This is a genomic window from Chitinimonas prasina (assembly GCF_030160395.1).
Lineage (GTDB): Bacteria > Pseudomonadota > Gammaproteobacteria > Burkholderiales > Chitinimonadaceae > Chitinimonas > Chitinimonas prasina.
The window spans coordinates 57,672-288,357 of sequence record NZ_BSOG01000002.1; the positions used below are offsets into that span (position 1 = coordinate 57,672).

General features: G+C 60.4%; 190 protein-coding genes, 1 other RNA gene and 1 pseudogene. 103 read left to right on the forward strand and 89 right to left on the reverse strand.

Annotation, left to right across the window (positions count from 1 at the left end; all coding sequences use genetic code 11):
* Positions 1-70: 70 nt before the first annotated feature.
* Both QQK16_RS07585 and QQK16_RS07590 read left to right on the forward strand, forming a co-directional pair.
* The gene (locus QQK16_RS07585) at positions 71-1,654 is read left to right on the forward strand and encodes a methyl-accepting chemotaxis protein (protein WP_284195845.1); all 1,584 of its coding nucleotides are present in this window, start codon (positions 71-73) and stop codon (positions 1,652-1,654) included.
* 27 nt (positions 1,655-1,681) lie between these two features.
* Complete coding sequence (locus QQK16_RS07590) at positions 1,682-1,966, forward strand: DUF1294 domain-containing protein (protein WP_284195846.1); 285 nt, start codon at positions 1,682-1,684, stop codon at positions 1,964-1,966.
* Between the two features lie 90 nt (positions 1,967-2,056).
* Here QQK16_RS07590 and QQK16_RS07595 read toward each other — a convergent pair whose 3' ends face one another.
* Positions 2,057-2,836 carry a TOBE domain-containing protein gene (locus tag QQK16_RS07595; RefSeq protein WP_284195847.1) on the reverse strand — a complete coding sequence of 260 codons (780 nt, stop codon included), beginning with the start codon at positions 2,834-2,836 and terminating at the stop codon, positions 2,057-2,059.
* Positions 2,837-2,957: 121 nt separating this feature from the next.
* Between QQK16_RS07595 and modA the strand changes: the two genes are divergently transcribed.
* The 3 genes from modA to modC are packed head-to-tail and all read left to right on the forward strand — an operon-like array spanning position 2,958 to position 5,470.
* A complete protein-coding gene (modA, locus tag QQK16_RS07600; RefSeq protein ID WP_284195848.1) occupies positions 2,958-3,707 on the forward strand; it encodes a molybdate ABC transporter substrate-binding protein in 750 nt (249 codons plus the stop codon).
* Positions 3,708-3,731: 24 nt separating this feature from the next.
* Complete coding sequence (gene modB / locus QQK16_RS07605) at positions 3,732-4,400, forward strand: molybdate ABC transporter permease subunit (protein WP_284195849.1); 669 nt, start codon at positions 3,732-3,734, stop codon at positions 4,398-4,400.
* Complete coding sequence (gene modC / locus QQK16_RS07610; protein WP_284195850.1) at positions 4,397-5,470, forward strand: molybdenum ABC transporter ATP-binding protein; 1,074 nt, start codon at positions 4,397-4,399, stop codon at positions 5,468-5,470. The genes modB and modC overlap by 4 nt, the downstream gene beginning before the upstream one ends.
* Positions 5,471-5,511: 41 nt before the next feature.
* Here the strand turns inward: modC and QQK16_RS07615 are convergent, their stop codons facing one another.
* The 4 genes from QQK16_RS07615 to QQK16_RS07630 form a co-directional block, all read right to left on the reverse strand.
* Positions 5,512-6,462, reverse strand: coding sequence for a D-2-hydroxyacid dehydrogenase (locus tag QQK16_RS07615; RefSeq protein WP_439954235.1), 951 nt, complete (start codon positions 6,460-6,462; stop codon positions 5,512-5,514).
* A 73-nt stretch (positions 6,463-6,535) separates the two neighbouring features.
* Entirely contained in the window at positions 6,536-7,312 is a 777-nt protein-coding gene (locus QQK16_RS07620; protein ID WP_284195852.1) for a DUF2189 domain-containing protein, read from the reverse strand.
* 105 nt (positions 7,313-7,417) lie between these two features.
* The gene (locus QQK16_RS07625) at positions 7,418-7,747 is read right to left on the reverse strand and encodes an FKBP-type peptidyl-prolyl cis-trans isomerase (protein ID WP_284195853.1); all 330 of its coding nucleotides are present in this window, start codon (positions 7,745-7,747) and stop codon (positions 7,418-7,420) included.
* Positions 7,748-7,857: 110 nt separating this feature from the next.
* Positions 7,858-9,885, reverse strand: coding sequence for a PhoX family protein (locus QQK16_RS07630; RefSeq protein WP_284195854.1), 2,028 nt, complete (start codon positions 9,883-9,885; stop codon positions 7,858-7,860).
* 281 nt (positions 9,886-10,166) lie between these two features.
* Between QQK16_RS07630 and QQK16_RS07635 the strand changes: the two genes are divergently transcribed.
* Together QQK16_RS07635 and QQK16_RS07640 are read left to right on the forward strand one after the other, a co-directional pair.
* Positions 10,167-11,786: an RCC1 domain-containing protein gene (locus tag QQK16_RS07635; RefSeq protein ID WP_284195855.1), complete on the forward strand. Its 1,620-nt coding sequence runs from the start codon at positions 10,167-10,169 to the stop codon at positions 11,784-11,786.
* Between the two features lie 14 nt (positions 11,787-11,800).
* A complete protein-coding gene (locus QQK16_RS07640; RefSeq protein WP_284195856.1) occupies positions 11,801-13,255 on the forward strand; it encodes a S8 family peptidase in 1,455 nt (484 codons plus the stop codon).
* A 76-nt stretch (positions 13,256-13,331) separates the two neighbouring features.
* On the opposite strand, the gene QQK16_RS07645 is transcribed toward QQK16_RS07640, so the two are convergent.
* The 3 genes from QQK16_RS07645 to QQK16_RS07655 all read right to left on the reverse strand — a co-directional run bounded on the left by QQK16_RS07645 (position 13,332) and on the right by QQK16_RS07655 (position 17,261).
* Positions 13,332-15,938, reverse strand: a complete 2,607-nt coding sequence (locus tag QQK16_RS07645) for a M1 family metallopeptidase (RefSeq protein WP_284195857.1) — start codon at positions 15,936-15,938, stop codon at positions 13,332-13,334.
* Positions 15,939-16,104: 166 nt separating this feature from the next.
* On the reverse strand, positions 16,105-16,785 hold the full coding sequence (locus QQK16_RS07650) for a DUF4197 domain-containing protein (protein ID WP_284195858.1): 681 nt from the start codon (positions 16,783-16,785) through the stop codon (positions 16,105-16,107).
* A gap of 14 nt (positions 16,786-16,799) precedes the next feature.
* Positions 16,800-17,261, reverse strand: a complete 462-nt coding sequence (locus tag QQK16_RS07655) for a methylglyoxal synthase (protein WP_284195859.1) — start codon at positions 17,259-17,261, stop codon at positions 16,800-16,802.
* A gap of 37 nt (positions 17,262-17,298) precedes the next feature.
* Between QQK16_RS07655 and corA the strand changes: the two genes are divergently transcribed.
* Positions 17,299-18,414 (forward strand): magnesium/cobalt transporter CorA, encoded by a 1,116-nt coding sequence (corA, locus tag QQK16_RS07660; protein ID WP_308446998.1) that lies wholly within the window; start codon positions 17,299-17,301, stop codon positions 18,412-18,414.
* 89 nt (positions 18,415-18,503) lie between these two features.
* Here the strand turns inward: corA and QQK16_RS07665 are convergent, their stop codons facing one another.
* From QQK16_RS07665 to QQK16_RS07680, 4 genes are read right to left on the reverse strand one after another with little or no spacing between them, the layout of a single operon-like run.
* The gene (locus QQK16_RS07665; protein WP_284195860.1) at positions 18,504-20,000 is read right to left on the reverse strand and encodes an ATP-binding response regulator; all 1,497 of its coding nucleotides are present in this window, start codon (positions 19,998-20,000) and stop codon (positions 18,504-18,506) included.
* Between the two features lie 2 nt (positions 20,001-20,002).
* Entirely contained in the window at positions 20,003-21,178 is a 1,176-nt protein-coding gene (locus tag QQK16_RS07670; protein ID WP_284195861.1) for a response regulator, read from the reverse strand.
* Positions 21,175-24,204, reverse strand: a complete 3,030-nt coding sequence (locus QQK16_RS07675) for a hybrid sensor histidine kinase/response regulator (RefSeq protein ID WP_284195862.1) — start codon at positions 24,202-24,204, stop codon at positions 21,175-21,177. The genes QQK16_RS07670 and QQK16_RS07675 overlap by 4 nt, the downstream gene beginning before the upstream one ends.
* 14 nt (positions 24,205-24,218) lie before the next feature.
* Complete coding sequence (locus QQK16_RS07680; protein WP_308446999.1) at positions 24,219-24,728, reverse strand: molybdopterin-dependent oxidoreductase; 510 nt, start codon at positions 24,726-24,728, stop codon at positions 24,219-24,221.
* Between the two features lie 315 nt (positions 24,729-25,043).
* Between QQK16_RS07680 and QQK16_RS07685 the strand changes: the two genes are divergently transcribed.
* The 10 genes from QQK16_RS07685 (at position 25,044) to msrA (ending at position 37,162) form a co-directional block, all read left to right on the forward strand.
* A complete protein-coding gene (locus QQK16_RS07685; RefSeq protein WP_284195863.1) occupies positions 25,044-25,883 on the forward strand; it encodes a tryptophan 2,3-dioxygenase in 840 nt (279 codons plus the stop codon).
* A 341-nt stretch (positions 25,884-26,224) separates the two neighbouring features.
* Positions 26,225-27,406 carry an HD-GYP domain-containing protein gene (locus tag QQK16_RS07690; protein WP_284195864.1) on the forward strand — a complete coding sequence of 394 codons (1,182 nt, stop codon included), beginning with the start codon at positions 26,225-26,227 and terminating at the stop codon, positions 27,404-27,406.
* 80 nt (positions 27,407-27,486) lie between these two features.
* On the forward strand, positions 27,487-28,602 hold the full coding sequence (locus tag QQK16_RS07695) for a hypothetical protein (RefSeq protein ID WP_284195865.1): 1,116 nt from the start codon (positions 27,487-27,489) through the stop codon (positions 28,600-28,602).
* Between the two features lie 151 nt (positions 28,603-28,753).
* Positions 28,754-29,965, forward strand: coding sequence for an aminotransferase class V-fold PLP-dependent enzyme (locus QQK16_RS07700; RefSeq protein WP_284195866.1), 1,212 nt, complete (start codon positions 28,754-28,756; stop codon positions 29,963-29,965).
* A gap of 139 nt (positions 29,966-30,104) precedes the next feature.
* Positions 30,105-31,424 (forward strand): MFS transporter, encoded by a 1,320-nt coding sequence (locus tag QQK16_RS07705; protein WP_284195867.1) that lies wholly within the window; start codon positions 30,105-30,107, stop codon positions 31,422-31,424.
* 68 nt (positions 31,425-31,492) lie between these two features.
* Complete coding sequence (locus QQK16_RS07710; protein WP_284195868.1) at positions 31,493-32,776, forward strand: MFS transporter; 1,284 nt, start codon at positions 31,493-31,495, stop codon at positions 32,774-32,776.
* Between the two features lie 76 nt (positions 32,777-32,852).
* The gene (locus QQK16_RS07715) at positions 32,853-33,695 is read left to right on the forward strand and encodes a DMT family transporter (protein WP_284195869.1); all 843 of its coding nucleotides are present in this window, start codon (positions 32,853-32,855) and stop codon (positions 33,693-33,695) included.
* Positions 33,696-33,777: 82 nt separating this feature from the next.
* Positions 33,778-35,238: a TldD/PmbA family protein gene (locus QQK16_RS07720; RefSeq protein ID WP_284195870.1), complete on the forward strand. Its 1,461-nt coding sequence runs from the start codon at positions 33,778-33,780 to the stop codon at positions 35,236-35,238.
* Positions 35,238-36,557, forward strand: coding sequence for a TldD/PmbA family protein (locus tag QQK16_RS07725; RefSeq protein WP_284195871.1), 1,320 nt, complete (start codon positions 35,238-35,240; stop codon positions 36,555-36,557). Before QQK16_RS07720 ends, QQK16_RS07725 begins: the two co-directional genes overlap by 1 nt.
* A 71-nt stretch (positions 36,558-36,628) precedes the next feature.
* Entirely contained in the window at positions 36,629-37,162 is a 534-nt protein-coding gene (msrA, locus tag QQK16_RS07730; RefSeq protein WP_284195872.1) for a peptide-methionine (S)-S-oxide reductase MsrA, read from the forward strand.
* Between the two features lie 143 nt (positions 37,163-37,305).
* On the opposite strand, the gene QQK16_RS07735 is transcribed toward msrA, so the two are convergent.
* Positions 37,306-37,797, reverse strand: a complete 492-nt coding sequence (locus QQK16_RS07735) for a hypothetical protein (protein WP_284195873.1) — start codon at positions 37,795-37,797, stop codon at positions 37,306-37,308.
* A gap of 211 nt (positions 37,798-38,008) precedes the next feature.
* Positions 38,009-40,903 carry a VIT domain-containing protein gene (locus tag QQK16_RS07740; RefSeq protein WP_284195874.1) on the reverse strand — a complete coding sequence of 965 codons (2,895 nt, stop codon included), beginning with the start codon at positions 40,901-40,903 and terminating at the stop codon, positions 38,009-38,011.
* A 322-nt stretch (positions 40,904-41,225) separates the two neighbouring features.
* On the opposite strand from QQK16_RS07740, the gene QQK16_RS07745 reads away from it, so the two are divergent.
* The 3 genes from QQK16_RS07745 (at position 41,226) to QQK16_RS07755 (ending at position 44,665) form a co-directional block, all read left to right on the forward strand.
* Complete coding sequence (locus QQK16_RS07745; RefSeq protein ID WP_284195875.1) at positions 41,226-42,194, forward strand: hypothetical protein; 969 nt, start codon at positions 41,226-41,228, stop codon at positions 42,192-42,194.
* A 136-nt stretch (positions 42,195-42,330) separates the two neighbouring features.
* Positions 42,331-43,986 (forward strand): AAA family ATPase, encoded by a 1,656-nt coding sequence (locus QQK16_RS07750; protein WP_284195876.1) that lies wholly within the window; start codon positions 42,331-42,333, stop codon positions 43,984-43,986.
* Between the two features lies 1 nt (position 43,987).
* Positions 43,988-44,665 (forward strand): general secretion pathway protein GspB, encoded by a 678-nt coding sequence (locus tag QQK16_RS07755; RefSeq protein WP_284195877.1) that lies wholly within the window; start codon positions 43,988-43,990, stop codon positions 44,663-44,665.
* Between the two features lie 199 nt (positions 44,666-44,864).
* On the opposite strand, the gene QQK16_RS07760 is transcribed toward QQK16_RS07755, so the two are convergent.
* The 5 genes from QQK16_RS07760 to pap form a co-directional block, all read right to left on the reverse strand.
* Positions 44,865-46,190, reverse strand: a complete 1,326-nt coding sequence (locus QQK16_RS07760; RefSeq protein ID WP_284195878.1) for a cytochrome-c peroxidase — start codon at positions 46,188-46,190, stop codon at positions 44,865-44,867.
* Between the two features lie 269 nt (positions 46,191-46,459).
* Positions 46,460-47,128, reverse strand: coding sequence for a response regulator (locus QQK16_RS07765; protein ID WP_284195879.1), 669 nt, complete (start codon positions 47,126-47,128; stop codon positions 46,460-46,462).
* Positions 47,125-48,537, reverse strand: a complete 1,413-nt coding sequence (locus QQK16_RS07770; RefSeq protein ID WP_284195880.1) for an ATP-binding protein — start codon at positions 48,535-48,537, stop codon at positions 47,125-47,127. The genes QQK16_RS07765 and QQK16_RS07770 overlap by 4 nt, the downstream gene beginning before the upstream one ends.
* Positions 48,538-48,662: 125 nt before the next feature.
* Positions 48,663-48,956 (reverse strand): hypothetical protein, encoded by a 294-nt coding sequence (locus QQK16_RS07775; protein ID WP_284195881.1) that lies wholly within the window; start codon positions 48,954-48,956, stop codon positions 48,663-48,665.
* Positions 48,957-49,053: 97 nt separating this feature from the next.
* Entirely contained in the window at positions 49,054-50,535 is a 1,482-nt protein-coding gene (pap, locus tag QQK16_RS07780; protein WP_284195882.1) for a polyphosphate:AMP phosphotransferase, read from the reverse strand.
* 276 nt (positions 50,536-50,811) lie between these two features.
* Here pap and QQK16_RS07785 point away from each other — a divergent pair, with 276 nt between their 5' ends.
* The 10 genes from QQK16_RS07785 to QQK16_RS07830 all read left to right on the forward strand — a co-directional run bounded on the left by QQK16_RS07785 (position 50,812) and on the right by QQK16_RS07830 (position 62,430).
* On the forward strand, positions 50,812-51,546 hold the full coding sequence (locus QQK16_RS07785; protein WP_284195883.1) for a substrate-binding periplasmic protein: 735 nt from the start codon (positions 50,812-50,814) through the stop codon (positions 51,544-51,546).
* Positions 51,547-51,950: 404 nt separating this feature from the next.
* Positions 51,951-53,267, forward strand: a complete 1,317-nt coding sequence (gene rimO / locus QQK16_RS07790) for a 30S ribosomal protein S12 methylthiotransferase RimO (protein WP_284195884.1) — start codon at positions 51,951-51,953, stop codon at positions 53,265-53,267.
* A gap of 46 nt (positions 53,268-53,313) precedes the next feature.
* Complete coding sequence (locus tag QQK16_RS07795; RefSeq protein ID WP_284195885.1) at positions 53,314-54,252, forward strand: hydrogen peroxide-inducible genes activator; 939 nt, start codon at positions 53,314-53,316, stop codon at positions 54,250-54,252.
* 131 nt (positions 54,253-54,383) lie between these two features.
* Positions 54,384-54,860, forward strand: a complete 477-nt coding sequence (locus QQK16_RS07800; RefSeq protein ID WP_284195886.1) for a rubrerythrin family protein — start codon at positions 54,384-54,386, stop codon at positions 54,858-54,860.
* A gap of 41 nt (positions 54,861-54,901) precedes the next feature.
* A complete protein-coding gene (locus tag QQK16_RS07805; protein WP_284195887.1) occupies positions 54,902-55,069 on the forward strand; it encodes a rubredoxin in 168 nt (55 codons plus the stop codon).
* 242 nt (positions 55,070-55,311) lie between these two features.
* Positions 55,312-56,460, forward strand: coding sequence for an NAD(P)/FAD-dependent oxidoreductase (locus QQK16_RS07810; RefSeq protein ID WP_284195888.1), 1,149 nt, complete (start codon positions 55,312-55,314; stop codon positions 56,458-56,460).
* A gap of 12 nt (positions 56,461-56,472) precedes the next feature.
* A complete protein-coding gene (locus QQK16_RS07815; protein ID WP_284195889.1) occupies positions 56,473-57,600 on the forward strand; it encodes a GNAT family N-acetyltransferase in 1,128 nt (375 codons plus the stop codon).
* Between the two features lie 56 nt (positions 57,601-57,656).
* A complete protein-coding gene (locus QQK16_RS07820; RefSeq protein WP_284195890.1) occupies positions 57,657-58,574 on the forward strand; it encodes an alpha/beta fold hydrolase in 918 nt (305 codons plus the stop codon).
* Positions 58,575-58,970: 396 nt separating this feature from the next.
* Complete coding sequence (locus QQK16_RS07825) at positions 58,971-61,382, forward strand: DUF1631 domain-containing protein (RefSeq protein WP_284195891.1); 2,412 nt, start codon at positions 58,971-58,973, stop codon at positions 61,380-61,382.
* 163 nt (positions 61,383-61,545) lie between these two features.
* Positions 61,546-62,430, forward strand: a complete 885-nt coding sequence (locus tag QQK16_RS07830) for an alpha/beta fold hydrolase (protein ID WP_284195892.1) — start codon at positions 61,546-61,548, stop codon at positions 62,428-62,430.
* Here QQK16_RS07830 and QQK16_RS07835 read toward each other — a convergent pair.
* From QQK16_RS07835 to QQK16_RS07850, 4 genes are all read right to left on the reverse strand, one after another.
* Entirely contained in the window at positions 62,424-62,618 is a 195-nt protein-coding gene (locus tag QQK16_RS07835; RefSeq protein ID WP_284195893.1) for a hypothetical protein, read from the reverse strand. The two genes, QQK16_RS07830 and QQK16_RS07835, sit on opposite strands and share 7 nt — an antisense overlap.
* A 419-nt stretch (positions 62,619-63,037) precedes the next feature.
* A complete protein-coding gene (serB, locus tag QQK16_RS07840) occupies positions 63,038-63,892 on the reverse strand; it encodes a phosphoserine phosphatase SerB (protein WP_284195894.1) in 855 nt (284 codons plus the stop codon).
* A gap of 7 nt (positions 63,893-63,899) precedes the next feature.
* The gene (gene lolD / locus QQK16_RS07845) at positions 63,900-64,613 is read right to left on the reverse strand and encodes a lipoprotein-releasing ABC transporter ATP-binding protein LolD (RefSeq protein ID WP_284195895.1); all 714 of its coding nucleotides are present in this window, start codon (positions 64,611-64,613) and stop codon (positions 63,900-63,902) included.
* A complete protein-coding gene (locus QQK16_RS07850) occupies positions 64,606-65,847 on the reverse strand; it encodes a lipoprotein-releasing ABC transporter permease subunit (protein WP_284195896.1) in 1,242 nt (413 codons plus the stop codon). Before QQK16_RS07850 ends, lolD begins: the two co-directional genes overlap by 8 nt.
* A 552-nt stretch (positions 65,848-66,399) precedes the next feature.
* Between QQK16_RS07850 and QQK16_RS07855 the strand changes: the two genes are divergently transcribed.
* From QQK16_RS07855 to QQK16_RS07880, 6 genes are all read left to right on the forward strand, one after another.
* Positions 66,400-68,001, forward strand: coding sequence for a hypothetical protein (locus QQK16_RS07855; protein ID WP_284195897.1), 1,602 nt, complete (start codon positions 66,400-66,402; stop codon positions 67,999-68,001).
* Positions 68,001-69,014: a hypothetical protein gene (locus QQK16_RS07860; protein WP_284195898.1), complete on the forward strand. Its 1,014-nt coding sequence runs from the start codon at positions 68,001-68,003 to the stop codon at positions 69,012-69,014. Before QQK16_RS07855 ends, QQK16_RS07860 begins: the two co-directional genes overlap by 1 nt.
* Positions 69,015-69,057: 43 nt before the next feature.
* Entirely contained in the window at positions 69,058-70,752 is a 1,695-nt protein-coding gene (gene recJ / locus QQK16_RS07865) for a single-stranded-DNA-specific exonuclease RecJ (RefSeq protein WP_284195899.1), read from the forward strand.
* 2 nt (positions 70,753-70,754) lie between these two features.
* Positions 70,755-71,513 (forward strand): 23S rRNA (guanosine(2251)-2'-O)-methyltransferase RlmB, encoded by a 759-nt coding sequence (rlmB, locus tag QQK16_RS07870; RefSeq protein WP_284195900.1) that lies wholly within the window; start codon positions 70,755-70,757, stop codon positions 71,511-71,513.
* Between the two features lie 154 nt (positions 71,514-71,667).
* A complete protein-coding gene (locus QQK16_RS07875) occupies positions 71,668-72,048 on the forward strand; it encodes a Rieske (2Fe-2S) protein (protein WP_284195901.1) in 381 nt (126 codons plus the stop codon).
* Between the two features lie 107 nt (positions 72,049-72,155).
* Positions 72,156-72,710: a hypothetical protein gene (locus QQK16_RS07880; RefSeq protein WP_284195902.1), complete on the forward strand. Its 555-nt coding sequence runs from the start codon at positions 72,156-72,158 to the stop codon at positions 72,708-72,710.
* A gap of 670 nt (positions 72,711-73,380) precedes the next feature.
* Here QQK16_RS07880 and ssrA read toward each other — a convergent pair.
* The 8 genes from ssrA to mnmC all read right to left on the reverse strand — a co-directional run bounded on the left by ssrA (position 73,381) and on the right by mnmC (position 82,090).
* Positions 73,381-73,741: a transfer-messenger RNA gene (gene ssrA / locus QQK16_RS07885) on the reverse strand.
* Positions 73,742-73,796: 55 nt separating this feature from the next.
* Positions 73,797-75,224: a glycosyltransferase gene (locus tag QQK16_RS07890; RefSeq protein ID WP_284195903.1), complete on the reverse strand. Its 1,428-nt coding sequence runs from the start codon at positions 75,222-75,224 to the stop codon at positions 73,797-73,799.
* Positions 75,221-75,937 carry a hypothetical protein gene (locus QQK16_RS07895; RefSeq protein ID WP_284195904.1) on the reverse strand — a complete coding sequence of 239 codons (717 nt, stop codon included), beginning with the start codon at positions 75,935-75,937 and terminating at the stop codon, positions 75,221-75,223. Before QQK16_RS07895 ends, QQK16_RS07890 begins: the two co-directional genes overlap by 4 nt.
* Positions 75,934-77,364 carry a hypothetical protein gene (locus QQK16_RS07900; protein WP_284195905.1) on the reverse strand — a complete coding sequence of 477 codons (1,431 nt, stop codon included), beginning with the start codon at positions 77,362-77,364 and terminating at the stop codon, positions 75,934-75,936. Before QQK16_RS07900 ends, QQK16_RS07895 begins: the two co-directional genes overlap by 4 nt.
* 52 nt (positions 77,365-77,416) lie before the next feature.
* Positions 77,417-78,073, reverse strand: coding sequence for an HAD family hydrolase (locus QQK16_RS07905; protein ID WP_284195906.1), 657 nt, complete (start codon positions 78,071-78,073; stop codon positions 77,417-77,419).
* Positions 78,070-78,816 (reverse strand): bifunctional 2-polyprenyl-6-hydroxyphenol methylase/3-demethylubiquinol 3-O-methyltransferase UbiG, encoded by a 747-nt coding sequence (gene ubiG / locus QQK16_RS07910; protein ID WP_284195907.1) that lies wholly within the window; start codon positions 78,814-78,816, stop codon positions 78,070-78,072. Before ubiG ends, QQK16_RS07905 begins: the two co-directional genes overlap by 4 nt.
* 33 nt (positions 78,817-78,849) lie before the next feature.
* Positions 78,850-80,157 carry a TRZ/ATZ family hydrolase gene (locus QQK16_RS07915; RefSeq protein WP_284195908.1) on the reverse strand — a complete coding sequence of 436 codons (1,308 nt, stop codon included), beginning with the start codon at positions 80,155-80,157 and terminating at the stop codon, positions 78,850-78,852.
* Between the two features lie 55 nt (positions 80,158-80,212).
* Entirely contained in the window at positions 80,213-82,090 is a 1,878-nt protein-coding gene (gene mnmC, locus QQK16_RS07920; protein ID WP_284195909.1) for a bifunctional tRNA (5-methylaminomethyl-2-thiouridine)(34)-methyltransferase MnmD/FAD-dependent 5-carboxymethylaminomethyl-2-thiouridine(34) oxidoreductase MnmC, read from the reverse strand.
* Positions 82,091-82,376: 286 nt separating this feature from the next.
* Between mnmC and QQK16_RS07925 the strand changes: the two genes are divergently transcribed.
* From QQK16_RS07925 to pyk, 6 genes are all read left to right on the forward strand, one after another.
* A complete protein-coding gene (locus QQK16_RS07925; RefSeq protein WP_284195910.1) occupies positions 82,377-84,293 on the forward strand; it encodes a B12-binding domain-containing radical SAM protein in 1,917 nt (638 codons plus the stop codon).
* A gap of 82 nt (positions 84,294-84,375) precedes the next feature.
* Positions 84,376-85,254, forward strand: coding sequence for an NAD kinase (locus QQK16_RS07930; RefSeq protein ID WP_284195911.1), 879 nt, complete (start codon positions 84,376-84,378; stop codon positions 85,252-85,254).
* 69 nt (positions 85,255-85,323) lie between these two features.
* Entirely contained in the window at positions 85,324-86,982 is a 1,659-nt protein-coding gene (gene recN, locus QQK16_RS07935; protein ID WP_284195912.1) for a DNA repair protein RecN, read from the forward strand.
* Positions 86,983-87,302: 320 nt separating this feature from the next.
* Entirely contained in the window at positions 87,303-88,301 is a 999-nt protein-coding gene (locus QQK16_RS07940) for an ABC transporter substrate-binding protein (RefSeq protein ID WP_284195913.1), read from the forward strand.
* A gap of 69 nt (positions 88,302-88,370) precedes the next feature.
* Positions 88,371-88,859, forward strand: coding sequence for a tRNA adenosine(34) deaminase TadA (gene tadA, locus QQK16_RS07945; protein ID WP_284195914.1), 489 nt, complete (start codon positions 88,371-88,373; stop codon positions 88,857-88,859).
* 239 nt (positions 88,860-89,098) lie between these two features.
* Positions 89,099-90,520, forward strand: coding sequence for a pyruvate kinase (gene pyk, locus QQK16_RS07950; RefSeq protein WP_284195915.1), 1,422 nt, complete (start codon positions 89,099-89,101; stop codon positions 90,518-90,520).
* Between the two features lie 18 nt (positions 90,521-90,538).
* Here the strand turns inward: pyk and QQK16_RS07955 are convergent, their stop codons facing one another.
* From QQK16_RS07955 to zwf, 12 genes are all read right to left on the reverse strand, one after another.
* Complete coding sequence (locus QQK16_RS07955; RefSeq protein WP_284195916.1) at positions 90,539-91,582, reverse strand: GGDEF domain-containing protein; 1,044 nt, start codon at positions 91,580-91,582, stop codon at positions 90,539-90,541.
* 146 nt (positions 91,583-91,728) lie between these two features.
* Positions 91,729-93,708: a methyl-accepting chemotaxis protein gene (locus QQK16_RS07960; RefSeq protein WP_284195917.1), complete on the reverse strand. Its 1,980-nt coding sequence runs from the start codon at positions 93,706-93,708 to the stop codon at positions 91,729-91,731.
* Between the two features lie 131 nt (positions 93,709-93,839).
* Positions 93,840-94,871 (reverse strand): sensor domain-containing diguanylate cyclase, encoded by a 1,032-nt coding sequence (locus QQK16_RS07965; protein ID WP_284195918.1) that lies wholly within the window; start codon positions 94,869-94,871, stop codon positions 93,840-93,842.
* Positions 94,872-95,029: 158 nt separating this feature from the next.
* The gene (lpdA, locus tag QQK16_RS07970) at positions 95,030-96,796 is read right to left on the reverse strand and encodes a dihydrolipoyl dehydrogenase (RefSeq protein ID WP_284195919.1); all 1,767 of its coding nucleotides are present in this window, start codon (positions 96,794-96,796) and stop codon (positions 95,030-95,032) included.
* 189 nt (positions 96,797-96,985) lie between these two features.
* The gene (aceF, locus tag QQK16_RS07975) at positions 96,986-98,623 is read right to left on the reverse strand and encodes a dihydrolipoyllysine-residue acetyltransferase (RefSeq protein ID WP_284195920.1); all 1,638 of its coding nucleotides are present in this window, start codon (positions 98,621-98,623) and stop codon (positions 96,986-96,988) included.
* Between the two features lie 98 nt (positions 98,624-98,721).
* On the reverse strand, positions 98,722-101,376 hold the full coding sequence (gene aceE / locus QQK16_RS07980; protein ID WP_284196911.1) for a pyruvate dehydrogenase (acetyl-transferring), homodimeric type: 2,655 nt from the start codon (positions 101,374-101,376) through the stop codon (positions 98,722-98,724).
* A gap of 389 nt (positions 101,377-101,765) precedes the next feature.
* Positions 101,766-102,644: an SHOCT domain-containing protein gene (locus tag QQK16_RS07985; protein WP_284195921.1), complete on the reverse strand. Its 879-nt coding sequence runs from the start codon at positions 102,642-102,644 to the stop codon at positions 101,766-101,768.
* Positions 102,645-102,739: 95 nt separating this feature from the next.
* Positions 102,740-104,386 carry a glucose-6-phosphate isomerase gene (gene pgi / locus QQK16_RS07990; protein WP_284195922.1) on the reverse strand — a complete coding sequence of 549 codons (1,647 nt, stop codon included), beginning with the start codon at positions 104,384-104,386 and terminating at the stop codon, positions 102,740-102,742.
* Positions 104,387-104,422: 36 nt separating this feature from the next.
* Positions 104,423-105,271, reverse strand: a complete 849-nt coding sequence (gene hexR, locus QQK16_RS07995) for a transcriptional regulator HexR (protein ID WP_284195923.1) — start codon at positions 105,269-105,271, stop codon at positions 104,423-104,425.
* A 30-nt stretch (positions 105,272-105,301) separates the two neighbouring features.
* The gene (locus tag QQK16_RS08000; RefSeq protein ID WP_284195924.1) at positions 105,302-106,297 is read right to left on the reverse strand and encodes a glucokinase; all 996 of its coding nucleotides are present in this window, start codon (positions 106,295-106,297) and stop codon (positions 105,302-105,304) included.
* Between the two features lie 6 nt (positions 106,298-106,303).
* Complete coding sequence (gene pgl / locus QQK16_RS08005; protein WP_284195925.1) at positions 106,304-107,002, reverse strand: 6-phosphogluconolactonase; 699 nt, start codon at positions 107,000-107,002, stop codon at positions 106,304-106,306.
* A gap of 114 nt (positions 107,003-107,116) precedes the next feature.
* A complete protein-coding gene (zwf, locus tag QQK16_RS08010) occupies positions 107,117-108,574 on the reverse strand; it encodes a glucose-6-phosphate dehydrogenase (RefSeq protein WP_284195926.1) in 1,458 nt (485 codons plus the stop codon).
* Positions 108,575-108,958: 384 nt separating this feature from the next.
* Here zwf and edd point away from each other — a divergent pair, with 384 nt between their 5' ends.
* From edd to malE (QQK16_RS08075), 13 genes are all read left to right on the forward strand, one after another.
* On the forward strand, positions 108,959-110,782 hold the full coding sequence (edd, locus tag QQK16_RS08015; protein ID WP_284195927.1) for a phosphogluconate dehydratase: 1,824 nt from the start codon (positions 108,959-108,961) through the stop codon (positions 110,780-110,782).
* 3 nt (positions 110,783-110,785) lie between these two features.
* Positions 110,786-111,412 (forward strand): bifunctional 4-hydroxy-2-oxoglutarate aldolase/2-dehydro-3-deoxy-phosphogluconate aldolase, encoded by a 627-nt coding sequence (eda, locus tag QQK16_RS08020; protein ID WP_308447001.1) that lies wholly within the window; start codon positions 110,786-110,788, stop codon positions 111,410-111,412.
* A gap of 222 nt (positions 111,413-111,634) precedes the next feature.
* A complete protein-coding gene (locus QQK16_RS08025) occupies positions 111,635-112,933 on the forward strand; it encodes a maltoporin (protein ID WP_284195929.1) in 1,299 nt (432 codons plus the stop codon).
* Positions 112,934-113,118: 185 nt separating this feature from the next.
* Entirely contained in the window at positions 113,119-114,768 is a 1,650-nt protein-coding gene (locus QQK16_RS08030) for an alpha-glucosidase family protein (RefSeq protein WP_284195930.1), read from the forward strand.
* A gap of 53 nt (positions 114,769-114,821) precedes the next feature.
* On the forward strand, positions 114,822-115,919 hold the full coding sequence (locus QQK16_RS08035) for an ABC transporter ATP-binding protein (RefSeq protein ID WP_284195931.1): 1,098 nt from the start codon (positions 114,822-114,824) through the stop codon (positions 115,917-115,919).
* A 62-nt stretch (positions 115,920-115,981) separates the two neighbouring features.
* Positions 115,982-117,160: a maltose/maltodextrin ABC transporter substrate-binding protein MalE gene (gene malE, locus QQK16_RS08040; protein ID WP_284195932.1), complete on the forward strand. Its 1,179-nt coding sequence runs from the start codon at positions 115,982-115,984 to the stop codon at positions 117,158-117,160.
* Between the two features lie 152 nt (positions 117,161-117,312).
* A complete protein-coding gene (gene malF, locus QQK16_RS08045; RefSeq protein WP_284195933.1) occupies positions 117,313-118,839 on the forward strand; it encodes a maltose ABC transporter permease MalF in 1,527 nt (508 codons plus the stop codon).
* Positions 118,840-118,851: 12 nt separating this feature from the next.
* On the forward strand, positions 118,852-119,742 hold the full coding sequence (gene malG / locus QQK16_RS08050) for a maltose ABC transporter permease MalG (protein WP_284195934.1): 891 nt from the start codon (positions 118,852-118,854) through the stop codon (positions 119,740-119,742).
* A 112-nt stretch (positions 119,743-119,854) separates the two neighbouring features.
* Positions 119,855-120,292: a pullulanase-associated domain-containing protein gene (locus QQK16_RS08055; protein WP_284195935.1), complete on the forward strand. Its 438-nt coding sequence runs from the start codon at positions 119,855-119,857 to the stop codon at positions 120,290-120,292.
* A gap of 74 nt (positions 120,293-120,366) precedes the next feature.
* Positions 120,367-122,052, forward strand: a complete 1,686-nt coding sequence (locus QQK16_RS08060) for an alpha-amylase family glycosyl hydrolase (protein WP_284195936.1) — start codon at positions 120,367-120,369, stop codon at positions 122,050-122,052.
* 44 nt (positions 122,053-122,096) lie between these two features.
* A complete protein-coding gene (locus QQK16_RS08065) occupies positions 122,097-122,969 on the forward strand; it encodes an aldo/keto reductase (protein WP_284195937.1) in 873 nt (290 codons plus the stop codon).
* A gap of 221 nt (positions 122,970-123,190) precedes the next feature.
* The gene (gene gap / locus QQK16_RS08070) at positions 123,191-124,204 is read left to right on the forward strand and encodes a type I glyceraldehyde-3-phosphate dehydrogenase (protein ID WP_284195938.1); all 1,014 of its coding nucleotides are present in this window, start codon (positions 123,191-123,193) and stop codon (positions 124,202-124,204) included.
* Between the two features lie 117 nt (positions 124,205-124,321).
* The gene (gene malE, locus QQK16_RS08075; protein ID WP_284195939.1) at positions 124,322-125,575 is read left to right on the forward strand and encodes a maltose/maltodextrin ABC transporter substrate-binding protein MalE; all 1,254 of its coding nucleotides are present in this window, start codon (positions 124,322-124,324) and stop codon (positions 125,573-125,575) included.
* 38 nt (positions 125,576-125,613) lie between these two features.
* On the opposite strand, the gene QQK16_RS08080 is transcribed toward malE (QQK16_RS08075), so the two are convergent.
* A complete protein-coding gene (locus QQK16_RS08080; protein WP_284195940.1) occupies positions 125,614-126,798 on the reverse strand; it encodes a GGDEF domain-containing protein in 1,185 nt (394 codons plus the stop codon).
* 214 nt (positions 126,799-127,012) lie between these two features.
* On the opposite strand from QQK16_RS08080, the gene QQK16_RS08085 reads away from it, so the two are divergent.
* Positions 127,013-128,803, forward strand: a complete 1,791-nt coding sequence (locus QQK16_RS08085; protein ID WP_284195941.1) for an O-linked N-acetylglucosamine transferase, SPINDLY family protein — start codon at positions 127,013-127,015, stop codon at positions 128,801-128,803.
* A gap of 45 nt (positions 128,804-128,848) precedes the next feature.
* On the opposite strand, the gene QQK16_RS08090 is transcribed toward QQK16_RS08085, so the two are convergent.
* Positions 128,849-129,739, reverse strand: coding sequence for an SEL1-like repeat protein (locus tag QQK16_RS08090; protein ID WP_284195942.1), 891 nt, complete (start codon positions 129,737-129,739; stop codon positions 128,849-128,851).
* 212 nt (positions 129,740-129,951) lie between these two features.
* On the opposite strand from QQK16_RS08090, the gene QQK16_RS08095 reads away from it, so the two are divergent.
* From QQK16_RS08095 to QQK16_RS08160, 14 genes are all read left to right on the forward strand, one after another.
* Positions 129,952-130,239, forward strand: coding sequence for a Flp family type IVb pilin (locus tag QQK16_RS08095; protein WP_284195943.1), 288 nt, complete (start codon positions 129,952-129,954; stop codon positions 130,237-130,239).
* A 35-nt stretch (positions 130,240-130,274) separates the two neighbouring features.
* A complete protein-coding gene (locus tag QQK16_RS08100) occupies positions 130,275-131,951 on the forward strand; it encodes a pilus assembly protein TadG-related protein (protein ID WP_284195944.1) in 1,677 nt (558 codons plus the stop codon).
* The gene (locus QQK16_RS08105) at positions 131,948-132,865 is read left to right on the forward strand and encodes a hypothetical protein (protein WP_284195945.1); all 918 of its coding nucleotides are present in this window, start codon (positions 131,948-131,950) and stop codon (positions 132,863-132,865) included. Before QQK16_RS08100 ends, QQK16_RS08105 begins: the two co-directional genes overlap by 4 nt.
* The gene (locus QQK16_RS08110) at positions 132,862-133,527 is read left to right on the forward strand and encodes a hypothetical protein (RefSeq protein ID WP_284195946.1); all 666 of its coding nucleotides are present in this window, start codon (positions 132,862-132,864) and stop codon (positions 133,525-133,527) included. Before QQK16_RS08105 ends, QQK16_RS08110 begins: the two co-directional genes overlap by 4 nt.
* A gap of 10 nt (positions 133,528-133,537) precedes the next feature.
* The gene (locus QQK16_RS08115; protein ID WP_284195947.1) at positions 133,538-133,846 is read left to right on the forward strand and encodes a hypothetical protein; all 309 of its coding nucleotides are present in this window, start codon (positions 133,538-133,540) and stop codon (positions 133,844-133,846) included.
* 146 nt (positions 133,847-133,992) lie between these two features.
* A complete protein-coding gene (cpaB, locus tag QQK16_RS08120; protein ID WP_284195948.1) occupies positions 133,993-135,075 on the forward strand; it encodes a Flp pilus assembly protein CpaB in 1,083 nt (360 codons plus the stop codon).
* Positions 135,076-135,097: 22 nt separating this feature from the next.
* Positions 135,098-136,420: a type II and III secretion system protein family protein gene (locus QQK16_RS08125; protein ID WP_284195949.1), complete on the forward strand. Its 1,323-nt coding sequence runs from the start codon at positions 135,098-135,100 to the stop codon at positions 136,418-136,420.
* Between the two features lie 9 nt (positions 136,421-136,429).
* On the forward strand, positions 136,430-138,136 hold the full coding sequence (locus QQK16_RS08130) for an ATPase, T2SS/T4P/T4SS family (RefSeq protein ID WP_284195950.1): 1,707 nt from the start codon (positions 136,430-136,432) through the stop codon (positions 138,134-138,136).
* On the forward strand, positions 138,133-138,975 hold the full coding sequence (locus QQK16_RS08135; RefSeq protein ID WP_284195951.1) for a type II secretion system F family protein: 843 nt from the start codon (positions 138,133-138,135) through the stop codon (positions 138,973-138,975). Before QQK16_RS08130 ends, QQK16_RS08135 begins: the two co-directional genes overlap by 4 nt.
* Positions 138,972-139,856, forward strand: a complete 885-nt coding sequence (locus tag QQK16_RS08140; RefSeq protein WP_284195952.1) for a type II secretion system F family protein — start codon at positions 138,972-138,974, stop codon at positions 139,854-139,856. The genes QQK16_RS08135 and QQK16_RS08140 overlap by 4 nt, the downstream gene beginning before the upstream one ends.
* Positions 139,853-140,200, forward strand: coding sequence for a DUF192 domain-containing protein (locus QQK16_RS08145; protein ID WP_284195953.1), 348 nt, complete (start codon positions 139,853-139,855; stop codon positions 140,198-140,200). Before QQK16_RS08140 ends, QQK16_RS08145 begins: the two co-directional genes overlap by 4 nt.
* Positions 140,197-140,670 (forward strand): tetratricopeptide repeat protein, encoded by a 474-nt coding sequence (locus QQK16_RS08150; protein WP_284195954.1) that lies wholly within the window; start codon positions 140,197-140,199, stop codon positions 140,668-140,670. The genes QQK16_RS08145 and QQK16_RS08150 overlap by 4 nt, the downstream gene beginning before the upstream one ends.
* Positions 140,667-141,386, forward strand: coding sequence for a TadE/TadG family type IV pilus assembly protein (locus QQK16_RS08155; RefSeq protein ID WP_284195955.1), 720 nt, complete (start codon positions 140,667-140,669; stop codon positions 141,384-141,386). The genes QQK16_RS08150 and QQK16_RS08155 overlap by 4 nt, the downstream gene beginning before the upstream one ends.
* Entirely contained in the window at positions 141,383-141,919 is a 537-nt protein-coding gene (locus QQK16_RS08160) for a DUF805 domain-containing protein (RefSeq protein WP_284195956.1), read from the forward strand. Before QQK16_RS08155 ends, QQK16_RS08160 begins: the two co-directional genes overlap by 4 nt.
* 429 nt (positions 141,920-142,348) lie before the next feature.
* Here QQK16_RS08160 and QQK16_RS08165 read toward each other — a convergent pair whose 3' ends face one another.
* From QQK16_RS08165 to QQK16_RS08175, 3 genes are all read right to left on the reverse strand, one after another.
* Positions 142,349-148,492, reverse strand: coding sequence for a two-partner secretion domain-containing protein (locus tag QQK16_RS08165; RefSeq protein WP_284195957.1), 6,144 nt, complete (start codon positions 148,490-148,492; stop codon positions 142,349-142,351).
* 2 nt (positions 148,493-148,494) lie between these two features.
* The gene (locus QQK16_RS08170; protein WP_284195958.1) at positions 148,495-150,186 is read right to left on the reverse strand and encodes a ShlB/FhaC/HecB family hemolysin secretion/activation protein; all 1,692 of its coding nucleotides are present in this window, start codon (positions 150,184-150,186) and stop codon (positions 148,495-148,497) included.
* 90 nt (positions 150,187-150,276) lie between these two features.
* Positions 150,277-152,103, reverse strand: a complete 1,827-nt coding sequence (locus QQK16_RS08175) for a cache domain-containing protein (protein ID WP_284195959.1) — start codon at positions 152,101-152,103, stop codon at positions 150,277-150,279.
* A gap of 166 nt (positions 152,104-152,269) precedes the next feature.
* Between QQK16_RS08175 and QQK16_RS08180 the strand changes: the two genes are divergently transcribed.
* Together QQK16_RS08180 and QQK16_RS08185 are read left to right on the forward strand one after the other, a co-directional pair.
* Positions 152,270-152,722 carry a Crp/Fnr family transcriptional regulator gene (locus QQK16_RS08180; RefSeq protein WP_284195960.1) on the forward strand — a complete coding sequence of 151 codons (453 nt, stop codon included), beginning with the start codon at positions 152,270-152,272 and terminating at the stop codon, positions 152,720-152,722.
* Positions 152,723-152,724: 2 nt separating this feature from the next.
* Complete coding sequence (locus QQK16_RS08185; protein WP_284195961.1) at positions 152,725-153,180, forward strand: Crp/Fnr family transcriptional regulator; 456 nt, start codon at positions 152,725-152,727, stop codon at positions 153,178-153,180.
* Between the two features lie 46 nt (positions 153,181-153,226).
* On the opposite strand, the gene QQK16_RS08190 is transcribed toward QQK16_RS08185, so the two are convergent.
* From QQK16_RS08190 to QQK16_RS08200, 3 genes are read right to left on the reverse strand one after another with little or no spacing between them, the layout of a single operon-like run.
* The gene (locus QQK16_RS08190) at positions 153,227-154,234 is read right to left on the reverse strand and encodes an ABC transporter substrate-binding protein (RefSeq protein ID WP_284195962.1); all 1,008 of its coding nucleotides are present in this window, start codon (positions 154,232-154,234) and stop codon (positions 153,227-153,229) included.
* On the reverse strand, positions 154,231-156,246 hold the full coding sequence (locus QQK16_RS08195; RefSeq protein ID WP_284195963.1) for an MFS transporter: 2,016 nt from the start codon (positions 156,244-156,246) through the stop codon (positions 154,231-154,233). Before QQK16_RS08195 ends, QQK16_RS08190 begins: the two co-directional genes overlap by 4 nt.
* Positions 156,243-156,989, reverse strand: coding sequence for a hypothetical protein (locus QQK16_RS08200; protein WP_284195964.1), 747 nt, complete (start codon positions 156,987-156,989; stop codon positions 156,243-156,245). Before QQK16_RS08200 ends, QQK16_RS08195 begins: the two co-directional genes overlap by 4 nt.
* A gap of 317 nt (positions 156,990-157,306) precedes the next feature.
* Between QQK16_RS08200 and QQK16_RS08205 the strand changes: the two genes are divergently transcribed.
* Positions 157,307-159,049, forward strand: a complete 1,743-nt coding sequence (locus tag QQK16_RS08205) for an ABCB family ABC transporter ATP-binding protein/permease (protein ID WP_368860131.1) — start codon at positions 157,307-157,309, stop codon at positions 159,047-159,049.
* On the opposite strand, the gene QQK16_RS08210 is transcribed toward QQK16_RS08205, so the two are convergent.
* Positions 159,038-161,218, reverse strand: a complete 2,181-nt coding sequence (locus tag QQK16_RS08210; protein WP_284195966.1) for a type IV pilus assembly protein FimV — start codon at positions 161,216-161,218, stop codon at positions 159,038-159,040. The two genes, QQK16_RS08205 and QQK16_RS08210, sit on opposite strands and share 12 nt — an antisense overlap.
* A gap of 248 nt (positions 161,219-161,466) precedes the next feature.
* Between QQK16_RS08210 and QQK16_RS08215 the strand changes: the two genes are divergently transcribed.
* Both QQK16_RS08215 and QQK16_RS08220 read left to right on the forward strand, forming a co-directional pair.
* On the forward strand, positions 161,467-162,078 hold the full coding sequence (locus QQK16_RS08215; protein ID WP_284195967.1) for a TetR/AcrR family transcriptional regulator: 612 nt from the start codon (positions 161,467-161,469) through the stop codon (positions 162,076-162,078).
* 27 nt (positions 162,079-162,105) lie between these two features.
* A complete protein-coding gene (locus tag QQK16_RS08220) occupies positions 162,106-163,005 on the forward strand; it encodes an alpha/beta hydrolase (protein WP_284195968.1) in 900 nt (299 codons plus the stop codon).
* 150 nt (positions 163,006-163,155) lie between these two features.
* Here the strand turns inward: QQK16_RS08220 and QQK16_RS08225 are convergent, their stop codons facing one another.
* The 4 genes and pseudogenes from QQK16_RS08225 to QQK16_RS08235 form a co-directional block, all read right to left on the reverse strand.
* Positions 163,156-163,491, reverse strand: coding sequence for a hypothetical protein (locus QQK16_RS08225; protein ID WP_439954232.1), 336 nt, complete (start codon positions 163,489-163,491; stop codon positions 163,156-163,158).
* 77 nt (positions 163,492-163,568) lie between these two features.
* Complete coding sequence (locus QQK16_RS08230) at positions 163,569-164,411, reverse strand: class I SAM-dependent methyltransferase (RefSeq protein WP_284195969.1); 843 nt, start codon at positions 164,409-164,411, stop codon at positions 163,569-163,571.
* A 534-nt stretch (positions 164,412-164,945) separates the two neighbouring features.
* Positions 164,946-165,065: pseudogene (locus QQK16_RS21565) on the reverse strand (IS5/IS1182 family transposase); the annotation flags it as partial.
* Between the two features lie 139 nt (positions 165,066-165,204).
* The gene (locus QQK16_RS08235) at positions 165,205-165,813 is read right to left on the reverse strand and encodes an arylesterase (protein WP_284195970.1); all 609 of its coding nucleotides are present in this window, start codon (positions 165,811-165,813) and stop codon (positions 165,205-165,207) included.
* 61 nt (positions 165,814-165,874) lie between these two features.
* On the opposite strand from QQK16_RS08235, the gene smc reads away from it, so the two are divergent.
* A complete protein-coding gene (gene smc / locus QQK16_RS08240) occupies positions 165,875-169,444 on the forward strand; it encodes a chromosome segregation protein SMC (RefSeq protein ID WP_439954233.1) in 3,570 nt (1,189 codons plus the stop codon).
* A gap of 110 nt (positions 169,445-169,554) precedes the next feature.
* Positions 169,555-170,274 carry a substrate-binding periplasmic protein gene (locus tag QQK16_RS08245; RefSeq protein ID WP_284195972.1) on the forward strand — a complete coding sequence of 240 codons (720 nt, stop codon included), beginning with the start codon at positions 169,555-169,557 and terminating at the stop codon, positions 170,272-170,274.
* A 117-nt stretch (positions 170,275-170,391) separates the two neighbouring features.
* Here the strand turns inward: QQK16_RS08245 and QQK16_RS08250 are convergent, their stop codons facing one another.
* From QQK16_RS08250 to phbB, 4 genes are all read right to left on the reverse strand, one after another.
* Positions 170,392-173,031, reverse strand: coding sequence for a [protein-PII] uridylyltransferase (locus tag QQK16_RS08250; RefSeq protein ID WP_284195973.1), 2,640 nt, complete (start codon positions 173,029-173,031; stop codon positions 170,392-170,394).
* Positions 173,032-173,182: 151 nt separating this feature from the next.
* Positions 173,183-173,632: a GNAT family N-acetyltransferase gene (locus tag QQK16_RS08255; RefSeq protein ID WP_284195974.1), complete on the reverse strand. Its 450-nt coding sequence runs from the start codon at positions 173,630-173,632 to the stop codon at positions 173,183-173,185.
* 168 nt (positions 173,633-173,800) lie between these two features.
* Positions 173,801-174,616, reverse strand: a complete 816-nt coding sequence (gene map / locus QQK16_RS08260; protein ID WP_284196912.1) for a type I methionyl aminopeptidase — start codon at positions 174,614-174,616, stop codon at positions 173,801-173,803.
* A gap of 249 nt (positions 174,617-174,865) precedes the next feature.
* Positions 174,866-175,600 carry an acetoacetyl-CoA reductase gene (phbB, locus tag QQK16_RS08265; RefSeq protein ID WP_284195975.1) on the reverse strand — a complete coding sequence of 245 codons (735 nt, stop codon included), beginning with the start codon at positions 175,598-175,600 and terminating at the stop codon, positions 174,866-174,868.
* Positions 175,601-175,915: 315 nt separating this feature from the next.
* On the opposite strand from phbB, the gene zapE reads away from it, so the two are divergent.
* Genes zapE through QQK16_RS08280 form a run of 3 tightly spaced genes read left to right on the forward strand, consistent with a single transcriptional unit; the run spans position 175,916 to position 178,385 of the window.
* A complete protein-coding gene (gene zapE, locus QQK16_RS08270; protein ID WP_284195976.1) occupies positions 175,916-177,076 on the forward strand; it encodes a cell division protein ZapE in 1,161 nt (386 codons plus the stop codon).
* On the forward strand, positions 177,073-178,068 hold the full coding sequence (locus QQK16_RS08275; protein ID WP_284195977.1) for an NAD(P)H-quinone oxidoreductase: 996 nt from the start codon (positions 177,073-177,075) through the stop codon (positions 178,066-178,068). Before zapE ends, QQK16_RS08275 begins: the two co-directional genes overlap by 4 nt.
* Positions 178,069-178,091: 23 nt before the next feature.
* Positions 178,092-178,385 (forward strand): hypothetical protein, encoded by a 294-nt coding sequence (locus QQK16_RS08280; RefSeq protein WP_284195978.1) that lies wholly within the window; start codon positions 178,092-178,094, stop codon positions 178,383-178,385.
* Between the two features lie 74 nt (positions 178,386-178,459).
* Here QQK16_RS08280 and QQK16_RS08285 read toward each other — a convergent pair whose 3' ends face one another.
* Positions 178,460-179,851: a heavy metal sensor histidine kinase gene (locus QQK16_RS08285; RefSeq protein WP_284195979.1), complete on the reverse strand. Its 1,392-nt coding sequence runs from the start codon at positions 179,849-179,851 to the stop codon at positions 178,460-178,462.
* Positions 179,848-180,519, reverse strand: coding sequence for a heavy metal response regulator transcription factor (locus QQK16_RS08290; protein WP_284195980.1), 672 nt, complete (start codon positions 180,517-180,519; stop codon positions 179,848-179,850). The genes QQK16_RS08285 and QQK16_RS08290 overlap by 4 nt, the downstream gene beginning before the upstream one ends.
* Before the next feature lie 471 nt (positions 180,520-180,990).
* On the opposite strand from QQK16_RS08290, the gene QQK16_RS08295 reads away from it, so the two are divergent.
* The 5 genes from QQK16_RS08295 (at position 180,991) to QQK16_RS08315 (ending at position 185,329) form a co-directional block, all read left to right on the forward strand.
* On the forward strand, positions 180,991-182,403 hold the full coding sequence (locus QQK16_RS08295) for a TolC family protein (protein WP_284195981.1): 1,413 nt from the start codon (positions 180,991-180,993) through the stop codon (positions 182,401-182,403).
* 14 nt (positions 182,404-182,417) lie between these two features.
* Positions 182,418-183,788, forward strand: a complete 1,371-nt coding sequence (locus tag QQK16_RS08300; RefSeq protein WP_284195982.1) for a multicopper oxidase family protein — start codon at positions 182,418-182,420, stop codon at positions 183,786-183,788.
* A 23-nt stretch (positions 183,789-183,811) separates the two neighbouring features.
* Complete coding sequence (locus QQK16_RS08305) at positions 183,812-184,318, forward strand: cupredoxin domain-containing protein (protein ID WP_284195983.1); 507 nt, start codon at positions 183,812-183,814, stop codon at positions 184,316-184,318.
* A 51-nt stretch (positions 184,319-184,369) separates the two neighbouring features.
* Positions 184,370-184,708 carry a copper-binding protein gene (locus QQK16_RS08310; protein WP_284195984.1) on the forward strand — a complete coding sequence of 113 codons (339 nt, stop codon included), beginning with the start codon at positions 184,370-184,372 and terminating at the stop codon, positions 184,706-184,708.
* Between the two features lie 186 nt (positions 184,709-184,894).
* Entirely contained in the window at positions 184,895-185,329 is a 435-nt protein-coding gene (locus QQK16_RS08315; protein ID WP_284195985.1) for a hypothetical protein, read from the forward strand.
* Here the strand turns inward: QQK16_RS08315 and QQK16_RS08320 are convergent.
* From QQK16_RS08320 to QQK16_RS08415, 19 genes are all read right to left on the reverse strand, one after another.
* Positions 185,326-186,507: a GNAT family N-acetyltransferase gene (locus QQK16_RS08320; RefSeq protein ID WP_284195986.1), complete on the reverse strand. Its 1,182-nt coding sequence runs from the start codon at positions 186,505-186,507 to the stop codon at positions 185,326-185,328. The two genes, QQK16_RS08315 and QQK16_RS08320, sit on opposite strands and share 4 nt — an antisense overlap.
* Before the next feature lie 46 nt (positions 186,508-186,553).
* A complete protein-coding gene (gene tssA, locus QQK16_RS08325) occupies positions 186,554-187,723 on the reverse strand; it encodes a type VI secretion system protein TssA (protein WP_284195987.1) in 1,170 nt (389 codons plus the stop codon).
* A gap of 5 nt (positions 187,724-187,728) precedes the next feature.
* Positions 187,729-191,682, reverse strand: a complete 3,954-nt coding sequence (locus tag QQK16_RS08330) for a type VI secretion system protein (RefSeq protein ID WP_284195988.1) — start codon at positions 191,680-191,682, stop codon at positions 187,729-187,731.
* Positions 191,683-191,698: 16 nt separating this feature from the next.
* A complete protein-coding gene (locus QQK16_RS08335) occupies positions 191,699-192,472 on the reverse strand; it encodes a DotU family type IV/VI secretion system protein (RefSeq protein WP_284195989.1) in 774 nt (257 codons plus the stop codon).
* The gene (gene tssK / locus QQK16_RS08340) at positions 192,465-193,907 is read right to left on the reverse strand and encodes a type VI secretion system baseplate subunit TssK (RefSeq protein ID WP_284195990.1); all 1,443 of its coding nucleotides are present in this window, start codon (positions 193,905-193,907) and stop codon (positions 192,465-192,467) included. Before tssK ends, QQK16_RS08335 begins: the two co-directional genes overlap by 8 nt.
* 9 nt (positions 193,908-193,916) lie before the next feature.
* On the reverse strand, positions 193,917-194,336 hold the full coding sequence (locus QQK16_RS08345; RefSeq protein ID WP_284195991.1) for a hypothetical protein: 420 nt from the start codon (positions 194,334-194,336) through the stop codon (positions 193,917-193,919).
* 110 nt (positions 194,337-194,446) lie between these two features.
* Positions 194,447-194,833 (reverse strand): DUF4150 domain-containing protein, encoded by a 387-nt coding sequence (locus QQK16_RS08350; RefSeq protein ID WP_284195992.1) that lies wholly within the window; start codon positions 194,831-194,833, stop codon positions 194,447-194,449.
* A gap of 10 nt (positions 194,834-194,843) precedes the next feature.
* Complete coding sequence (locus tag QQK16_RS08355; protein WP_284195993.1) at positions 194,844-195,398, reverse strand: DUF3540 domain-containing protein; 555 nt, start codon at positions 195,396-195,398, stop codon at positions 194,844-194,846.
* Positions 195,395-196,465, reverse strand: a complete 1,071-nt coding sequence (locus QQK16_RS08360) for a pentapeptide repeat-containing protein (RefSeq protein ID WP_284195994.1) — start codon at positions 196,463-196,465, stop codon at positions 195,395-195,397. Before QQK16_RS08360 ends, QQK16_RS08355 begins: the two co-directional genes overlap by 4 nt.
* Positions 196,462-199,137, reverse strand: a complete 2,676-nt coding sequence (locus QQK16_RS08365) for a DUF2169 family type VI secretion system accessory protein (protein WP_284195995.1) — start codon at positions 199,135-199,137, stop codon at positions 196,462-196,464. Before QQK16_RS08365 ends, QQK16_RS08360 begins: the two co-directional genes overlap by 4 nt.
* Positions 199,134-201,605: a contractile injection system protein, VgrG/Pvc8 family gene (locus QQK16_RS08370; RefSeq protein WP_284195996.1), complete on the reverse strand. Its 2,472-nt coding sequence runs from the start codon at positions 201,603-201,605 to the stop codon at positions 199,134-199,136. Before QQK16_RS08370 ends, QQK16_RS08365 begins: the two co-directional genes overlap by 4 nt.
* A complete protein-coding gene (gene tssG / locus QQK16_RS08375) occupies positions 201,602-202,729 on the reverse strand; it encodes a type VI secretion system baseplate subunit TssG (protein ID WP_284195997.1) in 1,128 nt (375 codons plus the stop codon). Before tssG ends, QQK16_RS08370 begins: the two co-directional genes overlap by 4 nt.
* A complete protein-coding gene (tssF, locus tag QQK16_RS08380; RefSeq protein ID WP_284195998.1) occupies positions 202,693-204,504 on the reverse strand; it encodes a type VI secretion system baseplate subunit TssF in 1,812 nt (603 codons plus the stop codon). Before tssF ends, tssG begins: the two co-directional genes overlap by 37 nt.
* A gap of 203 nt (positions 204,505-204,707) precedes the next feature.
* Positions 204,708-205,091 carry a hypothetical protein gene (locus tag QQK16_RS08385; protein ID WP_284195999.1) on the reverse strand — a complete coding sequence of 128 codons (384 nt, stop codon included), beginning with the start codon at positions 205,089-205,091 and terminating at the stop codon, positions 204,708-204,710.
* A gap of 16 nt (positions 205,092-205,107) precedes the next feature.
* Positions 205,108-205,731 (reverse strand): Hcp family type VI secretion system effector, encoded by a 624-nt coding sequence (locus tag QQK16_RS08390; RefSeq protein WP_284196000.1) that lies wholly within the window; start codon positions 205,729-205,731, stop codon positions 205,108-205,110.
* Between the two features lie 31 nt (positions 205,732-205,762).
* Positions 205,763-207,805: a type VI secretion system contractile sheath large subunit gene (gene tssC, locus QQK16_RS08395; RefSeq protein ID WP_308447002.1), complete on the reverse strand. Its 2,043-nt coding sequence runs from the start codon at positions 207,803-207,805 to the stop codon at positions 205,763-205,765.
* A gap of 544 nt (positions 207,806-208,349) precedes the next feature.
* Entirely contained in the window at positions 208,350-209,102 is a 753-nt protein-coding gene (locus QQK16_RS08405) for an SIMPL domain-containing protein (RefSeq protein ID WP_284196001.1), read from the reverse strand.
* A gap of 200 nt (positions 209,103-209,302) precedes the next feature.
* Positions 209,303-209,539, reverse strand: a complete 237-nt coding sequence (locus tag QQK16_RS08410; protein WP_284196002.1) for a hypothetical protein — start codon at positions 209,537-209,539, stop codon at positions 209,303-209,305.
* Between the two features lie 106 nt (positions 209,540-209,645).
* A complete protein-coding gene (locus QQK16_RS08415) occupies positions 209,646-210,689 on the reverse strand; it encodes a sigma-54 interaction domain-containing protein (RefSeq protein ID WP_284196003.1) in 1,044 nt (347 codons plus the stop codon).
* Positions 210,690-211,033: 344 nt separating this feature from the next.
* On the opposite strand from QQK16_RS08415, the gene QQK16_RS08420 reads away from it, so the two are divergent.
* On the forward strand, positions 211,034-211,261 hold the full coding sequence (locus QQK16_RS08420; protein WP_284196004.1) for a hypothetical protein: 228 nt from the start codon (positions 211,034-211,036) through the stop codon (positions 211,259-211,261).
* Between the two features lie 102 nt (positions 211,262-211,363).
* Here QQK16_RS08420 and QQK16_RS08425 read toward each other — a convergent pair whose 3' ends face one another.
* Positions 211,364-213,031: an alkaline phosphatase family protein gene (locus QQK16_RS08425; protein WP_284196005.1), complete on the reverse strand. Its 1,668-nt coding sequence runs from the start codon at positions 213,029-213,031 to the stop codon at positions 211,364-211,366.
* Between the two features lie 263 nt (positions 213,032-213,294).
* On the opposite strand from QQK16_RS08425, the gene QQK16_RS08430 reads away from it, so the two are divergent.
* The 4 genes from QQK16_RS08430 (at position 213,295) to QQK16_RS08445 (ending at position 215,430) form a co-directional block, all read left to right on the forward strand.
* Positions 213,295-213,621 (forward strand): hypothetical protein, encoded by a 327-nt coding sequence (locus QQK16_RS08430; RefSeq protein WP_284196006.1) that lies wholly within the window; start codon positions 213,295-213,297, stop codon positions 213,619-213,621.
* A gap of 130 nt (positions 213,622-213,751) precedes the next feature.
* A complete protein-coding gene (locus QQK16_RS08435) occupies positions 213,752-213,919 on the forward strand; it encodes a hypothetical protein (RefSeq protein ID WP_284196007.1) in 168 nt (55 codons plus the stop codon).
* A 116-nt stretch (positions 213,920-214,035) separates the two neighbouring features.
* On the forward strand, positions 214,036-214,548 hold the full coding sequence (locus QQK16_RS08440; protein WP_284196008.1) for a hypothetical protein: 513 nt from the start codon (positions 214,036-214,038) through the stop codon (positions 214,546-214,548).
* A gap of 417 nt (positions 214,549-214,965) precedes the next feature.
* Complete coding sequence (locus tag QQK16_RS08445; protein WP_284196009.1) at positions 214,966-215,430, forward strand: hypothetical protein; 465 nt, start codon at positions 214,966-214,968, stop codon at positions 215,428-215,430.
* 375 nt (positions 215,431-215,805) lie between these two features.
* Here QQK16_RS08445 and QQK16_RS08450 read toward each other — a convergent pair whose 3' ends face one another.
* Positions 215,806-216,804, reverse strand: a complete 999-nt coding sequence (locus tag QQK16_RS08450; RefSeq protein WP_284196010.1) for a sodium-dependent bicarbonate transport family permease — start codon at positions 216,802-216,804, stop codon at positions 215,806-215,808.
* Positions 216,805-216,898: 94 nt separating this feature from the next.
* Here QQK16_RS08450 and QQK16_RS08455 point away from each other — a divergent pair, with 94 nt between their 5' ends.
* Entirely contained in the window at positions 216,899-217,810 is a 912-nt protein-coding gene (locus QQK16_RS08455) for a LysR family transcriptional regulator (RefSeq protein ID WP_284196011.1), read from the forward strand.
* A gap of 201 nt (positions 217,811-218,011) precedes the next feature.
* Here the strand turns inward: QQK16_RS08455 and QQK16_RS08460 are convergent, their stop codons facing one another.
* Entirely contained in the window at positions 218,012-218,461 is a 450-nt protein-coding gene (locus tag QQK16_RS08460) for a hypothetical protein (protein WP_284196012.1), read from the reverse strand.
* Between the two features lie 236 nt (positions 218,462-218,697).
* On the opposite strand from QQK16_RS08460, the gene QQK16_RS08465 reads away from it, so the two are divergent.
* Positions 218,698-219,126, forward strand: coding sequence for a YybH family protein (locus QQK16_RS08465; protein WP_284196013.1), 429 nt, complete (start codon positions 218,698-218,700; stop codon positions 219,124-219,126).
* Positions 219,127-219,175: 49 nt separating this feature from the next.
* Here the strand turns inward: QQK16_RS08465 and QQK16_RS08470 are convergent, their stop codons facing one another.
* The gene (locus tag QQK16_RS08470) at positions 219,176-219,694 is read right to left on the reverse strand and encodes a hypothetical protein (RefSeq protein WP_284196014.1); all 519 of its coding nucleotides are present in this window, start codon (positions 219,692-219,694) and stop codon (positions 219,176-219,178) included.
* A gap of 233 nt (positions 219,695-219,927) precedes the next feature.
* On the opposite strand from QQK16_RS08470, the gene QQK16_RS08475 reads away from it, so the two are divergent.
* Positions 219,928-220,260, forward strand: a complete 333-nt coding sequence (locus tag QQK16_RS08475; RefSeq protein WP_284196015.1) for a hypothetical protein — start codon at positions 219,928-219,930, stop codon at positions 220,258-220,260.
* A gap of 433 nt (positions 220,261-220,693) precedes the next feature.
* Positions 220,694-220,894, forward strand: coding sequence for a heavy-metal-associated domain-containing protein (locus QQK16_RS08480; RefSeq protein WP_284196016.1), 201 nt, complete (start codon positions 220,694-220,696; stop codon positions 220,892-220,894).
* 322 nt (positions 220,895-221,216) lie between these two features.
* Here QQK16_RS08480 and QQK16_RS08485 read toward each other — a convergent pair whose 3' ends face one another.
* Entirely contained in the window at positions 221,217-221,630 is a 414-nt protein-coding gene (locus QQK16_RS08485; RefSeq protein ID WP_284196017.1) for a hypothetical protein, read from the reverse strand.
* 84 nt (positions 221,631-221,714) lie between these two features.
* Between QQK16_RS08485 and QQK16_RS08490 the strand changes: the two genes are divergently transcribed.
* The 8 genes from QQK16_RS08490 to QQK16_RS08525 all read left to right on the forward strand — a co-directional run bounded on the left by QQK16_RS08490 (position 221,715) and on the right by QQK16_RS08525 (position 227,783).
* A complete protein-coding gene (locus tag QQK16_RS08490; protein ID WP_284196018.1) occupies positions 221,715-221,882 on the forward strand; it encodes a hypothetical protein in 168 nt (55 codons plus the stop codon).
* Positions 221,882-223,327 carry a replication initiation factor domain-containing protein gene (locus tag QQK16_RS08495; protein ID WP_284196019.1) on the forward strand — a complete coding sequence of 482 codons (1,446 nt, stop codon included), beginning with the start codon at positions 221,882-221,884 and terminating at the stop codon, positions 223,325-223,327. Before QQK16_RS08490 ends, QQK16_RS08495 begins: the two co-directional genes overlap by 1 nt.
* Before the next feature lie 67 nt (positions 223,328-223,394).
* Positions 223,395-223,727 (forward strand): hypothetical protein, encoded by a 333-nt coding sequence (locus QQK16_RS08500; RefSeq protein ID WP_284196020.1) that lies wholly within the window; start codon positions 223,395-223,397, stop codon positions 223,725-223,727.
* A 74-nt stretch (positions 223,728-223,801) separates the two neighbouring features.
* Positions 223,802-223,957 (forward strand): hypothetical protein, encoded by a 156-nt coding sequence (locus QQK16_RS08505; protein WP_284196021.1) that lies wholly within the window; start codon positions 223,802-223,804, stop codon positions 223,955-223,957.
* A 588-nt stretch (positions 223,958-224,545) separates the two neighbouring features.
* The gene (locus tag QQK16_RS08510) at positions 224,546-224,761 is read left to right on the forward strand and encodes a major capsid protein (protein ID WP_284196022.1); all 216 of its coding nucleotides are present in this window, start codon (positions 224,546-224,548) and stop codon (positions 224,759-224,761) included.
* A 102-nt stretch (positions 224,762-224,863) separates the two neighbouring features.
* Complete coding sequence (locus QQK16_RS08515) at positions 224,864-226,354, forward strand: virulence factor TspB C-terminal domain-related protein (protein ID WP_284196023.1); 1,491 nt, start codon at positions 224,864-224,866, stop codon at positions 226,352-226,354.
* Positions 226,354-226,689, forward strand: coding sequence for a DUF2523 family protein (locus QQK16_RS08520; protein ID WP_284196024.1), 336 nt, complete (start codon positions 226,354-226,356; stop codon positions 226,687-226,689). Before QQK16_RS08515 ends, QQK16_RS08520 begins: the two co-directional genes overlap by 1 nt.
* Positions 226,690-226,691: 2 nt before the next feature.
* On the forward strand, positions 226,692-227,783 hold the full coding sequence (locus QQK16_RS08525) for a zonular occludens toxin domain-containing protein (RefSeq protein ID WP_284196025.1): 1,092 nt from the start codon (positions 226,692-226,694) through the stop codon (positions 227,781-227,783).
* Between the two features lie 807 nt (positions 227,784-228,590).
* On the opposite strand, the gene QQK16_RS08530 is transcribed toward QQK16_RS08525, so the two are convergent.
* The 3 genes from QQK16_RS08530 to QQK16_RS08540 all read right to left on the reverse strand — a co-directional run bounded on the left by QQK16_RS08530 (position 228,591) and on the right by QQK16_RS08540 (position 230,296).
* Positions 228,591-229,046: a hypothetical protein gene (locus QQK16_RS08530; protein ID WP_284196026.1), complete on the reverse strand. Its 456-nt coding sequence runs from the start codon at positions 229,044-229,046 to the stop codon at positions 228,591-228,593.
* Between the two features lie 331 nt (positions 229,047-229,377).
* On the reverse strand, positions 229,378-229,704 hold the full coding sequence (locus QQK16_RS08535; protein WP_284196027.1) for a GAF domain-containing protein: 327 nt from the start codon (positions 229,702-229,704) through the stop codon (positions 229,378-229,380).
* A gap of 118 nt (positions 229,705-229,822) precedes the next feature.
* Positions 229,823-230,296 carry a CHASE3 domain-containing protein gene (locus tag QQK16_RS08540; protein ID WP_284196028.1) on the reverse strand — a complete coding sequence of 158 codons (474 nt, stop codon included), beginning with the start codon at positions 230,294-230,296 and terminating at the stop codon, positions 229,823-229,825.
* Positions 230,297-230,686: the final 390 nt, after the last annotated feature.

Below are 230,686 nucleotides of genomic sequence, written 5' to 3' on the forward strand. Positions count from 1 at the left end.
TTGTAGGCTTATTGAGCCCACGTGGCGCAGGAGGCGCGCCGGGCCTGTAACCCAAACGGAGCTGGATGCCATGAGAAAAAACCTGCCTGTCACCGAGGTGGAGCGTCATCTTGACCCCAAACGCCCGGTGGTCACCAAGACCGATCTGAAGGGCATTATTCGTTATGCCAACCCGGCATTCATCGAGATCAGTGGTTTCCAGAAAGAAGAACTACTGGGGAGTTCACACAATCTCATCCGTCATCCGGACATGCCACCTGAAGCCTTCGCCGACATGTGGCGTACTCTTCAGTTGGACTTGCCCTGGCGAGGCCTCGTTAAGAACCGCTGCAAGAATGGCGATTTCTATTGGGTAGAGGCCTATGCCACCCCGCTCTACGAGCAGGGGAAGAAAGTGGGCTATATGTCGGTCCGCAACCGTCCTGATATCGCCGAGGTCAGGCGCGCCGATGCCCTTTACCGCGCCGTAAACCAGAAGCAGCTAGCTTTTCCTGCTACGCGTGCGGCACGTCGGATACCCATGGCGGCCCGCATGCTGGCATTGGCGCTTATACCGGTACTGCTGATGGATGGCTTGCCACTGTTGGGTAGCCCGTTCTGGCTGACTGCCTTTACCGGACTCATTGTAGCGGGCGGTTTGGGTGTGTGGACATGGCTGGGCATGCAAGTACCGTTGCAGCGAGCCGACTTGGCCTTGCGCAAGCTGTCTGAGGGCGACTTTCGTTTTGAGTTGAATACCGATGCAGCCCGTGAATATGCGCAGCTACTGAATGGCCTTAAGTCCATGCAGATCAATTTGCGCGCCGTCATGTCCGACGTGGTCTCTGCGGCAGACTGCGTCAGCGACCAGTCCCGCTCGGTAAACCAGGAGGTGGCGGATGTGGTGCATCGGGGTAACCAGCAGTCCGATGGCATTGCCAGTGTGGCGGCGGCATTGGAGCAGTTATCTGTCTCGGTGAATGAAATTTCCGAGGCAACCGCACGTAGCTCACACCATGCGCAAACCACCATGACGCTGGTGGGGGAGGGGGTGGGTGCCATGCGTTCTTCCCTGTCGGTCAGTCATGAGCTGGTGGAGCGAGTACACGGTGCACAGACCGTCATTGATCAGTTGAGCCACGAGGTATTGGCCATCAACAAAGTGACCCTGACCATCAAGGAAATTGCCGACCAGACCAATCTGCTGGCACTCAATGCCGCAATCGAAGCGGCGCGGGCTGGTGAAGCCGGGCGCGGTTTTGCAGTGGTGGCGGACGAGGTGCGCAAGTTGGCTGAACGTACCACGCAAAGCACCACCGAAATCGCTACTACCATAGATCGTATCGTGGGTCAGACCCATACTGCGCTAGCGGCCATGCAACTTGCGACAGGCAAGGTGGAGGAGAGCACCCGCTTTATACATCAGAGCCATGCTGCGCTGGATGCGATCAAGGCCTCCAGTGAGGAGGTGTCTGCGTCAGCTCAGGATATTGCCAACATGCTGAGCCAGCAAAGCCAGGCCTCGGGTGAGGTTGCCCGTAGCATGGAGCGCATGAGTGCACTGACCGAAGAGAACAGCAATAGCATGGGGGCGGCTGGCGGTTCGGTGGAGCAGCTATCGGAAACTGCAGGAGAGCTGCACCTGCTGGTCAAGCATTTCGAGCGGGGCTTGTAGGGGTATCTTGGTCGGTGCATTGTTATCATGGCGGGGATGACTCTGGTGTATCTATTCCTGCTTTCTTTGCTGCTAAGCGCGGTCAGCCTGGCGGCCTATGCGTGGGACAAGGCCATGGCGGTACGGGCTGGACGTCGTATTCCGGAGCGTCACCTGCACCTGCTGGCAGCGTTAGGTGGCTGGCCAGGTGCACTGCTGGCGCAGCGATGGCTACGCCATAAAAACCGTAAGGTCGGGTTTCAGCTTGTTTTCTGGTTGTCGGTCCTGCTCAACCTGTCTGGCTGGGCGGGCTATTACTGGCTAGCAAGCTGAACGCCCTTTTGTGCGCCGACCCATGGGACGCTTTCTGATGCCGAGGTTCAGGCGCGGTTTGGAGAAGCGCCCCATGGACAACCGCTACGCTCAATAGCCCACGCCCAGAATGATGTTGCCTGCGGCGATATGCGCTGTGACAGGTTGGTGCGTTGGCCAAGCCTCCACTTTGTCTACCTGGGCTACCAGGCTGAGACCATTGCTCAGCAAGACGGCGACTTCTGCCTGCCCTGACTCACGCAGCAAGGGGCTGATATGGCCGTGCAGGGTATTGTCACCCGGCACCTCTGACCGATTGTGCCCGGCAGTCAGGCGTACCCAGGAGGCTTTGACCAGGGCCGCAACAGCGCTGCCGGGCCTTAGCTCCAGCAATTCGGTGCTCTCGCGGGTGATGGTGGCAAGTAGGGTGAGATCGCCTGGCAGGGTAAGCGTGATCTCATCATTGCTAAGTCCCGGCGCAATATGGCTGACCGTGCCATAGAGCTGATTGCGGGCACTGGTTTTAAGCATGAGCTTACGCAGCGTTTGCAGGCTGCTCTTGGCGTCGGGCAGGGCAGCCAGATCGCGCAGCAGGCTACGCTGCAATTGTTCCATGGCGCGATAGACGCTGATCAGGTGTCGCCCGGAAGGAGTTAACTGGGCGCCGCCGCCCCCTTTGCCACCGATATTGGTACTGACCAACGGGGTTTCGCTCAATCCATTCAAATCATCCAGCGCATTCCAGGCACCGCGATAGCTGAGCCCTGCCGCCTTGGCGGCCTGGCTTATGGAACCGCTCTCGGCGATGGCTTCCAATAGCAGTATGCGGTTGGCAGGTATGGGCGAGCCGCCTTCGGTGCCCAGTGCAGGGATCAGCGGCAGGGTAGCCATGGGGCTTGGGGTAGGCTGTAGATGGGCATGACATCATTGTAGGGCACTTGGTCACTTAGTATCGCTATGTAGTAAGCTACATAGCGATACTGAGTGACAGCCCATCTTTGGAGTGGTGTACATGAAGAACCTGACCCTGTTGGCGATGCCCTTGCTTATGACGCTCGCGCCAAACGTACATGCGGCCGAGGTGCAGTTGGCGGTGGCAGCGAATTTTGCCGTGCCCATGCAGAAGATAGTGGCGGCATTTGAGCAGTCGACCGGGCACAAGGTGCTGCTAAGCAGCGGGGCGACAGGCAAGTTCTATGCGCAGATCAGCCAGGGCGCGCCGTTCGAGGTCTTGCTGGCCGCTGACGATGAAACGCCGAGACGGCTGGTGCAGGATGGCCAGGCTGTTGCCGCAAGCCAATTTACCTATGCCCAGGGAAGATTGGCACTGTGGAGCGCCAAGCAGGGCGTGGTGGACAATGCGGGTGCGGTATTGAAAACGGCCAGCTTCAAACACCTGGCCATCGCCAATCCCAAGGTGGCTCCTTATGGTGTGGCGGCCACGGAGGCGATGATTGCGATGGGCGTCTACAGCAGCATGTTGCCCAAACTGGTACAGGGCGAGAGCATTGCCCAGGCATATCAGTTTGTCTCGACTGGCAATGCCGAGTTGGGCTTTGTAGCCTTGTCGCAAGTCTATGAGCATGGCCGGATGCGTAGTGGTTCTGGCTGGGTTGTTCCGGCACAGCTGCATACGCCCATCAAGCAGGATGCCGTCTTGCTGGTTCGTGGCCGCGACAACCCGGCGGCCAGCGCCTTGCTCGGTTATCTGAAAACGGATGCAGCCAGAGCCGTGATGGCGAGCTACGGCTATGTCCACTAATGGCCATCGGGGCGGCCTTACATCATGACTACCGATGACTGGGTCGCTATCTGGCTCACCGCCAAACTGGCGACCTTGACCACCGTGTTGCTGCTGGGTCTGGGCACACCACTGGCCTGGTGGCTGGCGCGTACCGATAGTTTCTGGTCGCGTTGTGTCGGGGCATTGGTGACCATGCCGCTGGTACTGCCGCCTACCGTGCTGGGCTTCTACCTGCTGTTGCTGATGGGCAGCCAGGGGCCGGTTGGGCAGTTCACTACCTGGCTGGGGCTGGGGCTGCTGCCTTTTACCTTCACAGGCTTGCTTATTGCCTCTGTTATCTACTCGCTGCCGTTTACCGTGCAACCCTTGCAGCAGGCTTTCCGGGCCATAGGTGCGAGGCCGTTGGAGGTGGCCGCTACCTTGCGCGCCTCGCCTTACGACACCTTTTTCAGCGTGGTTCTCCCCCTGGCGCGGCCAGGGTTGATTACCGCGGCCGTCATGAGTTTTGCCCACACCGTGGGAGAGTTTGGCGTGGTACTGATGATAGGGGGCAATATCCCCGGCCAGACTCGGGTGATCTCGGTGCTGCTCTATGACCGTGTCGAGGCGCTGGAATACACGCAGGCGCATTATCTGGCGGCAGGCATGCTGGTATTCAGCTTTGTGGTCTTGCTGGGGCTACATCTGCTAAACCGGGAGCGGCGGGTATGAGCGTCCGAGCTAATTTGACATGCGGGCTGGGGGCTTTCCGGCTGGCTGCCGAACTGAGCCTGCCCGGCAATGGGGTGACTGCCCTGTTTGGCGCATCGGGTTCGGGCAAGACCAGTCTGCTGCGTTGCCTGGCGGGTCTGGAGCCTACGGCGCGCGGCTATCTGGAGGTATCGGGCGAGGTCTGGCTCGACAGTGAGCGCGGGATTGCGCTATCTACCCACTTGCGTGGCGTGGGCTTGGTGTTTCAGGAGGCCAGTCTGTTTGCGCATCTGGACGTACGCCGCAATCTGGAATTTGGCTTGCAGCGTACCCCCGTGGCGCAACGGCGACTGCACTGGGAGGGGGCGCTGGAACTACTGGGCATAGCTCATCTGCTGGAACGCTTGCCGACGCGGCTCTCTGGTGGCGAGCGCCAACGGGTGGCTATCGCCCGCGCCTTGCTGGCGTCGCCACGGATGCTGCTGCTGGATGAGCCGCTCGCTGCGCTGGATCAGCCGCGTAAAGACGAGATATTGCCTTACCTGGATAGGCTGCATCGTGAGCTTGCCATCCCCATGGTCTATGTGACCCATGCCATGGAAGAAGTCAGCCGCCTGGCTGACCATCTGGTTTTGCTGGAAGCAGGCAGGGTGGTCGCTGCCGGCCCGTTGTCCAGCACCTTGGCCCGCCCGGATCTGCCTGCCAGTTTTGAGGACGAGATCGGGGTGATCGTGCAGGCCGTGGTGGCCCATGTGGACAGCCAGTACCAGTTGGCGCACCTGAGCTGCGCCGTTGGAGAGCTGCGCGTACCCCGGCAGGGCCTGAAGCCCGCCGATGGCTGCAGGGTGCGCATACGGGCCCGAGATGTCAGCCTGACGTTGCACGAAGAAACGGACACCAGCATCCTCAATCGCTTGCCGGGCATGGTGGCGGCCATCCACCCATCATCCCATCCCGCGCAAGTGCTGGTCAGCCTGCTGGTGGGGGAGTTGCCGCTGGTGGCACGCATTACCCGCCTGTCTTGCGACAAGCTGCAGTTGCAGGTGGGCAGCAAGGTGTGGGCGCAGATCAAGTCAGCTGCGCTGCTTTAGAGCGGCTGGCCAGGGCTGCTTATGGCCCAGGCTCGCGGCATTTAAACCAGATTACGGGGCGTGCCGGCAGCCCAAAGCTCGATGTTCTCTATCAATTGCTCTGCCAGCCGGCTCATGGCCTCGAAACTGGCCCAGCCTATGTGGGGTGTCACTATCAGGTTGGGTAGCCCTGCATCCAACAGCGGGTTGCCATGGCGGGGGGGCTCTTCGTGCAGCACGTCTACGCCGGCCCCACCCAGGTGTCCGCAACGCAGTGCCTCCAGCAAGGCCGTCTCATCGACTATGCCACCGCGTGCCGTGTTGATCAGCACGGCACCTGGCTTCATGGCGGCCAGGGCGGTGGCATCTATCAAGCCACGGGTGGTGTCGTTGAGTGGGCAGTGCAGGCTGATGATGTCAGCCACACGCAGGCCCTGCTCGAAGTCGATATGGCCTGGCCGTACCTCAGTAGCTCCCTTGCGCTCTGCAAACACGACATGCATGCCAAAGGCGCGCGCCAGCTTGGCCGTGCCCTGGCCCAGGGAGCCGCTGCCAACTACCAGCAGGGTGCGACCGCTCAGGTCGCGAACGGTGGCACCAAAGTGACAGAAATAGGGGGACTGCGCCCACGCCCCCTTGGCCAGATCCTGCTGATAGGCTGGCAGGTTGCGCATCAGCGCCAGCATCAGCATCAAGGCGTGCTCGGGCACAGTTGTGTCGGCATAGCCACGGATATTGCTTACCGCTATGCCACGCTGGCGGGCCACGGCCAAATCGACATTATTGACGCCTGTCGCCGCCACGGCGATAAACTTGAGCCGGGGCAGGGCGGCCAGGGTGGTGGCGTCAAGCATCACCTTGTTGCTGATGACCACATCGGCTTCCTGGCATCGGGCAATGATCTCTGCGTTCGCGGTGGCATCGAACGCTTGCCAGTGGTGCGGCAGCCTGGGAGTGCGCAGTGGGGCGGGTAGGCTAGCGCGATCAAGGAAGACGATATTCATGGTGGTGATTAGCGGTGGGCTGTCGAGACGGCAATGCTAACGCATCGCCATCTTTGCGGCCCACCTGTCGTTGAACAGGCGCTTACTCGATCAGGGCGCGATAGGCATGCCAGGTGGCATGGCCTACCAGCGGCACCGTCAGCGCTACGCCTACACCCCACAAGGCAAAGCCGGCCAGCACGATCAGCACGATGATGGCGCCCCAGGTCAGCATGCAGACCGGATTGGCCAGGCATACCCGTACGCTGGCAAACAGGGCATTGAAGGTATCCGCGTCGCGATCCAGCATGATGGGAATGGATACAACCGACAGGGCGAAGGTTAGCAGGGCAAACAGGGCACCCGAGCCTAGCCAGATGATCATGAAGGTCATATTGTCTGGCTGCAGCAGGAACTTAGGTGTCAGCATCACCGCGACGGACGGGATGTCGTCGGTAAAGAACAGGGCGAACACCACCACCGAGACGCGCATCCAGCCGGCCACCAGCAAGGCCAGGATGATGGCAAACAGGCTGATGCCCGAGGCATTGATGCGCAATGCAGTTAACGTGGGCAGCAGCTTTACCTTGTCGACCGTCTCATGTCGGCGGCTGATCTCATATAGGCCCAGGCAGATGAAGGGGCCGGCCAGGAGGAATGCCGTGACCAGGGTCATGGTGTGTTCCGGTGCGTAGCCAAACAGGCCGCGTATGGCCCAGCCCATGGCGACAAAGGCGCTGCCGTAGAACAGCAGGCCGGTTGGTGTGGCGCGGATATCGCCTAGTGCCAATTTGAGCCATTTGAACGGCGTGTGCCAGGGCAGATCGCGCACACGGGTATGCAGCACCACGGGAGGTGCATCGTCGAGCAATTCCGCCATAAGGTGTCTCCTCGTTATTGTGGGCGGTGATTGATTCGAACTGGTCAAGGCGACACCTGGCCGCCTTGACGATGCGTAGTGAACTACGCTGCCGCTAGGCGGCGCTTATTCCAGGCCCAACAGCTCCACCTCGAACACCAGTACGGCGTTGGGGGGAATCACGCCACCTGCACCGCGCGCACCGTAGCCCATGGCTGGGGGAATAGTCAGCTTGCGTACGCCGCCTATCTTCATGCCTTGCACGCCCTGGTCCCAACCCTTGATGACATGGCCTGCACCCAGGGGGAAGGAAAAGGGGATGCCGCGATCCTTGCTGGAATCGAACTTGGTGCCATCGGTCAGCCAGCCTGTGTAATGCACAGTTACTTCCTGGCCAGCCTTGGCTTCGGCACCGTCGCCGGTCTTGATATCGTCAATGATCAGGGTATCGGTCATGGTATTGCCTTCTTTGTATACGAGAGTGAAAACGGCAGGATGATACGCCCAGCGGCAAAAAAATAGGGCCGACGTGTGCCGGCCCTAAGGGAGTGTTGCGTGTTGCCCGACTAGCTGCCGATTTTACCGCCATCGACCTTGGTAATGATGACGGTGGCGGAACGGGGACGCCCGCCATTTGCATCCGGCCATTTGCTGAATACCAGCGGGTTCTGCAGGGTGTAGACATCTGCCGAGGTGCCCGTGGGGATGGTAGGCCGATTGGGGTGGCTGCCTAGCTCGCCGGGGTGCTGCACATTGATGAACAGCGTCTTCATGTCAGGCGTGAAGGTGATGCCGGTGATTTCACAGCCCGAGGGGCCGACCAGGAAGCGGCGGATTTCACGGGTCTTGGGGTCGGCAACCAGCATCTGATTATTGCCCTGACCGGCGTAGTTGCCAGTATTGGCGGCGCTGCCGTCGGTTTGTATCCACAGCCGGCCATCATGGTCGAACGCCAGACCATCGGGGCTGTTGAAGGTGTTGCCTGCATTGATATTGCTGGAGCCGGCCGATTTCAACGGTGTGGCCGAGGGGTTGCCGGCGAGTACGAAATGATCCCATTCGAACGTCAAGGCGGCGGCATCGCCCCCGGTTTCACGCCAGCGGATGATCTGGCCATAAACGTTGCTGGTGCGGGGGTTGGCGTCATCAGTGGTGCTACGGCCCGAATTGTTGGTTAGGGTCAGGTAAACCTCCTTGGTGGTGGGGTGTACCGAAACCCATTCCGGCCTGTCCATCGGGGTGGCGCCGGCCACGGTGCCAGCCTGGCGGGCATTGATCAGCACGCTGGCCTGGTCAGGCAGGGTGGCATCGGCCTTCAGGCTGGCATTGGCTTCCTTGTCCAGCAGCAGCCACTCGCCCGTACCCATGGAGTCACCCTTGGTGGCGCCATCGCTGAATCGGGCCACATACAGTTTGCCGCTCTCCAGCAGGTTGCGGTTGGTCGGCGCGGTGGGGTTGGCTGCATCGTACTTGCCATCCGAGACGAACTTGTAGACGAACTCGCCCGCTTGATCATCGCCCATGTAGACCACCACGCGGCCATCGGCGGCGATGGCATAGGCGGCGTTTTCGTGCTTGAAACGCCCCAGTGCAGTGCGCTTCTTGGGGGTGGAGGTCGGGTCGAACGGGTCGATTTCAACGATCCAGCCAAAGCGGTTCGATTCGTTCGGCTCCTTGGACCAGTCGAAACGGTTGTCGAAATCCTCCCAGCGATAGCCTGAGCGGCCAGAGGACAAACCGTAGCGCTTCATCAGCGCGGTCTGGCTGGCACCGCTCACCGTCGTGCCAAAGTAGCCGTTGAAGTTCTCTTCACAGGTGATATAGCTGCCCCATGGGGTATAGCCATTGCCGCAGTTGTTGAGGGTGCCGAAGGCATAGCTGCCGAACGGGTCGGCGCTGGTCTTGAGCAGGGCGTGCCCTGCCGCAGGGCCGGTCATCAGCATGGGAGTGTTGCCGTGGATGCGGCGGTTGTAGGCCGAGCCGACCACCAGCTGCCATTTGCCGGCCGCATCCTTCTTGATATGGACCACCGAGACGCCATGGGCATGCTGGGCCTTACGTACCTTGTCCAGCGTCCAGGTGCCGAAAACATCGGTCTGGCCAGGTTCATAGGCGAAGAAGTACTCCGGGTTGATGTACTCGTGGTTCATCACCAGCAGGCCTTCGCTGCTATTGGTGCCACCGATGGGGAAGTAATGCATGCCATCGTGGTTGTCTCCCATCTGCAAGGCTTGGTCTGCACCCGTGTTGGAGCCATCCGGCTTCCAGGCAGGCGCACCCTTGACCAGGGGGGTACCCCAGGGAACGAAAGCTTCGGCCACATAACCCTCGGGCACCACGATGGCATCACCGCTGCTAACGCTGACCTGCTTGAAATTCAGCATGGGGGCTTGTGGCGGTACGGGCGCCACGGGCTCGGTACCACCATCGCTGCTGCAGGCGGCCAGATTGCCGCCCAGGAAAGCCACGGCGCCCAGGCCGAGTCCGCTTTTCAGTATTCCACGACGCGAGACGACACGGTCGACCAGTTGGTTGAAGTGCTCTGCCCGGCTGGGGTTGATCGAAATGTTCTCGTTGTCGTCGAACTGACTCATGGTGCGCTCCAGGGGGAGGGGAGTGGGAAGGAGCGCGGATTATTGAGGGGCTATATTACGTCGCGTTGAAGGATTTGTTGCGGTCATAAAACCCGGTATGAATAACAATCTGCGGGGTGATGGCGACAGCAGTGTTGTAAAAAAGGCGTGGTCGCGTGAATTGTCGCTTTTTTGCTGGCACTGCATGCGTGCAGGCTCGACTATCGCAAGCTTGCCGCGAGCTACGCCGCAAGCAGAGCTGTCCTAGCAGCCAGCTGAATTAGATGCGAAGGAGTATTCCCTTGAAACACGCCCCCTCGGCTAACTGGGCCCTGTTGCCCCTCGTCGCTGCGCTTACTGCCTGTATGGGCAATAGCGACGCACCGCCTACCCCGGTACCGCCACCCAGTGTCAAACTCGATGTATTCGGCGCCCGTGGCGATGTGCTGATCGCCGTTCCTACCGTGGCTAACTGCAGTCCGACGGCGACCCAATATAACTGGAAAGATGCCCAAGGCCGCACTCTGGGTCAGGCGGATCGGCTGACCGATACCGTGCCGGAAGAGCCGGTGACCGTCACCGCCACCTGCGGTACCGCGAGCGATACACGCACCCTGGATCGCCGCCGGGTATTTGCCAGTGCAGCAGCCTTTGCCGTACTCAAGGCAGACGGCACGGTTGAAGCCTGGGGCCACCCGATCTGGGGTGGCGATGCCAGCAATGTTGCCAGCAAGCTGATTGGCGTAAGGCAGATCGCGGGCAGCGAACGCGCATTTGCTGCCGTACTGGCAGACGACACGGTGGTGACCTGGGGCTCCAGCCTGGCCGGCGGGCGCTCTGACACGCCGACGTCGCCCTTGACCGGCGTGGCCGATGTCTTGCCCGGCGAGCTGGCCTTCCTGGCGCGCAAGAAGGATGGCACCGTGGCCAGCTGGGGTTCGGGCCGGATACTGTTTGATGGCGAAGGTGCAACCTTTTCGGTGCCCACGGTGTTGACCGAGGATGTGGCGGCACAGCTGACCAATGTGAGCAGCTGGGCCAGCAATGACAGTGCTTTTGCCGCACTGAAGCAGGATGGCAGCGTGGTGGCCTGGGGCGACCCGGATGTTATCTTTGATGCCGATCCGGCACAGCTGCATGATGTGGTGCAGTTGCAAGCCAACCGCACCGATTTTGCCGTGCTGCGCAAGGATGGTTCGGTGTTCACCTGGGGTGCTGGCTTTGGTGGCTATCCTGGCGAAGACACTGCCAAGTTGTTGCAAAGCGGGGTCAAGACCCTCTATAGCAGCGGCCTGGCTTTTGCTGCACTCAAGACCGACGGCAGTGTGGTGGCCTGGGGCGGCGATGGTTTCTCTGACTACGGCAACAATGCCAGTGCTGTGGCGGCCGAGTTGAGCAAGGTCAACCGTGTCTACGGTAACCATGTGGCCTTTGCCGCCCATAAGGCCGATGGCAGCGTCGTGAGTTGGGGCGAGCCCTATCGTGGCATTGCCGGCTACACCGCCATCAAGAGCAAGCTGGTTCAGGTTCGCGATGTCGTAGCGACCGAAACCGCCTTTGCTGCCTTGCGCCGTGACGGCACGGTGGTGGCCTGGGGCGACCCGGAGAACGGGGGCGATGCCAGTGCGATAGCCAACAGCAATTTCGGTGTTCTGGCGGTGTATGCCAACCACCGGGCCTTTGCCGCCTTGCGCCTGGATGGCAGCGTCCTGACCTGGGGTGCCGCCGCCGATGGTGGCGATAGCAGCAGTGTGGCCAGCCAGCTCAAGGGGGTGCGCGCCATCTATCGCAGCGCCTTTGGCGGCTTCCTGGCACAGCGCCAGGATGGCAGCTTCGTGACCTGGGGTGGCAAGCATGCCGGCGGCGATAGCAGTGCCGTGGCTGCACGTCTTACCCGTATCCCGTATTTCAAGACGAACTGAGGAGTCAGCCGCACATGTTTCGTCAAAACAAACTCTCATCGCTGAGCCTGGCCGTGGTGCTGGGCGCCGCCTTGGCCGCGCCGGCCCACGCAGGTACCAAGCAACCCACGGCATCGGCAGAGCAGCCGCATTCGCAGCCTCGCCTGCAGGCCAGGTCTGCAGCCACGCGTGTCCAGCGAGCCAATGACATGGTCAGTTCTCTGATCGTGAAATTCAAGCGCAATGCCGCAGGCGCCAGCCTGAGCCGCGCCCAGGCCATGCAGCAAGGGGCCGAACGTGCCCAGAGGTTGGCCCCTATCGCTGCCAAGAGTGGGCTGAGCATCAGCCACACCCGGCAGTTGAGTATCGGTGCCGATGTCTTCAAGCTGGGTCGTTCCATCAGTGTCGCAGCTGCTTTCCGCCTGGCGCGTGAAATGCAACGCAACAACCCGGACATCGCCTACGCGGAGCCGGACGTGATCAACCGCATCATGGCCGTACCCACCGACCCCTATTACAGCATGCAGTGGGATATGTACGAGCCTGCTGGCGGCATGAATGTCGAGCGCGCCTGGAACATTACCCGTGGCGAAGGTGCCGTGGTGGCTGTGCTGGATACCGGTGTGCGAGCCCATCCGGACCTGGTGGCCAACCTTTTGCCGGGCTATGACTTCATCAGCAGTGACGCGGCTGGTAATGATGGTGATGGCCGTGATGCGGACCCCACCGACCCAGGCGATGATTGTGGCCAGGGTAGCAGCTGGCATGGCACCCATGTGGCCGGCACAGTCGCTGCCGTGGCCGACAATGGCATAGGCGTGGCTGGCGTGGCGCCGGCAGCCAAGGTGGTACCGGTGCGCGTGCTGGGCAAGTGTGGCGGCAGCAGTGGCGACATCATTGATGCCATGGTTTGGGCATCGGGCGGCACCGTGACCGGTGTTCCCGATAATGCCAACCCAGCCCGTGTGCTGAATCTGTCGCTCGGTAGCGCCATTCCTTGCCTGAACAGCTATCGCGAAGCCGTAGCGCACGTCAGCAAGCTGGGTGCCCTGGTGGTAGCGGCAGCCGGCAATGAGTCGCAGAACGTGCGTAGTGCCCAGCCGGCCAGCTGCCCTGGTGTGCTGGCGGTATCCGCTACCACCCGTGCCGGCGGCCGGGCGTACTACTCCAACTACGGTTCGCTTGTGTCATTGGCAGGCCCCGGTGGTGAGACCTTTGAGGCAAGTGACGGCATCTTGTCGACCTTCAACGAGGGTCTGAGCGAGCCGGGTGCCGACAGCTATTACTTCTATCAAGGTACTTCCATGGCGGCACCGCATATTGCCGGCTTGGCAGCGCTGATGCTGTCGGTCAACCCCAGGCTGACCTCCGCCCAGTTGCGGGCTCTCATGCAGCAGACAGCTAGACCATTCCCATCGGCCTGTGCCGGTTGCGGTGCGGGCATAGCTGATGCAGAGGCAGCAGTGAAAGCAGCGCAAGCGGCAAAGTAAGCGCGCTAATTGTGGTATGAAAAAAGCCGGGGTTCTAACCCGGCTTTTTTTGTTTCCAACACCTGTCCTTGGGCGACTATGAACTGAAGGTCGCGAGATAAGCAGCCAGGCTTTGTTGCTGGGTATCGCGATACACCGCGCACAGGCGTATGGCTTCCAGCGACTGTCTTAGGGTGTTGGGGCCACCGTTGTAGCGCGTGGCCAGCGGGCCGAAGAAGGTTTCCACCGCACGGGCCTCGTCCTGCCCACAGAACTGGTTGAAATCCCGAGGCAGATTGCCTGGGCCATCCTTGGACAAACGCTGTGTCAGCGGCTTGTACGCCTGCATGACAAAGCGTAGTGCGCCTTTGCGCAGCTCGGGATTGTCATTCTGCGTACGCAGCATGCGTCTTGCCTCGCGGATGTCGTGCTGCTTGTTCAGCAACAATCCCCGCGCTGCTTCAGCCAGGGCGGGCTCACGCAGGTTGCCCAGCGCCGAGTAGATGTCCTCCCGTTCGTTGCGATCGACAGCCTGCAGCACACGGGCTTGCAAGGCATCAAACAGGGGGCGGTCACCTTCCAGGGCGGCGGTCTTGAGGATGCTTCCACGCACTGATACATCGAGGGTGGCCTTGCCAGCAAGCCATTGCCGTGTGAGCAGCCCGGCCTCCTTGCGTAGCAGCGCATCTTGCCCGTAGTCGGCCAATTGCGTTAGCAGGCTGGCGCGCAGCAGGTTGTCGGCATCACTCTCGCCTGACTTGACCAGCCAACCCAGTTTCCGCGTGCGCTCGCCAAAGGCTTGCTGCCATAGTGCAGCGTAGGCACGCTGCTGATCTGGGGACACCAACGGTGCCGCACTCTTGAGCAGGGTCGCCGCTGCCTCGACAACTTCGCGGCGCGGGTGTTTGGCCGCATAGGCCGCCAATGACAAGGCATCAGCCAGGGGGAGATCACCCGATTCCGTCAGCGCCTGGGCATCATCAAGGTCGGCCAGCATTTCGTTGTCGCTGGGCTTGCCTAGGGTCATCAGCTTGTGCAGCAGGCCGGGGGCGTAGGCAACCCGGTAGTAGCCGGTGCCGCCGGCGTTGGCCTGTACCCAGCTTGGGCAGCGGGTGTCCGGCAGCTTGACGCTGTCCTGGTCCTGCTTGAGCAGTAAGCGGGTCTGGCCGGCTGGCGTGCGGATATTCAGCGGTATATGCCATAGCGCATCCTGCGTGCCCATAGAGCCCTTGGGCAGGAAGCGCTGCTGGCTGACCCTGAGCGTGGGCGCAGCGCTACAGTCCAGGCTGACGCTGACCTTGGGAATACCCGGCTGGGAGATAAAGCTGCGGAACGCCGCCGCGACCTCGGGCTGATCGCCCGCCATGGCTTGGATAAAGTCGCTGCCCTTGGCGTTGCTCCAGGCATGGCGCTTCATGTAGCGACCGACACCGGCCCGGAATTGCGCATCGCCCAGCCAGGTCTCGAACATGGCCAATATGGTCTGGCCCTTGTCATAGGTAATGCTGTCGAATGCACCACCCATATCCTGATTGGTGAGTATGGGCTGGTGTACCCGGCGGGCACTGGCCAGGCGGTCGGTCCGCATGGCCTTGGCGCGCGAGTACTGCAAGCTGCTGTCCCATTGCCACTGGGGCATGATTTCGGTGGTGATCTTGTCACCCATCCACGAGGCGAACGCCTCGTTCAGCCACAGATCATCCCACCAAGCCATAGTGACGTAGTTGCCAAACCACTGATGAGCCAGCTCGTGGGAGGCCACCGCCACATAGTCGCGCTGGAAGCTGGTGGTTTCCTCATAAGGCTTGGCCAGTAAGAGGCCGGATTGATAGGTAATCAGGCCGGCATTTTCCATGGCGCCAAATCCCTCGGTCAGCGGCAGTACCAGGCTGTCCAGCTTCTCGTAGGGGTAGGGCATGCCAAAATAGGCCTCCAGCTTGGCCACAATGCCGGGTGTAACCTTGGCCGCAAAGCGGGCGTCGGCCGCGCGACCGCGCGGGGTGATATAGCGCAGTGCCGTGTTGCCTACCTTGCCACCATCCAGCACGTCGAACGGGCCGACACCAAATGCCACCAGATAGCTGGGCATGGGTTTGCTGGTCTGGAAGTCCACCCGTTTCCAGCCGGGCTTGGCCGGGCTCTCCTTGATGGCGGGTGTATTGGCCACCGCCATCAGATTGTCGGGTACGGTCAGCGACAGGGACCAGGGCACTTTCCAGCCAGGTTCATCAAAGCTGGGGAAAGCCATGCGCGCGCCGGTGGATTCAAACTGGGTGAAGGCATACCAATCACCGGCCTCATGCTGGCGGAACAGGCCGTAGACGTCCTTGTCCTGGATATGCCCGTCGAATGCCAGCTTGAGCTGGCCTATGCCGGCTGGTACAGGCTGGCTGAAACGCAGGTCCATCAGGTCGTCGTCCAGCACCCGGGCGCTGGCGCGGTAGGTCTTGCCGCCCAGCTCCAGCAGGGCAGAGCGTACGGCAATGCCGGTTGCATTGAGCCGTAGTGTCTTGCTGGGATGCAGTACGTCCACTTCTATGGTGACTGTGCCGCTATGCCGGGGTTGTGCTGGGTCCAGGGTCAGCGCGACATCGTAGGCCAGCGGGCGTATGTTGTCGGGCAAACGCATGGGCAGGGGTTCCTGGCCTGCCAGTACCTGGGTGGCAAGCAGGCTGAGTAGTACCAGGCGGGTGAGCCGCTTCATCTTATCGTCCTCTTGATGCCCGGCCAGGCCGGGTAAGGGGGCGACTATAGCAAAATGACATCGGCAAACCGCTTAAACCGCGACGAGCTGCCATAGGCGCGGATAGATGGCGGGCAATACCCAACAGGGGCAAGGACATTCCTGGGCGGGTAGTCTGCAGCGCTGGTTACAGAACACCAAAAACCTTGCGCAGCAATTTGCTGGCCTGGCCCATCGGATCGGCCCGGATGGATTTTTCCTCCTTGGCTATCATCAGGAAGAGTCCGTCTAGCGTACGCTGGGTGACATAGTTGTCGAGGTTGGCGTCCTCGCGCTTGATCAAGCCTAACTGGGCCGCCTGGCCGGCGTAGGCATTGTATTTTTCGGCCAGTTTCACCTTGGCGGTGGCCTTTTCCACTATAGGCTTGAAACGCGCACTGATCGCTTCGCTGGTCGTGCGGCGAAAGTAGTCGGTCGCCGCTGTTTCGCCTCCCGCCAGAATACCCTTGGCGTCCTGCCAGCTCATTTTCTTAATGCTGTCGACCAGCACCGGCTTGGCCTCCTGTACGGCTTTTTCGGCAGCGCGATTCATGCTGGTGACCAGCTCGTCAGCACGCTCGCCTTGGCCCAGGGTACGTAACAGTTTTTCTGCCTTGCGCAAGCCGTCCGGCAGGGGAATCTTCACTTCGCTGTTGCCCAGAAAACCATCCGCCTTGCCGAGCTGCCCTACCGCCACAGTGGCAGCCTGGGTCAGTGCTTCCTTGAGCCCGCTGGCGGCATCCTTGTTGTTAAGCTGATCCAGCCCCTCCGCCTGGGCGAACAGGCCAGCGGTGAGCAGCAGGGTAAGCAGGTAGCGGCGAGTGCGCATGGTGTTCTCCAGTATCAATTGGGGATGGTACGGGCCTGGTGGGCACTGTAATCGGGAACGCTACGGCGATAGGCCGCCGAGATCAACGGCGAGCTGATGATGAAGTCTGCGGTGGCACGGTTGCAAGCCATGGGTATGTTCCAGACCACGGCCATGCGCAGCAAGGCCTTGACGTCAGGGTCATGGGGCTGGGGTTCGAGCGGATCCCAGAAGAAGATCAGGCAATCAATCTGGCGCGAGACAATGGCGGCACCAATCTGCTGGTCGCCGCCCAGTGGTCCGCTCTGGAAGCGGGCTACCGGCAGTTCCAGCTCAGCCTCCAGCAAGCTACCGGTCGTACCCGTCGCGTACAGGGTATGGCTTGCCAGTTCTGCCTTGTGGGTACGTGCCCAATCCAGCAGGTTGGCTTTCATATTGTCGTGCGCTACCAGGGCAATCTGCTTTTGTGCCGCCAGCGCGATTTCGATGTATTGCATAGGCCGGTCCTTGCTATGCCTGCCGCGGCAGGCTTTCATGATGAAGGAGCAACTGACAAAACCTGCTGCCGTTGCTGCACCAGCTTGCCGTATCCGCGCACAGCCTACGCTGGTGCGCCTGGCTGGCATCGCCACACTGGATTGGCTTAGCTGCAGCAAGTGGGTAAATGCGGAGAACACTATGCTGATCAACTGCGCGGCCTACCAGGCTGGTCATAAGCTTGCTGATTTGCCGGTGGCCGCCATCAGCGAATACGTGGGCAAGCCTGATTGCTTTGTCTGGGTAGCACTGAAGGATGCCACAGCAGAAGAGCTGACTGAAATGCAGGTGGAGTTCGGCCTGCACGAACTGGCGGTGGAGGATGCCCGCAATGGTCATCAGCGGCCCAAGGTTGAGGAGTATGGCAACACGCTGTTCTGTGTGCTGCATGTGCTGGACATGGATGAAGCCGGCTTGTTGGAGAAGGGGGAAGTAGCCATCTTTGTCGGGCCTAACTTTGTCTTGTCCATCCGCAATCGTTCACGCATTGGTTTCCTCAATGTGCGAGAACGTACCGAACGGGAGCCACACCTGCTGCAGCATGGCGCAGGCTATGTACTGTATGCCCTGATCGATACCGTGGTGGATCGCTATTTTGGCATTATCCACCGTCTGCAGGGCGAGCTGGAAACCATAGAAGATCGGATGTTTGCCGAGGATAATCCGGCACGCGCCAATATCGAAGCGCTATACACGCTCAAACGCAAGCTGGTGACGGTGAACCACGCCGTGGTGCCTTTGCTTGACGCCACAGCCCATTTGTACGGCGGGCGCGTGCCAGGGGTCTGCGTGGGCATGCATGAATACTACCGCGATGTCTACGACCATCTGGAACGCATCGTCAAATCGGCTGAGTCGCTGCGCGATATGTCCAGTACGGCGGTGCAGGTCAACCTGGCCATGATCTCGCTGGATGAATCTGCCGTGAGCAAGAAACTGGCGGGCTATGCTGCCCTGTTCGCGGTGCCCACCATGCTGGCCGGCATCTATGGCATGAACTTCGAGCATATGCCTGAGTTGAAGTGGAACCTGGGCTACCCGCTTACCCTGCTGGCCATGCTGGTGGTGGATGTGGTGCTGTGGTGGCGATTCAAACGGGCGGGATGGTTGTGAGAGCCCACCGTAGCAGGCTGCGCCGTTGTCTGTAGCCAGGCCATCCATAGCGGCTGCTCAACCCGTCACCGCCCAGCGATGACTGGCGTTCATGTCTGATTCTCTGCGGCCGGTAACGATATGACCATCAACGTCGGGGGCGCGCTTGGCTCGCTCAGCAGTTGGGCATCACCACCCTGTGCTTGTGCCAGGGAGCGGATAGCATAGCCATTACTAATCGGGCTGCCAGTGGGACGTTTGAAGAACTGTGCCTGCTCAGCCGGCGTGAGTGCATGGGGCATGCTCACCGTGATTTCGACCGGACCGTGGCGACCCAGATTGATTTCGAGCTCACCGGCTGGCGGGGCTGCGTCACAGGCATAATTGAAGAGGCTGTAGAACAGTGAATGGCAGAGCGTGGCATCGCCCTTCACTTCCAGCGATGCGCTACCGGTATTTTCGGTTAGCACTGCCAGCCGCACCGGCTTACCGGCATATCGCTGCTGGAATAGTGTGGCGAGATCACGCAGCAACTGCCCTATTGGGATGGCCTGTATGCTAGGTTGTATCTGGCCTGCTTCGATCTGCAGCAGCTTGCTGGAGAGATCGAGCAGCTCTATGGTCTGGCTGGTGGCCTGCTCGGCAGCGCTGGCCATGGCTTGCTGCTCGGGATTCAGCGCAGTTGCGCTTGCCAAGCTACGCAGGCCTGGGAGTATGGCTTGCAGGGGTTGTTTCAGGTCCTGCTGCATCAGCCTGTCCATCTCGCTACGCAGATGGGCCAGTTCGCGCAGGCGGTCGAAATCGGTCTGCAACTGGCGCTGATACTCAACATGGCGCATCAGGTTGCGCACCCGGAGCTTCATCAGTACCGGGTCTACAGGCTTGAATACATAGTCCACCGCTCCCATCGAGAGCCCCTTTTCGCGGGAGGCATCGTCGGTCAATCCGGTTACGAAAATAATGGGCATGTGTTCCGATGCTGGATGCTCGCGCAGCTTGGCGGCTACTTCAAAACCGTCCATGCCGGGCATCATCACATCCAGCAGCATCAGGTCGGGTGGGGAGTCCGACTGGCAGATGGCAATTGCTTTTTCACCGTTATGGGCCAGCTTGACCTTGTACTGGTCGCGGAAGAGACTGGCCACCAACTGCAGGTTCTCTGGGGCGTCGTCCACCACCAAGATGGTGCCCCGTTCGGGGTGTTCGTGCTCAAGCACCACGCCGACATCACGCTGCAAGACCTTGAGAATGCGCTCCAGCAAGCGCTTGCTGGTAAAGGGCTTGATCACCAGATCACCGATGCCCAGCCGTATCGCCTGCTCAGCTGAGCGCCGGTCCAGCCCGCCCGACATCAAGACAAAGGGCAGGTCTGCCAGGGCCGGCTCGCCGCGCATGGCCTCCAGCAGCGCCAGGCCGGTCATGTCCGGCATATTGAGTTCGCTGACGACGATATGGACGCGCTCTGCATGCATCTGCTTCAGTGCCGTGGTGCCGCTGTCTGCCTGCAGCACCCGGCCAAAGCCGCAGCCTTGCAGTTGTGCCGTCAGGGCGGCGCGCATGGGTGGATCGTCTTCAGCAATCAGTATGCTCAAGCCACTCAGGTTCATGTTCAGCCTTTGATTTCGACATGGTCGGTGGGGTAGTCGCTGGCAAGTCGTTCAGTTTCTGCAATCAGCGCTTCCTCGCCATCGCTATAGCGTGCAGCAATCTGCCGAAAGGTCTCGTGTATGCTCAGAAAGGCGTCCACTACATCAGGATCAAAGTGACTGCCACGTCCTTCGCGAATGATGTCGCTGGCCTTGTCGTGGGAGAACGCGGGTTTGTAGACGCGCTTGGAAATCAGGGCGTCGTAGACATCGGCTACCGCCATCAAGCGGGCTGACATCGGTATGTCGTCACCCACCAAGCCTTGCGGATAGCCTGAACCATCCCATTTCTCCTGGTGTGCATAGGCAATCTCCTTGGCGTAGCGCAGGAAGGGAATGGTGCGCCCCAGCTCGGCTTCGGCCCGGGCAATGGCATCGCGCCCCAGGGTAGTGTGGGTTTTCATGATTTCGAACTCGTCGGGATCAAGCCGCCCGGGTTTGAGCAGGATGCGGTCAGGTATGCCGACCTTGCCGATATCGTGCAATGGGGCGGATTTGAACAAGGACTCTATGGCTGACTCGGTTAGCTCGCCGGCAAAGCGAGGGTGCGGCTGCAGGTGCAGCGCTAGGGCCTTGACGTAGAACTGGGTGCGGCGAATATGGTTGCCGGTCTCGTTGTCGCGGGTTTCTGCCAGCGAAGCCATGGCCCGGATGGTGACATCCTGTATCGCGATGACTTCCACAGTACGCTTGGCGACCTCGGCTTCGAGATAGGTGTTCTGGTCACGCAGGAAGTCGCGCGCCACCTTGAGTTGCAAGTGGTTATGCACCCGCGCCAGGACAATGGCTGGGTTGATGGGCTTGGTGATGTAGTCCACTGCGCCCAGGTCCAGGCCGATCTTTTCGTCTTCGCTGGCGCTCATGGCGGTCAGGAAGATCACCGGGATATCGCGGGTAGCACCGTCTGCTTGCAGGCGGCGCAAGACTTCGTAGCCGTCCATCTCCGGCATCATGATATCGAGCAGTATCAGATCCGGTTTGCCTTCACCCGCTGCAATCTGCAAGGCCCGTTCGCCGTTGGGTGCCAATTTGACCTTGTAGGCGGCCCGTAGCAACCCGCTCATCAGCGAGAGATTGTCTGGTGTGTCGTCCACCACCAGTACCGTATGTTTTTCCGTGAAATCCAATGGGTTGCTCATGCTTCGGTTTCCTCGCTCAATGCGGCCGTCTGCGCCTTGGCGGCGCGCAGGGCCGCCAGGGCATCGACCAGGATGTAGCTGCTGATGGCGCGTTCAATCGTGTTGTAGTGTGGTCCTAGGGCCGCCTTGAGCAGGCCGGCATGGTTTTCGAACAGTTCGATGGCATCGGAGTCGTCGTCAGCCAGCAACTGGTCCAGCTGCGTAATCAAGCGTCGGGCCTCGATCCAGTCCACATCGGCGGCCTCCATCGTCTCGACCTGCTTGGGCAGGGCTTGGGCGAGGGCGGCGATTAGTGCAAGGCAGTCAGCCTCAATTTTCGGCAGCATGGTTTCGATCTCGCCGGCGGATACACCTTCCATCAAGGCCTGTTCAACCTCCCCGGCCAGGGCAGACAGGGTCGGAGCGCCTATGGTGGCGGCTGTCCCTTTGAGGGTATGCATGATCCGGCGGGCGTCATCGCGCTGATCGGCTGCCAGGTACTCGCGCGTTTGCGCTACCGCTTGCTCTTGCCCACTGATGAATTTGCGTAGCATGCCCTCGTAGGCTGGGCGCTTGTTCAGCACCCGTTTCATGCCCGCCACGACATCCAACCCAGGAATACCCGCCAGGGGGTCGGGGCTGGTTGGCTCGGGCAATGGCGAACTCGCTGCAGACACCGGGGCGGGGATGGGCGCTGCCAGCGGGGCGGCGCGCGCCGGTATCCATTGCAGCAACATGTCAAACAGCTCATCCGGGTCGATGGGTTTGGCGATATGGCCATTCATGCCGGCTTCCAGGCAGCGATCTCTGTCACTGCTCATGGCATTGGCTGTCATGGCCAGTATGGGCAGCTTGTCCAGTTCGGGGCGCTCGCGCAGCAAGCGGGTGGCAGTCAGGCCATCCATGACAGGCATCTGCATGTCCATCAGTACGATGTCGTAGCTGGCCTTCTCCAGCATGTCGAGCGATACCTGGCCATTCTCAGCGACCTCGACCACCAGGCCTGCACCCTCAAGCAGATCGCGGCCCACCTGCTGATTCAGATCATTGTCATCGACCAGCAGTACCCGTGCTCCGCGTAGGGTGGAGAGGTCGGTATGGCCGACACTGGTGCTGCGGCGCGGTGCCTCATCTACCGCCTCGCCACCCAGGGCGCGCATGGCGGCATCGAAGAGCAGCGAAGGGTTGACTGGTTTGACCAGTAACAGGCGTATGCCAGCCCGTTCAGCTTCGTGGAAGACCTCTTCACGGCCATAGGCAGTCACCATGACGGGGTAGGGGGGCTGGGGTTGGAGTGCCAGGTGCTGATAGGTCTCCAAACCGTTCATGCCCGGCATCTTCCAATCCAGGAAGGCAATTTCATACGGCTGGCCTGCTGTCTGCGCTGCCTGGCTCATGCTCAGTGCCTGTGCGCCCGATTCTGCCTCGCCTACTTCAAACGTCATGCTACGCAGCATCTCTGCAATGATGTGGCGTGCCTGCGGGTTGTCGTCCACGACCAGTACATGGCGGCCACGCAAGTCGGGGGCAGGCAGCAAGGTCCGCACCTTGGCAACACCTACGCCCAGCCGCGCAGTAAACCAGAAGGTGCTGCCGCGCCCCAGTTCGCTCTCCACGCCGACCTGGCCGCCCATCAGCTCCGCCAGCTTGAGAGAGATAGCCAGACCCAAGCCGGTACCGCCGTACTTGCGGGTGGTGGAGCTGTCTGCCTGCTGGAAGGACTGGAACAGACGGGATTGCTGCTCGGGGCTAAGCCCGATGCCGGTATCCTGCACCTCGAAACGGGCCAGTACCGTGCCGTCTTCCAGGACCAATTTGCGCGCCCGCACCACGATTTCGCCGCTATCGGTGAACTTGACCGCATTGTTGGCGTAGTTGATCAGTATCTGCCCCAGCCGCAGGGGGTCACCCAGTAGGTCATTCGGTAGCGCCGGGTCGATATCGAAGATCAGTTCCAGCCCTTTGGCGGCGCATTTTTCGCCTATCAGGTTGGCTACGTTCTCCAGCACTTCGTGCAGTTCGAACTCAATGCTCTCGACATGCAGCTTGCCTGCCTCGATCTTGCTGAAATCGAGAATGTCATTGATCAGACCCAGCAGGTGCTGTCCTGAACGCTGGATTTTCTCCACGTAGTCCCGCTGCTTGCTGGTCAGCTCACTCCCCAACACAAGGTGACTCATGCCGATGACGGCGTTCATCGGGGTGCGGATCTCATGGCTCATATTGGCCAGGAAATCCGATTTCATCTGTGAAGCATCCTCGGCACGGGCACGGGCCGCTTCCAGTTCGACCTCATGCGCCTGTAGTGCTGCGTTCGCAAGTGCCAGTTCGCCGGTGCGCTGGGCTACCCTGACCTCCAGCACCTCTTCATTGCGCTTGAGGGTTTCGACCAGCTCTGCCTGGGCTGCCAGGGCAATTGCCTTGGCTTTTTCGCGCTTGCGGAACTGCTGGGCCATGGCGATGGCCAGCAAAAAGGTCAGCACGCACTGAAAAGCGGTCAGGGCCGTGGTTTGTATGGCCTGGTTGCGGACTTCGTTGTTGCGTTCGTCTACTACCTGGGCCGATACGCGGGATGCGGTATAGGCCAGTTCCTGCACTGTCTCTCGCAGCGTACCCAACTTTTCGCGCAGGGCCTGCATACCAGATGCGTCTATGGGCAGGTCGGCGCTCATGCCCAGGTAGCGATCGCCAACTTCTACAAATGCGGCCAGTTCGGACACAGCCTTGCTGTATATGGGCTGGTCGGTCAGCAGTGTCCTGGCGGTGCCGGTTTCGATGGCGCCCAGGCGACTGACCAGAATGTCGTAGCGCAGCTGAAGATCCTCCACCGGCATGCCGGCAGGGTCGAACAGGCGCTGATGCAGCGCATGGTCAAAGCGCTGGTATTCCACATTGAGCTGAAGGAAGGCCCATAGTGCGTTGTCATCACCCCGCCGCATCACCTGGCCCATGTTCTGGAACTGATGGTACTGGATGACGCCGATGGCGATATAGACCAGCATCAGGCTGGCCACGATAAGGCGTAGCAGGTATTTGCCGCGGAACATGCTGGCGATGGCGGCTATTGCACCTGCAAGGCGTTGAGCTGCCAGGCAGAGCGGTTGTAGTAGATCTCGGCGCGCAGCTCGGTCTTGGTATCGAAGGGGTAAACGATGAACAAGGGGCCTTTTTCACGCACTGGCATGGGCTTGTCGTTCATCAATCGCGCCACGATCACATCATGCTGCTGGGCGTCTGCAAAGGGGATTTCGGTCTTGTAGTCGTTGAGTGCAACCGCCACGATCTTGCTGCCAGAGGCACCCGCTGCTGCCAGTACATCGCGCAGCAGGGGCCCGGTGAATTTGACCGGTTGTGGGTACCAGGGCGTCTTGGTGGTGAAGGTCTGTTGTGGCAGCTTGGCCAGCATGGCCATGTCAAACACCGCACGGGGGCCATCGTTGGGCTTGCCGACCTTACCGCTGATGGTGAGCGCCGTGCGCCCAACCGGTTTGTCCAGCGCCAGGCTGGGTTGCGTGCTTGCCAGCGCAGCGCCAAATAGCAGACTGCGGATCAACATGGAACGGTAAATCATGAGTACCTCCCCAATGGCAGAATGGCTTGTGGCACCGCCAGCAACCCCCTGGGCTTGCGTAGAAGCAAGGTGTTGGGGGTGTCGTTGACGGCTATTCTTCTATTGCCAAGCAGCACTATAGACAGCGCAATGCGCCTTTGCAGGCGGCTTGCGTCAGAACGCCCATCAGGCGAGGCGGGATGGCGCCTGACTGGGTAGCGTCTGGCATTTTGTCGGGCTGGTATCCATGCCAGTTGTCGTTCATGTCGCAGCGCAGCTTGAGTGCAAGCCTGGTCCGGCGCATCATCGCGGCCTTTCAATCAGGGGCCTTACGCCATGCAAAACCAACGCGATCTGGAAGCCGGCATACAGACCGATTTCACCGACAGGCTCAGTTACGGCGGCTACCTGCGGTTGGACCAACTGCTGGCGGCACAACAGCCACTCTCCAACCCGCCCCACCATGACGAAATGCTGTTCATCGTGCAGCATCAGGTATCAGAGCTTTGGCTCAAGCAATTGATACATGAACTACGTGCGGCGGTAGACCATGTTGCGCGCGACGAGCTGGAACCCTGCTTCAAGATATTGTCGCGGGCCAAGCTGATACAGCAGCAGCTATTCAATATGTGGGCCGTGCTGGAAACCATGACACCATCGGAATACGCTGAATTCCGTCCGGTGCTGGGCCAGTCGTCGGGGTTTCAGTCGTATCAGTACCGTACCCTGGAGTTCTTGCTGGGCAACAAGCATGCAGGCCAGGCAGAGGTGTTCAAGTACGATCCGGCGCTCTATGCCCAGATTCAGCACGACCTGCATGCGCCGAGCCTGTGGGATGCTTTCCTGCAGCATCTGGCCAGGCAAGGCTTTGCCGTCCCCGCCGACCGGCTGGCGCGTGACTTCAGTCAGCCTTATGTGGCAAGCGATGGGGTGGTGGCCGTGATGAAGACCATCTATCAGAAGCCACACGATCACTGGGCTGCCTATGAGATGGCAGAGAAGCTGGTGGATGTGGAGGAAGCCTTTCAGCTGTGGCGATTCCGCCATATGAAAACGGTGGAGCGCATCATCGGCTTCAAGCAAGGTACCGGTGGTTCAAGTGGCGTCGCTTTCCTCAAGCGGGCGCTGGAGCTGACCTTCTTCCCGGAACTGTTCCAGGTACGTTCGGTGCTTTAGCCGTCTCGTTGTAACTGCTGGCTGCGCATTGAGCAGGGGCATGCTGCGGCCCTTTGCTCGGCGCAGTCGTCGGGAACCTTGCTGCCATTGCCATGGTCTGCAAGAAAAATGAAGCCCGGGGTATCTGTTGTATTTGCAATACCGCTTATATTCACAGGGACAACCGTTCGTAAGAAAATTAGCATGTTATGACCATGTTCTATAGCGAACGAGCTAGCATCAAACAGCGGCCTCATACCGGCGTACGGTAGAGTACATAGCGCTACCCGTACAAAATAATAAATCGGCCGCGGGTGAGGGTAGTGACGCGCTTGGCGCACAGCCCCTGCTGGAGAGAGGAAATGATCCAGCGCCGTATCCGACATGGCGATATCAGCGTAGGACAGCCGCTGCAATGGAATGTCTACAACGACAAAGGCATCCTGTTGCTTGCCGAAGGCGGGCATATACAGACTCAGGCGCAACTGGATCGGCTGCTTGAACTCGGCATTTACATCGAATCCACCCAGACTTGGCACCAGCCACCGGAGTCCGCCATGCAGCAGGTGCTGCATGCCTACTACCTGCTAGCCGTGCTGCTGAGGCAACCCCAACCACCAGCCGATTTTGCCGAACAGGTACTTAATATTGCCCGCCAGATAGATAGCGCCTGGGAGCAGGGGGCCGGTGTTGTCATGGCAACGGTGGTACTGCGCCATGGTGGTCGCTACGCGGTACGGCATGCCGTCAATACCGCCTGCGTGGCGGCCGGCGTATTGCGTGCCATGGGCCCACAGGCGCCGGAGCGCCTGCCAGTGCTGGCGGCGGCACTGACCATGAACATCGGCATGCTGGATTTGCAGGACATGCTGGCGAGGCAAACCGAGGCATTGACGCCATCGCAGCAGGTGCGGGTGAGTTGCCACCCTCTGGCCGGTGCGGAGCGCTTGCGCAATGCGGGTGTGGACGACGAAGTCTGGTTGCGCGCGGTGGCCGAGCATCACGAAGCCATAGATGGCAGCGGCTACCCACACCATCTGCAGGGCAAGCAGATATCGCCGGCTGCACAGATAGTCGGGTTGGCGGATCTTTTCTGTGCCCGGGTAAGCGAGCGCGGCTATCGCCGTGCCGATAGCACCAAGATTGTCTTGCGGGATGTCCTGATAGAGCGAGGGCGGCACTTTGATGTGACCCTGGCGGCCTACTTCATCAAGGCATTGGGGGTATACCCCATCGGTACCCTGGTCAGGCTGGCCAATGGCGAGATAGGCGTGGTCAGCGGTCGTACCGAGCGGGTAGATGCACCCTGGGTGCATGCCTTGCTGGCCGTCGATGGCTCCGCACACTCGCCGCCACTGCGGCGAGATACTCATCAGCCCGGCTTGGCCATACAGGATGCATTGAGCAGCATGGATGTGGATATCGCGATCGACATGGAAGCTATCTGGGGTAGTGAAGCCAGGGACTTCCGTCTGGCTTCGCAGTCACTGGGCAGGCCGGAGGCGACCAATAGCTCCATTGATTACTCGAACTACTCGATTTGAACGAGGCATCACCAAAAGATAGCCGCAAAGGCCGTGTGCCTTGATCGTTAATCTGCGGCGACTAGAGCGGAGGATGGATCATGCGCAGGATACGCCCTGATGAACTGGATGCGAGCTTGCCCTTGGGTTGTGACGTATTGGATCACACCGGGCACCGTATCCTGGCGATGGGTAGCGTGCCGCAAGCACAGCCTGCCTGGGCTCGCTGGCTGGCCGCCGGACTGTATGTGGACGAACTCCTGCTGTGGCAGCAGCCACCCAGAACGGCAAGACAACTGATAAACCATGCGATCGCCACCTTGGCGCCGGTGCTGGCAAACCCTGCAGCCTGCCGTGATTTTTCGTCCGAGATACTAGCGGTTGCAGATATGGTACAAGAGGCTTGGCAGCGTGATCGCGATGTGACGACTGCCATGGTGATGTTGTGCCGTGATGGCCCGTATGCTGCCCGGCAGGCCATTTACACCGCTTGCGTGGTGCTACGGGTATGGCGTGGCATGGGTGGGTTGGAGGAAACTGAAGCGCCTTTGCTGGCGGCGGCTTTGAGCTTGCAACTCGACGTACAGGCGGCACCGCGCACGTTGTCATCTGTACTTGCCTTGCGTCAGCCTGATCTGGGTGATCTGCTGCCACGCCTGGGCGTGCATGATCAGCGCTGGCTGGAAAGCGCGCGCCAGGCCGATATTCTGCGTGAAGGAGGTGATCCGGCCCATCGTTTGCGTGAGCGTGGGGTATCGGACGCGGCGCAATTGATTGCACTGGCGGATCTGTTCTGTTTTCACGTGGATCATCCCGATACGCGGCAGGGCGGCCAATCCAGGGCAGTGCTGCGGGATCTGCTGATCAGCCATGGCGAGTACTACGATGTGCAGATTGCCTCCTACTTCATTCGCGCCATGGGCTTGTATCCCTTGGGTACGGTTGTGCAACTGGCGAGTGGCGAGATAGGGGTGGTATGCGACCAGGGCGAGCAATTGGATACGCCCTGGATATGCAGCCTGTTCACGCCGGTAGGTACACCCTTGCCTGAACCGGCCTTGCGCGATACTAGTATCGCCGGCAATGCGATACAGCAATCGCTCAGCGCCGCAGCCTTGCCCGGCGAGGTAAGCTTGGTAGGCATATGGGGGGAAGAGGCGCGCGACTACGGCATGCCCCACGCACTCCCCGTGCATAGTCTGCATCATTCCGTATAGCATGGTGGCTTTCACGTAGCCGCCAGCGCTGTCTTGTATTCGTGCCATCCCTAAGGTGGGATGACGAACAGTTGATCTTGCCTGGCGGCTGTTGCGATGCCGGCATGGCGTATCCCTGCTTTGCCGGTATTGGTTCTATATCGGAGCCCGAATGACTGCCACTCACACCCACATTACCCATGCTGTCGCCGCATTGGGCGATGGTCCATTGTCTGAACCGGCACTGGCCGCGCATATCCACCCCTTGTTCAAGCAGGTGCTGGCTCGAGACAGCCACGAGATCTACCTGGCCAATCACTCACTGGGCAGGCCACTGGATGCTACTGCGGCGGACATGGCCGAAGGCAGTGCTACCTGGTTTGAACAGCTGGATGATGCGTGGGGACCATGGTGGTCAGAGATGGAAGCCTGGCGGGCGGCGACGGCCAATTTGCTGGGTGTGGCGCGCGGCGATTGCATCGTCCCCAAGACCAGCGCAGGCCAGGGTTTGCGGGCTGTGCTCAATAGCTACGCTGGCACCCCGCGTGTACTCAGCACCGAGGCCGAATTCGATTCCATAGACCATATCCTGAAACAGTATGCCGCCCAGGGGCGTGCCGAACTGCACTGGGTGGTGCCTGATGCGCAAGGCTTGATACAGGTGGATGAGCTGATCGCCAGGCTCGATGGCATGGATCTGGTGGTGGTGTCGCAGGTGTTCTTTGCCAGTGGGCAGGTCTTGCAGGATATTCCACGCCTGATTGCTGCGGCCCATGCACGTGGCGTGCGGGTACTGCTTGATGTGTATCACGGCTATGGTGTGCTGCCGCTGGACCTGGCCTCGCTGGGCGTGGACTATGCGATCGCTGGCAGCTACAAGTATTTGCGTGGCGGGCCAGGCGTGTGCTGGCTGTATGTGTCGCCAACCATGCTGGATGCGGGCCACACCACACTGGATACCGGCTGGTTTGCCAAACGCCAGCCCTTTGCCTATCGGCGGCCCATGCCGCCAGAATTCGCTGCTGGTGGAGACGCCTGGCTGGAATCGACTTTCAATCCGCTAGGCTTTTATCAGGCCCGCGCAGGTCTGGCCTTGGTGACGGCAATGGGCGTGGCTAGGTTGAGGGCTTACTCCTTGCAGCAAAAGGGCTACCTTTCGGACCTGCTGAGCACCCATGGCATCCGCCATTTTGGTGTGGGGGAGGAGGCTGGCGCCTTCATTACGATTCCGCATGCAGACCCGATGGCCTTGGCGAGCCAGCTCAAGACTGCCGGTATCAACGGCGATGCCCGCGCTGCAGGCTTGCGCCTGTGCCCTGATCTGCTGAATACCGAGGCGCAGATGCGACAGGCGGTGGAAGTGCTGGCGGCGATGGTGGGCTAACGCCAACCTGGGCTGCCGTGTGCCGGTTCATGCTGGGCAGGTAGCTGTCGAGGATGTGAAGGGAGGGCGATTCGGTGTACAGTCGCCGACCCACATTTCGCATTGCCTGCCAGGGCGATGCCGCCTGGATTAAACCCCTATGCTGGATGGATTGCGGCAGCGCCTGGATGCGGTAGGCCTGCCTTTTAGAGCCTTGCTGCTCAGCGATGCACTGATGCTGCTGGCCATGATGGTGGCCCGTGTGGCGGTGCCCTGGTGGATAGTCCACGAGGGTGGCGCCGGCCATCTGGCTTTGTATGCGGTGGTGCAGGCGGTTGTCGCCTTTGTGTCCATGCCTTTGCTGTCGCCCTTGGGCGACCGCTACAGCAAGCGGCTGCTGATTACCCTGGGTTTGTTGATCTTCGCGGCCGAAGGTGCGGTCATGGCCACCCTGGCTACGCTGGGCATCTACCATCTCTGGCTGGTTATTGCGCTGGAAGCACTGCCGGTGATCGCCATGTCGCTGATACTGCCGGCATCGCTCAGTATCGCGGCTGATCTGGTCCCGGCCGAACGCTTTGCCGACGCCTTGGCATTGCAGAAAAGTGCCCAGGCCTTTGGCCGTTTGATCGGGCCGGTGCTGGGGGGCACCGCGCTGGCGGTGTCTGGCACGGCTGCTGCATTGTGGCTGCACTGGGTGATGGTGCTGGCTGCAGCCATGCTGGCTTGGCGTATCCCCAGCATTGCCAGACACCCTGGCGAAGGGGGCGCCAAGCGCTGGTGGCGGGACTTGCGGGCTGGCCTTCGCGCCACCTGGAGCATACCCATAGAGCGTGGGCGTATTGCGATTTCCTTTCTGGTCATGGTCTGCTTTACGCCTGCAGTGGGCATGCTGGTGCCCCTCAAGGTGCAGTCACTGGGCTTGTCGGGAGCCTGGTTGGGGGCCTGTGAGGCGGCTCTATCGCTAGGTATGCTGGCCGGGGCGCTGGGTATTGCTGCCCGGCTGGCCGACTACCTGGGGCGCTATCGAGCTGCCATAGGCGGCATCATGTTGGAGGGGCTGGCACTGGCTTTGGCCGGATTTACCAGCAACCCCTACCTGCTGGTGATCTGCTATGCCGTAACCGGTGTCGGGCTGGCCATGGTCATGCTGGTGGGCCAGACACATCGCATGCTGGCCATACCCGAGGATTTCCGTGCCCGCATCGTGGCCGTCAGCATGATGGTCATGCAGATCGCCGGCACCTTGGGGCCGGGCTTGGCCGGCATTGCGCTGACATCCATACCGGTACGCGAGGTCTATGTGGTGTTCGGCCTCGCTGAGTTTGTCTTCGCCTTTGGTTATTTCCTGGTACCGCGTTACCGCGAGTTCCTTGCGTTGGGCCATGATGAGGTACGTGGCTGGTATGGGCGGCAGTTCCCCGGTGCTTTCCGGCGGGCCGAATCCGACAGCGGATCACCCATGAGTGGCAAGTCCTAACACCCGAGTCTGCGCTTGTGCAAGCCCTGGGCCAGAGTGCGATGCTGGCGGGTATCAGGAGGGTGGGTATGCTGGCGGCAAACAGACAACGCATGGCGGCATTGGGGAAACCGTTCAGGCTACTGCTGGTGAGCGAGGTATTGACGGTGCTCTCCATGCTGGTGGGCCATATCGCCGTGATGTGGTGGGTGGCAGAGCAAGGCGGCGCCAAGGACCTGGCTATCTATGGGGTGATGATGTCGGTCACCATCTTCGTTGCCATGCCGCTGCTGTCGCCGTTGAGTGATCGTCATCCCAAGCGCACCCTGCTGGGAAGCGGATTGATCGTGCTGACGGTCGAGACCCTGCTGCTGTCGCTTCTGGCGCAGTTCTGGCCCTATCAGCTCTGGGTACTGATACCGCTGGAGATGGTTGCCGTGGTGGCCATCGCGGTCATGCAGCCCGCTGCGATGACCATCACCGCCGAGCTCGTAGGCAGTGAGCAGCTCGCCGATGCCCTCAGCCTGCAGAAGAGCGCCCAATCGCTGGGCCGCATGCTGGGGCCTGCACTATCAGGCCTGGTGCTGGCTTGGTCTGGTGTACAGGCGGCTTTGTGGCTGCATGTGGTGATGTTTGCCGTGGCCACCTGGGCGGCTTTCCGCATTCCGACCGGCAGCTACCAGGCGCAAATACGGCAGCGCCATTGGGGGCGGGAGCTGCTTGCCGGCCTACGAGCCAAGTGGGTGATACCGGTAGAATGTTATTGGACAGGGCTGGCTTTCCTGACCATGCTGTTCTTTGGCCCGGCCATAGGCATATTGATTCCTCTGCGGGTGCAGTCGTTGTCGCTTTCGCCAGCCTGGTTGGGCGCCTGCGAGGCGGCGCTTTCTGCAGGCATGCTGCTGGGGGCCCTAGTGGCCGCACGTTGGGCTACCCAACGCTTTGGCCGCTATCGGGCCGCTGTGGGCGCGTTGATGGGGGAGGGCATGGCCCTGGGCCTGGTGGGTGTACTGGATGTGCGCATAGCCTTGCCACTCTGCTTCTTTGCGACTGGCCTGTGCTTGTCGGTCGTGCAACTGGTGGGTCAGACCCACCGCCTGTTGGCGGTGCCCGAAGATTTTCGTGGGCGCTTCAGTTCCAGCAACCTGATGGTCATGCATCTGGCCGGCACCCTGGGCCCGGCCATGGCGGGTTTGCTGCTACTGCAACATGGGGTGGCAGAAATCTATCTGGCATTCGGTGCCGGCCTGCTGCTGCTGGCAGCCTGCTATCCCTTGCTGCCTGGCTATCGCGCCTTTCTGTCGCTGGATCATGATACGGCGCGCAACTGGTATGGCCGCCAATACCCACAAGCCTTCGAGGCCGGCAAATAGCCATGCGCGCTGCCTGGCCGAAGCCATTGCAGGATAGTGCAAGACCGGCAGCGCCAAGTCGGCAATCATGATGAGCATGCCTACCCTGTCTACTTCCACACTCTGCGCGCTTGCGGCCATCCTGCTCTGGGGTTCGCTTGCCTTGATCTCCGTTCGCCTCTCGAGCGTCCCGCCTTTTTTGCTGGTGGGGGTGGCGCTGTGCATAGGGGGCTTGTGCGGACTGCCGCGCTGGCGTGACTGGCGCATACCCGGCAAGACCCTGTTGCTTGGCTGCTATGGCCTGTTCGGTTACCACTTCTGCCTGTTTCTGGCGCTACGCTATGCCCCAGCACTGGAGGCCAATCTCATTAACTACCTGTGGCCCTTGCTGATCGTACTGCTCTCGCCGCTGATTTTGCCCAATATGCGGCTGACCGGTCGGCATGTGCTGGGTGGGCTGCTGGGCTTGTCGGGCTGTGTGCTGATCGTGCTTGGCAAAGGCGTGGTATCGCTTGGCAGCCAGCACTTACTTGGCTATGTGCTGGCGGCCATTGCAGCGGTAATGTGGGCAACCTACTCCTTGCTGACACAGCGCGTACCGCCATTTCCTACCGGAGCGGTGGGGGGCTTTTGCATGGCATCGGGCCTGCTGTCATTGCTGGCGCATGCTGCACTGGAGCCGGCTTACCGGATAGGGGCGGCAGAATGGGCCTGGCTGGGCCTGCTGGGCATGGGCCCCATGGGAGCGGCATTCTTTCTGTGGGATGCCGCCCTGAAGCGGGGCGATGCCCGCGCAATCGGTACACTCGCCTACTTGACGCCACTCTTGTCCACCGGTCTGCTGGCGGCATTCGGCGGCGGCCAATTTGGCTGGCAGGCCGCTGTGGCCCTGTGTCTGATACTCGCCGGTGCCTGGCTGGGGAATCGCACTGCGGCATGACTTGGGCGCCCGGTGCCCGGTATGATCTGCCCATTGTTCAACCGTGGGCACCACTCGTGTCCCGCCTACCGGAACCCTCCTTATGTTCGACACCATGGAACAGCGCTTCCGGGCGCTGAAAACGCGCGCTGATTTTTGCGCCCTGCGCTATGTGGAGGAAGACGGCGAGACGCTGGCCGTGCGCCAGGGCGTAGCCGAGCCGCTACGCCGCAGGCTTGATAGGGGCGCCATGATTACCGTGCTGCACAAGGGTGGTTATGGCTATGCCGCGACGGCCGATTGTTCCAGTGCCGGCTTGCAGGCTGCATTGGACAGGGCAACTGCCTGGGCGGAGGCTACTGCAGGCCATGCCGTGTACGACTACAGCCAGATACGTCTGCCCAAGCCCGAAGGGCGATACCTGGGGCCGGGTGCCGAACAGGCGCTGGACTGGAATCGCAAGGCCTTGCTGGATCTGCTCCTGGATGAATCTGCCGCTGCCAAGGCTGGCGACGAGCGTATTGTGGATTGGTCTGCCGAACTCTCCAGGCTGGCCGTACGGCAGCGCTATGTGACCATGGGGGGCGGTGCGGTGGAGCAGGCCTTCCAGATGCTGATACCTGGCCTCTCGGTCACTGCCTTTGCCGACGGTGAGTCGCAGACTCGTAGCCTGGGTGGTCAGTATGGCGGTATTTGCCGCCAGGGCGGCATGGAGATCGTGTCCGAGGCTGGCCTGCTGGGCGCTGGGCGCCGGGTGGCGGATGAGGCGCTGGAACTGCTGGCAGCACCTAACTGCCCCAGCGGCACCATGGATCTGCTGCTAATGCCCGAGCAGATGATGTTGCAAATACATGAGAGCATCGGCCATCCGCTGGAATTGGATCGCATACTGGGTGACGAGCGAAATTATGCCGGCACCAGCTTTGTGACCCTCGATATGTTCGGTCACTACCAGTACGGCTCCCCCTTGCTCAACGTTACCTACGACCCACGTCAGCGCAATGAGTTTGCCGCCTATGGCTGGGATGACGATGGCGCGGTGGCCGACAAGGTCTGGCTGATCGCCGATGGTGTGTTGCAGAAACCGCTGGGGGGCGAGATATCGCAAGCACGCGCCCGCGCTGCCGGTTTTGATATAGGCGGGGTGGCCAATAGCCGCGCCTGCAACTGGAACCGTCCGCCCATAGACCGTATGGCCAATCTCAATATCGAGCCGGGCGACAAGCGCATGGATGAACTGGTGGCGGGCATAGAGCGTGGCGTGCTGATGAACACCAATGTGAGTTGGTCCATCGACGACTCGCGCAACAAGTTCCAGTTCAGCTGCGAGTACGGCAGGCTGATAGAGAACGGTGAACTCAAGGGTGTGGTGAAGAACCCAGGCTATCGCGGGATATCGGCCACCTTCTGGCGATCGCTCAAGGCTGTGGGCAATGCCGCGACCTTCGATGTGATGGGCACACCTAATTGCGGCAAGGGCGAACCCAACCAGGCCGTGCGTGTAGGCCATGCCTCGCCCGCCTGTGTCTTTGCCGATGTGGATGTATTTGGAGGAGAAGCCTGATGCGGGCGCATTTTTCCCGGTTGGCAGAGCATCTGCGCAGCCAGTTGCAGGCCGGTGAGGCCTTTACCTTGTGGCTGTCGGCTGAACGTACCGATTTTGTTCGCTTCAACCACGGCAAGGTAAGGCAGGCCGGCCAGGTCGCGCAGTCCTACCTCGATATCAAGCTGGCACAGGGCGAGAAGCACGTCAGCCAGAATCTTTCGCTGGCCGGCAATGACGATGATCTGCCGCTGATCGACCGCATTCTGATAGAACTGCGCGCAGCCCTGCAGGATGTGGCAGACGACCCTTATATGCTGCTCAATGCGGCGCCACAGAGTAGTGAGCGACTGGATGCCACGGTACTGCCGCCTAGCGAAACCATGGTGGAGGACATACTGGCCGCTGCGGCCGGCGTGGATCTGGTCGGCATACTGGCCGCAGGCCCGGTGCAATATGGCTTTGCGAATAGCCAGGGCCAGCTCAATTGGCAGGAGACCGTCAGCTGGAACTTCGACTGGAGCCTGTACGCCCATGGCGACAAGGCGGTAAAGCGGGGCTCGGCTGGCAAGGCGTGGTCCAGTGAGCAGTTGCGGACTGAAATCGCCGAAGCGCGTGAGCAGCTGGCGCTGTTGAAGCGCCCGGTCAAGACCTTGGCCCCAGGCAGCTACCGCGCCTACTTTACCCCGGCGGCGCTGGCCGAGCTGCTGTCCATGCTGAACTGGGGTGGGTATTCCGAGAAGCAGCTACGCGCCAAGCGCAGCCCCTTGCTCAAGCTGGCCGATGGCGAACTCAGCTTCTCATCCATGCTGACGGTAACCGAAGACACCTTGCAAGGGTTGGCGCCAGCATTCCAGGCCGAAGGCTTTATCAAGCCCGACAGCGTGCCGTTGATCAGCGCCGGCAAGTACGCCGGCAGCCTGGTCAGCCCGCGCACCGCCAAAGAGTACGGCATCGCCGGCAACGGTGCAGGCACGTGGGAGAGCAGTGAATCGCTGGACGTGGCGGCCGGTAGCCTGCCCCATCAGGACGTGCTGAAGGCGCTGGGTACGGGGCTGTATGTCTCCAACCTGTGGTACCTGAACTTCTCGGATCGAATGGCTGGCCGTGTCACCGGCATGACACGTTTTGCCACCTTCTGGGTGGAGAACGGCGAAATCGTGGCGCCGCTCAATGTCATGCGCTTTGATGATTCGCTTTACCGCCTGCTGGGCAGCGAACTGGAAGCATTGACGGTAGAGCGTGAGCTACTGGCTGACCCCGGCAGCTATGGTGCGCGTTCCAGTGCCAGTGCCCGTTTGCCGGGTGCCTTGGTACGGGCGGTCAACCTGGTGCTGTGAGGCTCTGGTACTGTAAGGCCGATCAGCACAGCACGACCAAGTTGCCTCAAACCATTGCTCGGGAGCACGGCATGACACAGCAAATCGCCACTCTGGCCGGAGGGTGCTTCTGGTGCCTGGACGGGGTATACAGCCGCTTGCGTGGGGTATCGCGCGTGGTGTCGGGCTATATGGGCGGACATACCGATAATCCCAGCTACAAGCAGATCTGCAATGGCGACACCGGCCACGCCGAAGTGGTGCAAGTGCATTACGATCCATCGCTTATTCGCTATGCCGACCTGCTTGAGGTCTTCTTTGTTATCCACGATCCGACAACCTTGAACCGGCAGGGTAATGACGTGGGAACGCAGTATCGGTCGGCGATTTTTTACCATGATGCCGAGCAGGAGCAGCAAGCCCGGGCGGCCATTGCAGCCTTGGCACGCGATGGCGATCTGGCCGGGCCTATCGTTACAGAGCTGGTTCCTGTCACCACCCTGTGGCCGGCCGAGGCCTACCATCAAGGGTATTTTGACGCCAACCCCTATCAGCCCTACTGCATGGCGGTGGTGGCACCCAAGGTGCGCAAGGCGATGGAAAAATTCAAACCCCTTACGAAATGAGTAGGGTAAGGTGAATTTTCGGTGTGCCATGGCGTCACTGTATTTCGACCACGACAGGGGCGCAGATTGGCGGGTGCTGGCTAGCCCGCAGGCCGTGAGCTGCCGCTGTAGCTGAAACAAAGGGCGCGTCGGGCGCCCTTTGTTTATTGCTGGATGGGCGGTGGGGCGATCATGGGCCGGGTAGAGAGTGCAGAGTACATGCGGCCCAGGGCATAGGGGCGGGCCATGGCGTGGTTGCCGCTGAGTACTCGCAGCAGCAGGCCTTCCTTGGCGTCTTGGGCGACGACCACGGGCTGGCTGATGGTGCGGGTGTCCTTGGCCCAGACGACCGGGCCGGTGGTAAGGAGTACGCCATCGATATACAGGCCGAAACAGCGGTTGATCATTTCCTTGTCGGCCTTGCTGGCCTTGAAGCGCTTGGGGTCGATGACCATTTGTAGCGTTTCGGTTGACCAGGTTAGTACATCAGATTCGCCCAGCACCAGCTTGGGTGGCTTCTGGCCCATTAGCAGCGGATCTTGCTGGCAATTGAGGGCTTCCTTGGGCAGTGGGCTGCCGAAGCGCAGTTGCAGGCGATCGGCCTGGGCCTGGCTAGCCAGGACGAGCAGCAAGCAGAGTGGGGCAAGGTGTTTCATGTGGATGGGCTTGTCTGTATTGGTTGTGTTGTCTTGGGCATTACGCTCGAACAGGCTGCTTCAGCAGCCTTGTGCGATCGCAATGCGGTGTTGCATCTATCGGCTAGCACTTGGCGGCCACGTACTGGCTATGCTGACAGCGCCTTTATGAGACCAAGTGCCGCTGAATCCGGCTAGTTGCGACTCTACCCGGATTCAGCTTGATTGTGGCCTATTTGCCGGGTTTTGCGGCGACTTCGAATTCGCCCACAAACACAGTTTCGCTTTCTCCCTTGAGCCTTAGGGTAATCATCTGCTCTTTGGCGGTAGCCTTGCCAAAGCCCGTGGTGAGCTTGAGCTGCAGGGTGGTTTCGCCGCTCACTACCTGTTGCCGCTGGCCATAGAAATTGGCTTCAATCTTGTACTTGCCCGGCTTCGCTTGCTTAAGCGAGAACTCCTCTGGCCCATAGCCGCCGGTAAAGTCGCGTGACATGCGCCCGCCCTGGTAGGTCAATCGGTGGGCGTAATAGCATTTCTCGCCATTGGGGTCGGTGACCCACAGATCCATATCGCTGTTGTCCGCATCCCAGGTCAGCACAGCACGGATGTCGAGAGGCAGGTTGCGTAGCAGCCGGCCATCTATCTGGCGGGTGTCGAGCTTGGTGGGCGCATTGGCCGCGATGGCGTTGAGTTCGGCCAGGGCGATCAGTTCCACCTCGGCAAAACGATCGTCCCAGGGGCGGGTAATCACTTCATAGAGGGTATCGATGGCGTCCTGGTGGCGCTGCTGTGCGGCGTAGGCCAGCCCCAGGTCGCGGAAAGACTGCGGCTCCTCCTCGGCCATCTGGCGTACGCGCTCGAACACCGGTACGGCGAGCTCCGGCGCGCCGGCTTGCAGCAGGCGGTAGCCCAGTATGCGCAGCACTTGCCGGTTCTCCAGGTCCATTTCAGCGAGGTTGGAGAGGATGCGCAGCGCCAAGTCGCGCTGGCCTTTGTCCAGAAAGATATCGGCGGCATCCAGGTAGAAGGCGCTGCTATTGAGATAGCTGGGCTTTTCGTCCAGGTAGATCTGGTAACGCTGCTCGCTGGTGGCGGCGCGTAAGCGGCGGGCATAGGGGGCATTGGCCTGCCAGGGTTTGAGCGCAATGCTGATATCGGCCGGCGGCGCGCCGTTGTCATCGGCTACAGCGCTCACGGCTTTGTTGCGAGCTGCCATGGCGGGCGCGGGGGCGGGCATGGGGGCTGCGGCTGCCATGGGCGGCGCACCGGCCATCTCGGCGGCCATGCCGGCCGTGCCTATTTCTGCTTCTGCCTGGCGCTTTGCTGGCTTGGGCCGTGGTGGGTTGCCTTTGGGCCAGGCTTGCTCCCACCAACTGATTTTCTCCTGGAATTCCCGCACTACGTCTTCCAACTGCTTGGTGCGGGCTTGCGCGCGCATGCGCACCAGGCCTGCGCGGATTTTCTCGAAGCGGGGCAGGTAGTCGGCCGGCGGCGTGATGTCGTAGTGGGCATAGTCGTCCACGTTATCCAGCACAAGCAAGGAGGTTTCGCCGGTGACCAGGCTGAAGCGCTTGCCCAGGCGGGTGATTTCGCTCCGATTCAGTTGTGGCTCGGCACCCAATTGGGCAATGCGGTAACGCGCCCACAGACTGGCAGCGTGAGGGTGCTCGGGGGCATCGGTACGCAAGGCGATGCGTTGCTCGCTCGCCTGGCCGTTGAGCAGGAGCTTGATGCGCAAGGTGTCATTGGCGCTGCGCAGGCGGCCGGCGATGCGCAGCAGGCCATCCTCGGCATAGGGCGAGGCGGCCACCAATTGCTCGGCGCTGTCGGCGTCCAGGCCGACTATGCGGGCTTCGTCATTCAGCAGTTTTTTTGCGGCCAGCGGCACGTCCTGCGCGCTGCCAAGCTGGATGGCACGGCCGCCATACAGGCTGGCCAGGGCGCCAAGGCGGGTGCTGTCGCCGCCGTTGCTGCTGTCTATGGCATAGAGCCGCTGGTGGCTGGCCAGCTTGGGAAAGCTGCCGCTGCCATAGTTGGCCAGACCGTCGGAGAACAGCAGGTATTCGGCGGTGCCAGGGTGGGGCTGCCAGCCGTCCAGGGCGGTTGCGCCGTCATATTGGGTGGCCTGCAGCGCGCTGCGCAGGGCCTCCCAGTTGCCGTTGACGATGCGGAAATGCTGCGCAGCTTCGGCCCGGTCACGCAGGCGCACCAGGCGCACCTCGCCATTGCCCATGGCGGCAAAGTAGCGGTCCAGCAGGGCAAGTTCAGCCGCATGCTGCCGGCGGGTGCCAGAGCTGGAGCTATCCCATAGCAGGCCTATCTGCCGGGGTAGTGCGCGCGGTGTGACGGTATCGGCAACAGGCAGTTCGGCCACAAAGAAGTGTTCGCCATCGAACGGCTGGCGGTAGACGGTGGGTGCTGCAGCTGCCGGCCATTGCAGCTGCAACTGACCACGCGGGGTAAAGTGGTCACGGCTGAGTACGGCGCTATAGCCCTGCGCACTGGGCTTGAACTGCAATTGGGTCAGCGCGCCTTGCAGCTTGGGTACATGGCGGCTGGGAAGATCGACGGCAAGGCGGAAATCGGCTACCGCGTTGAAATGATCCAGCGGCAGGCGGTAGCTGTATTGCTGGCCGTCGCGGGGGATGGATTCGCTGATGCGTATCTGCACCCGCCGCTCGCCTTGGGCGGGGATGGGGTAGATGCGCAGGCGGAAGAAGTGCCCGGCGGTGGATTCCAGCAGGGCAGGATCAACCTGGCGGCGCTCTATGGACTCGAAGACCTCGCGCCCTTTGGCTTTTTCTACCGGTACGGCTGGCCGCATGGCGCCGTCTATGTCCAGTGCGAAGCCGGCGACTTGCTGGTGCGGTAGCAACGGGAACTGCAGATTGCCCTCCAACTGCCTGCCATTGGGGTTGTGGAAGGTCATATCCAGGGTGGTCTCGGCCTGGCTGCCGGCCACGCGGACGCGGACATCGAGTTGCTGTAGCTGTATGGGCACCTCATTACCACGGGTGCCGCTGATGATGGGCTGCGGCATGGGCAGATTGATCACCGGCGGCGAGGCGGCAAGCAGCAGGGTGGTGGCCAGACTGGCCAGGCAAGCGCGCCAGAGTGTGTGTGACATGTTGCTTCCTTAGGGTGAGCGGCATTGCTGGGTTAAACGGCGCTGCTGGGGTAAAGGGGTTAACCGATGGCGACGAAAAGTGGGGGCTACTTCCTTGCTTTGTAAGCAAGCCCGTGTTGGGAGGTAGGCAGCGGCGCCAAACGCGGGCGGCATACGGCTTGCTCAAGTTATGGCACAAATGGTCGATGGTAGATCTTGCAGCTATCTGAGGAAGGTAGACGCGCCACACTGTTGGGCTGGTGATGGTTGGGTTAACTTACTGTTTTGGCTTGATTATTGCTTAAGTGTTTGCGGGGGCGTGCAAGTTGACGCAGGAGGCAATATGGCGATCAAAGGTATGGAAGCGGGCGGTTTCAACTACGCCCAGTTGAACAAGGTTGTGGCCGATAGCAAGACGGCGGATACGGCCCATGAGGATTTTGCGGTCAAGCTGGCCAGCTTCAAGGCACAGGCCATGGGGGCGCTGCTGGGGTCGGTTGGCGGCAATGGTGAGCAGGGTGGGGGGCTGGATGGCGTATTCGGCACCCAGAGTAGCAATAGCACCGGCCTGGATGCCATTCTGTCGCCCAGCCACCTTACGGCGAAATCACAGGTAGGTAGCCTGAACCCGGCTGGGTACAACATGGCCCTGTTTGACCCGCAGGCTGGCTACAACATGATGAGCCTGATCAACAACCGCGAAGTGAGCTACAAGGCACAGTATGAGGGGCTAAGCCGTCTGCAGCCTGCCGTAACACGGATGCAGCAGCTGGGCACCAGCCTGGGTGGAATGACAGCCGAGATGGCGCCAGCTGACGTCAAGGCCCAAGTGCAGGGCTTTGTGGCACAGTACAACAGCTGGATCAGGGACTTTGAGGTAGACATGCAGCCCGGTGGTGCCTTGGCCGACAGCAGTGCGGCCAAGGTGACGCGGCATGAGCTGGAGCAGAACCTGACCAGCCCTTTCAATGGCGCGGTTCACGGTGTGCAGGGCATGCGCGCGCTAGGGGTGACCATAGACCCGGTCACGCATATGGCTAGCCTGGATGCTGCCACGCTGGATGCTGTGCTGGCTGAAAAGCCGCTAGGCGTGGTGGCGACGGTGCGTGAGTTTGCTGGCAACTTTGCCAAATCGGCCGAACTGCTCAACCAAGCGGATAACTTTATCCCACGGCAGTTGGACAACCTGGGTCGGGCCCTGGCCTATATCGGTACCAACAAGAGTGCGTGGCAAGCCGAGTTTGGTATGGGCGATGCTGCTCAACCGCTGACCAAGCAGGTGGCCCAGGCCTTGGCGGCGTATAAGGCATAGTGCAGCGGGCCCGGCTGCCGTGGCTGTTTTGCCAGCTACGGCAGTTATTGCCGCCTGTTTGCCACGGGTGGGTCGGCCGTGCTTGCATAAGACAGCGGCGCGGCGCTGATTCGGCGATAATGCGGGCCTTCTGTTGATGGCCCTGTCCCGCATGTACCTGCGTCACTTTGCCCTGAACGAGGCGCCGTTTTCCATCGCGCCGGATCCCCGTTACCTGTATATGAGCCAGCGCCACCAGGAAGCCTTGGCGCATCTGCTCTATGGCTTGAGCGGCGATGGCGGCTTTGTGGTGCTTAGCGGCGAGGTGGGGGCGGGCAAGACCACGGTATGCCGCTGCCTGCTGGAGCAGATACCGGCCAGCTGTGATATGGCCTATGTATTCAACCCCAAGCTCACTGCAGAAGAGCTGCTGGCTACGCTCTGCAGCGAGTTTGGCATTGTGCCGCCTGCGCCGGACCACAGCATCAAGGCCCTGGTCGATGCGCTCAACAGTTTTTTGCTGGCAGGTCACGCACAGGGTCGCCATGCGGTAGTGATCATCGACGAGGCGCAGAATCTCTCGGCCGAGGTGCTGGAACAGATGCGCCTGTTGACCAATTTGGAGACCAACGAGCGCAAGCTGTTGCAGATCATCCTGGTAGGACAGCCTGAGCTTGACGAAATGCTGGCGCGGCCCTCATTGCGCCAGTTGGCACAACGTGTGGTAGCCAGGTACCACCTGGCGGCGCTAAGCCGGGCCGAGGTTGCGGCCTATGTACGGCATCGTTTGCAGGTAGCGGGCTGCAATCGACCGTTGTTTGCGGATTCCCTGATGGCCACGCTATATCGCCTGAGTGGTGGCGTGCCGCGGCTGGTCAACCTGCTGTGTGACCGCGCACTGCTGGGTGCTTACACCGAGGGCAAGCAGACGGTTAGCCGACGCATTCTGGTACGCGCTGCCAGCGAGGTGTTGCCGCTGGCCCACAAGCGTGCCGGCCCGCGTTGGTGGCCTTGGGTGGGCGTGGCGACGCTAGGCCTGGCAGGCTTGGGCCTGAAACTGTTGTTTACAGCGCAGCAAGCCGCCTTGCCCGCACGGCCCGTGCCGGCGCCTGTACCTGTGGCCGCACCTGCGGCAGCACCGGTCAGCAAGAAGGCACCGTTGGTTGTTGCCACGCCGCCCGTTGCAAAGCCCAGTTCCCCAACTACCAGGGTACTGCCCGATTTAAGCTGGCCAGACGAGGCGGCGCGCCCGCAGGCGCTAGACACAGCCTTTGCCGGCCTCTACCAAGCCTGGGGTCTGGATTACGACCCGACCGAGCGCTGCCCCAAGGTGGCTGCATTGCGCTGCCGCAATGCGCGGGGTGGGCTGGAGGAGTTGCGCCAGTTTGATAGACCCGCCGTACTGTATCTGGTGGACGCGACCGAGCGGGAGGTGCCGGCCTTGCTGCAGAGCCTTGATGCACAATCGGTCGGTCTACTGATAGCAGGACAGCCGCAGCGCATCAGTCCTGCCGAGCTGGCGCGGTATTGGTCTGGCCGATATACCTTGCTGTGGCGTGCGCCAGATGCGCCACCGGGAGCCGTACGGTTGGGCGATGGTGGCACGCTGGTAGCCTGGCTGGCCAAGCAACTGGATGCCCTGGAGCATCGCTCGGGCACACCTCCTGTGTTTGACGAAGCCCTGCGCGCACGAGTAAAGCAGTTTCAGCTGGCGCAAGGCCTGGCACCGGATGGCCAGGTAGGTGCGCAGACGCTGGTCAGGCTCAGCCTGGTAGGCGATGTGGCGGCGCCCAGCCTGAGTGGGAGGAACTGAGATGTCTTATATATTGGACGCACTGCAAAAAGCGGAGCGCGAGCGCAAGATGGGGGCGGTGCCAACGCTCCATACCACCCTGGCAGCACCCATGCCGGAGGTGCGTCCCACCCAATGGTTCTATCTGATTTTGGCGCTGATACTGGTGGCCTGCGGCATCTTGATAGGCTGGCTGCAACCCTGGCGCCAGGCAGATGCAGCGGTACCCGCTATTGCACCGCTAGTGCAACGCATCGAACCCGCCCAACCGGTTGAGGCGGCTGCACAGCTGCCCACTGTTACGGCGGCACCACCTGTGGCGGTCAATGTGCCACCAGTAGGGCCGGTTGACCCTGCGCCTACTCCCTCGCCGATAGCGCAACCAGTACCTGCTGCAGCTGTTGCCACAAGGCCTGCGCCGCCTGTTGCTGCGCCAGCACCCACAACGTCAGCCCCGCAGCCGCTTGGCGAACCACCTTTGCTGGATACCTTGCCAGCGGGGCTACGCCAGGGCATACCCGCCATGACAGTGCTGGTGCACTCCTATTCCAGCCAGCGTAAGGACAGGGTGGTGATGATCAACAACAAGCCACTGCACGAAGGCGACTACCTGACACCTGAGGTCAGGCTGGAAGAGATCACCCCCGAGGGGATGATCTTCATCCACAAGGGGGTGAGGTTCAGGACGGGCGTGCGTTAGTGGGCGCGATAGTGGAGATGCAACAAAGGGGCTTTTCAGCCCCTTTTCTCACGTCCTCTGCAGATCAGACGCTCGCTGACAGCATCTCAGCCTTCAGTGTCTTGATGCATTTATCTGCTGTAACGCCAAGTTCCTTCTTCAATGACTTGGCGTAGCGCGCCAGCGCTGAGCGCTGGCGGTGGTCAGATCGCGCCCCTGCCTAGTTCGCCGCAGCCACACACTGTGCCGGCTGCCGGTAGGCAGCAGGGTTTTGTGGGTCGTAGCCGTCAGTCAACGTACACAGGAAAGCCGTCATGTCACGAATCTCGGCTTCGTTCAGCGCGGGTGGGCCGTTGCGGCGGAACGGAGGGCCTTGGGTGATATTGCCGGTCAGCGCGGTGGGCAAATCGTTGTAGCGGATATCTGCCGAGCCATCGGCCTTGGTGTACCAGCGTGCCGGCGCAAGTTCGCGGCTGGTGTAGAAGCTGATGACTTGGTTGAGCGTGCTGAATATGCCGTTATGGAAGTAGGCCTGTTTCACCGCCACGTTGCGCAAGGTCGGCACCCTGAACATGCCGCAGAGCGCGCGATTGCCGGCAAGGTCGGTTCGGACGGGGCCGCATAGCCCCATATCGTAGTACAGGTGATTGGGCGCACCCAGATTTGCCCCGTTGGCGGTGATGAAACCGGGCAGGGCGGTATCGTCGCGGTTGTAAGGGATGGCCCAGTTTCGGGGTATGCCCAGGTTACGGTAGCTATGGTCGGTAAACAGGGCAGGCACGCCGCCTGTTGGCCGTGCGGTGTGGCAGCTGGCGCAGTTGCCGCGATTGGGGTCATTGAACAGGCGCTGACCATTGGCTTCTCTTGGGCTGAAGCTGGCGCGACCATTGGTGACGGCGTCGAACTTGCTGTTGAATAGCCTGAAACTAGGCTCCTCTTGCTCGTAGGCTGCGATGGCGCGACCCATGGCGGCTAGCGTTGCGTCCGGGTTATTGAGCGTGGCGGCACCAAATACCGTACGGAATTGCGTCAGGTAGGGACGTGTGCGCAGGCGTTGCAGTACCTCGGCCGCGCTGCGGTTGCCCATTTCAAAGGCGGTCAGGAAAGGGCCTTGCGCCTGTATCGCCAGAGTATTGGCGCGGCCGTCATGCAGCAGCCCGCCGCGGGCAGGGCTGGGACGGGGTTGGCCTGGGGGCGGTGGTGGGGTCAGGGTGAAAGCGGGCACGAAACGGGTATAGCTTGCCGTAGGCGTATTACGCAGCCCCTGCAGATCAAGCGCGGCACCACCCAATTGCACAGGCAGATTGTTGGGGGCCGAGAAGCTGTTGCCCGGATGATGGCAACTGGCACAGGACTGTCGCCCCGATGCTGAGAGGTTGGGGTCGAAGAACAGACTACGGCCTATGCTGGCCGTGGCGGAGAGACCCGTGGCCGGTATGGGGATGGGCTGTGGTGGTTCTGCTGCTGCAGCAAGGCCAGCCAGCAACATGCTGGCGATCAGGCCCAGCAAACGGCCTGGCTGTGGATAGGGCTTGGCTGTTGTCATGATGGTCTCCCCGCAGTAGGCGGTGTGGGTGGTGGCACAGTTGATACTGTGCGGGGAGACTGTGGAGCAATCGTGGAGACGCGAAGTGGCAATGCAGTGAATGGGCGTTTTCCAGATCAACCTTGCGGGTTTGCTGCCACTCCAAAGAACGGTGGTGTGGCAAGCCACTCATGGCGCCTGTATTGCTGGGCCGCTTGTGCCTTGCCCAGCATCCGGCAATACCGTGTTCGGGCGCTTGGCGCTGCCACGCTGGGTTTAGTTAGCAGCGCTTACTCGTAGCGGTAACCTACACCGTAGACGGAGTGTATGACTTCGCGCTCGCCCAGAACGGCGGCGATCTTCTTGCGCAGGTTCTTGATATGGCTATCCACGGCGCGATCAAACACTTCTGCGCCTTCGCTGTGGGCCAGCTCCAGCAATTGGGTGCGCGAATAGATGCGCCCCGGCGCCGCCAACAGCACGCCCAATAGCCGGTACTCCTGCGGCGTGAGGCTCAGCAACTGGCCCTGGCAGCGTATGCGCTGGCTGACGATATCGTTGTCGAACAATGGCGGCAGTACCGGCGCTGTGGGCTGGCTGCGCCGCATCAGGGCTTGTACCCGGGCGACCAGTTCGCGGGGGCTGAAAGGTTTGCACAGGTAATCATCAGCACCGACTTCAAACCCCAGCAAGCGGTCGATCTCCTCCACCCGGGCCGTCACCATGATGATGGGCAAGGTGCTCGATAACCGTATCTGCTGGCATAGGCTGATGCCGTCGATACCCGGCAGCATCAGATCCAGTACCAGCAGGGCAGGCGCTTGCCGGGCCATATGGGCGAGTACCTGATCACCCCGGTCCAGATGGTCAACTGTGTATCCGGCCTGGGCCAGATAGGCCACCATGACTTCGGCGATGCGGGGTTCGTCTTCTACCAGCAGGATGCGTGGTGGATTCATTGAGTAGCGGCTCCTGGCGAGCGGGGCAGTTGTATCTTGATGCGCAGGCCACCCAAGGGGGAGTGCTGTGCATTGATCTGGCCACCATGGCCTTCGACGATGGTGAGGCAGATGGCAAGGCCAAGGCCGGAGCCACCGTATTGGCGGCTACGCGAGGCATCGACCCGATAGAAGCGCTCGAACAAGCGTGGCAGCGCGGCATCGGGCACGCCTGGCGCGCTATCGTCCAGGATGATCTCCACCGAGCCACCCTGGGCGCTGGCGCTCAGACGTATTTCGCCGCCAGTGTCGGTGTAGCGCAGGGTGTTGCTGAGCAGATTGCCGAACAGTTGCTGGATCTTGGCCGGATCGGCCTGCACGGCCAGTTCTGCAGGGGCATGCAGGCTGAGCCTGAGGCCTGCCTGGCGTAGCGGATGCGCCAGCCTGTCGGCAAGCTCCTCAAACAGGCTGGCGAGTACGATGGGCTCGGGCTTGTATTCATAGAGGCCCACATCGGCGCGTGCCAGTTGATAGAGGTCGGCCACCAGGCCGTCAAGCTCACCCACGGCGCCTTGCAAGCGCGTCAGCCCACGTTGGTCCATGGGCATCACGCCATCATTCATGGCTTCGATATGGGCGCGCAGGATGGTGAGCGGCGTACGCAGCTCGTGCGAGGTATCGGCCATCCATTGGCGGCGCGATTGCTCGAACTGCTGTAACTGCTCAGCCATGCGGTTGAAGTCGCGGGCGAGCTGGCCCAATTCGTCAGCGCGTTCCAGCGCTACCCGGGTTTGTAGCTGGCCCGCTGCCAATTGCTTGGCGGATTGGGCCAGCGCTGCAATCGGGGCACGGAAGTGCCGGGCCAGCCAGGCGGCAGCCAGGGCAGATAGGATGAAGGCCGCCAACACGCTCCACAGCATGTTGCGGGTCTGGCTGGCCAGGAACTGCCGGGTAAGGATATCGCCGCCGCCAGCAGGTGCCAGGGCCATATAGCCAATGGGCTGCTCACCGCCTTCCAGTTTGATCGGTCGGCGGGGGCGTCCCTGGGCCTCTGGCGGCCCCATCAGCAACTGCCCCTGAGCGTCGAACAGGGCCAAGCGCGGGCCGAGGCCGAGCCGATCTTCCCGGCGAGGTGGCAGGCGACCCGGGCCAGCGTCGGCACCTCGCGGTGGCGGAGGACGATTGAAATCGGGGCCGGGCAGCAAGTCTTGCTGGCTATGGACGAAGCGCCAGTCGCCATGGCGCTGATAGCGCTCGGTCAGCACCTGCTCCACCACGTCGAGCCGGGTCAGTTCCAGCTTGGCGACATAGTCGTCAAACCCTTTACCCAGGCTGAGTCGAAACAGGCCGGCCAATACCAGTACTACCATCAGTACGGTCAAGGAGATGGCAATAAACAGGGTAAGGCCGATGGAGCGCATACGTGGCATGGCGGGCAGCTAGGCAGGAATCTGCAGCAGTGTAGCGAAAGGGGCGGCTGCGTGCCTTTGGCTTATACGGCCACCCCTAGCGGGCTGTCTACAGCAACACCGTGGCTGAGGCACCTGTATCCCCATCACTTGGCAGCGCCGGGTTCGCCTGGCCTTTGCCGGGGTGGATGATCCGGTATGGCAGCCAACCGTGCAGCGATCATCTTGCAGGTGCCGCTGACGGTATCACCATGTGGCGTGGTGAAGCTGACCTTGACCCCTTCCTGCTTGCCGTCGCAAGCGGCGAAGGCTTCGTTGGGCGGCACCCGGCGCTGGCCTGGTGCTTGGCCCGGTGCAGCAGGGTTGGCGGCGGCCAGGCTGGGTAGGGAAAGGGCAAGGGCGATCATGGGGGCAATACGCTTGAGCAATGGCTTGTGCATGGCAGACTCCTGGATGGCAGGCCGGGGTGGTGGCCGATGTCTGCAGATTGCCCTACAACTGTGGAGCAATTGCGGAGGTGCCCGTCACTGCAAATGATCAATCGAGTTTTTCCGCCATGGCTTCGCACAAGGTCCTGAGTATCTTGATGCGGGCGTGATACTTGTTATTGGCTTCCACCAGTGTCCAGGGGGCTTCGCTGGTGCTGGTGCGCTCCACCATATCGTGTACCGCTTCGCGGTAGGCGTCCCATTTCTCGCGGTTACGCCAGTCATCTGGCGTGATCTTAAAGCGCTTGAAACCTGTCTGTTCTCGCGCCTCAAAGCGCTTGAGCTGTTCATCGGCATCGATGGCCAGCCAGAACTTGACTACCACGACCCCGGCATCGCTCAACTGTCGCTCAAAGTCATTGATCTCGCCGTAGGCCCGCATCCAGTCTGCATCGCTGGCATAGCCTTCCACCCGTTCAACCAGCACGCGGCCATACCAGGAGCGATCGAACAAGGTGAACTTGCCGTGCTTGGGCAGGTGTCGCCAGAAGCGCCAGAGATAGGGCTGCGCGCGCTCCTCCTCGCTGGGCGAGGCGATAGGGATGACATGGTATTGGCGGGCATCCAACGCCGCAGTGATACGGCGTATGGCGCCACCCTTGCCGGCAGCATCGTTCCCTTCGAATACAGCAACCACGGCATGTGCGCGAAACCGGGGATGGCGGCTGAGCTGGTTGAGCCTGCCCTGCCATTTTTCGAGCTCGACCAGGTAATCGGCCTTGCTCATAGGTTGATCCAGCGCCAGTTTATCGAGCACCCTCACGCCATCCAGCGGCGCCAGCAAAGGCGGTGCATTGGATCGGGGGGTATCCGGCAAAGTCTGCTCCAGGCGGCTGCGCAAGGCCTGAAGCAGCAATTTTCCTACGGTGAGGCTGCGGTAGCGCTCATCTTCGCCGTCTACCACCACCCAGGGCGCGTGGCCGGTGCTGGTGCGCAGCAATACCTGCTCGGAGACATCACGTAATTCGTCGTATTGCTTGAAGTGCTCCCAGTCTTCTTCGCGTACACGCCATTGCGTCAGTGGGTCGGCCTCAAGGGCCTTGAGGCGGGATTTTTGCTGCTTCTTGCCTAGATGGAACCAGAACTTCAGTAGCAGGGCACCTTCGTGGCACAGCATGTCTTCAAAGCGGACGATGTCGTCCACCGCGCCCCGTAGATCGGCTTTATCGAGCTTGCCCGCCACCCGATTCAGGATAGGTAAGGTATACCAGGAGCCAAACAGTATGCCGATACGACCACGGGCGGGCAGGGCACGCCAGAAGCGCCACATGGCTGGCTGAGCGTACTCTTCCAGGCCAGTATCGCCGAAGGCATGGGTATCGATCAGCCTGGGGTCCATCCACTCATTGAGCAGGTTAACCGTCTCACCCTTGCCTGCGCCGTCTACCCCATTGATAAGGATGATGACGGGAAAGCTGCCCCGTTCGCGCAACTCGTATTGCGCATCCAGCAAGGCTTCCCGCAGGGCAGGTAGCTGCGCCTTGTAACTATCCTTGTCGACCTTGTGGCCGAGTTCTGCGGCTTCGAACATGGTGATGCTTTCGCTGGGCTATGGGTGCAATTCTAAAGGTAGTGCAGAACGGATTTTATAAAGTCTGAACGTCATGTTTCGTTGCTATGCTGGTTTAAGGCTACCAACGAACGCCGCCTGAGTATGCGAGCCAGCTGTGCGACAGACGGCGTATGCTGCGAGGCAGGCTTGCATGTCAACACCAGGTGGCCTCGGTGAGTAGTGCCATACAAGGATTGCGGCATGATCGTGATCCACCACGGAAGGAGCCTAGTGCAATGCAACGAGGCGGGTATCGTGTACAGGTTGATCGCAGCGATTCTGTGGTTGTTACTACCCGTGGCTCAGGCCGCAGAGGTCCGGCTGACCTCGCTGTTCTGGCCGCCCTACTCGGGTGAGAAGCTGGCTGGGCAGGGTATTTCGGTCGAGGTTGCCCGTGCCGCATTCCAAGCGGCGGACAGTAAGCTGAAGGTGGATTTCTATCCATGGGCACGGGCAGTCGCTATGGGTATGGGGACGCCGGGTTATGCAGGCTACTTCCCTGAATACGATACGCCGGAAGTACGCAGCCGCTGCCATCTTAGCGCCCCCATAGGCAATTCACCGCTAGGCCTGGCGTACCGCACAGGCCGCCCCTTTGATTGGCAGCAGCCAACTGATCTCAGGCGCTATGTCATAGGCGTGGTACAGAACTATGTGAACACCACCAGCTTTGATGCCGATGTGGCGGCAGGCCAGCAGCGGGTGGACAAATCGGTAGACGACACCCGCGTGCTGGTAAAGCTGGCAGCAGGCCGATTTGATGCAGGGGTCATGGACAAACATGTCTACGACTATCTGTTACGGACAGACAAGGCTTTGGCCGGCAAGCGCACGCAGTTGCTGTTTCACCCTAGGCTGCTGGAGGACAAGCAGCTCCATATCTGCTTTCGCCCCACGGCCGAGGGCAGGGCCTTGGCGCAGCGCTTTAACGCGGCCTTGGCAGGCGTGGATGTCATGGCAATCTATACCCGCCATCTGGCGGTACAGTAGCGCTTGAGCTGTTGCCCAGGCCGCTTCAGCGATGTCCTTTTCCTTGCGGCATGATGTGGCTGAATAGGAATTTCCACTTACCTATCAAATACATGTGGCGCCTTGTAGGTGGCTTTGCCTTTGTTGGCTGGGCGGCACTCCAGCAGTTCCCTATCACCCTGTTTTGCCTGCAGCCCTGGCTTTTGAGCGGCTGACGCCCCTGGCCTGGGCGCTTGGCGATACCCATTATTCGATTGGGGTAAGGTGGCATTCTTTCGTTTGCGCGGGGTGGGTTGCGGGCAGTGTAAGGCAGGTTTTGTGCCTGTTGTTAGCGACAAGAACTAGCGTACTGATTTAAAATGGCTTTTATTCAAGCGGGCGTGTCGCGTGGCACGCCCGTTATGCTTTTGTACTGAGGAATTGCTATGCACGCCCCAAAAGTCGGTTTCGTTTCACTCGGTTGCCCTAAGGCGTTGGTCGACTCTGAGCAGATTTTGACCCAGCTTCGTGCTGAGGGTTACACCATTTCGCCCAGCTATCAGGATGCTGATTTGGTCGTGGTCAATACCTGTGGCTTTATTGATAGTGCGGTGGCCGAGTCACTGGATGCCATCGGCGAGGCTCTGAACGAGAGCGGCAAGGTTATCGTGACCGGCTGCCTGGGCGCCAAGGATGGCGGCAATCAGATACGTGATGTGCATCCCTCTGTGCTGGCGGTAACAGGCCCGCATGCGACCCAGGAGGTGATGGCAGCGGTGCACGAGCATCTGCCCAAGCCACATGACCCATTCATCGACCTGGTGCCGCCGCAAGGGGTGAAGCTCACGCCCAAGCATTATGCCTATCTGAAGATATCGGAAGGCTGTAATCACCGTTGTTCTTTCTGCATCATCCCATCCATGCGTGGCGATCTGGACTCGCGGCCCATTCACGAGGTACTGAAAGAGGCGGAGAACCTGGTGAAGGCGGGGGTGAAGGAGCTGCTGGTGATTTCACAGGACACCTCGGCCTATGGGGTGGATGTGAAGTACAAGACCGGCTTCCACAACGGCCGCCCGGTCAAGACACGCATGACCGAGTTGGTGCGTGAGTTGGGTGATATGGGTGCCTGGGTACGCCTGCACTATGTCTACCCTTATCCGCATGTGGATGAAGTAATCGAGCTGATGGCGGCTGGCAAGGTGCTGCCATATCTGGATATCCCGTTCCAGCATGCCAGCCCCACCGTGCTCAAGGCCATGAAAAGGCCAGCCAATGCCGAGAATGTGCTGAAGCGCCTGGCTCGTTGGCGTGAGGTCTGTCCTGATATCGCCATCCGTTCGACCTTTATCACGGGATTCCCTGGCGAGACTGAGGCGGATTTCCAGATGCTGCTGGATTTCCTGGATGAAGCCCAGCTGGATCGGGTGGGCTGCTTTACCTATTCGGCGGTTGATGGGGCAACGGCCAATGATTTGCCCAATCATGTCGACCCCGAGGTGGCGGAAGAGCGCAAGGCACGCTTTATGGAAAAGCAGGCCGCCATCAGTGCCGCAAAGCTGCAGGCCAAGATAGGCCGCAAACTCACCGTTCTGGTGGATGAGATAGATGAGCAGGGTGTGGTAGCTCGTAGTTACGCCGATGCCCCGGAAATCGATGGTCTGGTCTACATTGAAGAGACAGAGGGTGTCCGCGTTGGTGACTTCCTGGAAGTGGAAGTGACTGATGCCGACGAATATGACTTGTGGGCGCAGCAAGTGTAAGATTTCACTAATGTTGCACCCACGTACTAACACTTGACCGGCACCCATGACGCTCACCGAACTGAAGTACATTGTCGCTGTCGCCCGTGAACGCCATTTTGGCCGGGCTGCGGGTGCCTGCTTTGTCAGCCAGCCCACGCTCAGTGTGGCGGTCAAGAAGCTGGAGGACGAACTCGGGGTGACTTTGTTTGAGCGCTCGGCCGGTGATGTCTCGGTGACACCTATAGGCGAGCGCATTGTGTCGGAAGCGCAGCGGGTGCTGGAGCAGGTGCAGACCATCAAGCAGTTGGCGGAGCAGGGCAAGGATCCCTTGTCAGGCCCCTTGCGCCTGGGTGCCATCTACACCATCAGCCCCTATCTGTTGCCATTTCTGATACCCCGCTTGCGCCTGGCTGCACCGCAGATGCAGTTGCTGCTGGAAGAGAACTACACCGCACGCCTGGCCGAGATGCTCAAGCAGGGCGATATCGATGTGGCCATTCTGTCTGAGCCTTTCCGTGAAAGCGGTATCGCCACGCAAGCCGTGTATGACGAGCCCTTTGTGGTGGCCACTCCCAAGGGCCACCCATGGGAAAAGCTCAAGTCGGTGGATTCGGCCCAGCTGGAAGAAGAGAACGTCTTGCTGCTCTCGCCTGGCAACTGCTTCCGAGATCAGGTGTTGCAGACCTGCCCTGAGCTTAATCGGGAAGCGGTACATGCGGGTAGCAGCCTGCAGCGCACCTTGCAGGGATCGTCGCTGACGACCATACGCCATATGGTGGCGGGTGGTATCGGGGTGACGGTACTGCCGGTTACTTCCATTACAGCAGCCGACGAGCAGTTGCTGACCATCCGCCCGTTCAAGGGTCATCCACCCATACGCAGGGTGGTGCTGGCCTGGCGGCGCAATTTCCCCCGGCGTGAGGCCATAGAGGCGGTACGCCAAGCCATACTGGGTAGTGCCATGGCGGGCGTCACCATGCTGCCCGACTCACCCATCGAGTAAGCCCCAATTGCCATTCTTTTGATAATAGCAAATAGCTATTGATTGCTTTTTGATATTCAATTTCTATTATTGATAGCTTCTCTCTACCATACGCTCATCCGATCGCAACCGAGCATGTAAGGAGAAGTGTCATGGCTGCCAATACCCCGTCCGCCACCATAAAGAATCTCGAGTCGGCCTTTGCTGGCGAGTCGATGGCCCACATCAAGTACCGCTATTTTGCCAAGCTGGCCCGCGAGGCTGGTGACCTGGAAACCGCCAAGGCTTTCGAGGAAACCGCCGAACAGGAGGTGATGCACGCCTTCGGCCATTTGGACCTGTTGTTTCCAAAAGACACCATGACGCCTGCCAAGGCTTTGCAGTACGCCATTGATGGCGAGACGTACGAATACACCGAGATGTATCCGACTTTCCGCCACGAGGCCGTGAAAGAAGGCAATGACGCGGCCGTACGCGAAATCGACGAGCAGATCGCCGAGTCGAAAGAGCATGCCGAGCGCTTCAAGCAGACCCTGGAAAAAGCCGCCAAACGATTTGCCGCACTCGCCAAGGTTGAAGAGCGCCACGCCAACCATTACCGTGCGGTTCTCGCGAGTCTGTCCGCCTGATTGGGCGGATCGCGGATAAAGCTAAAAATAGGAGCATCGTCATGCGTCAATTTCAATGTATTGTTTGTGGTTTCATCTACGACGAATCGGTAGGCTTGCCTGAAGATGGCATTGCCGCTGGTACCGCGTGGGATGCGATTCCGGAAGACTGGTCCTGCCCTGACTGCGGCGTGGCCAAGGCTGATTTCGAGATGGTGCAGATCGCTTGATTGCGGCTTACGCATCGCTGATCCGTGCGGCCCGGTTCGGTATGGCTAGCCTTGGTGGCTGCCATCCCGGTCGGGCAAATTAGAGCGGCTAACAAAACCCAGCGTAGCGGTTCTGGCTAGGCGTGTGAGCGCTGGCGCGCTCAGCAGACAGTACGTTGGTACGGCAAGCTCGCACAACAACGCCAGAAGGGTTTTGTTAGCGGCTCTTTGTCTTAGTTTTTACCTTTTGTTGTGGAGCATGCATGACTGCCCCGATTACCTTGGTCGGCTCTGGCCTGGCTGGTTACAACCTGGCGCGCGAACTGCGCAAACTCCTGCCTGATGCGCCCTTGCGCGTCGTGACAGCAGATGCGGGCGATTTTTACTCCAAGCCCATGCTGTCGAATGCGCTGACCGCCAACAAGACAGCGGCTCAACTGGCCATGAAACCGGTGGCCAAGATGGTGGAGGAACTCAAGGCCGAGGTGTTGAACCACACCCGGGTAACCGCCATAGACCGTACCGCCAAAGTATTGCACACCGCTGCGGGCGAGCTGCCATACAGCAAGCTGGTACTGGCGCTGGGGGCTGATCAATTGCTGCCCGGCCTGGCGGGCGATGCCGCAGCGGCAGTGGTCAGTGTCAATGACCTGGCTGAGTACGCCCATTTCCGTGAGTTGCTGGAAGGCAAGCAGCGTATTGTCCTGCTGGGGGCGGGCCTGATTGGATGTGAGTTTGCCAATGACCTGGCAGCCAGCGGTAGGCAGGTCGATGTGGTGGACTTGGCCAACTGGCCCTTATCACGCTTGCTGCCTGAGACGGCGGGGCAATACCTGCACGACAAGCTGGCTGGCCTGGGGGTGCGCTTTCACCTGGGTACCAGTGTGCAGGCAGTAGAGGGGGAAGCCGGGGCCTACCGTGTGAGCCTAGCGAATGGCAAGGTGCTGGAGGCCGAGCTGGTGCTCTCGGCCATCGGCCTGCGGCCACGCCTGCAACTGGCCAGTGCTGCAGGGCTGGCAGTAAATCGCGGCATCGTGGTGAATCGATTGCTGCAGACCAGCGACCCGGATATCTACGCGCTGGGCGACTGCGCTGAGGTGGATGGCCAGGTGCTGCCCTTTGTGCTGCCTATCATGCAGGCTGCCCGAGCGCTGGCGCCGACACTGGCAGGAACACCGACTCCGGTGGTGTACCCAGCCATGCCGGTGGTGGTGAAGACGCCCGTGTGCCCAACCGTGGTGGCGCCGCCTGCCATGGGTAGCGTGGGTGCCTGGCAGGTGGAACGCAGCGAGACTGGCGTCAAGGCGCTGTTCAAGGGAGAGCAGGATCAGTTGCTGGGCTTTGCCTTGATGGGTGCAGCGACCTCAGAACGCCAAGCATTGGCGCCGCAACTGCCCGCTGTGCTGGCCTGATAGCCGGACGCCATGCAACTACGCCTGCTGGAAGGGATGCATGCCATACCGGCAGCCTCGTGGAATGCGCTGGCCGGTATGCAGCCTTTTCTGCAGCACGCCTTTCTGGCGGCACTGGAAGATACCGGCTGCGTAGGCGGGCAAACCGGCTGGCAGCCTTTGCACGCTGTGCTGGAGGATGGACACGGCCTGCAGGCGGCCATGCCACTCTATGCCAAGACCCATTCCTGGGGCGAGTATGTGTTTGACTGGGCCTGGGCGGATGCCAGCGAGCGCGCAGGACTGCCTTACTATCCCAAGCTGCTGTCGGCCGTCCCTTTTACACCCGTACCCGGCAAGCGAGTGATGGCGCGAGACGAGCAGAGCCGAGGCCTGTTGCTGCAAGGGGTGTTGGCTATGGCGGGGCAGGCTGGCTTTTCTGGCGTGCACTGCCTGTTTCCGGCCGAGGCAGAGGAAGCCAGCCTGGCGGAAGCAGGCTTGCTGTGCCGCAGAGGCTTGCAGTTCCATTGGCTGAATCGGGGCTATGGCGATTACGAGGACTTCCTGGCTGCATTGACGCGCGATAAGCGCAAGAAGTTGCGGCAGGAGCGGCGCAAGGTGCTGGATGCCGGCATCACGGTCATACGGAAGACAGCCGGTGATATCACGCCGGCCGATTGGGCCTTTTTTGCACGCTGCTATCAACAGACCTACCTAGAGCATCGCTCTACGCCATACCTGAATCTAGACTTCTTTGAGCGTTTGGGCGGCGTCATGGGCCAGCACTGTTTGCTGGTATTGGCCTACCAGCATGGCCAGCCCATCGCGGCGGCGCTCAATTTGTTCGATGAGCAGCGCCTGTTTGGCCGCTATTGGGGGGCGACATGCTTCGTGCCCAGTCTCCATTTTGAGCTTTGCTACCACCAGGGGATCGAGTTCGCCATCGAGCGGGGCCTGGCGGTATTCGAAGGGGGCGCCCAGGGTGAGCACAAACTGGCGCGCGGTTTCGAGGCGGTGGAGACCCGATCCTGGCATTGGCTGGCGCAGCCGGGCCTAGCCACGGCCGTGGAGCGTTTTCTGCTGCGTGAGGGGCAGGGCGTGCAACATTATCTCGGTGAGTTGGATGAGCGGGCACCGTTTCGGGCAATGCCCGGCGCTTGAGTTCCACCTGGGGGCTGCGTAGCATGAACGAATCAAGCGCTCGTTAGAATTGATTCATGACTGCCTCTCACCTAGCCGTTACCCCACAGCAGGATTCATTGTTTGTTGCCACGCCCGATGGGGCGCAGTTGCACCTGCGCCATATCCACGCTCCGGGGGCTGGGCCTGCTGTGCTGATGGTGCATGGTGCCGTTGCCAATGCCCGTACTTTTTACAGTGATCGTGGCAAGGGCCTTGGCCCCTGGCTGGCGGCGCGTGGTTACGATGTCTATGTGCTGGATCTGCGTGGCCGTGGCTTGTCCACGCCCAAGATTGGCCACGGTCATGCCTATGGTCAAACCGAGAGCATCTGTGAAGATATCCCGCTGGCGCTAGAGGAAATCGTGCGCCGGCGCGGTGATTCGGTGGAGATCGCGTTGGTGGCGCACTCCTGGGGTGGGGTGTTGCTGTCGGCGTTTCTGGCCAGACAGCCAGCCTGGTCTGCCAGGATAAAAGCCAGTGTCTATCTGGGCAGCAAGCGCAGCATACGGGTGTGGAACTGGCATCGTTGTTATGAAATCGAGTTCTTCTGGAAGCGGGCAGGGCGCTTGCTGGCCTGGTGGCAAGGCTACCTGCCTGCAGCGCGCCTGGGCATGGGGTCGGACGATGAGACCCGCAAAAGTCTGCGGCAAAGTGCTGAGTGGGTTGCAGCGGGTGTCTGGCGCGATAGCGACGACGGTTTTGACTATGCGGCTGCCTTAGCCAAAGGCGGATTGCCACCTACCCTTTACCTGATAGGCGGGAATGACCCGGTACGCGGACATGAGCGTGATGTGCGGCGTTTTGCTGCCGAATCCGGGCCGCATGAACATGCTTTTGGCGTGCTGGCACGCACCGCTGGTATGACCCGTGATTATGGTCATATTGACATGCTGACTCACCCCCAGGCTGAGCAGGAGGTCTACCCACAGGTGCTGGCTTGGTTGGGAAAATAATGATTTCCTGTTATCCACAGGGCAATCTTGGTTTAGAATGCCTGTGGCATCGCCAAGGGCGTGTTGTTGAATTCAAGTTTAATCAATGAGTTACGATTAACACTTGAGGTTTTTTCTACTTAGGTTGACGCGCTCTGGCTTGAAAATTAACATGCACTTATATTCCAATGAAATGCTTATCGCATAAAGCGTGGGTGTTTTGGTGGTTGGCTGAGACAGCATGTGTAAAAATTTGGCGGTGCTACCATGGATAGGCACCGCCCATGCGCATGGGGACAAGCGATGAGTGCGGCCGGATTGTATTTTTCACCCGAAACCAAGCAGGGTACGACCGATGGTCGTCCCGCCGGTGCGACGCGCCCGAGCACAATGACACCTAAGCCAGAATCTCTAAGCATGCTGAACTCCTGTCGCGATCTCGCAGCCGATCTGCTGTCGAAGTCGCTGACCACCATGCTCGACAAGATCGAGGAGTCGCTGTTCGAGCTGGCCGACAAGGCGCTGGATCGCGATAGCTACAACCTCTACATGGAAGCGCGCGGGCAGGCTCAATCCAAGCGTTCCGAGATTGAGGCGGAGTTTCGCCGGCGTTTTGTCGAAGGCTTCAATCGCACGCTGACCGGCAAGCAGGAGAACGCCAGCTTCGACAAGGTCGACTTCGACAACCTGGAACTCTCGCTGGTTGGTCACGACGACTACGAAGAGGATCTGGCTGCTACCAATATCGCCAGCAAGCTCAAGTCCAAGCTGGGCGATGAGCTCAATGCCCTGAATTTCCGCATGGGTCACCTCATGCAGCTGCCCGAGGCCAGCCGCGACGATCACCCCATGAGTCCGCAGGCGGTGGTGGATGCATTCCGCAGCGCCTGCATGAAAATCGAATCCGACCTCAATGTACGCCTGCTGGTGCTCAAACAGTTCGAGCAGATGGCGGCCGAGAATGTACCGAATGTCTACCAGAACCTGAATCGCTTCCTGGTAGACCGTAATATCCTGCCCGTCCTGCCCAAGGCAGGCTTCCGTCGCCGCGCCGGTGGCGCACCGCGCCGCCCAGCTACGCAGGTAGAGCAGGGCGGCCACGGCATGGATGCAGGCATGATGCAGGGCGATGCCGGTATGGGCGGCTATGCCTCGCAGATGGGTTTTGGTACGGGTGGCTTTGCCCCGGCACAGGCTGCGGGCGGCATGGACCTGCCGGCCTACGCGGTTGGCAACGAGCATGAGCTGATTTCCTCGCTGCAGCAGCTGCTTGCCTTCAATCAGGCCATGCAGGGCTTGCCCCAGGTGGCTGCGCCGGCCATGGGCATGGCTCTGCCGGCAGCTGGTATGCCAGAGCAGCAGATGCTGCCGCCTGCACCCATGTTCATGAGCAGTGTGGGCCAGAGCTTTCTGGATGCGTTGAACCTGCTGCAGCAAGGCCGGGTAGATGGCACCCTGGCAGATACCGGTGACCTGGATGCCCAGGCCCTGACTGCCGGTACGGCCAATGTGCTGCACCAGATCAAGACTACCAGCCTGGCTTCCTCGCTGGGGCATGTCGACGCCATGACCATCGATATTGTGGCCATGCTGTTCGACAACCTGTTTGATGACCGCAATATCCCCGCGCCGATGAAGGCGCTGATTGGCCGACTGCAGATACCGGTACTCAAGGTGGCCATGCTGGACACCAAATTCTTTGCCCGCAAGCAGCATCCTACCCGCAAGCTGCTGGATGCCTTGGCGCAAGCCGCCTTGGGCTGGGAAGAGAGCGACGGTCTAGATGACCGGCTGTACAAGAAGTTGTCCGATATCGTCGAGCGCATCGTGCAGGAGTTCGACGAGAACATCTCGCTGTTTGATGAGGCGCTGACCGAGCTGGAAGGATTTCTGGCCGAGGAAGAAGTGCTGGCAGAATCCAGCGCCGAGGCGGCCACCGCGCAACTGATAGCGGCTGAAAAGGCCGAACTGGCCGGCAAGCAGGCAGAGGTGGCCATCAGCCAGCTGCTGGCAAGTTCCGCCGACATGCCAGAGCTGCTGCGTAATTTCGCAGACCAGCAATGGCGTGAGGTGCTGCGCTATGCTGCGCTAAACAACGATACTCAGCCCGAAGCCTGGCCTGATGCCATCAAGGCCATGGAAGACCTGATCTGGAGCATACAGCCGAAGATCGGCGTCGAAGAGCGTTTGCGCCTCGTGAACCTGCTGCCCAAGCTGCTCAAGCGTCTGGAGCGCGCCACGGAAGAAGCCGGTGTGGACCGTGCCAAGCGTGAGGCATTCTTTGCCGAACTGGTGCATTGCCACGCTCATGCCATCAAATCTGGTCTCAAGCAGGCTGAGCCCGTGCCTATGCCTGTGCCAGACGTAGCAGGTGTTGCCCCTGCGCCAGCACCAGTGTTGGCCCCGCTGGAGATCGCAGCACCGGCGCCTGCAGTTGCCGTCAACCTGAGTGATCTGGCCGATCTGCCCGTACTGGATATCGGCCCGGCTGATGGCGGCTTCCAGATTACCGATGCGAACTGGGATAGCGGGCTGGATAAATACCGTGATTACGATGACGTAGTGGCCAACCAGCTCAAGCGTGGCGCCTGGGTTGAGTTCCGTCAGGATGACGGTAGTCTCAGCCGCGCCAAGCTGGCCTGGGTAAGCCCGCGCAAGAGCCGCTACTTGTTTACCAACCGCCAGGGCGAGAACGGTCTGGAGTTCACACTGATGGAGTTAATAGCCTTGTTCAAGCGCGGCGATGCCAGCCTGATCGAGAGCGGCCCATCGGTGGAGCGTGCTGTCAGCGACATGATCGACATGCTGCAGACCCAGCAAGCAGCTTGAACCAGCAGACCCTCCGCCTACTGCCCGCCTTATGGCGGGCATTTTTTTGCGGGTGCTTCCCGAAACCACACTTTCATCGCAGTATGGTCGTGCTCGCTGATTAGCCGTGGCTTGTGGGCGCGTCCTTTGAGCGGGCTTTTACGACCTGACTGGAGACGGATTCATGTACCAGCCTTTGTATCCTGCCCGGCAGCAGTATCAGCGTCTGCGAGACGTGGACTATCGCTTGCTGCGCTGGGGGCAAGCCGGTGCGCAGCCTTTGCTATTGCTGCACGGCTGGATGGATAGTGCAGAGACTTTTCAGTTCATGCTGGACGCGGCACCCGCTATCCTGCGCAACTACGATGTGATTGCACCAGATTGGCGAGGGTTCGGGCTAAGCAGCTGGGCCAGCGAGGGATATTACTTTCCGGACTACCTGGCCGATCTGGATACCTTGCTGGGATGGCTGGCGCCAACAGGGCCAGTTGCCCTGCTGGGACACAGCATGGGCGGCATTGTGGCAGGGTTGTACGCGGGCATACGGCCAGAGCGGGTAGGCAAGCTGATATCGCTGGAAGGATTTGGCCTGCCAGCTACCCAGCCTGAGCAGGCGCCAGCACGTTATCGGCGCTGGCTGAATGAGCAGGCAGCGGGAGCGAGCTGGCGTAGCCTAGCTGGCATGGAAGAGATGGCTGCGCGCCTGCAGAAGACCCATGCCAAGCTGGATGGCGATCAGGCTGCCTGGCTTGCGGCGGCACTCACGGCCAGGAGCGATGAGGGTTGGCGCTATCGGGCCGATCCCAGGCATCGCTGGGTCAACCCGGTGCTGTACCGGCTGGAGGAGGCCATGGCCTGCTGGCGCGAGGTGAGCGCCGACACTTTGTGGTTGGCCGGCGACGAAGCCAAGCTGCTCTCGTGGCTGGGGGAGACACCTGAGCAGTTTGCGCTGCGGCGAGCCTGCATAGCTCGCCTGCAATACCAGGTGTTGCCAGGCTGTGGCCACAACCTGCATCATGACGCACCGGCACTGGTGGCACAGCGCGTGGCAGATTTCCTGGCTCAGTGATACTTGGCCGGGAGATAGACTGGCGAGCCGGGCTGCAACTGATGGTATTGGGGCAAGCTAATGCCAGCATCATGGGTGACTTCGGCATGCCGTTCGGCACGTAGGCTGACCGTCGGTGCATCGGTATCGCGGAACAGCGCTTCCAACTGATGCACCAGCGATTGGAACAGGGCGGGAGTGGGTATCATGACAACGCTCCTTTCAAGCAATGTACGTCTCGTGAACGCAAAGTCATGATGGCGTGTAGTTTGCTGCAGTGCAACAACAAAACGCAAGCTGAGCAATAATCCCATTACGCCTGAAAGAATCGGAATAAATGCTCTAGGCCTTGGCTTGCAGGGGTTTTGGCTGGGAATTGAAAAGCAGCCGGATCTGGTGGCTGTCTCTGTGCATATTGCGATGCAGCATGATGCGCATTGAGATGCTGGCGAGCGCCAGCAAGGCGCCCCCCGCACACCGTGCAACCTGAGCTTCCGTTGCAGCGGTGAGGGCGAATCAATCAGGGGAGAGCCTACAGCTTCGGGCTGCTGATGTTTAGCGCCAGGGGGCACCCTGGTGCCCACTCAGGCGTCACCGCCCATCAATGGCTGGGGTTCATGTCCGGTGCTCAGTCGAAATAGGCCAGCATGCCATCCAGTCCGGTATGGTCGAGCGCGTATGCGGCCTGGGCTTTTACGAGGGGCTTGGCGTGGCAGGCGATGCCATAGCCCGCCACGGCCAGCATTTTCAGATCATTGGCGCCATCGCCCATGGCCACAACCTGATCGGGTCGCAAGCCCATTTCCTCACGCATCCTGATCAGTTCATCAGCCTTGGATTGGGCATCGATGATGTCGCCAACGATACGCCCGGTCAGCTTGCCATCGTCTACTTCCAGCACGTTGGCGATGGTGCGCGTCAGGTTCAGCCTGGGCTTGAGCTTGTCGGTAAAGAAGGTAAAACCGCCGGATATCAGCAGCGTCTTGCCGCCTGCGGCCTGCACCGCCCGCAACATGGTCTCTGCACCAGGCATCAACTGCAGGCGCTGCTCGTAAACCGCATCCAGTGCTGTCTGGGGCAGGCCAGCCAGCAGGGCTACACGCTCGGTCAGGCTTTGCCGAAAATCCAGTTCTCCACGCATGGATCGTTCGGTAATGGCCGCAACCTGGGGCTTGATGCCCTGCATGTCGGCAATCTCGTCTATGCACTCGATGGTGATCAGGGTCGAATCCATGTCCATGACCACCAGGCCGATATCCGCCAGGCGGGCCGAGGCCGGTATGAAGGCATGGTCGTAACCGGCCTCGGCACAGAAGGCTGCCACGTTGTCCTTGCTGGCGATGTCGGCGCGAGCGAGTTTGAAAGCCTGATGACCTAGGGCGCCAGGACGGACCGCGCTGATCTGATCGGCGCCAGCCAGCTGTGCCAGTCGCTTGAGGTTCTGGGTGGCGATTTCCGGGGCTTGGATAATGAGCTTGTGCATGGCAGGGTCAGGTGGTCTTGAGCAGGCGTGATCTGTCGGAGGCGGCATCGGCCCTGGCTAGTTTGCCGTCGTTCAAGGTAAGTACCCGGCCGGTGCGGGCAGCCAATTCCATGTCATGGGTGACGATGACAAGGGCCGTGCCCAGCCTGTCGTTGAGGCTAAGCATCAATTCATACACGGTGTTGGCCGTGTGCCGGTCGAGATTGCCCGTGGGCTCATCGGCCAGCAGGCATAGCGGGTCGGTCACCAGGGCGCGTGCGATGGCGGCACGCTGGCGCTCCCCACCCGATAGCTCGCCCGGCTTGTGTTTGAGTCTGTGGCCCAGGCCTACTTGTTCCAGCATGGTTGCCGCTTTGGCTTCTGCATCCTTGCGTGGCATGCGTCGTATCAGCAGGGGCATGGCGACATTTTCCAGCGCGCTGAACTCGGGTAGCAGGTGGTGGAACTGGTAGACAAAGCCCAGCAAGCGATTGCGCAAGGCACTGCGTGCCGATTCACCCAGGCTGAACGGGTCTTGCCCATCGACATTGAGCGTGCCTGTAGAAGGGGTATCCAGCGTGCCTAGCAGATGCAACAAGGTACTCTTGCCCGAGCCGGAGCTCCCTACAATGGCCAGCTTCTCGCCACGCTCTACCTGCAGATCAATGCCGTTGAGTACGGGCACTTCCAGGTCGGGATAGGTCTTGCCCAGGCCTTGGGCCAGCAATATGGGACTATTCATAGCGCAAGGCCTCCGCCGGGTTGATTCGGGCAGCACGCCAGCTGGGGTAGAGCGTTGCCAGGAAGGCCAGTACCAGCGATACCGTACCGACAAACACGACGTCTCCGACCAGCACTTCGCTGGGGACTGACGAGATCAGATATACCTGCGGCGAGAGTATCTTGAAGTTCAGCAGGCCCTCAAAGAAGCTGACCACAGCGCCAACGTTATAGGCCAGCAGCGTGCCGCACAATACGCCTACCAGCGTACCGACTATGCCTATGGTGGCACCCTGGATCACGAATATCTTGAGTATGCTGCCAGGCGATGCACCCAGGGTGCGCAGAATGGCAATGTCGGCCTGTTTGTCTGTGACTGTCATGACCAGGCTGGATACCAGGTTGAAGGCAGCGATACCGACGATCAGCGTCAGTATCAGCGACATCATGCGTTTCTCGATCTGTACCGCGCGGAAGTAGTTGCTGTTTTCCATGGTCCAGTCGCTGATCCATAGCGACTGGTGGCTGGCTTGCAGGGTCTCGCGCACCATTGGGGCAGCAAGCGGGTCGGTGATCTTCAGCCGTATGCCGCTGATGTCCTCACCCAGCCGGTAGAGCTTTTGTGCATCAGCCAAGTCCACCAGGGCCAAACCAGCATCGTATTGGTACATATCGATACGAAATAGGCCGACCACGGTAAAGCTGCGAAAGCGCGGCATCATGCCCGCTGGGGTGATGTTGCCCTGCGGGATGGCTAGTGTGACCTTGTCACCAAGGCCGACGCCCAAGGCACGAGCCAGTTCCTGGCCCAGCACCACGTTGAACTCGCCCGTCTTGAGTGCGTCCAGACTGCCACCCACCATGTGGCTGCCCAGGCCGGCGACCTGTTCTTCCAGCTTGGGAACGATACCGCGCACCATGGCGCCCTGAGTGGCACCCTCGTGCCAGAGCAGGCCCTGGCCTTGCACATAGGGTGCGCTGGCGACGACGTCCGGATGCTGTTTCAGCGTGGCATCGGCTTCCTGCCAGCGCGCCAGTCTGCCACCTTCACCGCCGGCCTGCACATGGGAGGCCACTTCCAGGATGCGGCCACGGATTTCGCGCTGGAAACCATTCATGACGGACAGCACCGTGATGAGGGCGATGACCCCCAGGGCGATCCCGCCCATGGAGGCAGCTGAGATAAATGAGATAAAGCCGTTGCGGCGCTTGGCGCGGGTGTAGCGCAGGCCGATCAGCCATTCAAATGAATTCACGCGATACCACGTTTGTAAGGGAGAGTAAGGGGCGAAGTGTGCCACAGCAGGGGCTGCCCGCCCATATCGGAGCCAAGTCGATCCCGCTGCAAGCGGGAAGTTCCTGGGAGTGAACCAGAAACCGTCCCAGTGCGTCCTAACTAGGTAGCCAGTTGTGCAGGGGAGGGCTGGCCGGTGCTGATTGCCTTAGTTTCGTGCGGCTGGCGGTGGCGGGGTAGAATGCGGCCAGCTTTTGGCGGGTGAGCTTGCCATGTCCGGTTCCCATTGCCGCACCAAACCATGAGCAGGACGGCGTGCTGCCGGAGCCGGTAAAATCTACTGCCTACGGCTGATCGTGTCTGCGCTACAGCGAGTGGTGCGGTGGGCGGACGGCTTGCCCGCACCCCATCATCGGCATCCCGTATGGCTGCCTAGTGGGCGCGAGAACGTGGATTTTTTGAGGTTCCTGAAGGCAACACCGATACGCCCATGGATTATTGCGCCGCAGTGCCGATATGATGGGATGACATACTGGATGGCCCCCGCGGGGATAACACTGGGTACTGCTGCTAGATGATAGACACCTTCAAGAAGCTATTCGTATTCGGCCGGGAATCCCGCTTGGACAAGGCGCTGGCAACCGTGCAGAGCTCGGCTACGCTGGCACCTGTCCAGGCCATGCAATCGGCAGGTGACTGGCTGGCACAGGAGCTTCGCCGCGCCGAACATCGCCGCGATGGCTTGGCCATCATGCGGGCGATCGATAACGACCTGCGCAGCATCCTGGAGGGTGCCATGGCAGGCATGCTTGAGGCCAAGACCAACCACGCCAGGCTGAATCTGCTGCTGCAGACCACCGTACCCTTCTGCGCCGTGATACTCGAGGCCTATACCGAGGCTTTGCGCCGCGACATGGTCGAGCTGGCGCGCAAGCCGGCCAATGCCCCGCTGGTGCAGGCATCGGTGGCCAACTGGCTGTACTGGATAGGCCGCGACCACGTAGTGCGTTTTGTGCGCGAGCCCAAGATGGACCGCCTGCCCTGGCACGAAATCGGCCCGGCGGCGGAGTTTGCCCTGAGCCTGGGCGGCACATTTGCCTCCAAGATAGCCCGACCCGATGGCGAGGCTGGGCGCCTGCAGAAACAACTGTCGCACCTGGTGTTGCTGTCGCGTACCTTGACGCCAGACTTGCAGGGGCGGCAACTGCTGATAGCCGACAGGGTGGCCGATACGTTAGCAAGCTTTATCAAGGTCAGCGACAAGCACTCGAGCCAGACGCCGTTCGGCCAAGCCAATAGCGATGACAACCCGCCCACCATGCTGACCCGCATGCCTACTCAGGCGCTGGTGCAGGGCCGTGGTTTGTTCTATGGCCTTGAAAAGACCCTGATGGAGCTGGTGGCGCTGGAAAACATCATTACCAGCCAGGGTAAGGTGCCGCAGAAGATGAATGCGGACGAGTACCTGGAGGTGGCCGAGACCCTGGTGGTGATCAAGCACCTGAAGAATCGCTGGAGCGGCCGCGAAGTCAAGCGGCAGGCCGAGCGCAAGGCCATCAGCGGCTCGCTGACCATCTGCTACGACTTCGGCGCTATACGCCGCATGGTGGTGCAAGCCACCCAAGAGACCAAGACCCGCACCAACGAGACCACCATAGAGCGCGCCATGGTGGAGGATGTCAGCGCCACCGGTGTGGGCCTGCAGCTCAACAAGCATACCGGCTGGCTCAAGGTGGGCATGCTGATGGGGGTCAAGACCGACAAGGACGTGAATTGGCGCATTGGTATCGTCCGTCGCGCCATTGCACGTGGTCAGGGGCAGATGGTAGCGGGTGTGCAGCTATTGGCTCGCGATCCGGAATCGGTGCGCCTGACGCGTCGCGCCAATGTATCGCAATGGGATATGGTGTCTGACCATCAATCCTGGGACAACCTGCTGGGCCTCTACCTGCGGCCCGATCCGCTGAATGAGAACAGCCATCTGCTGATACTGGCCAAAGCCGATCTGGTTGCCGGCAAGACCTATGGGGCGCCGGCAACACGCGAAGGGGACCTGGCTTTTCGGGTGGTCAGCCAGCAGGAGATAGGCGCTGATTGCGTGATCTACCGGGTAGAGCGGCTAGCCACGGTCGCCGGCGACACCCAAACCAGCGCAAAGCGCGATTCGAGCAGCTGATGAAACTGACTTTGCTGGTACCCGACCTGCGTTTCGCAAGGCAGGCGGGGTTTGACCCTGTGGTGGAAATGACTTTGCCTGGCCTGAGTAGCCTGTTGGGTCGGGCCGGCCGGCAGCTACAGCCTGCCACTACCATGGAAGACTGGTTGCGGCAGCAGTTTGGGGCCGAGGATTGCGGTGCGGCCGCATTGACCTTGCCAATGGACCTGCCGGGCGCGGCGGCGGGCCACTGGCTGCGCGCCGACCCGGTACACCTAAGGGCAGACCGTGATAGGGCTTTGCTGTTTGATGCCAGCCTGCTGGCCATCAACCAGGCCGAGGCAGTTGCCCTGGTGTCCGCCCTGAACAACCTGTATGCCGACGATGGCTACCAGTTTGTGGCAGCCACACCAAACCGCTGGTACTTGCGCCTGCCCGAGGCACCTGATTTCACCACCACGCCCTTGGCACGGGTGGTGGGGCAAGACGTGCATGCGCACCTACCCAAAGGCCCTACGGCACTGCGCTGGCATCGCTTGCTCAACGAGCTGCAGATGCTGCTCTATACCCAGCCCGTCAATGATGCTCGCGAGCAGGCGGGCAGACCCACCATCAATTCGATCTGGTTGTGGGGTGAGGGCATTGCCCCCCAAGGGCTGGCCAAACCCTGCGACAGGCTGATCGGCAACGATGCGCTGGCATGTGGTTTGGCGCAGGCTGCCGGCGTGGGCTCCCAGGTGCTGCCGGCAGGCTGGAAGGCAGTCGGTACCGGACACACCCTGATCTGCCTGGATCAGCTCGTGGCAAGCGCCCGGCAGGGTGATATCCACGCCTGGCGAGAGGCCTTGCAGCAGCTGGAGCGTGATTGGTTCCAGCCCCTGCTGGCAGCCTGGCAGGCGGGTGAGGTGGACGCCATCGATATGGTGCTACCCGGGGCACAGCAGACCTTGCAGGCGAGTTTGCGCCGTGGCGATCGCTGGAAGCTCTGGCGGCGACCGGTATTGTTGCGTGATTGCCTGGCCGAAGCTGCGTGACCATGGCGGCCTTTGTAACTTCTGTAGTGCCACGATTCCTTACATGCAAATACTGACCCGTACGATTCCACCCGAAGCAGAGCACAGCCTGCTTGCCGCAGGCCTGCATCCGGTGGAGGCCCGCGTTTACGCTGCCCGGGGTATATGCAGCGCCACTGAGCTGGAAACCGAGCTGAAGCATTTGCTGCCGCCCAGCGGACTCAAGGGTCTGGTGCAAGCCGCCGCCAGGCTGGCGGATGCCGTCGCAGCACAGGAGCGCATCCTGATCGTGGCGGATTACGATGCCGACGGCGCCACCGCTTGCGCGGTGGGTTTGCGTGGTCTCTCCATGCTGGGCGCCAAGGTGGAGTTTCTGGTGCCTAACCGGTTTGAATACGGTTACGGCCTGACGCCGGAGATCGTCGAGCTGGCAGCAAGCCGCCAACCGCAGCTGATCGTGACGGTGGACAATGGCATCGCCAGTGCCGCCGGGGTGCAGCGTGCGCGGCAACTGGGCATGGATGTATTGATCACCGACCACCATCTGCCCGGCGAGATACTGCCTGAGGCCGTGATCGTGAACCCCAATCAACCCGGCTGCGAGTTTGCCAGCAAGCACTTGGCAGGTGTGGGCGTGATGTTCTACGTGCTGTTGGGCTTGCGCGCCGAACTGCGACAGCGCGGCGCCTTTGGCGACGGCACAGGCCCCAACCTGGCAGAGCTGCTGGACCTGGTGGCGCTGGGTACGGTGGCCGATGTGGTCAAGCTGGATGTCAACAACCGCATTCTGGTGGAACAAGGCCTCAAGCGCATGCGTGCCGGCCGTGCCTGTCCCGGCATCCTGGCCTTGTACCAGGCGGCTGGCCGCGAAGCACGCCGGGCGAGCGCCTTTGACCTGGGGTTCATGCTGGGGCCGCGCCTGAACGCAGCAGGGCGGCTGGACGATATGAGCCTGGGCATTGCCTGTCTGACGGCGGACAACACCGAGGCGGCACTTGCCATGGCGCGTGAGCTGGATCAGCTCAATCGCGAGCGGCGCCATATCGAAGCTGAGATGCAGGATATTGCCCAGGCCAAGCTCGATCAGATCGATGTGGGGGATCGCTATAGCCTGACCGTGTTCGACCCGGATTTCCACCAGGGCGTAGTAGGCCTGGTCGCCAGCCGGCTCAAGGACAAACACCATCGTCCTACCATCGTGTTTGCGCAAGGCCTCGAGGGCGAGATCAAGGGCTCGGGCCGCTCTATCCCCGGCTTGCATCTGCGCGATGCGCTGGACTTGGTCTCCAAGCGTGAACCCAGCCTGATCGCCAAATTTGGCGGCCACGCCATGGCCGCTGGCCTGACCCTGGCCGATCCTGATGGCGTAGGGTTGTTCAGGCAGTGCTTCGAGACAGTGTGCCGCGAGCTGCTGGACGCCCAAGCCCTGACACGCACGGTGGAAACCGACGGGGAGCTGGATGCCGCCGCCATGAGTATGGAGCTGGCCGAGCGCCTCGACTGCCGGGTATGGGGCCAGGGTTTTCCGGCACCAAGGTTTATCGGCCGCTTTCGCGTGCGCAGCCAGCGTGTGGTGGGCGAGAAGCACCTGAAACTACAACTGGAAGGCCAGGGCGGCCAAACCTTTGACGCCATGTACTTCCAGCATGCCGAACCGCTACCCGACCGGGTAGAGGCGGTCTACCAACTTTGCGTGAATGAGTGGCAAGGCAGGCGTAGCCTGCAACTGCTGCTGGATCATGCCCACCAGGAACCATGACTATGGCCAATACCCGCGTACTGCACGGCTTCCATGCCGTCACCGCCCGCCTCAGCCGCCTGCCCGAAAGCGTGCTGGAACTCTATGTGGCCCGCGAGCGGCACGACCCACGCATGCACGAGCTGCTGAAGCTGGCGGAACACACCGGCGTGCGGCTGATACATGCCGATGCAGCCCGGCTGGACGGCCTGACGGGTCATCACAGGCACCAGGGGGTAGCGGCCGTCATCGATGCCAACAAGACCTTTGTTGCGCTGGAAGACGTGCTGGAAGACCTGACCGAACCGCCCTTGCTGCTGGTACTGGACGGCATCACCGATCCCCACAACCTGGGCGCCTGCCTGCGGGTGGCAGACGCCATGGGGGTGCACGCAGTGCTGGCGCCCAAGGATAAATCGGTCGGCATCAATGCGACTGTCTCCAAGGTGGCCTGCGGCGCCGCCGAAGTGGTGCCCTATATCGTAGTGACCAATCTGGCCCGCAGCCTGCGGGAGTTGAAAGACGCCGGGGTCTGGATAGCGGGTACGGATATGGATGCCGACACCGACCTGTTCCACTTTGATCAATCCGGCCCGCTGGCCTGGGTAATGGGCGCGGAAGGGCAGGGCATGCGCAGGCTGACCCGCGAACACTGCGATGTGCTGGTCAATATCCCCATGTTCGGCACGGTAGAAAGCCTGAATGTCTCGGTCGCGACCGGCATGTGCGTGGCAGAAAGCCGCCGCCAGCGCGTGATGGCCGCCGAGGCCGCCAAGCGCTAATCGTTTCCACCGGTGGCGCCAAGTTGTGCTGGCGCTGCCAAGTGGCGGTGTATCGCAGACAAACAATAAGCCTGCGATTTTGCCTGGCACATTGCGATGCGTTGGCGGGTATCGGAATGCGCCGGGTGACCTTTGGCAGAGGGAATCCCTACCCATGAGCGCAGCCGAGCCGCAACACTGGACCCAAGTGCCCCATGCCCCCGCGCCGGGCAGCCATGTGTGTGCACTGGCGGCCTTGCCGGATGGGGTGGCGACCATGCAGACATTGGGCGTGGCGACAATGCCATTCCACCTGTTGCTGTTGCGTAGCGGCGAGGTAGTCTACGGCTACGTCAATCGCTGCGCCCACTTTGGTGTGCCACTGGCCGGACGGCAGGAGCAACTGATCTTCAAGCCGCACGAGAGCGTGAGCTGCAATGTGCATTACGCCCGGTATCGCTGGCAGGATGGCGTGTGCGTGGCCGGCGAATGTGCAGGCGCGGCCTTGCTGCCGGTGCCGTTGCGTGTGCAGGATGGGATGGTGTCGGTGGGGTGAGGTTGGCGAGTTTGTTTGCCCGGCAATTTGAACGAGAAAATTGACACTTGGGGCCGTTTGTGTAGGCGCTTTGCTTAGGGGATTTTACGACTATGAAACTAGTGTACATGCTGTTTACCCTGCTTTTTTCGAGTTGGGCATGGGCAGAAAAACCTGCTTTTGAGTACGCTGGCTTGAACATTGATACAGCTGAATATGATCTCCGTAAACGCTACCCTAAATCAACTTTTCAAATTACATCAGAAGCAAAATCATATTATGTATGGGTCGATAAGTCTGAGGTTAATAGTGGCATCTACGCCATTCACCTTTACCGGCGCCAAGCGTACTGGTCTAAAGAGGTGGAGAGTGTTAAGCCTGCACTTGCCGAGTTTAAGTGGCTGAGGTTAAGCCTTGAAAAGCCGTATGAGTTCTTGGGTGTTAAGCCAAAAACCTGGAAGGATGAAAATTACGCTAGGAATCCCAGTTGCAAGTCGATTCTGATGGTTTTATCGAAGAAGTACGGCAGGCCATTAGTCGGCGACAAAAACTCGGAAGAAGGTCTTGAGAATCAAGGTTATACATGGAGTTCAGGGGGCGAAAATATGGTGCTTAATTGCTTTACCTTAGGGGGCAAGGGCCGTTCATTCGCTGCTGATATAACTCTATCGAAGCCTGTTTAAAGAGTGTATGAGCAGCTCGTGGTGCTTTTCACTGCCGGATGCAGGAATCTGCACGAGCAAGCAAGAATAATTGCCATTCGATAAGAGGGGTTTTGAGTATTGGTGCCAGCCGGTTGACCATGTGCCGACCGGCATACCGAACTTGTGTGCGCTGGCCCGGGCGGCTGCGAGTCAAGTGCCCGCATGCGGCAAGCAAGCACGGTTTGCATGTCATGTTATCCGTCCACAATCAGGTAAATGATGACCGGGCTGTCTGTGACCCGGTAGATCACGCAGTAGGGCTTGAAGAAGGTCGGACTGTATTTTCCGATACCAAGGCCGACCAGTTCCTTCGGATATCTGCCGCTTTCAGGACACCTCGACAGGCACTCCGCAGCGCCCGTGACCTTTTCCCTGCCGTGGGGTGATCGCTAAGCGGCTCGAACTCTGATTGCAGGGGGCATGCTCGCAACCCACTACGCGCCTTTATCGCCAACCAGCCCGGCGATACGGACAGCTAAGACGTGCTGGTCCGCTATCGGGCGGTACTGGGCCATGACCTCGACGAGCTGTTACCACATCGCTGGCAGCACTGATAGTCCGGCGCAAGGATGCCGGGTACAGGGGTTACCCTACACTGGCGTTGCAGACAGAAAAAATCCCAACCGATGACGGTTGGGATTTTGGGTATTGGTGGAGACGGCGGGAATTGAACCCGCGTCCGAAAGCCCTCTACGGCAAGTTCTACATGCTTAGTCTGGCCAACTGGATTTAACGGGTGACACGCCGACCGACAGGCTTGGCAACCGCGAGCTACCTAGATTTGACAGTACGACAAGTAGCCCGCCGTACTGCGATCTCATGTATATAACGCTGCTGCCGGTTGCCCGGCCTGACCCATGAGCAGATCAGTGCAGCGTCCGGCTGGGATTAAGCAGCCAGAGCGTAGGATTCGTCGTTTGCGACTAAATCGATTCAGCGTTTAACGGGGTGCTGAGATCCCGGCATGCCCTCATCCGCTTCGCAACCCCCGTCGAAGCCATGTCGTCCCCGGTTGTGCTTTGCGTCTTAAGCAAGTCCATTATACCCACAACGCGGGCGGGGCAACTAGTTTATTGCGGCTAGCCAGCGGCGGCGCAGGGTGATTTCCAGCCTGTCCACCGCGCGCGGTGTGCGTAGCAGGGCGTCGTCAGGCTGGCCGGCGTGTTGTAGTTGCTGGCCCAGGGGGCTGAGGGTGATGCGGCATTCGGCCAGGTCCAGGGCCACATCGCCCCAGCCCAGGGTGGCATGGGCGTCGTGCCAGATACCCCAGTTCTGCTCGTTGAAACTACGGCGGGTGCGAGGATGGCGCCAGGCGGAGCCGGAGAGTTCGTGCGGCAGGTTGAGGCGGAATTCGCCGTCGGCCGCCAGCAGCCGGGCGCAGGCGGCCATGAAGTCGGGCAGGTCATCGCACAGCATGGCGTAGTCGGCGGTGTCTATCTGCTGGAACAGGCCCTGCGCCAGGGTGACAGGCCCGTAGCGGGTGGTCTGAAAGGTTTGCCCCAGGGGCAGGGGTTGGCAGGGGTCGTGCCGGATATCGGCAGCAGGGCTGTCGGCTATGGTCAGCCAGCCTGGGTGGGCTGCCAGGTTCAGGCCCAGCTTGATACGGTTGGGGCAGGCGCTGGTGGCAGCAGGCTGCCAGTCGGCGGCCAGGCGCTGCAGTGCAGGTAGCAGCTTGGGCAGCGGAGGATGGTCTGCCAGCCATGCCTGGCCCTGCTGGGCCAGCTGCATGCGGGCGGCGGGGTCGGCGACCAGCTTGATGCAACTTGCTACCAATTGCTCGTAAGGCACGATGCAGATAGCTTGGTCTATGCCGGGGTAGTCGGCCTGGTCGCTGCTGGTTTCGCTGACGACGGCCGCACCCATGGCGAGCAGATGGGCTACCCGGACGATCTCGAACAGTTTGGCATCGTAGCTGTGCAGGTTGAGTACCAGCTTGGCGCGGGCGATGAGGGCGTCGCGCTCGGGGCCGTAGATATTGCAGTATTGCCGCGCTACCAGGCCTTGCTGCTGCAGGGCCTGGATGATGGCGTCCCGGCGGGGCATGGGGGAGCCGTAGAACAGTACATCGATATCCTGTTCCACGGCCGGCGTGGATGCGCGCTGTGGCTGGCCGCCCAGCGGCATGTGCAGGTAGCGCTTTGCCTGCTCCAGCTGGGGGGCCAGTGCTTGCAGATTGCGGCTGCTGTAGTCCCATATCTCGAAGTGCCTGATAAGGTGGGGCAGGGTCTGCTGATACCAGGGGGAGTTGGCGTCTATCTGTTCCAGCTGAAAGAAGACGGTGCCGGGTGGGACGGCGGGCAGGTCATTGGGTTTGAGCAGGTGGGGGCCGTACACAAGATTGATGGCATCGTGCCGCAGCTGGTTGTAGGTGATGTCTGCCTGGTAGCCAGCATCGGTAATGGCTTGTCGCAGTATCTGCGCCAGCTCTGCAAAGGCGGCGGGATGGCGATAGCCCGCCGGCGAGATCAGGACGATGTTGAACGTGGCTGTCATGGTGTGGGCGCGCGCTTGACCAGCACGGCCAAGGCATCGGCTGTCTGGGTGATGGGGTAGTTGCTGGTCAGGCTGTCAAAGAAGCCCAGTTCGGCCGTGTGTTCCAGCAGGTAGTCGAATTCCGGCTGGCTGATGGCGGCCTGGAGTGTGCCTTGCCTATGCCGTAGGTACTGCAATAGCGCCCGTGTCTTGGTGATGCCGGGGCGTTCCAGTTCGGCGGGCTGGTAGTGCAGGTCTTCAATGATGTAAAGCCCGCCTGGCTTGAGCAGGGGGAAGAGGGTGGCCAGGCTGATCTGCTGATGGTGCGAGGCGTGGCTGCCGTCGTCGATGATGACATCGAAACCGTCGCTGCCATGGCGCGCCAGCACCTCGCTCAGCTTGGCGAGATCGCCACGCTGGCCTTGATCGCCCCGGATGATCTCGGTGCCGGGCAGTTGCACGGCCGAGAAATCGGCGATGTCCAGGCCATAGAGGGTGGCTTGCGAGAAATAATCGCGCCACATGCGCAGGCTAGGGCAATCGCTGAACTGGCTCACCCCGCTGCGGGTTTGTACCAGCCCATGCAGCAGGCCGATTTCCAGCAGGTGTATCGGGGTGTGGCGTAAGGGGGCGAACAGAGCGTCGTAGACGCGGGTGTAGCCATGGGCATCGAGAAAGGCCGTGCCCTTATCAGAATGGTAGTGGTTGGCGAGTTGGGTCAATGGGCCGTTCATGCTTGCAGGCTGGCTATATAGCAGGCGTCGTGCTGGCGCTGGCTTTGATACAGGCCAGCGAGACCCAGGTCGGCATTGATGGCGCGCAGCAGCGTGGGTATCAGATCGCCAGCCTTGTTTGCCATGGGGTCGGCGAGTTCGGGGTAGTACGGCAGGGCTGCCAGGCCGGCGGCAAAGCCCTGGGCCGCAGTCTGGGCGTAGACCTCGGGGTATTCCAGCGCATCGACCAGCTGTGCTTGCCACTGACCATCGGGGGTTTGCACCACATCCTGCACTCGGGCATGCGGGGCAAAATTGAGCTGCTCAAGGGCATTGGAGTAGGGCGGGCCGATTTCGCTGGCACGACTGAGTGCGTGCAGGGTCAGTCTGTCGCTGGCGGGTGGGGCATGTTGCAGGTACTGATAGTTGTCTACCTGCTGCAGCAGGAATAGGTGGGCTGTTAGTTGCTGTTCTGCCAGAAATTGCTGCCAGGAGGTGCCGGTGCCAGCCAGGTCCACCAGCAGAGCATGGGGGTGCAGCATGGCTTGGGCATACTGGATATAGCTGGCGCTGGGTTTGAGCAAGCAGGCGCGCGAGCTGAGGAAGTAATGGCAGCGCCGCTGCGGAAACAAGGCTTGGTGCAGCTTCTGCCATAGCCAGGCGTCGCGGCTGATGAACAGTAGGTCAGTGATACCGTGCTGGCGGCAATGCGCCTCCAGCGCGAGGCTGGCACTGTAGAGTAGGGGTAGATTGAACTGAGTGGCCAGCATCCACAGGTGCGCCAGGGCCGGTGTGCCGAGCTGGTCTGAATAGGGGTTGGCCAATCGGGCTTCGCGAAGCCACCTTGCCAGGCTGTCGTGGCCTTGGTCGCTTAGCCATTGCTCGGTCTGGGTCAGGCTGGCACCGGTGTAGTGCTGGCTGGGAATGCCGGCGGACTGGGGGCTTGCGACATCGCTGTGAGGGTTGTCACCCAGGTGGCTGGTGATGTTGCATTCGGCCAGCAGCGCAGGCCAGATATGGCCACGGTGCTTGCCATCGTTGCTGACGACGATGCCGACCTTGCGGCGCAGCCCTGCCTGCGTCAACAAGGCCTCAATATTGGGCACGCTAAGGTACATATCCGACACCAGCAGGTCGCCATCCTGCACCTGTTGCAGATTGGCCCGGATGGGGATGATTTCTTCCTGCTCGAGCTGGAGTTCCCATTGCAGGCAATGCTGGCGGGTGTGGTCATCCAGCCCCAGTAGCTGCGCTGTCGCGCACCAGATTTCGTCCAGGCCATAGGGCTGGCCTGCCAGGTAGAGTTGGCAATCGGCCTGGCGCCTGGCATCGGCCAGACCGACCAGGCCGGTGCGGCGCTCCAACTCATGCTGCACCCACTGCGGCAGCACATGACGGCGTGTGATCAGGGTGTCGAAGATATCGAAGCTGCGCCGCGTGGGTTTCATGCCAACCGGAAAAATATAGTCTCAGCCCCCATCATAGCCGAGCCTGCCGGTGTCAACGCGTCGGCAGCAGCGTGAGTAGTTCCATCGGGCTGGCGATGCGCAGATCAGCACCCCATTCGTCAGGTTTTTCTTCTGCTGCGATATAGCCGTAATCCGCCAGCACGGTGGTCATGCCTACAGCACGGCCGGCGGCGATATCGCGCTCGGCATCGCCCACGTACCAGCAGTGTGCACTTGAGACTCCCATGGCTTCGCAGGCATAGCGCATGGGGCGGGGGTCGGGCTTGGCCACGCCTACCGTGTCGCCCGATACCACCACACAGGGCGGCACGCTAAAGCCCAGGCTGGGTACAAGCCGGTCGGTGAAGCGCATGGGCTTGTTGGTGACGATGCCCCATTGCAGGCCCAGGCCGTCCAGGGCTTCCAACAGCGGGTTGATGCCATCAAACAATACGGTCTGGTCGCAGAAGCCGGCTTCGTAGTGGTCCAGAAAGCGCAAACGCAGGGCGTCGAAACCGGGCTCGTAGCGCTTCATGCCAAAACCCAGCTCAACCAGGCCACGGGCGCCGTGGCTGGCGATGGGGCGTATCCGTTCGTGCGCTACCGGTGGCCGGCCTTCCTCGGCCAGCAAGCGGTTCAGCGCGCCGCCCAGGTCCAGTGCGGTATCGGCCAGCGTGCCGTCCAGGTCGAACAGAATGGCAGAGATCATGCTGCGGCTTTCCGGCAGGCCAGCAGGTAGTTGACGCTGGCGTCGTCGTTCAGGTGGTAGCTCTTGGCTATCAGGTCGTAGCCCATGCCCTTGAGTTCGACCAGGTCGAGGCCGTTGTTGCGGGCCATGCGGGCCAGTTCAGAGGGCTTGAGGAATTTGGCGTAATCGTGCGTGCCCCGTGGCAGCAGGCCCAGCACATACTCGGCACCCACAACAGCCTGTAAATAGGCCTTGGGGTTGCGCGCTATGGTAGAGAAGAACACCCAGCCACCCGGCTTGACCAGGCGGGAGACAGCGGCCACCACGCTGCTGGGTTCGGGCACGTGTTCCAGCATCTCCATGCAGGTCACCACATCGAAGGCGGTGGGCATGCTCTCCGCCAGTTGCTCTACCGGCAGGCAGCGATAATCGACCTTGATACCGGATTCCAGGCCATGCAGCCGGGCTACCTTGAGCGATTTCTCGGCCAGGTCCAGCCCGGTGACAGTTGCGCCGCTACGGGCCATGGCTTCTGCCAGGATGCCGCCACCGCAACCCACGTCCAGCACGGTTTTGCCATCCAACCCGGCGTGGCCGTCGATAAAGCCCAGCCTCAGGGGGTTGATCTCGTGCAGGGGCTTGAATTCGCTCTCCATATCCCACCATTTGTGGGCAAGGTCGGCAAATTTGGCCAGTTCGGCATCGTCGGCGTTGCGTACGGTGTCGTTGGCCGGCTGGCCTGGGTTGTGTGTGGATTCCGTCATATGTGGTGTCCTGGCGTGATGGGCGGGCGGCGTTCAGGCGCTGATGCGTGCTTGCCAGTAATGGGCACGGGCAAGCAACTGGCCGGGGTTGAGCGTGCTCAGTTCGCCTTCTTGGAGCAAGGCACGGCCGGCAACCCAGACGTGGGATACCTGCTCGCGGCCTGCCGCGTAGACGATTTGCGAAATGGGATCGTACAGCGGCTGTGAGCCGATATCGGCCAGGTTGATGGCAATGATGTCGGCCTGCTTGCCGGCAACCAGGCTGCCTATCTGCTCGGCCATGCCCAGCGCACGGGCGCCGGCCAGCGTGGCCATTTCCAGTGCGGCGGCGGCATGCAATGCCGTGGGGTTGGCTGATTGTGCCTTGGCGATCAGGGCGGCCAGGCGCAGGTCGCCCAGCATGTCCAGCTTGTTGTTGCTGGCGGCGCCATCCGTGCCCAGGCCTACGTTGACACCGGCTGCCTGCAAGGCATGGATGCGGGCAAAGCCGGATGCCAGCTTGAGGTTGCTGGCCGGGTTGTGTGCCACATGCACGCCATGGCGGGCCAGCAGCTCGATTTCTGCATCGTTGGCGTGGACCACGTGGGCGGCTACCAGGCCGGGGCCGAGCACGCCCAGGGCGCGTAGCCGCTCCAGTGGGCGCACGCCATACTGGGTGATGCTACCGGCGATCTCGTCTTCGGTTTCATGGATATGGCAATGGATGCCCATCTCCAATTGCTCGGCCAGGGTGACAACCTTGCTGAAGGTCTCGTCCGATACCGTATAGGGGGCGTGGGGCGCCAGGCTGAAGCCCACCAGCGGTTCGCCACGGAAGGCCTCGCGCGCGGCTATGGCCTTGCTGATGTAGTCGTCTGCGTTTTGTCCGTAGCCGGTAGGAAACTCCAGGATGGAGCAGCCGACGACGGTGCGCATGCCGGCGGTAATCGCGGCACGGGCCACGGCCTCGTGGTGGAAATACATGTCGTTGACGGTGGTGGTGCCGCCACGCAGCATTTCTGCCATGGCGTGGAGGGTACCGTCATAGACGAAGGCATCGGATACGTGCTTGCCCTCGGCCGGCCAGATATGGTTGTTGAGCCAGTCCATCAGGGCCAGGTCGTCTGCCAAGCCGCGCAGCAGGCTCATGGCCGAGTGTGCGTGCAGATTGACCAGGCCGGGCAGCAGGGCGTGATCGGCAAGCTCGATATGGTGGGCCTGCGGGTAGCGTTCGCGGGCTTGCTCGCTGGGCAGCAGGGCAGCGATGCGCTCGGCGTCGATGACCAGGGCGTGCTGTTGCAGCACCAGGCCTTGCGGCTCGACGGGGATAAGCCAGCGTGGGTGTAATACGGTGAGTGTCATAGGCTTGGATAGTCTGATCTAGCCCGCCATCTTAACCTGCCTGCGCAACCAGGGCTTATTTGTTGCGGCGCGCCAGGAAGCGGGCTGGGTCCAGGGCCTGTACCAGCTCGCGCTCCAGTGGCAAGGGCTCGCCACAGATCTGTGATGCCAGCAGCTCGGCACAGAGCTGCGACCAGACCAGGCCACGGGCACCCAGGCCGGTAAAGGCGTACAGCCCAAGGCGGCGCGGGGCCAGGTGCAGGCTGCCGGCATGCTTGGGCTGGAAGCCCTCTGCCGCGACCAGCGGGCCGACCAGGGGCAGGCGATCAGGGGTGCCGGGGCGATGGCAGCGCCGGCCACCCAGCAGGCTGGCATCCAGTCCTTGGGCAGCATCGGGCAGCATGGCCGCGAGCAGGGCCAGGTTGTCGCCGGCTGCGCTGGCGCCGGCTGGGCTGGAACCTATGCAGGCTAGGCCGCCATGGGCGGGCGTGAGATAGCCGCCACGGCAAACCACGGTATGGAGTGCCGGCACTTGCGCCTGCGGCAGGTGGCTGACCAGACGTTCATCCTGGCCGACCTCCAGCTCTGGGGCGAAGCGGGCGGCGTCCGCTGCATTGGCCAAAACGACCACTGGCGCGCTCGCCAGCAATTGTCCGTCGGCATCCCATGCCTGCCACCCGTACGGCCCTGGCTGCAACTGGGCCACTGTCTTACCAAAGTGGGCATCCAGTTGATCGCCCGCTGCAGCCAGCAGGGCCTGCACCAGGCTGGGCGGGTTGATCCAGCCGGCCTGTGGGAACCACAAGCCACCTGCTGTCAGCTCATGCCCGGCCAGCGCACTGGATGCTTGCCGGGTAACGGCCTGGGCATATTCTGGTGGCAAGCCCAGCCTATCGGGTAATTGCTCGAAGCGTTCGGCCTCGGTGGTATCGCGTGCCAGTTGCAGTGCACCGCAGGGGGCCCAGATAACATTGGGTAGTTTGCGCAGGCCCCTTAGGCCATAGAGAAAGGCCGCCCGGACCAGGCGAGCCTGCAGATTGTCATCGCCTGAAAGAACAGGGCGATAGGCGCCCGCATGGTTGCCTGATGCCCGCTGGGCCGGCGCCTGGGCTTGATCCAGCAGGGTAATGCGCCAGCCACGCGCTGCTAGCCGCGCGGCGATGGCGCTGCCCGCCACGCCAGCACCGATCACGATGGCGTGCTGTGTAGTGGGGGCTGCGTGCCGATGGCGCTTTCCGCGAAACTGGCCTGTCAGCATCTGCCGTTTGCTGCCAAAGCCCGGTTGGCGGGCCACATTGAAGCCGGCAGCCTCCAGGCCGCGACGGACAGCGCCCGCCACGGTGTAGGTGGCCAGCGTAGCGCCATTGGCCGCCAGGCGGGTGAATTGCTGGTAGAGCGCCGCCTGCCATAGTTCCGGGTTCTTGCTGGGTGCAAAACCATCCAGGAAAAAGGCGTCGATCTGGGCGGATAGTCTGGGTAGCCATTCAAGTGCATCACCCAGCAGCAGGGTCAACACCACGCCGTCGGCCAGTTCCAGCCTGTGTAGGCCGGGCACCAGGGTGGGCCATTGCTCGATCAGCGCTTGCCCCAGTGCGTGCAGATCGGCATCGTCGGTAAACAGATGCTGGTACAGGCTGGCGAGATCGGCCGCGCTGAAGGGGTGTAGCTCGCAGGAGATGAAGTGCAGCCGGGTGCCGCGTGCCGGGTCGGCACGCCAGGCCTGCCAGGTGGCCAGAAAGCTCAAGCCCAGGCCGAAGCCGGTTTCGCATATGGCAAAGTGCTGAGTTCCCTGCCAGCGCTGCGGCAGCTGATTGCCGGCCAGGAACACATTGCGTGCTTGCGCCAGGCCGCCATCCTGGGTGTGGTAGATATCGTCGAACGCAGCGGAATAGGGGATGCCTTGCTCGGTGAGATGCAGGGTGGCAGGCGTAAGGTGCAGCGGGGCGGGGGGCATGCGAAGAATGAGGCGGGAGAGCGCGGGGTGCCGAAAGGGCATATTCAATCATGGCTGGGGCGCTTTTGCAGCGATTTGGGGCCGGTGCGAGGTAAGACGCTTGGCGTGAGCGCCTTGCACCATCGCCACCTGGACGCGCTGATCAGGCAAAATGACGGGTGGGCAGCCCGGTCTGGGGCGGCAGTTCTGTTAGGTAGTCGGTGATGAAGATGCAGCAAGTGTGGCGTTTTGAGGGCAGCAGGGCGGCCAGTATGTGGGCTTTGGGGGGCGCGGCATGAGCGCCGTGATGCAATCCCCGCGCGTGCTGTCGCTTATTCCGCCTATGACGCAGCTGAATACGCCATATCCGTCTACGGCCTACCTGACCGGTTTCCTGCGCTCGCAGGGGGTGGATGCAGTACAGCAGGATCTGGCCTTGGCCCTGGTGCTGCGCCTGTTTTCTGCCGATGGCCTGGCGCGGGTGCGTGAGCATATTGCAACGCTGTCGCCGTCGGCGCGCACTCCCCTGGTCGAGGGCTTTGATACCCACTTCGACTTGTACCAGGGTACGGTAGGCCCGGTTATCGCCTTCCTGCAGGGGCGGGACTCCACCGTCGCCCATCGCATATGCAGCCGGCGCTTTCTGCCGGAAGGGCCGCGATTCGACGCGCTGGATGTCTATGTAGACCCGGATGACCCTGAGGGTGGTGACCCACTGGCCTGGGCTTTTGGTGCTCTGGGCATGCAGGATCGTGCCCGCCACCTGGCTACGCTCTATCTGAATGACCTGGCCGATGTGCTGCGCGACGCAGTGGATGAGCGCTTCGAGTTTGTCCGATATGCCGAATCGCTGGCGCAGGCGCAGCCCACCTTCGAGCCCCTGGCCCAGGCGCTGGCTGCGCCGCATAACCTGGTCGATGACCTGCTGGCCGAATTGACGCTGGCCGCCATCGAGCGCGAGGCGCCGCAGGTGGTATTGCTGTCGGTGCCGTTTCCTGGCGCCGTGTATGCGGCTTTCCGTATTGCCCAGACCATCAAGTCCCGCCATCCGCAGATCGTCACCTTGCTGGGTGGTGGCTTCGTCAACACCGAGCTGCGCGAGCTGACCGAGGCGCGGGTGTTTGACTACTTTGATTATGTGATGCTGGATGCAGGCGAGCGGCCTCTGCTGGCCTTGCTGGAGCACCTTAAGGGCAAGCGCTCGCAGCAACGCTTGGTGCGCACCTATGTGCGCGACGGTGAATCGGGCAAGGTGCGCTATATCAACTTCATGGAAGCGGATGTCCCGTTCGAGCAGATAGGCACGCCGACCTGGGATGGCCTACCACTGGATCACTATCTCTCCCTGCTCGACATGCTTAATCCCATGCACCGGCTTTGGTCGGACGGGCGTTGGAACAAGCTGACGGTAGCCCATGGCTGCTACTGGAAGAAGTGCAGTTTCTGTGACGTGAGCCTGGATTACATCTCGCGCTACGAGACGGCCTCCGCTGCCACACTGGTAGACAGGATAGAGGCCATCATTGCCGAGACAGGCCAAACGGGCTTTCATTTCGTTGATGAGGCAGCCCCCCCAAAGATGCTGCGTGCCCTGGCGGAAGAGCTGCTGCGACGTAATGTTGCCATCTCCTGGTGGGGCAATATCCGGTTCGAGAAGTCATTTACGCCGGATCTGTGCCAGCTGCTGGCCGATAGTGGCTGTATCGCTATTTCAGGCGGCCTGGAAGTCGCGTCGGATCGTTTGCTCAAGCTGATGAAGAAAGGGGTGTCGGTAGACCAGGTAGCGCGGGTTACCCATGGCTTTACCGAGGCGGGCATCCTGGTACATGCCTATCTGATGTATGGTTTTCCTACCCAGACAGTGCACGATACTGTCGATGCCCTGGAGTATGTACGGCAGCTGTTTGCGGCCGGTTGCATCCAGTCCGGCTTCTTCCATCGCTTTGTCTGCACCGTGCATTCGCCGGTAGGCAAGAACCCGGAAGAGTACGGGGTGACGCTGCTGCCTTTGCCCGAGATCAGCTTTGCCAAGAACGACGTGGGCTTCCACGACCCTTCCGGAGTGGACCATAACAGCCTGGGCGAGGCCTTGAACAAGGCCCTGTATAACTATATGCACGGCATAGGGCTGGAAGACGATGTGCGGCGCTGGTTTACCGGCAGGGTGCCGCGCACCAGCGTGCCACGCGATTTCGTTGCCTTGGCGCTGGCTGCAGGCCGTTAAATAGGCGTACTGGCCTGTTGTCAGCAAAATGCTAGCAAGCGGCGCTAACCCAAGGCGCTGGCCTTATGGTTAAATCCTTCCCATGAGTACGCTCTTCAAGAAGATCGCCCTGGTGGCGAGGCGCAACAGCCCCAATATCGGCGAGCCCTTGCGCCGCCTCGCTGCCCTGCTGCGCCAGCACGACTGTGCCAGCATCGTGCTGGATGCCGATACGGCGGCCGAGCATCCGATTCCCGATACCCTGGTGGTGCCACCCGAGCAGATAGGCAAGGTGGCTGATCTGGTCATCGTGCTGGGTGGCGACGGCACCATGCTGTCGATTGCCCGCCTGGTGGCGCCATATCGCATTCCTCTGGTCGGCATCAACCAGGGACGCTTGGGTTTTATGACCGATGTGGGCGTGGATGACATCGAAACCATCATCCCCCGCATACTGGACGGCGACTTTGTGCCGGAAGAGCGCATGCTGCTCTCGGCCAAGGTGATACGCGACGAGCGCGAGGTGCATGCCGCCTTGGCCTTCAATGACGTGGTGTTCAGCCGAGGTTCGCTGGGTGCCATGATCGAGTTCGAGATTTTTATCGATGACCAGTTCGTCTACAGTCAGCGCTCGGATGGCCTGATTGTCAGTACACCGACAGGCTCTACGGCTTATGCCTTGGCGTCAGGCGGCCCCATACTGCATCCCACGGTGCCGGCCATTGCCCTGGTGCCTATCTGCCCGCAGACCATGACGGCACGGCCTATTGCGGTCAACGATGCGTCTACCGTGGAGTTCATGCTGACGCGTGGGTCCGAGGTAAAAGTGCACTTTGACGGGCATTCGCATTTTGACCTGCGCGAAATGGACAGGGTGACCATCAAGCGCTACCGCAACTCGCTCCGCATCCTGCACCCTGTGGGGTACAACTACTACGACATGCTGCGCCACAAGTTGCACTGGGGCGAGCGCCTGTTCTGATTCGCCATTCTGACCGGCTGCGCTGCGGTTAGCTGCGGTGCCGGGCTCTATCTATTGTTTGCCAAAACCATGCTGCTGACACTCCACCTACGCGATTTCGTGATCGTTGATGAACTCGAGCTGACCTTCAGCAACGGCTTTACGGTGCTGACGGGTGAGACCGGGGCCGGTAAATCCATCCTGATCGATGCCTTGTCGCTGTTGCTGGGTGCGCGGGCGGATACCAGCGTGGTCAGGCATGGCACGGACAAGGCTGATCTATCGGCCCAGTTTGATATCCAGGGGCATGATGAACTGGCCCAGATACTCAAGGACTATGAGCTGGAAGGCGATGAGAACAGCCTGCTGTTGCGCCGTACCATAGACGCGACTGGCCGTTCGCGTGCCTTTATCAATGGTCAGCCAGCGACCTTGGCCCAGCTCAAGGAGGTGGGGGAGTTTCTGGTGGATATCCACGGCCAGCATGCGCATCAGTCGCTGATGCGGGCAGAATCGCAACGTGGGTTGCTGGATGCCTTTGCCGGCCAGACAGAGCTGGCACGTAGCGTGCGGCAGGCGTTCGTGGCCTGGAAGAAGGCCGAGGAAAAGCTCAATGAGGCCAGCAAGCATGCTGGGGAATACGCTGCCGAGCGCGAGCGTTTGCAGTGGCAGATTGAGGAGATCGCCACCCTGAACATGACGGCTGGCGAGTGGCAGGAGCTGCAGAGCGAGCATAGCCGGCTGAGCCATGCGGCCAGCCTGATCGAAGGTGGCCAGAGTGCGCTGGAGACGTTGGCGGACGGAGAGGTCAATGCGCAGTCATTGCTGGCAGGTGTGCAGTCGCGCCTGGCCGATCTGGCCAGCCTGGACCCCGGCCTGAATGAGGCGGTGGAGTTGCTGGCGACGGCTGATGCCAATCTGTCTGAGGCAGTACATGCCTTGCGGCACTACGCCGACAAGGTGGAGTTGGACCCAGGCAGGCTGGCCCAAGTGGAAAGGCGCATGGACGATATCTACCGCCTGGCGCGCAAGTACCGTATCGAGCCTGAGCAACTAGCGGGCAAGCTGGCCGGCTGGCGTGCCCGCCTGGCCGAGCTGGGCGGTGATGAGGGCATGGAGGCATTGGCGGCGGCGGTACAGAAGGCCGAAGCTGCCTACCGCAAGCCCGCAGCACAGCTGAGCAAGGCGCGCGGCGCCACTGCCGAGAAACTGGGCAAGGCTGTCAGTGCCGAGATGCAGACCATGGCCATGGCCGGAAGCCGGTTCGAGATTGCCCTGATACCCGGTGAAATCGCTGCGGCCTATGGCCTGGAACAAGTGGAGTTCCAGGTGGCGCCGCATGCCAGTGCGCCTGCACGTTCGCTGGCCAAGGTGGCGTCGGGTGGTGAGCTGTCGCGTATCAGCCTGGCGTTGCAGGTGGTGACCAGCCAGGTGGCCGAGGTGCCGACCTTGATATTCGACGAAGTGGATGTGGGTATAGGCGGGCGCGTGGCGGAGATCGTGGGCAAGCTGCTCAAGACGCTGGGCAAGCGTCACCAAGTGCTGTGCATTACCCACCTGCCGCAGGTAGCCGCCAGTGGCGACCAGCAGTTGCAGGTCAGCAAGGTGCAGACCGCCGAGACGGTGCTCAGCCGCATTGCCAGGCTGGACGATGCTGGGCGGATAGAAGAGATCGCCCGCATGCTGGGGGGGGTGGACATTACCGATACCACCCGCAAACATGCCGCGGAGTTGCTGGGCATAGCCTGATTGCATATTCAGTACGGGTATTTTTCCTGCATTTGGCATGAAAGTGTTGCCAACTAAGCGCTTGGTGTAGGGATAAATGTCACATCGCCGTAATCCCGCATCTACAACATCACCAATTTGGTTAAGCTTAATGCCGTCAGCATCGGCTGTTGACTGCAATTAGAGCGGCTAACAAAACCCAGCGTAGCGGTTCTGGCTAGGCGTGCGAGCGATGACAGTACGTGGGTACGGCAAGCTCGCACAACAACGCCAGAAGGGTTTTGTTAGTGGCTCTTAGAACAAAGCTCCGACCACGGGGTGTGCTAGAGGGATGCAAACGTATGTGGGCTACTATCAAGCGCGGGGCGTTCGCCGCCGTTCTTTCCTCGCTGGCGCTGTTGGCGCACGCTGCACCGATCAAGGTAGGCTATCTGCCCAACCTGGGCTTCGCCCCGCTCAATGTGGCGGAGGAAAAAGGCTATTGGAAAGAGTTGGGGGTGCAGGTGCAACTGGTGCCCTTCAGCGAGAGCCGTACACTGCTGAAGGCGTTGGGCGACGGCGAGGTGGATATCGCCGGAGACCTGACGGCGAATTTTGTGGGTGCCCAGATGGAAGGCGCGCCGATCAAGCTGACGGCGGAAACCCATACCTCCAACGGCAGCGTCAAGATACTGCTGAAGGCTGGCGCCGATGTCACCAAACTCAATGGCCAGATACTGGGCGTGGGCGACAAGCAGGTTGGACAGCTGTTCCTGCTGGCGCGCTATCTCAGCGCCAATGGTCGGCAACTGAGCGACTACAAATTGATGGAGGCCAGTCCCGAGAAATTGGCTGGCGCCTTTGCCAAGGGCCAGATACCGCTCAGTGTGTTGCCCGACCCACAAGCCATGTTTATCTACCGCACAGTGGGGGCTTCGATACCCGCTGATAGCGCAACTTATGCCGGCATCGTGACCGAGGGATTTGCCGCCAACAAGCAAGCCATCGCCAGCATACCGGATGAGCAATGGGTACGGTTCTACCGTGGATGGCTCAAGGGAGTGAGCTGGGTTCGCAGTGGCGGCACCCGCTTTGCCGATTTCAAGGCGACCTTGAATGCTGGCCTGTTCAAGGGCTTTGTCGCCGAAGGCGATACCAGCATGATGGCGGGCTTGGCCAGTATCAAGTTCCCCAATGCGGCAGAAGCTGCCAAGCGCCATGGTGACCTGGGTGGGCTGGAATACCATGTGCGTGCCGTGCTGCGCTTCATGCGTGAGGCGAGGTTGATACAAACCGAGCCGGAAGCCCGCAGCTTGATACAGTCCACCGCATTTGAACGGGCCCTGGCAGCCAACAAATAGCTGGCGGGCAGCGTGCGAATCGGGTTAACTTCGCCGCCTCTTTTGCTGCCCACATGAACCTAGCAAGCCATGATCGATGCCCAACACTTTATGCGACTGGCCCTGCAGGAGGCCGAGTTGGCCCGCGTGGCCGGCGAGGTGCCCGTAGGGGCGGTGCTGGTGAAAGACGGCGTGGTCATTGCCCGGGGTAGTAATGCGCCCATAGGCTTGCACGATCCCTCTGCCCATGCCGAAATGCGCGCTTTGCGTGCTGCCGCCGCCCTGCTGGGCAACTACCGCCTGCCGGGCTGTGAACTCTATGTGACGCTGGAGCCCTGTGCCATGTGCGCCGGGGCCATGATGCACGCCCGCCTTGCGCGGGTAGTCTATGCTGCGCCCGACCCCAAGACCGGGGCGGCTGGCAGCGTGCTGGACCTGTTTGGCTACGCCCAGTTGAATCACCATACCGTGGTGGAGGGGGGGGTCATGGCGGAGGAAGCCGGCCAATTGCTCAAGGACTTCTTTGCCGAGCGGCGGGCTGCCGCCAAGGCACGCAGGCAAGGGCTTGGCGAAGTGTAGGCTATGCTGATGCCAGCACGTGCGCTTACCCCCGTGAACGGGTTTACCAGCGGTAGCCGCTGTGGGCGAAAAGCGATAAAGATGTCGTGATAGCTAGGGCGTAGTCAGATAGTCGGGATTACATCGCAATCGGCTTGTAGAATTACTACATAAGAGACCGGTATCAGCCGGTTGCCGGAATGCCGCCGAAAACCCTGGCGGTGTACGGAACACCCACCCAAGCCGAGGAGTGCTACCGCATGCAGCGCAGTACCAAGATAGTTGCCACGCTAGGCCCCGCCACCAGCGACCCTGAGGTGCTTACCCGCTTGATCGCAGCGGGTGTCAATGTCGTACGTTTGAATTTTTCGCACGGCAAGGCTGAGGACCATATCGGTCGTGCCGAGATGGTGCGGGCGGCGGCTGAGAAGCTGAATCTACCGGTCGCCATCATGGTGGATCTGCAAGGCCCCAAGATACGGGTAGGCAAATTCGAGAAGAACAAGGTCACGCTGGAGCCGGGCCAGGTGTTTATCCTCGATTCGGCATGCGAGCTGGGCACTAACGAGCGGGTCGGGCTGGATTACAAGGAGCTGCCACGCGATGTCAGCCCCGGCAATGTGCTGCTGCTTGATGATGGCCGCCTGGTGCTGGATGTGGAGAGCGTGCAGGGTAGCGCCATTCATACTCGCGTGCGGGTAGGGGGCGTGCTGAGCAACAACAAGGGTATCAACCGGCAAGGCGGTGGGCTTTCTGCGCCGGCCCTGACCGCCAAGGATATGGAGGACATCAAGGTCGCCGCCAAGCTGGAGGCAGACTATGTGGCAGTGTCCTTCCCCAAGAGCAGCGCGGACATGTATATGGCTCGTACCCTGATACAGGCCGCGGGCAGCCGTGCACAGGTGGTGGCCAAGATTGAGCGTACCGAGGCCATTGCCAATCTCGACGAGCTGGTCGAAAGCTCGGATGCCATCATGGTGGCCCGCGGTGACCTGGCGGTGGAAGTAGGCGATGCAGCTGTACCTGCACTGCAAAAACGCATGATTCGTCTGGCGCGGGAAAAGAACAAGCTGACCATCACCGCGACTCAGATGATGGAATCGATGATCTCCAGCCCGGTGCCGACTCGTGCTGAGGTGAGTGACGTGGCCAATGCGGTCCTGGATGGTACCGATGCCGTGATGCTGTCGGCCGAAACGGCGGCTGGCAAATACCCCATCGAGACAGTGGAGGCAATGGCGCGGGTTTGCCTGGAGGCAGAGAAGTCCTCGGACTACCAGTTGGACCGCGACTTCCTGAATCGTGAATTCATCCGGGTCGATCAGTCCATCGCCATGGCGGCCCTGTTTACCGCTACCCACCTCAAGGTCAAGGCCATCGTGGCATTGACGCAGACAGGGGCTACGGCACTTTGGACCAGCCGGGTGAACTGCGGTGTGCCCATCTATGCCATGACGCCAGAAATCGCCACCTATCGGCGCCTGAGTCTGTTCCGCGATGTCTATCCCATGATGCTGGCGCACGATTGCGACCAGAAGTCGTTGCTGGTGTCGGCCGAACTCAAGCTGCTGGAGCAAGGCCTGGTTCAGCCTGGCGACTTGATCGTGGTAACAGTGGGCGACACGGTGGGTTTGATGGGTAGTACCAATACCATGAAGATAGTCAGGGTGGCGCAGCGCTGATCTGAGCGGTAGTGGCGCTTAGCCCAAATCAGGCGGTGTGCTGAGGGCTACCGCCACGCGGTTGCGTCCATCGATTCTTGCCTGATCCAGTGCCGCGCCAGCTGCAGCCAACAGGCTGTGCGCGCCGTATATGCCGTGTTCGGCCGCGCAGGCCACGCCAAAGCTGGCGGTCATGGCCAGGGCGGGTTCCAGTGGATTGGGTTTGGACTCGATCCGCCCACGTAGCATCTCGGCCAGGGTGGCTGCGCCATCGGCCGAGGTGTTGGGCAGGACGATGCAGAAGCGGTCGCCAGATAGGCGGCCTGCTGTATCGGTGTTGCGCAGTGATTGGCGCAGCAGCCTGCCCACCCGCCCCAGCGCGGCGTCACCGCAGTCGCGGCCCATCTGCTCGTTTATTTCAGCCAGCTTGTCCAGATCGAACAGGATCAGGGAGAAAGGGTGGCCAAACCGATGGGCGCGATTGCATTCCTCTTCGATTCGCGCCAGCAACCACGGCCGGTTGGGCAGGCCGGTGAGATGGTCCATCCGGGTAGCGCGTTCCTGCTCCAACAAGGCTCCTTCCAGCTCCTTGCGTACCCGCCGCCACTCCACCAGGGCCGACGCTTGCCTACCCAACTGCAGCAACCACTCACGTTGCTCTGCATCCAGCAGGCGTGGGCGACTGTCCAGCAGGCTCAGCACCCCTATGGCATGCCCATTCGGGGCAAAAATGGGTGTAGCTGCATACATGCAAAAACCGAATCCGCTTTGAGTCAGCGGGTGGCTGGCCGTACGCGGGTCGGTATGCAGGTCGGGGATATTGATAAAGGCATCGCCAGTCAGTGCCAGGTCGGCGAAAGTGGCCCCGCGCGGCAACTGGCGAAAGGGCAGGTAGTCCACCGAGGCGCTGATCCAGACGATGCCGCGATCGACAAAGGCGACGAAGGCCTGGGGGACATCACACAGCCTGGCGGCGGCCTGCACGATGAAATCGAAATCCTCGTGCTTCTGGTTGTCCAGCAAGCCGCTTTGGTAGAGCGCCTTGAGCCTTTGCTCTTCGTCGTAGTGTGCCGCGCCTGACATGAAAACTCCCCTTTGCCTGTTTCAGCATAGGGGAGTTTTATGACAAAGCAATCAGCCTTTGGGCGGATATTTCACGCTGTAACCGCCCTATATCGCCATTTCATGGCTTTGGGCAGCAAAGGGTCAGTTTTCCAAGTACAAGTTATTCACAGCTTGAACTTGGCGAACATGGTGCGGATGCCACTGGCCAGTTGATCCAGCTCACCCAGGGTGCCGGTCATGGCCTGCAAGGCTTCGTCGCTTTGCTGGATCTGGGCCGTCACGCGCTCGGCATTCTGTGCCATCAGGGTGGCGGCTTGCCGCTGCTCACTGGTGGAATGGGCAATTTCACGCATATTGCTCACGACTTCCGACATGCGTTGCTGTATCTGGGCGATGTTGCTGGCAGTCTCACGTATCAGCCCAGCGCCGGCCTCTACCGAAGTGAGCGTGCGTTGCATATTGCCTGTTGCACCCTGAGTAGCATCGCGCATGCTGCCTATCATGGTGGAGATTTCCTGGGTGGCCTGGCCGGTGCGCTCTGCCAGCTTGCGGACTTCGTCGGCTACCACCGCAAAGCCACGGCCCTGCTCGCCGGCGCGTGCCGCTTCGATGGCTGCGTTGAGCGCCAGCAGGTTGGTCTGGTCGGCAATCTCCTTGATTACCTGCACGATGCCCCCGATATCGTCGGCACGGCGATTGACCTCGGTAAACAGCGAGGACAGTTCGCGCACGGCGCTGGCCGAGTTGTCGATTTCGCCGGATACCTGGGCAATGCTGTTGGAACCCTCGGCCGACAGTTTGCCGGTGGCGTCGACCAGGGTGTTGGCGTCACCGGCATAGTCCGCGATGTGCGAAATACTAACGGTCAGCTCTTCTATGGTGGCGGCGTTGGCTGCCCCGTGGTCGGCCAGTTGGCGCGAGTCCTCCGCCATACGGCGAGTCAGGGTGGCGATGTTGTTGACGCCGTCAGTGAGGTGGCTGGCCTCGCCCTGTAGTTCCACAAACATCTGCCGCAGTTGCTCCTGAAACTGGTTGAAGGCCTGGGCTGTCTGGGCGATCTCATCGTTACCGCTGACCGGGATGCGACGGGTAAGATCGCCGCCGCCGGTGGCGATGGCACGCATGGCATCACGCACCCGCATCAGGCCTGCCAGCATCTTACTGATGGTGGCCGTCAGCAAGGCCATGGATATCACCAGCAGCACGACCACTAGCATGACCGAGAAGACCAGCAACTTGCCGAGCGGTGCAAGGGCATCGGATTTGTCTATGGCCACTGCCAGATACCAACCGGTGCTGGGGATGGGGCGTACCTGGACAAACTTTTCCTGCCCATCAATGGTGATCTGCTCCATCTGACCGCCTTCGGCCATGGCCTTGAGCTTGCTGGCATCCAACCCTGGCGCCATTTCTATTGCCGGCTTCATGCGCTTGGATTCCTCGGAGTGGATCAGCACCACCCCCTTGGCATCGAGTGCAAAGGCGTAGCCCTGATGGGCCAACTTGACCCCGAGTACACCGCTGACCAAGCCATCCATGAACACATCGCCGGCGGCAACGCCTGAAGAGGTGCCGCTAACTGGGCTGGCCATGGAAATCACCAGTTTCTTGGTGGCGGCATCTACATAGGGGTCAGTGATGATGGTCTTGCCCGCTGACTTGGCCTGCTGGTACCAAGGCCGGCCTGTCGGGTCGTAACCCTCGGGCAGGTTCTGCGGTTTGGAGAATACGATCTGCTTGTCGTCATAGCCCACATAGGTGGTATCAAACTGCCCGGACTTCTCGCTCAACTGCAGAAAGGGAAGCACGGGCGGGGCTGCTGGTGTCGCCGGCGCAGCTGGTGCGGCGGTTTCTGCCGTGGGTGCGGCGGGTGCGGCATCTGCTGCGGGCTCTGGGGCTGCTGGTGGGGCTGCGGTGGCTAGTTGGCCTGCCGTACCCGCCATGGCGGTGATGATGGAGGATTTGGCGTTCAGCCATTCGTCCGCCGATCGCGCGGCTGCCTGGGCGGCCTCGCTGGACTGAGACTGCAATGCAGCCATCAGCTCATCGCGCATGCGAGTGTAGGAGGCAATGGTAAGTATCAAGGCGACTATGCTGACCAGAATGGCCATGGCGACAATGAGTTTGCTGCGTAGTGATTGCATGCGTCTGCTCGCTTGGAGGGAGTAGGGTCAGTAGCAACGGGACAACATCGTGACAACCAGCTGAGCCGGCTTACGCTCTAATCATTGGCAAGCTTGGGTTGCGAATCAAGTTGCTGCTGCTTCAGCCTAGACTAGGCCAGCGCCTCTTGCGCGACCACAACGCAGTTGCGGCCGTTATCCTTGGCGCGATACAGGGCGGCATCAGCCTGGGCCAGCAGGGTGGCTGGGTGGCATTGCTCCAGGTGGCTGCTGGCGGCCACCCCCAGGCTGGCAGTGACATATTCCGGCGCACCGGCAGTACGATGCGAGCGGGTAGCAAGCCGGCCGCATAGGGTATCGGCCACGGTGGCGGCACCGTCCAGCTCGGTATGCGGCAGCAGCAGGCATAGCTCCTCACCGCCGTAACGGCCGGCGCTGTCCGTCTCGCGCAGGGTCTCGCGTATCAGTCTGCCGGTATTGGCGAGTACGATATCGCCGGTGGCGTGGCCCCACTGGTCGTTCACCTGCTTGAAATGGTCCAGGTCCAGCAGCACCAGCGCCATGGGCTCCTTGAACCGGCGCGCCCTCGCACACTCTTCGCTCAGGCGCTCCATCAGGCGGCGGCGGTTCATCAGCCCGGTCAGCTCGTCGGTCGTGGCCAAGCGTTCCAGCAAATGCACATTGGCTTCCAGCTCACGCTTGTGCTGGCGCAGCTCTACCAAAGCCATGACCTGGCGGGCCAGGGACTGTAGCAGTTCTAGCTGGTGGTCATTGGGCTGGCCCGCCCGCTTGTCGAGCACGCACAGCGTACCGATAGCCTGCTGGTCGGCAGTCAGCAGGGGAACACCAGCATACATGCGAAAACCGTCCAGGGTCGGTGGCAAGCTGGCTGTGCGCGGGTCGCTGCAAAGGTCATGCACTACCAGAGGCTGGCCGCTGCGGATGACAAAATCACAGTAATCGTCGCAGCGGGCCGCCGGGGCAATCTTCTCTACGCCATGCCAGGCCTTTGCCCAGACATAGTCCTGGTCCACGAATGTGACAAAGGCATAGGGCACCTGGCATATTTCAGCCGCCAGCCGGGTCAGAAAATCGAAATCCTGCTCGGCAGGGGTCTGGAATATACCGCAACGATGCAGCGCTGCCAGGCGGGTGGCTTCCGGGTCGGCGTTCTGTCGGTTCATGGTGTCCTCCGCAGTTGCTTCAGCATAGGCCATAGCGAGCACTATCAAGGTGACCGATGGTCGGTAGCCTTTGTGCTCAAGCGCTTGCAGTGGACGCGCCAGCATGACAACGCCGGCCTGCCTTCTAAAGGCGGGCCGGTGTCGTGCTAGCAAACGGATTACTTTTTGCGTACAGGCGGCAGGTCGGTACAGCTGCCTTCGGCCACTTCGGCCGCCAACCCTATGGACTCGCCCAGTGTCGGGTGAGCATGGATGGTCTTGCCGATATCGGTAGGATCACAACCCATCTCTATCGCCAGGCCTATCTCGCCCAGCATATCGCCGGCATGGGTGCCCACGATGGCACCACCGATCAGCCTGTGAGTCTCCGCGTCGAAAATCAGCTTGGTGAATCCCTCGTCGCGGCCATTGGCGATGGCGCGGCCAGAAGCGGCCCAGGGGAAGACCGATTTTTCGATCTTGATGCCATTCTTCTTGGCTTCGTCCTCGGTCACCCCCACCCATGCTACTTCCGGGTCGGTATAGGCCACGCCAGGGATGGCGCGTGCGTCGAAATAGGCTTTGTGGCCGGCAGCCACTTCAGCGGCCACGTGGCCCTCGTGCACAGCTTTGTGCGCCAGCATGGGCTGGCCGACGATATCGCCGATGGCAAAGATATGCGGCACATTGGTGCGCATCTGCTTGTCCACCTCGATAAAGCCCCGGTCGGTCACGGCCACGCCAGCTTGCTCAGCCCCTATCAGCTTGCCATTGGGTGCCCGGCCGGCGGCGACCAGCACCATATCGTAGCGCTGTGCCTCCTTGGGCGCTGCATCACCCTCGAAGGTGACATAGATGCCATCAGGCTTGGCTTCGACCGCGACTGTCTTGGTCTTGAGCATGATGTTGTCGAAACGGTGGGCATTCATCTTCTGCCATACCCGCACCAGATCGCGATCTGCGCCCTGCATCAGGCCGTCCATCATTTCGACCACATCCAGGCGGGCACCCAGCGTGGAGTAGACCGTGCCCATTTCCAGACCAATGATGCCACCACCTATCACCAGCATTTTCTTGGGGACAGCTTGCAGTCCGAGTGCACCCGTGCTGTCGACGATGCGTGGGTCCTCAGGGATGAAGGGTAGTTTCACCACGCGGGAACCGGCTGCGATGATGGCCTGCTTGAACTTGATCACCTGCTTCTGGCCGGTTTTTTCCTGGCCTGTGCCGGTCGTGAGCTCAACCTCGACATGGTAGGGGTCGAGAAAGCGTCCCAGGCCACGTATCACTTCGACCTTGCGAGCCTTGGCCATGCCGGTCAGCCCAGTAGTAAGCTTGCCGATCACTTTGTTCTTGTAGCCACGCAGGGCATCCAGATCAATCTTTGGCTCGGGATACTTGATGCCGTTGGCGGCCAGATGGCGCACCTCGTCGATGACAGCGGCGTTATGCAGCAAGGCTTTCGAGGGGATGCAGCCCACGTTCAGGCAAACGCCACCCAGCGTCGCGTAACGTTCGACCATAGCCACCTTCAGGCCCAGGTCTGCGGCGCGGAAGGCGGCAGAATAGCCGCCAGGACCGCCACCCAGAACCAGGACATCAAATTCAGCATCAGCCGCGCCGCCATGGCTGGCAGGTTGCGGTGCTGCTACAGGGGCAGCAGCTGGCGCAGCGGGTGCGGCGGCGAGGCTGGCCGCAGCGGCATCCCGGGCCTCCAGCAGCAGCATCACGCTGCCTTCACTGACCTTGTCACCGACCTTGATGCGGATTTCCTTGACCACGCCGGCGGCACTGGACGGGACTTCCATGCTGGCCTTGTCGGTTTCCAGGGTGATCAGTGAGTCTTCCTTGGCGATGCTGTCGCCCACCTTGACGAAGACTTCGATCACTTCCACGTTCTTGGCATCGCCAATGTCGGGGACCTTCAGTTCAATCACATTGCTCATGGGTTTTCCTCCGTGAAACGTGATACCGCCGGGCGGCGATGGAAAGCGAGAGGGCCTGGCGGCCCCCCACTTCCCGGACACTCCCTCAACCCCACGCTCGCTGCCGCTTGCGCATCGCTACCTTGCCTGGGCTGGCTGGGCAGTGGGGTTGGCAGGCTGGTCCTTCACGGTTCCATTGTTCACTTGGGGTTAAAGCATCAGGCGGCGGATGTCGCCCAGTACCTGTGATAGATAGGTGGTGAATCGGGCTGCCGAAGCGCCGTCGATCACACGGTGGTCATAGCTCAGCGAGAGCGGCAGGATCAGACGCGGCGCAAACTCGCTGCCGTTCCAGACCGGTTTGATGCTGGACTTGGAAACCCCGAGGATGGCAACTTCCGGTGCATTCACGATGGGTGTGAAGGCCGTTCCCCCGACCCCGCCGAGCGAGGAGATGGAGAAGCAACCGCCCTGCATCTCGGCCGGCAGCAGCTTGCCGTCGCGTGCTTTGGCTGCCAAGGCGCCGGTTTCTGTGGCTAACTCGATCAGCGACTTCTTGTCGGCATCGCGTATTACCGGCACCACCAGGCCATTGGGGGTGTCGGCGGCGAAGCCGATATGGAAATACTGCTTCAGCACCAGGTTTTCACCGTCGAGGCTGCTGTTGAAGTCGGGGAATTTCTTCAGCGCCGCGACCACGGCCTTGATGATGAAGGCCAAGGGGGTGATCTTGAGGTTCTGTTTTTTCAGTTCCTCGCCCATTTCCTTGCGGAAGGCTTCCATGTCGGTGATGTCGGCTTCGTCGAATTGGGTGACGTGAGGAATCATGACCCAGTTGCGCGCCAGGTTGGCACCCGAAATCTTCTTGATACGCGAGAGCGGCTTGGCCTCGACCGGGCCGTACTTGGCGAAGTCGACCTTGGGCCAGGGCAGCAGATCCAGTCCGCTGCCGCTGCCATTGGTGGGCGTGGCGGTATTGGCCACGGCGCCACTGAGCACGTTCTTGACGTAAGCCTGGATGTCGCTGGCAACAATGCGCCCCTTGGGGCCGCTACCCTTGACACGACCCAGGTCCACGCCCAGCTCGCGGGCAAACTTGCGTACCGACGGGCTGGCATGGGAGGTCCTGAAGGCGGCTTCATCAACCTTGGCTGCGGGCGCTGTGCTAACGGCGGCAACGGCGGGTGCAGGGGGCGTCGCGGCAACGGCAGGTGGAGCGGCAGTCGGGGCGGGTTTGCTGGCTGCGGGGGCGGGTGTCGCGGCGGCACCAGCTTGCGTGGACAGGGTCAGGATCAGCGTGCCTTCCGATGCCTTGTCGCCCACCTTGATGGCTAGGCTTTGTACAACACCAGCAGCAGGGGAGGGCACTTCCATACTGGCCTTGTCGGTTTCCAGCGTGATCAGGGAGTCGTCCTTCTTCACGCTGTCGCCGATTTTGACGAAGACTTCGATGACGTCGACATTGCTGGCGTCGCCAATATCGGGCACTTTGACCTCGATCGATGTGCTGGCCGCAGCGTGTGCAGCAGCTGGCGCGGCTACGGGGGGGGCTGCGACTTCGGGCGCGGGGGTAGCCGCAGGCGCTGCAGCGGGCGCAGCGGCAGCAGCACCCGCCTCTATCACGACCACCACGCTGCCTTCAGAGGCCTTGTCGCCCACCTTGAGGCGGACTTCCTTGACTACCCCAGCGGCGCTTGCCGGGACTTCCATGCTGGCCTTGTCTGTTTCCAGGGTGATCAGCGAATCGTCCTTCTTGATCACATCGCCTGGTTTGACAAAGACTTCAATCACGTCGACATCCTTGGCATCGCCAATGTCGGGCACTTTCAGTTCAATCAGATTGCTCATTTTCATCCTCCGTGAAACGTGAAGCCGTCATGCGGCGGTGAAATGTGAAACGTGGTGTTACACCACATTTCACCTTTCACGTTCCACTTTTCACGTGGTTAAACGGTCCAAGGGGCGGGCTTGGTGCTATCGATGCCGTACTTGGCCAGGGCTTCTGCCACCTTGGCGCGCGGCAGCTTGCCATCGTCGGCCAGCGATTTCAGTGCAGCTACCGTCACATAGTGGCGGTTGACTTCGAAGAATTGCCGCAGCTGTTCGCGGGTGTCCGAGCGGCCGAAGCCATCGGTGCCGAGCACCACGTAACGGCGTGGCACATGGGCACGTATCTGCTCGGCGTAGAGGCGCATATAGTCGGTTGCCACCACCACCGGGCCTTGCGTGTCCTTCAGGCATTGGGTCACATAGGGCAGCTTGGGTTCGGCCAGCGGGTTGAGCAGATTTTCCCGCTCCACCGCCATACCGTCGCGGGCCAGTTCGGTAAAGCTTGGGCAGCTCCACAGATCGGCTTCCACGCCCCAGTCATCGCGCAGCAACTGCGCAGCGGCAATCACTTCGTTGAAGATGGTGCCGGACCCCAGCAACTGCACCCGCAGATCGCCCGCACCGCCCTGCTTGAGCAGGTACATGCCCTTGACGATGCCTGCTTCCGCATCGGCTGGCATGGCTGGGTGCTCATAGTTCTCGTTCATCAGGGTGATGTAGTAATACACGTCCTGCTGCTCGGCATACATGCGGCGCATGCCGTCCTGCACGATGACCGCCACTTCAAAGCCGAACGTCGGGTCATAGGAGATGCAGTTGGGGATGGTGGCCGAGATCAGGTGCGAATGGCCGTCCTCGTGCTGCAAGCCCTCGCCATTGAGGGTGGTGCGGCCCGCCGTGCCGCCCAGCAGAAAGCCCCGGGTGCGCATGTCGCCAGCCAGCCAGGCCAGATCACCTACGCGCTGGAAACCGAACATCGAGTAATAGATGTAGAACGGAATCATGGGCACGCCATGGGTGCTGTAGGACGTACCCGCAGCGATCCAGTCACACATGCCGCCGGCTTCGTTGATACCTTCCTGCAGAATCTGGCCGTCCTTGGACTCCTTGTAGAACATCAGCTGGTCGGCGTCCTGCGGCACATACTTCTGGCCTTCCTGATTCCATATGCCTACCTGGCGGAACAGGCCTTCCATGCCGAAAGTGCGCGATTCATCGGGCACGATGGGCACGATGTGCTTGCCGATGTTCTTGTCCTTCAGCAGCTGGGTCAGCATGCGGACAAAAGCCATGGTGGTGGAGTATTCCTTGCCGGCGCCCGAACCCTTCAGCAGGGTATCGAAGCTGGACAGCGGCGGCACTTCCAGTGCGTAGGCCTTGGCGCGACGTTGCGGCAGGTAGCCGCCGAGCGCATTTCTGTGGCCTCGCATGTATTCCAGCTCAGGCGAGCCTTCCTCGAACTTGACGAAGGGCACCTTCTCCAGCTGGTCATCGGCCACCGGTATGCCAAAGCGGTCGCGGAACTGCTTGATCGAGTCGATATCCAGCTTTTTCTGCTGGTGGGTGATGTTCATGGCCTCGCCAGCCGAGCCCATGCCATAGCCCTTGACGGTCTTGGCCAGGATAACGGTGGGCATTCCCTTGGTATCGGTGGCGGCCTTGAAGGCGGCGTAGATCTTGGCGGGGTCGTGACCGCCCCGATTCAGGTCCCAGATGTCCTTGTCGGACCAGTCCTGCACAAGCGCCTTCAGTTCGGGCGTGTTGAAGAAGTGCTCGCGGACATAAGCGCCGTCCTTGGCCTTCATGGTCTGGTATTCGCCGTCGACGATGGCCATCATGCGCTTGGCCAGGATGCCCTTCTTGTCGCGTGCGAACAGGGCATCCCACTTGGTGCCCCACACCAGCTTGATCACATTCCAGCCCGAGCCGCGGAATTCGCTCTCCAGTTCCTGGATGATCTTGCCATTACCGCGCACCGGACCGTCGAGGCGCTGCAGGTTGCAGTTGATCACGAACACCAGATTGTCCAGCCGCTCGCGGCCGGCCATGCCGATGGCCCCCAGCGACTCCGGCTCGTCCATCTCGCCATCACCACAGAAGGCCCAGACCTTGCGCCCCTCGGTCTGTGCCATGCCGCGATCCTGCATGTATTTCATGAAGCGGGCCTGGTAGATAGCCAGTAGCGGGCCAAGGCCCATCGATACGGTGGGGAACTGCCAGAAGTCCGGCATCAGCCAGGGGTGGGGGTAGCTGGACAAGCCTTTGCCACCGACTTCCTGGCGGAAGTTGTTCATTTGATCTTCGCTCAGGCGGCCCAATAGGTAAGCGCGCGAGTAGACACCGGTCGCCACATGGCCCTGGACAAATACCAGGTCGCCGCCGTGGTTCTCGCTGGGAGCATGCCAGAAGTGGTTGTATCCCACGTCATACAGGGTGGCTGCGGACGCAAACGAGGCGATATGGCCGCCAACATTGGTATGCTTGTTGGCGCGCACCACCATGGCCATGGCGTTCCAGCGCGTATAGGCGCGGATCTTGTGTTCTTTGGTGGTGTCGCCAGGAAAGGGCGGCTCCATCTCCACCGGGATGGTATTGATGTACTGGGTATTGGCACTGTAGGGGATATTGGCGCCGCGCTCGGTGGCTTCTTCTATCAGCTTCTCGATGATGAAGTGGGCGCGCTCAGGGCCCTCGCTCTCGATCACGCCGTCCAGGGCTTCAAGCCACTCGCGTGTTTCTACCGGATCGAGATCGTCGTTGTGCTCTGCCATCTTGGGTACCTTGTGGGTTTCGTTATAGGAATAGGGATGCAAGCGCACGCCACCCCGCAGGGTGTGCAGGGGCGTGATGTAGATCGCTTGGGTATACGGTGGCGCGTACTGCCAGGTTCTGGCAGCACGGCAGAATGGGTGGCTGGCGCTCAGACAAGGCCAGCGAAGCGTGAGTTGTGCGCTTCAATGTTGTCTCTACTGCTTGGGTTGCGAACTGGCAATTGCCGGCTCATCGGGCCTTATGGCCTCTTTGTCACTGCTGGCCCGGTATACGTGACGGTGGTGCAGGTCACGCTCCGCACCCGCCGGACGGGCGCCGGATGATCGGGTGGGTATCAGTCATTGCTACCGCAGGAATGCGGCGGGCCGCCATTATGGCAGCCCGGTTGTTACAGCTCTTTCAGGATGGCGGCACGCTTTTGCGCGTACTCGGCATCATCGATCAGACCGTTGTCCTTGAGCCGCTTCAGCAGGATCAAGCGTTCCTCCACCTTGCTTGTCGGTGCGGCAGGCAATATGGCTTGCGGCGCTGCTGTGGCGGCCGGTGCCGATTGCGGCGCGGCTTGTGCCGGGGCGGGACTCACCGGCGCTGGTGCAGCAACCGCATCGGCTGGCTTGAATGTGGTGGCGGCAGGTACCTTGGCAGCGCCAAAGGTGGTCGTCGGCTTGGTCGCAAGGGCAGTCGGGATATCCAGGCTGACCCAGTCTGGACGGTTGCCGACCCGCTGCACCACGTTGCTGGCCTGCAGCTCGCAGCCTAGATCGGTCTGCGCTTTGATACGGCTACCGTGTATCAGGGTACGGGCACTGCCACTGGGCCGCTGGAACAAGACTTCCTGAGTGCTGCCGCACATGCCTACCAGCAGGTTGAGCCTGCCATTCTCGACAAACAAGCGGCCTGCATTCAGGGAGCGTGGCAGCAGCGGGATACTGCCTGGGCGATAGGAGGTGCCGAACAGCAGGTCGTCCTCTGTCTTGGCCTTGGCGAATTGCGCGATCAAGGACTTGGACAGCCGCTCGATCTCGTCTTCACTGAAGTAAGGTACGGATTCCCTGCTGGCGTCCTGCTTGTAGAAGTGCGCCAGCAAGGCTCGCAACTGTTCGCTGCTGAAGCTGACTGGATGCTGATTGCCCGCATTCACGGCTTCCAGTTTCACATAGTCATCGGTCTCAGACCAACGCTGGCTTGAGTCCATGGCGCTGGCGCCGCTCACCATCAGTGCGACGAGTGCCAGGCGCCCCAGGCGCGACGCAAAGGCTTGCTGCATGCGATTCTCCGTTCTTCTAGCTGCGGGGCAAGACCGCCTTTATAACGCAATCCCCCGCCGCGTGCATCGTGGCTGACCGCGATTGCGGTCAAAAATTATGGATTCAGTGCACGTCGCACATAATCGATCAAGCGGTTGGTGGAGGCGTCATGTGCCAGCGCTGGCGCGCCGGACTTCAGCTCTGCCTCTACCGTTCTGGCCAACTGCTTACCCAGCTCCACCCCCCATTGGTCGTAGGAGTTGATACCCCAGACCACGCCTTGCACGAACACCTTGTGCTCGTACAGGGCAACCAGGCTACCCAGGCTGGCTGGGTCCAGCCTGTCCAGCAACAAGGTATTGGTCGGCCGGTTGCCGCTGAACACCTTATGCGGCACCAGTGCCTCCAGTGCATCACCTGCCAGCCCCTGGGCAAACAGCTCTGCCCGGACCTCGGCCTCGTTCTTGCCGCGCATCAATGCCTCTGTCTGGGCCAGGAAATTGGCCAGCAGTATCAGGTTGTGCTCGGGTGAACTGGCGGGATTCTCCAGGCTGGCGATGAAGTCGGCAGGGATCAGTTCGGTACCCTGATGCAGCAACTGGTAATAGGCATGCTGGCCGTTGATGCCAGGCTCGCCCCAGATGACTGGACCAGTATGGTAATCCACTTTGCCGCCATCCAGACGCACGGCCTTGCCGTTGGACTCCATGTCCAGCTGCTGCAGATAGGCGGGCAATCGATGCAGTGGCTGGTTGTAGGGAGAGACCAGCTGGGTGCTGGCGCCCATGCCATTGATATAGAACACGCCCAGCAGCGCCAGTATGGCTGGCAGGTTCTGTTCCAGCGGCGCATTGGCAAAGTGCTGATCCATGGCATGCGCGCCCGCCAGTAGTGCGCGGAAATGCTCGGGGCCGATGAACAGCAGGATAGGTAGGCCTATGGCCGACCAGAGTGAGTAGCGCCCGCCTACCCAATCCCAGAAGCCGAACATATTGTCGGTATCGATACCGAACTGGCGGACTGCATCGGCATTGGTGGAGACGGCCACAAAATGCCTTGCCACCGCCGCATCGGTACCCAGAGCGGCCACCAGCCAGGCGCGAGCGGCGCGTGCGTTGGTCAGTGTCTCCTGGGTGGTGAAAGTCTTGGACGCAACGATGAACAAGGTGGTGGCGGGATTGAGCCGACCCAGTACATGGTTAAGTTGCCAGCCATCGACGGTAGAGACAAAGTGCAGCCTGAGGTGGGCGGCGCCAAAGTCCTTGAGCGCTTCGCAGGCCATGTAAGGGCCGAGGTCAGAGCCGCCTATGCCGATATTGACGATATCGGTGATCGCTTGCCCATCATGGCCTCGCCAGGCACCGCTGCGCACACGCTCGGCAAAATCGCTCATCCTATCCAGCACAGCATGCACGGCCGGTACGATGTTCTCGCCATCCAGCTCGATATGCGCATGGCGGGGTGCGCGTAACGCGGTGTGCAGGACTGCACGGCCTTCGGTGGCATTGATGCGCCCCCCGGCCAACATGGCAGCCCGCTTCTGCTCCACGCCTGTTGTCCTTGCCAGTTCGAACAAGCTGGCCAGGGCGGCATCGTCGATGCGGTTCTTGGCGTAGTCCAGCAAGATGCCGCATTGCTTGATGCTGTAGCGTTCGGCACGCGCAGGATCTTGTGCCAGGGCCTGGCGCAGGTCCATTGCTTTCAGCCGTTGGGCGTGGGCCAGCATATGCTGCCAGGCGGGTAGGTTGGTGAGAGCGGTCATGGTGACGGGTCGGGTAGCGTTAGGTGGAGGCTGGTCTTACCGGTCCTCATAGCCGCGCACGCGGCGTTCCTTGAGGTTGCGCTTGATTTTTTCCAGCTGGTCTATCAACTCCGGGCCGCGCCGCAGTGCGACACCGACGGCCAGAATATCGATGATGACCAGATGCACGATGCGGGTAATCATCGGCGAATACAGGTCGGGATCTTCCGGGGTATCGGCATACAGCGTCACATTGCAGCGCTTAGCCAGCGGCGAGTTGGAATGGGTGATGCCGATGACCTGCGCGCCAGCCTCGCGCGCCAGCTCCACTGACCGGATCAGGTCTATGGTGCGGCCTGAGTTGGAGATGGCCACGACGGCATCGCCTGCCTTGAGCAGGGAGGCCGACATGCCATGGATGTGCGGGTCGGAGTAGGAAATACAGGGCACGCCCAGGCGGAAGAACTTGTGCTGCGCGTCCTGCGCCATGATGCCGCTGTTGCCCAGGCCGTAGAATTCTATCTTGCGAGCCTTGGCCAGGATGTCGACCGCTTGCTCGATGGCATCCGGGTTCAACTCGTTGCGCGTGCGCATCAGGCTGGAAATGGTGTTGTCGAACAGCTTGGCGGCCAGGTCGTGGGCGGTATCGCTCATCTCGACTGCGCTGTGCACATAGGGCACGCCGGAGACCAGGCTGCGTGTCAGGCGCAGCTTGAAATCCTGCAGGCCGGTGCAATCGACCGAACGGCAGAAACGAATCACGGTGGGCTGTGACACATTGGCCATATCGGCAATCTGGGCAATGGGCGCATGGGCGACGAAGTTGGGCTGCGCCAGCACCAGTTCGGCCACCTTGCGTTCCGATTTCGACAGTTCCTGCAGCAGCGATTTGATCTTTTCCAGCATATTGTATGCGTCTCCCCGCGTGTCTTTAGGTCAGTAGCCCTTGCGGGCTGCCAGGGCGTTCAGCGCGGCGGCGGTGCCGCGCAGGGCCGGATTGTTGGCCACGATCACGTAGCTGGGCACGGCTGCCAGGTAGTTGGAGAAACGCCCTTTCTGTTCGAAGCGCTTGCGGAAAGGTGAGGCGGCAAAGTAGTCGCCCAGCTTGGGTACGACACCGCCACCGATATACAGGCCGCCATGGGCACCCAGGGTGACAGCCAAGTTGGCCGCAGCCGTGCCAAGCATGCCGCAGAATACGTCTACCGTTTCGCGGCACAGGGCGCAGTCGTTGGCCACGCCACGCTGGGTGATGTCGGCTGCGCTGAGGCCCTCATTGGCAACCTGGTTCAATTCGCTGAGGGCGCGATACAGGTTGACCACGCCGGGCCCGGATATCAGCCGCTCGGCCGACACATGGCCAAACTCCTGTCGCAGGATGCGCAGGATTTCGTCTTCCTTGTGATTGAAGGGAGAGAACGAGACATGACCACCTTCACCCTGGATGGGAATCCAGCGCGGCGTCTCGCCTGGCAGGTGGGCGGGCATCAGGCCCGAGACACCCAGGCCGGTCCCCGCGCCCAGCAGGGCAATGGGCCTATCGCTGTCGCGTTCGCCGCCCCCCACCTTGACCAGTTCCTCGTCGGTCAGCAGTGGCAGGCTCAATGCCAGTGCGGTGAAGTCATTGATGACGGTCAGTTCGTCGAGCTGCAACTGGGCTTGCAATGCCGCCTGCGAGAAAGCCCAGTGGTTGTTGGTCATCTTGACAGCATCGCCGGAGAGCGGTGTGGCAATGCCTATCGCGGCCCAGCGCGGTGCGACTGCCAACGGGTCCAGATACGCCCGTGCCGCTTCATATGGCCCCGGGTAGTCGGCGCAGACAAGGTTGCGCTCGTCGCTGATGGGAGCGCCAGCCGCACGTATCAGGGCAAACCGGACATTGGTGCCGCCAACATCGGCCAGCAGCCTGGGGTAGCTTTGTTCGAGGCTCATGGTGCGCTATTCGGCCCAGTAGACATGTTTGGGGCCACGTGCTGCATCCAGCACGCGGGCTATCGGTAACCGTTGGCATGTATTTGCCAGGGCTTGCTCGAAAATCTGACGTTTCTTGGCGCCGGTCAGGTGTACTACCAGCTTGCGCGCCTGGGCAATGGCCGCCAGGGTGAGGCTGATACGGGCATAGGGTGCCGTGCTAGGGTTGACGGCAACCACGCTTTGCGTGCTATCCGGTGCCGCTGCGATTTCCAGCTCGCTGGCGCAGGGGAACAGGCTGGCGGTATGGCCATCTTCTCCCATACCCAATATCAGTACGTCAAAAGGCTGCGGAATCGTCTGCAGCCGCGCTTCTAACTCAGCCACGGCGGCTTCGGCGCTAGCGGCGCCGGTATGCAGGCTGACGAAGTGGGCGGCCTCCACGTGGTATTTGAGCAGATGCTCGCGCACCAGTAGCTCATTGCTGTCAGTGTGGGTGGGTGGTACCCAGCGATCATCGACCAGGGTGATCCAGACCTTGTCCCATTGCAGCCGCATCTGGCGTAGCTGCTGGAACATGCCTACAGGTGTCCTGCCGCCCGATACTGCCAGGCTGGCATGGCCACGCTCGGCAATGGCGATTTCCAGTGCGGCGCCGACTTCGCGGGCCAGGCAGATATCCAGGTCTACCCTGGAGTCGTATTCGTGGAAGTTCACGTCAGCCATGCTGTCTCATTCTTGTCGGGTATTCGTCGGCCATGCTGTACATGTCCGTGCCACCAAATGGCACATCGGGCCGGCTGGGCCCGATGTCCTTGCTACTAGGCTGTGGTTTGTCGCTCAGCCTTCCTCGTGCCAGCAAAAGCCGTCGCGCGACAGCAGGGCGGAGCTGGCGGCTGGGCCCCAGGTGCCGGCGGTATATTGCTTGGGGGCATCATCGCTTTGCTCCCAGCCATCCAATATCGGCTCAACCCAGCGCCACGCTTCATCAAGCTCGTCGCGGCGCATGAACAGGGTCAGGCGGCCCCGTATTACATCGGTCAACAGGCGCTCATAGGCGTCGGGGCGACGGGTCTTGAAGGTCTCGTCAAAGTCCAGGTCCAGGTGCACCTGCTTGAGTTTCATCTGGTCGCCAGGCTGCTTGGCCAGCAGGTACATCTTGACGCTTTCCTCCGGTTGCAGCTGTATCACCAGGCGATTGCTGGTGGTGGAGGCTGGCAGCTGGAAGATGGAGTGCGGTACCTGGCGGAAATTGATGACGATCTCGGCCAGCCGTTCCTGCATGCGCTTGCCGGTACGCAGGTAGAAGGGCACGCCGGCCCAACGCCAGGTATCGATCTCGGCCTTGAGCGCCACAAAGGTCTCGGTCTTGCTTTCGGCGGAAATACCGGGTTCGTCGAGATACCCGACGGCTGGCTTGCCGGCGCTGGCGCCCGCCTTGTATTGACCGCGCACCGATTTCTGGGCGACTTCCTGCGGCCCGAATCGACGCAGGGCGCGCAGTATTTTCAGCTTTTCGTCACGTACGGCGTCGGGGTCGACGCTGGCGGGGGGCTCCATGGCAATAAAGCACAGCAGCTGCAGCAGGTGGTTCTGGATCATGTCGCGCAGGGCGCCGGCCTTGTCGTAGAAGTCGCCGCGACCTTCCACGCCGACCTGCTCGGTGACGGTAATCTGGACGTCACGTACCCACTCACGCCGCCACAGGGGCTCGAAGAAGGTATTGCCAAAACGCAGGGCCAGCAGGTTCTGCACTGCCTCCTTGCCCAGATAATGATCTATCCGGTAGATCTGGCTTTCCTTGAAGAACTTGCCGACCTGTGCATTGATGGCCTGCGATGAAGCGAGGTCATGACCCAGCGGTTTCTCCAGCACAACACGCGCACCACCCTTGTTCAGAGCAACGGAAGCCAGGTTTTCGCATATGCCGGCGAACAGATTGGGGGCGGTGGCGAGATAGAACACCCGTACATGCTCGGGAAACTCATTCAGTCGTTCGGCCAGAACACTGTAAGCAGCCTTGTCGCCTGCATCCAGCTTGAGATAGATAAGGCGGCTGGAAAAACTGGCCCAATCCTTCTCATTGAAATAATCACCAAGGTATTTTCGGGCGGCTTTCTCGGCGGTGCCGAGGTAGGCTGCCTGGTCAGGCTGGCTGCGTCCCAGACAGAGGATGCGGCCCTGCTCGGGCAGGCTGGCATCCTGATGCTGATGGTAGAGCGCAGGCAATAGCTTGCGCATGACCAGATCACCGGTGCCACCGAACAACACCATGTCAAAGGGTTGAATCGTGCTCATCCCTTAATTCCCCAGTTTGTATTGGATGGATAATCCGGCCGAAGCCGATTTTCTGAAACAATACTACTTTCAAACCTGCTTCGCAATGTAGTTTTGTTAGATGTATTAAAGTGTCATTGCGGTGTTGCAATGCAACATTGCAGTGCATGGCGGCGCGTCGTGACGGGGATTTTGAACTACTCAGCACCTTGATGGTGCAGCTTATGTGCAACAGCTTGTCAGCTTAGTGTAAAAATTCAAACCCGCTCCTTGCCTTTTGATTGTAGTAAAACTACCATCTGCAGCAACAAGGGCTTGTTGAGTTGAACATAAAAAGAACAAGTCTTGCATATCAAACCCATAGCGTAGCCAGTGAAGCCCGGACGGGTGACACGGGGAGTTTCGATGAGTCTGCATCCGCGCCTGGTCGAGGTGACCGAGCGAATCCGAGAGAAAAGCCGACCCACGCGGTCCAGTTATCTCGCCCATGTTGCCGCTTGGGCGGCTAAGGAGCCGGTACGCAAGGGGCTCTCCTGCACCAACCTGGCTCATGCCTTTGCGGCTTCGCCTGCGGGCGACAAGATACTGCTGCGTGAGCAACGTCAGCCCAATCTGGCCATTGTGTCGGCATACAACGACATGTTGTCGGCCCACCAGCCACTTGAGCATTACCCAGCCGTCATCAAGGAGGCCGCCCGCCAAGCAGGAGCTACGGCCCAGTTTGCCGGCGGCGTGCCAGCCATGTGCGACGGCGTGACGCAGGGCCAGGCCGGCATGGAGCTCAGCCTGTTCTCGCGCGATATTATTGCCATGAGCACTGCGGTGGCTTTGAGTCACCAGATGTTCGACGGCGTGCTGGCGCTCGGCGTATGCGACAAGATCGTCCCGGGCTTGCTGATCGGTGCTTTGCAGTTCGGCCATCTGCCTACCTTGTTTGTGCCCGCAGGCCCCATGACCTCGGGTATGGAGAACAAGGAAAAAGCACGCATCCGCCAACTGTATGCCGAGGGCAAGATAGACCGGCAAGGCCTGCTGAAGGCAGAAGAGCAGTCTTACCACGGCCCTGGCACCTGTACTTTCTACGGCACTGCCAATTCCAATCAGATGCTGATGGAGATCATGGGTCTGCATCTACCCGGCACGGCTTTTGTCAATCCTGGCACTCCATTGCGTGAAGCATTGACGGCCGAATCGGCCCGTCGGGCGGCAGCGATCACGGCGCTAGGCAGCGAGTACATATCGCTGGCCCAGATCATGGACGAACGGGCTATCGTCAATGGCCTGGTCGGCCTGATGGCGACGGGCGGCTCGACCAACCACGCCATACACCTGATCGCCATTGCCCGTGCTGCCGGTATCCTTATCGACTGGACCGATTTCGACGATATCTCGGCAGTGGTGCCTTTGCTGGCCAAGGTCTACCCCAACGGTGCCGCCGATGTGAATCATTTCCATGCCGCGGGCGGTATGGGCTGCCTGATAGGGCAGTTGCTGGATGCGGGCCTGCTGCACGAGGACGTGCATACCGTCATGGGCCAAGGCTTGCGTCGCTATGCCAAGGAACCCTGGCTGGATGGCGGCAAGCTGGCATGGCGTGATTCACCCCGCCAGAGCCATGACGAGAGCGTGCTGGGCTCGATGGCCAAACCGTTCCAGCATGATGGTGGCTTGCGCCTGCTGGCCGGCAATCTCGGCCGCGCCGTGATCAAGGTGTCTGCCGTACAGCCAGCGCATCGCATCGTCGAGGCGCCTGCCGTGGTTTTTGACTCCCAGGACGATCTGATCGCTGCCTTCAAGCGCGGTGAACTGGAGAAGGATTTTGTTGCGGTCATCCGCTTCCAGGGGCCGCGCGCCAATGGCATGCCAGAACTGCACAAGCTCACGCCCTCGTTGGGCGTGCTGCAGGATCGCGGCTTCAAGGTGGCCATGGTGACCGATGGCCGTATGTCGGGCGCGTCTGGCAAAGTGCCTGCCGCCATCCATGTGACGCCAGAGTGTCTGGCCAATGGTCCGCTGGGCAAGGTCCGCACTGGCGACATGATACGGCTGGACGCCGAATCCGGCGTGCTGGAAGCCTTGGTGGATGCCGATGTCTGGGCGGCGCGCGAGCAGGCAGTGGTGGATCTGTCTGCCAATGAACATGGCTATGGTCGTGAGCTGTTTGCCGTCTTCCGCCATGCCGCCAGCGGTGCGGAGCAGGGCGCTATGAGCTTTATGCTGCCGCAGTAAGGAATGGACAAGATGAATATTCGCGACATAATGCGCGCCTCAAAAGTCATGCCGGTCATTGTGATCGAGCGCATCGAAGATGCCGTGCCCCTGGCGCAAGCCCTGGTGGCGGGCGGTATCCGCGTGCTGGAGGTCACCTTGCGCACACCGGTTGCGCTGGCTGCCGTCCGGGCCATTGCGGCCGCAGTGCCTGATGCCATTGTTGGCGTAGGTACGGTGACCCGGCCTGAGCAGTTTGCCGAGGCCAAGGCTGCAGGCGCCGTATTTGCGGTAACGCCTGGCCTGACTGAAGCGTTGGCGCAAGCCGCCAAGGCCGCAGATATTGCACTGCTGCCTGGTGTCATGACGCCTTCGGAAGTGATTGCCGCCCTGGGCTGGGGTTTTGATGCCATGAAACTGTTCCCCGCTGAGCAAGCGGGCGGCCTGGGCATGCTCAAAGCCATGGCAGGGCCGTTTGCCGATGTGTTGTTCTGCCCGACCGGTGGGGTAACCGTCGAAAGTGCCCCCCGTTTTCTTGCGCTGCCCAATGTGGGTTGCGTAGGCGGTTCTTGGCTGGTTCCCAAGGACAGGATTGCAGCAGGCGACTGGCGCGCTGTCACCCAACTGGCACGCGAAGCCGCCGCTTTGTAAGACCCTAAGCAGTAGCAGTTGTCGAGACGCCCACAAAGAGGGGCGCCAGTTTTACCCGGTAACGGCAGCAATGTCCGGGATCGGTTCAGGCGTAGCAATGCGGCCCATCTCTCCGTCGGGCACGCGGCGCGCGCCCCCCTAATTTCAGGGGTCATGGTGTGTAGCACCAGGCTGGGCGCGCGAGCACCTGGTTTATCCAACCAAACGGAGAGGAGTGATCCGATGAATCGCAAGAGCAAGCTGTTTGCTGCCCTGGTGGCAGCGTTCGCGGCGCAGGCTTCCATGGCTGCCACGGTTGACTACCACGGCTACATCCGTAGCGGCGCCGGTTCCAGCACCGATGGCGGCAAGGAAGTCTGCTATCGCCTGCCGGGCAACACCTTTGGCGTAGGCTACCGCCTTGGCAACGAGTGCGACACCTACGGCGAATTGTCGTTCGATGCCGCCATGGGCGAAGCCAGCGGCATCAACTTCAAGCTGCATACCATGGTGGCTTTCGGTACCCAGCAACTGAACGACTGGGAACAAAGCACCCCGTCGTGGCGCCAGGCCTGGGTTGAGGCCAACAACATCGGCAGCGGCGCGCTCGAAAACGCCACCATCTGGGCGGGTAAGCGCTACTACAAGCGCCATGACGTCCATATGCTGGACTTCTTCTACTGGAACAGCAGTGCCCCTGGCGCTGGTATCGAAGGTATCGATGTCGGCTTCGGCAAGCTGTCCTACGCTTACCTGCGCAATGGCGAAATGGATTGGAGCAACACCGCTCAAGGTGGCTACAACCCGGACGTCCCCAATGGCGGCAGGAAGTCCATCACCAACCATGACTTCCGTATCGAAGGCATAGGCATCAACCCAGGCGGTTCGCTGGAACTGGGTGTGAACCTGATCCGCCGCAACAACCTCGATGGCGTCAGCGGCAAGAACGGTTACGCACTGACCGCCAGCCATAATCAGGGCAATCTGTTTGGCCTCGGCGGCTTCAACAACCTGGTGGTGCAGTACGCCCGTGATGCCGCCAACCTGGATGGCAGCGGCAAGTGGTGGGCTGATAGCAACTACACCTTCCGTGGCTGGCGCGTGTTCAACCACACGGTGTTCGAACCCAAGGGCAGCAACCTCAATGGTTCGCTGTTCGTCGGTTACGAGAAATCGGGTGAGCAACCAGGTCAGAACGGTGATTCCGACAAGATCTGGACCATCGGCGCCCGCCCTGTGTACCACTTCACCGATGCGTACAGCATTGCTGCTGAAGTCGGCCACACCGAAGTCGATCCGGCTGGCAATGGCGCCAAGCGCAAGCTGACCAAGATGACCATTGCACCGCAACTGAGCATGGGCAAGGGCTTCTGGGCTCGTCCGGCTATCCGTGCCTACTACACCTATGCCAAGTGGAATGATGCAGCCAAGGCCGCAGGCAGCGTGGTGTGTACCGGTCGTGACTGCGGCAAGGCCGGTAGCGCCTTTGCCAATGAAACCAGCGGTGGCACCTACGGCGTGCAGTTTGAAACCTGGTGGTAAGCCGACACAAGTTCGGTTGATTCAGACTGTTGTGCGGGGCAAGGCCCGCACAACAGTCTGAACTTGGACAGGCGGGTATGCCCGCCTGTCGACTGCTGCGTATCTGTTCGCTGCGAACCCGGTCGCCTCGACGTCCTGCGTCGAGACGAGCGGCTTTGTCGCGTACCTGCACCCTGGTGAATGGCATGACTAGCAAGAAGAAAACGCAAGACTGGTGGCGTGGTGGCGTCATCTATCAGATCTATCCGCGCAGCTTTGCGGACAGCAACGGTGATGGCGTAGGCGATCTGGCGGGGATTACCGAAAAACTGCCTTATGTCGCTAGCCTGGGCGTGGACGCCATCTGGATATCACCGATATTCAAGTCGCCGATGAAGGATTTTGGCTACGACGTCAGTGACTACTGCGATGTCGATCCCCTGTTTGGGGACCTGGCTGGGTTTGACCGGCTGGTGAGTACGGCCCATCAGTTGGGCTTGAAAGTCATGATAGACCAGGTGCTGAGCCATTGCTCCGACCAGCATGCCTGGTTCAAGGAGAGTCGGCAGAGCCGTGATAATGCCAAGGCCGACTGGTTTGTCTGGGCTGATCCGCAAGCCGATGGTACCCCCCCGAACAACTGGCTGTCGGTGTTCGGCGGCTCTGCTTGGCAGTGGGAGTCACGCCGCAGGCAGTATTTTCTGCACAATTTTCTCAGCAGCCAGCCCGACCTCAATTTCCACCATCCTGAAGTCCAGGCCGCCATGCTGGACAGCATCCGCTTCTGGTTGGAGCGGGGCGTGGATGGCTTTCGCTTTGACGCATGTAACTTTCATTTCCACGACCGCAAGCTGCGCAACAATCCGCCAGCCGAGGTGCGTGACAGCAAGACGGTCAGCGCGGACAACCCCTACGGCCTGCAGGCACACAAGCACGACAAGTCGCAGCCGGAGAACCTGGCCTTCCTGCAACGTGTACGGACCCTGCTGGACGAGTACGGTGCCGCTTCGGTAGGGGAGGTGGGTGATGACCATTCGCTCAAGCTGATGGCCCGCTACACCTCGGGCAGCGACAAGCTGCATATGGCCTACAGCTTCAATCTGCTGACGCCGGATGGCTCGGCCGGCCATATACGCCAGCAGGTGGAGGAACTGGAAGCGCAGCTGGTCAAGACGGGCAAGAAAGAGGGCGGTGCCGGCTGGGGTTGCTGGAGCATAGGCAATCATGATGTGGCCCGGGTGCTGACTCGCTGGGGCAAGGGCGAGACTAGCCCGTCCCTGGCCAAGGTGCTGCTGGCCATGTCGGCCAGCCTCAAAGGCAGCCTCTGCATCTACCAGGGGGAGGAACTGGCGCTGACCGAGGCGGATATCCCATTTGAGCTGTTGCAGGACCCCTACGGCATTACCTTCTGGCCGGAGTTCAAGGGCCGTGACGGTTGCCGCACCCCCATGCCCTGGGAGGCCAAACGCAAGCATGGCGGTTTCTCCTCTGCCAAGCCCTGGTTGCCGGTGCCCAAGGATCATCTGAGCCGGGCGGTAGACGTGCAAGATGGCGATACGGGTTCTACGCTGAATTTCTACCGTGGCTTCCTGGCCTGGCGCAAACAGCAAGCCGTGCTCAAGGCCGGTGATATCGCCTTTATCAAGACCGACGAGCCTATCCTGGCCTTTACTCGTACCTTGGGCAAGCAGACTTGGCTATGTGCTTTCAACCTGGGCAGTACGCCCGTGGCATTCAAGCTGCCCAAATCGTTGCGTACGGCCAAGCCTCTGGCTGGTCATGGCCTTGCAGGTGGCTGCATCAACGGCGATCGGGTAGAGCTGGCTGGCTTTGGCGGGCTGTACGCCACAATTTGAACGAGACCTTCCCGTCGAAAGGGAAGGGGAAACCAACAACGGAGCAGGCATCCATGTCCGACGTCGTATTGCGCGGCATACGCAAATCATTCGGTGATATCGAAACGCTGCATGGCATAGACCTTGATATCAAGGATGGGGAGTTCGTCGTTTTCGTGGGCCCGTCGGGCTGCGGCAAGTCGACTTTGTTGCGCACCATCGCCGGTCTGGAAGACATCACTTCGGGCGATCTCCATATCGGCGGTGAGCGTTGCAACGATACCCCGCCAGCCAAGCGCGGCGTGGCCATGGTGTTTCAGTCCTATGCGCTCTATCCGCATATGACGGTGGCCGAGAACATGGCTTTCGGTCTCAAGCTGGCCGGAGTGAGCAAGGAGGAGATGAAGCAGGCAGTGGATCGTGCTGCCCGGATACTGCAGATCGAACATCTGCTGGAGCGCAAGCCCAAGGCACTGTCGGGCGGCCAGCGCCAACGCGTCGCCATAGGCCGGGCCATCGTACGCAAGCCCAATGTCTTCCTGTTCGACGAGCCGCTCTCGAACCTGGATGCCGCCTTGCGCGTACAGATGCGTATCGAGATCACCAAGCTGCATCGCGAATTGAATACCACCATGGTCTACGTGACGCACGACCAGGTCGAAGCGATGACGCTGGCTGACCGCATCGTGGTGCTCAATGCCGGCAATGTCGAGCAGGTGGGCTCGCCGCTGGAGCTTTACCACCATCCGCGCAATCTCTTTGTGGCGGGCTTCATCGGCTCGCCCAAGATGAACTTTGTCGAAGGCAAGCTGGCCGCCATCGGCGCCAACCAGGCCACGGTGCAACTGGCCGATGGCAGCATGGTGACGGCGGCGGTGGACGCCAGTGCAGGTCAGGTCGGTGGCAAGGTGACCTTGGGCATACGTCCGGAGCATTTCGAATTTTCTGCCAGTGGCAACACCATCAGCGGCCAATTGATCGCGGTGGAGCACTTGGGCGAGGCCACCATCTGCTATCTGCAGGTGCCTGGCGCCAGCGAACACCTGGTGGTGCGTGCTGATGCTGAGCATGAGGCCAAACCGGGCGAAACCCTCAGCGTGCGCTTGCCAGAGACACGCTGCTACCTGTTTAACGAAGCTGGATTGGCTTTCCAGCGGGTAAAGAACTCGTAGAAAACGAGCTTGATGCATTCAGCCGCGTAGCACCACCAAACCACAATACGTATGGAGTGATCATGACCCTGAATAAAACACTCATCGCTGCCCTGGTAGTGTCCTGCTTCGGTGCCGCACAGGCAGCCGAGTCCGGCAAGCTGCTGCTGTGGATCAACGGCGACAAAGGCTACAAAGGCATCCAGCAGATAGGCGATGATTTTGCCAAGAAGGCTGGCGTGCCAGTGGCTGTTGAGCATCCCGAGGATGCACCGGGTAAGTTCCAGCAGGCTGCCGCCGCTGGCAAAGGCCCCGATATCTGGTGCTGGCCGCACGACCGGGCTGGTGAATGGGTGGGCGCTGGCCTCCTAAGCCCTGTTACGCCGTCTAAGAAGATACGGGACGAGATCGACCCGCTGGCCTGGAAGGCCTTCACCATCGGTGGCAAGACATGGGGCTACCCCATCTCCATCGAGGCCGTGGCTCTGGTGTACAACAAGGATCTGGTGCCCACGCCGCCCAAGAGCTTCGAGGAAATTGCCGCACTCGACAAGAAGCTTTCGGCCAAGGGCAAGAAGGCAATTCTGTGGGACTACACCAATACCTACTTCACCTGGCCGCTGCTGGCAGCTGGTGGTGGCTACCCCTTCAAGATGAAGGCCGATGGCACCTATGACGCCACCGATACCGGCGTGAACAACGCCGGCGCTTTGAAGGGCGCCGAGACGCTGAAGAAGCTGATCGATGGTGGCGTGATGCCCAAGGGCGCCGGCTACGCCGAGATGGAAGCAGGCATGGCCAAGGGCAATGTCGCCATGATGATCAACGGCCCCTGGTCGTGGGACAACCTGAAGAACGCCAAGATCAACTTTGGCGTGGCGCCTATCCCCACCGTGGCCGGCAAGAAGGCAGCACCGTTCGTGGGCGTGCTGGGCTGCATGGTCAACCGCGCTTCGCCCAACAAGGAAGTGGCGGTCGATTTCATCGAGAACCATCTGCTGTCGCTCAATGGCCTGAAGACCATCAACGCAGATGTGCCGCTGGGTACCCCTGCCAACAAGAACCTGTTCAAGGAGCTGGCTGGCGACCCCAACATCAAGGCCACCATGGCTTCGGCGCAGGCTGGCAACCCCATGCCCAACAATGCCGAGATGGGCCGCTTCTGGTCGTCCATGGCATCGGCACTGCAGAACATCACCGGTGGCCGTCAGTCGCCCAAGGATGGCCTGGATGCTGCCGCCAAGCGCATCAAGGGCGAGTAAGCAGAACGCCTGGCTCTTCCGCAAGGGAGAGTAGGGTGCAGTCAGGGCGGCATTCAGCATGCCGCCGCCCTGCCGGCCTTCCGCAAGGGAGGCCTTTGCTGAGCGGGCTGTTACCAGCACGTTCAGCAAAGACAAAGGGAGTGACAACAAGCATGGCGCGCAAGCTGGAACACTGGATATTGCTCTTGGCCGCAGGCCTGACCCTGCTGGCGGGGCTGTTCCTCACCTTCAAGATGTACGCTGCAGGGCAACCCCTGCTGGCAACGGTTTGCCTGGCTACCCTGGGCCTGGCCACTTATATCTACAGCACCGGCAGGGCCTATGCCTTCCGTTATCTGTTCCCTGGCTTGCTGGCCGTAGTGGTGTTTGTACTGTTCCCACTGGCCTACACCTTTACCATCGGCTTTACCAATTACAGCTCCAAGAACCTGCTGAGCCCTGAGCGCGCCAAGCAGTACTTCCTCGATGAAACCTATGTGGTGGATGGAGAAAGCTATGCCTTTACCCTGCATAGCGACGGTGCAGCCTACCGCATACGCCTGGAGAATGAGAACGGCGATGTCTTTGTCACCGATGCCCTGGCGCTGAAGCAGGCGACGCCATTGAGCGTGCCGGCGCATAGGCTGGAAGCAGCCGAGGCACCGTTGAGCGAGCCGGCTGATACCAAGACGCTGATCCAGAATCTCAAGGTACTCAAGCTGGTATCGGTCACCTTGCCCAGTGGTTTGGTGGCCAGTGCGTCGGGCCTGCGCGAGTTCGCGCCCGTGCGCAAGCTCTATCAGCCACTGGCCAATGGCGAGCTGAAGAACCAGCAGGACGGCAGCATCATCAAGCCCAATTTCGAGACGGGCTTCTATGAGACAGCAGCGGGCGAGCCGCTACAGCCCGGCTTTAAGGTCGGTATAGGCTGGGCCAATTTCAAACGCATCTTCACCGATAGTTCCTTCAGCGAACCCTTCCTGCGCATTTTTGGCTGGACAGTGGTGTTTGCCGGCCTGACAGTGCTGTTTGCCTTTTCAGTGGGAATTGTACTGGCCGTGCTGATGAGCTGGGAGGCGTTGCGTTTCCGCAAGCTGTACAGCATCTTCTTGTTCCTGCCCTATGCCGTGCCGGCGTTTATCTCCATCCTGGTATTTAAAGGTCTGTTCAGCGAGAACGCGGGGGAGATCAACCTGATCCTGCAGTCCTTGTTCGGCATCAAGCCAAACTGGTTTACCGATCCCTTCCTCGCCAAGGTCATGATCCTGATCGTCAATACCTGGCTGGGCTTTCCCTACATGATGTTGCTGAGCATGGGCCTGATCAAGGCAATTCCGGCCGATCTGTATGAGGCATCGGCGATCGCCGGGGCTGGACCGTTCACTAACTTCTTCAAGATCACGCTGCCCTTGATCGTGAAACCGATCACCCCCTTGCTGATTGCCGCTTTTGCTTTTAATTTCAACAACTTTGTCTTGATTGCACTGCTGACCAATGGCCGCCCGGATTTTCTGGATACGGCTGTACCAGCGGGCACCACCGACTTGCTGGTGTCTTACACCTATCGCATCGCCTTTCAGGACTCCGGCCAGGACTTTGGCCTGGCTGCGGCTATCTCGACCGTGGTGTTCCTGATGGTTGCCTTCCTGTCCATCATCAATCTGCGGCTCACCAAGGTGAACCAGACCGAAACCCGCTGAGGATTACGCATCGTGGCCGTCGTTCTAGATAAATCGCATCGCTGGCGGGTTGTTGCCGCCCACCTGGGGTTGATCTGCTTTATCGCGCTGATCATGTTCCCCTTTCTCATGATCCTGCTGATCAGCCTGCGGCCGGGTAATTTCTCGACCGGCGATCTGATCCCCAGCCAGATCAGCCTGGAGCACTGGAAGCTGGTATTGGGCATTCCCTACCAGGCGGCCGATGGCCGGCTGGTGGAGCCGGAGTTCCCGGTACTGCTATGGCTATGGAACTCCATCAAGGTGGCCGCCTTGTCTGGCCTGATCGGCCTTCTGCTGTCGACCACCTGCGCCTATGCGTTTGCCCGCATGCGCTTTGCCTTCAAGGCCCAGTTGATCAACAGCCTGATGCTGGTGCAGATGTTTCCCACCGTGCTGGCCTTGGTAGCGATCTATGCCATCTTCGACCAGATAGGCGGCTATGTGCCCTGGCTGGGGCTGGATACCCACGGCGGCCTGATTCTGGCCTATACCGGTGGCATTGCCCTGCACATCTGGACCATCAAGGGCTACTTCGACACCATCCCGGTCGAGATAGAGGAAGCTGCCAAGGTCGACGGTGCGACACCATTTCAGGCCTTCCGCTATGTGTTGCTGCCCATGGCGGTTCCCATCCTGATGGTGGTGTTCCTGCTGGCCTTTATCCAGGGGGTCAACGAGTACCCCATCGCCTCGGTGCTGCTCAAGCAGCAGGATCAACTCACCATCGCCGTGGGTATCAAGATGTTCCTGTACGAACAGAAGTACTTCTGGGGTGACTTTGCCGCTGCAGCCATCTTGTCGGGCCTGCCTATCTCCATCGTCTTCCTGCTGGCGCAGCGCTGGATGACGTCGGGACTCACTGCTGGCGGTGTCAAGGGGTAAGCAAGGCCGGCACGCTCAGCGCCCAAGCAGGGCGATGCTACGACTGCTGCGGATGGCCGCAGGGCATGACAACAAATCAGTACCAAACCAAGACCAAGACGGAGTGATGACCATGCTGAACAAACGTAGATTGATCAAGACCTTGCTGGCAACACTGATGCTGGCAGCTATACCTGCCGCTGCCGACAACCCGCCGGAAGGCATGGTGGATATTCATTACCATCGCCCCGATGGCAAGTATGAAAATTGGGGCCTGCATGCCTGGAAGCGCGCACCGGGCGCCAGCGACCAACCCCTGGAGGGCGTGAGCTGGTTCAGCCCCCTGACACCAACCGGCAAGGATGAGTTCGGCGTGTACTGGCGCTTGGCCATCAAGGATTTCGGCAGCACCGGAAAGGTGCATTACATCATCCACAAGGGTGATGTGAAGGAGCAGAAGGGCAAGGACATGAGCTTCGATACCAAGGAGATCAACGATGCCTACGTGGTTTCGGGCAACCCAGCCATCTTCAAGAGCAAGGTCGAGGCGCAAGCTGCCGTAGGCAAGTAAGCCACCCTATCTAGGATGGGCGGGCGCCGGTTGGCCCGCCTTTTTTAGCCCCAGCCCTGCCTGATAAAGCCGCCATGACACGTACCTTGCTTGCCACATCGCTCTCGCTGATCTGCCTGTTTTCCCAGGCCACCGAATCTGTCGCCACCCCCATCGCCGCTGCAGGGGTGTCCAAGAGCAGCTTTGCTACCAATCCCATCGTCTATTTCGCCATTACCGACCGCTTCTACAATGGCAACCCCGCCAATGACCAGAGCTACGGACGCAAGCCCGATGGCGCCAAGGAGATCGGCACTTTCCACGGTGGCGATCTGGCGGGGTTGACGGTCAAGCTCAAGGAAGGCTATTTCAGGAACCTGGGGGTCAATGCGATCTGGATCACGGCGCCCTATGAGCAGATACGGGGTTGGGTACAGGGCGGCAAGGAAGAGTTCAAGCACTACGCCTACCACGGCTACTTTGCCCTGGATTACACAGTGCTCGACAAGAACATGGGCACGCCCGATGAGTTGCGGGAGTTTGTTGATACGGCTCATGCCCAGGGCATCAGGGTGCTGTTCGATATTGTGATGAACCACCCAGGCTATCTGGATATCGAGACGGCCCACCAATTGAATATCCCTGTGCTGTGGAAGGGGGGCTATGAGCAATACACGCTTAAGGACTATCACGGCTGGATAGACTACAACGCCGACCGCAAGCAATGGGCCGAATGGTGGGGCGGCGACTGGGTGCGTGCCGGCCTCAACGGCTATACCGCCGCGGGTAGCAGCGATCTGACCATGCAACTGGCTTACCTGCCGGACTTCAAGACCGAACAGGCCAAGGCGGTAGGGTTGCCGGCTTTCCTGAAAAAGAAGGCAGATACCCGCGCGGTAGCTTTACCCAACGCGACGGTGCGCGATTACCTGGTGACCTGGTTGACCAACTGGGTGCGCGATTATGGTGTGGACGGCTTTCGGGTTGATACGGCCAAGCATGTGGAAATGGCATCCTGGCAGGCGTTGAAGCAGGCAGGGAATGCGGCCCTGGCCGAATGGAAGGCCAAGAACCCGCAGAAGAAGATAGACGATGCACCATTCTGGATGGTGGGTGAGGTATTTCCGCACGCTGTTGAGCGCACGGCCTACTTCGACAACGGTTTTGACAGCCTGATCAATTTCGACTTGCAGGATCGCAAGCTGGACGACCCGCTGGAACTGGACCGGCTGTATGGCGACTACGCCCGCAAGCTAGCAGCCGGCAGCAGCGAGGGAAAGGCCTTCGATGTCCTGTCCTATCTGTCGTCGCACGATACCCGCTTGTACAAGCGTGATCAGCTGATTACCGCAGGCACTGCCCTGTTGCTGGCACCCGGTGGCGTGCAGATATTCTATGGGGATGAAACGGCCCGACCAGATGGTCCTGCCAGCTCTGGCGACCCACAGCAATCCACCCGTTCCAGTATGAACTGGGCGTCGCCCAATACGACTGTATTGGCCCATTGGCAGAAGCTGGGCCAGTTCCGCGCTCGCCACCCGGCGCTGGCACGCGGTGTGCATCGCAAACTGGGCGATGAGCCCTATGCCTTCAGCCGTATCCATGGCGATGACAGGGTCGTCGCAGCACCATTTGCCAAGGGTGAAGTCAGCATACCGGTAGCGCATGTCTACAAGGATGGCCAGATAGTCCGCGATGCCTACAGCGGTACTAGCGCCAAGGTGGAGGGCGGCATGGTGAAGCTGCTCGCACAGGGCTCGGTGCTGCTGGAAGCACAATAAGGTGGGGCAACACACCGCAATATGATCAACGAGGACAGAACATCGTGAGCACAGCAAACTCCCGACTCATACTGGGTGTCTGGCGCATCGCCGATTGGCAGATGCACCCCAGCCAGGTGGCCGATCTGGTGGAGGGCTGCCTGGATATGGGCATGAATACCTTCGATTTGGCCGATATCTATGCGGGCTACCGTTGCGAGGCCTTGTTCGGTGAAGCCTTGGCCAGCCGGCCTGCGCTCAAGTCGCGCATCAAGCTGATCTCCAAGTGCGGCATCGCGCTGGTAACCCCAAACCGACCGCAGCACCGAGTCAAGCACTACAACACCAGCAGCGCGCATATCGTGGCGTCGGCAGAGAATTCGCTGGCACAGATGGGGGTGGAGCAGCTAGAGATGCTGTTGATCCACAGGCCTGACCCCTTAATGGATGCCGACGAGATCGCCGAGGCGTTCTTTCAGCTCAAGCAGGCAGGCAAGGTCGCGCAATTTGGTGTCTCCAACTTCCTGCCGCACCAGCTTGAGCTGCTGCAAAGTCGCCTGGATGAACCGCTGGCCGCCAACCAGGTGGAAGTTTCGCTGCTGCATACCGATACCCTGTTCGACGGTACGCTGGACCAATGCCAGCGCCTGCGTATCAAGCCGCAAGCTTGGTCACCATTAGGGGGGGGCAAACTGTCGGCCGAGCCGGCAGAGACACCCTTGGGTCAGGTGCTGGCGCGGCTGGGGGCGGAACTGGGCGTCAGCCGTGAGCAACTCGCCATTGCCTGGCTGCTGCGCCATCCGGCCGGCATACAGCCTGTGCTGGGCAGCGGCAAGCTGGATCGCTTGCAACAGTTGGTGGCTGCGCAGGAGATTATGCTGGACAGGCAGCAGTGGTTTGAACTGCTCGAGGCTGCCATGGGCCGCCCCATGCCTTGATGGCGATCGCTCAAGCCATGGTGGCCAAACCTACGTATCCCGTCGCCGGCCATCCATGACTTGAGTACATAACAGGCTCTCAGATAGCGTCGCGCAGCCTTGGTGGCTGTGCGAAATACGGAGTGAAACGGTCGCTACGGCCGGTCCGTCAACAGAAGCAGAGCGCCCAAGACGGCGCCGCACTATCCAAGTCCATAGGCACAACAGTCTGGAGCAATACAATGACCATCCGCATCGCCATCAACGGCTACGGCCGCATAGGCCGCAATGTCTTACGTGGCCTCTATGAACACAACCGCCGCGACGAATTCGAGATCGTCGCCATCAACAACCTTGGAGAGATCGAGGTCAACGCCCACCTGACTGAATACGACACCGTCCATGGTCGTTTCCAGGCTGAGGTGGGCTATGAAGGGGATTACCTGCTGGTCAACGGCGACCGCATACGCTACCTGAGCGTGCGCGATCCAGCTCAACTGCCCTGGAAGGATCTTGATGTCGATGTAGTGTTCGAGTGTACCGGCCTGTTCACCAGCAAGGCCAAGGCCAGTGCGCACCTGGCTGCCGGTGCCAAGAAGGTGGTGATCTCCGCACCGGGCGGTGATGATGTCGATGCCACTATCGTGTTCGGGGTGAACGAGCAGGTGCTGAAGGCCGAGCACACGGTGATCTCCAATGCCAGTTGCACCACCAATTGCCTGGCACCGCTAGTGGCACCGCTCCATGCAGCGCTGGGGGTGGAGATGGGGCTGATGACCACGGTGCACAGCTACACCAATGATCAGGTGCTGACCGACCTCTACCACAGCGATCTGCGCCGTGCCCGTTCGGCGACCATGTCCATGATACCGACCAAGACGGGTGCAGCGGCCGCCATCGGTCTGGTGATACCGGAGCTGGCAGGCAAGCTGGACGGCCTGGCCGTACGCGTGCCGACCATCAATGTCTCGTTGGTCGACTTTGTCTTTACTGCCAGCCGCGATACCAGCGTGAGCGAAGTCAACGAGATACTCAAGCAAGCCGCCGCAGTGAGCCGCGATGGCATTCTGACTTATGTGACCAAGCCCCTTGTGTCTGTCGATTTTAACCATAACCGCGCTTCGTCGAATTTCGATTCGTCGCAGACCAAGGTGAGCAACAAGCGCCTGGTCAAGGTCATGGCCTGGTACGACAACGAATGGGGCTACTCCAACCGTATGCTGGATACCTGCAAGGCGCTGATGCAAGCACGCTGAGCGGTAGCCGCAACCTCACATGACCGCGCGGGCTATGACCTGCGCGGCATGTCGGCACCTTGGGTGCCGAAGCGCCGTTAGAGCGCCATCCCCAACCATCACCGGAGTGATACCCCAATGACTATCCGTTCCCACGGTGTAGCGGGCATTCTTGCGCCCCAAGAATGCCCTGTTGCCGTTTCTCCCCGTCGCATCGTGCTGAAAGCCTTGCTGGGCATTGCTGCCAGCGCCTGCCTGCTGAGCCCGGCCATGGCGGCTGGTAAGCAGCTGACGGTCTGGATCAATGGCGACAAGGGCTATGAAGGCATAGAGAAGATCGGCAAGTTGTATACCAAGCAGACCGGCATCACCGTCAAGGTCGAGCATCCCGATGATGCACCGACTCGGTTTCAGCAAGAGGCGCTGGCCGGCAATGGCCCTGATATCTGGATCTGGCCGCACGACCGCATTGGTGAGTGGATCAAGCTGGGGTTGCTGACACCCATCAATCCGACCGAGGAGGCGCGCCGCAATATTGTTTCGGTGGCTTGGGATGCCTTTACCGTAGGTGGAAAGACCTGGGGTTACCCCTTGTCGGTGGAGACGGTCAGCCTGATCTACAACAAGGCCCTGATCAAGACGCCACCCAAGAGCTTCGAGGAAATACCGGCACTGGATACCCAGCTGCAGAAACGCGGGGCTAAGGCCATCTTGTGGGACTACAACAACACCTACTTTACCTGGCCCTTGATGGCGGCGAACGGTGGCTACCCGTTCTTCCGCGATATCAAGGGCAACTATGACGCCCACGATACCGGTGTCGCCAAGCCCGGTGCGGTGGCAGGCCTGGAAACGCTGGCCATGCTGATCAACAAGGGTGTCATGCCCAAGGGCGCCAGCTACGGCCAGATGGAAGAGGCCATGCGCAACGGCAAGCTGGGTATGATGATCAGCGGCCCATGGGCATGGGAGGGATTGCGGGAGGCCAAGATCAATTTCGGCGTGGCCCCCCTACCTAGCGTAAAGGGTAAGCCTTCGCGGCCCTTTGTGGGTGTGCTGGGCGCCATGATCAATGCCAAGAGCCGCAACAAGAAGGAGGCGCTCGCCTTCCTGGAGCAGCACCTGCTCAAGCTCGATGGCCTGAAAGCCATGAACGAGGCGGTGCCGCTAGGCGTACCGGCAGATATCACGCTGTTCTGGCAACTCTACAACGACGAAAACATCCGTAACTCCATGGATAACATCCATCTGGGCAAGCCCATGCCTTCCAATCCGGAGATGGGCAAGTTCTGGGCCGCCATGGCGACAGCGCTACCACAGGTGACTGATGGTAACGTCAAGCCACAAGAGGCCATGGTGACGGCAGCCAAGCAGATCGCCGCGCCCAAGTAAGCCAAAATGGCACCCAGCGCTACATGCTGCGCTGGGCGTCAGGGGGTGTGACCGGGTATGTCGACGACTACCCGGTTACGCCCCGCCTGCTTGGCCCGGTAAAGTGCTTCATCTGCCGCTTTGAGCAGATCATCAGCCGTCAGTCCAGACCCGGGAGCACGTTGGGCCAGGCCCAGGCTGATGGTGAGATGCCCCAGTTCGCTACCCATGTGGGGCAGAGCCTGCACGGCGATGGCATTACGCAGCTGCTCGCCCATATGGGGCAGTTCCTGGCTGGCAGGGTTGAACCACAGCAGTACGAACTCTTCTCCGCCGTAGCGGGCGGCGATATCCAACGGTCGCCGGGCGTGCCGGTTGATGGTGTCGGCAACCAGTTGCAGCACCTTGTCCCCGCCAGCATGCCCGTAGTAGTCGTTGTAACGCTTGAAGTAGTCCACGTCGATCATGGCGAGCACCAATGATCGCTGCTCACGGTGTGCCTGGCGCCAGGCGCGCTCCAGATGGGTGTTGAAGGCGCGCCGGTTGTAGAGCCCGGTCAGGCCATCGTGCTCGGCCAGTTCATGCAGCAAGGCATTGACCAGGAAGGTCGTGCGGGTGCTGTACTCAAGAAAGTAACTGCCGGTCGCACCGACGATATTGGCGGTCAGCATAAAGGCACCGTGATACAGCTGCAGTGTTGTATCGGGCTGCAGGGCGGACTCCATGGCGAGAAAACCTGCCAGGATGAGGGTATTGATCAGCAGTGCATGCCACCACTGCAGGCTGGCGATAAAGTAGATGAACAAGGCCACCAGCAATATGCCTTCATACGGCAGGGGATAGTCACGGGCCAGCGCAACGCCGATAACACCTACCGTTCCCAGGCCTGTCAGCAGGGCTGACAAGCAGACTGCCCACTGCAGGTAAGCGCGCCACCGTTGTTGGTAGCTAAGCCAAAGGGTAATGGCAAAGGCTGGGATAATCAGCCCCAGCCTGATGGGTACGGTGCGCTCCCAGACGGTGGAGGGCAGGGTAGTGAGGTCGATCAGCACAAACAGGGCAAACAGCGTGATGGCCATGCCGCCTGCCCAACGCAGGCGTGACATATGGGTATCCACATGAAACTGGCGGAAGGCCTGCTCGAGCTGCGGTGTAAATCGTAGCCAACGGTAGCCGTGCAGCATCGCGTCCCGGTAGGGCGAGGGGCTGGTTTTGTCGAGTAGGTCTGGGTCGATCTGCAGCATCGTGGGGTTTTACTCTTGTCTATCGGCAGGGCCACGAAACCAACCCCGTTATCTTGCAACCATGCCTTGCCAGTCTGCCTGGGCCGGACTGGCGGTACTTGCCTGGGGTGTACGGTCTGCCTTATGCGTCCTGCATCGCTCTGGAGAGATGGCGTTACCAAGCTTCAGTGTAGTGCGTTAAAGTGCCGACCCAACATCAAAACTCGGGGCGACCATGAACCAGGCGTGGGCGGCGATATTGCGTAAGCTCGGTGTGCACAGCAGTGTGCTGGCGGCTGGGCGTCGATTGCTGGCTGCAGAGCGCTACGAGGCGGCGGAAATCTACTTGCAACTGGCTAGCCGGATGGCCCCCAAGCACGCCGCCACTTGGCTGGCGCTGGGTACATGCCTGCAATGCAGGCATTGCAATGTGGCCGCCATGGCTGCGTTGGAAACGGCCCTGGAACTGGCTCCAGACCTGGAAGAAGCTGAGCAGCGCTTGGGGCACGCGGCCATCGAGGCCGCGCACTGGCCGGAGGCGATTGCCCGCTTTACTGCCTTGTTGGCTCGCCACTCGGGCTCGGCCGAATATCATTACCACCTGGGCAATGCCCATGCCGGTGCTGGGCAGTTGCATGAGGCGGTGGAACATTACCGGTCTGCACTGGCTATCGAGGAGGTGGCCTCCAGCCATAACGGCTTGGGCCTGGTGTTGTCCGAACTGGGCAGGCAGGCCGAAAGCTTGCCGCATTTCCGGCGCGCGGCGGAATTGTCGGACAAGCCGACTTACCTCTCCAACTTGCTGTTTACCTTGTGTTATGACGATACACTCAATCCCGGCACGCTCTACCAGGCCCATTTGCAACAGGCTGCTCGCTTACCTGCCGAGCAGGTACGGCGCTGGAAGCAGGATTGGCGCCCAGCGCGCAAGCTACGCATAGGCTACGTATCTCCGGATATGCGACATCACCCGGTAGCCTACTTTGTGGAGCCGGTTTTCCGCGAGCATGATCGCAAGGAGTTCGATGTCTATGTCTACTCCACCCAGCGACAGCTGGCCAGTGACACGACCTCGCGCCTGTCAGGCCTGGCTGACTACTGGCGGGAATTCGATGACGCCGAAGCCGAGGCCGTCGCAGAGGCCATATTGGCGGACAGGATTGATATCCTGGTCGACTTGGCCGGGCATACCGGCAACAACAGTCTGGTGTTGATGGCTCGTCGCTTGGCCCCTGTGCAGGTTACCTGGCTGGGGTACCTCAATACGACAGGCCTAGCCACCATGGATTACCGCCTGACGGACGCCGTGGCCTGCCCACCACAATACGCCCAGGCGCTGCATAGCGAGCAACTGGCATATCTGCCTGATTCGCAATGGTGCTATCAACCACCCGCCGATGCACCCGAAGTGGTCGCCATGCCGTGTCTGGTGGGGCAGGGTATTACTTTTGGCGCTCTGCACAATCCTGCCAAGATTGGCCCGGCAGTCATTCGCCTATGGGCCGACCTGCTATTGGCCGTGCCGGACTCTCGCCTGCTGATCGCGGCAAGAGGTTTTGCCCGCATTGCGGATGAGACGCGCGCCCGCTTTGCCGCATTGGGCGTGGCGCCAGAGCGCATCGTGATACGTGACCGTGCACCTTTTCACGATTATCTGGCGATGCATGGTCAGATTGACATCAACCTGGATACCTTTCCCTATACCGGCGGCACAACCACCTGCCATTCGCTCTGGATGGGGGTGCCGGTGCTGACGCTGGCATGCGATACGGTGATGGGACGTGGCGGTGCAAGTGCCTTGAATGCCGTGGGCTTGAACGACTGGATCGCTGACTGTGGCGACGCTTTCGTGCAGCGAGCATTAGCCCAGTTGCAGGACCGGGCGGCGCTCAACCAGCTTCGCCTGGGGCTCAGGGAGCGCATGGCCCGCTCGCCCTTGATGGATGGTCCCCGGTTTACCCGTGCGCTTGAGCAACAATATCGAGCGATGTGGCAACGGCGCTGTGAACAGGAACAAGCGATATGAAAAGACCACCTGTCGGCGGTCTTTATGCTTGAGGTGGGCGAGGGCTCAGGTAAGTTTTTTTTCCCAGTCGGTTGCTGCGGCCTCGTCCTGCTTTTCGCCCCATAGTCCTTGCCGATAGATCTTGATCAGGCGTTGTATGGCTGGGCGATACCCCAGATTGCCAGCACGGGTGAGCCAGTCTATGGCGCGGGCGCTATCTTGCTTGACCCCCTTGCCGTTCTGGTACATCAACGCCAGGTTCAGCATGGCCTGGCCGTTACCTTCCTTGGCGGCTTTTTCGTACCAGCTACGTGCCGCATCGAAATCCTGCTTCAGCCCACGGCCACTCGCATACATGTAACCGAGGTTGTTCTGGCCCTGCGGAAAGCCAGCATCGGCCGCCTTGCGGTATAGCAGGACGGCCTGGTTGTCATCCTTGGGCACACCACGACCTTCGGCATACAGGAAGCCCAGGTTGGTCTGCGCCAGGGGCAAGTTTTGGTCTACACCCTTGCGGTACCATTCCACTGCTTTGCTGAAGTCCTGTTTGACCCCCCAGCCATTTTCGAACAGCACACCAACATTGTTTTGTGCCAGGGCATAGCCCTTGTCGGCGGCCTTGCGGTACCACTGCATGGCCTGGGAGTAGTCACGCGGTAGACCCAGGCCGCGCTCGTATAGATAGCCCAGCGACGTCTGGGCAGGCATGTAACCTTTGTCGGCAGCCTTCTTGTACCAGAACTGGGCACGGGCGTAGTCGGCAGGGACGCCTTCACCGCGCTCATACATGGCGCCCAGCTCGGTCTGGGCCCGGACGTCGCCCTGATTAGCGGATTCCGTGTATTCCTTGGCGGCACGGGGAAAGTCACCGCCCTGCTGGGCATCCTTCCCGGCCTGGTAGTCGGCTTGGGCGGAAAGGCAGAGCAGCAGTGTGAATAGTGGGGTAATACGCATCATGTTGATCCTGTCAGCGAGCATGTTGTTTCAATCTATATAGGCTAGGCTGGATAGCGCGCCTGTCAAGGCTGGCGCCGGGTTTGACTTTCATCTCGCCGAGGACTAATTTCATTGTCGAGGTGGAAGCAAGTTGCCAGGGTCGGGTGCAGACCCGCTTCTCGCCTTGGTTCCACCACCCGTACCGCCTTATTCAGCTATCGAGGAGCACGACCATGAAAAAAATCGACAACCTGCGCCAGTCCATGCGCAACCTGCCCAAGCGTCAGACTGGCCAGGGCATGACTGAATACATCATTATCGTCGCGCTAATTGCCGTGGCGGCTATCGGTGTCTACAGCTTCTTCGGTCAAACCATCCGCGCCCAGGTATCAGGTCTCGCCAGCGAAGTGGCTGGTGATACCGCTGGTGCATCGTCCGCACGGGGTACAGCCAGTTCTGCCGCTGGTAGCGCCCGTAGCCAAGGAACAGCACAAAAGGGTATGGGTAGCTACGGCAACTAAGCCGCAGCCATCCTATCCTGATGCGGGGCGTCATCATGTCCAGTACAGTGCGCTCCGCTGTGCAGCTTAAGGGCCAGCGCGGTCAGGCGCTGGTCTTTTCGCTTATCGTGCTGGTGGTTGTCATTCTGGTCATGTTGGCCACCTTTAATGTGGGCCAGCAGACGCTGGGCAAGATGCGCTTGCAAAATGCCGCCGATGCGGCTGTCTATAGCGCGGCGCAGGCGCAGGCGCGCGATTACAACTTTTCGGCCTATACCAACCGCGCCATGGTGGCCAATCAGGTGGCCGTTGCACAAGTAGTCGGGCTCACCTCCTGGGCGCGCAATTTCAACAAGACTTACACCAGCGAATTTGCCTGGGTTCCCAAGATGCTCACTGCTTTGGGCGGCCCCTTGGCGGCATGGATGTGGACGACCCCATACAACATCAACAAGAGCATATCCAACGGCTTCCAGACGGTAATGAATTCCACTGGACCGATATTGGCCAAACTGCTGGATGGCATCAATGCGGCCTTGAATCTGGCGCAGATGGTCTACCACTACGGCACTGCCCTGACGATGGCGCAGACCTTGGGGATGGATCTGATCAATGCCTCCGGGGACGGTTTACTCAATAAACTGGGGTTGGATACCAGCGGCATGCCGGATGCGGTACAGGACATGCTGAGCCTGGATCCCAAACACAATGTCCTGAAGATGAATGACCCGGAGGCCAGCCTGACCAAGGGCGGTTGGGCGACGGCAGCGGTATCGCTGTATAACTGGCTACGCTTTACCGAGCGCAAGGATCCGAATACCAAACCTGCCGCAGGTAAACAGGGCGATGGTGCAGAGGCTGACCGGTTTGCCAGCGTGACTATCAATTCACTGGATGGCTTCTCGCGCGATCGTAGCACCAAGGATGGGTGGTCTGATGGCGCCCCAGAGTTTTACTACCTGACGCCCAACCCCTTCGTATTCGATCCCACAAGGTTCATTCCCTATCAGAATGGTGCGGTGTTCATGGCGCTCTGGCACCGGGGTGGGACCGAACTCAAATCTGTCACTGCGGGCGGCAGCGCCACGGGGTATTCCAAGAAGACCTGGACAGCGCTGGATGCCACAGGCTTTACCGGCGCAGCCATATTCTGGATATCGATACTGGGCATCCCCATACCCATACCCATCGTGATACCGACCATGCCCATGGGCTGGGGCTCTGCCCAGGCCGGGGTGCAGATCAGCGGTGCGGGTGCCTTGGGGACCAACAACAACTTCTCCACACCGGCGGGCGAAGCCTATGGCGGTGCCTACAACCACACCATGACCACCATGCCGGCCTTGCGTCAGCGCCCGCAGGGCGCCGGCACAACGCTGGGTGGTGAGGGTCTGCGCCCGTATTTTGATGTGCGAGACCTGACCAAGGACAACCTGGAAGGCGCCAGCCTGCTGATTGAAGTAGAACGCAAGTCCAGCACCTTGCCGAACTCCGGCAGCTACAGCAAGGGTCGATTTGGCATGGAGAATGGCCGGCCTGGTGGGGATGACAGCATGCGTGCCCTGTCTCGCGCGCAAGTCTATTTCTCCCGGCCATCCAAGCTGGGGGAGGGCTGGGAGCGTGAAGACGGCAAGCAGGAACTGGGTAACCTCTACAACCCATACTGGCAGGCCAGGCTGACCCCTAACAGCTTCCTTGAGAAGTATGCCTCCATGATGTTCCAGCACCTATGAGCTACTCGCGCGCACGCCGGCAAGCCGGTCAGGCCATGGTGGAAACCATGATCGTCTGCAGCACGATACTGGTTCCGCTGTTCCTGGCCGTGCCGGTGCTGGCCAAGTATCTGGATATACGCAGCCATGTGGTGCAGGCGGCACGCTATGCAGCGTGGGAGCGTACGGTGTTCTTTGGCGGTGACTCAGCCAGCGAGATAGGTTGGTTCGGGTTTACCAATGCCTGGATAGCCAATGAAAAGACCGACGCCCAGATCAAGGCGGAGATAGGGAGCCGATTGCTGTCGCGTACCTCGGCCACCAGCACCTTCAGCAGTTCCGATAGCGGTAGCAGCGATTTCCGTAGTGGTCAGCGCAAGGCGCTGTGGCAGGACCGCAATGGTCAGAGCATGCTTAGCTATGCACAAATATCGGGCGAGGTTGGCCAGAAATGCGACCCGGCAGGTGGCATGGTGGCAGCCATGACCGGTTACGATTGCGCGCCCGGTACCATCAATCGGGTGCTGACGCCGATTGCCAGTCTGGCTGCCACATTGGGGCCATTCACCCTGGAAATGGGGGGCAAGTACACGGCCACGGTCACGGTCAGCCCAGAAAGCTACAATCCCAATACCTATCTGATGAGCACGGCCTTGGCCCGCAAGCCCATGGTGGAAACCGCCATCGTGCTGGGTAATGGCTGGACGGCCGATGGCGCTAGCGCCGATGACAAGACCAGCGTGGTACAGCAGGTAAAGGGCCTGACGCCGCTTTCACTGCTGGCCGAGAAGGTCAATATTCCAACCATAGGCGAAATCTCATTGCTCAACGTGGTGCAGACCGTGTTCTCCATATGGGCGCCTGAGTTGTCTACCCGCAAGCTGGAAATTGGCAAGATCGCACCTGATGAAGTCCCGGAAGACCGAGTGAAATGATCAAGTATTTGTTTATCGTACTGGTTAGCGTCGCATTGCTGGCACAGGCTGCCGAATGCCCGGAGTTTGAGGCGCCCAAGGCAAGGCTGAACTGGATAGCCAAGGATATGCTGGTCAGCGGTGTGCCCATGGCCATACTGCAGGTGGATAGCGACCAGTCGCCGCTGAGCATGATTGCCCATTACAAGCGGGTCTGGTCGGCAGGCGGGGGCGAAGTGACCGAGTATCCTGTTGCGGGATGGCAAGCGGTTGCCACGGCAAGGGGGCAGTGCTTCTATACCTTCCAGGTCAAGCCGGTGGGCATGGGGTCTACCGGTTTGCTGAGCGTCAGCCAAGCCAATACTGGCCCCTTGCGCAAACCCGAACGTTTTCCCATGCCATCGGGTAGCCAGGTAGTGAATGATATCGAGCACCGGGATGGCATCAAGAATGGCCGCACCGTGTTTCTGCGTAATGCGCTGACCATGGAAAGCAATGCCATCTACTATCGCAACAACCTGCCCAGCCAGGGTTGGAAGATCAGCATGGAGCGCCGCATCAACACCAAGAACGGCCCAGGCATTGTTTTTGATATGAAGCGTGACAAGAATCTGGCCATGTTGACCATAAGCCGCAGCGAGGGTCAGACCAATGTGCTATTCAACTATATGGATAGACCGTAAGGGGCCGAAGATGTCTGCACTACCCCGACCAATACGGACGGCGCAAGCAGGCCAGTCCAGCATCGAATACATTGTTGTGATTGCCGCTTGCATGGGTGGCGTATTGTTGACTGCCAATGTGGATGGCCTGATGCGCAATATCCGCGATTATTTTACCGACTACAGCTATGCCATGTCGGTCGCTCAGGTGCCCGACTGCATGAATGTCTACGGTGGGTCGGTAGGGCCGGTCAGCGGGTCTGCCACCTTGGATAAATGCCCGGATTTGACCAACCCGACCTGGCCCATCAGTGAAGTATCCGTCAGTTGGGACCAATAGAAAAACAGCGGCGAGGCTGATGTCGGGATCCAGCCCCACAACAGCAAGCTGAGCAGTACCCTGCAGCATCGTAGTTACAACCATAACAAGCGGCGATCACTCGGTTGCCATCCATACGAATAGCCCAGACAGGACGCCCGCCCGTCATGAAGCTCAACTTTGCCAAGGTCAATCGAACCTGGGTGATGCTGGTCGCAGCGATATTGCTCGGCCTGCTCGCCATGTTTCTCACTGTGCAGTATCTGCGGCTGCAGGAGCGTACGCTCCAGAGCGAGATAGAAGCCAAGGTTCGAGGTAAGGGACCTACGGTTGCCGTAGTGGTTCCCACCAGCGATCTGCCGGCGGGTTCGCCTATAGACCTCAGTGTCGTCGCCTCACGAGAGATAGCTGGCGATCTGGTCTATGACGATACCGTCACCGTTGAACAGTTCGAGAACTACAAAGGCCTGGCATTGATTCGGCCGGTCAAGCAGGGCAGGCCGTTGTTGCGGGCAGATCTGCGCGAGATTTATGCCGACTTCGCCGGCTCGCTCAAGACCGGCACGCGCGCCATGACCATAGAGACCGACGAACTTAATTCGATCTCGCATATGGTGCAGCCCGGCAACCTGATTGATCTGATGCTGATCATGGAGCAGAGCGCCAACGCAGCCCCCAATAATCCGTCGGGAGGCAAAAGCAGCAGCATGGTGGTGCCCTTCATGCTGAGCGTCAAAGTGCTGGCAACCGGCCAAAAGGTTGTCAGGGATGACCCTGCCAACGGCCAGGAGCGTCGCTCGACTTATGGTACCTATACCCTAGAGGTCAATCCCAGCCAGGCGATGAGCCTGGTGATGGCGCAAGAGATGGGCAAGCTGCGGGCGGTGTTGCGCAACGAGAAGGATGCGATCAAGAGCAGCGACCCTGCCAGCGAATACGACTCCTCCGGCGCAGGTGACCTGATGCGCAATATTGCGGCGCGGACCCAGGCCGTGGCCAAGGCGACCGCGGCGGCACGCATAGAGATGCCGGTGACCGGTGATGTGGATGCCTATATCGAATACATCATCGGCGGCAAGGGTGGCTCCGAGGGCGTGACGCCTAGCTTGAACATTCCCGTGTCGGGCGGCATGGGCAGTATCTCGATGGCACCCCCTGCAGGTGCGCCCAATCCTGTCGGGATGCCGGCCAGCTTGCCGTTAAACATCATGCCTACGGCGCCGGCAGCCAACACCAACACGCAAAAATAACGAGCGACGGGATACCTACAACATGCGCAAACCCATCTGCACCCTTGCCTTGCTGTCAGTTGCCGGTCTGGCGCCTGTGGCAATGGCCGCTACCGTCAAGGCGCCGGCACCAGTTGCCGAGGCGCCTCAGGGCGTTACCGAAATCAAGATGTTCATCGGCGAACTGAAGACCATCCCCGCCGGCAAGCTGGACCGAGTCGCCATTGGCAACGGCGCCATAGTCTCTACCCGTGCGCTGGAAACAGGCGAGTTGCTGTTGCTGGCCGAGAAGGAAGGCGATACCTCCATGATGCTTTGGTCGGGCAAGGGGCCACGGCGGCAGTACATAGTCCGAGTTGTGACCCGTGACAGCCAGGGGGCCTACCAGGCTGCGGCCAGCATGCTCAAGGATGTACCCGGCCTGAAGCTCAGCCAGATCGGTGGCAATGTGGTTATCAGCGGCACGGCCAGCAAGACGGATCTGGAGCGCATCGCCCTGGTAGCCAAACTCTACCCGCAGGTGGTGAGCCTGGTGTCTGCTGAAGATGTCTCGATGAAGAAAATGATCTACTTCAAGGTGCAGGTGGTGGAGATGAAGCGCTCCCTGCTTGAGAACCTTGGGGTGCAATGGCCAGGCTCAATGGCCGGGCCGTCAGTGGGTTTCCTGGGCAATTGGGGTTCCGAGAACCGCACGGGTATACAGGCACCGATACAGGGGATATTACCCATCCAGACCGGCAACCGGGGCTTGCGCACCTACCTGGGTATTTCGTCTTTGCTCAACACCACCATCAATATCGCCAAGAACAATGGTGACGCCTATATCCTGGCAGAACCCGAGTTGTCGGCTCGTTCTGGCGGTGAGGCGCGCTTCCTTGCTGGCGGGCAGTTCCCCATACGGGTTGCCGGCGCATTGGGTTCGACTTCCATCGAATACAAGGACTACGGCATCAAGCTCACCATCAAGCCGGTGGCCGATGACCAAGGGAATGTCTCTGCAGCGGTGGATACCGAGGTCAGTTCCATCGACAGTTCGGTATCGGTAGATGGTGCACCGGGTCTGCTGTCGCGCAAGACCAGCACCGATATCAATGTACGCAACGGGCAGACCATTGCCCTGTCTGGCCTGATCAATAGCGAGATGTCCAAGGATATCTCGCGGGTGCCAGGCCTGGGTTCGATACCCGTGATAGGTCAGCTGTTCCGGTCGGACAACTTCCGCAATAGCCGCACCGACCTGGTCATCCTGGTCACGCCTACAGTGATAGATCCGGCGTCTACCCTCAATCGTGAACGCATTGAGAAGAGCGACGGTATGCGGGAGCGCTTTGAGCGCAGCGTGGGTAAGTCAGAGATACTGGATTGAGGACGCACCATGCTGAATGTATTGGTAACTACACCGCGCGGTGCCGAGAATGTCTTCGAGTGCACCATCGATAGCTGTGCCATAGGCAAGAGCGACGAGAACCTCATCATCCTGCAGGGTTGGTCGGTGGCCAAGCGCCATGCCGCCATCCATCGCCGGGCAGACGGCGTGTACGTGGAGAATCTGGACCCCAAGGGCAATACCGAGGTGAATGGCAAGCAAGCCAGCCTGTATGGCCCGCTCAAGCCTGGTGACGTGATACATATCTGCGGCTATGAGTTGCGGGTGATGGATCTGGACGAGCCGGCACCACCACCCGTGACAGCAACGGTCGCATCCGTGGCCAGTGCCATTGCGCAGCCGGCAGCCGTTGCGGCGCCAGCCATGGTGCCGACGGTGACCGAAGAAGTTGAAGCAGTGCGTGATCCTGGCCATCACCAGATCTGGATAGGTCTGCTCAAGCGCATCCATACCGAGCTGATCAAGCAGATGGATTTGCGTCGCATCGATATTGCCAGCCAGAGCGAAGAAGAGCTGCGCCGCAATACGGGGCTGATGCTGGTGGAGATCGTTCGCAACGACAAGACCATACCCGAAGGTTTTGACCGTGATCTGTTGGTCAAGCAGGTACAGGACGAAGTCGTGGGCCTGGGGCCGTTGGAGGACTTGCTGGCGGACGATGCAGTCACCGAAATCATGGTGAATCGCTTTGATGAAATTTTTGTTGAACGCAAGGGACGCCTGACCAAGTCGGATATCACCTTTACCTCGGATCAGGCTGTGGTCAGTGCCATTGAGCGCATCGTGACCCCCTTGGGACGCCGCATTGACGAATCCTCGCCCATGGTGGATGCCCGCCTGAAGGACGGTTCGCGGGTGAATGCGGTGATTCCGCCCCTGGCACTCAAGGGCGCCAATATCACCATACGGAAGTTTGCCAAGAGCAAGCTGCATGGCGAGGACCTGATCAAGTTCGGATCCATGACGCCGACCATGCTGGCGTTCCTGCGCACCATCGTGGAGCAGAAGGCCAATATCATCATCTCGGGGGGGACGGGCTCGGGCAAGACGACCTTGCTGAACGTGCTGTCCAACTATATCCCCGATGATGAGCGCATCGTGACGGTGGAGGATGCAGCCGAACTCAAGCTGAGCCAGCCCAATCTGGTGGGGCTGGAGTCCCGCCCGCCCAATGCCGAGGGCAAGGGCGCCGTGCTGATACGCGATCTGGTGAAGAACTGCCTGCGGATGCGACCTGACCGTATCGTGGTGGGGGAGTGCCGTGGTGGGGAGGCGCTGGATATGCTGACGGCCATGAATACCGGCCATGATGGCTCGCTTACCACAGCCCACGCCAACACCCCGCGAGATTGCCTGGCGCGGGTGGAGGTGATGGTGATGATGGCGGGGCTGGACCTGCCCATCCGCGCCATACGCGAGCAGATATCGTCGGCCGTGCGCTTTATCGTGCAGCAGAACCGTTTTTCCTGCGGTTCGCGCAAAGTGACGCACGTGACCGAGATCACCGGCATGGAAGGCGACATGATACAGATGCAGGACATCTTCCTGTTCAAGCAAGAAGGTTTCGGTGCTGACGGCAAGGTCAAGGGGCGGCATATCTCGACGGGTGCCGTGCCAGACTTCTATCAGGATCTGGCTGCGCGGGGGATGGATGTCGACATGAGCATCTTCCAGGGCGGGGAGATACGGCGATGACACTGCTGCTCGGGTTGATTTTCCTGGTGACCCTGATCACTGCCTGGCTGGTATACAAGGCGGTACAGAGCTATCTGGACAAGCAACGCGCCAGCATTGAACTGACCACGGCCACCACCTTGGCCGACATGTTCATCTTTCTCGACCCGCAGAAGATGTTCCGCTACAACGTGGCACTGACCTGCATCCTGCCGCCCATAGTCTGGGTGCTGACCGGCAACCCGGTCTTTGCCTTTGGCGCCCTGATTGCGACAGTATTCCTGCCCAAGTGGTATGTGGGTTTCTTGGGGCGCCGTCGGCTCAAGCGGCTGGAGCAGCAATTGCCTGATGCACTGCTGATGGTGTCGGGCGCCATGCGGGCTGGTGCCAGCCTCAATGTGTCGCTGGAATCCATGGTCAAGGAATCCAAACCACCGGTCAGCCAGGAATTCGAGCTGATGCTGCGCGAACAGCGCCTGGGCGTGGATTTCGATACTGCCCTGCAGAATATGGAGCGACGTAACCCGCAGCAGGATTTTCAGCTGGTGATTTCGGCCATGCGGATTTCCAAAGAGGTGGGTGGGAATCTGGCTGAGATACTGGAATCGCTGGCTGGGGTATTGCGCGATAAAGCCATCATGGAAGGCAAGATACGCAGCTTGACCGCACAGGGTAAGGCGCAGGGCGTGATCATGACGGGCCTGCCCATACTGATGATGCTGGCCTTGCGCGCAATCGAGCCCAAGGCCATGGAACCGTTGTTCAACACCTGGATAGGCTATGGGACACTCACCGTCATCATCGTGATGGAACTGGTGGGCTACTGGTTTATCCGCAAGATCACGACAATAGACGTATGACCACGACCTTTATCGGATTGCTGATCGGTGCGCTTATCGGTGTGAGCGTGTTGCTGATGTTCTATAGCATGAGCCAGCTCAAGCGCGAGGTGCCGAGCGAGGATCGTGCCTATATGGACGAGCTACCCCCTATGCTGCGGCTGATCTGGCCGGGAGTGAACTTCTTGGAGTACCACTTCACTTCGCGATTTCCGCCGGATTTATTGGAGCGGGCACACAAATCATTGCGCGAAACCGGTGTGGGTTATCTGATGAGTGCCGAGCAATACTACGCCCTGCGTCTGCTGTCTGCGATTATTGCTGGCGCGTTGACCTTGTTTTGTATCTCGGCCTTGCATTCACAGGCTTACCATTGGGCTGCCGTCGTGGCATTCCTGGGCTATTTCTACCCCCTGATCTGGCTGTCGGATGTGCGCAAGAAGCGCCGCAAGGAAGTACTGAAGTCTTTGCCGGTCTACCTGGATTTCATCACCTTGGGTGTAGAGGCGGGTTTGAACCTGACGGGCGCCATCAAGCAGTCGATGGAAAAAGGCCCAGCAGGGGCACTGCGGCACGAGTTCTATATGGTGGTGCGTGATCTGCGTGCGGGTGTGCCGCGCGCCGACGCGCTGCGCCGGATGGAGGCAAGGCTGGATATGCAAGAGATAACGGCCTTTGTGGGGGCAGTGATTCAGGCCGAAAAGATGGGGGCCCGTCTGGGCCAGGTTTTGCGCATGCAAGCCGAGCAGCGCCGTATCGAGCGTTTTCAGCGTGCCGAGAAGCTGGCCATGGAGGCACCGGTCAAGCTGATACTGCCTCTGATCATGTTTATCTTCCCGGTGACGTTTATCGTACTGGCCTTCCCCATAGTCATGAAGTTCATGCAGGAAGGTATGCTTTGAAGCAGTTGGCTGCTTGGCGTGGCGATACATTGTTGCTGGGCAAGGTGTGGCTGGCGGAGAGTGCGACCGAACGCATGCAGGGATTGCTGGGCAGACCGCCTTTGGCCGCAGATGAAGGCATGTTGATACAACCATGCAGACTGATACATACCGTGGGGATGGCCTATCCGCTGGACTTGGCCTTTGTGGACAAACAGGGCAGGGTGCGCAAGCTGGTCAGCCATTTGCGTCCGGCTCGCATGGCGGGCTGCCTCAGTGCTACGGCCACCCTGGAAATGGCACCTGGCACCATAGCCCGCCTGGGTTTGGTGGCGGGCGAGCAACTGCATTGGCGACCGGCATGAAGCGCCTGATAGCCCGGCTGTGGTTGCCCACACTGCTACACACCCTGCTGGCGGGCTGCTCGGCCATGCCAGCCGCCATTACCGGCGATGCTGCCGATGCCTATGCCATGCACAGGGAGGCAGAGGCAGCCCATCAGGAGGGGGATGACGTAAAGTCGGAAAGGCTGCTGCAAGGGCTGTTGAGGGTGGCGCCCAATGATGCGGAAACCTGGTTTCGCCTGGCCAATCTCTATGCCCGATCAGACCGTCCAGAACAGGCTGCCGAGGCCTACCAGCGCAGCCTGATGATCAAGCCGCATGATGCCCGCGCCTGGCATAACCTGGGCGTGATACGGCAGCGTCAAGCTGCGGCAGCCATGATGCAGGCTCACAGCCTGGCTGCCGATGATGAGGTCTTGCGCAGCAAGGCGGCTCAGGTGCTTCAACTGCTGGAGCAGGCACAGGGCACGCAGGGGAGTGCCAAGCCATGATGCGGCGACGCCTGCATGGGCAGGCCATGCCCGAATTCCTCTACGCCCTGCCTATCTTGCTGTTGCTGACTCTGGGTGCCATACAGATGGGATTTATCTACCAGGCCAAGCTGACCCTGAACTACGCGGCCACGGTAGCGGTGCGCGAGGGGGCATTACGCAATGGCAAGATGGACGCCATACTGGATGGCATGGAGGCTGGGCTGACGCCCATGTTTGCCCATAGCCTAGGTAGCCGTGACATGGCCATGATCAAGAAGGCACGACTGAGTGCACATAATCTGGTATCCAATACCAAGCTGACCCGCATCACCATCGTGAACCCCACGTCCGCCTTGCTGACGGCCCACCAGGGCGATTCCGAATCCGGCAGCGAGATACCTAACGATAACCTGATGTATCGGGATGCCACGGCAATCAAGGGTGGCTTGAACGTGCAGGATGCCAACATCTTGAAGATACACGTGCGGATTTGCTACCGCATGTTCGTGCCCATCATCAACAAGCTGATCTACAACCTGGCGGTGGACCCGCCGGGCACGCCGGCCGCCGTCAGCAGGGATGCCCCAGGGATGCTGCGCAGCTACGGTGCTAGCTCGACCACGCGTACCTGCACCGATAGGCCAGACAGCGACTACTACCTGCCTATCGAAGCCGAAGCCGTCATGCGCATGCAATCGCCATTCCAAAACCCAGGCAAGTGGGTGGCACCATGAGCGAGGTGGACTATCAACCGATTGCACCTTCCCGCAAACCACCGGAAGGTCGCCGCCGCTTACCCTGGCCCAGTGGCCGCATGGGACGTATCCGCTACATTGCCTGTGTGCTGGGCCTGGCGATTCTTTACACCCTTAGCCTGTCCTTGATCATCACCGTCCTGACCATGGTGCTACCGCCGGAGTCGGTGGCGGGCGCCTTTCAGATCTGGAGCGCTGGCTTGTTCTTGCTGTTGATGGCGGGCTTGCTGTTCTGGTCGGTGGAAAGAGCCCATGATGCTAACCTGCCGGGCTGGGTCGCCCTGCTGGTGTTGGTGCCTGGGGTCAACCTGCTGTTCTGGTTATGGCCAGGCAAGCATGGCGAGAACCGCTATGGCCCACCGCCCGCACCGGCCAATCTGCTGACCAAGATAGGGGTATGCCTGACCGTGGGCTTGTTAGTGTTGAGCTACCTCTACACCAAGACCTATGGCCCCATGGTGTCTGAGCCGCCTCCCAAGCCTGTGCCGCAACTGCCGGCCTATCAGGAGTAGCGGGTGTATCCTGCCGTCTGCCCCACATGATGGCCCCCAGGCTCTCAACCAGCGGTAAGGTAGAAGCCTGCCTGATAGGGCTACCTGAAATACCATAGGGGAGGGCTCGCCAGGCGGCATGCGCAAAACCACCCCTGTTGTCCGGGAGGGAGCGCGGTGACGGGTGGGGGAAACCGTTACTGCCAGCAAAGGGTTTAAACAGAAACAGGGCACCTGAGTTGTGCCCTGTTTCTGTTTTCCGACGATGTCTGCCTTGGTACTACTTGTCGGGCGCGATTGCCCTACTAGTCACCCATGGTGACCCTGGCTGGAGCCCGTCCAACGCTTTTCGGCTTGCCGGAATGAGGCGAAAAGACCAAAGAGCCTGTTCGCGATCTTTTCGCTCCAGCGACGGAGTGAAAAAATCGCGAACACGCTCTAAACAGGTACTCAGCGAGCTGCCGTCTTGATCGGTGCAGCTTGATCCTTGGCGGGCTTGTGCTCGCAGTCCTTGCGCACGTTGACACCCTCGCCACGTAGCTTGACCAATCCACGGCCGCCGCTCAGGTCGATTTCACCGGCCGTCTTTTCATCGATAGGGCGCTTGTTGAGCGGCATCTCGGTACAGGGTATGCCGTTATCGGCCAGGCTACGGTCTGCCTGCCCATTCCCCTCTCCATCGTCGCCATCTCCGCCGCCGTCACGGCCACCATCGTCTCCGCCCTGGCCATCGCCCTGGCCGTTGCCATCACCTTTGGTGCCTTTGCCGCTGCCGCCTGATCCGGCGCCGTTCTCGTCATCGCTGCCGCCACCGCCGCCACTGCCCTCGTCATCGCCGCCGCCACCCGTGCCCTTGGAGCCGCCCGACCCGGCACCGCCTTCGCCGTCATCGTCGTTGCCCGAGCCGCCACTACCGCCACCATCACCGTCGTCGCCGCCCTTGCCGCTGCCACCCGAACCGGAGCCATCATCGCCGCCGTCTTCGCCGCCACTGCCGCCCGCGCCATCACCGTCGCCATCGTCGCCGTTACCGGAACCCCCACTGCCTGCGCCGCCGTCTCCATCGTCATCCTTGCCCGACCCGCCGCCGCCGCTGCCCTCACCGTCACCGTCTCCCTTACCGCTGCCACCCGAGCCGGAACCGTCATCGCCACCGTCGTCGCCATCACTGCCACCAGCGCCATCACCACTGCCGTCATCGCCGTTACCCGAGCCACCGCTGCCGGCGCCGCCGCCATCGTCGTCGCCGCCACCACTGCCGCTACCAGAGCCGCCGCCGTCACCATCGCCGTCGCCACTGCCACCAGAGCCCGAACCGTCGTCGCTGCCGCTATCGCCATCGCTGCCACCTGCGCCATCACCAGAGCCGTCGTCACCACTGCCCGATCCGCCGCTACCGGCACCGCCGTCGCTATCTCCATCATCGCCGCCGCTACCACCGCCGGAGCCACTGCCGTCGCCATCGCCGCTACCGGAGCCACCACTGCCGCTGCCATCGCCGCCATCGCCATCATTACCGGAGCCACTGCCACCGGCGCCACCACCGTCTCCACCGTCGTCGTCACCACTGCCACTACCAGCACTGCCGCCGCCTGCATCGCCACCCGAGCCACTGCCTGAGCCGCCGCTACCACTACCTCCGTTACCACTGCCGGAACCGGCGCCACCTGCGCCAGCGCCGTCACCATCGCCATCGTCGCCGCTACCGGAGCCGGATCCGCCACTACCACTGCCGCCAGCGCCGCCCGAGCCCCCACTGCCGCTACCGCCTGAGCCGCTGCCATCACCACCACCTGAGCCGGAGCCAGAACCGCCGCTACCGGTGCCTGCGCCGCTGCCTGCGCCACCCGAGCCACCGCCGCTGGCTGTGCCGCCACCGGTGCCATCGGAACCCCCGCCGCTGCCACCACCACCGCTGCCTGAGCCGCTACCGGAGCCACTACCGCCGGAGCCCGCACCGGCGCCACCGCCGTCGTCGTCTCCGCCGCCACCGCCAGATCCGCCGCCTGCGCCACCACCACCGCCGCTACCCGAACCGCTACCTGAGCCGCTGCCACCGCCGGAGCCCGATCCGCCACCTGAGCCCGAGCCGGACCCGGAGCCGCTACCTGAGCCACCACCGCCGCCAGAGCCTGATCCACTACCGGAGCCGGAGCCACTGCCGCCGCCACCGCCGCCGGAACCACTCCCGCCGCCGCCACCCGAGCCACCGCCCGAGCCGCTGCCTGAGCCACCACCGCCGGTACCACCGGAACCACCTCCGGTGCCGCCGGTGCCATTCCCACTGCCGGTCGAACCGCCACCCGAACCGCTGCCCGGCCCAGCTGTTGGGCCTGTGTTGCCGCCACTGCCACCGCCACCCGTACCACTACCGTCACCGGAGTCGCCACCGTCCGGGGTGCTGTCTGGCTCGGGATTGGTGGCCCCACAGCTGGCAACCCCGGCGTTGCAGCCGGTCCAGGTGGCGCCCCGCTGGCCACTATTGCCTTTGTAAGCAATGGTGGGGGGAGTGTTGTGGACAACGATGCTCTTGGGGGTGTCGAGCTCCAGGGTACGGGTGCCCAGGTTGAAACCACTGCCATCGGCGACGTGGATATCGGTGTAGACAGGGTTGTACTTGGTGGGCGAACTGCCAAAGGGCATGTCTGGCGTGCCGCTGATGATGATCGTGCCCTTGGCATTGAACTTGTTCAGCAGATCGGCCTTGTACTCGGTTTCGTTGCCATAGGCGGCACTGGCGGGGCGGTTTCCCACCCAAATGGTCTGGTCCCCCAGGTTGCGCAACACGATCTTGACGTTATCGGCACTGATGTACTGGCTGCTGTCGCCATTCATGACCAGGGTGTCGGAGATCAGATGTATCTGGTCGCCAAAGGTCTCGAAACCGTTCACCAGCAGGTTGCGCCCCAACAGGCGCAGGTTGTAGAGGCGGCCTATCTGGTCGACCTGGATATCGCCGCTTGTTTGGGCCGAGATGCTGCGATAGGAAAGATTGGCCTTGCCGTTGTCGCCTATGCGGATAAAGCCGCTGTAAGCCCCAATTTGACCGGCTGCGATCGGATCGGTCAGCGAATAGGGGCGGGCGCCAAAGTAGAAGGTAGAGGTCAGGTTGGTGAACTTGAGCAGGGTTTCCCAAGTATAGGTGGTGTCGGTGGTGACCCCGGCAGCATAGGGATTGGAGGGGTCGTCGGCCCTGACCCGAATGGTGCGGTTCAACCCAAAGGGCTGCAGGATGATACGGGCGCCATTCTTGGTGGCGGCATCCAGTACTACGTCCATATTGTTGGCGCGCAGGAACAGCGTGTCACCACTGCTGTTGAGCTTGATGATGCGCAGGTCGTCACCGGTGGTCAGGTAGAAATTGCCAACGGGCTTATTGACGGCATCCAGCGAAACCTCGGTAGTCGTGGTGGTGCCCCCACTGGCGCTGCTGGTACCGCCTGCGCCTGGCGAGCCCGGTACGGTACTGCTGCTGTTCGAGCTGGTGCCGGTAGGTACTTTCAGGTCGATGGCATCACTGACGGCGCCGATAGCGGCGGCGGCCAGCAGGCCGGTATAGCTGCTATTGTCGACGACGGTATCCTTGCCACCGCCGGCAACCAGGGTTTCGACCTCGCTCTTGATATTGAAGGTGCCCTGGCCAACCTCGCCCAATAGCCCCAGCGAGTTGCCATAGATCATGGCGCCGTTGATGGTACGTGCCAGGAAGTCTCCACCTATGCCTATGGTGACCGAGCCACGTTGTTTGGTGGTGACTACATTGTTGGTATCGGTCCAGGTGCCGGGCGTCGTGATGTTCTGACTGATATTGAGGTTGCCACCGATGGAGAGCGAGACGTTGTTGGTATTGTAGGTAGGCGGCTTGGGTGGCGTGGTGGTGCTATCGGCTGGGGCGACGATGGTATTGGACGTGGTACGTATGCCATTGATGCCGCCCACCGTGCCGATGGTGACGGTATTGCCCGTACGTGGCGCGCCAGTATAGAAGAACGAACCATTGAGCGAAGCTGCCAGGACATCAATCTGGTTGTTGGCGTTGCTGAGGCTGACGGTATTGACCTTGCTGCTGCTGCCCTGGTCTTTTACCACCAGCGAGCCGGCGACGATGGAGCCGGCTGTTTCGCCGGCGACATTGCGCTGCAGTACACCGCCTTGATCCAGTTCCAGCGTCAGCTGCCCGCCGCCGAGGTTGACGTTGTTGTCTATCTTCAGGCTGGCCGGGTTGGCGGCATCGCCAAATGGCTTGCTGTAATCGGGCGTGGCAGTGGGCGAACCGGTGCGCAGGCTGAGGTTGCCACCCTGGGTGGATATCCCTATGACCCAGTTCCAGACGTTGCCTACCGCCAGCTCGTCCTTGTCACGGAAGGTGATGGAACCGTTGCTGGTGTCGGCTGCCAATACATTCACGTCATTGCCGGCAGAAGCCAGATTGAAATTGCCGGTGCCTTTCAGCATCAGGCCATCGGCAATGATGCTGCCGCCAGACTGATTTAGTCCGGCATTGGCACCCGCCAGGAAAAAGCCGGTGCCGGAGCCCAGGTTGACATCCTGGGCAAAGGTAATGCCGTTGTTGTTGTAAACCTGTAGCGAGCCATTGCCGCTGGTATAGCCGTTCACGCCGGCCACAGAACCCAGGCTGATGGCCGAGTTGCCCGAGTACTGCACACTGCCGCCAGTCAGGCTGGCGGCCAGGGTGCCGATCTGGTTGGTCGAGGTATAGAAGCCAGAACCACCATAGCTCAGCAGCCGGAAATAGCCGCTGCCCTTGAGCAGCAGGCCGCTGGCAAACAGGCCGGTGCTGGTCGTGGTCTGCAGGGCGCCGTTGGCCATATCCAGGGTGATGCTACCTGATCCGGCGCGGATGTCATGACCCAGCGAGGCCGAAGCGGAAGACTTGAGGGTGATGTTGCCGTTGCCGGAGTTCAGCTTGCCGATATTGAGCGCGCCGCTGCCCAGTGCCTGCAGCGTAATGCTGCCGCCTGCCGTGCGTATCTCGTCATTGACGTCTTCGTATCGTATGCCGCCCGACTGCGTAGAGGTGATGCGCAGGCTGCCTGCGCTGGTCTGCTTCATGTTGAGCAGGTTGTCGGTCAGATCCTTCAGGAGAATCTCGCCGGCGGCCTCGATGACCACATTGGTATTGGCAGCCAGGCCTTCCAGCGTCTGTTCGGCCAGCGTGTTGGGATTGGTATCTGGGTCGGCAGCAAACAGGGTGCCATCGGCCACGCTGCCGGCCTGGTCGCCGGTTGCTGCTGCGCCATTGGTAATGGTCAGGCTGCTTGGGTCCAGCAATAGTGAGCCGGTGTTGCCGTTGGCTGCGGTGGTATTCACCGTGCCATTGAATGCCAGCTTGTCCTTGCCAGAGACCTCGACCGCACCCCCATTACCCGCCAGCGCCCCCCCTTGGGCGCTGATATGGCCAGCAAAGCGGGTATCGCCATCGGCCCATACCACGACCTTGCCACCGTTGCCCTGCTGGGTCGCATCGGCAAGCAGCTGTGCGCCTGCCTGAACCAGCGTCCGCTGCGCGTTGGCAACCGAGCCCTTGCCTTGCCAGTCGCCGCCTACCAGTATCTGGCCACCGCCGTGCTGGCCACTGGCATCAAGCCGGGCGGTATCAGTTAATGCAACCTGCCGGCCCAATACGGCTATCCTGCCGCCGACGTCGGCACTGCCGCTGGCAGCAACCGTACCTGTCAGTACCGTGGTGGCATCCGATTCCAGCCGAACCTGACCACCGCTGGCACCGCTGACATCCAGTTGGCCGCTCATGCTCACATTGCCACCGCTGCCTAGCAGTTCTATCTCGCCGTCCTGCCCGGCAACGCCTTGCGCCCGTATCAGTCCCGCCTGGTTCACTGCACTGCCCGCCAGGGAGCGTGCCGTGCGCGCCGCCATGATGACGCGCCCGCCATCGGCCAGTATCTGGCCCGAGTTAGCGGCACCAGCCAGCTCACCCAGCGCCTCTTGGCTGAGTGCGTAGCTGATCAGGCCGTCGCCGCCCAGATCCAGCTGCAGTGCATGGCCTGCACCCATGAACACACTGCCCAGGCGTGCCTCGATCAGGCCGCGGTTGATGACCCGGTCGCCTGCCAGGGCGATAAAGCCACCATCGGCCGCCCGCAGGCTGCCGTCGTTGATGACGGTGGCGGCGTTGCCCTTGCCATGAAAGGCATAGCGCCCAGCCAGGAAGTCCTCATTGCGGATGTCCATGGTGGTGGCCAGCAGGCCGCCGACATCTACCCGCGCGCCAGCGCCAAAGTACACACCGTTGGGGTTGACCAGGAATACGCGCCCGTTGGCCTGCATTTGACCCAGTATCTGGGAGGGATCATTGCCTATGACGCGGTTGAGCATGACCGACTGGTTGCCAGGCTGCAGGAAACTCATCAACTGGTCGGCGCTGATGCTGAAACTGCCCCAATTGACGATAGCACGATCACTGGCCTGAGTGACTACCGCCCCATTCGGACTGAAAGTTACATCGCCAGAGACAACGGTGGGTGTGGAGGGAAGTTCGGCCCGGACGGACAGTGCCGCCAGGTAAGCCAGCGCAAGCAGGGTGGGCCGGAAGGGCAGGGCTCGTATAGGCATGATCAGAAGCTCGCGCTCAGGTTGAACCACAGGCGGCCTTGCTTGCCGTCGTCAGCCCGATAGTTGTTCATTGCGGCGTGTGCATATTCCACTTTAACCGTGCTATTGCTGGTGGGGTACACCGTCAGTCCGACACCTACGGCACCCAGCTCGTCGCTGCCATTGCGAAAGCCGCGCTGCTTGTAGATGACCCGTCCGTAATCGGCAAACACGCTGGCCTGTGCAGCACGACCGAATAGGGCGATCTGGCGTCTGGCCTCCAGCGTCAGTGCTTCGCCGCTGTCGCCACGCATCTCGGATGGCCTGTAAGCACGCACGCTATCTGGGCCACCGATATCAAACTTGTCGCTATCTGGCAGGGTATTGCGGCTGTAGACCCACTGGGCTTTGACGAATACATCCCACTGCTTGCTCAGAGCCGCCGTGGCATCGGCATACGCCTCCAAACGCAGGCGCTCGGCATTCTGCTGCCCAGGCTTGGGTGGGACGATGACCAGCGGGGGATCGTTGGGGTTGACCGGGGGAATGGTGATGCCTGGGTCGGCTGGTTCGTAGCGACGGCCATTGCTGGAGGCGGTCAGGCGCCAATTCCAGGCGGAACCATCCTGGTCGAACCAGCGTTCCCGCCAGGTCAGGCTAGCCAGAGCCAGGTATTTGCGCGAGACGGTGACACCTAGTGCATTCTGCTGCAGTTCGCGGTAGTTATAGCCCAGGCCCAGGCTGCGATCCCGCTCGCGCGAGCGTAACAGGGGATAGCTGTAGAGCAGCTCGGAGGTCTCGACCTCTCCCTGCAGCGCCAAGGGCGCCAAGGCACCGCCCACGTCATAATTCACACGGGAATGATTCAGACTGAGGCGTGCGCCTTGATCGCCAATAGGCAGGCTGTAAGAAAGCTTGCCGTATTTGAGCAGATCGCGCTCGCTGAGGATGGCACGCAGGCTTAGCTGGTCGCCATAACCCAATGGATTGTTGAAGTTGGCCGTCATGTCCAGCCGTGTCTGGCCGATTTCCTTGCGGGCGCCGTTGGTGAGGGCTGCATCGAAGCTGAAGCGCTTTTCCTCCACCTGTATCAGCAGGTCGCTGCTACCGTACTGCTTGCCCGACACCAAGGTAGCGCGGGCACGCAGTCCAGGCTGGTCGTTTAGCAACAGCAGCTTGTTCTCCAGTGGGGCCTGGGCAATGGCTTGCCCTGCCGGCAGTTCGCCACCGAATTCCAGCAGAAACTGTGTACCGTAGCTGCTATTGCCTGCGACCCTGACCTCTCCCAGCACCCCTTCGACCACATCTATGCGCACCAAGCCATCTGTTACCCGCTGGGCCGGCACCAGTGCGCGTGCCAGCGGGTAGCCCGCCTGCTGGTAGTGTTCGCTGACAGCATCGGCGGCGCGGCCCAGATCGTAGAGATTGAGTTCACGATCCAGAAAACGCTCTAACACACGCTTCAGACGGAATTCCGATATCACCTTGTTGCCACGGAAATCGAAACCATTGACGCGAAAGCGCCGCCCCTTGGGATCGTGCTCGCTAGCACCGTCGTCACGCCGGAACAGCACCTCGGCCGGTGGCCTGGGTGCGGCTTCCGGCCGCTTGAGCGACCGTTCCACGCTACCTGGCGAGGGCAGGGCAGCTGGGTCTGCTGCCAGGGCGGGAATACTGGCAAGCAGGACGATGCTGGGCAGGTGTCGTGGGTTCAAGATGGTGGCTATCCAGAAAGCAGGTTCAACGTAGCATGATAGGCGACAGCGTCGCCTAGCCCATGGTGAATCGTACCCGGCAGCCGTGTTTCAGCTAGCCCGCGACACTGAGTACACCTCGATGGCCTCGCGCCGCCCTTTGAGCTTGTGCTGCCCCATGCCTTCAACCTGTGCCTCGGGCCGGTAGCGTATGCCTTCAAAAGTGCTGGGGTTGATCAGGATGTCGCGGCGCAGCTCCTTGGTCAGCGCCTCCAGCCTTGCGGCCACATTTACGGCATCCCCAATCACCGTATAGAGGAAACGGTCCATGGAGCCGACCTGGCCAGCGATCACCTCGCCGGTGCTGATGCCTATGCCGCTCTCCAGGCGAATTTCACCGCGCATCTCGCGCAGGTCGTTGAGCTTGCCCAGGCGATCCCGCATGTCAAAGGCGGCGGCGACAGCCGCCCACTCACGGCCCGGTGCTGCGATCGGCGCGCCGAAGATCACCACGATAGCGTCGCCTATGAAGTTGTTGATGTAGCCCCCCCAGGGTTTGACCGCTTCTGCCATCTCCGACAGGTATTCGTTGAGGAAGCTGACCACCTGCTCGGGCGTCATCTGCTCCGATAACGTGGAGAAATCGCGGATATCGGAGAACAGCACCGTGACCTTGAGGCTTTCGCCACCCAGCTTGACCTCGCCTGACAGCAGTTTCTCCCGTACCTCGGGCGACACCACCCGACCAAAGATATCGCGCTCCCGCTCCCGCTCCTGCACGCTGCGCACCATGTCGTTAAAGGTATTGGCGAGCGAGCCCATTTCATCCTGCCAGTAGGGTAAGGCCTTGGCCTGCTCGTAATCTCCCGCCCGCATGGCTTCTGCGGCATGGGCCAGGGAGTGCACCGGGCGCATCAGCAGGCGGGACAGCCCGAAAGCCGCCAGGATGCAGAGGGCGCCTATGCCCAGAACACCCAGGACAACATGCCAGGAGAGCCGGTTAAGTGGGGCTGCAAACACGGACTGCGGCTCGTTCACGCCTACCACCCAGCGGTGCCGGGCTGGCGCATAGCCGGCAATTTCAGGCTGGCCGCTATAGGGCGAAAAATAGGCGACGCTGCCGGGTTGCGAAGCAGGCACCATCGCACGGGCCAGGTCGGTCAGGTTCAGCGACTCGATGCGGTCCAGCATGAACTGCCGTTCCTTGACGATACGCTGCTCCACCGGCGGCGGCAGCTTGGTCAGGCTGCGGTACAACAGCTTGTCGTCCGGGTGGTAAACCAGCATGCCTTCACGATTGGTGAGGAAGGCATAACGGCTGCTGCTGGATCGGGCTGACTGCAGAATGCCGGTCACTGCCTCTCCACGCAGCTTCAGCACGGCCACGCCAGCCGTCCTGCCCTCGGGGTTGGGGATAGGGGCGGAGAAGAATACGCCGGGTTGGCGGGTGACAGCGCCAACTTCGATATCGGAGATGTACAGGCTGCCGCCTATGGCCTGCTTGAAGTAATCACGGAAGTGAAAATCCCGCCCCAGGAACTGTGGATGGCTGGCGACGAGGACATTGCCCTTGTCGTCTAGCACCATCAGTAACTCGATGTCGCTGTTGGAGTTGGCAATTTTGCCTAGCTCTGTCTCTACTGCCAGGCGGTTAGCTGGGTTAGGATCAACGATTAACTTGGTCACGGCCTCATGCACAGCCATGTAAACCAGGAAGTGCTGGCTATCAAGTATCAGTTGGTCCAGCCTACCGGCGAGACTGGCCGCCAGTTGTTGCAGATTCCGATGTTCGGTTGCTTCCAGGCTGGCAAGGCTACCCTTGAGGGTATAGCTTGAAGCCACCAACATGGGCAACAGGCTGAATAACAGCAGCAAGGCCGCCAGTTTGGCGGCTATGGGCCAGGTGGTCGGGTGGAATGCGCGGGTGGGCGTCTTCATCTTCGCTTTCGGCGGGGCGGACCGGCTTAGGGACCATCAGTTACGCATCACTCATTGAACCTTGTAGCGCATAAATGGCTGTTCTGCTTGCTGGCGTAGTCTAACGGCGCGGGCTATACATTATCGGGCTGTCTGGGAACATATACTCGAAGAAAGTGGTATCCCCATGAAACAACTCTTTGTACGCACCTTCCCGGCACTGGCGGCAGAGTTGGGCGACAACAATATAGACAGCCTGCTGGCGGCATGTCGACTGGTTGAATTGGCGCCAGACCGAAAACTGTTTCGTGACCGGATGCCGGTGGAGTCGCTCTATCTGATACTGGAAGGCGAATTGTCGGTATCGCTGGAAGAAGGCGACAAGGCCTTCTCGCTGGGCACGGCGGGGCCGGGACAATGGCTGGGGGAAGTCTCGGTGCTGTCCGGCAGCATGCTGGGTAGTGCGACGGTGACGACCCTGACCCCAGTCAGCGCGCTCAAACTGCATTTTCAGGACTTTGACCGTTTGATACGCGACAACGACCACATCGCCAATGCCTTGTTGTCCGATCTGATCGGCCTGCTGGCTGCGCGCTTGCGCATCTCTGCTGCTGCCATCGGTAAGTTGGCGGGGAAATAATTATGGAACTGAAACCGTTTTTGCGTAACCTGCCGGCCTTTGAGGCCTACAACGATCAGTACACCGATGCCCTGATAGCGGCCCTGGAGGTGGAGGACTGTCCCGATGGTTTTGTCTTTGTCCATCAAGGCGGATACGGCGGGGCCATGTTCATCATCCTTGAGGGCTCAGTCGGCATCATCCGCCGTGACAGGCCCAACGAGACCGACTACGACGTGCGCGACCTGCGTGAAGGGGAAATCTTCGGCCTGTTGTCCTTGGTGGACGATATGCCGGCTGCCGCCACATGCGTAGCCCATGGCCCGGTCAAGATCGCAGCCCTGACCCAGGATGGCTTTCATAGCCTGTTTCAATCAGCCCCCCCCATCTGCCATCAGCTGCAATTCATGATCGCGGTGCAACTGGCGCGAGATTTGCAGGAACAGAATGAGTTTCTGCGTCGGCATATGGCGCAATGATCAGGCGCGCCCGGGCTTTACCGGGCGGGCTGCCCGGTAATCTCAATTAGGTTGGTGCCGCACCCACGATCTCGGCATAGCGCAATAGTGCGAGCGGCGGGTAACGGCGTAGCTGGCGGGCACTCTGGATGTTGACCAAATAAGTAAAGCGGGCAAGCGTGTCGAGCGGTAGCTCGCTCGCCTTGCGTTTGCCGCTCAGTATCTGCTCGGCCTTGTAGCCGGCAAATTGCCCTGCCGCATAGTAGGGGCTGACCAGCCCAGCCAGGGCGCCGCCTTGGCGCACCGGCTCTTCGGTCGCCGCAAACACTGGCACCCCAGCGACCTGAGCCTGCGTCACTGCGGCAGCGGCATGGGCGATCAGGAAGGAATCCGAAGGTAGGTAGAGCCAATCTGGCTTGTCTGTCAGTAGCTCAGTCAAGGTACTGGCAAGCCCCTGGACGGTGGGTTTGCCATCGGCGTCGGTCTTGATGCCTTCGACCTTGACTGTGGCGCCCGCCTGTTGCGCCAGCTTGGTCAGCCTGGCCGATGCCAACACCGAATTCTTCTCGTTCTGGCTGTAAACAATGGCGATGCGCTTGGCCGTGCCAAACCGCAGCATGGCTTGCCACTGCGCCTCGGGCGGGGCCAGATGGCTCACCCCGGTGAGATTACGCAGACTGGAGCGGGTATCCGGCGCCAGGCCGGCACCAACCGGGTCGGCCACGATATTGAAGACGACGGGGATGTCGGCGATATGCCGGCTGGGGTCGCGCTGGGCAAAGCTGCCTACCGTTTCGGCCGTGACTGTCGTGCCGAATGTGTAGATCAGGTCTGGCCTGAGCGCTTTGGCCTCGGCCACCATGGCGGGCAGCTTGGCCTTGTCGCTGCCGGCATCGCGGATGATGAAATCGACCGGCTGCTGGCGTTGCAGGTAGTCCATGAAGCCGCGCTCTGCTTCGGTCACACCTCGGTAAAGCAGCAGCATGACCTTATGCCGCCGATCTGCCGCCAAGGCGGGTAGCAGGGGCGCCAGGCCTAGACTCAGCCCGGCTTGTAGCAAGATGCGGCGCTTCATGGCCGGCCCTCCGCCAGTTCGGCATCGTTAACATGCAACCACCAGAAGGCCAGGGTAAAGATCGTACTGGTCACCAAGGTCAGTATGCCTATGCCGTAGAAGGCACCCTTGAAGTCGTAGGTGGCAATCAGGGCGCCAGCGATAATGGGGCCAAGCACATTGCCCAGGCGCTCTATCAGGCGGAATATACCGGTCGCAGTAGCTTGGCCGACCTCTGCGACGGCGTCCTTGCAATAGTCCGAGATCAGCGCCAACTGGGGTGAAACACCGATGGCGTGGGCGATGCCCAGCAACAGGATGGCCAGCGCCACGCCCAGCGTGCCGTCCAGGAAATAGATCGCGAACATGGCCGCGGCTGCGGCAAAGCCGCCTATGCTGACAAACCATCGGTGCCGGCCCAGTTTGTCAGCCATCTGGGCAACCAGGGGCGAAAAGGCAATGATGGCAAGGCCATAGGCCATCATGACACGGCCAACCGCAGACTGGCTGTTACCCAAGGCCTGTAGGTAGAGCGGGGCGGTGTAGTAGAGGAAGCCGGTGAGGGCCACCTTGGAGGGGATGGCGGCCAGCACCGTGATGACCAGGAAGGGTCGGTGTGCCAGCAGCAGCTTGATATCGCGCCAGCTGAGCGATTTACGTACGGCCGCGCCCATGCGGCGACGCGCCAAGAAGCGCAGCACGAAGAGCGCCGCAGCCAGGCTCAGGCCGGCAGACAGCATAAAGGTGGGACGGTGGCCCAGGCGGTCGGCAAGGATGCCGCCTATGGCCGCACCAGACAGGGAGCCGGCAAAGAAAGTGGCCAGGAACATGGCCATGCCCTTGGTGCGCCGCTCTGGCGGTGTATGGTTGGCGATATAGGTCTGGGCCGTCACAAAGACCAGGCCATAGCCGACGGCGGTGAGCGAGCGCCATAGCACCAGATCAATCAAGGTCTGCGAGACGGCAGTGAGCAGCAGGCCCACGGTGGTGATGCCGGCACCAATGGCGAAGGCGCGGCGATAACCGAGCCTGTCGCACCATAGCCCGGCCCAAGGCATGGCCATGGCCCAGGCAAACATGAAGATGGAGATAGGCAGACCCAGCGCCACTTGGCGTGAGATGCCATAGGCTGGTGTATAAAAACCTTCGACGTAGAGCGGGAAAAAGCTCAGCGACAAGGAGTCTGAGAAGATCAGCAGGAAAAATGGCCAGCGTACAAAATCGACAGCGCCCGAAAACAGGGTAGGGCGTTCTCCCTCGGCGTGAAAGCGTAGGCCACTGGTACAGTGCTCGAATGCGTCGCCCAGCTTAACTCGCAGTGCAACGGCGCGTTGATTGAGGCTTTCGGTCAGTGCGTTGTATCGGGCGTTGAGCCGACCTATGCCACCAAAGTAGTCACTGGGCAGATAGCGCGAGAAATCACCCTGGCGCACGGCGCGCCAGCCCTCGGCCAGCGCGGCGGAGGGGGCTGCCACCATGGCCGCCATCACAAAGCGCATCAGCTCCAGCGCCGTCAGCACCGCCACGATCAGCACGGTCACCAGGTCAAAGAGCAGCTCTCGCAATTGCGCCTCTACCGTGGCTGCCTGCTGCCCCAGATGCAGTGTGCCCAACTGACCCTGGCTGCCCATGATGGGGAGTGCGGTATCGAGCCAGGGGCCTATGGTGGCGCTGTCGCGGGCAGCCCCCGTCCAGCGCTGCTTCAACGGCTCATGCTGGGGGAGGCCGCTGGCATAGAGCCGGCGCCCATGGCGATCGACCACCAGCAGGTAACTGATGTCAGGATTGTCGCGCCTGACCTCGTCCAACAGGGTATCCACCCCGATAAGCTGGTCGAAGGGTAGCGCCAGCCTGTCTGCCCGGCTGAGCAGCTGCGACACCGAGTCGCCCACCACCAGCACACTGCGCGCCATTTCGGGTTCGATGGCGGTGGCGAATGGGCGGGCCGCCAGTAAGGTAAGGGCCAGTGCGGCGGCAAACAAGAGTGCGGTGGCCAGGATGGCCAGGCGTTTTTGCAGGTGTTCGGTACTCATTGCGCCGCCCCCGCCATTCTTTGCTCGGCTTGCTGCACCGCAGCGACAAAGGCTTGGGTTTCGGCGACCAGGGGGCGTTCATCGGGAGGGAGGGGGTGGCCATCCAGCACGGCCTCGGCAGCGTCGAGCTCGGCCGCCAGGGCGCGGGTAAGCCACCAGGCGCCCAGCCATGCCAGCACCGACGCCGCGAGCATCACCCCCAGCGCTCGCCACAATAACTGGGTAGCCATCGTGCTAGCCGCTGCGGCGACTTCGCGGTCATCGTAGACAATGACAACGGCACCGGCCTTGCCACCAAAATTGTCGGCTATGGTCAGGCCGACTGCAGACTCGTGGTCTGCCCGCCAGTGCCAGATGCCATCGGGCGTACCTGCCTGTATGCGCTCACGCCAGCTGGCGCGGCCCTCCTTGGCGGCTTGACCGGCGCCCAGTATGGGCTGGGCGGTGGTGTTCACCACGCCGGCGTAGCGGATGGCGGGCCAGGCCGATTGCAATTCCTTGAACAACAGGGGCAGCCTGGCGTTCTGCTCGGGCGTCAGGCCCAGCGATAGCCCGGCCTCCACCGTCTGTCGTATATCCTTGCCCAATACCAGATAGCGGGTCTCGTGCAGGCCCTGTACGGTCTTGCGAAAGTTGGCGTAGTTCAGGAATGACAGCAGGGCGACCACAAAGGCGATCACCAGCGCGAGCAGGCCACCTATGCGGAACCACAGCGGCAAACGTGAGGAAGGGCTTGGCGTCATGCGTATCCGCAGCGATAGTGTCTTCAGGAAGGATCTCGGTCGCGGTCATTGCCCTTCTTTTTGGGCAATGTCCACCACACGATCAGTACCAGCAGTAGGCCGGCAATACCTGCTTCCAACAAGAACCATTCCATGATTTGCGCTTGTAATTCATGATCAAGCCACCATCATAGCGGGATACGCCCACCGCCAGAATGCCCTCAATGCAAGCACCTTCCTCCTCAACTACCGCTCTTAAGGCGGATACCCGTCAGCCGCGCAGCGACTGGCAGACACTTAGAACCTTATTCCCATATTTGTGGCGCTACAAGGGGAGAGTGCTGTTGGCCTTGAGTTGCCTTGCAATAGCCAAGCTGGCCAATGTGTCGGTACCGCTGTTGCTGAAGAGCATCGTCGATCAACTGAGCCAGAGTGGCAATGCCATGCTGGCGGTGCCGGTGGCCATGATACTGGGCTATGGCCTGTTGCGTTTAGGCTCAACGGCGTTTGGCGAGCTGCGTGATGCGGTGTTTTCCAAGGTGGCGCAGGGCGCCATACGGCAGGTGGCGCTGGAGACCTTCGAGCATCTGCACCGGCTCAGCCTGCGTTTTCACCTGAATCGGCAGACCGGCGGGGTTACTCGGGATATCGAGCGCGGCACGCGGGGTATCGGGTCGCTGTTGAGCTTCATGTTGTTCAACATTCTGCCCACGTTGCTGGAAATCGGCATGGTCACGGTCATCCTCATCACTTTGTACGATTGGCGTTTTGCGGCGGTGACCCTGGTGACCATTGCGGTCTACGCCGGTTTTACCATTGCGGTGACCGAGTGGCGCACCAAGACTCGGCGCACCATGAATGAGCTGGACTCCAAGGCCAATATCAAGGCGGTGGATTCACTGCTCAACTACGAGACGGTGAAGTATTTCGGCAACGAGAAGTTCGAGTCCGGTCGCTACGATGAATCACTGCAGCGCTGGGAAAAAGCGGCCATACGCAACGAGGTCTCCATTGGCATACTCAATAGCGGCCAAAGCGGCATCATCGCCGTGGGTGTGACCGGCCTGGTCTGGCTGGCTGCCGATGGTGTGGCGCGCGGCACGATGACGCTGGGCGATCTGGTTGCTGTGAACGCCTTTCTGATACAGCTTTATGCCCCGCTCAACTTCCTGGGCATGGCCTACCGAGAAATCAAGCAGTCGCTGACCGATATGGAGAAGATGTTCAGCCTGCTGCATGAAAACGCCGAAGTGCGCGATGCACCCGATGCGATTGCGCTGGATACGCGAGAAGCCAGCGTGCATTTCGAGGGGGTGAACTTTGGCTACGACGCCAAGCGGCAGATACTGCATGAGGTGGATTTCACCATACCGGCAGGCCATACCGTGGCCGTGGTGGGTAGCTCGGGCGCGGGCAAAAGCACGCTTTCGCGGTTGTTGTTCCGTTTTTATGATGTCAACCAGGGTGCCATACGCATCAATGGGCACGATCTGCGTGGCGTGACGCAGGCTAGCCTGCGGGCCATGGTGGGCATCGTGCCGCAGGATACGGTGCTGTTCAATGACACCATCTATTACAACATTGCCTATGGCCGACCCGGTGCCAGCCACGAGGAGATAGTCGAGGCTGCCCGGTCTGCCCATATTCTCGAGTTTATCGAGCGATTGCCGGAGGGGTGGGAAACCACGGTCGGTGAGCGGGGGCTCAAGCTATCCGGCGGCGAGAAGCAACGCGTCGCCATCGCCCGCACGCTGCTGAAGAACCCGCCCATCCTGATCTTCGATGAGGCTACGTCGGCGTTGGATTCCCGCACCGAACGAGCGATACAGGCGGAGCTGGCCGCCATCTCGGTAAATCGCACCACGCTGGTGATTGCGCATAGGCTATCGACGGTGGTGGATGCCAACGAGATACTGGTGATGGAGCAGGGCCGCATCATAGAGCGTGGCAGCCACCGTGATCTCTTGGCACTGAGTGGGGCCTATGCCCGCATGTGGGCCTTGCAGCAGAGCGAATCAGAACGCGAGCAGGAACAGGCAGCAGACGAATCCACGCCGCTAGTGCTGGCGTCAGGACGGTGATGTCAGCTTGACCAGTAGCTCGGCGGCGGCGAGTTTTTCATCCTGCGTGCCGTGGGTCAGCACATGCTCCAGCAAGGCGGCGCCGGCTTCCCGCTCGCCTGCACCTATCAACAGCCGCGCCTGCTCCAGCGGCGAGTCGGGGGCGGTGTCGGTATCGGTGCTGCCTCCCAAAGGGGGGACGTTGATTAGGTGGAGCGGTTCGGGTGGGCGGGTGTCGGTTTCCGCTTGGCCCAGCTCGAACACCAGGTCGGGTAGTGGCTGGGGCCGGGGAGCCGGTTTGGGCGGAGGCAGGGTGCCGGGAGGGGCATCGGCATCCAGCACCTGGTGGAGCATATCGGTTGCGGCCTCGCTGTTGGCGCTGAACAAGGCTTCTTCCGGCATCAGTTCGGCACCCATGATGCGTACCTTGCTCCAGAGGGCTTCACTGGCAAAGCGCTGGCGAAATTGGCGTGCAAGCATCACAAACTTGTCGGCCAGCCTATGGCCATGCAGTATCTCCAGTAGCTGCATCCAGTTCACCAGGCTGGTGGGATGGGCTGTAATGGCCTCTTCCAGCAAGCTGATTGCCTGGTCTAACTGGCCATGTGCGGCCAGAACCGCAGCCTCACTGGCCGTACTGTTCAAGACGAAGACGTCCACGTCGTGGCTTGAGTCACTGCCCGGCGAATGCGCGTACTCCGATCTACGTCGCGCAGTCTGCATGCCTGGGCGTGCCGTTTCGTCGTCAAGACCATCGCCAAAGTCAAAATTGCGTTCGCCAGCGGCCTGATTGTGTTCGCCCGCAGACATGTGTCTGCCAGCGTTGCGGGAGGGTGGTTCCGTACCGTTGATGGCAGCGGCCAATCGTTCGGCTTCACCGCTGCTGCTGGGCTTGCGGCGTGACATCCACATCAGGCCCAAGGCCAGTAAGCCTGATAGCGACACCCCCAGAAGGCCTGCACCCGCCAATTGACGCCACTCGCCCTTGCGCTGCTCAGCCAATGCGGCGGCATGGGCTCGGTCACGTTCATCCAGTTCATCTACCAGCCAAGCTAGCCGCTTATCGAGCTTGTCTATGCGGTCCTGGGCTTCACGCAACCGGGCTACCTGCTCGGCCGATTGCTCCAATAACTCGTTCTCGCGGGCCAGCATGGCGGTTTGTTCCGGGGTTTGGCCAGGAACGGGGCGAGCGGGTGTGCCAGATATCACGAATCGGTCGTTGCTGATGGGGCTGGCCGTAGCCGCTGGCGTCGAAGATGGGGCGGGCACGGCCAGTTGGGCATTAGCCGGGAGGGCGTCAAGTGCTTCCGGCAGCTTGAGCTGCATCCCCGCCGGCAAAGGCTTTTCGCCATCGCGCGGTAGCTGGGGATTGAGCTTGCGCATGGCGGCGACCAAGGCTTTCTTCTCGGCCGGTTGGTCGGGGTAGAGGCGCCGGACGATATTGAAGAAGGACTCACCCGGTTGCACGGTCCAAGCGCCTTGCGCTTCCGCCAAGGGGTTGGCCTGCGGTTGCAGTGGGGGCGGTGGCTTGAAGTCGAAATCCGGGGGGAGGGCTGCCTCACCATTGACTGGCAGATCGGGGTTCAGGGCACGGGCAGTGGCAATGAAATAGCGCCTGGCATCGGGTTGCCTGGGGTAGCGCTGGCGCGCCATGCCATAGAGGCTGTTGGCCGGCGCCGCTGCGGTGGCTGTCGTAAATCTGGCCCGTCCTGCCAAAGGCAGGATGGCGGGGGGCGAGGTGGGCTGGATGGAAGACGGTGTGGGCTGGGGTAGGCTGGTTGTGCTGGTTTCGCGAGGGGGCGGGTCCAGCAGCAAGGTGTAATCACGCTTTATCTGGGGGCCGGTACTGCAGCGCAAGCGCAGGCTTAGCCACACCAACGGCTCATTGAGTGCGCCTGTGCTGCTGATGACTATCCAACCGCCGCCTTGCCTGTCCGGGACAAAATCCAGCAGGGTGCGATGTGCGGGGCCAGTTTCGCCTCCTTCGCGCAGGGCGGCTTCGATGCAATCGAGGCCCACATGTTCTTCGGACAGGGCCTGCACCCGAATACGGGCATCAAGCAATTGTCCCAGTTGCGAACCGAGCTGCAATTCCCCCAGGCTGGCTGCCTGAGCAGGCAAGGCCAATAGCAGTGCCAGACACAGCCGGTTAGGCCGGGTTCGCACAAGCTTGGGCAACAATGCCTGCATGCAGATACTCCCGTTGAGTCCGAGCGACTAGCAGTTTATGCGACTGTGGCTACGCGCCACCAAGCCTGTCTTTCCTGTATAGGCTATCGAACCTCATGTGTGTATAGCTGAGCTCTTTATATTCGGGGTTCGACATGCATATCGGCACAAACCAGGAAAAATACATGCTTCGCAACAAGTACTTGCAATAAAACGAACGGTCGTGCTATAAATTGAAGCGTACCTCACAGACAAGTCAACTCACCACCATGTCTCGCACAGCTAACAAGGGCCACACCACCCGAGAAGCCATACTCGATACTGGCATCGCGCTGGCACGCGAGGTGGGACTGGGCGCCTTGACCATAGGCGAGCTGGCAGAGCGGGTGGGGATGTCCAAGAGTGGGCTGTTTGCCCACTTTGGTGCCAAGGAGGAGTTGCAACTGGCTGTGCTGCGCGCAGCCCAGGCGCGCTTTGACGAGAATGTCTCGCGCCAGGCTTTTCTGGCGCCAAGAGGCTTGGCCAGGTTACGCGAGCTGTACAAGCGCTGGTTGGGCTGGGCGGCATCGAACCGCCAGCCAGGCGGTTGCCTGATGCTGGCGGCTGCCAGTGAGTTCGACGACAGGCCTGGCCCCGTCCGTGACTACCTTGCCCGGCAGCAGGAAGTCTGGCTGGCTGGTTTGTCGCGCACTGTCGGTTTTGCGGTGGAGGCAGGCGAGTTGCCAGAGAACACCGATACCGAACAATTTGCGTTTGAGTTGTTCGGCCTGATTCTTTCTACCCACCATCACGTCCGGTTGCTGCAGGACGAACGATACTTTGCGCTGGCCCAGGCTGGGTTGGAGCGGCTGATCAATGCCGCTCCCTTGCGCAAGGACTGAACTACCACCCTGAGTACGGAGCCCATCATGCACACTGCCAGCTTGTCTATTAATAGCACGAACGTTCGTAACTTAATTGCATTGGGGTCGCTGCGTACCGGGTTGAATACCCTGTCGCGGCTGGCACCCAGACTGGCCATGGCCTGGGCCGAGCGCTTGTTCCTGAGCCCACCCCGCCATGCCTGGCCCGCTGCCGAACAAGGCTGGCTGGCATTGGCAGAGCAAGGCGAGCTGCATACGGTGGGTTTGCCGGTGGCCGAATGGGATGGCAAGCCTATGCGCACCTACCGCTGGGGTGAGGCCCGCAAGGGCAAGATTGCCCTGATGCATGGCTGGGGTGGGCGTGCTACGCAGTTGCATGCGTTCATTGCGCCACTGACGGCTGCGGGCTACCAAGTAGTGGCGATCGACGCGCCAGGCCACGGCGCCAGCCCAGGCAAGCAGGCATCGGTGCTGCACTTTGCCCATGCACTGGAGCGGTTGGTGCGCAATGAGGGTGGTGTGGACGGCTTGATCGCGCACTCTCTGGGTGGGGCGGCATCGGTTTTTGCCTTGTCCAGCCAGCACCTGCCGGTAGGCCGCGTGGCCCTGGTGTCGCCCAGTGCCGACGTAGCTGCTTATGCACGCCATGTAGGTAGGCTGCTCAAGCTGGATAACGACATACTGGCTGGCTTGCAGCATCGCATGGAAACCCGCCTGGGCATGCGCTGGCAGGACCTGAACGCCGTATCGCTAGCAACCACACTGGTGCAACCCGCCTTGGTAGTGCATGACCAGGGCGACCGGGAAGTTCCCAGCAGTACCGGTAGTGCGCTGGCATCGGCCTGGCCGGGCGCGCGCTTCACACTGACCAACGGACTGGGACACAGGCGCATACTGCGTGACCAAGCCGTGGTCGATCAGGTCGTAGCCTTCCTGGCGCACTGAGCGGCTATCAGGCTCGACGCCGAACACCGGCGGGGCTACATCTCAGCCGTAGGGGCGGAGGGACTGGGAGAGTCTGCTGGCTTTTGCATGTGTTGACGTCTAGCGCCAGGGGTGCCCTGGCGCCTGCTCGGCCAGTTGGATGTGTTTGGTTCAGCATAGGCGGCTGTCGTCGCCTTCGCCCTTGCCGGCCAGGCGAGCATCAGGGTCGGTGGTCGAATCGCGTGTTTTGTTCTTGCGCTTCTGGCCAATGAAGTCGCCCGGAGGACTAAGGGGGGCGTCGCTCGATGGCTTGACTTTATCCTTGCGCACGAAGGATTTATGCGAAGCCCAAGCGCCGATCTGCGTGGCATCGGCGCTGAAATGCGCGTCGGTAGTCAGGCCACTCCATCGGGTTAGGCCCTTCGCCCGCTCGAAGAACAGCCGCCAGAGTGGCAAGGCGCAGCGTTTTTCAACAGCCTGACAGCGCACGGGCAAGAGTAAATCCACTGACCAACCTGTATGCACGGAAAAAACGATTCACCGCTCTTGAAGGTCTTTGCAAAGCCTGGTCAGCATAGAAATGTTTACAGCGGTTTTTGAATAACAATCCACATGTTATCGCTGGTCGGCAGACGATCCGAAACGCTGAATTTCTCGACACGAAAACCGATTCCCACGCACATCGCGGTCAAATTCGCGGGGGTGAAGTAATTGACATGGTCAGGCAATCTAAAACCGCACCACTTCTTGCCTCGCGCTATTCTATTTAACGAAGCGAAATTTGGAACTTTTATGATGCAATGACCACCCGCCTTGAGGCTGCGAAAGGCTTCAGACAACAATCCCCTGGGCTCGCATTCATGTTCAAGAAATGCACTCATTACAATACCGGTGAAGTTCATCTCCTGAAATTCGGCCAACCCCGAAAGTGCGTTGTTATGCACTACATAACCGCCGCGTGCTGCAGCCACACCATTCGCTTGGGCGGCAAGAGCCTTTGAGATTTCGATGCCGTGAGGGATATAAATCGAATCAAGACTCATCATAATTCCACCTCCCGCGCAGCCAATATCCAACACTTTGCCTGCTAGAAAGTACTGGCGAATGAGTGTGCCGAGTTTGTCTCTTTTGAGCCATCTCCGACGAATTGTTTTAAGTACCTTACTTACTGATTGCTTGATCGGCTCTTCGGTAATCCGTCGTTCGGTTTCGGCTGCAGACGTCTTTTCCCAAGCAAACTCTTCACTCAGGCGCTCATAAACAGGAACAGTTTCTAGATAGACGAAATCACAAGCACTGCACTGTTTTATCGGCCATTCATTGCTCCCGAATTCAGAAGGGGCCAGCCGGGTGTTATCTTGCCCGCAGTTCGGACAAAATCGCACGCAAGTATTGCGCTGTTCTGTGCTGCGCTGTGCTGTTTCCATAATGTGCCATTTGTGATTTGTCAGGACAATTTCTGTCGTCCGCCGATGCCATGGCGTAAATTTTTACCGGAGAATTGCTAATTGATAAAATCATCAAGCAGCAGTTTTGACAGCGCTTACATTTGCGTCATATTTACCCCTTCTGTACTATCGGAAATATTCTTCTGCGCACGACACTAGCACATCACGGCAAGCAACGCCAGGAACGTGTGCGGCGTCTGTTCAGTGGGGCTGCCGCTTAGCGTTTGTGGGGCCTAGCAGGCCACTGGGAAACGATTTTGAGCGGGAGAAGTTGACTTAAAGCGCCCCTTCAATATCCTGATTTGCTCAAATCTTAGGCAGATCCTGCTCGATTTATAGGCAAACAGCATAATTTTTCGCATTTCTCGAGCCGCCGACGACAGCCGAAATTGTTTTTCAACGGACTGTTAAGGCTGAAATAGGCTGGGCTGTTTTATTTCAGCAGCTTCTCGCCTCCCGGCCACCGCCTTTGGGCGCACCGCAGGTGCGATTCAATTACGTGAGCGCTCCGTGCTACCAGCCCGACAAGCTGCCAATCCGGATCATGTTAAAGACCGAGAAACCCAGCAGCATTTGGGCGAACACCTTCTCTCGGCTGATCGACTTGGTCTTGCGCACTGCACTCACTGTTTGGGCTCAGTCAGAGCCTTCCACAACCCGCGTACGCATCTATTGGGCTCAGCTTGTAGCCAATTTACCGAGTCGTACGCTTGTCGATTGCGCTGACCGATTTCTTTCAATGGCCTGCTCGTCGTGTAAAGTGATGGGGGGTTCAGATGGCGCCAGTATCCTTCAGCAGGGCTGCCACGGCCTCGGCCATCTGCTGATAGCCCTCGGCATTTGGGTGTATCGCGTCGCTCTTGAGGGCACCCTGAGTCAGGATATCTTCCAGTGCCTCGGCCTCGAGTGGCACGCTGTATTCCTTGGCCAATTCGGCATAGAAATCCGGCACATCCACCCCGAAGCCGGGCTTGGGTGTGGCGATCAGTACCACGGGCAGTTTGCGGCTACGGGCTTCATCCAGCATCTTGCGCAGGTTGCCTACCGTCTCGGCTTCGTCCAGCCGCCTCAGGAAATCATTGCCGCCCAGGCACAGTATCACCAGGCCAGGCTGGGTTTCGTCCAGCACAGTGGCAAAGCGGGCCACGCCATCGGCCGTGGTGTTGCCCGGTATGCCGGCGTTTTCCACCTTGCGGCCTATCAGCCCTGCCAGCACGGCAGGGTAGCTGGTTTCAGGTGTGGCGCCGGTGCCAAAGGTGAGGCTGTCGCCGAAGGCCAGTACCGTGGCGGTGCTGGGTAGGCGGGGAAGTTCGGCTTGTTTGCCACAGCTGATCAACAAGGCGAGCAACAGCAAGGTGGCAAGACGGGCGATGAAGGTCATAGTGGGCTCCTTGCTCACCATGTTAGAGCCTGTGGTCTGCGCTGTCTCTCCCACTGAAATCATGCACGGATGGCTCGGTAGGCCTGCGCATCGTTTACAATCCGCCGACCCCATCCCCTACCCACAGCCTGTGCGCCTTACCCACGTCAAACTTGCCGGTTTCAAGAGCTTTGTCGACCCCACCGCGATACCGGTGCCGGGCCAGCTCGTAGCCGTGGTTGGCCCCAATGGTTGCGGCAAGTCCAATGTGATCGACGCCGTGCGCTGGGTGCTGGGCGAGTCCTCGGCCAAGCAACTGCGTGGCGAATCCATGCAGGATGTGATTTTCAACGGATCGACCAGCCGCAAGCCGGTCAGCCGCGCCTCGGTCGAGCTGGTGTTCGACAACAGCGAGGGCAGGGCGGCGGGGGCCTGGTCGCAGTACGCCGAGATTAGCATCAAGCGGGTGCTGACACGGCAGGGCGAATCGTCCTACCACATCAATAATATCCAGTGCCGGCGCAAGGACATTGCCGACCTGTTTCTGGGTACGGGCGTAGGTACGCGTGGCTATGCGGTGATCGAGCAGGGCATGATCTCGCGCATCATCGAAGCCAGGCCCGAGGAGTTGCGTGCGTTTCTGGAGGAAGCCGCCGGGGTATCCAAGTATAAGGAGCGGCGTAAGGAGACGGAAAGCCGCATTGCCGATACGCGTGAAAACCTCTCGCGGGTGGACGACATAAGGCAGGAACTGGCTGGCCAGCTGGAGAAACTGGAAACCCAGGCTGGCGTGGCTGCCCAATATAACGATTATCGTCACCGGCTGACCGAGCGCCAGAACCTGCTGGCCTTGCAGCGCAAGCTCGATGCTGAGCGCGACGAGGCACGTTGCCGCAGCGAAATTGCGGCCGCACAGACAGCGTTGGAATCGCAGACCGGCAGGCTACGCGATACAGAAGCAGCTATCGAGCTGCTTCGCGAAGCGCACTATGATGCCAATGACCGAGTCAGCGAGGCGCAAACCATACTGGCAGACGCCAGCGCCACGGTGGCGCGCATGGAGCAAAAGCTGCTGCATCTGCGCGAAACCCGGCAGCGCCTGACCCAGCAACAGAACCAAGCCAAACAACGGCTGGATGAGTTGGGCCGGCAAGCGCAGGGGCTGGAGGCTGAGCGTGAGGAGTGGCGGTTCAAGCGCGACGAAGCAGTTATGGCGCAGGAAGACGTGCAGCTCAACCTGCTGGCCGAGCAAGAGGCACTGCCCAGGCTGGAGGAAGCATACAGGAACCATGAAGCCGAACTGGCCGAGGCGCAGCTCGCCTATTCACATGCACGCCAAACCAAGCAATTGGCTGAGCAGCAGCTACAACACCTGGACCGTAGCCTGGCACAGCTGCAGCAAAGGCGAGACAAGCAGGAAGGCGAACTGCGCAACCTGCCCGAGCCCGATACCGAGCTGCTGGCCGAAAAACGCATGGTGCTGGAAGAGCTGGGACTGAGTCTTGAGGATGCACAGGCACGTCTGCTTGAGCTTGATACGACGCTGCACGGCGCCGAGGAGGCCCGTGGCAGCCACCGCAGGGAAGTGGAGCGACTGCGCACCGAGCGGGCGGAACTTAGTGCCCGCCATGATGCCCTGGCCAAGCTGCAGGCGCAGGCGGGTGCGGACAAGGCGCTGGATGGCTGGCTGACACGGCTGGGGCTGGCCGATGCCCCCAGGGTGTTCCGCCATCTCAAGATCAGCCCAGGCTGGGAGCTGGCCGTAGAGGCAGCCCTGCGCGAGCGTATGAATGCGGTGGTCAAGGCCGGGGCCAGCATGGCGGACCGTGCACCGGCGAGGCTGAGCTGGGTGGAGCCTGCCGGCACGATGCCTGCTGCGCCAGGCGCACTGGCAGGCGCCAACCCCTTGCTGAATCACGTCAGCACCGATCTGGCTGGGTTGCAGCCAGCGCTGACCGATTGGTTGGCACAGGTATGGTGCGTGGCCAGTGATGCCGACCTGGCAACCATGCAGGCGCAACTGCCGCCAGGTGGCCTGCTGATCGCGCCATCCGGCCATGCTGCCAGCCGCCACGCCATTCATTTCTACGCACCGGACAACGCCCTGGCTGGCATGCTGCAACGCGAGCGGGAATTGGCTGAACTGGCTGGCAAGCTGACCCTGGCAGGCCCGGCTCTTGAGGCTGAGACGGCGGCCCTGCATGCCGCCGAGCAAAAGTTGGGCGAGTTGCACGGCGAGCTCAAGCACGCCCGGACCAAGCTTGACGCGCTACGTCAGCAGCGGGGCGAGCGGCAGGTCGAGGTTGCACGGCTTAGCCAGGCGGCCGAGCAAGCGCAGAGCCGCCGTGCAGCCTTGCAGGCGGAAATCGCCGAGATAGGCGAGGAAGCAGCGGAACTGGCCTTGGAGCGTGAGGAGGTCAAGCTGGAAGCGGAAACGGCCGCCAGCGAGTTGCCCGAGCATGAGCGGTCGGTGGAGCGCGCCAAGCTGGCCAGGGTGGAATCCGAAACCGCACTCGATATACAACGTGGCCGCCTGCGCCAAGCCGAGCGCCAGGCACAGGAAACCGGCTTTGCACGGCAATCGTCAGAAGCCCGGCTGGGCGAGCTGGAGCGCCGCCACGGCGACCTGGCGCAGCAGATGGAGGAAGCCAGACTCAGGCTGGAGGAAGCCAGCTTTGATCTGGAAGGCATAGACGAAGGCGAGTTCGATATCGGCTTTCAGGACGCGGTCAACCAGCGGGCCGACAAGGAGCGGACGTTGGCAGGCCTGCGCGATGCTGCCAATGCCGCTACCAATGCGCTCAAGGAAAAAGAGCTGGAAAAGCACCAGGTAGAGCAAGGCTTTGACCCGTTGCGCGACAAGGTGGGCGAGCTGCGGCTGAAGGAGCAGGAGGCGCGGCTGGCACTGGAGCGCTTCACCCAGGAACTGGACGAGGCGGGCGCGGATGTGGCGGCCTTGCTGCCCCTGATTGGCGATGGGCTCAAGATCAATTCGCTGGTCAGTGAAATCGGCAAGCTTACCCAGGCGATCAGCGCCCTGGGTAACGTCAACCTGGCGGCACTGGACGAGCTGAACGCTGCACGCGAACGCAAGACCTATCTGGATAGCCAGGCGGCCGACCTGATAGAAGCCATGGAGACGCTGGAATCGGCCATACGCAAGATAGACCGCGAAACCCGGACCATGCTGCAAACCACCTATGACACGGTGAACAGCAACCTGCAGGAGCTCTTCCCCCTGCTGTTCGGTGGTGGTCATGCCGAGTTGATATTGACGGGCGACGAGATACTGGATGCGGGCATCCAGATCATGGCGCAACCGCCCGGCAAGAAGAACGCTACCATCCACCTGCTATCGGGCGGCGAAAAGGCACTGACGGCTCTTTCGCTGGTGTTTTCGCTGTTCCGCCTCAATCCTGCCCCCTTCTGCCTGCTGGACGAGGTGGATGCCCCATTGGACGATGCCAACACAGGCCGTTTCTGCCAGATGGTGAAGCGCATGGCCGAGAAAACCCAGTTCCTCTATATCAGCCACAACAAGATCACCATGGAAATGGCAGATCAACTGGTGGGCATCACCATGCAGGAGCAGGGGGTGAGCCGGGTGGTGGCGGTGGATATCCAGCAGGCGCTGGAGATGGCCACGCCTTAGATGACGGGTTTTCGCCAGTAAGCCATTGAATATATGGCTGATGCACCCCGGCATTTTCCTATTGCGTTCACCTTGGGCCAACTACACTGGTAGTCCGACGGGAGCGCATCGTGCCTGGCATTCGATACCTTGCGTTGTTTTGCCTCTGGCCTGCCTATACACAGGCAAGCGGCCTGCTGCTGACCACCGAGGATTCACCCCCTGCGCAGATGATGCGTGAAGGGGTGTTGGCAGGGCGCTCGGTCGACAAGGTGCGCGAGATCATGCGGCGTACCGGCACCCAATACGATATGCAACTACTGCCTTGGGCCAGGGCCTACGAGTTGGCCCTGCGGCCAGGGGCGCTGGCATGCGTGTTCAGCACTACCCGCAATGTGCAGCGCGAAGGCCAGTTCAAATGGGTAGGCCCGCTCACCAAGAGCGACTGGGTGCTGTTTGGCCAGGCCGGCCGGGATTACGGTATCAAGAGCCTGGCCGATGTACGCCGATATGTGGTGGGAACCTATAACGCCGATGTGCGCGATGCCTGGCTGAAGGAACGCGGCTTCCGGGTGGATACCGCCCCGCAGGACGAAATGAACCCGCGCAAGCTGATGGCAGGACGCATAGACCTGTGGGCCAATGATGCGGACGTGGGCCGCATCCTGTTGCAAAACCAGGGTCTGGAAACCGAAATCAGGCCGGTATACACCTTTCACAGCCTGGGGCTATATCTGGCCTGTAATCCCGCTGTGCCGGACGGGCTGATCAGCCGCTTGCAGATTGCCTATGACGACATGGCACGGGATGGCTTTAACCGGCGTATCGATTCTGAGTACGACAAATACTGAGCTTTAAGCTGGATGTGCAACAGCCCGGCAAAAGCCTGATTATTCAAGGCTGAAACTGCATGCAGGCATGGCACCCATACCGCTTGCCATATCGCGGCAAGCGGCAGCGCCGATCACTCAAACCCGCAAAGTTTCCATCAAGTCTGCCTCCAGCCTCACCAGGCTCTTGGGGTCGGCCAGGGCGTTGCCCGAGATGGTGAAGGTATCCTCGGCGCGCTCGCCCAGCGTCATGATCTTGGCGGAGTGGATGGCGATGCCGTGCGCGGAGAGTACCCGGGCGATGCGGGAGAGCAGGCCTGGGCGGTCGCCGGCGATCAACGAGAGAATGTGCAGCTTCTGCTTGTCGTCTTGCCGTATCAACACTTGCGGTGGTAGCGGGAAGTGCTTGAGCACGCGGCTGACGCGGCCGCTGAGGGGGGGCGGCAGCGGATCGTCGCGGATAATGAGCTGAGTCAGCTCGTATTCAATGTAGCCTACCAGGTCGCGGTAATCGATATCGCGGCCATCGGCGACATGGACATAGAAGCTGTCGAGCGCATAGCCCTTGAGTGTGGTGTAGATCTTTGCGTCGAAGATGCTGTAGCCAGCGCGCTCGAAGAAGGCGCAGATGCGGGCGAACAGGTCGGGCCGGTCGGGGCAGTAAACCAGCACCTGCAGGCCACCATCGGCCTCGGCAGGGCGGGCCCGTATGGTGATCTCGTCGTGATCGAACCGGCCCCACAAGACCCGGCCATGCCATGCGATTTCGGGGGCGTCGTGGCGCAGGAAGTAAACCGGGTCCAGTGTTTTCCAGAACGGCAGATGGGCATCATCGCGCAGGCCATGGCGACGCATCAGGCTTTCGGCTTCGCTACGGCGTTCGTACAGAGCGTCGTTGGCGTTGAGGGTTTCGCCGGTCAGGTAGCGGCGGGTAGCGCGGAACAGGTCCTCCAACAGCTTGGCTTTCCAGGCGTTCCACACCTTGGGGCTGGTGCCACGGATATCGGCCACGGTCAGCAGGTAGAGCGCATTGAGGTGGCGCTCATCGCGGACGATCTGGGCAAAGGCGGCTACCGTGTCGGGGTCATACACATCTTGCTTCTGCGCCACACTGGACATGGTCAGGTGGTGTTCCACCAGCCAGGCCACCATATCGGTGTCTTCCTTACTCAGGCCGTGGCTGACGCAGAACTCGCGGGCATCGACCTTACCCAGCTGCGAATGATCTCCGCCGCGTCCCTTGCCTATGTCGTGGAACAAAGCTGCCAGGTAGAGCACTTCCGGCCGCTCGAAGGCCTCGATCAACTGAGAGCAGGCGGGGTATTCATGGTTGAAAGCGGGCGTGGCAAAGCGGCGCAGGTTGCGCAGCACCATGAGGATATGTTCATCCACGGTATAGACGTGGAACAAGTCGTGCTGCATGCGGCCGACTATCTTGCCGAAAGCGGGGATATAGCGGCCTAGTACGCCGTACTGGTTCATACGGCGCATGACCCGGGTGGTGCCCCAGGGCTGCCGCATGATCTCCATGAACAGCGCCTTGTTGGCCGGGTCACGGCGGAAGGCGGCGTTGATACGGGGACGGGCGTGCCATAGCGCACGTAGGGTGTCGGCGCCGATGGCGGTGAGCTCTGGGTGCTGCTGCAGGACCAGAAAGGTTTCCAGTATGGCCGATGGGGTCTGCTCGTAAACCTCGGGATTGGCGATCTCCAGCAGGTGGCCACGAGCAACGAAGCGCTCGTTGATGGGCTGTATCTCCAACTGGGCGCGGCCATAGAGCGTGCGGCGCAGGGCCTGCAGGATCAGCGGCTGCAGCTGGGCGACAATACGGGCAGACAGATAATAGACCGCCATCAGTTGCTCGCTGGCACGGGCTGCGCTGGTGTCGGCATAGCCGAAGCGCTTGGCCAGGGCGTTCTGGAAATCGAACAGGATACGGTCTTCGCGCCGGCCTGCAGCCAGGTGCAGGGCAATACGGAACGACCAGAGCATTTTCTCTGCGCGCTTCAGCTTGCGCATTTCCTGCCCAGTCAGCATGCCAGCCTTGTGCAGGCCGCTCCAGTCACTGGCAATACCGCAGGCGCGCGCAAGCCACAGCAGCAGGTGCAAATCGCGCAGGCCGCCTGGTGCCTCTTTTACATTGGGTTCCAATTTGTTGACCGAGCCCTGGTGGCGCTCATGTCGTTGCTGCTGTTCCAGCAACTTGGCCTCAAAGAAGGCCCTGGGGTCGAGCTGCTTTAATACCCGTTCCATCAGCTCGCTGTAGGCCGCACCGGAGCCTGACAGCAGCCGGGTCTCCAGCAGCGTGGTCTGCACGGTAATGTCTCGTCCGGCCTCTTCCATGCACTCACTGAGGGTGCGCACGCTGTGGCCAACCTCCAGGCCCAGATCCCACAGCAGGCCGATCAGGCTTTCCACTTTGTCCAGCAAAGGCTGGCTGGCACCTTCTGGCAGCAGGAACAGCAGGTCGATATCCGAGCCGGGGAAGAGTTGCCCACGACCGTAGCCACCCACGGCAATCAAGGCGGCCTGCGGGTCCATCTGCTGCTCGCGCCAGCGTTCGATCAGGAACTGATCCACCAAACGTGCATCGGCCTCCAGCAGACTACCGGCCAGCTCTGGGTCGCAGTAGTCGGCATACAAGGCGGTACGGGCACCGTGCAGCTTGCGTTTGAGATCGGGAATGGAGAGCGGAGCGTTCATGGCAGCGATATCGGGAAGCTTGTCGCCATCTTCGCTGCTTTGGTGCGGATAGGGAACCATTTCGGGGTTTGTCATGAGCCTGTCTGCGTTAAAGCGCAGATAAGTGTGGCGCTGGCACCCGCGCAAGCTGAGTGCCAACCCTTAGCCTTTACTCGCACTACGACTCTCCCTGAACAAGAGCCACGCCACACTTCCCATTAGCTGGGGCGCTGTAGGCCAGGGCCGCTCAGCCTGTGTGCAAGAGGCTGACCAGCGCCAGGCCATCCGGTGTTTGGGACGTGCGCACTGGTTTGAAGCCCAGCTTGGCATACAAGGCTAGGGCAGGGGTATTGGCGGCCGCAGTGGAGACACGCAGCGGCTGCGCACCTACCCAATCGAGCACAGCATTGACCAGTTGCATCGCTACCCCTCGACGCTGCACCTTAGGTGATACCACCAGGCGGCAGATCAGAATGCCATCACCGTCCTCGATAAAACCGACGGCGCCCTGCAACTCACCATCTACACGCCAACCCAGCATGGTTTCGCCACTGTCCATCAACTCAGGTAGGCTTTCCTTGAGCGGTGGCAGGTCGGGGTAGCCGATCAGTTCGGCTTCCTGGCGGTAGGCCAGGCGCTGCAGCTGCAATAGCTCGGCGGTGAGCAACGCATCCGCCAGGTCGATGGGTACTAGCATGGCTAATCCTCCAGGGCAGTCTTTTTAGCTTTGAAAGCAGCATAGACGGTGCCGGCGGCAGCCGATTTTATATTCCGGAGCTGCCTGTTTACCCTGTACTTGCTCCGGCAGGCGCCAGAAATGCAAGAGACGCCGCAAAGCGGCGTCTCTGTGGAGCATGCCTAGCCCTCAGGCGGTGACTGGAGCGGAGAGCAGCACCGGCTTGGCTGGTGAGCCGGCTGACTGGGTCAGCACTTCGTAGCCCGTCTCGGTCACTAGTATGGTGTGCTCCCACTGGGCAGAAATGGAGCGATCCTTGGTGACGATGGTCCAACCATCGGGCATGGATCGTATGTCCTTCTTGCCCGCGTTGATCATGGGCTCGATGGTGAAGATCATGCCGGCCTTCAGTTCCACGCCAGTGCCCGGCTTGCCGTAGTGCAGCACCTGCGGCTCTTCATGGAACTTCTTGCCTATGCCGTGACCACAGAATTCGCGTACCACCGAGTAACCATTCTTCTCGGCATGCCGCTGGATGGCAGCACCGATATCGCCAAGGCGGGCGCCCGGCTTGACCAGCTCTATGCCCAACCACATGCATTCGTAGGTTACCTGGCTCAGGCGGCGGGTATGCGAGGCAACGGTGCCAACCTCAAACATGCGGCTGTTGTCGCCGTGGTAGCCATCCTTGATGACGGTGATATCCAGATTGACCACATCGCCGTTCTTGAGTGGCTTGTCGTTGGGTATGCCATGGCAGATCACCTGGTTGACCGAGGTGCAGATAGCAGCCGGGTAGGGGGTATAGCCCGGCGGGCAATAGTTGAGCGGTGCCGGGATGGTGCCTTGCACATTGACCATGTATTCATGGCACAGGCGGTTCAGTTCCAGCGTCGTTACGCCCGGCTTGACGAAGGGGGTGATGTAATCGAGCACTTCGCTGGCCAGCCGGCCGGCAATACGCATTTTCTCGATGTCTTCCTGAGTCTTGATGACGATGGTCATGGCAGGGCGCTGTTCATTCAAGTTCGGTTCAAAGCGAAAGGATACCGCCTGATGCGGGGTGGGGCAATTTGGAAATAATTATGTAACTGATTTATAAGGATAATCGTTGCGATGCCACTGCGCTGCGGCGTGTATCTGCGGCCATGAAAATGAAAAGGGGTGCCATGCACCCCTTGTTACTTCACCGTATTTGACAGGCATTGGAACGGTCTGGCAAAGCCTGCGTACCTGTCGCGGCCGGCGCGGCGCTTAGAACATATGCTGGCCGCCGTTGATGGCGATATTGGAGCCGGTGATGAAGCCGGATTTGTCGCCGGCCAGATAAACCACCAGGTCGGCGACTTCTTCCGGCAGGCCCAGGCGGTTGACCGGGATGCCGGAGATGATGGCGTGACGGATTTCTTCCTTGACTGCCATGACCATCTCGGTGGCGATATAGCCTGGGCTGACGGTGTTGACCGTGACGCCCTTCTTGGCGACTTCCTGTGCGAGGGCCTTGGTAAAGCCGTGCATGCCGGCCTTGGCCGCCGAGTAGTTGGTCTGGCCGAACTGGCCCTTTTGGCCGTTGATGCTGGAGATATTGATGACGCGGCCGAAGCTGCGGTCGGTCATGCCGTCGATGAAGGGCTTGGTGACGTTGAAGATGGAATCCAGGTCGGTACGCATGACCACATCCCAGTCCACCTTGCTCATCTTGCGGAAGGTGGTGTCCTTGGTGATGCCTGCATTGTTGACCAGCACATCCACCGGGCCGACTTCCGCGCTGATGCGGGCGGCAAGTGCCTGGCAGGATTCATAGTCGGCCACGTCACATTGATAGGCGTGGAAGGTGTAGCCTTTTTCCTTCTGGTCGGCTAGCCATTGGACTTCCTTGCCTGGCCGGCTGTAAGTAGTGACTACGGTGTGCCCCGCGTCGGCGAGTTTCTGACAGATGGCGGTTCCGATACCGCCCATGCCGCCGGTGACGAGTGCGATTCTGGCCATGTTGGCTTTCTCCTGAGTTTGCGTGCTTGGAATGGCCGCGTTATTAGGTTTGAGGGTGTGCATCGCTGCCACCCGGCTGCGGCCAGTCCCCAATATATACGAGTCGTTACGTCAGGTCTTGCAGCTACCTCCCGAAACCTCATTTTCCCAGTCATGCAGGCCAGTTCAAGCGAATTGTGGCGAGCCCTAGCAGCTATGGCAGGCCCAAGCACTTCCTGCTTGCCTTGCCCGCACTTGTACGAACCCAGGCTTCGGGGCGCGTGCGTGCTTGCGTCACAGTTATAATCGGTTTTATCGCGCCAACCAAAGTCTGCCATGTCGCAACACGTATTCACCGCCCATATCCAGCCTGGCACACCACCATTACAGTGGTATGAGGCCGCCGCCCGGCAAGAAGGTTTCCTGCGCGATGCATCGCAGGAAAACGCCATACGCCACCTGCAGCGGTTGTACGACGACCTGCTGGAATTCAAGCGCAAGCGCGACCGGCTGTTCGGCCGCAGCCTGCTGCCCTCGCCCGATGTACCCAAAGGCTTGTATTTCTGGGGCGGAGTAGGGCGCGGCAAGAGCTTTCTCATGGATGGCTTCTTTGCCTGCCTGCCCTATAAGCGCAAGCGCAGGCTGCATTTCCATCACTTCATGCAAGAGGTGCACGACGGCCTGCGCGCGCTGAAGAACGAAACCGACCCGCTGGCTACCGTTGCTGCCAACATCGCCAGGCATACGCGGGTACTGTGCTTCGATGAATTCCATGTCTCGGATATCGCCGATGCCATGATACTGGGGCGCTTGTTCACCCACTTGTTCGACCTGGGCACGGTGCTGGTGGCCACCAGCAACTATGCACCGGACGACCTCTACCCCAATGGTCTGCAGCGCCATAACTTCCTGCCCTCCATCGCCTTGCTCAAGCAGCATGTGGAGGTCGTCAATGTCGATGGTGGCAACGACTACCGCATGCGCACCCTGACCCAGGCACGCACCTATCTCAACCCCATCACGCCCGATACCGACCGGGAATTGGCCAGCATCTTCAGCAAGCTGGCAACAGCATCCGACCTGCCTTGCGAGATGGTGATAGAGGAGCGCAAGGTCACCGCCCTGCGCCACGCACCTGGGGTGGTGTGGTTCAGCTTCAAGGAACTGTGCGACGGCCCGCGCTCGCAAACCGATTATCTATGGCTGGCGCGGCAGTACCACACCGTGATCCTGTCTGATGTGCCAGTACTGACCGCCAAGGAGGCATCGGCCGCACGGCGGCTGACCTGGCTGGTGGATGTTTTCTACGACTACCGGGTCAAACTGATCATCTCGGCCCAGACCGAAGCCGAGGCTATCTACACCGAAGGCAGCTTTGCTCATGAGTTCTTCCGCACCGCCAGCCGCCTGACCGAGATGCAATCCACCGACTACCTGGCCCTGCCGCATGAGGCTGGCAAGGTAAAGGACGCCGCCATGAGCGTGGCATTGACATGAGCACGCCACCGCCAGCCACCATGCGTGCGTTACTGCAAACCGCGCCCGGTGGAGCCGATACGCTATATATGGGCACTACCGCTACACCGATACCGGCCGCAGGGCAATTACTGGTGCGCGTGCAGGCTGCCGGCGTCAATCGCGCCGATATCGTGCAACGAGAAGGGCGCTACCCGGCACCGCCCGGTGCATCGCCCATATTGGGCCTGGAGGTTGCAGGCGAAGTCGCTGCGCTGGGCGAGGGCGTTACCGGGTTTGCCCTAGGCGATGCCGTGTTCGGCCTGGTCGCAGGCGGCGGCTATGCCCAATATGCCGTGCTCGATGCCGACTGCGCCGTATTACGACCCTCCTGGCTCAGCATAGAAGCCGCCGCCAGCCTGCCGGAAGCCTGGATGACAGCTTGGCTCAACCTGGTAGTACTCGGTGGCCTGCAGGCTGGTGAAACGGCACTGGTGCATGCAGGCGCTAGCGGCGTGGGCGCGGCGGCCATACAGCTGGCCAGGCTGCTGGGCGCCAGCGCCATCGCCACGGTGGGCAGTGAAGCGAAAGCGGCTTACTGCAGCAGCCTGGGCGCTCGCCTAGCCATCAACTACCGCACTGCGGATTTTGCCGCCGAGGTCAAAGCCGCAGGTGGCGTGGAATTGATATTGGACTGCATAGGCGGGGCCTATCTGGAGGGCAATCTGGCCAGCCTGAAACCCGATGGCAGATTGGTGGTCATTGGCTTGATGGGGGGCGCAGGAGCGCAGCTCGATATCGGCCGGCTGCTGGTGAAGCGGCTATCGGTGCGCGGCTCTACGCTGCGTCCGCAGCCACTGCAGGTAAAAGCCCGCCTGACCGCCGCGTTGCGCGACACGGTGCTACCGGCACTGGCGACGGGCGAGATCAAGCTGACGCTGGACCAGACCTTTGCCTGGGCCGATACCGCCCAGGCACACCGCTATCTGGAAGACAACCGCAACTGTGGCAAAGTGGTATTGTGCGTCGATTGAATCAGGCAACTCGGGAAGCAAGTATGCAATTAGCACGTTGGATAGGGCTGTTCTCTATTGTAGGCAGCTTGGGTGGTTGCGCTGTCATCAGCGTGGCCGGTACGGCAGTGAGCCTCGCAGCTACCGCGGTAGAAGTGACGGCCGATGTGGCCATCGCGACTGGCAAGGGCGTGGTAAAAGCCGGTAGCTGGGCGGTCGAGGCCGCCAGCAAGGACAAGGCCGCCGAAGAGGCCGCCGCCAAAGCGGCTGCGGATGAAGCTGCGGCCAAGGCTGCTGCTGAGCGCGGCAATGTGCAGGTCAAGCCTTTGCAGCAGTAGGCTTGAGGTACCACCGTAGCTGTCCCAGGCAAAGTGGTTGTGAAGGCCTAAACCCTTATACCAGTGCCAACTGGTCAAGCAATATACGCAGGAAAACGCAAGCAAACCCCAATCTGCCCCGAAGCACTACTGATCGTCATCTCTCCCTGGTGCAGGCGGATGATGGAATCCACGATAGCCAGCCCCAGGCCCACGCCATCGGTGTCGCGGCTGCGGGCGTCGTCGCCCCTGGCAAAGCGGGTAACCAGGTGTTGCAGTTCAGTGGGGGAGATAGGCGGGCCCGGGTTGGACACCGTAACGCTGGCCGTATCGGCGCCCGCCTCCAGTGTGATGCTGATGGCGGCCTTTAGCGGGGCGTAGCGCACTGCATTGGATAGCAGGTTGGTCAGGGCGCGGCGCACCATCAGGCGGTCGCCCCATACCGTGGCCGCGCCTGTCACGGTGATGGTCTGGTGGCGCTCGGAGGCGGCCAGTTCGAAAAACTCAGCCAGGCTGTCGGCCTCGGCCCGTAGATCCAGCGCCTGGCGCTGCAAGGTCAGCATGCCACGGTCTGCGCGTGCCAGAAAAAGCATGTCCAGCACCATGCGCTGCATCCGTTCCAGTTCTTCCAGATTGGAGAGCAGCGCTTCGTGGTAGCTATCTGCGTCGCGCGGGCGGCTCAGGGTGACCTGGGTCTGCAGCATCAGGTTGTTCAGCGGGGTGCGCAGCTCGTGGGCAATGTCGGCGGAGAACTGCTCCAGGCTGCGGAAGCTTTCATGCAGCCGTGCCAGCATGCGGTTCAGGCTTTCGACTACGCCACGCACCTCGCCCGGCGCCCGTTCGACATCCAAAGGCGCGCCCAGCTGTTCAGCCGTTAGCAGTTCGGCCTGTGCTGCAAGTTGGCTTAGCGGCGCCAGACCACGGCGGGCCACAAAATAGGCCAGCAGGCCGCTGCAAACGGTGCCAAGCAAGACGACCAGCAAGGCCACCAACCTGTGCGAGTGCAGTATCCGTTGCGACTCGGTTACTTCGACGGCGACATAGGCGTCAAGGCTGGCGGGTTGGGGGGTAGCCCAATGATGCGTGATGCGCCTGACCCACCAGCGCGTGCCGCTCTCTTCCAGCGTGACGATGCGCCCTTCAGGCGGGAGCGGTGCACCCTGTATCGCGCGGCGCACTACGGGCTGCGGCGGCAGCAGCCAGACGGAGCCGGCGCGTAGCCCTATGCTGAGATGGGGGTGCCCCACGGTAATTTCGCGCAGCTTGCCGACATGCTCGGCCAGGGCATCAGCGCGGGGGATGGCAGCCAGCTGATGCTGTACGACTTCGGTCTTGCCATTGATCTCGGCGGTATCGCGCTCATCCAGCTGCATGCCCAGCGCGTGGTAAAGGGTGTAGCCCACCAGGGCCATGATGATGGCGGACCCGGCCGAAAACAGGGTCACCAGCCGCAAGGCCAGGCTGGCTCGCCCTGGCAGGGCCATCATGGCCGCTGTTCCATGACATAGCCAAAGCCCCTGACGGTATGCAGCAAGGGGGTATCGAACGGCTCGTCTATCTTGGCACGCAGCCGCCGTATGGCGACTTCGACCACATTGGTGTCGCTATCGAAGTTCATGTCCCAGACTTGCTCGGCAATCAGGGTACGGGACAGCACTTCGCCTTTGCGCCGCAGAAAGAGCAGCAGCAGGGCATACTCCTTGGCGGTCAGGTCTATGCGCTGTCCGCTGCGTTCTACCCGCCGCCGCAGCAGGTGTACTTCCAGATCCGCCAACGACAACATTTCAAGCTCCTGCTGCTTGCCTCGCCGTAGCTGCACATGCACGCGTGCAAGCAGCTCAGAGAAGGCGAACGGCTTGATCAGGTAGTCGTTTGCACCCAGCTCCAGCCCTTTTACCCGGTCTTCCACCCGATCACGGGCTGTCAGAAACAGTACCGGCATGGTCTGCGCTGGACGCAGCCGCCGCAGAACCTCCCAACCATCCAGCCCCGGTAGGCCGACATCAAGTATCACCAGGTCGTAGTCGATGCTGGCGGCCTGATGGATGACATCCAGCCCATTCCTGACCCAATCCACCAGAAGTCCATTCTCACCTAGCCCTTTGACCAGGTATTCGCCGGCGTGTATCTCATCTTCAGCAAGTAAAATGCGCATAGTGCCCTCCGTCCATGCTCGCATCCTAAGCGTGCGACGTTGTCGACGTCGAACATTACAAATTTGTAATCAGAATGTCAGCTTGATGACGAGCGGCGCCACCTAAAGTTAGTGGCAACTTAGCGGGAGGTGTAGATGCGGTCGCATATTGGATTGGTGGCACTTGTCGGCGTCTTGGTCTTGGGAAATGCCACGGCGGCAGATCCAGGGCCCGCCGCGGCGGTTTATCAGTCGGCCTTTGATGCCTATGCTCCTTGGCAGGCGCAGTTGCCGCCTCCGCAATGGCAGGCGGTCAACAAGGAGATGGCCGTACTAGGTGGGCATGCCGGGCATGCAAAGGCGCAGCCTGGGCAGGCAGATATGAAGCATCACCACGCACACCACGGCAAGAAGATGACCGATCAGCAGCAACCTAGCGCTGCGCCGGCTGAGCACCAGCACGGGGGGGGGTAAGCAATGAGGCTTGTTGGTGTGGCGCGGCATACACGCGCCAGGCAGGGCTTGGCTGTGGTGCTGGTGGCACTGCTGGCGGGCTGCGCATCGGTCTCGCCCGATGGCGCTATTGCCGATGTAAAGCAATGGGTCGGCGGGGGGCACGCGGGCGCACTCAAGCCAGTGGTGAGCGAAGCCGATGAGCGCGACCGAGCCAAGGCGGTTGATGCGCTTCTGTCCAAGCCTCTGGGGGCCGACGATGCAGTTCGGCTGGCCATGCTCAATAACCGGTCGGTGCAGGCTAAGCTGGCCCAGATAGGCGTAGCCCAAGCCGAGCTGGCGCAGGCTTCGCGCCTGGAGAACCCTACACTCAGCTTCGGCAAGCTGCGTAGTGGCGATGAGGTTGAATACGAACGGGCCTTTCGCATCGATATCCTGGGTGTGTTGTTCATTCCCTGGCGTACGGCAATCGAGACACGCAAGGTAGAGCAGGAAAAACTGCGTGTGGCAGGCGACATCACCCGTATCGCGCTGGATACCCGCAAGGCCTGGGTCAATGCCGTGGCGGCGGAGCAATCGGCCCGTTATATGGCGGATGTGAACGAGGCGGCTGAGGCCAGCGCCACCTTGGCCAAGCGCATGGCCGCTGTGGGTAATTTCAGCAAGCTGGCCTATGCTCGCGAGCAGGCCTATTACGCAGAGGCGACAGCTCAACTGGCGCGTGCCAGACAGGCGGCGATAGTGGCCAGGGAGCAGTTGATACGCCTGTCAGGCCTAGCCGGCCCGGATGCCAGACGACTGGCCTTGCCAGAGCGCCTGCCCGATCTTCCGGCCAAACCGCGCGAATTCGATACGGCTGCTCAGACTGCGGTACAGAACCGGTTGGATATCCAGATGGCCAAGCATGAAGTGAGCGGATTGGCGAGTTCGTTGGGGTTGACTCGATCCACGGGCTTCGTCAACGCACTGGAAACCTCCTACCTGCGCAACAGCACCAATGACGGGCATCGTAGCCGAGGGTATGAACTGGAGCTGCAACTGCCGTTGTTCGACTGGAGCGGCGCCAAGGTGGCGCGAGCCGAGGCTAGCTACCGCATTGCCTTTAACCGAGCAGCCGAAATCGGTATCAATGCCGAGTCGGAGTTGCGAACCAGCTATTTGGGCTATCGCAGCGCCTACGACCTGGCCAAGCACTACCGAGATGAAATTGTGCCGTTGCGTAAATCCATCTCCGAAGAAAACCTGCTGCGTTACAACGGCATGCTGATAGGCGTGTTCGAGTTGTTGGCCGACGCCAGGGAGCAGGTTGGCAGCGTGAATGCCTACATGGATGCATTGCGCGCCTTCTGGGTGGCCGACGCCAATCTGGAAATGGCGGCGACCGCTGGCGGTCCAACGAGCCAGCAAACCGAAGGCCCGATAGGTATGCCGCCTGCCAGCGGCGGACACTAGTTTAGGAAGCACAGATGAGCAATCGCAGACAGTTTCTGCAACAAGCTGCCGCAGGTCTGGTTGGGGCGGCCACCGTATCGCGAGTGGGGGCGGCAAGTCTGCCTGAGGCTGCCAGCCAGGACAGTGCAGCCATGCAGCCACCGCTACACCCACCGAACGGGCGACCCTATAACCCGGTCGTGACTCTCAACGGCTGGACGCTCCCATGGCGAATGCGCGACGGCTGGAAGGAGTTCCACCTAGTTGCCGAACCGATAGTGCGGGAGATTGCCCCCGGCATGAAAGCCAACCTGTGGGGTTACAACGGCCAAAGCCCTGGGCCGACCATAGAGTGCGTGGAGGGCGACAAGGTGCGGATTTTTGTCACCAACCGCCTGCCTGAACATACCACGGTCCACTGGCACGGCATTCTGCTGCCCAATGGCATGGATGGTGTGGGTGGTCTGAATCAACCACAGATCAAGCCGGGCAAGACTTTTGTCTATGAGTTCGAGATGATCAAGTCGGGTACCTTCATGTATCACCCGCACGCGGACGAAATGACGCAAATGGCCATGGGCATGATGGGTTCGCTCGTTGTCCACCCACGTAACCCCAAATTCATGGCAGTAGACCGCGATTTCGTGTTCTTGCTGAATGCATACGATATTGACCCTGGCAGTTACACGCCCAAGATCAATACCATGACTGACTTCAATCTCTGGACATGGAACAGTCGGGCCTTCCCTGGTATCGACTCACTAGTAGCACGGACCAACGACAGGGTGCGCATCCGTGTGGGCAATCTGACCATGACCAACCACCCCATCCATCTCCATGGTGTGGACTTTGAGGTGACTTGCACCGATGGCGGCTGGGTGCCTAAATCGGCTCGCTGGCCGGAAGTGACCACGGATGTGGCGGTAGGGCAGATGCGTGCCATTGAGTTCGTGGCCAATCGGCCTGGCGATTGGGCATTTCACTGCCACAAGTCCCACCACACCATGAATGCCATGGGGCATGACGTACCCACCATGATAGGGGTGGATCATCGCGGGCTGGTCGACAAGATCAACAAACTGGTGCCCGAGTATATGGTCATGGGCGAACGCGGCATGGCAGACATGGGTGAGATGGAAATGGCGCTGCCCGACAACACCCTGCCCATGATGACCGGCATGGGCCAGTTCGGTCCCATCGAGATGGGTGGCATGTTCACTACCTTCAAGGTCAGGGACGATATCAAGCCTGGCGACTACAAGGACCCCGGCCCCTACAAGTATCCTGCCGGCTCGGTGGCATATGAGTGGACAGGAGAGCTGGCCGAACCGACGCGTGCCAAAGCGCCCGCTGCCGACAGCAAGACGCTCCAGGTGATCAAACCCAACGGCCACAGCGGCCATTGATTCAATAGCATTAGGAAAAACACATGCGTAATTCACTACCCCTGTTTACCTTGGCGCTGGCTTCGCTTCTTACCGTTGGACAATCGTGGGCACATGGTGGAGCAGCCAATTCGCATGCTGATAAACATCGAATTTCGGCCGACCAGGAGGAGTTCGGCCGCCAGGGTGACCCCAAAAAGGTGAGCCGGACCATTGATATCAGCATGCACGACAACATGCGATACAACCACAGCAAGATCACGGTGCGCCAAGGCGAAACCCTGCGTATTGTGCTGCTCAACAAGGGCAAGATCATGCATGAGCTGGTATTGGGTACCGAGCAGAAGCTGAAGGAACACGCTGAAGTCATGAAGAAGTTCCCCAATATGGAACATGACTCGCCCTATATGGCGCACGTACCGCCCAGCAAGAAACAGGAAATCATTTGGGAGTTCAACAAGCCAGGTGAATTCATGTTCGGCTGCCTGATTCCTGGCCACTTTGAAGCTGGCATGGTTGGGCGTGTCACCGTTTTGCCGGGCAAGCCCTGACACAATCACCGCCAGCCTCTGACAACCCCTGTATCCCTGGAAGGAACTCTGATGTTGAAGCAAGTACTCCCACTCTGTCTTTTCTCGATAGCCGCCCTGGCAGCCCCGTTAAGCGCGAGCGCAGAAACTCCGGCGCCTACCGCGGCAGAGCATGCAAGCCATCATGAGCAGCTGACCGAAGGCGAAATCAAGAAGATTGATGCTGACCAAAAGAAGATCACCATCAAGCATGGCGAAATCAAGAACCTGGAGATGCCACCCATGACCATGGTGTTCCGGGTAAAGGATGCCGCTTTTCTGGACCAGGTAAAACCCGGCGATAAGGTGCGCTTTAAAGTGGAAAAGCTGCTGGACGGCTACACCATCATGGCAATACAGCCGGCAAGCTGATGGCGATTGCCCACCGGCAGATGTGAGGCAGCCCCAGGCGATCAAGGATGTCGGTGACCATGGCTGCGGTTTGCTATGCTTGTGCATGGTAGGCAGCATGGTCTGCCTGCGACGGCCTTTGGCTGTGGCAGCCTAATCAAGTTGATCTGGTTGCTGGCCCACTCAGTTACGTCACGGAGCATGGTCATGTCTCTTCCATTTCACCTCGGCTTGCGACATCGCCGGCATATGGTCAGCCTGATACGGTCTGACAGCGGTAGCCGTGTGAGCGATGTACTGGGCGTGGCCTACCCGCAGGACATGAATCCAAGGCTGCGGATACTGGAACAGTGGGGTATGTCGCAGGCCTCGCCGCGGCGTGCCATGCAGGCTACGGTGGACATTCCCTTGCCCCGCCGACATCAGGTTGCACTGACTTCCCAACTGAACCCCGACATCCAGTCCAGCCTGCGTGGTGGCTTTACCGGGCAACCCATAGGCAGATTGGAGACCATGCCGGGGGTAAAGGCGCGTATGCACTTGGGTACCGAGCGCAGTCCGCTCGATAGCGGCTTGCCGCCAGGGCGCGGTGGGCAGATAGCGGCGACACCTATCAAGAAACCGGGCAGGGGCACACGCTAGTGGCATGTAGTGGCCTCGCATTGTGCCAAGGGTGGGGTTGAATCGACCGAATCTGCCAGTAGCAGTGGCGCATCCAGCTGGTTGCATAGCGTCATCAAGGCTGCCAGGTCTGCCTCGGGATCGACTGCAGTGCCATTCAGGTGCAGGCAAGAGAACTGCAGCGCCGCATCGGCGTCGCGCAGCGGTGGAACGGGTAGCGCACCAAAGCCTAGCCTATCCAGCACACGCACGGAGCGCCTGTTGTCTGGCAGGACCGAGGTAAACAGGGTTTGCATGCCCATGGCCCTGGCCTGAGCAGTAAGCAGTGTGGTGGCGGGCAAGGCATGGCCCTGGCCTTGATAGTCCACACCCAGCCAGTAGTGGATAAAAGCCTGCCTCCCTACTGCCGACAAGCTGACAACCCCGATAAAACCATAATGCAGATGCATGACCGCGTAGTTGTGCCTGCCTTCCTCCACAGCTTGCTCGGCCAGCCAGGCATGCACTGCCGCTTCATCCGCCAGTTCTGGCAGATCGGTGGCTTGCGCGATATGCGGGTCGCGGTACTGCCAGGCCAGCGCCGCGGCGTGGGCCTCATTCAGGCTTTCCAGCCTTAGCACGGGGCCGCCGCGCACCTGGGCGGCCAATGCCTGCTGCTGGCGTAGGCGTGGGCCAATGCGGCTCTGCAACTGCCTAGCCTCCGCATGCAAGGGGGCGTTGGCCAGCACCCGGCTCAGGTACGCCATCGCCTCCTGCAGCCGCCCTGTGGCGGATTCACATCGTGCTAACCACAGCCAGCAATCGGCAGTATCCCGGCCCGCCGCCCGCAGGACGTACTGTGCATCGCGCACCAGCCCCCATAGCTCCAGCGCCCAGCCAAAATGGGCAAACTTGCGTGCTAGATCGGCATCCGCAACGTGGGCTGCCTGCCAGCACTGCTGCAGAGCATGGCGCCACGCCAGCCAGAGCGCCTCCGGCCAAGTCTGGATACGCTGTGGCAAGTCATCGGGCATGGCGGCAAACACGGCCTGGTGATATCCAGCTGCAGCCATCAGTTCGGGAAATGCCGTCGGCGCAAGGGTTGTAGAGGCCCACTTTACCTGACGGCACAACGCGGCCACGGGCGAAGCACCGTAAGACTTGGGGGCACAGGGCGCGAGCTGGAAAGCCGGGTGGCGGGTCTTGGCATGTGCGTCCATTTTCTCTTGGCCTCGGTTTTCAACGGCGTAAGCTCACAGCAGGCGCCTACTTCTGCTCGGGGTCTAGCCCAAGCAGCTCGAATACATTCAATTGACCGCCAAATTTCATGAATACTTCGTGGTAGAGCTCCGCAGTATTCATATTGCCCCATTCCACGGCGCGCAGTATGAGATAGGGCACTGGGCTGTGCGGTTCGCGAGCAGCCAGATAGTCGGCAATCACGGCCAGCCGGTGATAGGCATCCGCACGGCTGCGGATAGGGCCATCACCATTGCCTCCCTCATCTTCACCACCATCGTCCTCGCCGCCGTTGCCGCCGTTGCCGCCGTCGCTTCCGCCACCACTCTGGCTGACTGTGGCAACGGCTTCCCGCTTCTCTTCCTTGCCACGCGGGGCACTAAGGCGCACGCCCCGCTTATAGAGTTCACCGGCGATCAAGGCCTGTATCTGCTCCAGTAGGCCTGCAAGGCCGTTAAGGCTGGGCGCCTCTTCGCCCCAAAGCTGGGTCAGCGTGGCGGCAAAGGATTCCAGCGCCTCCAGCGAATCGGCCAGCAGGCGATAGCAGGCAGTGTGCGACTCGGTAGAGGTTGCCGACAGCGCCGATTGGAATTCCTGCAGGGTCGTGCCTTCGATCTCTTGCTGGCCATGACGGCCATGCATGGCGCGCAGCTGCTCATTGCGCTTGGCCTGCTCAAAGTCTGCCCAGCCGTAATCGCGGGCATTGCGGTTGGCATTGGTCAAAGGCAGCAGGCGTATCTGGGGCAACAGCTTTTCATTGACCCAGCGCAGGATGTTGGCCCGATACTCCTGGTCGCCCTCGTCTATGCGGGGGTAAAGCGCTTCCCAATAGCGCTCGCACAGTGACTGCATCAGCAGGACGCATGCCGGTATGGCCTCAAAGCCTACCTTGGCGATCTGTGCTTCCAGCAGCCATGCGGCCAGTTGCAGATCCTTGGTCTTGCTGACCAGCGCATGGGCGGCGATATCACTGACCTTGTCCCAGTCTGCCTGCTTCAGCTCATACGCCCAGGCGCCCAGCGGCACACTAGCGTCATCTTCGCGGCGGGCCTCCTTGATGGCGCTGTAGACACCATTGCCGCGTACCGATTTCCCGGTAGGTTTATCCGGTTCGATGGGTAGCAGCAGCTCTTCCAGGGGTATGCCCAGCCTGTCCTGGAAAAACTGCTTGGCCTTCTGCGTAAGTTCGGGGCGCATAGGGGTCACCAGTAGAAGGGGGCGGCCCGTGGCCAGTCGCGCGGCAGCAGCAAGGGCTGCGCGGCCTGGGTCTTGGGGTCGATACTATTGAGCGTCAGCGCCAGGAACACCCGAGCATGGCTACGGGCAGCCGGATTGGCGCTATCGGCAAGCGGCACATTGAACTGCAGCAACCAGCGGCTGGGGTCCAGGGGGTCGGTGCTGGGCAAAGCCACCGGCTGATGTGCCTCGATAAAGCGCAGCAAGCCCCAGTTGCCAGCGGCAGCAAAGCTGGCCACGCTGCCATCCACCCTCAAGGTGGTTTGCGTCGTATCCACCACCGGCCGCCAGGCTGATTGCTTTGCCCAGTTCAGGTCCAGCACGATGGCTTCGCCAAACGGCCAATCCAGGTCGCGGGTACTCCCCGGGTATTCGGCCAGGGAGCTGCCCGTGCTCAGGTGCCAACTGATCAGTTGCTCCGCCCCCATGGTCTGGCGTGACAGGGCGCGGAAGCCGACACCCAGCCTAACCGGCCGGCTACCCTCCGAGGTGCCCAGTGTAGGCCGCAGGAAGTCAGCCACGGTATCCAGCCTGTCCAGGAAGCGCCGTATATCGTTCCAGCGGCTGTGCTTGAGGCCGGCAATGGCCTTGTCCAGTCCCTCTCGCTCCGCATCGTAGTCGCGGAAGAACGCACGGACGGTGTTCAGGTCCGCGTCGCGGGCATCGCTGTCGGCAAAGGGGTAACGGCCTATCAGCTCGCGGTTGAAACGGTTGGCCAGCTTGCGGTAGCGCATATAGGCGTCGGCCTCGCGCCTGTCCTGGCAGCGCCATAGGCTTTGGGCCGAGAGCATGCGGTAGCGCTGGCTGTAGAGGTCGTACCCCTCTGCCGCCTTGCCTGCTTGCGCCAGGCTGGTACCACAGGTCTCGTAATCCAGCGTTGCCAGCGTCTTGCTGAACAGTGTCTCCAGCGAGCCCAGTGAGCTGCCAGGCTCCTTGAAATCCCGATAGCGCTTGAGTTCGGTAATGGTGTTACGCCAATAGCCCTGGCTGGCACCATTGGCCGTACCCAGGCTGCCGCCACGGTCCAGCATACTGACGAAGGGGGCTGCATAGTCGGCCAGCACGGCACTGCGCTCCCTTTGCTGCACCAGGTATTCCTTGACCTGGCCACTATCACCAAACAGATAGACTGGGTGCGTCCCTCCAGCCATCTCACCAACGGCGGACTCAGGCTGGTAGAGCTTGCTGTTTTCGGCCAGCGCATCCACCCGTAGCAGCATGTCGCCGGCGTATTCACGCAGGCAGCGGCTGAAGGGCTCGGCACCGCCGGCACCATTGACCTGCTGCAACTGAGTGAGCAGCTTGTTCAGGGCGTCCAGCTGCTTGCCAAAATTGGCGCTCTGGCTAGCCATCTGTGATTCCTGGTCTGCTTGGCCGGCTGCGTGCCAGTCCAGCGGCTTTTTCTGGGCATCGCTGAGCGTGGCATTGAGCACCAATTGCAGCTGTCGCCGCGCCAGGCGATCAAACAGGGGGCGGTCGCCATCTTCACTGACGCTTTGTGCGGTGGCAAAGCTCTGGTACTCGCGCAGGTAGCTGGCTGCCTGCCCCAGCTGCTCCTGCCGCCAGCCAGCCTGGGCAAACTGGCAGCTCAGGTTCTGGCGACCCTCAAGGGGCATGAAGCTAAGCTTGCGCAAGGCCACAAAGCCAGTCAATTCAGGTGCCAGTGCCGGGTTCAGCGTGTAGTCCTCTCCTGCCGGCACGAACACCGCGCCGTAGGGAGGCAGCGTCAAAGACTTCATCTTGGCCAGCGCGGGCTCGGTGCAGTGGGTAGGGCTGAAGTGGGCATCGACGTCTGCGAGGTGCATGGGATAGCCGTGGCGCTGATACAGTGGCTGGAGGCGCTCGGCCAGGCGATTGCCGGTGTTCACGCAGGGGTTGCCGCCGCGTGGATTGCCCAGCCAGTTAGAACGCATCCAGCCCAGCCAGTCCTGCAGCGCCACCAGATGCTCCATCACTGCAGCCTGGCCAGCGGTGTTGATGTCGGTGCCGAGCATCTGTACCAGGCGCTCGCCCAGGTCTATGCGCTCCAGCAGTTCCTTGCGTAAGCCATCGGACTGCAGGTCAATCTGGCGCGCTATGCCTTCCTTCATCTGGCTGGGCAGGGTCAAGGGTGTTTTGTAGTGCAAGCGGGCAAGCGACTCGTAATACAGGCTGTTGAGGCCGTTGCGTTGTGTGGGTGGTGGCGTGCCATAGGCGTAATGGCTCAGTTGCTCAAACAACTGCACCTGCCGCTGCTTGGCCGAATCACCACCGGGCAGGGCCAGCTCGCGGAAGGCATCCAGATTGCTCTCCAACTCAATTACGCTGGCGACATAGCCGTCCAGATCGGCATTCGCTGCGGCAACGCTGCTGCTGGTGATCAGATTGTCCACTCGGCGCTTACCTTGAAAACCAGCGAGCTCCTGGGCTCTTCGCTCCAGCTTGCAGGCAATGCTGGGCATCACCACATCCTGGAAGGCTTTCTGCGATAGCCACTTGCTGGCATCGTCGACCATGCGCGTATCCACCCATGAGGCGGGAATGGCGGCAAAGCCGAGATCGGCTTTGAGGCTGCCCACCGCCTTGAGCACACCATAGACTTCTGACTGCCCAAGGCAGCGACCCTTGCGTATGCTCTGCTCGCTGACGGTATGGACCATGTCAAACGCGTTGCCCAGGCTGGCAGTCTGCTGACGCAGCTGCACACTGCTCCAGGCCAGCGCGGCAAACAGGCCGCACACAATGGCAAGCCCGCCAAACTGGAATCGGCGGATCAGGTTGTTACGAGACCAGATACTTTGCCTGACGGGCCGGGCCAGGCCGGATTCGGCCAATATCTTCTGGGTGAACAGGTTCTCGACGAAGTCGATCTGGGCGCTGACACCGCTGGGTGTGGCGCCATCCGCCGCCAGGCTGCCACTGAAGTAAACGCCGCGGAAATAAAAACCGGCATGGTAGGTGCTGGGCTTCAGTACGGTCTCCAGTAAGGCGCCCAGTGGTACGGACAGCCTGCCGAAGCGTTGCGGAAACAGGAAAAAGTCATCTGCATCGGCAATCTGGTCGCGCCCGGCGGCTGCCTCAATCTGCAACTGCCGCAGACTATTGATCTGTTCGGTGAACAGCTGTTTCAGCAGCCCGGGTATATTCTCGTAGTCGGTCAGCGAGGGATTGGACCAGCCCCATATCTCCTTGCGCCTTGCCACAGGTTGCGCCGACCAGAATGCCCGATAGCCGGCAATGGCGTCGCACTGGGTCAGCACCACATACACCGGCAGGACAAACTCAAATCGCTTCTGCAACTGCCAGAGCTGCCGGTAGCATGATTCAGCCAGGTCCTGCAGGGTTGTCGTATCGGCGCGCAACAGGGTGGCCGCCGAGATGGTCAGGACAACCGCGTCAACCGGTCTTTCAGGCCGGCGGCTATCAATGGCATCCAGCACCTTGAGCCAGCGCTTTCCTTCGTTGCTGTCAGGCTCCGCCGCAGGTAACAGCCCGTTGGGGTCAACTACGGCGCCGCCGCTGCAGAAATGCCATTGGGTATCGGTCACCGGCAGTTTCTGTTCGCGCAACAGGACCGCCTCGCGCTGACCATCCTGCAAGGATGCAACCAGGCTGGACTTGCCTGCACCTTGTTCGCCCAGCATCAACACCCAAGGGCTACGGTACCGCCATTCCCGCCGGGTACTGAGATAGCGCAACGCCCCCAGCATCACATCGGCCCAGTGCTGAGGTGACAGGCTGGCAGTGGACGCTGGCTTGGCAGGGGTATTGGCCGCCGCAGCTGGCGCGGCAGCTGCGGGCTTGGCAACGGCAGGGCGGCGACTGCGCAGCAGCAGCCACACCAGCAGCACCAGGATAATGGCGCCGCAACCAAGGCCCAGTAAAACCGGCAGGCTCCAGGTCTCGGCGTGGGGCTGGTAAGGAATAGACCCTAGATTCATGCTCTTTGCCATGACGCTAGCCCCCGCCCATATAGCTATCGAGCTTGGCAGTCAGCGGAACGAGCGTCTGCAGCCAGATGGCCGTGGAGACCACCAGGTAAACCAGCAGCGCAATTGCACCGGCTCGATACCAGGGCTTCATGGGGGCCAGCCGGTGGTCATCCTTGACGATGAGCGTGTGGGAATAGGCTTGAGAGAACACCGGCTTGTCGGCCGAAACGAGCGGGCGCCGATCAGCGATGTAGCGCAAAAGCTTGCTGCGATAGCTGGCCAGCGCAGCCTGGCCGTGCTGGCCCCGATACTCCCCCTTGAAGCCCAACTGCAGGGTTAGCAGAAAGATGATGCCCAGTTCCAGCTGGAGACGGCCGCGTCCACGGGTATGTAGCAGGTTGCCCAGCAGCTCGAAGTAGGTCCTGCCGGCTTGTTGGCGACGGAACAGGGCGTATTCGATCAGGTTGGACAACCAGTGGGTATTGCCGGGCCAGTCCACCTCCAGGATGAACACCTCGTCGCCAAGGCCAGCCATGACGAACTGGACGATGCGGTAGGCACGCAACTCGGCTTCCGGTGACGACACAGCCATTTCTCGCCCTTGCTGCAGCAAGCGTTGCGACAACCTGCCGCTGACCATGCTGGCAAGGTCTGCCGGGCTGGCATGGGCGGGCAGATCGCCACCCAGCAGCAGCGGCAACCTGCCATGCGCGATGGCCTGCTTGATCACAGCCACATCTTCATAGAACTCGGTAAACCGTGCCAGCAGGGCGCCATCGGACCATGTGGTATCAGTCATCGTGCGCCACCTCGTGGATGTCTACGGTGGCCTGGGGCTTGGACTGCTGCATGGACCGTGTCAGGTGCAGCACGATCTCGCGGGGCGACTGCCCCTCCATCGGCCCCTGCACCAATAGTGGGCGGCCCTGGCGTATTACCGGCACCAGCTTGTCACCCACATCGATGGCCTTGTTGCTGATCTCGAACAGCAGCGCACCGTCCGAGACATTCAGGCCACTGTACTGATTTGCCGGCAGTTGCCGCACACTGGCACCGGGCAGGCGTCGTTGCTCCAGCACGGGCATCAGGTCATCGCTGGCCACCCTGGCGTGCTGCATCCACTGCCGCAGGCTTGCCGGGCTCACCCCATCGCTACCGCGCACTTCAATCACCAGGGCATCCGGGCGTAGTTCCTCCGGTAGCGGGCGCATGAAGCTGGTGGGCGACAGCCGCTCGAACAGCATGGCCTCAAACGGGGCATTCAAGAGCGCCAGGCGGGTTTCGATATAGCTCAGCAAGGTCAGCATGCCGGGCAGGAAATCCTCGTGCCTATAGGCATCCAGCACGGGTGGGGTAGGGTTGGCACCCAGCGCGGCAATCTGGCCCGCCATGGCGGCAAGGCACATATAGATATCATGTGGGTGGCTGACACCGGCGCGCAGTCTCAACTCCAGCAAGGGCAGCATGGAAGCCAGGTGGCGTGCGGCATATAGCTGCTGCCGGCCATCCCTATCCAGCCTGCCCACATTGTCGGCCACATCCCGGCCACCTACCAGGTCGCGAATCTTTCCGCGCATGGTTTCAGTCAGCGCATTCAGCTTAAGGCTTATCTGGCGCTCCTCCAGGAAGGTGGCGGCACAGAACCGCAGCAGGGGCGGGTGGTAAGGCCCGACATGGTAGTGGCCGACCGCATCGCGCACCACCTCCAGCAGGGGAAAGGATTCGTACTTGGCAGGTATGCGTATGCCAGGCAGCAATTGCAACCGTGGCCGCAGGCGGCCAACCTCCATGCGATCCTCACCGGAGTTCTCGTCCACCTCCAGGCGCCCCGGCACAGCATTGAAGCGCTGGATGCGGCTAGTGACACTGGCGGCACCCTCTGCCCGTATGGGAATGCCGACAAAGACCCTGAGTGGCCCTTCGTTCCAGCCTTCAATAGTCTTCAAATCCAGCGTAAGGGGCTGCCCATAGTCGTCGGTATGGTGGCCTGGATACTGCACTGGCACGCCATCAGGCATCACGGCATGCAGGCGGGTGATCCTGAGGCTGCCAGCGGCCAGCGCGGCTTCGTCGTAGGCTAGATCCAGCAGCCCCCAATAATAGGGCTGCAGACAACCGGCAAGGTGACGCAGCTGATGCGACCAATAGATATCGTTCTGCTGCAGATGCTGGGGTGACAGCAGCATCCCTTCCGACCATTGCACGGCTTCGGGCATGAGAGTAGTGATATCCATGGCGCTTTCCTAGTTGAGCACGGTGAAGCGGTAATCATTGGTACGCAGGCGGAGCTCTGCAGCCTTGGTAAAAGTCAGGTCCAGCACATGCTGTCCATGGGACGATTGCATGTCGGCATAAGCCCTGACGGCCAATGCCTTGCCCGTTCTGCCAGGCAGGGGGACGGGGTCCAGTACATGTGCCGGCGGTAATTCCAGTGCAATGACCTGCAGTGCCGTAGGCATGCCATCCAGCAGTGCCTGCTTCTGGGCAAACCACTCTGGTGCCGTCTTGGGCAGCGAGCCGATGGCTGATTGTTCGAACACCAAGACGATATCCACGCGGGTCGCGCTATCGCGGTTTGCGCCGATGTCTGACACCAGACGCAATTCTCGGAGGTCGGCCTTGGGTGGCCCACCCAAGCCTACCCAGCCGGCCATGGTGCTCATTGCCCCGCAGCCCTGCAGGAGCAGTATCAACACCATCAAAGGCAACCAGTACGGCCATGTCCTGCCTGCCTGCCTGCGTTGGGAATAAGGTCGCTTGTTCATGGCAGGCATCAGCTCAGCAGGAGCACGCGCACCTGTGCGGGTGTCAGCGACACGCCGATGGTGTTGGTGCTGTTCTGGATATTGAGTGTGGTCATCCGGGTGGCGAACACCGGCCCGTGCATGACTTTGAAGCTGCCCAGCACAGGACGGTCTGGCCCTGCCATGGTGCCGGATGCCACACCCAGCAAGACACCGGTGAAGTCGCCCAGGCTCACCGTTCCCTGGGTCAGCAGGTTTTCGGCCAACCCGCCTCCGATCAGGAAATTGAAGATCGACGGAATATGCGTCACTGAGAAAGTGATGTTGGGGTAAGGCACGGGCACCGCCAGCGGTGGCGTCAGGCAGACATCGGGGAAGCCCAGATTCATCACGCCTAGATTGGTATTGGCAAACATGCAGCGCCTCCTAGCCCAGGCTGATGCGTTCGGCATCGGCACGGATATCTTCGTCCGCCGTTACCAGCGTCTGCCTGGCGTGCAAGCGGCCCAGGCCGCTCGCGGTCATCAGCCAGGTCTCGCACCGCCCAACCACATGGCGTGCCGACTGCAGCAGGCTGCCCAGCACGTTAAAGGTCAGGTCGCGGGCCGATAGCGTGAGCCGGCCCGCAGCGGTCAGATCGGCCTCGTCAGCCGTGATCAACGCCAGCCGCCGCTCGCCACACAGGGTCAGTTCGGGCGAAGCAATGGTCAGGCGCGGAATGCCCGCCACTTCTATGCAGGCTTCGCCGGCATCCATCCGCGACAGGACATGCAGCACCCAGCGCTCGCCCCCACTCGCCGCCAGGTAAAGCACACGGTCTCCCGACTGGGGCGCCAGCAGGCAGGACAGCGCCGTACGGGCTGCGCAACCGTCATCCAGCAAAAGCCGGCCACCACCTAGCGACAGTGCCACCACGGCTTCGCTGTAGTTGACCTGCTGCTGCATGACAGGCTCGGGGAGGGGGCGTTTTGTCGTCATCATGCTGACTCCAGGCTCAACACAGGTTGTTCGGCCGCCAGCAATGCCTGGTCGGTCTGATAAGCCAGCGCAGTGCGTGCGCCGGTAAAGTCGCAGTCGTCGAACACGGCCCCATGCAACCTGACCCGGTCAAAACCGCAATGGCTGAAGTTGCTGCGGTTGCAGCGGGCATGGTCAAACCGGCCGTAATCGAAATGCACGCCATGCAGGTCGCAATCCGTCAGGCGGGCGTGATCCCACACCGACTGCGCCAATGCAGCACCGCTGAAGTCGCAGCCATTTAATACGGCGCGGACAAACAGGGCCGACTGAAGCTGGCTGTCGGTAAACCGGCAAGCATTCAGCTGTGCTTCGAGAAAGAGTGCATGGCCGGCCTGTGCCTGATTGAAACAGGCCTGATCCAGGCGGCTACCGTGGAAATTGGTGGCGGTCAGGTCGGTGCCGCTGAAATCAGTACTGCCAAAATCCACGCCATCAAAATTGCATCGCGGCAACACCAAGCCCGCCAGCTTCTGGTTCAGCAGGTTGCTGCCGATAAAGGCCACGGTGTCAGCCTGTAAGCCACCCAGCAAGGCATCTGCCAGGTTCAAGCCGGTCAACGCGCACTGCAGCAGGCGCGCATCGGTCAAATCCAACTGTGCGGTGATGCTGCCGGCAAACGCACAACGCTTTAGCCCCACCGCCGCAAAGCAGGCTTGCTGCAGGCCACACTGCAGCCAGTTGCTGACTTCCAGGCAGGCGCCCCGCCAGTCGCTGCCAGCCATGGTGCATTTCACCCAGGCGGCATTGGTGGTGCGGGCATCGTTCCACTGGGTGTGGTCGAGCTGGCAATCAATAAAGGCGGCGCCATCGAGCTTGGCACCGCGCAGATCGGCGCCGCGCAGATCGCATTGCACCCAGCGGCTATTGCTCAGGTCGGCATCGCGCAGATCTGCCGCTGGCAAGCCGCAGCGGTGCCAGGTCAGGTCAGCCAGCTGGCTGCCAGCTGCAGACCACTGCGACGCAGTGGCATCCTGTACCGGCCGGCCCAGACGTGTGGCCCGGTCGATCGCATCGCGCAAGGGGTTCATACGGCCTCCCTCTGCGCGACGGTCGCCTTGAGCCTATGCTGCACACGCCGCCAGCTGGCGGGGTCGAAATCCGCATTGTCGAGGCGGGCATCGGTGAAGTCGGCATCGTCCAACGTGGCTTGGCGCAGACTGGCGCGGCGCAGGTCTGCGCCCCTGAAGCTGGCCTTGCGGCAGATGGATTGCAGCAGATTGGCGCCGCGCAGTTCGCTGTCGGTGAGGTCGGCATCCTGCAACAGGCACCGCGCCAGCAGGCTATCCACCAGACAGGTCCGATGGAAGTTGCCTGCTGCCAGGTCGCAATCGATCAGGCGTACCTTGCGCAGGCTGGCATCCTGCCAGTTGATGCCACGCCAACCGCTACCGCTGCTATATAAGCCATCACCGCGCAGGCCCAGCGCACTGGCGCCCATGGCGGCGCAGCGCAATACCACGGCCTTGCGCCAGTCACTGCCATCCAGCCTGGCGTTGAGCAGTACCGTCTTTTCCAGGCGGGCTTCGCGGAAGTCGGTTTCACGCAGATCGGCCTTGAGCAACAGGCATTGCATCAGGCTGGCGCCTTGCCAGTCGCTGCCCCCGGCGCGTATATCCGTCAGCAAGGTGCGGGCGATCACGGCTTTGGTCAGCTTGCTGCCTTGCAGCATGGCCTCGTTGAGCTGCACGTCCTCCAGCACAGCGCCCGTGAAGTCGGCACCATGGAAATCTGCCTTGGGGGCAAGCACCTTGCGCAGGCTGGCGCCCGCCAAGTTGGCGCCCGCAGCGTGGCAGGCGGCCATGCCGGCTTCGTCCAGCAAGGCGCCACTCAGGTCGGCCTGCTCCAGATGACAGCCAACCAGGCTGGCGCCGCGCAGATCGGCCTGGGCCAGTATGGCACCCCGCAGATTGGCAGACTCGAAACAAACCTGGCGCAGGTCGGCTCCACGAAAATCCATCCCCGCCAGATTGGCGCCGCGCAAATCCCGGCCGGCCAGCGCAACACCACCCTTGCGCCATTGGCGTATCTGTTCACCCAGCCATTTCGCCAGGTCGTCGGCCAGCGGTGGTTCAGCCGGCGCAGGCAGCAGGCGCATAGCCTGGCGCTGCAGGGCGGGTAGCTTTCCCAGATCGGTAATCAGTTTGGCGCGTTCTTCGCTGGACAGCGGTTTGCCCGCTTCGGCCGCCAATTGCAAGGCGTGATCCAGCTGTGCCACGTTGGCATCATCACCGCCCACCAAGTCCCAGGCCGGCTGGGCGGCGCGGCTGTAGTGGCGCTCACGCGTTTCCGCAGCATCCGGTAGCGGGCTGGGGGCCATGCCAGCAACCTTTTCGGCAGCCTCAGCCAGTTTTGCCTCGCCATCTTGCTGGGCTTGTTGTGCCATCGCAGTGATACCAGACAACCAGGCGCCAAGGTCAACCTCGCCTTCTTGAAGCGAGGGGTAGTCGATGTCCATGGGTGAGGCCTTGATCCTGGGCGGGACATAATCGGACGGGGGCTGGGTGCCGATCTGTTGCCAGACATCTGCCAGGTGGGCATCCAGCCGAGCCTGCTGTTTCTCCTGGCGCTCGGTTTGCCGCTGGGTGGCTGCGATCGCTCGCGCGGCTTGCACGTCTGCCGGCAGGGCAGGGGCCAGCTGTGCTTCGTTCATGGCATGCAATACGGCGGTGGCTTCGTCGCTACGCAGTTGCATCACTTCGGCGTAATGGGTCTGGGCCTTGGGGGCTGCGAGCGCCTCATACCCCACCATAACGGCATCGATATCCAGGCCATCAGGGTCGGCTACCGGCGCGCTGCCGTGATAGATGCAGACCCCCAGCATGGCCTCGGGCAGCAGCCAGACGGTATCGAGCGACATGGCCACTTCGCGTATTTCACTGCTGGCTTTTTCCCTCACATAAGCGCGGGCGGCGAAACCGGGCAACTGGCCTTCTATCTTGGGTTGGCTAGGGTGCAGATGGTCGAGGCTGTAGTGCTCGTCACCGCGCCAGGGGCCTTCGTTCCATTGATCCGTTGGTGCCACCTGGAAGAAGCGGGCATCGAGATCCCTTGCCAGTCCTGGCGCATCCTCCAGCAGCCATTGCTCATCATAGCTACCCACCCATTGCGCCCGTGCCGGGAGAGTTTGCTCCAAGGGGCCCAGCAAGGCGGGCACCAACTTGCGCACATGGCTATCCACCGGCACCTGCGCCAGCTCGATATTGGGCATGGGACCTTCGTTGGTACCTATCCAGCCTGCAAGGCGGTTACCGGTATAGCCGGCGCCGACGGGGTTGTCTGCATGCTTGGGGCCGCCAAAGGCCTTCTCTGCCAGCAAGGGCATGCAAGTGAAGGGTTGCGGCTCGCTGATGCGGTACCAAGGCCCGTAATACCAACGCCTGTCGCCCCAGACGCGCAGCTGCTTCTCGACCTCGCCCAGGCGCATGCTGGCTACCAGGCTGCTTACAGGTTCACCGGCAGGCGCATAGGCGTTTCCTGCCAATAGCAGCTCGCCGTGGGGCTTGGGATGGATCTCATCCAGGGGCTTGCCGGGCGGCAATGCCTTCAGCAGCAAGGGCCATTGCTCGGCTTCGGGCAAAAAGCGGTGGGATGCTTCCCCCAGCCGGAAGAAGCCTATTGCAGCGACGGCCAGCCGGTGACCACCATGTTGCCGCCAGGGGCGGGTGAGCAGACCCAGGCTAAGTGGCTTGATGGTCTTCATAGAATCATCTTCAAGGCAGAGATCAGCGAGATTTCCATACCGCTGATGTCGTATTTCATGACCGGCATTTCAGATTGAAACAAAATGCCAGGCCCACTGACCTTGACCGTGGCGTTCTCGCCAACGATATCAACGGTGTTGCGTGCACCCACGCTGGAGGCTTCGGTGGCGACCCCGGTCACGCTGATGCGCATGCTGGCACCCGTCGCGCTCAGATCCATGCTGGCGCCAACGGCGCTATTGGTCGAACTGGCCCCTGTCAGGTGTATCTGCAGGCTGGCGCCGGTCAGGGTGTTCTGGTTGCTGGCCCCAGTTACACTATTGCTATTGCTTATCCCTACGGCCTCATTGCTGTTGCTGACGCCGATGGCACTGCTGTTGCTGCGTATATCTATGGTCTCGGTGGACGTACTGGTGGCATTGATGGTGGTCTTGTTGGTGACATTACCGTTGTGCGTGTTCTCGGTGTAGGCCGTATCGTCTACGGTTGTGTAGCTTTCGGTCTTGTCATGGCGGGCGCGGTTGTAGCTGATGCCATAGTCCACAATATTGGACGACACCTTGCCGGTACTACGCCCGAAGCTGGAACCGAAAGACTCATCCACACGCAGCAGATCGCTGGTTGGCCCATATGAGCCATAGGTCGTCGACAGGTCCTGCGTGGCATCCGGCGCGGTCGATTCTGCAGTGGACAAGCCATAGTTGGCGCCCTGGCCGTAGCTGGTTTCGCGGAACTTGCCGGTGGCGTAGGCCTTGGTCACCACATCGACTGCCTTGCTCAGGTCTGCTGTGGAGCTGGCGCCAAAGCTGATGTTCTGGCCATCGCCGTAGCGCGTGCCATAGCTGCTACCCACATTGGTGCTAGCGATCCAAGTGGAAGGTGTCACCGTGGTATTGCCACAGCTCGACACGATCTGCTGCAGCTCTGGCAGCTCGGATTCATCATTGGAGCGTCCGACGATGACCTGCGCGCCTATCTCGGGCACGGTCTGCATATGTGCTGCCAGTTTGACCCAGCGGCGGGTGCCGGCCGTATCCGTGGCCAGGCAGACAAAGGCACCCACTGCCTGCAGTTCGGCCTGGTCTTCCGATTCCTTGTCGCTGTAGCTGCTGCGGCCTGGATCGAAGTCGCTTTTCTTGAGGAAACGCCAGTCCGTCGGAGGGGTGACGCTTTCGGCATGGCCGACGACAACTGCAAGCACCGAGCCTTGCTGGGTGTCCGCCAGCGAGAAAGCCGACACCAGGCCTTCGGCCTCGGTGGCCTCGAAGCGATTCTTGTAGCTACCATCCAGGCTGGCCTCGTGCTCCACCTTGGTCAGCACGAACTGGCGCAGATTCAGGCTGGGGCGTACCGGCATGGGCGAGCCTTCCATGACGTCTTCGGTCATGGTGAAGCGAAAGCCGGCCCGGAACATCGGGCAGAAACTTTGACCACTAAGCTGGCTGGCGCCGCTGCGGCTGGCCTGCTCGGTCAGGCTGGCAAAATGCTCGGCGGCAGAACGGCTGCTACCGTACTGGAAAATCTTGTGCTGCCGGAACACCCGCCCGGCATCCGACGCATCGGGCTTGGCGGCATTGAAGCCATAGATGCCAGCGCAGCCATCCACCTGCCAGGCCTCGTCCTGACGGGTGAATACGGTATGCACAGCGCTGATCTGCAGGCTTTGCTGATAGCGGTAGTCGCCGATCACATCAAACTGCGACAGGCCACCCTCGGTATCATCGGTAAAGGTGTAGCGTAGCTTCCGGCCAGGTAGCGCCTCGGGGTATTCTGGCCGGTTGGCCAGGACCAGCGTGTGACTGCGTGCGGTGTGTTTGAAATAGAAGTAGAGATGGGCCTTGCCCATCAGGCGGCGCAGGAAGTCGTAATCCGACTCGCCTACCTGCAGCCAGTCCTGGGTACGTGCCAGCGCTAGTCCGCCAACGGCACTGACATCGACGTCGATATGGTGATAACCCAGCACCGCCAGCAAGGTATCGCTGATGTTGCTGTCCTGGTACAAGGTATAGCGATTGGCCAGGGTCAACAGCCAGAGAGCGGGCCGCACAGTCAGTTGGTATATGCCGGGCGCACTCATGGCGAAGGCGGCTACGATGCCGTTGAACAGGGCCAGCCCATCGCTTGCGCCCCCGGCTATCGCCTTGGCAAAACGCTCGCTGGATGCCTCGATGGCAGTCGGGTCCTGAACCTGCTCTGGCATGGGCAATCCCACACCAAAGGTAACGGCCTTGCCTATCAGCTGGTCAAAGCGCAACTCACGCCCCGGCTTGCCGCTATTGCCACGCAGTTCCAGCTGGTATTCAAAGGGCTCGGATACCTGGTCCTGCCCGGTAAAGCTGACCAGGCGGAATGTCTCGTCGCCGATGATGTCCTGGCTGTCCAGGAATATGGCGCAATGCAGGTACAGGGCTGTGTGCTCGACACTGCCTACATCGGTGATGCCGATGCGGTCTTCTGGCGCATTCATGCGGCACCTCCTGCAGCAGGAAAGGCACGAACGATACAACGCGCCTGGTGCTGGTTTCGATCACCACCTGCCAGCCAGGCTGTCTGTCCCAGCCGCATGCCCCAATAGCCTTCGCCAGTCGGGCCGGGTTGCCAGGCTTGCCGGGTGAGGCGCGAAGGTACGTCTTGAGTGCTCTCAAGGCGTAGGCAAACCAGCGCATCCTGCCGACGCGCCAGCAGAAAACGTATCAGTTCGGCCAGCTGGCGGTGGCGATAGCCATGGCCGCTACGCCGCCGAGATACCAGCAGGGCGTAACGTGGTGCCTCCACGCGCTGATAGGCAAGCCCGCGGCAGGTGCGGCCATTGGGCAGTAGTTTGCAGGCAGCGGCATAGGGCAGGGGGCCGATCTCCAGTGCAATCCGCGCTGCAGGCAGCCAGGCGCGATCACCCAGGCGGGTCGTTTGCCCCAGCGTAAAGGCGCGGCGGCCCAGCAGGGTCTGGTCTTCTTCTGGCCGTGTTCGCCATGCACCTTGCAGGGGAATCAGGTGAACCGGTGCGCCGAGATAGCGCGACAGCACCCGCGTCAGCACCGGCGTGCTGCGACGCGGGTCGGCCAGCAGGCCGGCCATGCTGAGCCACGCCCGCCGGGGCAATACCATCTGTTCAGCCAAGCCAGGCGCTGCCATGCCCATGATGGCCGCCAGCATATGGGCATGCGGGGTGTCCTGGGGGGCCTGCAGGTTAAGCCCCATGCGATAGGTGGCCTTCAGCCTGTAGCGCAGGCTGTTGATGCGCTGATTGAACAGGTCCAGAAAGCGAGCCATGATCTCATCGCCATTGCGGATGCGTTCCAGCATCTGCTCCACCAGCCGCTCCGGCAGCGGGCCGGCATACCCCGCCAGGACGTAATTACCTGTCTGCAGCATGGTGCGGCCATCTGCCATGGTGTCGATCTGGCGCACCTCGTGGCCCGGGAACGCCGCGCCCAGATTGGCCTGGAAGGCCAGGTGCCTATCCATCAGCTCGGGTTGCGCGCCCCGCTCGGCCAGCAGCAGCCGCACCAGTTGGTAGAAGTCGAAGCGACTCGCCTCGCTGCGTACCGACTCGCTCAGAGGACGACTTGTTCGCCAGCCATGGGTGGCCATGTTTTCAGCTTTCCTTTGACGTCATGGGTTTCCAGGCTCAACTCCGTCAGCATATTGACGCTGGCGAACAGGGCGAAGAAGCGGCGTAATACGGCGGCAAACAGCACTGGGCTACAGCCTTCGAAGCGCTGCCTGTCTATCTTGATGGTGATATGCAAGCCCTCGACCATATGGCGATAGCCGTCCCGGTTGAAGGCGCGGACGATGGGTTCGGTGCTCAATCCGCTCAGGCTGTCTATCTGCTTGGCACCCAGCAGGGTGGCTCGCCCCAGGTGGAGTCGCAGCATGCTCTTGAGAGCGCCCAGCCCCTGGGCATTGCCTGTCAGCGGTAGATGGTTGAGTAACAATTGCGATATCAGCGCCCAGGGTTGTTTGCCCAGCAGTACCGGTGACTGGTGTGGCGTGGGCTTGGATGCCACCTGGGCAGCCTTGACCGGCCCCGAACCTTCCAGCGTGAGCTTGTCGCCGGCACAGAGTTGCTCGGCCAGCCGGCGATTGGTGCATAGCGCACGCCCACCTATGGTCTCGTCACTAGGACGCTGCAGGTCAAAGCCCATATCCAGAAAGGACACATAGGTTTCGGTACCCGGTACGCTACGAACCGTGCTCTCATCCCGACGGGTAACGTAGAAGTAATCCTGTTGCTCCAGCCGGTCGAAGCCATCCAGGGCGAAGTAGGGCGACAAGGGCCTGGGCGGTTCGCCGGGCCGGATGGCCGTGAGGGTTTCGATGCGGTAGATCTCGGTGTGGCGGTGCTGGGCCAGGTCGGCACTGAGTCGATACTCATAGCGGGAATGGTCCAGCGCCAAGGGCTCGATACGCTGGGGGAACAGATTGACCAGTGGGGCGCAATTCAGGCGCAATGAGCGCGGACCGGGGTCCAGGCTCTTGTCCACCGTGCTCTTGAGCAGCAACAACAGCTCAGCCTCCTGGCCGGCACCAGCAAAGTCCAGTCCGCTCAGCTCGAAGAACAAGAATTTCTCGGGGAAGGCGAAATATTCCTGTACCAGGCGGTAGCCGGGATGCGTGACCATATCGGTCGCTACTGCGGCTTCGCTGTCGTCAAAACCCAGCCAGCGCAGGGCGTCAGCACCCTGCCGGCGCAATTGCTGGCTGCCATCCAGGGTGGCAATCCCGGCCAGCTGCAGGCTGAGCAGCTCATACAGGCGCCAGCATGCCGGGTTTTCGATATCGAGATAGAACCGCAACTTCGACAGCGCCAGGGCTGCCAGCGGATGCTGCCCGGTGGTGCGCAGCCGTAGCTTCAATACCGAATGCACGGCAGGGTCGTTGCTGAGTCCATCAAACGCCGTGGTGGATATCTGCCTGACCTCGACGATCTCCAGCGGCACCAGGGGGATGTCGAAACAGGCGCTCATGCGGCAGCGCACATGGCGTCCCGCCTCGTCACGCGCCAGGGCATGAAACTCGCGGCCGCGCTCCAGCCGCACTGCCTGGGCATAGTTGGCATCTGGCCTGGGTGTCAGCTCGGCCACCAATAGGCTGGGTATGGGCGCTTCCAGGTGCGGGTAGAGCTGGGCCATCAGCGCATTGGGCAGCTGGCTGGCATCGCGATCCAGTTGGTGGCGCAGCCGGCCAGCCAGGAAGGCGAAGGACTGCATCAGTAGCTCGACATGCGGGTCGCCCGACTTGCCTTGACCCAGGGCCAAGGCCTGCGCGGTTGCCGGGTAGTCCTGGCCAAAGGTCACTGCCTGCTCGCGCAGCTGACCCAATTCGGACTCAAAGTAGTCGCGGAAGCTGAGACTGCGGTCCATCACACCGCTCCTTGTCCGCACAAGCCCGTGCCCGGCCGGGTCAGCGGCTTTGCAGTGGCAGGCAAGATCAGTGCAGGTGTCATGGCACGCATCCAGACTAAGAGTTGAAATCAGTCGTTCTTGCCGGCACGGTTATGCGCAGGCGGTCCATCACATCATCCCGGCGGCAGGGGGCGTGCTGCTGCCCGTCGCTGGCAATTTGGCTAGCCACCGCCATCGCGTTCAAACCGTAGCTCGGGCCCCTCCGGCAGATCGCGCAGCATGGCGGTCACGCCGATACGGAACGGGTGCCGTGGCTGCCTGGTGGGTAGTAGCTCTACCTTCACCCCAATCAGCCGGGGTTCGTGTAGTTCTATCAACTTGCGCAGGCGCTCGGCATAGTGCTGCAGCAAGGGGCCACCCGCGGGCAGAGACAGCGGGTCGGGCATGCTGATGTCCAGCAAGCCCGTCCCTTGCTGCTCGGCCAGCCATTCGCGGCAACCCACCAGCCAATCGAGCTGGTACAGAATGGCCTTGCGCAGCGCCTCTTCGCCATGAGCTGCCAGGCTGTCGGGCCGAGCCACCAGTTTGTCGAAGAGGAACTGCACGGCATGCCTCCAGTGCCTACGGCGTGAATTCGCCAATGGGGCGATTGCGCGCCAGACTCCACCCTGCAGGCACCACACCTGCCGTCTTGGTGTCGGCCAACTGGACGGTGTATTTCCAGAGTATTTCGGTGAAGTTGAGCTTGAACTGCTCAGTGGGCATGTCATCCGGATTCGACTGGAACTGGATTTCGCTGATCATGGCGTCACGCAATGCCATGGTCAGTATGTTCGCCGTCTTGTCGCCGGAGTTACGGCAGATGTAGATCATCGTCGGCTGATCCTTACCTGCGCCCAGGGGTTTGGCGCGCAGGCAGAGATCGAAGAACTTGACCGACAGCTTGTCGACGTACTTGACGCAGGTGAACTCGGTGATGATGGGGCGGCCTGAGGTGCGCGCAGAGTTGGAGACATCCGTCGTCATCTGCTGCTTCATGCCTTGGTGTACCGATACCAGCTCGATACAGGCCGTACCATCAAATGGGATATTGGGGGTGCCGCCAAAGGTTTGTACCGTGGCGTCACCACCCGTACCCCAGTCGGTGGTATTGATCAGGCTGCCACCCTTGTCCCAACTGTTAAGCCCGCCGTCACTGCCGGTAAAGAGCGTCTTGTCGCCCGGTTGCAAGAGAATCAGATCCATCGTGCTTTCCTTTCAGCATTCATTCGGGCTATTAGGCGGGTAGCTCGGCCACCAGGCGGATTGAGGTGGTCAATTCCTCAAGCTGGAAGTGCGGACGCAAGAAGAGCGTGGCGCGATAGCTGCCTGGCGAGCCTGGCACCTCGGTAACGCTGATCTTGGCAGCACTGAGCGGATAGGCTGCCTTGACTGCCTGGGCAGCGCTTTCGTCCAGCAACACATACTGGCTGACCCAGGTATTGAGGAAGGCCTCTACATTGCCCCGCGTGAGGAAACTGCCCACCTTCTCCCGCATGATCACCTTGACGTAATGAGCGAAGCGCGAGGCGGCCAGAATGTAGGGCAACATGGCCGATATCTGCGCATTACTATTGGCGAGGTCCGAGAGATACAGCTTGGGCTGATTGGTGGACTGCCCGCCAAAGAACGCCGCCTTGGCAGAACCCTTGCAATGGCAGATCGCCATGAAGCCAAGGTCATTCAGTTCTTTTTCGCGCCGGTCGGTAATCGCCACCTGGGTAGGGCAGATCATCTCCACATCGCCGTCATCGCTGGGGTAGGTGTAGACCGGCAAGCCTTCAACCAGACCGCCACCTTCTACCCCGCGTATTGCCGCAGTCCAGCCATAGATGGCAAAAGCATTGGTAATGCGCTCGGCCAGCACGAATGCCGGGTTGCCCCACAGGAACTTTGCCGAATCGGGCATCTTGACGGCTGCAGCTGGGTCGCGGCTGACATCTTCCTGGTAGTTGACGCCCTCGCAGGGTAGGGTATCGGGCCCATAAGGCAGGCGTATCAGCACGCGTGGTAGTGTCAGGGTGACATAGCGAGAGTCTTCGCTTTGCCGAAAGGCGCGCCAGTTAATGAGTTCGACGCTCTCAAATATCTTTTGCAGATCGCGAGGCTTGGCCAGGTTTTCAAAGCTTTCGAGATCGAACAGCTTGGCGTAGGCTGCCGCGATAAAGGGTGCATGGCCAGCAGCGGCGACCTCAGCGAGCTTGGACAGCAAAGTCATGTCATTGGGGTGGCGGCCAAACTCGTAGTCACCCACCAGCATGCTGTAGGGCGCGCCGCCGTAGGTGCCGTATTCGGCTTCATAGATTTTCTTGAATAGGCCGCTCTGATCAAACTCCACTGCCTTGGTCAGGTCATCCAGCAGGTCCTTCTTCGACGCATTCAGCACGCGCAGTTTGAGCATGGCGCCGGTTTCAGTGCGCGACACAAGATAGAACAAGCCGCGCCAGGTGGCTTCCAGCCGCTGGAAATTCTCGGCATGCATGATGGCATCGAGCTGCAGGCCCAGCGCGTGATCCACTTCCGCCACGCGGTCGTCTATCAGTGCTGCAGAACCCGTCAAAGGGGCGGCGCCTTTTTTCGCGGCGCGGGCTGTGGCGTCGGCCAGCAAGGTATCCAGCCTGGCGACAACATCCACAGCGAACTGGCCCATCAACTCCAGCAGGGTCGCGGTGGCGTCTGCATCCAGCGCTAGTCCACTGGAGCCAACCAGATCTGCCAGCTTGCCCGTAGGGGTGACTTTCGCCCAATCGTCCGGCTTGGCAGTGGCACTGAACAGGCCAACCAGTTCGGCACGGGCCGCTTTGCCGTCGTCGCTATCTGCAACGACCAGATCGAGATAGCGCGCCAGCCTGTCGGTGATTTCGGCTTTGGACTGCAGAAAACGTATGCGGGCGCGCCCTTCATACAGCGTGCGCATGTCATCGACCTGGTGTATCACCTTCACCGGCGTGAAGTCTTCCATATTGTTGAAAGACAGCGTGCCAGACAGCTTGGCGTCGGCAGGGGCGCCAGGCAGCAGATTGGGTACCTTGCCTATGGCCAGCTTGGGGGCAATGCTCTCCATGACCTTGTTGAAATTATCGCGATCAATCTCTGTGAGCTTGCGATCCTTGAGCGGGGGTAAGGGCTCGGCAAGAAAGTCGCCATTGAGCTCTGACAGGATGCCAACGATGAACGGCAGTTCCTTTTTCTCCAAGGCACCACCGGTCTCTACATCGTATGTGATGCGCACCCGCGGCGGGCGGACCCGCAATAGTTTGTCTTGAACACTTCCCAACATGGTTTGTCTGCTCCCTTTCTGAAGATCCGAACCGATCCGACGCAAGCGGCCATGGGGCAGATGGCAGTTCCATGCCATCGTTGCTGCGCCAATACCTAACGCGGTCCGCTTGATGTAGCCAAGGGTGCGAACCTCGCCGTGTAAGCGCCAGGGCAAGCCTTTGCGCTTGTGGGAGGCCTCTATATACAAGTCCCATGCCAGCAATACGAATTTCGTATTTGCTTGATTTGAAAGAGTATTTTTTTGATCTTCGCATGGCCTGGGTAAAGAATCACCCGCGGCATCCAAGGGCTGGGAGCAGCGAATGCAGATGGAGCTTGATCTGGGCGCATGGGTTGCATATGACCCGCCATGGGATCAAAACAACCCGCATTGCAAGAATCGGAGCGCAACTACCCTGCGGCGGTAAAACGGCTGGCCGCGTGGTAACCGAGGGGGAGGGGGGCGCCAGAATGGTTGGCGTGAATGATGGCGCTGAAGCCATCGATGCAGGCGGGGCAAGGGCCGCCGATGGCGACAGCCCTTGCAAAATCGGTGCGGCTGGCTACTGCTTGATGCCGTATTGCACGGTCACCACCACACGCGCCAGCTTGTCTATGGTCGATTTATCGTAAGCACCGCCATAGTCATCGTCGCTGCCACCGCCCTGTGCCGGCAGGATGTAAAAGGAGCCCTGGGTGGCAGATTTCATGGCGCCCACCGTCGCATCCCCAGTCTTGGCAAACTCGGTGGCCCGGTCGCGGGCATTGCGTGTAGCGCTGGCGATCAACGACATCTTCACTTCTTCGAGTTTGCTTACCAGGAACTCCGGGTCGCTAACCGAAACCGGCAGGCCACTTTCCTGCAGCATTACAATCTGGCCAGCGGCTTTCTCCACTGATTTCACGTCGTTGCTGCTCAAGAGCACCGTTTGCTCGGTGACATAGCCTTCCACCTCGGCAGTTTGCTGCTCTTTTTCATTCCGCTTATAGACGACTTGATAAGTTTGCCGGCCACTGCTCAACTGGGCGTCCTTGAAGCCCTGTTCCTTGAAGAAAGCCAGCAACTTGGGCTGATTGGCGCGCAAGTCGGCAAAAGCGTCCGGCAGCGTCCTTGCTTGGCCACGCACTACCACGGCCCAGCGGGCATGGTCGGCCTGCACGGTTTTCTCAGCCAGCCCTTTGACTGTGATTGATTGCTTATCGCCCGCAACGCGATCAAGCGCATAGCTCAATATGCCGGCGGACAATACCAAGCCTAAGGCGATGCTGACACCAAGTGCGAGGCCGCCACTGGCGGGGCGTTCGGATAGTGACAAGGGATGCTCCTCAAGCAAGATAACAGGTATGGGTGACACCGCGCTGCTGCGTGCTTGCTATGGACGCCCAATTGGGCGCACTCAGTCACTGCCGGGCAGGCGTGGTCACTGTAACGAATTATGCCGTCGGAATGATCGATTGAGCATTGGGCAATATTTGACTTGCCAAGGTGCAATGCTGGGGAGTGTGGGGGCAGGCTCTAAAGCCGCCTCGGCAGGCGCCAGATCAGGCGGCCGGCGATCTGGGTGCTTTCGAGCTGGCCCGACGCCTCAAGCTTGTGCAATGCCTTCTCGGTCAGCAGGGGGGGCGCCTCTTGATCGCCCCACTCAACCCACCAGCGGTGTATGCCTTCCAGGGTGTCCGCACTTTGTGGCCGTATGCCCAAGTAGCGCATGATCGAAGCCGCAATGGCCTCGATGCGTTCGTTATCGGTCATTCCTATTGTTCCGCTCTAGGCGCGGTGGAGCGTACCAACCGGCTACCGCATGACGTTTGTACCCGGCGCCCATGCACTGGCTGTCCCAAGGCTGATACACCATGTATCAGTTCAGCGCAAAATCGCCAAAATCGGCCTCGATTGTATACTTTTTAACCAGCTTGCCGAAGGCGCTTCTGTCCTTGCCGGCCAGCTTGGCGGCATCTGTAATCTTGCCGCCGGCCTGCGCCAATAGCTCGGCCACGTAGCGTCGCTCAAACTCGGCAATGGCCCGGGCTTTGGCATCTTTGAAGCTGCGGGCACAGACATCATCGCGCGTTGCAAAAGCCATGCGCCGGCGCGATTCTTCGCAGCGCAACTCGTCTCCATCACTCATCAGGAACTCGCGATGTATCACGTTTTCCAGTTCGCGCACGTTGCCAGGCCAACTGTACTGCTCAATAAACGCAATGGCGTCGGGGTGCAGTTTGCGCTCAGGGGTGCGGTACTGATGTCCGAGCCGGGTGATGAAGGTGTTTGCCAGCTCCAGTGCGTCGCCATGGCGTTCACGCAATGGCGGCAGGGTGACGCAGAGTACGTTTAATCGGTACAGCAAATCCTGCCGGAAGCGCTGTTGCTGCACCAGCACGCCCAGATCTGCATTGCTGGCCACCAATACCCTGACATCGGCTTGGCTGTAGCCCTTGCCGCCGACGCGCCGATACGATTTATCCTGCAGGAACCTCAGTAACGCGCCTTGTGCCTTTGCTGTCAGGGTGTCAATTTCATCGAGAAATAGCGTACCGCCTTCAGCTTCCCCCACCAGGCCCTGGCTGGATTTCTTGGCGTCGGTAAAGGCGCCGCGCTCGTGGCCGAATAATTCACTTTCAAACAAGGTGTCAGAAAGTGCGCCGCAATTGACCGGAATAAAGGGCTGGTCGCTGCGCGGCCCCAGATAGTGCAACGCACGGGCAGCCAATTCCTTGCCGGTGCCGCTTTCGCCGCCTATCAGGACTGTCGCATCTACGGGTGCCAAGCGATGAATAGTCTTTAGAGCATGCTGAAAGGCCGGCGAGCTGCCGACCAGGTTGAGCCTAGACGAAGATTGCACACTTTCCTCCTGATTCCCTGTTCCCGCTCTTGCGGGTTGTGTCGATTTGCGCAGGGTCATCAAAACCAGATGGCAGGCTCATGCGCGTTGGACTTTGCAACCGTTAAAGGACAAATAATCGGCGCTGTCAAACCGGATTTGAAAAAATACGGGTAATCGCGAACAGGTATCTCGCAGAGGTGCTGTCAATTTGCGCCTCGGCTGCGTAGCAAAGCAGATGCCCTCGATGCGTTTGCCCTTGTGGTGCCGAGCAACTAAGGTAAACACGCACTGTCGTGGCATTCATGGGATATCTCTGCTTGGGTATGGATCATCAAGCGAGGAAAACAACCCCATCAAGCAACGCCTGTATTGTAATGGCGTGCGGGGCGGGGCCAATCGATCGACGTAGGAGGAGCAGACATATGAACAGGAAAAAAGGCGGCTTCCCGGAAATATCTAATCCCAATCGCGGGGTCAAGGCACCTACCGGTAAGAAAGGCCCCGAGCTGGGGCTGGCCAAACAGCAGCAGCACCACAACCGACCCGAGTATGCCCAGCAGACCCAGCTACAGTCCGGCTTCATCATGCAAGGCATAGATCGCAAAGAGGCCAAGCGCATGGCCAAGGCCAAAATCAAAGAGGGGCAATGATGGCCACGCTACTCGGTGGAGCGTGACCGACTGCCTGCAGGATAGGCTCTCGCCTGAGTTGCAGTGGTTGATCAGTGTTTCGATCAACCACTGCAGCGGCCCTTACTTGGCCTCGAACTTCAGCGTATACGCCTTGCCATCCGTCTTGTGGGTCTGCTTGATGCCCATGGCCTTCAGTACCGTCGGCAAGATGTCCGCCGAGCGGAAGCCGGTTGTCGGCTTTTCACGCTTGATGTGCGCGGACCAGGCAAACATGGGGATGCGTTGCTCTTCTTCACCTATCCCGCCGTGATCGCCGCTCACCGAGTAGGTTGTGCCACCGCCGAGTATGCCAACCACATCCGCACTACCTTCCGCCGCCATGGTGTCCATCAATTCCTGACCATGGCGTTGCCACCATTGATGCTCACGCTTGGTCATCCGGCTGGCTGTCTTGGTGGCGGTGTCCAGCTTGTAGCGGCCGCCGTCTCGCCAGTAAGTGGCCACCACGCCTGGCAGGCCACGCATGATCTTGGCCATCTCCTGCTTCTTGGCGGGGCTGGTGTCCTTCAGCCAGGTGTTGACGGTGGTCGATTGGTAGCTAAATGCCACATTGCCGGTATCGATCAGGGGCTTGATGGCTGGAATCGGCTTGTCGAAGCCGCTACCGTTGACCACATCACCGAAGTACCAGTTGTTGTCGCTCACACCTGCAGCCTTGGAGCCGTGGAAGTTACCCCAACCGGCCACGGCGCCGTGATCAGCGGTCACCACGATCAGGGTTTCGTCGAGTTGCCCCAGTGCCTTGAGCTTATCCAGCAGGCGGCCCATCTGCTCATCGGCGAACTTGGCAACAACGGGCAGTTGAGTCTGCGCGGCAGGGCCGTCCAGAATGGTGGCTGGCTTGCCCGGCCCCCACATATGGCCTGATTTGTCTATCCCGCCAAAAGTCACCAGCATGCCGCTCCAGTTCTCTTTTTCGGCCATGGCGATGGCCACATCGGCCACCCAGGCGTCGCCGCCCAAGTGAGCGGGGTCGTTGCCAGGCACGAAGCGATTGCCATCCAGCGGGTAAAGCCAGCTGGGTGCTGCTGCCTTGGTACCGTAATCGTTATTCTTGTCCGAGTTCACGTAGAAGCGGCCACAGCGCGGCTCGCTCAGGTAGGTCGGAACATTGACCCCCGCCGGGCCACGCCACTGCCCGCCAAGATTGTCGCAGCCGGTCTCCTTGCTGAGATCCTTCATGCGGTCGGAAAAACGCACCGCGATATCAGCCGAGGGTGCGGCAATGGCTTCGACCGCGTAGTCCTTTTCACCCACCACCACGAACTTGCTGCCGGGCTGAGTGGCGTGCAGATAGTCTGCCAGCTTGGGGTAGCCGGCATGCTTCACCAGAATATTGAACTGCTCGCGGGTAAACGAGCCAGTCGTCCACATGGCGTTCTTGCCCTTGCCAAGCAGGTTCTCGCTGTCGCGGAATACCTCATCAGCCCAGCCCATGTTCTTGGGGAACTGGCCGCTGACCATCACGTTATGGCTGACAACCGTCTCGGAAGCGGCGTGGCCAAGATAGCCCTGAGCAAAGTGCACGCCACCATCACGCAGCTTACGCAAGTTGTCCATATTGAACTGATCAACGTATTCCGGCTTCATCTGATCGAACACCGCAATCAGTACTCGCTTGGGCTTCCAGTCTGGCTTGGCTGCGGCAACATCCGTCGCAGCGGTGGCAGTCAGGCTGCTGAAGCCAACGGCACAGGCAGCCAGGCTGCCAAATAGGGGGCGTAACATAGATATTCCTCTCTAATGATTATGGTGAGCGTGTTGCCAGCCGGTGTTCCGGCGCTGCTGCATGCCCATGCAAGCAGCAACAAGTATTGACCAAGAGTTGCCTCGCAGTACTGCAGCCCAAGTCATGGGCTCGCCCGGAGCGTGGTTCCTCCGGCCCTGAATCTTAACCGCCTTGCTCGGGCAGCAAGGCGTCCTGGCTGAATAAATTTGCTGTGACTGTCACGTAATATCGGTAAAATGTGACAGTCACAAATGGAGGGTGTATGGCCAAGCAAGTCGAAGACAGGATGACCATGGAGCTGCCGCTTGACGGCAAAGCCAAGGCAAAGGTAGGCCGTAAACCAATAGGCAGCAAGGCCATGACGGCTGCCGAGCGCAAGCGGCGGTCTCGCCAGAACTCCGCCACCCGATCGGTCGACTTTGATAAGTGGCTACTGGCCTACCTGAAGCCATTGGCAGAGGCTAGAAATGTGACTGTCACTCAATTGGTGTATTTGATGGCCAGCGGACTGAAGTCCGGCCGCTTCGGCATCGAGCCGTCAGAGGCGGAGATCAAGAATGTCAGAGAGATGTTCAAGTCCGGCCTGTGATGTGTAGCGCTTACAGGCCTATAGTTGGCGTCGTCAACTCTGCACCCATCATGCTCAGCCCGTCGCTAATCACGCGGTCGGCACGTTCGCCGGTGCACCCGTCGCCAGCATGGTTGCAGCCAGCCATAAAATGCCCATTGGCCTGGCCATCGGTGTGGTGCCCCTTTGTGGCGGCATGGTGAGCGGCTTCATGATTCCCGCGTCGGCCTGGTTTATTGCGCTCGATCTACTGCTTGCCTACCTGCCTCGGGCTTGGCTTGGTGTGCGTATAGGTGGCTCGGGTGTGACGATACCCTAGGTACAAATACCATGTGATGCCGCAGTGATCCGTGAGAAGGGCGCAGCAACGCGGTTGCCGATAGAGCTGCGATGCACCGTTAGGAGGGCATCCTTCAAACAGAGGATTCCCTTCAGATGATGCAGCTGTACAATTTTTTCGCAGCCTTGACGTCACTTTTCTCACAGAAAGGAAGCAAAATGAAAGCAATCATCAGGGCCGGCCTGGCAGTTGCCGCTGGCTTTATCTTGTGTGCGGGTGCTCAAGCGGCAACGCACAGCGTGTGGTCAGAAAAGCCCCTGGCGCTGACAGACCCGACCCTGGGCAGCTTTTCGCCGATCAGGGGTAATATGGCCACCACCTGGAACAGCAAAACCCGCTACGGCCATATGCATATCACGGCCCAGGCCAACCCGAATCTCACTTACGACTTCAATCTGATCAGCATCAGCAGCAGCCATGCCGACTACATTTCCGGTGTATGGGATATTTTCCGCAATGGTGTGCTGGTATGCAACGGCTGTATAGGTAAGGCCTATATTCTTAGTGCCCCAGTGGGTAACTACTTCAAAGTGTATATCGGTGACGAGAGCTGCGCTGCCGAGCGGTGGCATTACAGCGGCTATATTACGAATCGCTTTGATTTTTAAAAAGCATTCCCGTTTTGTCAATTGGCTGTGTGTGGGCTGGCAACGCATGATAAATACTTGCGTTGCTTGGCCATTTCATTGCGCCGCGACCGCAGCGGCTTGGCGTCAGTTATCGTGCTCGGCCTGGCGGGCAGGCTGCCGTACACACCTGGCTGACGGTATGTCTAGGCTGGGCCGAGCATCCGGTAACGCGATCAGGTGCCCCGGGCAATGTGATTATTACGGCTCTTGCAATCGAGGAATGACGTCGGAATGCATGAAAGGTATTGCTATCATGGCGCTCTGATTGATTGGCTTATTTAGCACCGAATAATCATATGGTTATGTAGTCTCCGGATGCTTGCCGATATGGGCGCCGGACGATGCTGGTTGAAAGCCGGTCAATTAAAACGACCAATGTCTGAAGAGGAGTAAGTAATGAAGTTAATCAAACGCAGCTTGTTGGCGCTGGCCGCACTGATGACAAGCGGCTTGGCCTGGGCTGACGCCTACGATCCTGCCACCAATCGCCTGACTGTGGATTCGGTGCAGGTGGGTGATACCGTTTACACCAATGTTGTGATTACGGTTGGGACGATACACAGCGTTGGTGGCTCGTACCCAGCCAATGCGCCCGTCACTGAAACCTGCAGCGTAAGCAACTTCACCAAGGCTAAGTTCGACGCCATTGCTGTGGGTATGCCGCTGGCGCAGGTGAGCCAGGTCATGGGTTGCAAGAACACCCCTAGCTCCACCCAGCGCGGCAGTAATCACGTGGTGTATGTTTGGAGAGCGGTAGGCGCCATGACTTACATCATGGTTTGGTTCGATGTCGACGGTGCGGTAGTAACTCGCCTGCATCCTGACCCTGTGATTCCGTTTAAGCAGGCGGTCGGTTTCTAACGCACCGTAGTGCCAGCCGGCAAGTAAGGCGCCTGACATCTGAAGAGAGATAAGAGTATTACAAGTCAAACGCAGCTTGCTGGCACTGATCGCACTGGTGACCAGCGCTCTAGTCTTGGCTGATGGCTGATGGCTGATGGCTAGTGGCGCAACCGGCGATCCAATGCATGCGGTCGGTGTATCGCGCCGCCAAGCCGCCAATGTCGATGGCCGGGGCCGAGTCGACGTCCATCCGGATTTGAGTGGCACCACAATTTGGAGTCCAATCCCATCGAAGGAGATTGGACATAAGGCATGCATTATGCACTTCACCTGCAACCCCATCAGCGCTTAGATCCCGCAGGGTACAAATAGAAACGATGGGCGCAAATGTCCTTAGATAAGCACGCTATGGGCAATGCTCGTATAAAGCGGGATGCCGAGCAGGATGTTGAATGGGAAGGTTATGCCAAGCGACATGCCAAAATAGAGCGAGGGTCTCGCTTCGGGAATTGCTAGTCGCAATGCAGCAGGGACGGCTATGTAGGACGCGCTGGCTGCGAGAACCATGAGCAAGGCAGCATTTCCAGCTTGTACGCCCATTAACATGCAGACGAGAAGGGTGAATGCAGCATGTGCAATTGGCGCTAGTACGGCGTAGGCCAGTAGCCACGGCGAGCTGCCGCGTAGCTGTGTTAGCTGTCGGGCCGCGTTCAAACCCATGTCCAGCAAGAAGAATGCGAGCATCCCCTTGAAGAGATCCCCGGAGAATGGCTGCATGGCGGCCTTGCCGGCTTCGCCTGTCAATAGTCCGATCAGCATGGCGCCAAGCAGCAGCAATTGCGCGCCATCGGTTAGCGACTCACGAACCACTTTGCCTATGGACATACCCCCACTGGTGGCGGTTGAGAGAGCCCCTGCGCCATTCCCAGCAACGACCACTTCGGCCTTTTGACGTAGCTGGTTGGCCATCAGGACGGCCAAAACAATCGCCGGCGCCTCCATCAAGGCCATGGCTGCTGCCATGTGGCCGCCAAAGCTGTAACCGCGGCTCTCCAGATATTGTGTCGCGGTGATAAAGGTAACCGCACTGACTGAGCCATAGGTCGCGGCGAGTGCGGCAGCATCAAAACTGCCAACTACCCGGCGCAACAGCACATAGCCAAGTAATGGGACAAGTATGGCTAGGCTTACCGCGATGGCGAGCGTAGTCGCCACCTCGCCAGTCAGCCCTGAATGCGCCAAGGCAAAGCCTCCTTTAAGCCCGAGCGCCATGAGGAGATAGAGGGAGAGGAAACGGGAAATAGCCGGTGGAATTTCTAGATTGGACTTGAGTAGCCCGGCTGCGACGCCGAAGACAAAAAACAGAATGGCGGGATCTAGCAGGCTTTGCACGTAACCTATCCTCCGAAAAGTAGGTTGCATGGTAGAGTGAGTGCATTGATAATGTAAAATCAATATTTAATATGATTTGGATCGAGATTTATCTATGAGTGTCACGTTCCGGCAACTGCAGCTTTTTCTCGCCTTGGCTGAGCATGGCAGCATCAGTGGGGCGGCAAGGGCGTGTCATATCACTCAGCCAACTGTCTCCATGCAGCTGCGCGAGCTAGCAGAGAATGTGGGGTTGCCACTTCATGAGGTGATTGGTAAGCGGGTGTTCTTGACTGAGGCAGGGCGACTTCTGCAGCAGTCTGCGCAAGCCATGCAGAAGGAGTGGGAGGTGTTTGGTCAGCGTATCGATCAACTCCGCGGGCTGCAAAGGGGACGGCTGCGGGTTGCCGTGGTCAGCACCGCAAAGTACTTTGTTCCCAATCTGCTGGGTGTATTCTGCCGTCGGTATCCTGATGTCGATGTCAGCCTCTCCATTCTTAACCGGGATGGGGTCTTGCAGCGACTTCGTTCAAACGAGGACGATCTTTACGTCATGTCCAACCCGCCGCAGGATATGGATGTCACAACAGAAGTCTTCCTTTCCAACCCGCTGGTCTTGGTGGCGCACATCAATCATCCGCTCGCTTCGAGTCAGCAGATTCCACTTGCCACCCTGTTGAGTGAGCGGTTCATCCTGAGAGAGCAGGGTTCCGGTACTCGCCACGCGTGCGATCGGCACTTTGCTGCGCTGGGCCTGCAGCCGATTATTCGCATGGAGCTGGGAAGTAACGAGGCAATCAAGCATTCTGTTGCGGCCAACCTAGGGGTGTCAGTACTGTCTCGCCACACACTGCATAGCGACCCTACGGTCGATGGTCTCGCCGTATTAGATGTGGTGGGGTTCCCGGTTGAATCGAATTGGTACATTGTTCAGCCGCGCGGCAAGCTGTTACCACCTATTGCGGCTGAGTTTTTGCGAAATTTACGTGAGCATGTAGGCGCACTACCGCGTACCGGAATCATCTGACGGGCCATTATTATGATAAGCGGCGCGAGGTGCGGGTAGGTTGCGTCGGTGCAAGGACATGATCGGGATTAAGCCAAAATTTGGACATTTGCTTACAAGTTAACGATAAATGAGGGATTTTAAAGTGAATGCACCACCCACTTGTACCAGGTGCTCGGCCAGCAGGAAGTAGGCCGCCACGCCGCCCTCCCGGAGGGTAGGTTACTTTGCGGAAGAGGGTGGCATTCGATCCGTCATCATTTGCATCATGGATTCCATCATTTCCATATGCATTTCCCTCATCTTTTGACGATCCGCCATGCAGTGGGCATTGTCATTTCCTGCGGACATGCCAGACATCCCGCTCATCTGCTTCATCATGGCCATGCCGTCTTTCATCAGCCTAAGCTGCTCCGGCATCATGCGCTGATGTTCTTCTGTGGTTTTTGCTGCAGCCATTTTTTCGCGCATAGCCCTCATGGCACGCATTTGGGTTTCCATCATATCGACGGCGCCTGAAGGTGCAGGCGTTGAAGTGGGTGGCTTTGCTGACAGACTGCTGCTGGTGGCAGTAGGGTGGTGATTCGCGTGTTCATCTTCTGCGCGCGCTAGCGAAGTCAGAAACAAGGCGGATATGGCTGCGGCAATCAAAGTGTTTCGAGATCTGAACATGTTGTGCTCCCTGGCGAGCTATCATCCGTGGAAGGGGGTGGGCTTGCGCTACACCATGCGGCGGGGCGCTGGGCTACTGCTCACGCACGATCTATCTTCCTCTCCCGACTCAGTCCCTCTTTGATGTAAAGCAACTTTCCCCGGATTGCTGGATTACATTTCTGTAAGCTTTCTCATGGCGGTTAGCTGCATGACAGAATGATCTGGTCACAATTTCAAACATCGCAGGAGAGTCCATGAAAGCCCTCGCTCTGATGCTGAGCCTTACGATGTCGGGCCACGCCCTTGCCGACAACACCCCTTCCCAAACGCTGGAGGACTTCCTTGCAGCCATACCGAAGGAAGACCGCGCAACCGTGGTTCGTACGCTGGATGCGAAGGCACAGATTTACGAGTCGGGCTATGTTGAGCAATCTCGAGATGAGTATCTATCTCATCACTTCGCTGCAGATGCGGAGTTTGCCCGGGCTGCAACATCCAAGGTTTTACGACGGAACACAACCCAGTCTGGCGACACTGCAGTAATTTGGTCGGAAACCGTTACCGAAGGCAGCTTAAAAGGTAAGCCGATCAAGCACTTTGGAACTGAGACCGTAGTGCTAAAGCAGATAGACGGTGCTTGGCGCATCATCCATGTGCACTGGTCGTCTCGTAAGCCATCCTGATGGCTGAGTACGCTGGCGCTTGCCTTTGGCCCGCGCCAGCGCTGGCTTATCAGTTGCGGTTACGGTTGGTGTGAACACTGAAGGTCAGCATGTGGTCCTGGATGGTTCCATCCATGCCAACAAAGGCGGCGCTCACGGTCGAAGTACGGAATGTGCTGAACTTCCAGCCAAACTTCTGGCTCTGGCCCGCTGCAATTTGCACCGCGTGGAAATCCTTGCTCGCGCTGTCAGCGTTGTTGCGGTACAGGCTGGCAAACTCTTCAATAGCGGCCTTGTCTCCTACCACAAAGGCGATGGGCTGCTTGCTGCTGTTCTTCAGGTCGAACCCCAATACTTCATTCTCTTCGACCCCCGCGGCCTTGCCGTTCAGCTTGCCCGCACTGGTTAGCTCCAGCGCCAGCTTGCGCTCTGCATGATGGGCATCGGCCGGCTGGCCAAAGGTGACGTCCCCATTGGTACGTGCCTGCTCACTTCCTGCGTGGGAATGCTTGTAGCCATGATCACCGGCTTGAGCTACGGTAAAACCGAGCGTAGCGATCAGAGTGGTGAAAACGAGTCGCGATGCCATGATAATCTCCTAGAGTAGTGGCTTGTCACACAGCACGTGCGCTATGCCATGTGCTGTTGAAGCCATTCTGGTGGAGATCACCCGACAGAAGCCTGACGCAAGGGTTACAGTTCTGCAATCGTGTATTGGGGTCGACGACCTCCGGGCCTGCGTCATCTGGTAAGCACTTAACGCTTGTCGGCTTGCGCCAATCCCTCTTGATTCGGAGAACGAACGTTCTCTAGAATTGCATCATGAATCCCGACCTGACTGCAGATGAAGTACTGCGCAAACTCATGACGTTCCGCCGTTGGGAGTACGTGCCTTTTCACTACGGTCAGCAGTGGGTTTTGCATGACAGCCATGGCAGGCATATCGCCACGCATCTTCCGAAGCAATGCGGCCCTAAGTTGGCAGCGGCACAGACTATGTGGGCGCATCTTACCTACATGGCTTCTAAGCAAGATTTGACCGCTGAGCAGTACCAACTGCTCGCGCGTGCTGCTGTGCGGGATGTGTATTCACGGTATGGAAAGATTGGCATGCCGCCGACTAAACCCGCCTATTGGATCAAGGATGAGCTATGAGCCATGACATTCAGTACCCACAGTTTCTGTACCAGTTCAGGGCTACTAACAAGGTGACTGGCAGGCGCTACACCACTCGGTATCACCTGACGGATCAGGATGCGGCAGAGCGTTTGATCGACCCTGTGCGAATCGACACAACACGGCAGGTCGTTGAGGGTCCTGGCGGCTATACCAGTGATTTTCTTAGGGGCGTCTCCTGGCGCCATAGTGAGTAGGGGCTTGGGAGGACTGACGGCCACGCGCGTCTCTCGAAAGGGATGGGGAGGGGGTAAAGAGCCTGCGCAGCCAGAACAAATGCCGCCCATGAGCATGGTGTTCAAGTCCAAGGATCCGGCACTCCTAAGCAAGGTGAAGCGCTTGACCTTGTCACTATGGCAAGCTTCAGCATCTGGCTACGGTCGGTTTGACCGGTAGAAGTTAGGAGACGGACATGCAAGTATTTCAGGTGGAAGGCATGGATTGTGGCAGCTGTATGGCCAAGGTGATGCGTGCGGTGCAATCACTCGACCCAAAAGCCAAAGTGGATATCGAATTTACCAGTGGTCGGGTGGCGGTTGAAACCGATGAGTCGAGTGAGGCCATATGTGAGGTGATCGCTGAGTACGGGTACACGGTCACACCACGGGTCTAGTCAAGCGCCCACGTTGAAGATGGTTGTGATGGGCACGCGCGCTGGCGGTAAGCAGCGCCTGCTGCGTGTGCCCACATTCCAGGGGCGCTGGGCCGGCAGCCTTTGCTCGGTCTTTCTAGCTGGCGCTTGAAGTCATCAGATCAGGCCCAACGCCAAGGTGTCGGGACGGCTTCCAGGCCTTGGCCTCGCGGTCAATATGAAGGACTGCGGCTTGATTCACACAGGGGCAAAACGATTTTATGTGACACGTCACAAAACCTCATGAAAAGCCCAGCGAGCCAGGCTGTTGGATGAGGAGGCATTCACCATGCTGGATCTTACTTTACATAATAAACATTGCCTCAACGATCTGGACGGCGTGGTTCGTACCATGCGCGAGGGCGTTGTTTATTGTTGCTGCTGCGGCGTCGCCTGAACCAAAAGGGGACATAAGCATCCCCATGGCTGTCGCCGCCACCAGCACTTTCTTGTAGCTTCCAGTCTCCAGAATCTTCTCGAAAAACGCCTTCACCTCGGGGCGTTTGTCTCGCTCGGCCTCGATGATGGCCATGATTTCCATGACGTCCCGTCCTGTGATTTCACCCAGGCGCCAGATTGCGTAAAGGTCGGGCTCTCCTTTTCCGTTCCGCCAGTTTGTCAGTCGCTGCAGGTATGTACCCAGCTCTCCCGCTAGCTTTGTGTCCTCTGTGGTGCCTAGGCGGGTCTTTGCTTCGTCTAGCACATCATTGATTTTCATACGGGCTCCGCTCAACTTTTGTTGACTCAACAAAAGTTTGGTGGTTACTATCGCTCAACTTTTGTTGATCGGAAGATAACACAAATGCCCGCCGTAGACGCGCAGACGCCCCGCCAAGCCTCTAACACAAACGTGTTCGTCAAAATCACGCCCGCGATGCGTGATGCCGCTAACGCGCTTGCTGTCGCTCTCGATCTGACTGAAGAGCGCGCTCTTGCCGCCCTGGTCGAAGCGCTGGGCGAGGCTCACTGATGGCCCGTCAGTCCAAACCCCACGCCGCTTATAACCGCGCTGAGGCTGCTGAACGCGCCAGGATTAAGCGCGAAAGCGCCACGGCACTTTCAGTTCATCAGGTAGCTGCTCAGCTCGGCGCCCGCAAGGCTGTCATAGCCTTGGCCGCCGAACGTGCCCGGTTGGTCGATAGCCAACGTGAGGCTGTGACTGCGGCCGGGGGAGCGTCAGCGACCACGGCGCAGGCAAAGCCGGCGCCGGCTTCCCCCACTAGTAACACGGGGGGAAAGGGTCAGCAGGGTGGCAAAGCCCTGAATGTCCAGCTGGTTACGGATGGTCGTAAAACTAAGGTCGTTTCCGTTCGGGACAACAGTGCTAGTGGTCAATGCGCCATGATCGACACTCTTAGCGTGGTGTTCCATATAGACACTTTGCGTCGGATGGCTCCGCTCAACAGGGCCGTTGAGGGTGGCACTGATGAGGACACTGACGATCTGATCATCAGCTTTCACCAGACGTTCCAGGCCATTTTCGGGGTGGCGATAACGCGCAGGAATGCGTCGGGACGGAACTACTATCGCAACAGTTACGAAATTGGCGAGGGCCTTGGCCATGTCGGTATAGGCGGTAACCAAGACACGGTGCAGATACACCTGGACGGCAAGGGGTGCCTATTGGCTGATGAGGGCTGGGAACAGCGCCTCCATGACTGGCTTACGAAAACCGCTGTATCCCCACGTATCACGCGTATCGATTTGGCTCACGATGATTTCCAGGGGGATATCACCGTTGACCACATGTTTGTCGCTTATCAGCAGGGCATGTTTACCAATGGTGGCAGGCCACCAAAGGGCGAGCTTCGCGGTGACTGGATAGAGCCTGATGGCTCGGGTCGTACCTTGTATGTGGGTTCTCGAGAAAACGGTTTGCTTTACCGGGGATACGAAAAGGGCAGGGAACAGGGTGACCGCGAAAGCCCCTGGGTTCGTCATGAGCTGCAGCTTGGCAATAAGTGCCGGGTTATTCCGCTAAATGCCTTGGTGTTTCCGGGACAGTATTTTGCCGGGGCTTATGCTGCCCTTCACCAGTTTGCAGACGTACAGGTTCGTATCGAGACTGAACGCAAATCAGCTGAGGCCAGCCTTGCCCACGTCACTTCTACGGCAAAGAATCAGGTTGGCCGCGCCATAAACCTGCTGTTGGATATTTACCGCGACCCGGCAAAGGTCGTGGCTGAGTTGATACGTGAGGGCTATCCCAAGGCGTTCAAGCATCACCAGGGCGATCATTGGACACCCATGACGACAGACGCTGTTCCGTCTGAAATCATCGCGTATGAAAAGGCATTTAATGATCAGTGGCCCTCAGTGCAAACTGCTACAGGGTGGCATTCAATTCCTACCCATGCGCTGAGTAATGAAGAAAACTTCAACCACATTTATATAGATCGCCTGAAGCCGACTTAACAGAATTCATCCCTCCGGCTTATAGGCCGACCGGGCAAAGGGATTATTAGGCCGTTAGGAAAATACAATGCGTTTTACTACTAAAGCAACAGTTCGCGGCATGAAACGGGGCAAGGGCGATTATGAGGGCGTTGAATACGATTACACTCGTATTTATGTCGATCAGTCCCTCGATGGTACTAAGGGTGATGCTATCGGCTCCGCAACCGAGGCGTATCAGATTGGTTCGTCTGAGGCATACACGCAATTTTCTAAGCTCCCGTTCCCGCATGAGGCGGAGCTTGATATGGAATTGGTCACTAGCGGCAAGGTTTCGAAAACGGTTTGCGTTGGCTATCGCCCCCTGGTGAGTTCCGCCTCCCAGCCGGCCAAGTCGCCAGCGCAAACGCGTGAGCAATGACATTTAAGCAATGCTGGGTAGTGCAGTCGATTCGGCGTGGTCTTTTCCTAAAACCGGGGCGGGAACCCGGTGATGTGGATACCACTGAATTGATTGCACAGGCGGGTTGGTTTGATAGTGAGAGAGCGGCGCTTGATACCGCAGTCGATCATTTAGACCCGCATGATTTTTTGTTGTTTTCGTTTTGGGTGCCGTCTAACGACATTCGCTTAGAACGCATGTATGAATAGTAGGCGTTTTAAACACTGCCGGTTAGTGATAGCTGGCAGTATTAAACCGCTTTAAAAAAACGAGCTGATATGATAGAGAAACGATTAACTGATGATATGGTGATTGAATTGACATTCAGCCAGAAAACTGTTGAATCCGTCATTATTAAGAGTTGCCCTCACTGTCATGGTCTCGGCGAGGATACCCACGGTGAAACCTGTGTGCATTGCTGCGGTCGTGGTGACATTACGGTTGTGCCGTGTCCCCGTTGTGGCGGCGCTGGTTGCGATGACTGCGATTACAGTGGTGAGGCGTCCTAATGGCGCTATGCGCTGAACTTCAGCCGGGTATGACGGGCAACGTACCAGTAAAAGGCGGCGGCCAGCCTGCATACGTACTGATACCTAACCAGTTAAGTCCGGAACAATGTACAGGTTATCTATTGCTTGATAGGTCTGATATGTCTGCGCTTTCTTCTTGGGCAAAGTGGGGCAATCTGACTTGGCAGGACGGTTCTTTAATTGCGTTAGCCATTGGGGGCGTGTGGCTTACCGCATGGGGTATTAAACGCCTTACAACCATGTTTGACTTTGAATAAAGGAACACAAATGAAATACTTCAACCAAGCTCGTCGTTACGCTCCTGCTATTGCCGCCGCTGCAGTGGCTACTGTTTCTTTTGCTGCCGATGGCGATCTCGATGTTTCGTCGTTGGTCACTAAGGTGGCCGCAGTATCCGGTTCGGTTATTTTGATCGGACTTGCCATTCTCGGCGTGGTTGCCACTATTGCCGGTATCGGCTGGATTCGCCGCGTGGTGAAGTAAGCGGCAAACGTGTCGAAACAAAGCGCCCCTTGATTGGGGCGTTTTTTCATCAGGGGCGTATATGGAAGGTTTTTTGGCATTGATAACCATATTAGGTGCTTTATGGATAATGATAAGTTAGTTCGATACTGTCTATTGCTGATCGCCATATGTGCATTCGGCGTGGTCAGTGCTGCGTCTGTCCCCGATTATGAGAATTTTTCTTATAAAGCACCAGATGTGGCTATATGCGATAAGTTTCCGGGAAAGATTGTTAGCTCTGCTTCTTCCTGTACAAATTCTGAAATGGGCAGCACGACTAATTGTCGTGTAACGCATAGCATGAATTCGAAATTTGAAGTCTGCGATCTGATTCCACCCGGCTACACGAATCCATCTGGAACGACTGGCGCGTCGTTTGCATGTGATGCACCGTGGGTTGGTGCCACGTATGAAGAGAAAGTGTTCTTTGGGAATAAGTATTGGTGCCGCAAGCCCGGCGCACTCAAGTGTGAAGCGCCATTGGTCTTGAAGGATGGTAAATGTGTAGACAAGTGTGCAGATAAGACCGGTGTTGCGGCATCAGGTTGGTTTGACTGGGGGCCGGACCCTAAGAAAGGGCCGTCTGCTGTCGGTTGTTATGAGGGCTGTAAAGTCGGTTATACCGGTGGCGGCATTAGCGGTACTGCCCTAGTGGCCGGTAAGGCTCACTATTTCAGCCAGGGTGAGTACATGTATTACCGCAGCAGCTGCACCGGGGCTGATACGGTGAAGAAGCCGGGTACCAGCAAGCCCAATGACACCTGTGGCGAGGGGCAGGATAGCGCCAGCATGAACGGGACCACGCGCTGTTATGACCGTGCGACTGGCAAGTATGTAGACCCTACAACGGGTTTGCCTACGGATAGTCCGCCTACTGACAGCGTGAAGGATTCGACTACTGAAACCCTGCCTGACGGGTCGACTAAGACCACCGTACGCGAGTGCACGGCTAAGGGGTGCAGCACTACGGTGACGGTCACAAAACCCGATGGCAGTAGCAATAGCACCACTACTCATACAGGTGGCGGTGCTGATGGCTCTGCGGGTGGTGGAAATGGGAATGGTGATGGGGATGAGGGCGGTGAAGATGGCGAGCCAACTGAACCGACTAAGCCGAAGCCATTTTGTGAGGAGAACCCCGGCTCCCCAATTTGCAAGGAATCCAAATATTCCGGCTCCTGCGGTTCTGAGCCATCTTGCGAGGGTGATGCTATCCAGTGTGCCATAGCGCGCAATCAATTCCAGCTCGGTTGCAGCTTGGCCAATACCGATCACCCTATGCATGCGGCAGGTCAGCGGGCCATCGATGGCACTGATGAGGGTATGGATGCCCTTCCAGGCCGGGGCCGTGGCGAAGAGGAAGCCATCAAGTTTGACCCCGGAGCCGCTGTTGACCCTACTAGTGGTGGTAGCTGTCCCGCCCCTCGCGTTGTGGAGTTCGAGTTCGAAGGTTCTCGCACGTTGTCGTTCAGCTACGAACCGGCATGCAAGACCGCTGAGTTCATCCGCCCCCTGATTCTGCTTATTGCCGGCATTGCGGCCGTTTACATCATCTTCGGGAAGCCAGCCTAATGTTCATGTTCGCAGGGCCATTGTTGGCCACACTCTCTCGCTTTTTGATTGGCGGCTTGGTCGTTGGAGGCATACAGGCCATTGTCGGGCGCATCCTTATCGCCCTGGGCGTCTCCTTCGTCACCTATACCGGCGTATCGATAGCGTTCGATTCCGCCAAAAGCTATGTCTATCAGCAGTTGTCCGGCCTGCCTGCTGAGATGTTGGCCTTGGCAGGCTTGGCAGGCCTTGGCAAGGCCATCGGCATTATTTTCGCAGCCTTTGCTGCACGGCTGGCCCTGAATGGCGTCAACAAGGCTGGCAACCTCATTCAAGCTCGATTAACGAAAGGCTAACCATGTTGAGTCTTTGGACGGGTTTGCCGGGCAACGGCAAAACGCTATTTCTGATTGATCACCTGCGCGAACGTGCCGCTAAAGAACAGCGCCACGTCTATGTGCACGGCATTGCGTTGACTGATAAGGGGCGCCAAGAGCTCGGCTGGACGGAATTCACTGAGCCGGAAAAGTGGTGGGAATTTCCGCCTGGGGCCATCGTGGTTATGGATGAGGCTCAGTTCGTTTTCCCGCGCCGCAATAGTGGCTCCAAGGTGCCCGAGCATGTCAACAAGATGGCCACCCATCGCCACCTTGGCATAGACGTCTATATCGTCACGCAAAAGCCGACCATGATTGACGTGTTCATACGTGATCTGGTTGAAGACCATTACCACGTCAAGCGGTTGTTTGGCTCGCGTAGCGCCAGGGTGTCTAAGTTTAGCGGCGCATCGATGCTGGCTCGCGCTGATTTCAAGGATGCGATCAAGTCCGATCGGCGTTTTCCTCGCGATGTGTACCCGCTCTATGTTTCTTCGCAGCTTCATACGCATAAGCTGCAGCTGCCCTGGAAGAAGTTCGCGCCCATCATCTTGGGTGCAGTGGCTACTATTGGCGCCATCACGTATTTGGCGTTTAACTTTTGGGATGATATGGCGGGTTCGCCTGCCATTCCTAAGGGTGCAGCCCCTTCAGGGATTCATTCGACCAGTGCGCGACCGCCTGGGCCGCTGACCCGCGAAGAGTGGCTGGAAGGACGTGTAGCCCGCCTGGAAGGCCTTCCGCATACTGCACCGGTCTTTGATGCCGTGATGGCTGTGCAAAGTGCGCCTAAGCCTGTTGCATGTGTTCAAATGGGCCCCAAGTGCAATTGCTATAGCCAGCAGGGGACGCGCATCTTTGAAGTGCCTCATTTGTTCTGCTTACAGGCTGTTCAAAACGGCTGGTTCGATGAGACAGTACCTGACTCCCGTACTGGCGAGTTGCCAGGGCAGGGCAGGGGACACCAAGTCAGCGCTCCGCCATCTTCTACTCCGCAGGGTGCGACGTCTGGTCAGGTCTTGGCATCGTTGCCGCCTCAGTTAGCACCGAATTTGTCTGTAGGTTCTAACTAAGAAAAACCCGCCTTCAGGCGGGTTTATTCTTTCGTCATTGGTATCGAGATACTGCAGCGACTACCAGGTGAGCGCATTGTCATAAATCACCTCTCCTGGAGCGCTTGGCCAGCTGCACCAGGTCGCGCCGGCGACACCCTATTTATGCATTTGTCACGCCTGGCGTTCTTAGCCGGCGACTCAAATGTCATGCCGTGGCTTTCAGCGTTTTGGCATGCCACCGCACCGGCCCGCAGGCGCCCTCCAGGCGCCGTTTTGATGCCCCGCCCCGGCGGAGCCCTGGCTGAGCTGCCAAGCCGTTGCTCGCGTGGCTTGCTGTCACAGCTTGACCCAGCCCGGCCCGCGCTTACAGACAGCACGCTGTTTGATTGCGATACACTGCGAGAAACTAGATTTCATGGGGGAGGGTTCATGGTTCCATCAGTTAACCCGGCAACAAAGAGCCGTCATCGTTTGCTTATTGCACTGGTTGTTGCTGAGACTGTGCTTTTTTACTTTGGCTACACACGTTTTGTAACCGGTAGATGGCCAATATTTTCTAGCGACACTGTTGCGCGGCCGGCTATGTCTCTTCCTTCTCCTGAGCCAGTCATTGCACCGCCTGCAATTAGCAAGACAGTTACTCTTCCGGTGGTCGCTACAGATATCGTTATTTCTGGTTGTGCAGAGAGCGCTACAAACTGCAAGTGCTTTGATACAGCTGGTCGGGCTGTGCGGATGTCGGAAACTGTATGCAGGGAGTTTCTCCAAGGGGGGCCGTCCAGCCCGGATGCTTTCTTTGTTCCCGGGCCACCTTGATGTTTCGCTTCAGTCAAACATTTTCCGTAGAAGTAGGCTGTGCCGGGTCTCTAAGTGGCACTGTCGCTTGTAGAAGTCCCGCTCTTTGGTCAGCCGCGCAATCAAGTCAGATTGCCGGCTGGCTAGGTTGTCCAGCCGCCTAAATTCCGGCAAGCGGTCTATGTCTGACCAGTGCAGGCCACCGGCTTTTTCCAGATTTGGCCCGGTAAACCGCTCGCCGCCTATGATCGTCCAGCCCGCGAATAGCCCGCATGTCTCGGGCAGCTCGCATCGCAGCTTGAGCGCTAGCAGCTCGTACAGCATGCGCGGCATTTCCTCTTTACCAGACAGCCAGGCCGCCATCTGGTTGCGACTGACGCCATAGTGTTTCGCCAGCTTATTGGCGGTGGGCTTGGCTTCCTGCGCTACATGACAAACTGCTGCCTGATTGACGCCGTGGCAGAACGGCAATGGTGCTCGCTGCATTTCATCCCTGGAACGAAAAGCCCGGCTAGGCCGGGCTGTTGGTGACAGGGAGAGGGGGGATTGCCCATTATGCATACGATGGCGACGGCGCTGCCAGTAGGCCAAGAATCGTGGCGCGTATACGGCGCAGCTTCCTGCGAATCCTACTTGACATAATAAACATTATGCGAAGTATTGTGCCGGATCATTGGTAGGGCAAACAAAAACCTTTAGGCAGGAGTATGCTTTGCCCATGGTGCAAGCTGCACGTGCCGCAGACGAACTACTTGCCATCCTGGCGGAACATCCCATTCCGCCTGCGCGTTAAGATACTACGCACTCGTGCTCGCTATTACGGCATCACCCCCGGCAACCTCAACCCGATTACGACCCTGATGCTTGGCTCGATAGGTTCGCCCCCGGCCATGAGCGGCAGGCAAAGATAGGCGCCCGGAGCCTCGTGCTGCAGATGCTGGCAGACCGGCGCTTTGTCGCTGTCGGCTACCTCGTGTATCTGGCCGCGGCGTATGGCCCAGCATTGCTGCGGTTCAAACAACTGGGTATTGCTAGCCGGCGACAGCCAGCTGACCATGCGTTCCAGCAGGTCCCGTGAGGGGTGGTAGGCGTAAATGGCGCCGGCATGGGCTGGAAATAACTGGTGAGCATACTTGCCGACCACGCCGGAAAAAACTCCTCGCTGTCGACGCACACCTGCAGTGCGCTCGACATACGGGACAGGATGGCCATCTGGTAGTTGTGCTCTTCCAGATTGTCCGCTGTCAGTTGAGCGCGCTCGCTCAGGCACGGAATATCTGCCATAACAAGGTGGCAAACAACGCGCCGTCCAGGCTGGTGATCAGGAGGACCGCCAGGCTCACCAGTCGCTCGCGGCTGTGCTGCTCCGCTGCGATGCTTGCCTGCCGCACGCTAAGTGTGGCGCTCGCCTCGGCGACGGTGACGCGGATGCGGTCCATATTAAGCTTGCCCTGGGAGATATCGTGAAACTCTGGGCTGTCGCCACTGCTTTTGTGTTGTCGGCTCGCTATCATGCGCGACTGATACTCGCGCAAAGCCTTGACCAGGTTGCGCAGTTCGCGCATTCGCGGTGCCAGCGTCGCGTCGTCGGCGAACTGCCGGTCTAGCTGTGCTTGCAGTTCGCTGGAACGCTCCGTTCCCTGGTAGTAAGGCTGCAGGTATTCCTCGCGGCCGGTCAGCAGATAACCGCGCGTGCCGGTCTCGGCGTCCTTGAGGCCCGACAGCATGAATTGCATGTCTTCCATCTGGCCGACGATCTGTTCGCGCTGGCTGGCTGCGGCGTTGACTCAGTTGGCGGACAGCGTCGGCACCAGTGCAGTGAGGGCTAGCAGCAGCAAGGCCAGTACGAAACCGGCCTGTAGCAGTCGATAATGGGTGCTTGATTCCATGGCGATCGATATCCCTAGCGTACACCGAAGATCTAGCCAGACCTGGTTGAAGCGGGCTGTAGCGGGCGGTTGCGCTTGCTCGGCGACAAACGGGAGTGCAGCGCCCTCTCCTGCCCTTCTGCATACAGGATAGCAGCACCGGGCTTATCCACATCTGCTGTGGATAAACCTGGCCAAAACCGCGAAAAACCTCGTCGCATCAATACCCGAATCGGGTTGCGCAAAATTTGCGCACTT

Coding starts and splice junctions, on each gene's coding strand:
- QQK16_RS07585 (WP_284195845.1), top strand. CDS start 71: ATGAGAAAAAACCTGCCTGTCACCGAGGTGGAGCGTCATCTTGACCCC.
- QQK16_RS07590 (WP_284195846.1), top strand. CDS start 1,682: ATGGCGGGGATGACTCTGGTGTATCTATTCCTGCTTTCTTTGCTGCTA.
- QQK16_RS07595 (WP_284195847.1), bottom strand. CDS start 2,836: ATGGCTACCCTGCCGCTGATCCCTGCACTGGGCACCGAAGGCGGCTCG.
- modA (WP_284195848.1), top strand. CDS start 2,958: ATGAAGAACCTGACCCTGTTGGCGATGCCCTTGCTTATGACGCTCGCG.
- modB (WP_284195849.1), top strand. CDS start 3,732: ATGACTACCGATGACTGGGTCGCTATCTGGCTCACCGCCAAACTGGCG.
- modC (WP_284195850.1), top strand. CDS start 4,397: ATGAGCGTCCGAGCTAATTTGACATGCGGGCTGGGGGCTTTCCGGCTG.
- QQK16_RS07620 (WP_284195852.1), bottom strand. CDS start 7,312: ATGGCGGAATTGCTCGACGATGCACCTCCCGTGGTGCTGCATACCCGT.
- QQK16_RS07625 (WP_284195853.1), bottom strand. CDS start 7,747: ATGACCGATACCCTGATCATTGACGATATCAAGACCGGCGACGGTGCC.
- QQK16_RS07630 (WP_284195854.1), bottom strand. CDS start 9,885: ATGAGTCAGTTCGACGACAACGAGAACATTTCGATCAACCCCAGCCGG.
- QQK16_RS07640 (WP_284195856.1), top strand. CDS start 11,801: ATGTTTCGTCAAAACAAACTCTCATCGCTGAGCCTGGCCGTGGTGCTG.
- QQK16_RS07645 (WP_284195857.1), bottom strand. CDS start 15,938: ATGAAGCGGCTCACCCGCCTGGTACTACTCAGCCTGCTTGCCACCCAG.
- QQK16_RS07650 (WP_284195858.1), bottom strand. CDS start 16,785: ATGCGCACTCGCCGCTACCTGCTTACCCTGCTGCTCACCGCTGGCCTG.
- QQK16_RS07655 (WP_284195859.1), bottom strand. CDS start 17,261: ATGCAATACATCGAAATCGCGCTGGCGGCACAAAAGCAGATTGCCCTG.
- corA (WP_308446998.1), top strand. CDS start 17,299: ATGATGAAGGAGCAACTGACAAAACCTGCTGCCGTTGCTGCACCAGCT.
- QQK16_RS07665 (WP_284195860.1), bottom strand. CDS start 20,000: ATGAACCTGAGTGGCTTGAGCATACTGATTGCTGAAGACGATCCACCC.
- QQK16_RS07670 (WP_284195861.1), bottom strand. CDS start 21,178: ATGAGCAACCCATTGGATTTCACGGAAAAACATACGGTACTGGTGGTG.
- QQK16_RS07675 (WP_284195862.1), bottom strand. CDS start 24,204: ATGTTCCGCGGCAAATACCTGCTACGCCTTATCGTGGCCAGCCTGATG.
- QQK16_RS07680 (WP_308446999.1), bottom strand. CDS start 24,728: ATGATTTACCGTTCCATGTTGATCCGCAGTCTGCTATTTGGCGCTGCG.
- QQK16_RS07685 (WP_284195863.1), top strand. CDS start 25,044: ATGCAAAACCAACGCGATCTGGAAGCCGGCATACAGACCGATTTCACC.
- QQK16_RS07690 (WP_284195864.1), top strand. CDS start 26,225: ATGATCCAGCGCCGTATCCGACATGGCGATATCAGCGTAGGACAGCCG.
- QQK16_RS07695 (WP_284195865.1), top strand. CDS start 27,487: ATGCGCAGGATACGCCCTGATGAACTGGATGCGAGCTTGCCCTTGGGT.
- QQK16_RS07700 (WP_284195866.1), top strand. CDS start 28,754: ATGACTGCCACTCACACCCACATTACCCATGCTGTCGCCGCATTGGGC.
- QQK16_RS07705 (WP_284195867.1), top strand. CDS start 30,105: ATGCTGGATGGATTGCGGCAGCGCCTGGATGCGGTAGGCCTGCCTTTT.
- QQK16_RS07710 (WP_284195868.1), top strand. CDS start 31,493: ATGCTGGCGGCAAACAGACAACGCATGGCGGCATTGGGGAAACCGTTC.
- QQK16_RS07715 (WP_284195869.1), top strand. CDS start 32,853: ATGCCTACCCTGTCTACTTCCACACTCTGCGCGCTTGCGGCCATCCTG.
- QQK16_RS07720 (WP_284195870.1), top strand. CDS start 33,778: ATGTTCGACACCATGGAACAGCGCTTCCGGGCGCTGAAAACGCGCGCT.
- QQK16_RS07725 (WP_284195871.1), top strand. CDS start 35,238: ATGCGGGCGCATTTTTCCCGGTTGGCAGAGCATCTGCGCAGCCAGTTG.
- msrA (WP_284195872.1), top strand. CDS start 36,629: ATGACACAGCAAATCGCCACTCTGGCCGGAGGGTGCTTCTGGTGCCTG.
- QQK16_RS07735 (WP_284195873.1), bottom strand. CDS start 37,797: ATGAAACACCTTGCCCCACTCTGCTTGCTGCTCGTCCTGGCTAGCCAG.
- QQK16_RS07740 (WP_284195874.1), bottom strand. CDS start 40,903: ATGTCACACACACTCTGGCGCGCTTGCCTGGCCAGTCTGGCCACCACC.
- QQK16_RS07745 (WP_284195875.1), top strand. CDS start 41,226: ATGGCGATCAAAGGTATGGAAGCGGGCGGTTTCAACTACGCCCAGTTG.
- QQK16_RS07750 (WP_284195876.1), top strand. CDS start 42,331: ATGGCCCTGTCCCGCATGTACCTGCGTCACTTTGCCCTGAACGAGGCG.
- QQK16_RS07755 (WP_284195877.1), top strand. CDS start 43,988: ATGTCTTATATATTGGACGCACTGCAAAAAGCGGAGCGCGAGCGCAAG.
- QQK16_RS07760 (WP_284195878.1), bottom strand. CDS start 46,190: ATGACAACAGCCAAGCCCTATCCACAGCCAGGCCGTTTGCTGGGCCTG.
- QQK16_RS07765 (WP_284195879.1), bottom strand. CDS start 47,128: ATGAATCCACCACGCATCCTGCTGGTAGAAGACGAACCCCGCATCGCC.
- QQK16_RS07770 (WP_284195880.1), bottom strand. CDS start 48,537: ATGCCACGTATGCGCTCCATCGGCCTTACCCTGTTTATTGCCATCTCC.
- QQK16_RS07775 (WP_284195881.1), bottom strand. CDS start 48,956: ATGCACAAGCCATTGCTCAAGCGTATTGCCCCCATGATCGCCCTTGCC.
- pap (WP_284195882.1), bottom strand. CDS start 50,535: ATGTTCGAAGCCGCAGAACTCGGCCACAAGGTCGACAAGGATAGTTAC.
- rimO (WP_284195884.1), top strand. CDS start 51,951: ATGCACGCCCCAAAAGTCGGTTTCGTTTCACTCGGTTGCCCTAAGGCG.
- QQK16_RS07795 (WP_284195885.1), top strand. CDS start 53,314: ATGACGCTCACCGAACTGAAGTACATTGTCGCTGTCGCCCGTGAACGC.
- QQK16_RS07800 (WP_284195886.1), top strand. CDS start 54,384: ATGGCTGCCAATACCCCGTCCGCCACCATAAAGAATCTCGAGTCGGCC.
- QQK16_RS07805 (WP_284195887.1), top strand. CDS start 54,902: ATGCGTCAATTTCAATGTATTGTTTGTGGTTTCATCTACGACGAATCG.
- QQK16_RS07810 (WP_284195888.1), top strand. CDS start 55,312: ATGACTGCCCCGATTACCTTGGTCGGCTCTGGCCTGGCTGGTTACAAC.
- QQK16_RS07815 (WP_284195889.1), top strand. CDS start 56,473: ATGCAACTACGCCTGCTGGAAGGGATGCATGCCATACCGGCAGCCTCG.
- QQK16_RS07820 (WP_284195890.1), top strand. CDS start 57,657: ATGACTGCCTCTCACCTAGCCGTTACCCCACAGCAGGATTCATTGTTT.
- QQK16_RS07825 (WP_284195891.1), top strand. CDS start 58,971: ATGCTGAACTCCTGTCGCGATCTCGCAGCCGATCTGCTGTCGAAGTCG.
- QQK16_RS07830 (WP_284195892.1), top strand. CDS start 61,546: ATGTACCAGCCTTTGTATCCTGCCCGGCAGCAGTATCAGCGTCTGCGA.
- QQK16_RS07835 (WP_284195893.1), bottom strand. CDS start 62,618: ATGATACCCACTCCCGCCCTGTTCCAATCGCTGGTGCATCAGTTGGAA.
- serB (WP_284195894.1), bottom strand. CDS start 63,892: ATGCACAAGCTCATTATCCAAGCCCCGGAAATCGCCACCCAGAACCTC.
- lolD (WP_284195895.1), bottom strand. CDS start 64,613: ATGAATAGTCCCATATTGCTGGCCCAAGGCCTGGGCAAGACCTATCCC.
- QQK16_RS07855 (WP_284195897.1), top strand. CDS start 66,400: ATGATAGACACCTTCAAGAAGCTATTCGTATTCGGCCGGGAATCCCGC.
- QQK16_RS07860 (WP_284195898.1), top strand. CDS start 68,001: ATGAAACTGACTTTGCTGGTACCCGACCTGCGTTTCGCAAGGCAGGCG.
- recJ (WP_284195899.1), top strand. CDS start 69,058: ATGCAAATACTGACCCGTACGATTCCACCCGAAGCAGAGCACAGCCTG.
- rlmB (WP_284195900.1), top strand. CDS start 70,755: ATGGCCAATACCCGCGTACTGCACGGCTTCCATGCCGTCACCGCCCGC.
- QQK16_RS07875 (WP_284195901.1), top strand. CDS start 71,668: ATGAGCGCAGCCGAGCCGCAACACTGGACCCAAGTGCCCCATGCCCCC.
- QQK16_RS07880 (WP_284195902.1), top strand. CDS start 72,156: ATGCTGTTTACCCTGCTTTTTTCGAGTTGGGCATGGGCAGAAAAACCT.
- QQK16_RS07890 (WP_284195903.1), bottom strand. CDS start 75,224: ATGACAGCCACGTTCAACATCGTCCTGATCTCGCCGGCGGGCTATCGC.
- QQK16_RS07895 (WP_284195904.1), bottom strand. CDS start 75,937: ATGAACGGCCCATTGACCCAACTCGCCAACCACTACCATTCTGATAAG.
- QQK16_RS07900 (WP_284195905.1), bottom strand. CDS start 77,364: ATGAAACCCACGCGGCGCAGCTTCGATATCTTCGACACCCTGATCACA.
- QQK16_RS07905 (WP_284195906.1), bottom strand. CDS start 78,073: ATGATCTCTGCCATTCTGTTCGACCTGGACGGCACGCTGGCCGATACC.
- ubiG (WP_284195907.1), bottom strand. CDS start 78,816: ATGACGGAATCCACACACAACCCAGGCCAGCCGGCCAACGACACCGTA.
- QQK16_RS07915 (WP_284195908.1), bottom strand. CDS start 80,157: ATGACACTCACCGTATTACACCCACGCTGGCTTATCCCCGTCGAGCCG.
- mnmC (WP_284195909.1), bottom strand. CDS start 82,090: ATGCCCCCCGCCCCGCTGCACCTTACGCCTGCCACCCTGCATCTCACC.
- QQK16_RS07925 (WP_284195910.1), top strand. CDS start 82,377: ATGCAATCCCCGCGCGTGCTGTCGCTTATTCCGCCTATGACGCAGCTG.
- QQK16_RS07930 (WP_284195911.1), top strand. CDS start 84,376: ATGAGTACGCTCTTCAAGAAGATCGCCCTGGTGGCGAGGCGCAACAGC.
- recN (WP_284195912.1), top strand. CDS start 85,324: ATGCTGCTGACACTCCACCTACGCGATTTCGTGATCGTTGATGAACTC.
- QQK16_RS07940 (WP_284195913.1), top strand. CDS start 87,303: ATGTGGGCTACTATCAAGCGCGGGGCGTTCGCCGCCGTTCTTTCCTCG.
- tadA (WP_284195914.1), top strand. CDS start 88,371: ATGATCGATGCCCAACACTTTATGCGACTGGCCCTGCAGGAGGCCGAG.
- pyk (WP_284195915.1), top strand. CDS start 89,099: ATGCAGCGCAGTACCAAGATAGTTGCCACGCTAGGCCCCGCCACCAGC.
- QQK16_RS07955 (WP_284195916.1), bottom strand. CDS start 91,582: ATGTCAGGCGCGGCACACTACGACGAAGAGCAAAGGCTCAAGGCGCTC.
- QQK16_RS07960 (WP_284195917.1), bottom strand. CDS start 93,708: ATGCAATCACTACGCAGCAAACTCATTGTCGCCATGGCCATTCTGGTC.
- QQK16_RS07965 (WP_284195918.1), bottom strand. CDS start 94,871: ATGAACCGACAGAACGCCGACCCGGAAGCCACCCGCCTGGCAGCGCTG.
- lpdA (WP_284195919.1), bottom strand. CDS start 96,796: ATGAGCAATGTGATTGAACTGAAGGTCCCCGACATTGGCGATGCCAAG.
- aceF (WP_284195920.1), bottom strand. CDS start 98,623: ATGAGCAATCTGATTGAACTGAAAGTGCCCGACATTGGCGATGCCAAG.
- aceE (WP_284196911.1), bottom strand. CDS start 101,376: ATGGCAGAGCACAACGACGATCTCGATCCGGTAGAAACACGCGAGTGG.
- QQK16_RS07985 (WP_284195921.1), bottom strand. CDS start 102,644: ATGCAGCAAGCCTTTGCGTCGCGCCTGGGGCGCCTGGCACTCGTCGCA.
- pgi (WP_284195922.1), bottom strand. CDS start 104,386: ATGACCGCTCTCACCAACCTACCCGCCTGGCAGCATATGCTGGCCCAC.
- hexR (WP_284195923.1), bottom strand. CDS start 105,271: ATGCTGGAAAAGATCAAATCGCTGCTGCAGGAACTGTCGAAATCGGAA.
- QQK16_RS08000 (WP_284195924.1), bottom strand. CDS start 106,297: ATGAGCCTCGAACAAAGCTACCCCAGGCTGCTGGCCGATGTTGGCGGC.
- pgl (WP_284195925.1), bottom strand. CDS start 107,002: ATGGCTGACGTGAACTTCCACGAATACGACTCCAGGGTAGACCTGGAT.
- zwf (WP_284195926.1), bottom strand. CDS start 108,574: ATGAGCACGATTCAACCCTTTGACATGGTGTTGTTCGGTGGCACCGGT.
- edd (WP_284195927.1), top strand. CDS start 108,959: ATGAGTCTGCATCCGCGCCTGGTCGAGGTGACCGAGCGAATCCGAGAG.
- eda (WP_308447001.1), top strand. CDS start 110,786: ATGGACAAGATGAATATTCGCGACATAATGCGCGCCTCAAAAGTCATG.
- QQK16_RS08025 (WP_284195929.1), top strand. CDS start 111,635: ATGAATCGCAAGAGCAAGCTGTTTGCTGCCCTGGTGGCAGCGTTCGCG.
- QQK16_RS08030 (WP_284195930.1), top strand. CDS start 113,119: ATGACTAGCAAGAAGAAAACGCAAGACTGGTGGCGTGGTGGCGTCATC.
- QQK16_RS08035 (WP_284195931.1), top strand. CDS start 114,822: ATGTCCGACGTCGTATTGCGCGGCATACGCAAATCATTCGGTGATATC.
- malE (WP_284195932.1), top strand. CDS start 115,982: ATGACCCTGAATAAAACACTCATCGCTGCCCTGGTAGTGTCCTGCTTC.
- malF (WP_284195933.1), top strand. CDS start 117,313: ATGGCGCGCAAGCTGGAACACTGGATATTGCTCTTGGCCGCAGGCCTG.
- QQK16_RS08055 (WP_284195935.1), top strand. CDS start 119,855: ATGCTGAACAAACGTAGATTGATCAAGACCTTGCTGGCAACACTGATG.
- QQK16_RS08060 (WP_284195936.1), top strand. CDS start 120,367: ATGACACGTACCTTGCTTGCCACATCGCTCTCGCTGATCTGCCTGTTT.
- gap (WP_284195938.1), top strand. CDS start 123,191: ATGACCATCCGCATCGCCATCAACGGCTACGGCCGCATAGGCCGCAAT.
- malE (WP_284195939.1), top strand. CDS start 124,322: ATGACTATCCGTTCCCACGGTGTAGCGGGCATTCTTGCGCCCCAAGAA.
- QQK16_RS08080 (WP_284195940.1), bottom strand. CDS start 126,798: ATGCTGCAGATCGACCCAGACCTACTCGACAAAACCAGCCCCTCGCCC.
- QQK16_RS08085 (WP_284195941.1), top strand. CDS start 127,013: ATGAACCAGGCGTGGGCGGCGATATTGCGTAAGCTCGGTGTGCACAGC.
- QQK16_RS08090 (WP_284195942.1), bottom strand. CDS start 129,739: ATGATGCGTATTACCCCACTATTCACACTGCTGCTCTGCCTTTCCGCC.
- QQK16_RS08095 (WP_284195943.1), top strand. CDS start 129,952: ATGAAAAAAATCGACAACCTGCGCCAGTCCATGCGCAACCTGCCCAAG.
- QQK16_RS08100 (WP_284195944.1), top strand. CDS start 130,275: ATGTCCAGTACAGTGCGCTCCGCTGTGCAGCTTAAGGGCCAGCGCGGT.
- QQK16_RS08105 (WP_284195945.1), top strand. CDS start 131,948: ATGAGCTACTCGCGCGCACGCCGGCAAGCCGGTCAGGCCATGGTGGAA.
- QQK16_RS08110 (WP_284195946.1), top strand. CDS start 132,862: ATGATCAAGTATTTGTTTATCGTACTGGTTAGCGTCGCATTGCTGGCA.
- QQK16_RS08115 (WP_284195947.1), top strand. CDS start 133,538: ATGTCTGCACTACCCCGACCAATACGGACGGCGCAAGCAGGCCAGTCC.
- cpaB (WP_284195948.1), top strand. CDS start 133,993: ATGAAGCTCAACTTTGCCAAGGTCAATCGAACCTGGGTGATGCTGGTC.
- QQK16_RS08125 (WP_284195949.1), top strand. CDS start 135,098: ATGCGCAAACCCATCTGCACCCTTGCCTTGCTGTCAGTTGCCGGTCTG.
- QQK16_RS08130 (WP_284195950.1), top strand. CDS start 136,430: ATGCTGAATGTATTGGTAACTACACCGCGCGGTGCCGAGAATGTCTTC.
- QQK16_RS08135 (WP_284195951.1), top strand. CDS start 138,133: ATGACACTGCTGCTCGGGTTGATTTTCCTGGTGACCCTGATCACTGCC.
- QQK16_RS08140 (WP_284195952.1), top strand. CDS start 138,972: ATGACCACGACCTTTATCGGATTGCTGATCGGTGCGCTTATCGGTGTG.
- QQK16_RS08150 (WP_284195954.1), top strand. CDS start 140,197: ATGAAGCGCCTGATAGCCCGGCTGTGGTTGCCCACACTGCTACACACC.
- QQK16_RS08155 (WP_284195955.1), top strand. CDS start 140,667: ATGATGCGGCGACGCCTGCATGGGCAGGCCATGCCCGAATTCCTCTAC.
- QQK16_RS08160 (WP_284195956.1), top strand. CDS start 141,383: ATGAGCGAGGTGGACTATCAACCGATTGCACCTTCCCGCAAACCACCG.
- QQK16_RS08165 (WP_284195957.1), bottom strand. CDS start 148,492: ATGCCTATACGAGCCCTGCCCTTCCGGCCCACCCTGCTTGCGCTGGCT.
- QQK16_RS08175 (WP_284195959.1), bottom strand. CDS start 152,103: ATGAAGACGCCCACCCGCGCATTCCACCCGACCACCTGGCCCATAGCC.
- QQK16_RS08180 (WP_284195960.1), top strand. CDS start 152,270: ATGAAACAACTCTTTGTACGCACCTTCCCGGCACTGGCGGCAGAGTTG.
- QQK16_RS08185 (WP_284195961.1), top strand. CDS start 152,725: ATGGAACTGAAACCGTTTTTGCGTAACCTGCCGGCCTTTGAGGCCTAC.
- QQK16_RS08190 (WP_284195962.1), bottom strand. CDS start 154,234: ATGAAGCGCCGCATCTTGCTACAAGCCGGGCTGAGTCTAGGCCTGGCG.
- QQK16_RS08195 (WP_284195963.1), bottom strand. CDS start 156,246: ATGAGTACCGAACACCTGCAAAAACGCCTGGCCATCCTGGCCACCGCA.
- QQK16_RS08200 (WP_284195964.1), bottom strand. CDS start 156,989: ATGACGCCAAGCCCTTCCTCACGTTTGCCGCTGTGGTTCCGCATAGGT.
- QQK16_RS08210 (WP_284195966.1), bottom strand. CDS start 161,218: ATGCAGGCATTGTTGCCCAAGCTTGTGCGAACCCGGCCTAACCGGCTG.
- QQK16_RS08215 (WP_284195967.1), top strand. CDS start 161,467: ATGTCTCGCACAGCTAACAAGGGCCACACCACCCGAGAAGCCATACTC.
- QQK16_RS08220 (WP_284195968.1), top strand. CDS start 162,106: ATGCACACTGCCAGCTTGTCTATTAATAGCACGAACGTTCGTAACTTA.
- QQK16_RS08230 (WP_284195969.1), bottom strand. CDS start 164,411: ATGGAAACAGCACAGCGCAGCACAGAACAGCGCAATACTTGCGTGCGA.
- QQK16_RS08235 (WP_284195970.1), bottom strand. CDS start 165,813: ATGACCTTCATCGCCCGTCTTGCCACCTTGCTGTTGCTCGCCTTGTTG.
- smc (WP_439954233.1), top strand. CDS start 165,875: ATGCACGGATGGCTCGGTAGGCCTGCGCATCGTTTACAATCCGCCGAC.
- QQK16_RS08250 (WP_284195973.1), bottom strand. CDS start 173,031: ATGACAAACCCCGAAATGGTTCCCTATCCGCACCAAAGCAGCGAAGAT.
- QQK16_RS08255 (WP_284195974.1), bottom strand. CDS start 173,632: ATGCTAGTACCCATCGACCTGGCGGATGCGTTGCTCACCGCCGAGCTA.
- map (WP_284196912.1), bottom strand. CDS start 174,616: ATGACCATCGTCATCAAGACTCAGGAAGACATCGAGAAAATGCGTATT.
- phbB (WP_284195975.1), bottom strand. CDS start 175,600: ATGGCCAGAATCGCACTCGTCACCGGCGGCATGGGCGGTATCGGAACC.
- zapE (WP_284195976.1), top strand. CDS start 175,916: ATGTCGCAACACGTATTCACCGCCCATATCCAGCCTGGCACACCACCA.
- QQK16_RS08275 (WP_284195977.1), top strand. CDS start 177,073: ATGAGCACGCCACCGCCAGCCACCATGCGTGCGTTACTGCAAACCGCG.
- QQK16_RS08280 (WP_284195978.1), top strand. CDS start 178,092: ATGCAATTAGCACGTTGGATAGGGCTGTTCTCTATTGTAGGCAGCTTG.
- QQK16_RS08285 (WP_284195979.1), bottom strand. CDS start 179,851: ATGATGGCCCTGCCAGGGCGAGCCAGCCTGGCCTTGCGGCTGGTGACC.
- QQK16_RS08290 (WP_284195980.1), bottom strand. CDS start 180,519: ATGCGCATTTTACTTGCTGAAGATGAGATACACGCCGGCGAATACCTG.
- QQK16_RS08300 (WP_284195982.1), top strand. CDS start 182,418: ATGAGCAATCGCAGACAGTTTCTGCAACAAGCTGCCGCAGGTCTGGTT.
- QQK16_RS08305 (WP_284195983.1), top strand. CDS start 183,812: ATGCGTAATTCACTACCCCTGTTTACCTTGGCGCTGGCTTCGCTTCTT.
- QQK16_RS08310 (WP_284195984.1), top strand. CDS start 184,370: ATGTTGAAGCAAGTACTCCCACTCTGTCTTTTCTCGATAGCCGCCCTG.
- QQK16_RS08315 (WP_284195985.1), top strand. CDS start 184,895: ATGTCTCTTCCATTTCACCTCGGCTTGCGACATCGCCGGCATATGGTC.
- QQK16_RS08320 (WP_284195986.1), bottom strand. CDS start 186,507: ATGGACGCACATGCCAAGACCCGCCACCCGGCTTTCCAGCTCGCGCCC.
- tssA (WP_284195987.1), bottom strand. CDS start 187,723: ATGCGCCCCGAACTTACGCAGAAGGCCAAGCAGTTTTTCCAGGACAGG.
- QQK16_RS08330 (WP_284195988.1), bottom strand. CDS start 191,682: ATGAATCTAGGGTCTATTCCTTACCAGCCCCACGCCGAGACCTGGAGC.
- QQK16_RS08335 (WP_284195989.1), bottom strand. CDS start 192,472: ATGACTGATACCACATGGTCCGATGGCGCCCTGCTGGCACGGTTTACC.
- tssK (WP_284195990.1), bottom strand. CDS start 193,907: ATGGATATCACTACTCTCATGCCCGAAGCCGTGCAATGGTCGGAAGGG.
- QQK16_RS08345 (WP_284195991.1), bottom strand. CDS start 194,336: ATGAGCACCATGGCCGGCTGGGTAGGCTTGGGTGGGCCACCCAAGGCC.
- QQK16_RS08350 (WP_284195992.1), bottom strand. CDS start 194,833: ATGTTTGCCAATACCAATCTAGGCGTGATGAATCTGGGCTTCCCCGAT.
- QQK16_RS08355 (WP_284195993.1), bottom strand. CDS start 195,398: ATGATGACGACAAAACGCCCCCTCCCCGAGCCTGTCATGCAGCAGCAG.
- QQK16_RS08360 (WP_284195994.1), bottom strand. CDS start 196,465: ATGAACCCCTTGCGCGATGCGATCGACCGGGCCACACGTCTGGGCCGG.
- QQK16_RS08365 (WP_284195995.1), bottom strand. CDS start 199,137: ATGAAGACCATCAAGCCACTTAGCCTGGGTCTGCTCACCCGCCCCTGG.
- QQK16_RS08370 (WP_284195996.1), bottom strand. CDS start 201,605: ATGAATGCGCCAGAAGACCGCATCGGCATCACCGATGTAGGCAGTGTC.
- tssG (WP_284195997.1), bottom strand. CDS start 202,729: ATGGCCACCCATGGCTGGCGAACAAGTCGTCCTCTGAGCGAGTCGGTA.
- tssF (WP_284195998.1), bottom strand. CDS start 204,504: ATGGACCGCAGTCTCAGCTTCCGCGACTACTTTGAGTCCGAATTGGGT.
- QQK16_RS08390 (WP_284196000.1), bottom strand. CDS start 205,731: ATGGATCTGATTCTCTTGCAACCGGGCGACAAGACGCTCTTTACCGGC.
- tssC (WP_308447002.1), bottom strand. CDS start 207,805: ATGTTGGGAAGTGTTCAAGACAAACTATTGCGGGTCCGCCCGCCGCGG.
- QQK16_RS08410 (WP_284196002.1), bottom strand. CDS start 209,539: ATGACCGATAACGAACGCATCGAGGCCATTGCGGCTTCGATCATGCGC.
- QQK16_RS08415 (WP_284196003.1), bottom strand. CDS start 210,689: ATGACCCTGCGCAAATCGACACAACCCGCAAGAGCGGGAACAGGGAAT.
- QQK16_RS08420 (WP_284196004.1), top strand. CDS start 211,034: ATGAACAGGAAAAAAGGCGGCTTCCCGGAAATATCTAATCCCAATCGC.
- QQK16_RS08425 (WP_284196005.1), bottom strand. CDS start 213,031: ATGTTACGCCCCCTATTTGGCAGCCTGGCTGCCTGTGCCGTTGGCTTC.
- QQK16_RS08430 (WP_284196006.1), top strand. CDS start 213,295: ATGGCCAAGCAAGTCGAAGACAGGATGACCATGGAGCTGCCGCTTGAC.
- QQK16_RS08435 (WP_284196007.1), top strand. CDS start 213,752: ATGCCCATTGGCCTGGCCATCGGTGTGGTGCCCCTTTGTGGCGGCATG.
- QQK16_RS08440 (WP_284196008.1), top strand. CDS start 214,036: ATGATGCAGCTGTACAATTTTTTCGCAGCCTTGACGTCACTTTTCTCA.
- QQK16_RS08445 (WP_284196009.1), top strand. CDS start 214,966: ATGAAGTTAATCAAACGCAGCTTGTTGGCGCTGGCCGCACTGATGACA.
- QQK16_RS08455 (WP_284196011.1), top strand. CDS start 216,899: ATGAGTGTCACGTTCCGGCAACTGCAGCTTTTTCTCGCCTTGGCTGAG.
- QQK16_RS08460 (WP_284196012.1), bottom strand. CDS start 218,461: ATGTTCAGATCTCGAAACACTTTGATTGCCGCAGCCATATCCGCCTTG.
- QQK16_RS08465 (WP_284196013.1), top strand. CDS start 218,698: ATGAAAGCCCTCGCTCTGATGCTGAGCCTTACGATGTCGGGCCACGCC.
- QQK16_RS08470 (WP_284196014.1), bottom strand. CDS start 219,694: ATGGCATCGCGACTCGTTTTCACCACTCTGATCGCTACGCTCGGTTTT.
- QQK16_RS08475 (WP_284196015.1), top strand. CDS start 219,928: ATGAATCCCGACCTGACTGCAGATGAAGTACTGCGCAAACTCATGACG.
- QQK16_RS08480 (WP_284196016.1), top strand. CDS start 220,694: ATGCAAGTATTTCAGGTGGAAGGCATGGATTGTGGCAGCTGTATGGCC.
- QQK16_RS08485 (WP_284196017.1), bottom strand. CDS start 221,630: ATGAAAATCAATGATGTGCTAGACGAAGCAAAGACCCGCCTAGGCACC.
- QQK16_RS08490 (WP_284196018.1), top strand. CDS start 221,715: ATGCCCGCCGTAGACGCGCAGACGCCCCGCCAAGCCTCTAACACAAAC.
- QQK16_RS08495 (WP_284196019.1), top strand. CDS start 221,882: ATGGCCCGTCAGTCCAAACCCCACGCCGCTTATAACCGCGCTGAGGCT.
- QQK16_RS08500 (WP_284196020.1), top strand. CDS start 223,395: ATGCGTTTTACTACTAAAGCAACAGTTCGCGGCATGAAACGGGGCAAG.
- QQK16_RS08510 (WP_284196022.1), top strand. CDS start 224,546: ATGAAATACTTCAACCAAGCTCGTCGTTACGCTCCTGCTATTGCCGCC.
- QQK16_RS08515 (WP_284196023.1), top strand. CDS start 224,864: ATGGATAATGATAAGTTAGTTCGATACTGTCTATTGCTGATCGCCATA.
- QQK16_RS08520 (WP_284196024.1), top strand. CDS start 226,354: ATGTTCATGTTCGCAGGGCCATTGTTGGCCACACTCTCTCGCTTTTTG.
- QQK16_RS08525 (WP_284196025.1), top strand. CDS start 226,692: ATGTTGAGTCTTTGGACGGGTTTGCCGGGCAACGGCAAAACGCTATTT.
- QQK16_RS08530 (WP_284196026.1), bottom strand. CDS start 229,046: ATGCAGCGAGCACCATTGCCGTTCTGCCACGGCGTCAATCAGGCAGCA.
- QQK16_RS08540 (WP_284196028.1), bottom strand. CDS start 230,296: ATGCAATTCATGCTGTCGGGCCTCAAGGACGCCGAGACCGGCACGCGC.